The sequence below is a fragment of the Vibrio sp. 1-2 (7-a) genome, from assembly GCF_013048515.1.
GTDB lineage: Bacteria > Pseudomonadota > Gammaproteobacteria > Enterobacterales > Vibrionaceae > Vibrio > Vibrio diabolicus.
On sequence record NZ_VHSQ01000003.1, the window covers coordinates 1 to 230,686 of the forward strand.

Annotated in this window: 190 protein-coding genes, 1 pseudogene and 2 riboswitches (1 of these 193 cut by a window edge); of the genes and pseudogenes, 85 read left to right on the forward strand and 106 right to left on the reverse strand. The window is 44.0% G+C overall.

Translation table 11 applies throughout. The features are described 5' to 3' along the window. Positions 1–97 precede the first annotated feature (97 nt). A complete protein-coding gene (locus FKN08_RS10315) occupies positions 98–3,943 on the reverse strand; it encodes a DUF4011 domain-containing protein (protein WP_170892052.1) in 3,846 nt (1,281 codons plus the stop codon). A gap of 279 nt (positions 3,944–4,222) precedes the next feature. Next, positions 4,223–5,110 (reverse strand): LysR family transcriptional regulator, encoded by an 888-nt coding sequence (locus tag FKN08_RS10320; protein WP_170892053.1) that lies wholly within the window; start codon positions 5,108–5,110, stop codon positions 4,223–4,225. Positions 5,111–5,207: 97 nt separating this feature from the next. Here FKN08_RS10320 and budA point away from each other — a divergent pair, with 97 nt between their 5' ends. From budA to FKN08_RS10335, 3 genes are read left to right on the forward strand one after another with little or no spacing between them, the layout of a single operon-like run. Next, a complete protein-coding gene (gene budA / locus FKN08_RS10325; protein ID WP_005392587.1) occupies positions 5,208–5,993 on the forward strand; it encodes an acetolactate decarboxylase in 786 nt (261 codons plus the stop codon). 29 nt (positions 5,994–6,022) lie between these two features. Beyond that, positions 6,023–7,726: an acetolactate synthase AlsS gene (alsS, locus tag FKN08_RS10330; protein ID WP_006741055.1), complete on the forward strand. Its 1,704-nt coding sequence runs from the start codon at positions 6,023–6,025 to the stop codon at positions 7,724–7,726. Further along, positions 7,723–8,481: an SDR family oxidoreductase gene (locus tag FKN08_RS10335; RefSeq protein WP_170892054.1), complete on the forward strand. Its 759-nt coding sequence runs from the start codon at positions 7,723–7,725 to the stop codon at positions 8,479–8,481. Before alsS ends, FKN08_RS10335 begins: the two co-directional genes overlap by 4 nt. A 91-nt stretch (positions 8,482–8,572) precedes the next feature. Here the strand turns inward: FKN08_RS10335 and FKN08_RS10340 are convergent, their stop codons facing one another. The 10 genes from FKN08_RS10340 to FKN08_RS10385 form a co-directional block, all read right to left on the reverse strand. After that, a complete protein-coding gene (locus FKN08_RS10340) occupies positions 8,573–10,486 on the reverse strand; it encodes a BCCT family transporter (protein WP_170892055.1) in 1,914 nt (637 codons plus the stop codon). 150 nt (positions 10,487–10,636) lie between these two features. Continuing rightward, positions 10,637–11,242 carry a methyltransferase domain-containing protein gene (locus FKN08_RS10345; RefSeq protein WP_170892056.1) on the reverse strand — a complete coding sequence of 202 codons (606 nt, stop codon included), beginning with the start codon at positions 11,240–11,242 and terminating at the stop codon, positions 10,637–10,639. Positions 11,243–11,367: 125 nt separating this feature from the next. Further along, positions 11,368–12,570, reverse strand: a complete 1,203-nt coding sequence (locus tag FKN08_RS10350) for an AMP-binding protein (RefSeq protein ID WP_170892057.1) — start codon at positions 12,568–12,570, stop codon at positions 11,368–11,370. A gap of 9 nt (positions 12,571–12,579) precedes the next feature. Continuing rightward, a complete protein-coding gene (locus FKN08_RS10355) occupies positions 12,580–13,401 on the reverse strand; it encodes an ABC transporter ATP-binding protein (RefSeq protein WP_005392594.1) in 822 nt (273 codons plus the stop codon). Positions 13,402–13,481: 80 nt separating this feature from the next. Then, on the reverse strand, positions 13,482–14,726 hold the full coding sequence (locus tag FKN08_RS10360) for an ABC transporter substrate-binding protein (RefSeq protein WP_006741059.1): 1,245 nt from the start codon (positions 14,724–14,726) through the stop codon (positions 13,482–13,484). 45 nt (positions 14,727–14,771) lie between these two features. Continuing rightward, positions 14,772–15,839, reverse strand: a complete 1,068-nt coding sequence (locus FKN08_RS10365) for a branched-chain amino acid ABC transporter permease (RefSeq protein WP_006741060.1) — start codon at positions 15,837–15,839, stop codon at positions 14,772–14,774. Positions 15,840–15,850: 11 nt separating this feature from the next. Next, positions 15,851–16,744, reverse strand: coding sequence for a branched-chain amino acid ABC transporter permease (locus tag FKN08_RS10370; protein WP_005373295.1), 894 nt, complete (start codon positions 16,742–16,744; stop codon positions 15,851–15,853). Next, positions 16,744–18,696, reverse strand: a complete 1,953-nt coding sequence (locus FKN08_RS10375; protein WP_170892058.1) for a long-chain fatty acid--CoA ligase — start codon at positions 18,694–18,696, stop codon at positions 16,744–16,746. The genes FKN08_RS10370 and FKN08_RS10375 overlap by 1 nt, the downstream gene beginning before the upstream one ends. Beyond that, complete coding sequence (locus FKN08_RS10380) at positions 18,696–19,496, reverse strand: ABC transporter ATP-binding protein (RefSeq protein ID WP_005392600.1); 801 nt, start codon at positions 19,494–19,496, stop codon at positions 18,696–18,698. The genes FKN08_RS10375 and FKN08_RS10380 overlap by 1 nt, the downstream gene beginning before the upstream one ends. 241 nt (positions 19,497–19,737) lie before the next feature. Further along, positions 19,738–21,375 (reverse strand): electron transfer flavoprotein-ubiquinone oxidoreductase, encoded by a 1,638-nt coding sequence (locus FKN08_RS10385; RefSeq protein ID WP_170892059.1) that lies wholly within the window; start codon positions 21,373–21,375, stop codon positions 19,738–19,740. A gap of 156 nt (positions 21,376–21,531) precedes the next feature. Here FKN08_RS10385 and FKN08_RS10390 point away from each other — a divergent pair, with 156 nt between their 5' ends. The 3 genes from FKN08_RS10390 to FKN08_RS10400 all read left to right on the forward strand — a co-directional run bounded on the left by FKN08_RS10390 (position 21,532) and on the right by FKN08_RS10400 (position 25,298). Then, a complete protein-coding gene (locus tag FKN08_RS10390; protein ID WP_048624911.1) occupies positions 21,532–22,284 on the forward strand; it encodes an electron transfer flavoprotein subunit beta/FixA family protein in 753 nt (250 codons plus the stop codon). Beyond that, a complete protein-coding gene (locus FKN08_RS10395) occupies positions 22,281–23,207 on the forward strand; it encodes an FAD-binding protein (RefSeq protein WP_145472809.1) in 927 nt (308 codons plus the stop codon). Before FKN08_RS10390 ends, FKN08_RS10395 begins: the two co-directional genes overlap by 4 nt. Positions 23,208–23,294: 87 nt before the next feature. After that, positions 23,295–25,298, forward strand: a complete 2,004-nt coding sequence (locus tag FKN08_RS10400; RefSeq protein WP_170892060.1) for an acetoacetate--CoA ligase — start codon at positions 23,295–23,297, stop codon at positions 25,296–25,298. A 29-nt stretch (positions 25,299–25,327) separates the two neighbouring features. Here FKN08_RS10400 and mnhG read toward each other — a convergent pair whose 3' ends face one another. The 9 genes from mnhG to FKN08_RS10445 form a co-directional block, all read right to left on the reverse strand. After that, positions 25,328–25,621, reverse strand: coding sequence for a monovalent cation/H(+) antiporter subunit G (mnhG, locus tag FKN08_RS10405; protein WP_054867462.1), 294 nt, complete (start codon positions 25,619–25,621; stop codon positions 25,328–25,330). Further along, positions 25,621–25,899, reverse strand: a complete 279-nt coding sequence (locus FKN08_RS10410; protein WP_005392606.1) for a cation:proton antiporter — start codon at positions 25,897–25,899, stop codon at positions 25,621–25,623. The genes mnhG and FKN08_RS10410 overlap by 1 nt, the downstream gene beginning before the upstream one ends. Beyond that, complete coding sequence (locus tag FKN08_RS10415; protein WP_005392607.1) at positions 25,892–26,368, reverse strand: Na+/H+ antiporter subunit E; 477 nt, start codon at positions 26,366–26,368, stop codon at positions 25,892–25,894. Before FKN08_RS10415 ends, FKN08_RS10410 begins: the two co-directional genes overlap by 8 nt. Beyond that, entirely contained in the window at positions 26,365–27,861 is a 1,497-nt protein-coding gene (locus FKN08_RS10420) for a Na+/H+ antiporter subunit D (RefSeq protein WP_170892061.1), read from the reverse strand. The genes FKN08_RS10415 and FKN08_RS10420 overlap by 4 nt, the downstream gene beginning before the upstream one ends. Further along, the gene (locus FKN08_RS10425) at positions 27,858–28,211 is read right to left on the reverse strand and encodes a Na+/H+ antiporter subunit C (protein ID WP_170892062.1); all 354 of its coding nucleotides are present in this window, start codon (positions 28,209–28,211) and stop codon (positions 27,858–27,860) included. Before FKN08_RS10425 ends, FKN08_RS10420 begins: the two co-directional genes overlap by 4 nt. Beyond that, positions 28,211–30,880, reverse strand: a complete 2,670-nt coding sequence (mbhE, locus tag FKN08_RS10430; protein WP_170892063.1) for a hydrogen gas-evolving membrane-bound hydrogenase subunit E — start codon at positions 30,878–30,880, stop codon at positions 28,211–28,213. Before mbhE ends, FKN08_RS10425 begins: the two co-directional genes overlap by 1 nt. Positions 30,881–31,046: 166 nt before the next feature. After that, positions 31,047–31,238 carry a hypothetical protein gene (locus tag FKN08_RS10435; RefSeq protein WP_170892064.1) on the reverse strand — a complete coding sequence of 64 codons (192 nt, stop codon included), beginning with the start codon at positions 31,236–31,238 and terminating at the stop codon, positions 31,047–31,049. 110 nt (positions 31,239–31,348) lie between these two features. Further along, a complete protein-coding gene (locus tag FKN08_RS10440) occupies positions 31,349–32,284 on the reverse strand; it encodes a universal stress protein (RefSeq protein WP_046875927.1) in 936 nt (311 codons plus the stop codon). 396 nt (positions 32,285–32,680) lie between these two features. Further along, complete coding sequence (locus FKN08_RS10445; RefSeq protein ID WP_170892065.1) at positions 32,681–33,400, reverse strand: SDR family oxidoreductase; 720 nt, start codon at positions 33,398–33,400, stop codon at positions 32,681–32,683. A 135-nt stretch (positions 33,401–33,535) separates the two neighbouring features. Here FKN08_RS10445 and FKN08_RS10450 point away from each other — a divergent pair, with 135 nt between their 5' ends. Continuing rightward, entirely contained in the window at positions 33,536–34,444 is a 909-nt protein-coding gene (locus FKN08_RS10450) for a LysR family transcriptional regulator (RefSeq protein ID WP_031780274.1), read from the forward strand. 93 nt (positions 34,445–34,537) lie between these two features. Here the strand turns inward: FKN08_RS10450 and FKN08_RS10455 are convergent, their stop codons facing one another. Further along, positions 34,538–35,311, reverse strand: a complete 774-nt coding sequence (locus tag FKN08_RS10455) for a helix-turn-helix transcriptional regulator (RefSeq protein ID WP_074190524.1) — start codon at positions 35,309–35,311, stop codon at positions 34,538–34,540. 99 nt (positions 35,312–35,410) lie between these two features. Here FKN08_RS10455 and FKN08_RS10460 point away from each other — a divergent pair, with 99 nt between their 5' ends. Beyond that, positions 35,411–36,547 (forward strand): multidrug effflux MFS transporter, encoded by a 1,137-nt coding sequence (locus tag FKN08_RS10460; RefSeq protein WP_170892066.1) that lies wholly within the window; start codon positions 35,411–35,413, stop codon positions 36,545–36,547. 116 nt (positions 36,548–36,663) lie between these two features. On the opposite strand, the gene FKN08_RS10465 is transcribed toward FKN08_RS10460, so the two are convergent. The 11 genes from FKN08_RS10465 to FKN08_RS10515 form a co-directional block, all read right to left on the reverse strand. Then, on the reverse strand, positions 36,664–37,767 hold the full coding sequence (locus tag FKN08_RS10465; RefSeq protein ID WP_170892067.1) for an alpha/beta hydrolase: 1,104 nt from the start codon (positions 37,765–37,767) through the stop codon (positions 36,664–36,666). A gap of 223 nt (positions 37,768–37,990) precedes the next feature. Continuing rightward, on the reverse strand, positions 37,991–38,401 hold the full coding sequence (locus FKN08_RS10470) for a hypothetical protein (protein ID WP_053807869.1): 411 nt from the start codon (positions 38,399–38,401) through the stop codon (positions 37,991–37,993). 202 nt (positions 38,402–38,603) lie between these two features. Beyond that, positions 38,604–39,101, reverse strand: coding sequence for a hypothetical protein (locus tag FKN08_RS10475; RefSeq protein ID WP_249373414.1), 498 nt, complete (start codon positions 39,099–39,101; stop codon positions 38,604–38,606). 153 nt (positions 39,102–39,254) lie between these two features. Continuing rightward, complete coding sequence (locus FKN08_RS10480; protein WP_170892068.1) at positions 39,255–39,653, reverse strand: hypothetical protein; 399 nt, start codon at positions 39,651–39,653, stop codon at positions 39,255–39,257. Beyond that, positions 39,650–41,659 carry a pesticin C-terminus-like muramidase gene (locus FKN08_RS10485; protein WP_170892069.1) on the reverse strand — a complete coding sequence of 670 codons (2,010 nt, stop codon included), beginning with the start codon at positions 41,657–41,659 and terminating at the stop codon, positions 39,650–39,652. The genes FKN08_RS10480 and FKN08_RS10485 overlap by 4 nt, the downstream gene beginning before the upstream one ends. 12 nt (positions 41,660–41,671) lie before the next feature. Next, positions 41,672–43,129 carry a DUF4150 domain-containing protein gene (locus FKN08_RS10490; RefSeq protein WP_170892070.1) on the reverse strand — a complete coding sequence of 486 codons (1,458 nt, stop codon included), beginning with the start codon at positions 43,127–43,129 and terminating at the stop codon, positions 41,672–41,674. Positions 43,130–43,277: 148 nt separating this feature from the next. After that, the gene (gene icmH, locus FKN08_RS10495; protein WP_006741083.1) at positions 43,278–44,069 is read right to left on the reverse strand and encodes a type IVB secretion system protein IcmH/DotU; all 792 of its coding nucleotides are present in this window, start codon (positions 44,067–44,069) and stop codon (positions 43,278–43,280) included. Then, complete coding sequence (gene tssK / locus FKN08_RS10500; RefSeq protein ID WP_047008196.1) at positions 44,066–45,391, reverse strand: type VI secretion system baseplate subunit TssK; 1,326 nt, start codon at positions 45,389–45,391, stop codon at positions 44,066–44,068. The genes icmH and tssK overlap by 4 nt, the downstream gene beginning before the upstream one ends. A gap of 11 nt (positions 45,392–45,402) precedes the next feature. Next, positions 45,403–45,903 carry a type VI secretion system lipoprotein TssJ gene (gene tssJ, locus FKN08_RS10505; RefSeq protein ID WP_005392625.1) on the reverse strand — a complete coding sequence of 167 codons (501 nt, stop codon included), beginning with the start codon at positions 45,901–45,903 and terminating at the stop codon, positions 45,403–45,405. Continuing rightward, positions 45,896–47,389, reverse strand: a complete 1,494-nt coding sequence (locus FKN08_RS10510) for an FHA domain-containing protein (protein WP_170892071.1) — start codon at positions 47,387–47,389, stop codon at positions 45,896–45,898. Before FKN08_RS10510 ends, tssJ begins: the two co-directional genes overlap by 8 nt. 9 nt (positions 47,390–47,398) lie before the next feature. Beyond that, positions 47,399–47,998 (reverse strand): hypothetical protein, encoded by a 600-nt coding sequence (locus FKN08_RS10515; protein ID WP_005392629.1) that lies wholly within the window; start codon positions 47,996–47,998, stop codon positions 47,399–47,401. Positions 47,999–48,536: 538 nt separating this feature from the next. Between FKN08_RS10515 and FKN08_RS10520 the strand changes: the two genes are divergently transcribed. Genes FKN08_RS10520 through FKN08_RS10530 form a run of 3 tightly spaced genes read left to right on the forward strand, consistent with a single transcriptional unit; the run spans position 48,537 to position 53,751 of the window. Next, entirely contained in the window at positions 48,537–49,850 is a 1,314-nt protein-coding gene (locus FKN08_RS10520) for a type VI secretion system ImpA family N-terminal domain-containing protein (RefSeq protein WP_109169817.1), read from the forward strand. Between the two features lie 27 nt (positions 49,851–49,877). Further along, positions 49,878–53,270 (forward strand): type VI secretion system membrane subunit TssM, encoded by a 3,393-nt coding sequence (tssM, locus tag FKN08_RS10525; protein WP_170892072.1) that lies wholly within the window; start codon positions 49,878–49,880, stop codon positions 53,268–53,270. A gap of 28 nt (positions 53,271–53,298) precedes the next feature. Then, a complete protein-coding gene (locus FKN08_RS10530; RefSeq protein ID WP_005373369.1) occupies positions 53,299–53,751 on the forward strand; it encodes an Lrp/AsnC family transcriptional regulator in 453 nt (150 codons plus the stop codon). 54 nt (positions 53,752–53,805) lie between these two features. On the opposite strand, the gene tssG is transcribed toward FKN08_RS10530, so the two are convergent. The 13 genes from tssG to FKN08_RS10595 all read right to left on the reverse strand — a co-directional run bounded on the left by tssG (position 53,806) and on the right by FKN08_RS10595 (position 69,320). Then, positions 53,806–54,804: a type VI secretion system baseplate subunit TssG gene (tssG, locus tag FKN08_RS10535; RefSeq protein ID WP_006741089.1), complete on the reverse strand. Its 999-nt coding sequence runs from the start codon at positions 54,802–54,804 to the stop codon at positions 53,806–53,808. After that, positions 54,801–56,549 carry a type VI secretion system baseplate subunit TssF gene (gene tssF, locus FKN08_RS10540; RefSeq protein ID WP_006741090.1) on the reverse strand — a complete coding sequence of 583 codons (1,749 nt, stop codon included), beginning with the start codon at positions 56,547–56,549 and terminating at the stop codon, positions 54,801–54,803. The genes tssG and tssF overlap by 4 nt, the downstream gene beginning before the upstream one ends. Positions 56,550–56,559: 10 nt before the next feature. Continuing rightward, a complete protein-coding gene (gene tssE / locus FKN08_RS10545; protein WP_005392634.1) occupies positions 56,560–56,970 on the reverse strand; it encodes a type VI secretion system baseplate subunit TssE in 411 nt (136 codons plus the stop codon). A gap of 61 nt (positions 56,971–57,031) precedes the next feature. After that, a complete protein-coding gene (tssC, locus tag FKN08_RS10550; protein WP_005392635.1) occupies positions 57,032–58,507 on the reverse strand; it encodes a type VI secretion system contractile sheath large subunit in 1,476 nt (491 codons plus the stop codon). Between the two features lie 8 nt (positions 58,508–58,515). Continuing rightward, positions 58,516–59,022, reverse strand: coding sequence for a type VI secretion system contractile sheath small subunit (gene tssB, locus FKN08_RS10555; RefSeq protein WP_005392637.1), 507 nt, complete (start codon positions 59,020–59,022; stop codon positions 58,516–58,518). A gap of 26 nt (positions 59,023–59,048) precedes the next feature. Then, the gene (gene tssA, locus FKN08_RS10560; protein WP_170892073.1) at positions 59,049–60,617 is read right to left on the reverse strand and encodes a type VI secretion system protein TssA; all 1,569 of its coding nucleotides are present in this window, start codon (positions 60,615–60,617) and stop codon (positions 59,049–59,051) included. Continuing rightward, positions 60,604–62,604, reverse strand: a complete 2,001-nt coding sequence (locus FKN08_RS10565) for a protein kinase (RefSeq protein ID WP_170892074.1) — start codon at positions 62,602–62,604, stop codon at positions 60,604–60,606. The genes tssA and FKN08_RS10565 overlap by 14 nt, the downstream gene beginning before the upstream one ends. 237 nt (positions 62,605–62,841) lie before the next feature. Beyond that, positions 62,842–63,786: a hypothetical protein gene (locus FKN08_RS10570; RefSeq protein WP_170892075.1), complete on the reverse strand. Its 945-nt coding sequence runs from the start codon at positions 63,784–63,786 to the stop codon at positions 62,842–62,844. Then, on the reverse strand, positions 63,779–64,771 hold the full coding sequence (locus FKN08_RS10575) for a DUF2169 domain-containing protein (RefSeq protein WP_170892076.1): 993 nt from the start codon (positions 64,769–64,771) through the stop codon (positions 63,779–63,781). Before FKN08_RS10575 ends, FKN08_RS10570 begins: the two co-directional genes overlap by 8 nt. Continuing rightward, positions 64,752–66,071, reverse strand: coding sequence for a hypothetical protein (locus tag FKN08_RS10580; RefSeq protein ID WP_170892077.1), 1,320 nt, complete (start codon positions 66,069–66,071; stop codon positions 64,752–64,754). The genes FKN08_RS10575 and FKN08_RS10580 overlap by 20 nt, the downstream gene beginning before the upstream one ends. Before the next feature lie 94 nt (positions 66,072–66,165). Next, positions 66,166–66,648, reverse strand: coding sequence for a hypothetical protein (locus FKN08_RS10585; protein ID WP_005392644.1), 483 nt, complete (start codon positions 66,646–66,648; stop codon positions 66,166–66,168). A 2-nt stretch (positions 66,649–66,650) separates the two neighbouring features. Continuing rightward, positions 66,651–68,729, reverse strand: a complete 2,079-nt coding sequence (gene tssI, locus FKN08_RS10590; RefSeq protein WP_109169809.1) for a type VI secretion system tip protein VgrG — start codon at positions 68,727–68,729, stop codon at positions 66,651–66,653. A gap of 72 nt (positions 68,730–68,801) precedes the next feature. Next, positions 68,802–69,320: an Hcp family type VI secretion system effector gene (locus FKN08_RS10595; RefSeq protein ID WP_005373415.1), complete on the reverse strand. Its 519-nt coding sequence runs from the start codon at positions 69,318–69,320 to the stop codon at positions 68,802–68,804. Between the two features lie 455 nt (positions 69,321–69,775). Between FKN08_RS10595 and tssH the strand changes: the two genes are divergently transcribed. Further along, positions 69,776–72,454 carry a type VI secretion system ATPase TssH gene (gene tssH / locus FKN08_RS10600; protein WP_170892078.1) on the forward strand — a complete coding sequence of 893 codons (2,679 nt, stop codon included), beginning with the start codon at positions 69,776–69,778 and terminating at the stop codon, positions 72,452–72,454. Next, on the forward strand, positions 72,441–74,072 hold the full coding sequence (locus FKN08_RS10605) for a sigma-54-dependent Fis family transcriptional regulator (RefSeq protein WP_145472792.1): 1,632 nt from the start codon (positions 72,441–72,443) through the stop codon (positions 74,070–74,072). Before tssH ends, FKN08_RS10605 begins: the two co-directional genes overlap by 14 nt. Positions 74,073–74,148: 76 nt before the next feature. Here FKN08_RS10605 and FKN08_RS10610 read toward each other — a convergent pair whose 3' ends face one another. From FKN08_RS10610 to FKN08_RS10625, 4 genes are all read right to left on the reverse strand, one after another. Continuing rightward, a complete protein-coding gene (locus FKN08_RS10610; protein WP_170892079.1) occupies positions 74,149–78,891 on the reverse strand; it encodes an OmpA family protein in 4,743 nt (1,580 codons plus the stop codon). Beyond that, the gene (locus FKN08_RS10615; RefSeq protein ID WP_170892080.1) at positions 78,888–80,015 is read right to left on the reverse strand and encodes a Tricorn protease domain-containing protein; all 1,128 of its coding nucleotides are present in this window, start codon (positions 80,013–80,015) and stop codon (positions 78,888–78,890) included. Before FKN08_RS10615 ends, FKN08_RS10610 begins: the two co-directional genes overlap by 4 nt. Positions 80,016–80,087: 72 nt before the next feature. Further along, positions 80,088–81,839, reverse strand: a complete 1,752-nt coding sequence (locus FKN08_RS10620; RefSeq protein WP_170892081.1) for a hypothetical protein — start codon at positions 81,837–81,839, stop codon at positions 80,088–80,090. Positions 81,840–82,606: 767 nt separating this feature from the next. Beyond that, positions 82,607–93,019 (reverse strand): tandem large repeat, encoded by a 10,413-nt coding sequence (locus FKN08_RS10625; protein ID WP_170892082.1) that lies wholly within the window; start codon positions 93,017–93,019, stop codon positions 82,607–82,609. A 381-nt stretch (positions 93,020–93,400) separates the two neighbouring features. Here FKN08_RS10625 and FKN08_RS10630 point away from each other — a divergent pair, with 381 nt between their 5' ends. Next, entirely contained in the window at positions 93,401–94,378 is a 978-nt protein-coding gene (locus FKN08_RS10630) for a peptidoglycan DD-metalloendopeptidase family protein (protein ID WP_170892083.1), read from the forward strand. A 248-nt stretch (positions 94,379–94,626) separates the two neighbouring features. Here the strand turns inward: FKN08_RS10630 and FKN08_RS10635 are convergent, their stop codons facing one another. Beyond that, a complete protein-coding gene (locus FKN08_RS10635) occupies positions 94,627–95,556 on the reverse strand; it encodes a LysR family transcriptional regulator (RefSeq protein ID WP_249373416.1) in 930 nt (309 codons plus the stop codon). Between the two features lie 266 nt (positions 95,557–95,822). Here FKN08_RS10635 and FKN08_RS10640 point away from each other — a divergent pair, with 266 nt between their 5' ends. From FKN08_RS10640 to FKN08_RS23825, 3 genes are all read left to right on the forward strand, one after another. After that, positions 95,823–97,664 (forward strand): 2-oxoacid:acceptor oxidoreductase subunit alpha, encoded by a 1,842-nt coding sequence (locus FKN08_RS10640; protein WP_170892085.1) that lies wholly within the window; start codon positions 95,823–95,825, stop codon positions 97,662–97,664. Next, complete coding sequence (locus FKN08_RS10645) at positions 97,654–98,652, forward strand: 2-oxoacid:ferredoxin oxidoreductase subunit beta (protein ID WP_170892086.1); 999 nt, start codon at positions 97,654–97,656, stop codon at positions 98,650–98,652. The genes FKN08_RS10640 and FKN08_RS10645 overlap by 11 nt, the downstream gene beginning before the upstream one ends. Positions 98,653–98,978: 326 nt before the next feature. Further along, positions 98,979–99,134, forward strand: a complete 156-nt coding sequence (locus FKN08_RS23825) for a hypothetical protein (protein WP_005398064.1) — start codon at positions 98,979–98,981, stop codon at positions 99,132–99,134. 183 nt (positions 99,135–99,317) lie between these two features. Here FKN08_RS23825 and FKN08_RS10655 read toward each other — a convergent pair whose 3' ends face one another. The 5 genes from FKN08_RS10655 to FKN08_RS10675 all read right to left on the reverse strand — a co-directional run bounded on the left by FKN08_RS10655 (position 99,318) and on the right by FKN08_RS10675 (position 105,144). Continuing rightward, positions 99,318–100,361, reverse strand: coding sequence for a GMP reductase (locus tag FKN08_RS10655; protein WP_170892087.1), 1,044 nt, complete (start codon positions 100,359–100,361; stop codon positions 99,318–99,320). Positions 100,362–100,798: 437 nt separating this feature from the next. Continuing rightward, positions 100,799–102,340 (reverse strand): NAD(P)H-hydrate dehydratase, encoded by a 1,542-nt coding sequence (locus FKN08_RS10660; RefSeq protein ID WP_170892088.1) that lies wholly within the window; start codon positions 102,338–102,340, stop codon positions 100,799–100,801. A gap of 86 nt (positions 102,341–102,426) precedes the next feature. Further along, on the reverse strand, positions 102,427–102,864 hold the full coding sequence (locus FKN08_RS10665; RefSeq protein WP_170892089.1) for a PAS domain-containing protein: 438 nt from the start codon (positions 102,862–102,864) through the stop codon (positions 102,427–102,429). Continuing rightward, positions 102,864–103,868: a response regulator gene (locus tag FKN08_RS10670; RefSeq protein ID WP_170892090.1), complete on the reverse strand. Its 1,005-nt coding sequence runs from the start codon at positions 103,866–103,868 to the stop codon at positions 102,864–102,866. The genes FKN08_RS10665 and FKN08_RS10670 overlap by 1 nt, the downstream gene beginning before the upstream one ends. 367 nt (positions 103,869–104,235) lie before the next feature. After that, entirely contained in the window at positions 104,236–105,144 is a 909-nt protein-coding gene (locus FKN08_RS10675; protein WP_047008144.1) for an aldo/keto reductase family oxidoreductase, read from the reverse strand. 95 nt (positions 105,145–105,239) lie between these two features. Between FKN08_RS10675 and FKN08_RS10680 the strand changes: the two genes are divergently transcribed. After that, the gene (locus FKN08_RS10680) at positions 105,240–105,653 is read left to right on the forward strand and encodes a helix-turn-helix transcriptional regulator (protein ID WP_005396084.1); all 414 of its coding nucleotides are present in this window, start codon (positions 105,240–105,242) and stop codon (positions 105,651–105,653) included. Here the strand turns inward: FKN08_RS10680 and FKN08_RS10685 are convergent. Beyond that, positions 105,634–106,212, reverse strand: coding sequence for a hypothetical protein (locus tag FKN08_RS10685; RefSeq protein WP_041853082.1), 579 nt, complete (start codon positions 106,210–106,212; stop codon positions 105,634–105,636). The genes FKN08_RS10680 and FKN08_RS10685 overlap by 20 nt on opposite strands. A gap of 491 nt (positions 106,213–106,703) precedes the next feature. On the opposite strand from FKN08_RS10685, the gene clcA reads away from it, so the two are divergent. Together clcA and FKN08_RS10695 are read left to right on the forward strand one after the other, a co-directional pair. Beyond that, positions 106,704–108,107: a H(+)/Cl(-) exchange transporter ClcA gene (gene clcA, locus FKN08_RS10690; RefSeq protein ID WP_005396086.1), complete on the forward strand. Its 1,404-nt coding sequence runs from the start codon at positions 106,704–106,706 to the stop codon at positions 108,105–108,107. A 261-nt stretch (positions 108,108–108,368) separates the two neighbouring features. After that, positions 108,369–109,316, forward strand: coding sequence for a TDT family transporter (locus tag FKN08_RS10695; RefSeq protein ID WP_170892091.1), 948 nt, complete (start codon positions 108,369–108,371; stop codon positions 109,314–109,316). 45 nt (positions 109,317–109,361) lie between these two features. Here the strand turns inward: FKN08_RS10695 and FKN08_RS10700 are convergent, their stop codons facing one another. Both FKN08_RS10700 and folE read right to left on the reverse strand, forming a co-directional pair. Then, positions 109,362–110,600 carry an NRAMP family divalent metal transporter gene (locus tag FKN08_RS10700; RefSeq protein WP_170892092.1) on the reverse strand — a complete coding sequence of 413 codons (1,239 nt, stop codon included), beginning with the start codon at positions 110,598–110,600 and terminating at the stop codon, positions 109,362–109,364. A gap of 275 nt (positions 110,601–110,875) precedes the next feature. Then, positions 110,876–111,529 (reverse strand): GTP cyclohydrolase I FolE, encoded by a 654-nt coding sequence (folE, locus tag FKN08_RS10705; RefSeq protein ID WP_006741127.1) that lies wholly within the window; start codon positions 111,527–111,529, stop codon positions 110,876–110,878. Between the two features lie 287 nt (positions 111,530–111,816). On the opposite strand from folE, the gene moeA reads away from it, so the two are divergent. From moeA to FKN08_RS10740, 7 genes are all read left to right on the forward strand, one after another. Next, the gene (moeA, locus tag FKN08_RS10710; protein ID WP_170892093.1) at positions 111,817–113,052 is read left to right on the forward strand and encodes a molybdopterin molybdotransferase MoeA; all 1,236 of its coding nucleotides are present in this window, start codon (positions 111,817–111,819) and stop codon (positions 113,050–113,052) included. A gap of 9 nt (positions 113,053–113,061) precedes the next feature. Further along, on the forward strand, positions 113,062–113,811 hold the full coding sequence (gene moeB / locus FKN08_RS10715; RefSeq protein WP_170892094.1) for a molybdopterin-synthase adenylyltransferase MoeB: 750 nt from the start codon (positions 113,062–113,064) through the stop codon (positions 113,809–113,811). 185 nt (positions 113,812–113,996) lie between these two features. Then, on the forward strand, positions 113,997–116,108 hold the full coding sequence (locus FKN08_RS10720; RefSeq protein ID WP_170892095.1) for an LruC domain-containing protein: 2,112 nt from the start codon (positions 113,997–113,999) through the stop codon (positions 116,106–116,108). 10 nt (positions 116,109–116,118) lie between these two features. Continuing rightward, positions 116,119–116,574 (forward strand): hypothetical protein, encoded by a 456-nt coding sequence (locus FKN08_RS10725; protein ID WP_074190498.1) that lies wholly within the window; start codon positions 116,119–116,121, stop codon positions 116,572–116,574. Positions 116,575–116,714: 140 nt separating this feature from the next. After that, positions 116,715–117,011: a hypothetical protein gene (locus FKN08_RS10730; protein WP_006741132.1), complete on the forward strand. Its 297-nt coding sequence runs from the start codon at positions 116,715–116,717 to the stop codon at positions 117,009–117,011. A 39-nt stretch (positions 117,012–117,050) separates the two neighbouring features. Continuing rightward, entirely contained in the window at positions 117,051–117,881 is an 831-nt protein-coding gene (locus FKN08_RS10735) for a sulfurtransferase (RefSeq protein ID WP_170892096.1), read from the forward strand. Positions 117,882–117,902: 21 nt separating this feature from the next. Next, positions 117,903–120,194, forward strand: coding sequence for an EAL domain-containing protein (locus FKN08_RS10740; RefSeq protein ID WP_170892097.1), 2,292 nt, complete (start codon positions 117,903–117,905; stop codon positions 120,192–120,194). 25 nt (positions 120,195–120,219) lie between these two features. Here the strand turns inward: FKN08_RS10740 and FKN08_RS10745 are convergent, their stop codons facing one another. Together FKN08_RS10745 and FKN08_RS10750 are read right to left on the reverse strand one after the other, a co-directional pair. After that, on the reverse strand, positions 120,220–121,512 hold the full coding sequence (locus FKN08_RS10745; protein WP_170892098.1) for a glycoside hydrolase family 18 protein: 1,293 nt from the start codon (positions 121,510–121,512) through the stop codon (positions 120,220–120,222). 131 nt (positions 121,513–121,643) lie between these two features. Next, a complete protein-coding gene (locus tag FKN08_RS10750) occupies positions 121,644–122,645 on the reverse strand; it encodes a sugar-binding transcriptional regulator (RefSeq protein ID WP_005396112.1) in 1,002 nt (333 codons plus the stop codon). Between the two features lie 466 nt (positions 122,646–123,111). On the opposite strand from FKN08_RS10750, the gene tal reads away from it, so the two are divergent. Together tal and tkt are read left to right on the forward strand one after the other, a co-directional pair. Next, on the forward strand, positions 123,112–124,062 hold the full coding sequence (gene tal, locus FKN08_RS10755) for a transaldolase (protein ID WP_005396118.1): 951 nt from the start codon (positions 123,112–123,114) through the stop codon (positions 124,060–124,062). A gap of 123 nt (positions 124,063–124,185) precedes the next feature. Beyond that, positions 124,186–126,177, forward strand: coding sequence for a transketolase (gene tkt, locus FKN08_RS10760; protein ID WP_170892099.1), 1,992 nt, complete (start codon positions 124,186–124,188; stop codon positions 126,175–126,177). A 141-nt stretch (positions 126,178–126,318) separates the two neighbouring features. Here tkt and FKN08_RS10765 read toward each other — a convergent pair whose 3' ends face one another. The 3 genes from FKN08_RS10765 to aroG all read right to left on the reverse strand — a co-directional run bounded on the left by FKN08_RS10765 (position 126,319) and on the right by aroG (position 130,459). Beyond that, positions 126,319–127,881 (reverse strand): PAS domain-containing methyl-accepting chemotaxis protein, encoded by a 1,563-nt coding sequence (locus FKN08_RS10765; RefSeq protein WP_170892100.1) that lies wholly within the window; start codon positions 127,879–127,881, stop codon positions 126,319–126,321. Between the two features lie 211 nt (positions 127,882–128,092). Then, positions 128,093–129,265: an MFS transporter gene (locus FKN08_RS10770; protein WP_046875894.1), complete on the reverse strand. Its 1,173-nt coding sequence runs from the start codon at positions 129,263–129,265 to the stop codon at positions 128,093–128,095. Between the two features lie 141 nt (positions 129,266–129,406). Further along, positions 129,407–130,459 (reverse strand): 3-deoxy-7-phosphoheptulonate synthase AroG, encoded by a 1,053-nt coding sequence (gene aroG / locus FKN08_RS10775; protein ID WP_005396134.1) that lies wholly within the window; start codon positions 130,457–130,459, stop codon positions 129,407–129,409. A 461-nt stretch (positions 130,460–130,920) separates the two neighbouring features. Here aroG and FKN08_RS10780 point away from each other — a divergent pair, with 461 nt between their 5' ends. After that, positions 130,921–131,913, forward strand: coding sequence for an OmpA family protein (locus FKN08_RS10780; RefSeq protein WP_170892101.1), 993 nt, complete (start codon positions 130,921–130,923; stop codon positions 131,911–131,913). 87 nt (positions 131,914–132,000) lie between these two features. On the opposite strand, the gene FKN08_RS10785 is transcribed toward FKN08_RS10780, so the two are convergent. Then, complete coding sequence (locus FKN08_RS10785) at positions 132,001–132,603, reverse strand: beta-phosphoglucomutase family hydrolase (protein WP_031780520.1); 603 nt, start codon at positions 132,601–132,603, stop codon at positions 132,001–132,003. Between the two features lie 76 nt (positions 132,604–132,679). Here FKN08_RS10785 and arfB point away from each other — a divergent pair, with 76 nt between their 5' ends. Next, positions 132,680–133,093, forward strand: coding sequence for an alternative ribosome rescue aminoacyl-tRNA hydrolase ArfB (arfB, locus tag FKN08_RS10790; RefSeq protein WP_005396137.1), 414 nt, complete (start codon positions 132,680–132,682; stop codon positions 133,091–133,093). A 101-nt stretch (positions 133,094–133,194) separates the two neighbouring features. After that, positions 133,195–134,964, forward strand: coding sequence for a methyl-accepting chemotaxis protein (locus FKN08_RS10795; RefSeq protein WP_074190491.1), 1,770 nt, complete (start codon positions 133,195–133,197; stop codon positions 134,962–134,964). 91 nt (positions 134,965–135,055) lie between these two features. On the opposite strand, the gene vmeZ is transcribed toward FKN08_RS10795, so the two are convergent. Both vmeZ and vmeY read right to left on the reverse strand, forming a co-directional pair. After that, entirely contained in the window at positions 135,056–138,208 is a 3,153-nt protein-coding gene (gene vmeZ / locus FKN08_RS10800; protein WP_170892102.1) for a multidrug efflux RND transporter permease subunit VmeZ, read from the reverse strand. 8 nt (positions 138,209–138,216) lie between these two features. Further along, the gene (gene vmeY, locus FKN08_RS10805; protein ID WP_005396140.1) at positions 138,217–139,344 is read right to left on the reverse strand and encodes a multidrug efflux RND transporter periplasmic adaptor subunit VmeY; all 1,128 of its coding nucleotides are present in this window, start codon (positions 139,342–139,344) and stop codon (positions 138,217–138,219) included. Between the two features lie 417 nt (positions 139,345–139,761). Between vmeY and FKN08_RS10810 the strand changes: the two genes are divergently transcribed. After that, on the forward strand, positions 139,762–140,226 hold the full coding sequence (locus FKN08_RS10810) for a cytidine/deoxycytidylate deaminase family protein (RefSeq protein WP_005373515.1): 465 nt from the start codon (positions 139,762–139,764) through the stop codon (positions 140,224–140,226). 87 nt (positions 140,227–140,313) lie between these two features. Here FKN08_RS10810 and pepT read toward each other — a convergent pair whose 3' ends face one another. Then, positions 140,314–141,543 (reverse strand): peptidase T, encoded by a 1,230-nt coding sequence (gene pepT, locus FKN08_RS10815; RefSeq protein ID WP_145534624.1) that lies wholly within the window; start codon positions 141,541–141,543, stop codon positions 140,314–140,316. Positions 141,544–141,713: 170 nt separating this feature from the next. Further along, positions 141,714–142,577, reverse strand: a complete 864-nt coding sequence (locus FKN08_RS10820; RefSeq protein WP_031780521.1) for a DUF6279 family lipoprotein — start codon at positions 142,575–142,577, stop codon at positions 141,714–141,716. Between the two features lie 261 nt (positions 142,578–142,838). Here FKN08_RS10820 and FKN08_RS10825 point away from each other — a divergent pair, with 261 nt between their 5' ends. Beyond that, positions 142,839–143,012 (forward strand): hypothetical protein, encoded by a 174-nt coding sequence (locus FKN08_RS10825; protein WP_005373524.1) that lies wholly within the window; start codon positions 142,839–142,841, stop codon positions 143,010–143,012. Positions 143,013–143,101: 89 nt separating this feature from the next. On the opposite strand, the gene FKN08_RS10830 is transcribed toward FKN08_RS10825, so the two are convergent. Together FKN08_RS10830 and narQ are read right to left on the reverse strand one after the other, a co-directional pair. After that, on the reverse strand, positions 143,102–143,734 hold the full coding sequence (locus tag FKN08_RS10830) for a response regulator (RefSeq protein WP_005398453.1): 633 nt from the start codon (positions 143,732–143,734) through the stop codon (positions 143,102–143,104). Continuing rightward, positions 143,721–145,457, reverse strand: coding sequence for a nitrate/nitrite two-component system sensor histidine kinase NarQ (gene narQ, locus FKN08_RS10835; protein WP_170892103.1), 1,737 nt, complete (start codon positions 145,455–145,457; stop codon positions 143,721–143,723). The genes FKN08_RS10830 and narQ overlap by 14 nt, the downstream gene beginning before the upstream one ends. A 247-nt stretch (positions 145,458–145,704) precedes the next feature. On the opposite strand from narQ, the gene napF reads away from it, so the two are divergent. From napF to FKN08_RS10865, 6 genes are all read left to right on the forward strand, one after another. After that, positions 145,705–146,190, forward strand: coding sequence for a ferredoxin-type protein NapF (gene napF / locus FKN08_RS10840; protein WP_047008126.1), 486 nt, complete (start codon positions 145,705–145,707; stop codon positions 146,188–146,190). 41 nt (positions 146,191–146,231) lie between these two features. Next, complete coding sequence (locus FKN08_RS10845) at positions 146,232–146,540, forward strand: chaperone NapD (protein WP_005398456.1); 309 nt, start codon at positions 146,232–146,234, stop codon at positions 146,538–146,540. Beyond that, positions 146,537–149,026: a periplasmic nitrate reductase subunit alpha gene (gene napA, locus FKN08_RS10850; protein WP_006741149.1), complete on the forward strand. Its 2,490-nt coding sequence runs from the start codon at positions 146,537–146,539 to the stop codon at positions 149,024–149,026. Before FKN08_RS10845 ends, napA begins: the two co-directional genes overlap by 4 nt. Before the next feature lie 78 nt (positions 149,027–149,104). After that, on the forward strand, positions 149,105–149,560 hold the full coding sequence (locus FKN08_RS10855; protein ID WP_031780699.1) for a nitrate reductase cytochrome c-type subunit: 456 nt from the start codon (positions 149,105–149,107) through the stop codon (positions 149,558–149,560). 28 nt (positions 149,561–149,588) lie between these two features. After that, positions 149,589–150,167, forward strand: coding sequence for a NapC/NirT family cytochrome c (locus FKN08_RS10860; RefSeq protein ID WP_005398274.1), 579 nt, complete (start codon positions 149,589–149,591; stop codon positions 150,165–150,167). Between the two features lie 11 nt (positions 150,168–150,178). Next, on the forward strand, positions 150,179–150,313 hold the full coding sequence (locus FKN08_RS10865; protein WP_005373546.1) for a TIGR02808 family protein: 135 nt from the start codon (positions 150,179–150,181) through the stop codon (positions 150,311–150,313). 203 nt (positions 150,314–150,516) lie between these two features. Here FKN08_RS10865 and phaC read toward each other — a convergent pair whose 3' ends face one another. The 4 genes from phaC to FKN08_RS10885 all read right to left on the reverse strand — a co-directional run bounded on the left by phaC (position 150,517) and on the right by FKN08_RS10885 (position 154,726). Beyond that, entirely contained in the window at positions 150,517–152,292 is a 1,776-nt protein-coding gene (gene phaC, locus FKN08_RS10870) for a class I poly(R)-hydroxyalkanoic acid synthase (RefSeq protein ID WP_006741150.1), read from the reverse strand. 80 nt (positions 152,293–152,372) lie between these two features. Continuing rightward, positions 152,373–152,720, reverse strand: a complete 348-nt coding sequence (locus FKN08_RS10875) for a phasin family protein (RefSeq protein WP_005398278.1) — start codon at positions 152,718–152,720, stop codon at positions 152,373–152,375. A gap of 44 nt (positions 152,721–152,764) precedes the next feature. Then, positions 152,765–153,973 (reverse strand): acetyl-CoA C-acetyltransferase, encoded by a 1,209-nt coding sequence (locus FKN08_RS10880; protein WP_031780700.1) that lies wholly within the window; start codon positions 153,971–153,973, stop codon positions 152,765–152,767. A gap of 12 nt (positions 153,974–153,985) precedes the next feature. Next, on the reverse strand, positions 153,986–154,726 hold the full coding sequence (locus FKN08_RS10885) for an SDR family oxidoreductase (protein ID WP_005398281.1): 741 nt from the start codon (positions 154,724–154,726) through the stop codon (positions 153,986–153,988). Positions 154,727–155,732: 1,006 nt separating this feature from the next. Here FKN08_RS10885 and FKN08_RS10890 point away from each other — a divergent pair. Beyond that, the gene (locus FKN08_RS10890) at positions 155,733–156,353 is read left to right on the forward strand and encodes a LysE family translocator (protein ID WP_170892104.1); all 621 of its coding nucleotides are present in this window, start codon (positions 155,733–155,735) and stop codon (positions 156,351–156,353) included. Positions 156,354–156,369: 16 nt separating this feature from the next. Further along, entirely contained in the window at positions 156,370–156,636 is a 267-nt protein-coding gene (locus FKN08_RS10895) for a hypothetical protein (protein ID WP_074190702.1), read from the forward strand. Between the two features lie 62 nt (positions 156,637–156,698). On the opposite strand, the gene secF is transcribed toward FKN08_RS10895, so the two are convergent. The 4 genes from secF to FKN08_RS10915 form a co-directional block, all read right to left on the reverse strand. Next, complete coding sequence (gene secF / locus FKN08_RS10900) at positions 156,699–157,601, reverse strand: protein translocase subunit SecF (protein WP_005397711.1); 903 nt, start codon at positions 157,599–157,601, stop codon at positions 156,699–156,701. A gap of 2 nt (positions 157,602–157,603) precedes the next feature. After that, positions 157,604–159,442, reverse strand: coding sequence for a protein translocase subunit SecD (gene secD, locus FKN08_RS10905; RefSeq protein ID WP_005397712.1), 1,839 nt, complete (start codon positions 159,440–159,442; stop codon positions 157,604–157,606). Positions 159,443–159,606: 164 nt separating this feature from the next. Next, complete coding sequence (locus tag FKN08_RS10910; protein ID WP_104973502.1) at positions 159,607–160,086, reverse strand: hypothetical protein; 480 nt, start codon at positions 160,084–160,086, stop codon at positions 159,607–159,609. 125 nt (positions 160,087–160,211) lie between these two features. Continuing rightward, positions 160,212–160,880: an SH3 domain-containing protein gene (locus FKN08_RS10915; protein WP_104972364.1), complete on the reverse strand. Its 669-nt coding sequence runs from the start codon at positions 160,878–160,880 to the stop codon at positions 160,212–160,214. 103 nt (positions 160,881–160,983) lie between these two features. On the opposite strand from FKN08_RS10915, the gene FKN08_RS10920 reads away from it, so the two are divergent. Continuing rightward, on the forward strand, positions 160,984–161,532 hold the full coding sequence (locus FKN08_RS10920) for a hypothetical protein (protein WP_046876150.1): 549 nt from the start codon (positions 160,984–160,986) through the stop codon (positions 161,530–161,532). A 271-nt stretch (positions 161,533–161,803) separates the two neighbouring features. Beyond that, positions 161,804–162,034, forward strand: coding sequence for a hypothetical protein (locus FKN08_RS23920; RefSeq protein ID WP_031780651.1), 231 nt, complete (start codon positions 161,804–161,806; stop codon positions 162,032–162,034). A 24-nt stretch (positions 162,035–162,058) separates the two neighbouring features. On the opposite strand, the gene FKN08_RS10925 is transcribed toward FKN08_RS23920, so the two are convergent. After that, positions 162,059–162,682 carry a class I SAM-dependent methyltransferase gene (locus FKN08_RS10925; protein ID WP_170892105.1) on the reverse strand — a complete coding sequence of 208 codons (624 nt, stop codon included), beginning with the start codon at positions 162,680–162,682 and terminating at the stop codon, positions 162,059–162,061. A gap of 5 nt (positions 162,683–162,687) precedes the next feature. Continuing rightward, a complete protein-coding gene (locus FKN08_RS10930) occupies positions 162,688–163,143 on the reverse strand; it encodes an Lrp/AsnC family transcriptional regulator (RefSeq protein ID WP_031780652.1) in 456 nt (151 codons plus the stop codon). Between the two features lie 148 nt (positions 163,144–163,291). Between FKN08_RS10930 and FKN08_RS10935 the strand changes: the two genes are divergently transcribed. Beyond that, a complete protein-coding gene (locus FKN08_RS10935) occupies positions 163,292–164,218 on the forward strand; it encodes a DMT family transporter (protein ID WP_047008123.1) in 927 nt (308 codons plus the stop codon). Positions 164,219–164,312: 94 nt separating this feature from the next. Continuing rightward, positions 164,313–164,975 (forward strand): flagellar brake protein, encoded by a 663-nt coding sequence (locus FKN08_RS10940; RefSeq protein WP_170892106.1) that lies wholly within the window; start codon positions 164,313–164,315, stop codon positions 164,973–164,975. A 2-nt stretch (positions 164,976–164,977) separates the two neighbouring features. Here FKN08_RS10940 and FKN08_RS10945 read toward each other — a convergent pair whose 3' ends face one another. The 8 genes from FKN08_RS10945 to FKN08_RS10980 form a co-directional block, all read right to left on the reverse strand. Beyond that, complete coding sequence (locus FKN08_RS10945; RefSeq protein ID WP_046875880.1) at positions 164,978–166,015, reverse strand: DUF2955 domain-containing protein; 1,038 nt, start codon at positions 166,013–166,015, stop codon at positions 164,978–164,980. A gap of 12 nt (positions 166,016–166,027) precedes the next feature. Next, a complete protein-coding gene (locus FKN08_RS10950; protein ID WP_047008121.1) occupies positions 166,028–167,086 on the reverse strand; it encodes an HlyD family secretion protein in 1,059 nt (352 codons plus the stop codon). Positions 167,087–167,121: 35 nt separating this feature from the next. Continuing rightward, on the reverse strand, positions 167,122–167,577 hold the full coding sequence (locus FKN08_RS10955) for a MarR family transcriptional regulator (protein WP_005397727.1): 456 nt from the start codon (positions 167,575–167,577) through the stop codon (positions 167,122–167,124). 302 nt (positions 167,578–167,879) lie between these two features. Beyond that, complete coding sequence (gene luxQ / locus FKN08_RS10960; RefSeq protein ID WP_047008120.1) at positions 167,880–170,456, reverse strand: quorum-sensing autoinducer 2 sensor kinase/phosphatase LuxQ; 2,577 nt, start codon at positions 170,454–170,456, stop codon at positions 167,880–167,882. Further along, positions 170,456–171,553: an autoinducer 2-binding periplasmic protein LuxP gene (locus FKN08_RS10965; RefSeq protein ID WP_005397733.1), complete on the reverse strand. Its 1,098-nt coding sequence runs from the start codon at positions 171,551–171,553 to the stop codon at positions 170,456–170,458. Before FKN08_RS10965 ends, luxQ begins: the two co-directional genes overlap by 1 nt. Before the next feature lie 320 nt (positions 171,554–171,873). Then, complete coding sequence (locus FKN08_RS10970; RefSeq protein ID WP_012842363.1) at positions 171,874–172,194, reverse strand: GIY-YIG nuclease family protein; 321 nt, start codon at positions 172,192–172,194, stop codon at positions 171,874–171,876. Further along, positions 172,191–172,841, reverse strand: a complete 651-nt coding sequence (locus FKN08_RS10975; protein ID WP_047008119.1) for a YceH family protein — start codon at positions 172,839–172,841, stop codon at positions 172,191–172,193. The genes FKN08_RS10970 and FKN08_RS10975 overlap by 4 nt, the downstream gene beginning before the upstream one ends. 165 nt (positions 172,842–173,006) lie before the next feature. Further along, complete coding sequence (locus FKN08_RS10980; protein WP_031780656.1) at positions 173,007–173,210, reverse strand: hypothetical protein; 204 nt, start codon at positions 173,208–173,210, stop codon at positions 173,007–173,009. A gap of 241 nt (positions 173,211–173,451) precedes the next feature. Between FKN08_RS10980 and FKN08_RS10985 the strand changes: the two genes are divergently transcribed. Then, a complete protein-coding gene (locus tag FKN08_RS10985; RefSeq protein ID WP_005373603.1) occupies positions 173,452–173,766 on the forward strand; it encodes a DUF496 family protein in 315 nt (104 codons plus the stop codon). A 121-nt stretch (positions 173,767–173,887) separates the two neighbouring features. After that, positions 173,888–175,225 carry an MATE family efflux transporter gene (locus FKN08_RS10990; RefSeq protein WP_047008118.1) on the forward strand — a complete coding sequence of 446 codons (1,338 nt, stop codon included), beginning with the start codon at positions 173,888–173,890 and terminating at the stop codon, positions 175,223–175,225. Between the two features lie 62 nt (positions 175,226–175,287). Here FKN08_RS10990 and FKN08_RS10995 read toward each other — a convergent pair whose 3' ends face one another. Then, positions 175,288–177,924: an ATP-binding protein gene (locus tag FKN08_RS10995; RefSeq protein WP_170892107.1), complete on the reverse strand. Its 2,637-nt coding sequence runs from the start codon at positions 177,922–177,924 to the stop codon at positions 175,288–175,290. Positions 177,925–178,539: 615 nt separating this feature from the next. On the opposite strand from FKN08_RS10995, the gene FKN08_RS11000 reads away from it, so the two are divergent. Beyond that, complete coding sequence (locus tag FKN08_RS11000) at positions 178,540–179,973, forward strand: glyceraldehyde-3-phosphate dehydrogenase (RefSeq protein WP_170892108.1); 1,434 nt, start codon at positions 178,540–178,542, stop codon at positions 179,971–179,973. Positions 179,974–180,213: 240 nt separating this feature from the next. Then, positions 180,214–180,435 carry a hypothetical protein gene (locus FKN08_RS11005; protein WP_005397748.1) on the forward strand — a complete coding sequence of 74 codons (222 nt, stop codon included), beginning with the start codon at positions 180,214–180,216 and terminating at the stop codon, positions 180,433–180,435. A 167-nt stretch (positions 180,436–180,602) separates the two neighbouring features. Here FKN08_RS11005 and FKN08_RS11010 read toward each other — a convergent pair whose 3' ends face one another. The 3 genes from FKN08_RS11010 to FKN08_RS11020 form a co-directional block, all read right to left on the reverse strand. Further along, positions 180,603–181,217 carry a LysE family translocator gene (locus tag FKN08_RS11010; protein ID WP_048624827.1) on the reverse strand — a complete coding sequence of 205 codons (615 nt, stop codon included), beginning with the start codon at positions 181,215–181,217 and terminating at the stop codon, positions 180,603–180,605. Between the two features lie 95 nt (positions 181,218–181,312). Beyond that, positions 181,313–182,227, reverse strand: a complete 915-nt coding sequence (locus tag FKN08_RS11015) for a LysR family transcriptional regulator (RefSeq protein ID WP_170892109.1) — start codon at positions 182,225–182,227, stop codon at positions 181,313–181,315. 42 nt (positions 182,228–182,269) lie between these two features. Continuing rightward, positions 182,270–182,725, reverse strand: coding sequence for an Lrp/AsnC family transcriptional regulator (locus tag FKN08_RS11020; protein WP_005396378.1), 456 nt, complete (start codon positions 182,723–182,725; stop codon positions 182,270–182,272). Between the two features lie 327 nt (positions 182,726–183,052). On the opposite strand from FKN08_RS11020, the gene yjeH reads away from it, so the two are divergent. Further along, positions 183,053–184,315, forward strand: a complete 1,263-nt coding sequence (yjeH, locus tag FKN08_RS11025) for an L-methionine/branched-chain amino acid transporter (protein WP_170892110.1) — start codon at positions 183,053–183,055, stop codon at positions 184,313–184,315. Here yjeH and FKN08_RS11030 read toward each other — a convergent pair whose 3' ends face one another. Continuing rightward, positions 184,316–185,761: a PLP-dependent aminotransferase family protein gene (locus FKN08_RS11030; RefSeq protein WP_170892111.1), complete on the reverse strand. Its 1,446-nt coding sequence runs from the start codon at positions 185,759–185,761 to the stop codon at positions 184,316–184,318. Positions 185,762–185,861: 100 nt separating this feature from the next. Between FKN08_RS11030 and FKN08_RS11035 the strand changes: the two genes are divergently transcribed. Next, positions 185,862–186,518 (forward strand): pyridoxamine 5'-phosphate oxidase family protein, encoded by a 657-nt coding sequence (locus tag FKN08_RS11035; RefSeq protein ID WP_170892112.1) that lies wholly within the window; start codon positions 185,862–185,864, stop codon positions 186,516–186,518. Here the strand turns inward: FKN08_RS11035 and FKN08_RS11040 are convergent. Both FKN08_RS11040 and FKN08_RS11045 read right to left on the reverse strand, forming a co-directional pair. Beyond that, a complete protein-coding gene (locus tag FKN08_RS11040) occupies positions 186,499–187,821 on the reverse strand; it encodes an ATP-binding protein (RefSeq protein WP_170892113.1) in 1,323 nt (440 codons plus the stop codon). The genes FKN08_RS11035 and FKN08_RS11040 overlap by 20 nt on opposite strands. Positions 187,822–187,824: 3 nt before the next feature. Further along, complete coding sequence (locus FKN08_RS11045; RefSeq protein ID WP_170892114.1) at positions 187,825–188,517, reverse strand: response regulator transcription factor; 693 nt, start codon at positions 188,515–188,517, stop codon at positions 187,825–187,827. A gap of 366 nt (positions 188,518–188,883) precedes the next feature. On the opposite strand from FKN08_RS11045, the gene FKN08_RS11050 reads away from it, so the two are divergent. Both FKN08_RS11050 and FKN08_RS11055 read left to right on the forward strand, forming a co-directional pair. Continuing rightward, complete coding sequence (locus FKN08_RS11050) at positions 188,884–190,425, forward strand: hypothetical protein (protein WP_170892115.1); 1,542 nt, start codon at positions 188,884–188,886, stop codon at positions 190,423–190,425. Positions 190,426–190,437: 12 nt separating this feature from the next. Further along, positions 190,438–191,127, forward strand: coding sequence for a hypothetical protein (locus tag FKN08_RS11055; protein ID WP_170892116.1), 690 nt, complete (start codon positions 190,438–190,440; stop codon positions 191,125–191,127). An 85-nt stretch (positions 191,128–191,212) separates the two neighbouring features. Here the strand turns inward: FKN08_RS11055 and FKN08_RS11060 are convergent, their stop codons facing one another. Beyond that, positions 191,213–192,214 (reverse strand): AraC family transcriptional regulator, encoded by a 1,002-nt coding sequence (locus tag FKN08_RS11060; RefSeq protein ID WP_170892117.1) that lies wholly within the window; start codon positions 192,212–192,214, stop codon positions 191,213–191,215. A gap of 107 nt (positions 192,215–192,321) precedes the next feature. Between FKN08_RS11060 and FKN08_RS11065 the strand changes: the two genes are divergently transcribed. The 14 genes from FKN08_RS11065 (at position 192,322) to FKN08_RS11130 (ending at position 206,993) form a co-directional block, all read left to right on the forward strand. Next, positions 192,322–192,648 carry an MFS transporter gene (locus FKN08_RS11065; protein WP_046875867.1) on the forward strand — a complete coding sequence of 109 codons (327 nt, stop codon included), beginning with the start codon at positions 192,322–192,324 and terminating at the stop codon, positions 192,646–192,648. Continuing rightward, positions 192,648–193,871, forward strand: a complete 1,224-nt coding sequence (locus tag FKN08_RS11070) for a biotin/lipoyl-binding protein (protein WP_170892118.1) — start codon at positions 192,648–192,650, stop codon at positions 193,869–193,871. The genes FKN08_RS11065 and FKN08_RS11070 overlap by 1 nt, the downstream gene beginning before the upstream one ends. A gap of 98 nt (positions 193,872–193,969) precedes the next feature. After that, a complete protein-coding gene (locus FKN08_RS11075; RefSeq protein ID WP_170892119.1) occupies positions 193,970–195,292 on the forward strand; it encodes an AarF/ABC1/UbiB kinase family protein in 1,323 nt (440 codons plus the stop codon). 112 nt (positions 195,293–195,404) lie between these two features. Then, entirely contained in the window at positions 195,405–196,751 is a 1,347-nt protein-coding gene (locus FKN08_RS11080) for a magnesium transporter (RefSeq protein WP_005396363.1), read from the forward strand. An 805-nt stretch (positions 196,752–197,556) separates the two neighbouring features. Next, a complete protein-coding gene (gene codB / locus FKN08_RS11085) occupies positions 197,557–198,795 on the forward strand; it encodes a cytosine permease (RefSeq protein WP_152815458.1) in 1,239 nt (412 codons plus the stop codon). A 9-nt stretch (positions 198,796–198,804) separates the two neighbouring features. Continuing rightward, positions 198,805–200,082 carry a cytosine deaminase gene (locus FKN08_RS11090; RefSeq protein ID WP_170892120.1) on the forward strand — a complete coding sequence of 426 codons (1,278 nt, stop codon included), beginning with the start codon at positions 198,805–198,807 and terminating at the stop codon, positions 200,080–200,082. A gap of 261 nt (positions 200,083–200,343) precedes the next feature. Continuing rightward, the gene (locus FKN08_RS11095) at positions 200,344–200,982 is read left to right on the forward strand and encodes an HD domain-containing protein (protein ID WP_170892121.1); all 639 of its coding nucleotides are present in this window, start codon (positions 200,344–200,346) and stop codon (positions 200,980–200,982) included. Beyond that, the gene (locus FKN08_RS11100) at positions 200,983–201,741 is read left to right on the forward strand and encodes a helix-turn-helix transcriptional regulator (RefSeq protein ID WP_170892122.1); all 759 of its coding nucleotides are present in this window, start codon (positions 200,983–200,985) and stop codon (positions 201,739–201,741) included. 147 nt (positions 201,742–201,888) lie between these two features. Next, positions 201,889–203,742: an MFS transporter gene (locus FKN08_RS11105; RefSeq protein WP_170892123.1), complete on the forward strand. Its 1,854-nt coding sequence runs from the start codon at positions 201,889–201,891 to the stop codon at positions 203,740–203,742. 117 nt (positions 203,743–203,859) lie between these two features. After that, entirely contained in the window at positions 203,860–204,477 is a 618-nt protein-coding gene (locus tag FKN08_RS11110; protein ID WP_005373653.1) for a hypothetical protein, read from the forward strand. Positions 204,478–204,581: 104 nt separating this feature from the next. Further along, positions 204,582–204,721: riboswitch (FMN riboswitch) on the forward strand. A gap of 113 nt (positions 204,722–204,834) precedes the next feature. Next, positions 204,835–205,491, forward strand: coding sequence for a 3,4-dihydroxy-2-butanone-4-phosphate synthase (gene ribB / locus FKN08_RS11115; RefSeq protein ID WP_170892124.1), 657 nt, complete (start codon positions 204,835–204,837; stop codon positions 205,489–205,491). A 104-nt stretch (positions 205,492–205,595) separates the two neighbouring features. Beyond that, positions 205,596–206,141 (forward strand): glutathione peroxidase, encoded by a 546-nt coding sequence (locus tag FKN08_RS11120; RefSeq protein WP_161442656.1) that lies wholly within the window; start codon positions 205,596–205,598, stop codon positions 206,139–206,141. Positions 206,142–206,151: 10 nt separating this feature from the next. Next, positions 206,152–206,595, forward strand: coding sequence for a DUF3429 domain-containing protein (locus FKN08_RS11125; protein WP_170892125.1), 444 nt, complete (start codon positions 206,152–206,154; stop codon positions 206,593–206,595). 152 nt (positions 206,596–206,747) lie between these two features. Beyond that, a complete protein-coding gene (locus FKN08_RS11130) occupies positions 206,748–206,993 on the forward strand; it encodes a hypothetical protein (protein ID WP_005373664.1) in 246 nt (81 codons plus the stop codon). Between the two features lie 70 nt (positions 206,994–207,063). On the opposite strand, the gene FKN08_RS11135 is transcribed toward FKN08_RS11130, so the two are convergent. Both FKN08_RS11135 and FKN08_RS11140 read right to left on the reverse strand, forming a co-directional pair. Then, entirely contained in the window at positions 207,064–207,663 is a 600-nt protein-coding gene (locus tag FKN08_RS11135) for a thiol:disulfide interchange protein DsbA/DsbL (RefSeq protein ID WP_104973481.1), read from the reverse strand. Positions 207,664–207,746: 83 nt separating this feature from the next. Continuing rightward, positions 207,747–208,127, reverse strand: coding sequence for a hypothetical protein (locus FKN08_RS11140; protein WP_170892126.1), 381 nt, complete (start codon positions 208,125–208,127; stop codon positions 207,747–207,749). 284 nt (positions 208,128–208,411) lie between these two features. Between FKN08_RS11140 and FKN08_RS11145 the strand changes: the two genes are divergently transcribed. From FKN08_RS11145 to FKN08_RS11190, 10 genes are all read left to right on the forward strand, one after another. Further along, entirely contained in the window at positions 208,412–208,708 is a 297-nt protein-coding gene (locus FKN08_RS11145) for an isoamylase early set domain-containing protein (protein WP_005396349.1), read from the forward strand. A gap of 214 nt (positions 208,709–208,922) precedes the next feature. Continuing rightward, a complete protein-coding gene (locus tag FKN08_RS11150; protein ID WP_005396348.1) occupies positions 208,923–209,636 on the forward strand; it encodes a response regulator in 714 nt (237 codons plus the stop codon). After that, positions 209,636–210,931, forward strand: coding sequence for an ATP-binding protein (locus FKN08_RS11155; protein ID WP_047008096.1), 1,296 nt, complete (start codon positions 209,636–209,638; stop codon positions 210,929–210,931). The genes FKN08_RS11150 and FKN08_RS11155 overlap by 1 nt, the downstream gene beginning before the upstream one ends. A 117-nt stretch (positions 210,932–211,048) precedes the next feature. Further along, positions 211,049–211,441, forward strand: coding sequence for a hypothetical protein (locus FKN08_RS11160; RefSeq protein WP_047008095.1), 393 nt, complete (start codon positions 211,049–211,051; stop codon positions 211,439–211,441). Positions 211,442–211,583: 142 nt separating this feature from the next. Continuing rightward, on the forward strand, positions 211,584–211,940 hold the full coding sequence (locus FKN08_RS11165; protein ID WP_047008094.1) for a diacylglycerol kinase: 357 nt from the start codon (positions 211,584–211,586) through the stop codon (positions 211,938–211,940). A 22-nt stretch (positions 211,941–211,962) separates the two neighbouring features. Then, entirely contained in the window at positions 211,963–213,618 is a 1,656-nt protein-coding gene (locus FKN08_RS11170) for a phosphoethanolamine--lipid A transferase (protein WP_170892127.1), read from the forward strand. Between the two features lie 123 nt (positions 213,619–213,741). Further along, complete coding sequence (locus FKN08_RS11175; protein ID WP_170892128.1) at positions 213,742–214,674, forward strand: Gfo/Idh/MocA family oxidoreductase; 933 nt, start codon at positions 213,742–213,744, stop codon at positions 214,672–214,674. A gap of 224 nt (positions 214,675–214,898) precedes the next feature. Beyond that, on the forward strand, positions 214,899–215,330 hold the full coding sequence (locus FKN08_RS11180; protein WP_005373685.1) for a YccF domain-containing protein: 432 nt from the start codon (positions 214,899–214,901) through the stop codon (positions 215,328–215,330). 632 nt (positions 215,331–215,962) lie between these two features. Further along, positions 215,963–216,301 (forward strand): hypothetical protein, encoded by a 339-nt coding sequence (locus FKN08_RS11185; RefSeq protein ID WP_006741201.1) that lies wholly within the window; start codon positions 215,963–215,965, stop codon positions 216,299–216,301. Between the two features lie 387 nt (positions 216,302–216,688). After that, positions 216,689–217,537, forward strand: coding sequence for a patatin family protein (locus FKN08_RS11190; protein ID WP_170892129.1), 849 nt, complete (start codon positions 216,689–216,691; stop codon positions 217,535–217,537). Positions 217,538–217,680: 143 nt separating this feature from the next. Here FKN08_RS11190 and FKN08_RS11195 read toward each other — a convergent pair whose 3' ends face one another. Beyond that, positions 217,681–218,529, reverse strand: coding sequence for a pirin family protein (locus FKN08_RS11195; RefSeq protein ID WP_047008088.1), 849 nt, complete (start codon positions 218,527–218,529; stop codon positions 217,681–217,683). A gap of 391 nt (positions 218,530–218,920) precedes the next feature. Between FKN08_RS11195 and FKN08_RS11200 the strand changes: the two genes are divergently transcribed. From FKN08_RS11200 to FKN08_RS11220, 5 genes are all read left to right on the forward strand, one after another. Further along, complete coding sequence (locus tag FKN08_RS11200; protein WP_005396336.1) at positions 218,921–219,130, forward strand: cold-shock protein; 210 nt, start codon at positions 218,921–218,923, stop codon at positions 219,128–219,130. Between the two features lie 240 nt (positions 219,131–219,370). Continuing rightward, positions 219,371–219,580, forward strand: coding sequence for a hypothetical protein (locus FKN08_RS11205; RefSeq protein WP_053807947.1), 210 nt, complete (start codon positions 219,371–219,373; stop codon positions 219,578–219,580). Positions 219,581–219,630: 50 nt separating this feature from the next. Continuing rightward, complete coding sequence (locus FKN08_RS11210; protein WP_005396335.1) at positions 219,631–219,771, forward strand: hypothetical protein; 141 nt, start codon at positions 219,631–219,633, stop codon at positions 219,769–219,771. Positions 219,772–220,030: 259 nt separating this feature from the next. Beyond that, positions 220,031–220,130, forward strand: a riboswitch (purine riboswitch). A gap of 89 nt (positions 220,131–220,219) precedes the next feature. Then, positions 220,220–221,233, forward strand: a complete 1,014-nt coding sequence (locus FKN08_RS11215; protein WP_170892130.1) for an adenosine deaminase — start codon at positions 220,220–220,222, stop codon at positions 221,231–221,233. Between the two features lie 129 nt (positions 221,234–221,362). Further along, positions 221,363–221,836 carry a peroxiredoxin gene (locus FKN08_RS11220; RefSeq protein WP_139061085.1) on the forward strand — a complete coding sequence of 158 codons (474 nt, stop codon included), beginning with the start codon at positions 221,363–221,365 and terminating at the stop codon, positions 221,834–221,836. Positions 221,837–221,887: 51 nt separating this feature from the next. Here the strand turns inward: FKN08_RS11220 and FKN08_RS11225 are convergent, their stop codons facing one another. From FKN08_RS11225 to yghU, 3 genes are all read right to left on the reverse strand, one after another. Beyond that, positions 221,888–222,295 carry an SPOR domain-containing protein gene (locus FKN08_RS11225; protein ID WP_006741205.1) on the reverse strand — a complete coding sequence of 136 codons (408 nt, stop codon included), beginning with the start codon at positions 222,293–222,295 and terminating at the stop codon, positions 221,888–221,890. A gap of 214 nt (positions 222,296–222,509) precedes the next feature. Beyond that, entirely contained in the window at positions 222,510–223,679 is a 1,170-nt protein-coding gene (locus tag FKN08_RS11230; protein ID WP_170892131.1) for a D-alanyl-D-alanine carboxypeptidase family protein, read from the reverse strand. Between the two features lie 1,197 nt (positions 223,680–224,876). Next, on the reverse strand, positions 224,877–225,734 hold the full coding sequence (gene yghU / locus FKN08_RS11235; protein ID WP_074190461.1) for a glutathione-dependent disulfide-bond oxidoreductase: 858 nt from the start codon (positions 225,732–225,734) through the stop codon (positions 224,877–224,879). A gap of 254 nt (positions 225,735–225,988) precedes the next feature. Here yghU and FKN08_RS23925 point away from each other — a divergent pair. Beyond that, positions 225,989–226,099, forward strand: a pseudogene (locus tag FKN08_RS23925) (dihydrofolate reductase); the annotation flags it as partial. 73 nt (positions 226,100–226,172) lie between these two features. Here the strand turns inward: FKN08_RS23925 and FKN08_RS11240 are convergent. The 3 genes from FKN08_RS11240 to FKN08_RS11250 all read right to left on the reverse strand — a co-directional run bounded on the left by FKN08_RS11240 (position 226,173) and on the right by FKN08_RS11250 (position 230,187). Further along, positions 226,173–227,627 carry a sucrose-6-phosphate hydrolase gene (locus tag FKN08_RS11240; protein ID WP_170892132.1) on the reverse strand — a complete coding sequence of 485 codons (1,455 nt, stop codon included), beginning with the start codon at positions 227,625–227,627 and terminating at the stop codon, positions 226,173–226,175. Positions 227,628–227,658: 31 nt separating this feature from the next. Continuing rightward, positions 227,659–228,582 carry an aminoimidazole riboside kinase gene (locus FKN08_RS11245; protein WP_170892133.1) on the reverse strand — a complete coding sequence of 308 codons (924 nt, stop codon included), beginning with the start codon at positions 228,580–228,582 and terminating at the stop codon, positions 227,659–227,661. Positions 228,583–228,747: 165 nt separating this feature from the next. Continuing rightward, complete coding sequence (locus FKN08_RS11250; RefSeq protein ID WP_017188252.1) at positions 228,748–230,187, reverse strand: sucrose-specific PTS transporter subunit IIBC; 1,440 nt, start codon at positions 230,185–230,187, stop codon at positions 228,748–228,750. Between the two features lie 235 nt (positions 230,188–230,422). On the opposite strand from FKN08_RS11250, the gene FKN08_RS11255 reads away from it, so the two are divergent. After that, on the forward strand, positions 230,423–230,686 hold the 5' end (the start) of the coding sequence (locus tag FKN08_RS11255; protein ID WP_009698245.1) for a LacI family DNA-binding transcriptional regulator. It continues 723 nt past the right edge of the window; 264 of the gene's 987 nt are visible here — the first part of the coding sequence; it begins with the start codon at positions 230,423–230,425; its stop codon lies off the right edge, out of view.

Consider the following 230,686-nt stretch of genomic DNA (forward strand, 5'->3'; position numbering starts at 1 on the left):
GCGCTGCTTCTAACTTAAATTCTGCGCTAAATAGTCGTCTTGTACGTTTTGTCATAGTGTCACCTGTTAACTTATGAGGTGATGATATCACCTCTAACTAAGTGACCAAATTCACTATGCCACTACACTCCGTAGATTGTTGTGTAGGAGCACTCTTCGAAGCAAGTGCAACCACGTAATCGCTTGTAATCTTAGCAACACGTTCGTCTACCACTTGAAACTCTTTTATTGTTTGTTCATGCGTTGAAGCTTTGAACTTTCGAAGCTCATCGCTGGCATCAATAAGAAGTGGGGCGAGCCAATAAGAAAAAGCAACTCGAAATTGCTCATTTAACTCTTCAGGGTTACTAACTCCTGATTCCAGAGCTTTAACCATTACATCAAGCTTATTGTCATACGCCTTCTGCTTGACTGATTGCCACTCACACCAGTTTTTCAACTTGTTTGACTGAGTCTTTATATCATTAAAATTCCGATATAGTGATTCAAGTTCAGCTTGCTCGGGTACACTGACTCCAAGTTCCGCAACAATCGAATTCGAGTTTTTGAATTCTTTTACCGCCTTGGAAAAGTTATTTAGGCTTGAATATACTTTCGACTCTTCTAAAAACTCTCTCCCATCTACAAACCATTTTCTTATCGCAATCAATATTTCAGAGGGTTCATCAGTCAAGCTAACCAGGTTAGATACAATCTCACGAATTTTTTTCCCTGTTACTGCAGTGCTTTCTAATATTTCGTGAGACGTATCCCAACCTTTCCAGACCGAGTAGTCCCCAATAATGTTGATATATTCTTCTATTGAGTTCTTGAGCTTCTGAACCGTCGCAATTTTTTCAAGAAGTAACAAATCTTCAATTTGAGACAGGCCAAACTCTTTCGCTTCGCGATTTATCTTACGCTTGCGAAATATTGCTTTAAACCAACTTGTTTTAGCTTCTTCAGCCAATTGTAGCCATCTCTCTGTGGGTAACTTAGACAAGTTGTCGCTAGTCACGCCATGCGATATGTCTTTAAGCTGCTGGTCGTAATCTGCTTTTAATACCGACAACTCTTGAATGGCTGCAATTCGTTCTTTTGAACCAGAATCTACAGCGAATGCAATATCTTCAAACGTTGCGATCATTGCCAACTCATAAGCACTTTCTAGTGCTTCAACATTTTTAAGCGTTTGGCGTATCGAGGTAAGCGAAAAACTCGATTGAACCTGTTGTGTCCAATCTATTAAGACATCGTAGTTTTTTAACCAGTCATCAATAACAGCAAGTAAATTAGACTGCCAAACATTCGACCACTCAGTAGCAAAAACTGGCATAAATGCGTTGATTTTCAATCCCTTAATATCAGAGAATGCTAGTACTAGCCTCCCGACTAACTCTTTAATCCTAACTAAATCCTCTTTTGTAGAAATAGGAGCTGCTGTTATGTCAGGGAGCCAATCTAGCTTGACTTTTAAGGTTTCACCATTTAATGCAACGGTAGAGATAGCGTCTCTGGCTGAGATTCCAAATGCCGATTTTCCATGTAAAGCACGAACATAATTGTTAAGCTCATCTCTCCTCGACTTGAGCTCTATAATACTCGCTTCCCATTCTTCAGAGCTTAAACCCTCTCTTTTCTGCCATGCCTTATTTAATTGTTCAAGAACTGCTCGTTTGTTCGCTTTATTGCTATGTAGTTCCAAGCAAAGATGATCCAAACCTACTTTCTGTAAACGGCGATATACCACATTCAGTGCAGCCATTTTCTCCGCGACAAAGAGTACTTTTCGCCCGAGCCCGATATTATGAGCAATGATATTAGCGATAGTCTCTGACTTTCCGGTTCCTGGTGGCCCTTCCAGAACGAAATCTTGTGCACGAGCAGAAGCATCCACTGCAACCAACTGAGAACTGTCGCAGTTCAAAGGAGTATAAATCGAGGCAGGATCTAATTTCTCATCAATTTCTTCTCGTTCGATAAACGAGCTCTCTTGAGGGTATGGGTCCCTAGGGTTATCAACTAAATGCTTAACAAATAAATTTTCCTTGAGATCATCTAACCGATCTTTAAGATCTTTCCACATCAGATATTTAGCGAAAGAGAAAGAACCTAAAACTAGCTCTTCCACTAACTCAAAACCAGCTTGTTCCTTAACGGCGTCTCTTACTCTGTGCCATACATATGGTACATCTATACCACTATCATCCATCGGTAATTCATCTCGAAATTCACTTAGGTTGATATCATGCTCGGATTGCAGAAACTCAATAAGAGTAAGATTAAAAATTGGTTCTTCTTCTTGAAGTTGCTCGACGTAAACAGACGCACGAGCACTACGACGGGTAAGCTTTACGGGAATTAATAATAGAGGAGCTTTATAACTTCTTGTATCTTCTGGGTTCTCTTTCCATTTCAAAAAGCCAAGCGCTAGAAAAAGCGTATTCGAACCACCCTCTTCCAGATCATTTTTTGCTTTTCGGAACAACTCTATAGAGTTTCGCTCTAATCGATTAGGTGACTGATTAGCAATCAGAATCTTATTCTGAATTTGATTGAACGCGTAGCTTCGATGGAGATCAGACCCGGACTGAAGACGAAACAATTCGTTATCGCGCTCAGAGTCAAAGTAAGGACTTTCCTGTGCAGACTGAAACTTAAATTTTACGCCATCTGCCAACATATCTTCGATCGCAGCAATATCAGGACAATATAATTTGATCGCAATGGCTCGATCACTAAAGTTAAGAAGGCTATTTTTCTTTGTTAAATCAAGAAGCTTGCGTGACCAAGTATCGATCCTAGTTTCTGGAGTTTCCTCTATAACTTGTTCTTCTTTTCGCACAGGGGGTAACGGTGGAACAACAGGTAACATCAGCTCAACTGAAGTATCTTCTGACGTTTTTTCTTCTCGTGTAGCTTCTACGGTTGAGAGTGGTTTTATCGCTTGCGCTCTCGCTTGAGCAATATCAATGACCATCACAAACTGTTTTTCATGTTCTTCTGATAGCAATTCTCGAGCATGCTCTCTCGACTGCTCAAAAGTAATTGGAGAGTCACTAGTAACTAAAGTCGTTTCAAACAACACTAGATCACGGTTATCTATCCGTTTTCTTACATCCTGAGGGTCATCATTTGTTAAGATAGGTAATCTTTCATCAATAAGCCAAGCACCCGCAAAAGCATGACCTTCCGTGATTGCCACGACAGGATTCAAACCCATTGCTTCGATACAACTAGCAAACAACACAGACAAATCCAAACAAGCCGCCATTCTGGAATTACTAATATCAGAAGGCAGCCTAACGCGCTGACCCAATTTCGCAAACCCCTTAGGCGGGCTTACATAAGCTAGCTTTTCTTGAAAAATTACGTTCCACAAAGCTGCGATCATTAGGTACGGCTTTTCACGTGTATTCGACTGATAGCCATCGACAGAGCGCCCATAGCCACCTTTTTCAAGAACTTGTGTAACCTTGTGAATAAGAGATTCAACATATACACCGTTGGGCTTGACAAATGCACCTAACAGAGCTGGTTGACGGATCTCTCCGCCCCAATAATCAGCAGGCAGAACATCAAGAGGAACTTTACACTCTTTGAATACCTCCCCATCGTCACTCATCAATTTAAAAAACAAAGATAGTTTTACTTCTTCAGTTAACCCAAACAGCTTATCAAAGGGAAACTGTAACTCTTTTACTTTTAAACTTACTACCTCACCAGGCTCTAAGCGATCAATATGCCATGATGTTTCATCTAGCCAGCCTTCAACTCCTTCGAGTTTAAGAACAAGCGACCGATATGTGGGGGATTCTTGTTCCTCTTTTTTAGGGTAACTCACTCGGATAGACTTAATTATTGGATAAGAGTTTTGCTGAGCAGCAAGTGAAAAAGTCGGAGTAATATCAATATCTAATTCAATGCCGTTAATTAATGTCTCTTGGACACTTGTATCTAACACTTTCAATTCCTTCCAGCTGGCTGACATATGAAACTGAGTTAACTTTTACTCTCTCAATACATTCAAGTCTAACTGGAATTTAAAATTCTATGATTATTGATGGGTCATACAGTAAATATTGATAAAATAATATCTATTTAAACAGCTCTAACGTGAAACAAATCACAATGAAAATATGATACAGCTTATTAAGTGTATATCGTATTTGGATCACCAAAGAACAAAAACGTTTATAAAACGAAGCCTTTTGATCAAGCGGTGTTGAGCTAATGATTTGGCCTAAAGCAGAGCCTCAACATGACCGATGTGCATGGCTACTTTTAACGCTTGTTTATTGAGATTAGATGCCTCCCAAGCAACAACAACACGACTAGTGAGAGGGATATCATCAATCTCAGCGACTGTCGCGGAATCATCGAGATGTTCAGCCAGTGAACGCGGAACGAGAGCAATACCTAACCCAGCCTGCGCCATGGCAATCGTCGTACGAAGTTGCGGTGCTGCGAACTGTGGTTCGAGCCTTACTCCTGCGTCGGCAAAAAGTGTGCTCATGCCATCAAACAATGCGGGGCCCGTCTCTCGTGGAAACAGTAAAATTTTATGGCCTCTCAACTGTTTCATCTGGATACAGTGATACTTTGCCAGCTCGTGCCCCGCTGGAATCACCGCGACAAACGGGTCGTTAAACAACACCTTGTGTTCAAAAGGCTCACTGGCGTAACAGGGTAGCCGCATGATTGCGAGATCAAGTTGTTTGCTTTTTAACTGAGTGGCAAGCTCTGGCATTGACAGTTCCGCCGTCTGTAAATGAACCCCATTATCTTGAATACGCCCAATTCTCTCCAATACCTTAATGCAGGTTGATGTTGACGTCGCGAACCCGATTTTAACCTGCGTGTTTTCACCACGAGCAATCTGACGAGCTTTTGCTTTAGCGCGTTCCACATCAGCAAGAATATTTACCGCATCCGTATAAAAGACTTGCCCTGCATGGGTCAGCTCTACTCCTCTAGACAAGCGCTTAAATAGGTCCACGCCAAGCTCGTGCTCTAGCTTTTTGATTTGTTGACTCAAAGGAGGTTGCGCAATCCCTAGCTGTTCAGCCGCTCGGGTAAAGTGACGAGTCTCGGCGACCGCGACAAAATACTTCAGGTAGCGAAATTCCATATATTTTCCATATCAAAATAAATCTTTTTTATATTGGATTTAGCACCGTGTAGAAGTCAATCTAAATATACTCTTCATTGCATAACTGGTCTTAATCATGCGTGGATTTTATAACCCTCTATGTGCTTGTTCGCTTGAAGTAGCGAAAGAATTTTCTGAATACCATCACGTTACCGGAGATGGTGAGATTTATCAGACTTCGTTGATGAGTGCTTTGATCGCTGGTGTTTACGAAGGCTCAACAACCATAGAAGAACTGCTGAAACATGGGGATTTTGGTTTAGGTACGTTCAATGAATTGGATGGTGAGTTGATTGCTTTTGATAAGGAAGTTTTTCAACTCAAGTCGGATGGCTCCGCAAACCCGGCAGACCTAGCGCAAAAAACGCCCTTTGCTGTCATGACTTTTTTTAAGCCTGATATCGAGCTGCCACTGACATCGCGCATGTCACGTCATGAAGTCCATAGCCTCATAGACGACATGGTTCCAAGCGATAACCTATTTTGCGCAGTGCGTATTGATGGCGTTTTCGATTCAGTTCGTACTCGCACCGTACCTAAACAAACACGCCCTTATCGGCCAATGCTTGAAGTGGTCAAAGAACAACCAACATTCCGCTTCACGCATAAGCAAGGCGTGGTCGCCGGCTTTCGCAGTCCTAAATATACGACTGGCATCAATGTACCCGGCTATCACGAACACTTTATTACCGATGACCGCCAAGGAGGTGGTCATATTCAGGATTACAGCATTTCGTCAGGGTTCCTCCAGATTGGCAAAGTCTCGCGGCTAGTGATTGATACCCCGGTATCGACAGACTTCCTCAGTGCCAATTTGGCTCCGGAAGATATAAATACCGCCATAGAAAAGGCGGAAAAGTAACAAAGTCAGGCAAATAATAAGGACAACAAATGCAATCCAAACCTTCAAATAAAAATGGAGCTCAGTTGATCGCTCAACAGCTAGAGTCTCTCGGCATTAAGTACATTTTCGGTATTCCCGGTGCAAAAATCGATCGACTGTTCGATGCGATTGAAGACACTAACATCCAAATGATTCCGGTACGTCACGAGGCTAACGGCGCGTTTATGGCGGGCGTTATGGGAAGACTAACCGGCAAAGCAGGCGTCACAATGGTTACGTCAGGTCCAGGCTGTGGAAACCTAGTTACGGGGGTGGCAACAGCAAACTCCGAAGGCGATCCGCTGATTGCTATCGGTGGTGCTGTGAAACGAACTGACCAGCAAAAACAAACACACCAGAGCATGGATACCGTCAGTATTTTTCGCTCTATAACCAAATTCAGTGCTGAAGTGCAGCATGTGGACGCCGCAAGCGAGATCATGGCGAACGCATTTCGTATCGCAGAGTCAGGTCGTCCGGGGGCTTGCTTTTTGAGTCTCCCTCAAGATGTTTTATCCGAGCAAACCCAAACGGACATTATTGTCCCCTCGCCTTACACACAGCCTGGTTGCGCAGACATCGCAGCAATCGAAGAAGCGGTCAGTCGAATCAGCAAAGCAAAGCGTTGTGTGGTTTTACTTGGCCTTCACGCGAGCCGCAGCCAAAACGCTGCTGCTATCGCCCGATTTCTTCAAAATACGCAGCTACCCGTTGTCGGCACTTACCAGGCCGCCGGGACCGTAGACATCAATTACTATCACCACTTTGCAGGGCGCGTCGGTTTATTTAACAACCAACCTGGCGATGTTTTACTGCGGGACGCCGATTTAATTCTCACCATCGGCTTTAGCCCAATAGAGTATGACCCTGAGCTTTGGAACAGCCACCGCAACCCAGTGATTCACCTCGATATTGAACCGGCTGAATACCAACTTAATTATCAGCCTTGTGTTGAAATCGTCGGAAACATTGCGCAGTCATTAGACAAGATGGGCAGCTATATCTCTGAATATGCTCGCCTTTCCCCAACGGCACTTTCAGTACTGGAAGAGGTAGCACTGCAACGGCAAGTGATCAAAACCTATCCCAATGTCTATAACAAGCAAGGATTTCATCCACTGGCACTGATTAAAGCCATGCAATCTATCATCACACCAGATACCACGCTATGTCTTGATATGGGGAGCTTCCACATCTGGATCGCTCGTTACTTAAGTTGTTTTCGAGCTCGCCAAATGCTGGTGTCTAACGGCCAACAAACGATGGGCGTTGCACTGCCATGGGCCATTGGTGCCAGCCTACTGAAACCTGGTAGCAAAGTGGTATCGATATCGGGAGACGGCGGTTTTATGCAATCGAGCATGGAGTTAGAAACCGCGGTTAGACTGAACTGCAATATCGTCCATATTGTGTGGGTTGATAACGCCTACAACATGGTAGAAATGCAAGAGTTCAACAAATATCAACGCTGCTCTGGTGTGAAATTTGGACCAATTGATTTCAAGGCGTACGCCGAATCATTTGGCGCGAAAGGCTTCGCAGTGACTAGTCAACACGAATTGCTACCGACATTGAATAAAGCCATGGACGTTGAAGGACCAGCAGTGGTGGCTATCCCCGTAGATTACAGCGACAACGACAAACTGATGTTGCCGCGCACAGAGAAAAATCAAGATCCCGTTTTTGTAAGTTTCGAAGGAGAAATCGCATGAGAGGATTAAAAAATAAAGTCGCACTCGTCACTGGTTCTGCCAATGGTATTGGTTTGGCCATCGCAAAACGTTTGTATGAAGAAGGCGCAAACGTCGCTCTTGCCGATTGGAATGAAGAGCAGTTGGCAAACGCTGTTGAGGACTTTGATAAACAGCGCGTGTCTGCGCATTCCATTGACGTTTCTGATCCAGACAAAGTCGCAGCACTGATTTCTGATGTTGTTACCCGTTTCGGTAAACTGGATATTTTAGTAAACAATGCTGGCGTACATGTCCCAGGATCCGTGATTGAAGGTAGTGTGGAAGACTGGAAGAAGATCTCTGGTGTAAACATTGACGGCGTCGTTTATTGCGCGAAGTTTGCGTTACCTGAACTCTTAAAAACGAAAGGTTGTATGGTGAATACCGCGTCCGTTTCCGGTTTGGGTGGTGACTGGGGTGCCGCATTCTATTGTGCGAGTAAAGGCGCTGTGGTCAACCTGACTAGAGCGATGGCATTGGACCATGGTGCGGAGGGTGTAAGAATTAACGCCGTATGCCCCAGCTTAGTAAAAACCAACATGACGAACGGCTGGCCGCAGGACATCCGCGATAAATTCAATGAGCGCATTGCGCTTGGCCGAGCAGCCGAACCTGAAGAAATTGCGTCTGTCGTGACTTTCTTGGCAAGTGATGACGCATCTTTCATTAATGGCGTAAACCTACCTGTAGACGGCGGTGCCACCGCATCAGATGGTCAACCTAAAATAGTATAAGCATTAACACTGACTGAGCAGAATTTTTAACTGTAAGGTACCCACGCCAAAAAAAGAGCCGAGTTTGTACTCGGCTCTTGTGAGTCTGTTCTTAAGCCTGCGACGATGCTAAACCTGCCGACGCGCCGCCTAATAACACATGATTAAACTCCATTCGAGATTCTTGGGCTTGTTCAGACAGTTCTTGTTTCTTCTGTTGAGCCAACTCAAGCGCTTCGGTTAGTTGCTGTAGCTCTGTTTGCATCTCTTCTGGTAAATGATGGTCCGAAAACCCAGATTCACAGCTATGTTCTAAGGCAAATGCGCGAATTCTCTTACGCATGCTCATCAGGGCTGCCATTGCTTCGCGCTCTTCTTCAGCCGCCTGTTGAGCTAAGTCTTTAAAGCGCTCAAATTTCGCCAAAGCCATTCCCTCTGTTGACCAAGGGTCAATTTCCGGCAGTTCTTCAATGTTAATGGTTGGCTCTTCGTATTCTGCTTGATGTTTAATATCTAGGCTCGCCGCGCGAACAAAGGACACCATCAACATCACCGAGATAACTAACAACGGTAAACCTCCCACGATCGCAGCGGTTTGTAATGTCGATAAACCTCCCATGAACATTAGGACGGTTGGCAGAAAAGACAAAGTAAACGCCCAGAACAAACGGTTCCAGCGCATCGGTTCTTCCGTCACATCATTTTGAACCACAGACGCAAGAATGTACGAGATAGAGTCAAACGACGTCGCCGTAAAAATGATACACAATAGTGTAAAAACACCAATAACGACTGGCCCTAACGGTAGCGTATCTAACGTTGCCAAAATAGCCGCCGGTGCGCCCGATTCATTGAGGATTGCGATGACATCAAGCTCACCCGTCAATTGCAACGATAAACCGTAGTTACCTAAAACAATGAAGAATAAGAAACAACCTAAAGAACCGTAAAATATCGAACCTACGACCATCTGTTTGATCGTTCTTCCACGCGAGATACGCGCAACAAACAATCCCATACAAGGAGCAAAGACCAACCACCATGCCCAGTAGAAAATAGTCCAGTCTTGCGGGAAGTGTGTATCCGTAAACTCACCATAACCACCAAACGGCTCCGCCCAGGTGGCCATAACAAAGAAGTTAGACAACATACGACCAATAGAATCTAAGCCTGTCTCTAACATGAACACGGTTGGCCCAACGGCGAGTACAAAGAGTAACAAGCCCATCGCACCCCAGAAGTTAATGTTACTAAGAAATTTGATCCCCTTCTCAAGCCCTGCATACGCGGAGTAACCAAAAATAGCAGTACAGAGAAGTAATACAGCCACTTGGCTGAAGGTATTGTTTGGAAGACCGAAGATATGATGTAGACCACCGTTGATAAGAGGCGCTGCTAAGCCAAGCGTAGTCGCCGCGCCACCCAACATACCAAAAATAAACAACACATCAATAAACTTGCCAATACCACCGTTTGCACGCTTTTCTCCTAATACAGGCATTAACGCACTAGAAATTTTCAAAACAGGTTGTTTGCGTACATAAAAGAAGTAAGCGATAGGTAGAGCAGGAATAAGGTAAATTGACCAAGCGATCGGTCCCCAGTGAAACAGACCATAAGTCGCGGCCCAGCGAATGGCTTCTTCACTGCCTGCTTCCAACTGAAATGGTGGTGATTGATAGTAGTATGCCCACTCGATACACCCCCAATACAGAATACTTGCGCCAATACCTCCACAAAATAGCATTGCAGCCCATGAGGCGTTACCAAATTCTGGTTGCTCGTCGGCTTCACCAAGTTTGATTTGGCCAAGATCGCTGAACACCGTGTAAATCATAAAACACATTGCTGCGATACCCAGTGCGAGGTATAAAACACCAAGCTTATCGGTCATGAAAAATTTGGCCGAAGCTATCCAATCCGCACCTTGTGTGGGAAATAAAATTAAAGGTATAACGACGCTGAGTAAAAGAAATAGTGAGCCTAAGAAGGTAGGCTTATCGATGAGAGAAAATGATTTGTCCATATTATATGTCCTTATGTTTTCAAAGGACATGATCTACATTTCTCACAACTTCGCCAATTCACAACACTTATCGTTACCACAAGAATAATTGTCTTTAAAATATGCATTATGTGATGCTGATTTGGTATTCATTATTTGATGCCATAGCGTTTAAATACGGCAGCTTTTCTGCCACACCATCCAGCGCTCTCTACCTTTAAAAACCTCAACACTGTTTGCCACCACTGAGGATTCCACAAGCTTAAACGCCGGTTCTAGATAACCCTCCAACTCCCCACTTCGCAAACAAAATGGAGGGAACCGAGAGTGGTAATCATCATCTATAACGAAATAACCAATTAAAAAACCGCCGCTTAGCAGTAATTTGTCCACCATCGCAAAGTATGCTGGCCATTTGTCTCTCGGCAAGGCAGCGAGAAAGGCACGCTCGTAAATTACATTAAATGAGTGCGTAAAGTCGGCGTTAAATACATCCCCCAACACGACTTTATCTTTGTGCTTGCTTAACGTCGATTGCGCCATTTTTACTGCTTGTTCACTGTAATCCATCGCGATCACGTCATGCCCATATTGAATAAAAGAGCTGAGTTCATAAGCAGCGCCACAGCCAGGGATAAATACAGACTGACCGCTATTAAGCGCTTTTTCTAGGTAAGCTTTTAGCTCTTGAGGTGTGGTTTTGGCATCCCATGGCATAGTGCCTTGGGTAAACAAATTATCCCAAAACTGTTGATTGATGGTCGGTGCCTGCTTCATTTATCGCCCTCCTGATTGTACTGGCACAAAAAGAAAGGGATACGCAGCACAATGTGGTATCCCCTCTCCTAGCCTTTGATTTTTACGTTGTTAGCTTTTTTATAACTGCGGTTTACAATGACGGATTAACTGCGCAAGTCATTGATTAACGGCTGTTCGGTCTGATTGGACACGAACTGGACATTGCCTTTCAGTTTGGTGACAGACTGGAGTGTCGCTTGAATGTCCTCTGCCGAGACATGAACATCATGACAGCAGAAAGTAATGGTATCGTTGAAGCCATCACGCTCAATTTTCAAGGAGCCTTTAATATCGTGGCGACGACAGACTTCTTGGATCTGATGCGGATAAACAAACAGGCCTTTCACTTTCACCGCTAAGTCCGCACGTCCCATCCAGCCTTTAATTCGCGCATTCGTGCGTGGCGAATCCGAGCCCGTTTCTAGGTATGCCGATAAATCTCCCGTTGCGTAGCGAATCAGCGGGAACTTCTCATCGAGCGATGTCACGACTACTTCACCGACTTCTCCCAGTTGTACAGGAATGCCATCAGGATTAACGATTTCAACGATAATATCTTCGGCAACCACCAAGCCTTGCTCGCCTGTGACTTGATAAGCAATCAAACCAAGCTCTGCAGTTGCGTAGGCTTGAGAGACTGCAATGCCTTTGTCCGCAAACGCCTGTTGCATGTCTGCAGTGACTGCTTCACCAGAGACCAGCGCTTTGGTAAAACTCGGCGACTCATCGTATTTATCTTGGTACTTTTGTAATAACGTCAGCAAGTAAGACGGCGTGCCCGTGTAACCCGTTGGCTGCAGCTGTTTAATCGCTTCAATTTGTGCTTCGGTATTCCCGACACCCGCCGGAAATACCGCGCAGCCACAAGCTCTTGCGCCACCATCCACAATAAATCCACCAGGCGAGAAATGATAAGAGAGCGTGTTATGCACTAAATCGCCCGCACTAAATCCAGCCGCGTGGAACGCGCGCCCCATACGCCAGAAATCCGCCTCATCCGTTTGTGCCTCATACAACGGCCCCGGAGATTGGAATACACGCGCCGTCTGACCAATCGCAACACTATTTAAACCACCAAACGGCGGTTTAAGTTGCTGTTGGTTTGGCATATTGAATTTGCGCGTAATCGGAAACTGGGTAAGCCCTTCACGATTATTTGCCAACGTAGGCTCTAACTCAGCAAAATGCGCCGCATAATGTTCGCTGTTGGCTTTTGCATTTTCAATCAACGTTGGCAGACGTTGAAACAGCGATTCTTCTCGTGCCTGCAGAGACAACGATTCTTTCGCATCAAATAGTTCGTTCATCCTTGCTCCTTATAACCAACGCTTACGACGTTTGTAAGATTTCAGATTCTTGAAGCTCTTGCGATCTTCATCGCCGCCGCCAAGGTAGAACTCTTTCACATCTTCATTGTTTAGCAGTTCGTGCTTGCTGCCATCCAGTACGATTTTGCCTGATTCCATGATGTAACCGTAATCGGCCGCTTGAAGGGCAAAGTTGGCATTCTGCTCAACCAAAAGCATGGTAATGCCTTGATCTTTATTAATCTTGTTAATAATGCTGAACACCTCCTTCACCAACAGCGGCGAAAGCCCCATCGAAGGTTCATCCAACAAGATCATTTTTGGACGAGCCATCAGTGCACGACCAATCGCTAGCATTTGCTGCTCACCACCTGACAAATAACCCGCTAGACCTGTGCGCTCTTTAAGGCGAGGGAAATAATCAAACACCATTTCGATGTCTTGCTCGACTTCGTTGTCCGTGCGCGTGTAAGCGCCTAAGCGAAGATTTTCTATCACCGTCATGTCTTCAACAATTCGGCGCCCTTCCATAACTTGGAAGATGCCCGAACGGACGATCTCTTCCGGGCTTTTGTTGTCTATGCGCTCGCCCATGAAGTTGATTTCGCCGCGCGTCACTTCACCATCTTCGGTTTTCAACAAACCAGAAATGGCTTTCAACGTTGTGGATTTACCCGCACCGTTGGCACCCAGTAAGGTCACAATCTGCCCTTTTGGAACTTCTAAGCTCACACCGCGAAGTACTAGTATTACTTCGTCGTAGACGACTTCAATGTTGTTCACTGAAAGCAGTATTTCTGCCGGTTCGATATTCGTTGCTAATTCAGCCATCAAACTACTCCTTGCTAGGGTGAGAGTGTTCTCTCACCCATCCTTATTTTCAGTAAGCTTTGTTATTAATAAGTCGTAGATTAGTAACCTAGCCAATCGTCACGACGTGACAATGTCACTTGGGACACTTTCTTAATATCGACTGCGCCGCCGTTGTTGTTACCCATAAACACGTTCACGGTTGTTGTGCCACGGTGATCTTCCGGCTTCCAGTTCGCAGGTACACAAACACCTTCTAAGCCTTGTGGGACCCAGTTGTCATGGACATACATGCCCTTCTTGATGTTTTCACCCGTGATGCCACCGTTGTCTTTCGCCCACTCCATCGCTTCTTTCATGTAGAACGCAGAACAAATGCCGCGAATGTAGTGGTGAGTTCTAAACTCGCCAGGCTCTGATTCAGACTGCTTAGAAATCTCACGAACCAGTTTCATGCCTTCGTTATCGTCTCCCCAAAACGCCGTCATGCCAGGAAAAACGTAATCTTTAAGGCCATCGCCCGCCGCTTCAAGTACTGGTTTGTCACCGCCCCAAATGTTCGCCATGTACTGGAACTCTGTACCAACCGTATTACAAGACTTCACGAGTGAGATTACCGAGCTACCGATATTGGCAATGTAACCGTAGTTGGTGCCAGACTCTTTGAGTGACAGACATTGTGCTTTGAAGTCCCCTGGTTTTAGTGACACAACGACTGGGTTTTGCACCTCAAAACCAAGCTCTTCAGCATATTCTGCACACGCTTCTTTTGGCGCATTCGGGAATGGGTGGTTATCGCCAATATGGGTAAATTTCGGCGCACCTTGGTTGCCCTTTGATTCCCAATCTTCTTTCGCCCACTTCACTAGTGCACGACACGCATCTGAGTACGACGCACCATAGAAGAAGTTATAAGGCGCTGGTTTCGCGGTTTTTGGGTTCTTGCCGGTTGGGTCCGTTAAGTGACCTGAATAAGAGGCAGAGAACACTGGCACTTTGTCTTTGGTCACAAACGAGATGAGTGCTTCGGTATCTGCCGTGCCCCAACCTTGTAGCGCAACCATGTCTTTACGCGCCACCCAACGTTTGTAGTTGGAAATGGCTACTGGCACTTTATACGCCATGTCTACCGTTTCAAATTCGAGCTCAGTACCATTAATGCCACCGTTTTGGTTGATCCAGCGTAATGCGTCTCGCACACCAGAACCATAAGGCTTACTCACGTAGGCTGTTGGTCCAGAAAAGTCGACCAATTGCCCGACAAATACAGAGTCTTTTGCCCAAGTGGCGGTAGTAAACAGTGCCGAAGATAGCACCAACGTTGTCGCTAAATGTCCTTTGTTCATAACTCGTTGTCCTTGTTATTGAGGTATATTCCACTTAATTCCACGTTAATATGAGAACGGATAGTGTTTCCAATATGCTCTAATCTGTTGCCAGCGATGCGATAACCCTTGAGGTTCGAAAATAAGGAACAGCATGATGACCAAGCCGATCGCCATTTCTTTGAAGTAAGCAAGCCCATCAACGAACGAAGTGTTATTGCTAAACGCAGCCAACCCCGTCACGCCAAACTCCAACACTTCTGGCAGTAATACGATAAATATCGTGCCCATCAATGTGCCTTTGACGGAACCCAAGCCACCAATGATGATCATTGCCAAGAACTGGATAGACATCATGATGGTGAAACCTTCTGCTGATACAAAACCTAGATAATGTCCGTAGAGTGCGCCCCCGATGCCCGCATAGAATGCGCACACACCAAATGAGAGCAGACGATATTTGGTTAGGTTGATGCCCATGATTTCTGCCGACAGGTAGTGATCTCGTACCGAGACAAACGCGCGACCATCACGAGAACGGATCAAGTTCGATGCCCACATGTACATAAAGATCAACGCAAACAGAGCAATGTAGAAGAAGCTTTCATCGGTCGTAAACTCAAAGCCAAACAGATTGATAGGGTTTGCACCAGCACCATATGAGCCGCCACTGAACCAGTCTGCGCGAGCAAAGAAGTCCTCTAAAATAAACTGCGCAGCCAAAGTCGCAATCGCGAGGTATAAGCCTTTAATTCGCGCAGCTGGCAGACCAAAGAGCATCCCGACAATCATGGTTAAGTAACCCGCAAGCGGAATCGCAAACACGACTGGAATGTTGAACTGGTTATTTAGCCAAGCCGATGCAAAGGCGCCAAAGCCAAAGAACGCACCGTGACCTAGCGAGATTTGTCCTGTAAAACCAACCAGAATGTTTAAGCCCAATGCCGCGATACCGAGGTATGCAATCTGAATAAACAGGTTGAGGAAGTAAATATCCAAGACCAGCGGTGCTGCCAGCATGGCGATAACACCAGCAATCGCAAGGCTTCTGATGGTTTTGGTTTCAAAAATTGGCGTATCACTTTTGTATGTGGTTCGAAAATCCCCACATGGGCGCATGCTAAGTTGAGCCATGTTATTTCTCCTTAAATACGCTCAATATCTTTGGTACCAAACAGGCCATATGGCTTGAAGGCAAGAATGATTAACAGCACATAGAATGGTGCGATGTTGTACAGGTTACCCACTTGCAGGTATTGGCTATCAAAAAACTCAGCCAAGTTTTCTAGCACCCCGATGGTAATACCACCGACAATTGCGCCGACCACCGAATCTAAGCCACCTAAAATAACGGCTGGGAAAACTTTGATACCAATAATGGATAGCGCGTCAGATACGCCGTTAACGATACCGATAACAATCCCTGCTGTTGCAGATACCATTGCCGAAATGGCCCAACTGATGGCGAACACTTTCTTGATGGAAATGCCAAGACTCTGGGCTACTTGCTGGTTGAATGCCGTTGCGCGCATTGCCAGACCCATTTTGCTGAATTTGAAGAACCAGTAGAACGCGCCCATGATGAGCATTGAGAAGATCAAGCTCAGAATGTAAGCAAACTCAACATTCAAACCTCCGATATTCACCACGTTGGTTTCGAACACTTGCGGGTACGACACAGCAGAGACACCGAATATCCACTTCATCAGCGCTTGGAAAAACATCGATAGACCAATGGTCACCATGATCACAGAGATAATCGGTTCACCAATCAACGGTCTGAGCACAATGGTTTGCACGGCGATACCAAAAATCATCATGAACGCGAGCGTGAGTAAAAAGCCAATAAAAAACGGTAACTGTAGGTGCACCAATGCCGCCCAACATACCCACGCGCCAATCAACAAGAACTCACCCTGAGCAAAATTGACCACCTGAGTCGATTTGTAAATCAATACAAAGCACATGGCGACAACGCCATACAACATGCCAACGATCACGCCATTAATGACGAGTTGCAGTAATAAATCCGTATTCACTATGCGATCCTCCGTTGTTCGCTATCCACTAGTGTTGGCTCATGCTCAATAAGCGTTTCAATAACTAGCGATGTTTGAATGCGTGTTTTAGTGCCATCTTGATAAGTGATCACTGTATCGACATCGACTTTTGGATCGTCGCTGTAGATGGTTTCGATGATGTCTCCGTATTTCTCTGCAACCACACCACGGCGTACTTTACGTGTGCGAGTTAGCTCTCCATCGTCGGCATCCAGCTCTTTGTAAAGTAGAATGAATTTGCTGATCTTCTGTGCATCCGGTAGGGATTCGTTCACTTTTTGAACTTCTTCACGAATCGCTTGGTACACTTCTGGTTGAGCAGATAAGTTGGTGTAGTTGGTAAATGCCAAGCCGCGTTGCTCTGCCCACTTCGCGACGATCGCATAGCGAATACAGATGATGGCAGACAGCCAAGGTCGACCTTTACCTACCACCACGGCTTCTGCAATAAACGGCGAGAACTTGAGTTTGTTTTCAATGAACTGCGGAGAGTAGCGGTCGCCATGGCTGGTTTCCGACATATCTTTCAGACGATCAATCACCACCAAGTGACCGGAGTCTTTAAAATAGCCCGCATCGCCTGTGTGCATCCAACCATCTTGAACATCTTCATCATATGCTGCTTGGTTGTTTAAGTAGCCAGTAAACATGCCTGTACTTTTAGCGATGATTTCACCAACGCCATTGCTGTCCGGGTTGATGACTTTCACATCTGCATTATCGAACGCAACACCAACGGAATCGTAATCCACATCGTCCGCTTGGTGCACAGTGTATGCGCCACACATTTCGGTCTGACCATAAAGCTGCTTAAGTGGCACACCAATAGCTTGTAGGTAACGGAAAGTGTCAGGCCCCATCGCCGCGCCGCCCGTTGCAGCAGATGTTAGGTTCGAAAAGCCTAAACGGTCTCGCAAAGCACGCAAAAGAATCCATTCGGCGAGTTTAGAACGTTTGCCCTGCTCTAACGCTTTGTTGGCTAAGCTCATGCCCAGTTTGTACATCTTTTGCTTAAACGGTGTCGAATCCATCATTCGTGCAGACACGTCTGCCACAATGTTTTCCCACACACGTGGCGCTAACAGCACAAAGTTTGGACCGATTTCACGCAAGTCGGACATCATGGTTTCTTGTTCTTCCACAAAGTTAACGATTTGACGAGAAATCAACGCCTGACCAACCACGTAAACCTGCTCCATAATCCAAGGCAAAGGCAGAACAGAAACGTAGTTGTCGCCTGGGGAACGAGGGTCTGCACGCAAGTAAGCCGCACAGTGATCCAAGAACGTGCCACTGTGTAGCTGAGCCAATTTTGGTTTAGAAGTCGTACCCGACGTTGTACAAAGAATTGAAAGATCGCTGCCTTTGGTTTCAACAACCATATTGAGATATTTATCGGGATCCGCTTTATCAATCAGCTGACCTTTTTTGTAGACCTGTTCAACATCAATCAATCTTGGATCATCGTATTTACGCATTCCACGAGGATCGCAGTAAATAATGTATTCAACGCTAGGAATTTCATCACCAAGCTCAAGCAGCTTGTCGCATTGCTCTTCATCTTCGGCAATCACGACTTTTGCTTTTGCATAGTTGATAAGGTACGCCACCTCTTCGTGCATAGAATCTTGATAGATGCCCAGCGAGAAACCTTTGATCGCATGTGCCGCTAACTCGCCCCATACCCATTCAGGGCGGTTATCACCTAGCAAACCAACGACATCTTGCTCACCAATACCCAAATCTTGTAGTGCCAGTGCCATCCACTTGACGCGGTTTTCATAATCCTTCCAAGTGAACTCTCGCCAAATACCAAACTCCTTTTCACGCATTGCGACTTGCTCGGGCCAGTGCTTGGCATTGTGCTGCAACACTTTTGGAAAGGTATCTAAGCGGGTTATATCTGCCCAATCATTATGTTGCTGTGCCATTATGCACTCTCCTCTAATGTCGGTAGCTCTTCGCCTAAGTACGCTTGTTTCACATGTGGGTTGGCCATCACTTCTTCTGGCTCGCCCATCGCAATGTGTTTACCAAAATCCAACACCAATACGCGGTTAGAGATATCCATCACCACGCCCATATCGTGCTCGATCATGATGATGGTGATGTCTAACTCTTCGTTTAAATCCATGATGTAACGCGCCATGTCTTCCTTTTCTTCCAAGTTCATGCCTGCCATTGGTTCATCAAGCAGCAGTAACTTAGGTTTTAAGGCAATGGCACGAGCAAGCTCTACACGTTTACGTAAACCGTAAGAAAGTGTGCCAGCGGTGGCTTTGCGAATGTGCTGAATTTCAAGAAAATCGATTACGTCTTCTACGTATTTACGGTGCGCCATTTCTTCTTTCTGCGCGTTAGAGAACCAGTAAAGTGGTCCTGTGACGAAGTTGTTTTTCAGTAGGTGATGTCGACCAACCATAATGTTGTCGAGTACCGACATATGAGAAAAGAGTGCTAAGTTCTGGAAGGTCCTTCCCAACCCTAACTCAGCTCGTTGGCTAGGTGTTCGTTTGGTTACATCATCTCCAGCGAAGATTACAGAGCCTTTGTTTGGTGTGTATCGACCAGAGATGCAATTGAGCATTGAGGTTTTACCTGCACCGTTTGGACCAATGATTGAAAAGATTTCCTTTTCATTCACATGGAAGCTCACGTCAGTTAGAGCTTTCACCCCACCAAAAGCCAATGAAATATCGTTTACCTGCAACAGAGGCGATTCCGATACCATAGTTGATCTCCCTTTCGTTATTTAAGTGCGTTCCATTGAGCACTATTTGATCAAACCTAACTTTGATACTGGTAACCGCTTTTACACCTATGCATCAACTTTGTATTCAGTTTACGTAAACGTCAATTTAAAATCAGAATAGTGCTTGAAAGATTAAGTTGCAATCGAGTTCATCGAGAAAGATTTGAACTAACGCAAACTTTAAGTAAATAAATTGTTAATAAAAATTATTCTCAGACGACTACATATTCGGATAGTTAGGGCCACCACCACCTTCCGGCGGTGTCCAGGTAATATTTTGACTTGGATCTTTGATGTCGCAGGTCTTACAGTGGATACAGTTCGCCGCATTTATTTGTAGTTCTGGCTGCTGATCCCCCTGTACGATTTCATAAACGCCAGCCGGGCAATAGCGCTGTGCTGGCTCTGCATATAATTCAAGATTCTGCTCGATGGGAATCCGCTGGTTCGCCAAACGTAAGTGGCACGGCTGATCTTCCTCATGGAAGATATTGGATAGATAAACAGAAGAGAGGCGATCGAAACTTAACACGCCATCAGGCTTCGGATAGACAATTTCATTGCTGTTTTCCGCCAATAACAGAGACTGATGATCGGGCTTATCACAGCGGATATGCCACTTAGCTTTACCTTTTAACACGTTATGTTCCAGCAGCGCTAAGCCACCGCCCAGCCACGATCCAAAGCGGTGAATGCCACTTGAGAAGTTACGTGCTTGATAAAGCTCTTCATACAGCCAAGACTGTTTGAAGAGCTTTTGATAATCAGCAGTAACTGACTGACTCTCAAGGGCTTCACATACTGCTTCGGCGGCAAGCATGCCTGATTTCATTGCGGTGTGCGCGCCTTTAATTTTAGCGCCGTTAAGCGTTCCTGCATCACAGCCAATCAACAAACCACCAGCAAACTGTTGCGTGGGAAGCGAATGGAAACCGCCCTTGGTGATCGCTCTTGCGCCATAACTAATGCGTTTACCATTTTTGAGGTATTGCTCAATCAACGGGTGATGTTTAAAACGTTGAAACTCATCGAATGGACTCAAGTGCGGATTCTTATAATTCAAGTCAACAATCAACCCAACGGCAACTTGGTTTCCCTCTAAATGGTAGAGGTAACTGCCACCTGTGGCTTCGTTTGATAACGGCCAACCTAATCCGTGCACTACTAAACCTTGCTGATGCTGCTCTGATGGGATTTCCCACAGCTCTTTAAAACCGATAGCGTAATGTTGAGGCGTTTTCTCTTCAGCAAGATTAAATCGGTTAATCAATTGCTTACCAATATGACCCCGCGCGCCTTCTGCAAACAGGGTAAACTTCGCTCGCAGTTCAATACCAGGTTCGAAATTGGCTTTTTGTTCGCCATTTTTATCTAACCCCATATCGCCCGTGATAACGCCACAAACACGGTTGTCTTCATCAATGATGGCTTGGCTGGCGGTAAAGCCTGGGTAGATCTCCACCCCTAAGTTCTCGGCCTGCAACGCCATCCATCGGCATAGATTGCCCAAGCTGATAATGTAATTACTGTCGTTATGTAACGTGTTAGGCACAGCCCAAGAAGGCAGCTCATGACCATTAATTTCATTGCCTAGATAGTAGGTTTTATCTTCGTTTACTTTGGTATTGAGTGGAGCGCCCTTCTCTTCCCAGTCGGGAAACAGTTCATCCAAACTTCGCGTTTCAAACACCGCACCCGATAAAATATGCGCTCCAACTTCAGAGCCTTTTTCTACCACGCAAACAGAGAGGTCTTGTTCTTTTTCTGCTGCTAATTGTTTGATTCGGCATGCCGCAGACAAACCTGCGGGACCAGCGCCTACAATCAGAACATCAAATTCCATGCAGTCTCTTTCCATGATTGCATTCCTTTTTCTTTGCATGTTGCCAACTTGTTAAGCAACAATATATTTAAAGTTGACGCAAACGTAAAGGTAAATTAACATCATTTTAAAGACGTCATCACATCGTCTTCACTGTAAACACATAGTCTTCACTGTAAAAAGGAATCTAACGTGAAAATACTAGTGCCAATCAAAAGGGTCATTGATCCCTACATTAAAGTTCGCGTGAAAGCGGACCATAGCGATGTTGAAACCAATAACGTCAAGATGACGATTAATCCATTTTGCGAAATAGCCGTTGAAGAAGCCGTACGACTAAAAGAGCAAGGTATTGCAGATGAAGTCATCGTTGTCAGTGCTGGCGGTAGCCAATGTCAGGAGCAACTACGTACTGCGCTTGCGTTAGGTGCCGATCGCGCTATTCATGTCGATACTGAAGACAAAATAGAGCCATTAGTCGTCGCTAAGCTGCTCAAAGCTCTGGTTGAGCAAGAACAAGCACAGCTTGTGATTACGGGTAAACAATCCATTGATACTGACAACAACCAAGTGGCTCAGATGCTGGCAGCCCTACTTGACTGGCCTCAAGCAACTTTCGCTTCCGACGTTAAGATAGAAGATCAAAAAGTTCAGGTCGTGAGAGAAGTGGATGGCGGCTTGATGACGGTTGCGATGAACTTACCTGCTGTGATCAGTACTGACTTACGCCTGAATGAACCGCGTTTTGCCTCTTTGCCTAATATAATGAAAGCCAAGCGCAAGCCGTTAGATACAATCACACCTGACAGTCTGGGTGTTGAAGTGGTATTTAGCCAAACCATTCAAGAAGTCACACCGCCAGCGCAAAGAAAAGGTGGCATCAAGGTTGAATCTGTCTCAGAGCTTCTCGATAAGCTGCGTAACGAAGCGAAGGTGATTTCATGAAGAACTTAATCATAGCAGAACATGACAATAACCAATTACATGCGGACACACTCAAAGTGGTTAATGCAGCAAAACAAGTCAGCCAAGACAATGTTTTGATCGTAGTGGGCCACCAGTGTGAAGAAGTCGCTCAGCAAGCTTGTCGCGTTGATGGTATATCAAACGTAATTTGTGTCGATGATGAGCAACTTAAGCATCAATTTGCCGAGAGTATCGCACCTATTGTAGTGAGTGTTGCTGAAGGTTTTGACGCAATCTGGGCTAGCTCATCATCAAAAGGGAAAGATCTTGTACCGCGAGTAGCAGCGAAGTTCGGCGTTGGGCAAATTTCTGATATTGTCCAAGTTATAGATGAAAACACTTTTATCCGCCCTATTTACGCAGGAAACGCATTTGCCAAAGTGACCACCAGCGACAAGGTTCGCGTCATCACCGTGCGCGCGTCTGCGTTTGAGCCGGTTACTTGTCACAACCAAGCTGATATCGAGCATCAGCAAGTCACCATCTCAACTCCATTGGTTGAATTGGTTTCTGTCGATAAAACCGTGTCAGAGCGTCCTGAATTAAGCGCGGCAGAGGTGGTTGTGTCAGGTGGACGCGGAGTCGGTAGCAAAGAGAACTTCGCATTGATCGAACAAGTCGCCGATAAACTGGGGGCTGCAATTGGCGCTTCTCGCGCGGCGGTTGATGCTGGGTTTGTAGCCAACGATTTACAAGTGGGTCAAACCGGTAAAATCGTTGCACCTAAGCTTTATATTGCGGTCGGGATCTCTGGAGCCATCCAACACCTTGCAGGAATGAAAGAGTCCAAAGTGATTGTCGCGATCAACAAAGATCCTGAATCTCCTATCTTTGAAGTTGCCGACTATGGATTGGTTGGTGATTTATTTGAGGTACTACCTCAGCTTGCCGAACAACTTTAAACAATCAGATAAGGGGCGAACACTGCTATGTTCGCCCCTTTATTTTGTTTTGGTCATATTCAAAAAGAATTGAAATTAGAGGGACCTATGCAAAATTCTGCACCTATTTGGTCACCATCTGCTGAGCGCATCAGCAATAGCAACTTGCTACGATTTATCGAGACGGTTAATGCGCACCAAACCGAAGATATCTCAATCAATAATTACACGTCTCTACACCAGTGGTCCATTGACCACAATGACGAATTTTGGCGACATACCTGGCATTTCTGTAACGTCATTGGAAATATTGGCTCGCAAGTCAAAAGCCTTGGTGCTCCCAAGTGGACACATACAGATTCTACTCAGAGCCATGTCAATAGGGACACCGTATGGTTTGCTGACGCCACGCTTAACTACGCAGAGAACCTCCTATCTCAGGCCGAACAAACACCTGAACGTGAGTTTATCGTTTTTACTAATGAACGCGGTGAACACAAGCAGCTCACTGGTACACATTTGCTCGAACAAGTGTCTGTCATTCAGCAATGGCTAATCACTTGTGGTGTTGGCAAAGGCGATGTCGTTGCGGGTTATTTGCCCTACCTTCCAGAAACCGTTATAGCCATGTTGGCTACTACCAGCCTTGGCGCCATTTGGACTTCAACCTCTCCTGATTTTGGTATCGATAGCGTCGTAGAGCGTTTTGGTCAGGTCAAACCGAAAGTTCTTTTTTGCTGTGATGGCTACCAGTTCGGAGGCAAAGCTTTCGATATGACGGACAAAAACACCACTCTTAGTAGTAAGTTAAGCAGTACCTCCGAAGACGCTACTATTAGCGTATGCCAAATCGAATATTTACAAAATGCTAAGAATGCTAGCACTTCTGACTTTGTGTATTGGTCTGATATTACTCACCACTTTTCTCCAAAACCAGTTCAATATCAATCAACACTGTTTAATGACCCGTTATTCATTTTGTATTCTTCTGGCACAACGGGGCAACCTAAGTGTATTGTCCATTCCGTGGGCGGAACCCTGCTCAATCACCTCAAAGAACACCAACTACATTGCGATATCAAACCACAAGACAAGGTTTTCTACTACACAACATGTGGTTGGATGATGTGGAACTGGCATGTTTCCGCTCTTGCGAGTGGTGCAACCTTAGTGATTTACGACGGTAGTCCGGTTTACCCTGATCACTCCGTCTTATGGCGATTAGCAGAAGAACATAGCGTGTCGCTGTTTGGTACTTCAGCGAAATACTTAGAGGCACTGGAGCATGCGAGCTACTCTCCCAAGTCAGAACATGACCTGAAGTCACTCAAAACTCTGTGCTCAACTGGTTCGGTGCTTTACCCAGAACAATTTAATTATGTCTATCAGCACATCAAGCAGGACTTGCATCTCGCTTCTATCGCTGGCGGCACGGATATTTGCGGGTGCTTTGTACTTGGAAACCCTATCTCACCAGTTTACAAAGGTGAATGCCAAGGCGCAGGGCTGGGAATCGACGTGCGTGTTTTGGACGACGAGGGAAAAACCATTACACAGCAACGCGGCGAACTGACTTGCAATAACTCACTACCTAACTTCCCTATTGGGTTTTGGCACGACAACGGCGAACGCTATCACAACGCTTATTGGAGCAAGTTTACTGATATCTGGCACCACGGCGACGATGTGATGCAAACCGAACATGGCGGCTTTATTTTTTATGGCCGTAGCGATGCGACATTGAATCCAGGCGGCGTACGAATCGGCACCGCTGAGATCTATCAGCAAGTGAACGCGTTACCCGAGGTCGAGGACTCCATCGCCGTCGGCAAGTTAAACCAGCAGTCTGAAGAAATCTGGTTACTAGTAAAACTCGCTCACGAGGTCGAGTTAACCCAACAACTCACCGATTCAATTCGCCAAACACTAAAATCAAAATGTTCACCACGCCATGTGCCACGCCAAATTTTTGCTATCAGTGATATTCCTAAAACGCGATCAGGCAAACTGGTTGAACTAGCCGTGAAACAATTGGTTAACGGACAAGCTGTAAAAAACATTGGTGCTATTGCTAACCCAGAAGTGCTGGAAGAAATTAGTCAGCTTAATTAATAGTGACAATTGGTTAAACAAGAAAAAACTTAATCATTACGCCAAATTTTGTAGCCGACCTCTCGCATTGCTCTTCCGAGCAGGTGGGAGGCGACTGGTGCCGTGAGAACGATAAACAACATCGTACCGATAACTCGGGAGATCACTGTGACTTCAGGAATTGATAGGGCAACCGCTAGTAGTAAACAACTAACTCCGACGGTACCGGCTTTGGTTGCAGCATGCATTCGGGTATATAGATCTGGCAACCGCAACACACCTAAACTAGCGCTTAGGATCAATAACGTCCCTAAACATAAAAACAGCCCAATCAGCACATCCATTATTCTTTCTCCTTCCTTTTAACAATCAAACGCGCAAATGCGATTGTGCCAAGAAATGCGACCAAACCTAATGTAATGGCGATATCTAACAAGGCATCCTCACCACTGTCTAAGGTGTAAACCGTAATAAAACCGATGGTGATAAATGAAATCAAATCTAACGCCACAACTCGGTCAGCCAGCGTTGGTCCTAAAATTAAACGGAAGAAAGCCATAACAAAACTGAGTAATAGCCCTGCATAGGCAAAAGTGACACTTATTTGCAGCCAACTATCCACGCGTCACCTCCAAAATTCGATGCTCTAATCCGTTTTTAATTCCACGGATAACTTCTTCATGCTCAGGTGCAAACATGGCATGAACGATAAGATGCTTTTTATCAGGCGTAACGTCCAAACTGAGTGTGCCCGGGGTTAACGAAACCATATTCGCAAGTAAGGTGATTTCAAGGTCGGAATCGACGTCCAAAGGGACATAGACGATATCTGGCTGGCTCAAATGCGTTGGCGTCACGACATCCCACACGACTCTTGCAACCGATATGATCATTTCATAAGCGAAGTACACCAGTAACTTTAATGCCGACGCAAAACGTCGAAAGTAGCTGGTTTTTAATCCAAATGGTTGGCTCAACCGTAAGGCAAAAAAACCGACCGTAAACCCGACAATAAAATTCAAACTCGAATAGCTGCCGTTTAACATCATCCATGCTAATGCTAAGAAAAGATTGAGGAATAGATAGATCATAGATTTCCTCCCAATACCGCTCGAATGTATTCATTCGGATTTAACAGTTGTTCAGCAGCTTGAACAGAAAACTGATAAAAAGGCTCCGCCACCAAGCCTATGATCAACGTGAACATGGTCAATACGGCAATTGGAACGCAATACAACCAATGTACTTTGACTTGCAGAGTCTGTTCTGTTCTCTCCCTAACCGGCTTTTTCCAGAATGCCTCACTCCAAATTTTCGTCATCGAGTAGACGGTAAGCAGCCCCACCAACAGCGCGGTACCGGCTAACCAGTAATATTCAGCCTGTAAACTCGATTTGATCACCAAAAATTTGCCCCAGAAACCAGAGAGCGGCGGAAATCCTGCCAGAGAAAACGCAGGGACAAGAAACAAGAACGCTAACCAAGGCATTGCTTTATATACCCCGCCCAAATGTTCAAGTTGACTAGAGCCATATTTGCGCTCAATAAAGCCACCGATTAAGAACAAATTCGCTTTTACAATGATGTGATGGACAATGTAGAAAATGGCACCAGCCAAAGCTAAGGGAGTGTAAATCGCCAACCCCATTATCATGTAACCTATTTGGCTAATGATGTGAAAAGAAAGAATTTTCTTAATATCGAATTGACTTGCCGCCCCCAAAACGCCCGTTAACATGGTGAGGCCAGCAATCCAAATCAACGTCGGCTGCCAACCACTCTCGGCGAGCGGAAATACTAATGTGAAGACTCGTATTAACGCGTATACGCCGACTTTAGTAAGCAACGCAGCAAACAGCGCAACCACACCACTTGGTAAAGTGTGATAAGAAGCTGGCAACCAAGCAAATAAAGGAAATAGTGCCGCTTTGATAGAAAAGGCAAACAAAAACAAGGCGGACAACATCATGTTGATGCTCAGTTCGCTCTCTCCCGCTTTGGTATAGAGATCGGCCAAGTTCAAGGTGCCCGTTGCGCCATACAACAAACCGATGGCAAGCAAGAACACTAGCGTCGAAATCAGGTTCAACATCACATACTTCACTGCCCCATCAATTTGAGTTTTCGTTGCATCTAATACCATTAAACCAAATGACGCGATGAGCATGACCTCGAACCAAACATACAGATTAAAAATATCTCCGGTGAGGAACGCGCCATAAACACCAGCAAGCAACACGTGCGTCAACGCATGGTAATTGCTATAGGAAGGTTTTCGGTGAAGGTCCGCCATGGCATAGAAAACACATATCGCACCAATCACCGCCGTAATCATCACCATGGCAACGCTGAAGTAATCTGCGACAAAAACGATACCAAACGGTGCTTGCCACTGGCCAAAAGCAACGGCTTGAATACCATTACTTATGATGTTTTCTGTGAGAAAGCCTGCGACAACAAGGTTCAAAATCGCACTCGCGCCACTTAACCACTCAGCACTTTTTGTTGAGCGACGTACAAAGAAAATGGTCAGCGCCGTACTCAATGAAAGAACAACAGGTAACGTCAGTAAAATCGAACTCATTGACCCTCCTCAGAACGTTGCATTTCATCGACGTCTGCGGTTCCAGAATATTTATAAGCTCGATAGAACAACATTAAAGCAAAAATAAGTAGCCCAAAACCGATGACTATCGCGGTTAAAATCAGTGCTTGAGGTAATGGGTTTGCCGCGCCATCTGGTGGCAAAAGAGCATTATCGCCAATCAGTGGCGGCTCTCCAGGAGTCAGCCTTCCCGCTGTAAAAATAGCAAGGTTAACCGCACTGCTGAGTAACATGATACCGAACAAAAGACGCAAGATATGCTTTTCCAGCATTAAGTAAACGCCTGCGGCGACAAATACTCCAACGACAACACTCCAGACTATTTCCATCACTCTAGCTCCTCATTAATACGAAGCAGCATCCCCATCACGCCACCTATAACGGCAAGATAAACACCAACATCAAAAACCAACGGCGTACCCAGTGGTATCACATCTTTCCACCACAACCCGGTTAAAAACGGTTTATCAAACGCAAAGCTCAAAGCTCCTGATATCAAGCTCAATGCAATGCCAGATAACGCAATGAAAAACGGCTTGAAATACAATCTAGAACGAACGTATTTCGGTGATTCCGCGAACATGAGAAGCGATAAGCCAATAACGGCAATCAATGCACCAATGAAGCCACCACCCGGTTCGTTATGACCACGTAATAACAGATACACTGAGAACACGAGCATGAGCGCCGCGACGATATGTGCCGTGGTTGCAAAAATTAATGATTGAATACGGTTTTGCTTTTTCGCTCTTGTCTTAAGCAAGCTCACTGCTGCAATCCCAGCAATGACAACGACGACAACCTCTCCCAATGTATCAAACGCACGAAAGTCGACGAGAATGACGTTGACAATATTGCGCCCATGCCCGCCTGGGACACTATTTTCCGCAAAGAAATCCGACACCGATGAATCCATCGGCTGGGACGTGATTCCTAACAAGAGGAAAGTAATCGAAACACCTATCACGCCCGCTATACAAACATTCGCTACTTTACGTTTTATTGAATGCTTGGGCACAGTGGTTAGACGTGGCATATGACGCATTAACAATGCAAGAAAGACCACCATTAATGTTTCCACTAACAGTAAAGTCTTCGCAACGTCCGGGGCGCTATAAATCATAAAAACAAGCGTGGTCATGAAGCCAATCATACCAAGCGCAGAAATCGCAAGAAGTCTTGCGTGGGACAACGTACATACGAGCACAGCACCAATCAACAATAAGGCAATACCAATCTCATAGAAAGTGACACTTGAAAGTTCGCCAACCAAAGGCAGAGGAATAAGCGCTACCTGACTCAGTAACGCAACGGCAAGTACCGTGAAAAATAATAGGACATAGCGACTCAATTTCTTTTGCTGTAACCGCGCCGTTTGCCACTTCGCCACTGTCATCATGCCATCTAATAGTCGTTCAAAAATATTCTCCGCTTTGGGGACGAATAGATGTAACCGCTGAAAAAATGCAGACACAGTAGGATAAACACGGTACACCACATACCCCAACGCTAGCGTAATAACGCTTAACACTAACGGTACATTCACGCCATGCCATAGTGATGTCTCTTTAAGATTTGCTGTGGGCAGAATGTCAGCAGAGCCCGGAAAGATGATGTGGTGATCTAACCAATTTAAACCGAATAACGGGACTAGGAGGCTGCCAAGTGCCAAGAGCAAAGGTGAAACCCACATAGCCTTTTTGGCCTCAATCGGCTTCGTTTCAATTGGCACGAGATCACGGCGAGCAAAGAATGGTCTCGCAATAAGCATAATGGTTAGCGCAACCATCAATATATTGACCATTAAAAGTACAAAGGCGATCCAGTTATTGAGCTCTACTGCGGATTTGTACATGTATTCTTTGCTCAAAAAGCCTAACAACGGCGGGAATCCCGCTTTAGACAATGCAGCCAAACTCCCCGCAACCATGCTGATGACGAGCACTGACTTCAAGCCGTACAGTTGATCGATATCTCGTGTTCCTGTCGCTTTGTCGATATTGCCCACCACCATAAACAGCGCTGCTTTATAGAAAGAGTGAGCGAGAATAAACATCAATACTGCGCTCACGGCCAAATCTGTGCCCATACCTAACAATAATGTTAGTTTCCCCAAAGCCACGTTCGTGCTGTAGGCTAGCATCAGCTTCAAGTCAGTTTGTTTTAATGCGACAAACGTGCACCAAACGGCGGTGATACTCCCTGTGATCACTAAGGCATAAAACCAAACCTCGCTATGAGCATAAACTGGCGATAAACGCGCTAACAAGTAAATGCCCGCCTTTACCATTGTTGCCGAGTGTAAATACGCACTGACTGGAGTGGGCGCTGCCATCGCGTTAGGTAGCCAAAAATGAAACGGGAACTGCGCAGATTTAGTAAATGCACCAAGTAGTATGAGCACGAGAGATGGGATAAACCATTCATGCTGCGCAATAGTGTCTGCCTGCTCGATAATGGTATTTAGCTCATAACTCCCTGCCATTGCTCCCAGCAAGATAAGACCAGCTAGCAACGCTAGCCCACCAGCACCGGTAACGATCAACGACTGCAGTGCATTTTTTCGTGACGTTTTGTTTTCGTGATTAAAACCAATCAGCAAGTAAGAAGTGATGGTGGTGAGTTCCCAGAAAACGAACAACAATAGGATGTTATCGCTCATCACAATCCCTAGCATGGCAAGCATGAATAGGGTTAGGTATAAATGAAAGGAAAATCGGCTATCACTCTCTCGTAAGTAAGCCAAAGCGTATATTTGGATCAGTGCGCCAATCCCACTGATCAGCCCGGCAAAAAGGAACGACAAACCATCTAACCTAAAGCTGAAGTTAATATCGAGGCCTGGTATCCATTCCGCATTCCAGCTTACGCCTGCGGGTGTGTAGATGTAAAAAAGAAAAGAGAAGATTAAAATTGGCAGCACAGGGAAAATCAGTAAGACCAACTGATTATCGGGATTTTTCGGCAGGTTTTCTTTACCCGTTATGCTATTCAACATCGCAGCCCATTCATTTTTATAAGAAAGTTCGCCCTATTTGGCGCAAAGATAAAAAGCTCCACTTGATTGTTTTAGCCCAAGTATTTCAAAAAAGATCATAAAACCAAGGGATAAGTAGCAAACAGCGATCACTGAATGCTACTTAAAGGAACGTTAATACAAACAGCTACTTGCTGTCCGCTACGGTGAAAGAACGTAGATCACTACTTACGTGTTCTCTACTGAATGTGTATGGATTATCGTCATCAGTTAACTCGAACGCATCGTAGGTGCAGTCACCGATATCATTTCTCGGACAAACATAAACGTTCGAACGTTCTATCATTTCTGTGTGGCATTTCGGGCATAGGTTTTTCATGTCACTCTCCTCTGATAACTTATTGATACACTGATAATTCCATGTTCTAGAACTCCGTCTCCCTCCTTTACCTAAAACAACCACTTAAACCCAGGTTTGTTACACACCAATTACTGAATCGGCGATACAAAACCATCGGGCTTAAGAGCGACCAAACTACAGTTTATAGATTGCAAAATGTTTTCAGCCGTATTACCAATGACGTAGCCAGATATCCCAGTTCTCGCTAAGGTACCCATGACTAGAACGTCCACTTCTATGCTTTCTACGTAATCCGGGATTTTTTCATCAGGCTTTCCGTGTAAATGATGAATCACAATTTCACCCGTAATCCCCGACTCTTCCAGCAGTTGTTGTAGAGCTTGTTTATGATCGGCTTTTGCTTTGTCGAGTTCATGTTTCAACTCAGCATCGTCGACTTGAATCCAAGCATTGTCATGTAGGTAATTCTCTAAGTAATATTCCCAGCAAGAAATCACATGTAAACGACTGTCACAGGTGTCGGCTATTGAACGAGATAATTCAAGTAAACGCACCGCTAATGAGTGCTGTTCATCGCTCGCCGTTAACGGATCTATCGCAACAGCCACACGGCGTTTGTCTCTCGGCTTATCAATCGGTCGGTGTAACCATAATGGACAAGGACATTTGCGTAACAGTGTCATATCAATGGCTTTGAAGCCTTCAGCGCCTTCACCGAGTGGTTCAGCTTCTTTGATGATAAGATCTTTGTTGTCAGCTAATGCTTCTTTAATGATACAGACAGCGGGTTTTTCACTGCTTTTCACAGTAAGAGGAAATGCCAGATCATCTTCAGAAAGATCGAGCTTCTGTCTGTATTCCTGAATGCTTTGTTTGAGGGAGTCTTGTAGCGATTGCTCATAACTTTGCTGATACTGGAGCATATCCGCGGGGAAGTCGGGGCACGCAATTAGCCCTGAAACAGGCACTTTGTTGCTGGATGCGATCCTCATCGCTTGTTCGAGCGCCTCACTATGACCAGGCAATCCTTGTGTTGCAAAAAGTATGTTCGCGAATCGTTTCATACACACCTCCTTGTTTGGTTAAATATTAACCACCCACAAAGTATAATACCTAACGGATAATTGTAACGGCTTGTGACGTTGATGAAATCAATTCTCATTAAGCTATGGATATTGCTTCATTTTGCTTTACGTCACCTTCTCCTTTTCTTTACGACTGTGGCCCGCTGACCCCAATAGAGCTACATACTAAAAATTGAGACCAAATAAAAACCCAAATTACTCAAAGTTTTTTCTCACCTTGAGTAACTTGGGTATAAGCAATAACACACTTAGGCTACGGACTTAAATGGGTAACCTAAATTTTCATACGACTTAGTTGAAAGATGCCATATCAATCACGAATCAGTGTGCAAATATTCACAGCCCTAATGATCCAGAAGTCGCTGTAAATTAATGTTAAGGTTGCTGTTTTGTTGGTGCCAAAGCAATTTCGCGAACACATACACCTTGCGGTTGCTGATAAGCAAACAGCACTGCTCGTGCAATATCGTCGGCTGCCAACACGCCCCCCATATCCTCTTTCCAAGCATCATAGCCATCTTTAATATCTTGAGACGTAGTATGTGAAAGTAATTCAGTTTCCACTGCGCCAGGTGCAATAGTCGTAACACGAACATTCGATGATGCGACTTCTTCACGTACGTTTTCAGAAATCGCATGAACCGCAAATTTGGTACCACAGTAAGCGGCATGATCAGGAAATGTTTTCTTGCCCGCAATAGAGCTGATATTAATGATCGTACCACTGTTACGCGCTTTCATCGGTGCTAAAACGGACTGCATGCCATTTAGCAAGCCAAGTACGTTCACATCAAACATGCGCTTCCACTCCGATGCGTCCTGAGTATCTATCTGACCTAGAAGCATAACGCCTGCGTTATTTACAAGTGCATCTACCGGACCATACAACGCTTCAGCTTTCTCAATTGCCGCTTCAAAAGAAGCTTTATCGATCACATCTACCTTTTCACAAAGCGCATTTGGCAAGTTTAATGCTTCTAAACGTTCTACACGTCTTGCTAACAAAAGAAGAGCATGGCCCTGTTCGCTGAAATGACTTGCAATCGCTTCACCAATGCCTGAACTAGCGCCTGTAATAACAATTAACTTTTTCATTTTGAATCCTTAATAGAACGGTTTACCTCAATGGCGATAAGTTTAAGAAAACTTAGTTTGTTGATATATACCGACCTAGTTGAAACACTGTTGTTATACTGCAACAATACTTTTTTGAATTACGCAGAAGTCATCATGCAAACACACATCAACCTTGCGGATATCCGCTCTTTCGTCCTAATCGCTCAACTAGGAAACTTCACGAAAGCAGCAGAGCAACTTGGCGTTTCTCGCTCACACGTTTCACGTCAAATAACAAATCTGGAACAACAGATTGGTGCCACTTTGCTACAAAGAACCACTCGAACACTGAAGCTCACCGAAGCAGGCAAGGTTCTGTATAAACAGTGTGAAACCGCCCTTCACAATATTGATCAAGCTGTTATGGCAGTGGTTGATGATGTAGAAGAATTAAGAGGCGAAATTCGTATCAACTGCGTGGGGGGGTATTTAGGGGAAGACGTTGTCGCAGATATCGTTGCTCAGTTTCTAATCCAACACCCACAAGTGAACATTAACTTAGATTTTAGCAGCCATCGTGTCGATTTAATCGCGGATGAATTCGACATCGCTTTTCGAATGGGAAAGTTAGACGACTCCAACTTTATCGCTCGCAAACTGATTGATGTGGAAATGGGGACGTACGCAAGCCCAAGTTATTTAGAAACACATGGCTATCCTTCGCATCCAAAAGACTTAGAAAAACACATTTGTTTGACAGGTAGTGTGACACGCTGGGCATTCGAGAACACAAATACAAAGCAGTCAACGGAACACCAGATACGTGGACAGTTACGATGTAAGAGTGGCAGAGTAATGATAAAAGCAGCGTTGGCGGGAAATGGTATCATCCGTGTACCAGCACTTTATTGCCAACAAGAACTCCAGACAGGCAAGCTAAAAGAAGTGTTTACCGACTGGAGCATTCCGAGTGTGGAGTTTTCACTCCTTTACCATCACGACCGACATCAACCAAAACGCATCCGAGCCTTTATTGACTTTGCTACTCAATATTTTCGTCAGCTGCCGAGTAAACACAAGTAACGTGCTCGATAGCATTTCCCTATGTGAACCAATATATACGGAATCTATAGAGCCCAAATTTGTACTAAAGAAATACGTAAGCATCGTGATGTTTTAAGGTCTAGTTTTCATAAACATTAGCGGTGTTTGCCCAGTTTGCTTTTTGAAAAATGCAATAAAAGCACTGTCTGACGAAAACTCCAGCCAATCAGCAACGGCGCTGACTTGCATTCCCGTAGATAACAATTCAACTGCTTTTAAGAGCCTCCACTGTTGACGCCAATCTTGATAATTCATACCCGTTTCCGACTTAAATAATCGTGTTACCGTCTTGGTGCTTGCCCCAACTTTGCTTGCAAGAGTAGTAAGCGAAGGAGCGAGAAATGAAGGTTCAACCAACTCTCGACGAAACGTTGTTAAGCGCCGATGCGATGGCAAAGGCAACTGAAACGAATAACGTTTCGCAGCATAAAACTCCTCCCAAAAAAGCGCCGTCGTATTTACCATCTCGCTGCTAGGCTTATCCCACTCCCAAAATGACATTTTATCAATAAGAGCTTGGAGTAAATTATTCACTTCTATCATCGTGATCTTACTCGGACAGGCAAACTCCTCACAATCAAAATACAAAGATCGATACGCCACCACATTCGTCATTAGTGCGCGATGCGGCGTATTAGGTGGGATCCAAACCGCCTTTGTCGGTGGCAAAATACAAATCGAGTCTTCCAGAGCAAAACTCATACAACCTTGAGGTGCGTACAACAATTGCCCTTTCTTGTGCTGATGCATACCCGAGTCGTGCTTGCCAATATCCGCAGCAATTCCCACTACACAATTAGAAATTTTGTCTGCGTCAAACTGTGTTTCTTCGTCAATAAGTGCCATTTTGTCCGAATATTGATGTATTTGGTTTTTATGTTGTTATTGGCTCAATCATAGCCTCATTTATACTGCCCGCCAACTTCATTAACAATGGGTAACAATATGAATACTAAGCCCTCTTTATGGCTCATGCTGGTTATGTTGATGTTTCCGCAAATTGTAGAAACCATCTATAGCCCAGCGTTGAGCTCAATCGCTCTATCATTTGATGTAAACCACGCACAAGCAGCACAAACACTGTCGATTTACTTCCTAGCGTTTGCCATTGGCGTTGTAGTTTGGGGAGTGCTCGCAGATAAACTGGGAAGAAGGCCTACCATGCTTATTGGGCTCTTTATCTATAGTTGTGCGTCTTTACTCGCAACTCAAACCGAGAGTTTTGCTGTTGTCATGGCTGCGCGAGCCCTGAGCGCATTTGGTATCGCGGTAGGTTCCGTTGTCACACAGACCATGCTTCGTGACGCATTTGATGGTCAAGAACTGAGTAAAGTCTTCAGCTTAATGGGGATGGGTATATCAATCAGCCCGGTAGTTGGCATGCTATTAGGCGGGCAGCTTACAGCGCTTGGTGGATACCGTTATGTGTTTTTCGCTTTATTTTTAATCGCGTTAGTATTGCTCGCTTATAACGTTATTAAACTTCCTGAAACACAGAAGGAACAGACACCAGTACGGTTGCATCAACTTAGCTTGAAAATGCTAAGAGACGCGCGAATTTGGCGCTCAGGATTACTGGTTGCTTTGTATAACATTGCTCTATTTTCTTATTACCAGCTTGGCGCATTTACTTTCTCAGCACTTGGGTATAGCTCCGAACAATTTGGATACAGTGGCATGGTACTGGGGTTAGGCACTCTGCTTGGGAGTTATTTAAACAAATCCCTAGTGTCTAAAAATGTTCGAAAAAGCCAACTACTTTGGCTCTCAGCAGTATTGCTTAGTTTGGGAGCAGTCGGTGTGTTGATTCTGAGCCAATCAATCTGGTTTGTTACTCCAATGGTGTTAGTCGTCATGTCTTATGGGATTGCGATACCCAACATACTCAGTGATGCACTCGTTGATTATAAACAACAGGTAGGTAGCGCAGGTGCTTTATTTGGGCTCATGTACTACATCATGATCGGGACGGGATTAGCGATGGCTGGAACAGTACAAAACTTAGGTGTCGTTCTATTAGCATGTAGCTGTTTAGCGATTTTATTAGCGTTTTCTACAAAACAAGTTCATACCGACTTGTGAGTATAATAATGAAATACTCTCCGTAATGGTTCACCGAGAATCTAGAGAATTTTTCAATCAATAGGAACTGAGGAGCACAATAGTAACCGCTCCTCAGTTGTCTTCTAGAGGGCGATCTAAACTAAATTAACCTTAAAGAAGCTCTCTAATTTATCAAATGGGATCACATCCAATTGATCGTAGAGATCCGTATGATTCGCATTTGGAATGATCATCAATTCTTTAGGCTCTGCCGCCGCTTCATACGCCGTTTCAGTGAAATAGCGAGAGTGCGCCTTTTCGCCATGAATGAACAACACTGGGCGTGGAGATATCTCTTCAATGTAGGTCAGAATTGGCATATTCATAAACGACAGCGGCGTTGTGAGTGTCCATGCTGCATTTGAGTTAATCGCTCGTGGATGAAAGCCACGTTCAGGAGACTTGTAATAGGCTGCATACTCAATAACAAATTGGGGCTCACCTCCAACTAACTCAAGCGATACTGGCCCGTAAGTAGGTGTTCCATTTTCGGCATCTTCCCATCGTTGCAGGCTTAGCTGCTCTAACGTTTGCGTGCGCTGCTCAAACGTCGTACTGTCGTTATAGCCTTTAGACATTACACGGGTCATATCATACATCGTACTGGTTGCGACTGCTTTGACGCGTTTATCTGCAGCAACTGCGTTTAACGCCATGCCGCCCCAACCACATATGCCTATCACACCAATTTTCTGACGATCAACGTCTTTCTGTAGGCCAATAAAGTCCACAGCTGCGCTAAAGTCCTCTGTATTGATATCAGGTGATGCAACGTTTCTTGGTTCACCACCACTCTCTCCGGTATACGACGGATCAAACGCTAAAGTAATGAAGCCTCGCTCGGCTAATGTTTGAGCATATAACCCTGAAGACTGCTCTTTCACAGCGCCAAATGGACCACTAATGACGATAGCCGCAAGCTTGCCACTTTTATTTTTAGGTCGATAAAGATCCGCTGCCAACATGATGCCATAACGGTTTTTAAAACTCACTTTGCGATGTTGAACTTGGTTACTTTTCGTAAATGTTTTATCCCAAGTGTCACCAAGACTTATTTGCGTCTCAGCTTGAACAGAACTCGTTGAGAGCGATCCGACTCCCATAGCAACCACGCTGGCACCCGTCATTTTCATCATATTGCGACGACCTTCATCAGGTTCATCTTGGTAACTTGCTTGATTGTCGTTCTGGCTTTTCATGGTAGACACTCCTAATTAACGTAACACACGATGAGTACAGTACGCGGAGGCTTTATCGCTCCTACTTTACTGACACGTACATTGTTGCAACTTTCGTATTTTTTCGTTAACCAGATACTACGCATTGCTTGCCTAATCTTCCGAAGATTGGTCTAAACCTCTTCTAACGTTAATTAAGGCGTAAATAAAAAGCGCCTGTCGGCGCTTTAATTATCTATAGCTCTTATTGCCATGTTGGCTCACCAAACTCTTCACAACGTTGCTTGTCGTAATTTTCAATGCGCCCGCGTTTACCTACAAACTGAACCTGAACAACCATTCCAGCTTCAACATATTCACTGAAATAATCGCAAGAAACACGAAAACTAGTATCGCGTATCACAATTGGTACCCATTCATAGCCGCCGCTGCGTGGTAAGTAAGACTTGAAGGTAATGACCCCGTCATCTGAAACGTTGATTTCTTGATCATATTCATTCAACTTATAAAAACGTTGTCCATCAAACTCTGCCTTTGCTTTTTCAATTATTTCCTTCGTTGCTGTCGATTGCATCGGCGTATTTGACACCAGTTGACACCCAACAACAGATGTCAATACGGACAAAGCCAAAGCGAGTTTAGTTATTTTATTCATTTACCTAACCACTGTAGAATTATTCAACACTTATCATTTTAAAAAGCGGAAACCATACTTTATTTTTAATAAAAGAAAAAGCGCCTTTTGGCGCTTTTTATCTGAACATTTCTTATCCAAACGTCTCGAGTAAATTTTCTAGAAAAGCTAACTCTTTATTACAATGAATTTTATTTAGGCTCTCACTGGAATCTATTGCTATTTAATCCCAAGCTTCAAACTCATTGGGCTTTACGTGTTTTATTTTTAATCTAACGCTAGGAGCCAGAGCTGTTTCAGTTCCCAATTCACAGTAGTACTCAACAGCATTTTCATCTTCAATCATGTCAACGGAGTTAGCAACGACACTCAACCGTCCACCACCTCTTGTCAATGAAAAGTACGCATTCTTGTTTTCATTTACTTCAAATTTCAAAGGAATAAATTCAGGTTCTTTAAGAGAAACATCTACCCATTTATAGTTATCTAAACTCTTCCCTTGTCGTGGGGCATAAACTGTTTTCAACCCATTTTCGTCAACAACGAAGTACATCGAATTCTCGGCTTTATTAAAACAAGCTTTCAAGCCACCACCTTTATTTTCCAAATCACATGTGAATACAACTGAGCTTTGCTCACACGCAGCATTTACTAAGAACGGAAGAGAAGAAAAAAATAGTATGGATGTAATCTGAGTAAAGTTAAGGAACATATGAAACATTAACCAAATTGACTCCAACTCAAATTACATTTATTAATAGTGACTATTCCTTATAGGAATATATCTACCCGTAATCACTGTATAAAACTAATTACTAAATAAACAGCTATTTTATTTCTTCTACATTAAAACCCAAAGTCTAAATCGGTATAATTACTTACACTCTTGGTTTGAAGAAGTTGGGTCCAATGCTAAAGCAACAAAATCATTCCCATATCTTCTAACAACAATAGGTTGCACGGAGTCATAAGTGCCGACCTTAGATTTATCATGAAAGCAAAGGTACACATTATCACCTTTAACTTCCATTAACTCAATCTTGTAATACCAATGGTCATCATCTATTACAATCTCATCTTTTGTTATTTTTGGTACTGCAAGTTTGAATTCACCTTGAAAATCAGAAAAATGCCTTTCTTCGATGCTCTTGGGGTTCAGTGAGTTAGGGAATGATGTAAAGTCTAACAATTCATAAATATCCGTCATTGAAGCTGCACTAGTCAAACCTGACCAAATCACAGCCAAAGTAATTAATAGTCTACTATAATTCATTCAATAATTTCCTTAAGTAATAACGCTTCTTTTTTTCTGCGTGTTGGATATAGATCCCTAAAGTCCATTAGATTATCATACATTTCTTCCCACTTCTGGTTTACAGCTTGAAACCAGAACTTTCTAGTTTCACGAGGCAGATAACCATATTGATAGGCAACGGAAGCAATTACAGTTTGAGCTTGACTTGGTAAACAGGCAAATTCAATCTGAGAATTTTTATTATACAACGCTATGATTTTTTCAGTTTCATGCTTTTTAACTACGTGATTAATTAAAAGCAACTCATCTTCATTAATAGTTAACGGATTTTTTTTCAAAAAAGATTCTGCTTCAAATTTCTTCATACCTAGATATGGGGTGAGCTTTGTTATAAGATCACTCGGTAGTTCGAGTTTTTTCAAATCAACTATGTTTCTTGCTCCTAAATCGAAGCCAGTAGCAATAGTTACCCCACTCTTACTATTCTTAGGGTCAGGAACATATCCTTTTTTTCTGCTACCTTCAAGTTCACCTATAAACTCGTGGTCAATTGATAATTTACATTCACTTAATTTCGTAACATTCAATGCAAAAGGCCAATAATGCCAAAGACTCTTGTCACCGCTTAGTTGCAAATCACCTTGTAAATCCTGCATCCATGAGAACTTATCTGCTCTTTCCAGTTCGAATTGCGAGAAAAGATCAAAGCTATCCATCACTTGATCGCGCCATGGGGAGTTACGGTAGTCTTCTTCAGTCACAAAACCGGCCGAGCACTTAATATCTAGTGCGTCCTTTGCGGTCTGATGGATTGATTCATAAAGACTTTGTGACGATTCTGTATGCCAATCAGTAGGATGTTTCACTATAAATCGCTCAAAGTGTTTACGCTTACCGTCTAAGTATACTTTGGCGTCGCGAGCAGTGAACGAGGAGAAGTCCGTTACTTGATCTTCTGTCACAGATTCAAGTAATTGCTGAATAAACGAATTACTCATATCAACGGCACCGCTACTATCGGATCCATCGAGAACGACCAGTGGATTTTCTTCCGCATTTTTGGGAGAAATCTGTTTTTTGAAAAATTCGGGCGGCTCCTCAAAAGAAAACATCTCGATATGCACGCGATTATCGTCTTTCTTAGTTCCTATTGCATCGTTGCTGTACTCGTGCAGTCCCATGTAGCCGATATCTTCCCCAGCTGAAACTTTTATTCCCTCTCTAAATAAGATCGGGAGTAAACAAACCACACTACCGTCCCTAATCATTGCCGCGTTGTCCGACATCCATTTAGGTTCTGAAACTGGTTCTGATAGGACAGCAGAGGAATCTTCTAAAATGTCAAAGTCACTATTGAGACCCGAAGCAAACCAAACAATCTTGTTTAACAGTGCTTTTTCGCTACCACTTGCCGATTCACCATTCTCTACCACACGGCACTTTATCATTTTGTAGGTATTTTTGCCGATCTGGTATGGGTGGGTTTCCTTCTCTTCAGCATACAAGTATTCAAGTAATGTCCCTTTAGACATCGACCGTTTTTTTACTTTTACGCTAGAGTTAGTAGGCACATCACTATGTTCGAAAATGCGTACATTACGCCTTTCTTGTAAGCGATAACGCGTGTTTATTGATGAATTAGCGCCAATATCTGAAGGTGGCGCAAGGTGCATATAAAGTGTATAGAATTTAAATACATCTTCACTATCTTCGGGGTTTACAGCCTCATGCTCGATAAGCACAAAGTTATTACTGTATTTAAACTCTTGCTCTTGGTACGTTGATGTTAGGTAATCAGGATTTATGCGAAATGCCACTATTGTTCCATCAAGCATCGCTTGAATAGGTCTGAGCCCTTTCCCCCACGGTAACATTTTTGATGTTAAGTGAACGCCACTATGCCAACCATATCCTTGTCCTATTAAATAACGACCACTCTTAGCTTGAGCAAACAATTTCGTAAAATCACTGAGCGTGTAGTAAGCGTCACCTTCTCGTTGCGCTATCGGAAAAACTGCATCCATGATTTAAATGTCCTAGTCAGAAAAGTTATCGTCAAAAGTGACAAATGATGGGCGGTTCAAATTGTTTGACTTCGTGTACACCACCGCATTAACCCTACCTAAATTAGTAGCAAAGCTAGATTGGCTCGCTATGTTAACGGTACTCCCAAGGGCCATTGCCGATATAGAGATTAGGGTGTCATTTTTGGTCTCGAAAATTTGGCTAATGACGTCAGGAAGTGCTTGTTTAAAGTGGTTAAGTGCTTTTTTATAACCGTTTATACCCTCTTCAACAGAACTCAACGATCTTGCAGAAGCTTGGCTTTGTATGAAATCTAAACGACCGATGATTTCACTGTTTAGCTCATCGATGTATGAACAGATTTGATTGTTTATCAACGTCCATAAAACAAACTGCAAATGCTTCACAGTATTCCCAGTCCCTAAAAAGCGAAGCTTCGCTAATAATTCATAGGGAGGCTCAAACACATCAGCTTGATATAAGACTCTCAATATATCGCCATTTTCGTGCACTTGCTCCAAGAGCAGTTCAACTAAAGGTTCATATTTCTCTAGCGTAGTTGTATCAGTTTGGATGTGATAAAGTGCCGAAACATAAGCATCAGAAAAGTCTTTAGAGTGATTTTGACTAATCGCATAAGGAGACAATATACGGCTTTGCTCTAACACAATATCTTTAAAGTCATCATCACTGAAGGATGGGGACATTAATATGCCCCAGTCATTAGCAACCCCAACACGATCTTCCCAAAATGGCGAGCGGCGACCTGCGACAAACGTACAAAAATCATTCGGATCAGGGTAAGTTTCCGTCACAATATTTTCAGCTAAAGATTGGTTCGGAGTGTAAGAGTCTTGAGTTTCGCTGAGCACTAACTTGCATTCTTTTAGAGCGATACCATTAACAGATGCTTTTCCGCTAGAATCCAGCACTCCACTCCCAATGACAGCACCTGAAGGTTCGACTAAAGAAAATTGTGCATTAGAGTAAGGGAGCCCATTTGGATATTTGCATTCTATATCCAGCGTATACGTCCCTTCCTGCTCTTCTGTAACAGAAACCGATGGGTTTTGTGCACCGCCCAAGCACATGGTGTTGGCTTTGTTCATGGTCATTTGATCGGACAGGCGACATACGCCTTTGCCCTCAAATTTAACCGTTGGTGAAGCTGAAATAAATTTTGCTTCGGCTTCTATCGTGCCTGAGGCAACGCCTTTTCTGTCACCGCCCGCATCGCCAGTACTTTTTGAGAACGTACTGCCATTGATAGCGACACTGTTACCGCCATCCATAGAGACCGTCGTAGTCCCGCCAGCAAGGTCTGCTGATTTAGCATTGTTGCCATAAGGGATAGGAACGACTGGCTTGCCGACCTTAGTTAAACAAACATCTGGGAGCGTTGCATTCGCTTCACCACCTGAGCCTTTATGAACTATCGAAAGTCCATTCGCACCAACTGTTACGCCCATAACCAATCCATTTGAATTTTATTGATTGAATGATAAAAGAGATCGCACATTGCAATCTATCTAAATGACTAGTGAATTTCACTAAAAGACCAGTGATATTCACAGCAAACCTTAAAACTGGCAGAAGATCTCATTTTTAGATTTCTGGTTATCTATACACTTCAAGCAGTTGCTGGAATTTTAAGTCTATGACGATGTAGGTTGCCGCATACATAAGCGCAAACGTAATCGCACTAAGACTCAAGATCAGCTTGGGTGAAATTACCCTTTTTAACGGCTTCTTTAGGTATTTAGCTTTAAGGTTAATTAAAGAAACTTTTTCTTGTTCTGCTAGGCGGTCATCTCGCACTAATCGATAAATGGTGCTGCCAATTTCCGCTAACTTTTCGTTACCACGCTCTTCACGGCCGTACTTGCCTTGGAAACCAAGTTGAAGCAATAAATAGAGAAACTCTATAACGTGACGGTATTTGCGAGGGTCGGCTTTTAAGCGGTCGAGAATAACGAAAAACTTGTCACCACCAGAGGTTTCGTTATGGAATTCAGACAGTAAGCTGTTCTGGCTCCAGTGACTATTTGCCCCCCATTCTTGCCGACAAACAGATTCATCAATCGCCGCACACAAGCAGTAACGAATAACAAGAACCGAAGCACGATCGAGCTCCATTTCATTAAGTTTTCGTTCACCTTTTCGAATCTCACGTGCCACTTGTTCACGAAATGGCATCGGGTCATCAAGCCAAGGGATCGAAGACATACAAGACAGACTGGCGATCAACCATGAGAATTGATCCACCAGCGGGTTAATACCCATGTTGTCGATAGATAGATCTTGTACTGCGATGTTTCTCGATAAGTCAGGCGCTGGCATTACCTCCATTGGTTTGCCAGGCTCTGGTTGGAATAAGACTACGGTGACGTCTGTTTCTGCGTAACTCATAGACGAACGGCCCAAAGTTGCAATGATAAGTTAGCGAAATCGCCCGCAACGTGAATCGCAATCGCAGCAGTGTTCTTCAATGCCATCCACTCTTCGCCCGTTTTATCGAGCTCGAAATAGGTATAGCCAGCGTGATACGGCAGCGCGCGTGGCACAACTGGCATTGGTTTGATCTCAATCCCAGGCAGTTGAAGGTTAATCAAGTCGCGAATGTTATCGATTGAACCGATCTTCGTTTGGCTGACAAACTGCGTATGCAGGACATCCAAGGTAACGTCGGCTTTAACTGCAAGAATAAAGGTCGTCGTATCAATGATCTTATTGTCAGGGATCGCTGCCGTTCTGATGCCATAGTTCTGATCTTTTAAGGTCAGTGGAATTGCTCTTTGTTCAGACATCACGCTCAATGTCATTTTCGCACTGTCTAGAACGCGAGAAAGACAACTAGTTAAATCACCATGATTGTACTTAGTAAACTCAATAGGTCGGCGTGTCGTCGAGCACAGCGTCGAAAGCTCGCCCTCTGCCTGAAGAAGAATTCGATACAGAGACTCAGGGTGTACAGCTTCTGTGTTTGCAAAATGCCAAAACAAGGGTTCGTATCTATTGAGCGCTTGCAAAAGCATAAAGTCAGAAACTGATGATACGCCTTGTTGATCCACTACCCCTAATCGCTGAACTATGGATTCTGCGCGGTGCTTGAGCATAGAAGCAAACTCCGTCGCGAACTTATTAAGTACCGTAGATGCGTGAATATCAATACAGGTAGGAATGAAACTATCATCTAAGATCACGCTACCATCTGGCTTCACTTCCGAGATCTTGAGGATCGGAATAGACGTGTAAGCACTTTTATCTTCATGATCGTACATTAAGCAAAAGTTAAGCTTACCGACAACGATATTTGCCATGTCTTCCGAATCATAACAAGCATCAACCGCTTCTTGAGATTCCATCGTATAACGTGCACCGTCTTTTTTAGTGCCAAATAACTCAGAACGTTCCGATGGTAACGGACAGCACAAATAAACCACTTTATCGGCAATCGAAGGATCCACATCTTTCACTTCTGGTAGTTCAGCGAGCAGTGGAAGCTCAAATGGCGTGCGGTCCTGTAGGATGCCTTCTGCACGCGTAATACCAATTTTACCGAGGGCTAGCAGTTGTGAATTTATTTCCAAACGCTTAATCCCCCAATGTAAAGGAGATGCGTTGCTGCTCAACATACTCGACAGTTTACTTTGCGAACGATCGAGTTGTTGAAAATGCTGCGGCTTCATGAACATTCCATCTTGCCAAACAACTGGATTGTATAAAGACATGTTTCTATCCCTTAAAAGTAAACCTGTTCAATGCCGCGAGTATTATCAGAAATTAACTCACTGCCTTCTAACTTGAGCTTGATGTAGTACTCGCTCTTCTCTTCAATGACTTCAACTTTACGCCATGACGAACCATCAATATCACGAAAGGCCACAGAAAAACCGACGGCACGAGTGTCAGGGTCTAGCGTTAGCATTTCATGAACTTTTCCACCTGGCTGTATTTGATATTCATAACGTTTGATGTACTCATCACCCAACGACGCTTTATCGTTTTCAAACAGCGCAAAAAAATCTAAGCTTCGGAATAAAACTGGTGAATTTAATTCGTGAAGGCGGAGAATGACCGGAGATGACTGCCCCCCATCTCTCACATTGAGTACAGGTGACGCCTCAATAACCAATTCAATGGACGAAGTTTCTGGTGTGATACCCGTGGACTCTTTAAATTGATCCCACATGGAACAACCGGACAACATGGCAAATCCGAGTAATACGGCGATACTACGCATGGTTTCCCTTAATCACTTTGTTATAGTTTTTCTTAATCAGCCCTTTTAAGGATGTTTCGTTGAGCAGGCGACGATTGTTAGAGTAGAAATCTAAATATTCGCCCCACAGTTTTGACTTCGTTGAGAACAAAGATTGACTCGCCACTTTGTTAGCAAATGCAACGGGATCGTTCGTCTCTGATTGTTCTAAAATGAGCTCATTCAGCGCTTTATTAAACGTGACTTGGTGGTCGTTCAACTCATCAAGCATTTGTTCTACCAGTTCATTTGGAGCCAGTAGATGTTGGCTATTGAGAGTCAGCATCAGCTCCGCAATGTTAGAGTTAGACTCACTCGTACTCTGCTCTTCTTTCAAGGACTCTACTTCATGTAATTCTTTCTGCAGGTTATCAATACATAAGCGCAAACAAGTGCCCATTTGTTTGAACAACTGAGCTTCATTCGTCATTAGCTCAGGATTTCTTATACCCAAACCATCAAAAAACGCTTGTGCTATATCTTGAGAACAGGCGGTTGCTTCGATTCCCGCTTGCTCTTTAGTCGTACTGTTTATCGTAGGTTCTACCGCAGGCATTTGAAGTGGCTGATTAGTTTGAGAAGAAGGAGTAAATGACTGTGTCATCTCTTCCCATTTTGAGCCTTTCGCGGTATGTTCGACGATCGTCTCGGTGGAGTTAGGTGCATGATGCTGTCTTTGAACTGCCCTGTCTAGAATCGTCGTTTGGGGTTGAACCGTCTCTTCTGAGACAATATCTTCTCTATGTGGCGTACCATTCTCTACCCCTAACGAACCCTTTATTGATGCGTTACTCTTGGTCTCCGTAGCCATCCAATCTTCAGGGATGAGGCTTGGCTGATCGAACTCGGAGTATATGCTGAAACTGTCATCGACCACCTGACGTGTGCTTTCTACCGTTTTAGGCTGTTCAGGTTCTGGATGCTCATCGTCACGAATTAAATAATCATCATCTCGCTGCATTGAAAAGTTAAGGTGCGCAACAGGATCATGACAATCAATGTCATCCTGTTTAGTCTCCATAAACAAATCTTCTAAAGCGCCTACTTTTTCTTCTTCTTCGACAACTGCGTCACCGAGGCTAACCAAAGGATCATTGGATACTCGCTCAGGGGCTATATCAGCGGCAATGTCTTGTGTCGAGGTAACATGCTCCAGAGAAACGCCAATTTCATATTGTCCTAAAGAAATAATATCGCCATCGACTATCGCAACAGGTTGATTTTTTAGTATTTTGTTTCCGTTAACCAAAGTGCCATTAGTGGATACGTCACTAATATAGTAGGTATCTCCATACACACTGATCAGGCAATGAGTGCCTGATATAAAGCGGTTGTGATCGGTTAAAGACACACTACAACTTGGTGAACGCCCCATTGAACCACCACTCTCGGGCATTTCAATATGCTTGACACCTGTGTATTCCTCTGGGCATTTAGAAATAAATAGAACTAGCTGATTTGAGTGCATCTATATACCTCAAAATAGCATAGAAACAGACAGTTCAAGCCCACCTATCCCATCATTGATAACTGGGAGAATATAAGAGGCTTGAGGAATGATTTGTATATGAGCATCTGGGTTACTACCTAGCTTAATGACCGTACCAACGGCGATAACTGCACCCAGCTCGAACTGATCGATGTCCTCGACACTCTTATAGCGGTAACCTTCTGGGTCAACTTGCCAACGGTTTGAATATTGTGAGTAACCTGCAGATAAACCAGCACCTACGTACGGTGTGAAAACGCTCCAAGAAGCCAGCGCATATTGCGGTACAACACGAAGTTCATAGTTAGTTACTTCTTGATATAGACCGCTAGCTGGCGCTTCGATATCTTCTGCTAGGTAGTTAAGCCCTAACCACCAGCGCCAACGGTTATTATTTTCATCAATAGGGCGAGAATGAACCAAGCCAAACCTTAGAGTGTCTTGTTCACCACTGTTACCTTCTTCGTAATTAATGCTATCGATAGTCAACATACTGGCAGAGAGTCCATAACGCTCTCCCTTTGCGACTGCAAAAGAAGAAAATAGACACATGGCTGAAATCAGCCCGATTTGACTTGGTTTTAGCATTTCGTCCCTCTAGGAAAACCGATATTCTACTTAGAGGCGAAAGATATCAATTATATTCTCTTTTTCAATAAGCCTAAAAAAACACCTATAACTTAATACATTTCAACTACAGAGTTGGTTATTTTACCTACAAACAAAAACTAATGGACCGAACTGAGTTAAAGCAATGAGCCTGTAAACCTATTTAATTAAATAAAAATTAAGAAGGCTCTACCACCAATTTAAGAGGGCTAATTTAAAGAACACAGGCGAACAAAAAACAGACAAAGTTAACAATTTAGTCACATTTATTAACTCAAAAGATCGACTTCGTCATATATAAGGCTCTCCTTAAAAACAAATCGAACTATTGACATTAATATTATGAACAAAGATCACACTAAGGATAATTTAATTTATTTTTTAAGTGTTTTTATTATCTAAACAACTTCTTTTATCTATAGAATCACTTCGGTAATGCACTGCTTACAATTTAATATAACAGCAGTGGAGTCCTATATACCTTAATACTTCTATATGATCAGTTGGAATTTGCCTTATGTTTTTTAGCGACTTCGCTCGAAGACCAATCGATGAAAATAACCCAAGCGGCTCTAACCCTAATGGCTCTGAAGACTTTGACGAAATAAAACGTCAAATAAATAATCTTAATAAAGTCACCGGAAGAGTCTCTTGGAAAACGGTTCAAACACTCTCAAAAAAAATCTTGAGCACTCACGCAAAAGACTTACGTTGTTGCTGCTACTTCACAGTCGCATCAACATATAACGATGGTCTAAGAGGCCTTGTTGAAGGGTTAAATTCATTGCTTGATGTGTGTGTCGTCTATTGGAACACCGCATACCCTGAACATTCAAAGTCAAAAGCACGAATGAGCGCAATTGAATGGATGGTGGAGCATACTGAAAAACGTATTAATAAGCACCGTGCGTTGCCGGAAGAACTTCCACTGATTGAAGCTGCGCACCAGTTGTGTTTAAGAATAGAGGAAGAGCTTCGCCTTCATTACGGTATTCAAGCGCCTTCATTTGGTCGCATTCGTCGTATCTTAAATCAATGGGCTGAACAGATAAAAGAACAACAACATGCCATAGAGTTACGCGAGAAAAAACAAGCAAATACTAACGCTGCTGCTTCCGCACAGGCAACACCTGAAATTAAAGTGAATGTATCTCCCTCTCCTGCCCCGGACTCGCCATCCCACCTCAATAACAGTGAAAAAACGACCCCAACAAAGTCCGGCCGATTTATGATCTACTTCATCATTGGCTTGATTGTTACGGCGATATGTTCACATTTTGTGTACGAACAACAACGCTATCGAACGCTGGAGCAAAAAATTAGTCAAGCTTCACTTAATGAACTTGTAAAGTTGGTCGCCTCGTTAGATTACGAAAATAAAAAATATGCCCAGTCACTGAAAACACCAACTATTAATCGCGTAGATATTATGATGAATAACTGGTTTTTAGACTCGGCCAAAGTAAGTAACGTCAGCGAGCTCGATAGCTTGACCAATGAATTAATCGCAATCTATCCAGATTCATCTTCTGCCCAGCAGTTACGTCAAAACTTTTTGACACAGAGCGCTCATTTAGAAGACCAGTTTATGGATGTGTATAAGCGATTTTCAGACGCAAGAACGGTGTTTGCCAACGTAGCTAGACAGAATGTAGATAAGAACTCTAAAACGGCGTACGAATATAGTAACTCACTATTCCCGCTTCTAGGTCGTATTGAATACGCTGAAAAGTATTCACAGCAAAAGGAAATTGACCGCGCAACCCTTTTACTGAACATCTACCTATATAAATTGAGTCAGCTACAAGCTGAAAAAACTGACAATAAATAACAATACAATTAAAGAAGTTTTAGGCTTATGTTCAAACAAAAACTGTTTAGAAATCCAGTTGTGATTTCTACTATATTAACGCTTTTAGTGGCGATAACCATTACCGCTATTTATCTTCTTTTTCTAAAAGATGCAGATAGACTGTATCTTTGGCTGAGCCTTGGTGTTATCGCCATTTTCTACGTCACTTTTCAATTCACACTATGGTTGAAAAAAAAGAACAGCGCTAAAGCTCAAAATTTGGAAACTGAGGAAGAAGCTCTTTCTATGGTTATCCAACCTCTTCTTGCTAACTCAGGTAAGAAACCAATTTATCTGATGCTTGGTAATAAAGGGTCAGGGCGACGTCAATTTTTATTTAATTCTAGTGCAATTAAACCAATGGATCGCACGAGAACCGCTAAGAATGATTTTTTTGAATGGTACGAATCTGACAGCGCTGTATACATCAAACCTGACCAACGCTTAGTGTTTCAAGAAATATCAAGCAGTGATGCTTCTTTATGGAATACATTCATCGAAGAAGTAATTCGCCACCGACCTAGAAAACCATTTTCTGGCTGTTTATTCTTCATCGACTTCGAGTTCATGATCGTCTCTGAGCCAGAACAAAAAGAGTACACTATTTCGTCGTTATTGGAGCGCTTGAGCACTATCAACTCTAAAACGTCGTCAGCATTACCCATTTATCTAATTATGTCGAAGCTAGACAAGTTAGATGGATTTAAAGAATACATGCACTTTAGCTCTCTTAAGACACGTGTAGAGTTCCTTTCTATCCCGCTGAAAGAGGCCAAAGGTGTTTTTTCAGAATACTACCGTGATAGCTACCGAAATCTAGTTAAAGTGCTTGAAAGTAACGCGCTAGATGCATCAGCTAACTCAACAGATATCGACGAGAAACAGGCAATTCTCGCTTTCCCTAAGCAGTTTGAGCTATGTCAGTCTGAGGTCAGCTATGTTCTTGAGCGTCTGTGTGATGTTAACAACGGTGTTTATTCGCTAGATATCCGTGAAATTTTCTTTAGCTCCAGTTTACAAGGCGGTCGTAAATACAATTTACTAGCAAAAAGTTGTAGTAATTACTTCAACTTACCAATTATCGCCTCAGAGCATACCCAGTTGACGGAAACACCGTATTTTTCTCGCTTTCTGATTGATTCGCAAATATTGCCTGAAAGCGATTTTGCGGGAGAAAACAAGACGTATCTTCGTCTAATTCAGAGACAAAGCCGTTTAGCCATACTCGGCTCCATTATTCTGCTTGCTGGCGGTGGTTACTTTTTTGCAACTACGTTAGACAGTAATTTACATGTGATGAATCAACTACTAAGTATTGATGACAAATCACAAGCAGAGCACGATGCAAGATTTAGTGAGCTTTTAGAAAATGCAACCAAAGCGATAGAACCGTCTTATGGGGCATGGCTTAAAGGTTCTAAGGCTTTAGATGAGGAAATATTACCACTCAATATTAGCCGTTTGGATCAAAGCACTCGCATTGCCTACGAAGCGTTACTTAAGGAAGTCGCTCAGCAGCTAATACCTCTTATTGAGAAAGGTTACCGCCTACAATTGGCACAAAATCAAAACGCTTTCACGCGCGCTTTACCTCTATTGAAGGGGTATTTAATGCTTAATGATCCATCTAAGCGTGATATCCGTTTTTTACGTCATCAAACACTCCAAATGATGAGTGATTTGAGTAACCAAAGTGACGTCGTTGATCAGGCCATGCGCTACTTAGACGCCTACTTTCGCACACAATTTGCTCCAATCGATATCAATATGGATCTTGTTCGTGCAACACGTCGTTCATTACTTGCAAATTCGAATGTCGACCTCGTGTATGCAGGCATTTTAAACGAAGCAAGCTCTATTGATTTAGGAACATTAGATCTGCAACGAGCCGTCGGTTTTGAGTTTAGCAATGTATTTAATACGCCAATCGATAGCGAACGCTTAATCGTCGATAAGATCTATACCTCCACTGGTTTTAGCACCTTTTATCGACCACGCGTGGACTTAATGTCGCAACGAGTAATCAGCGACAACTGGGTTCTAGGTCTATCGCAACATGTCATCCCTACCAACGAAGAGCAAGAAGCCTTTAAAGAAGAAGTGCGAAAAAAATATACTGATGACTACATCAATAACTGGCGTAATGCGCTGAGTGAGCTCAAAGTCCAAAACTATGACAACGTTGGTGACCTGACCAACGCGATAGACTTAATCTCTGGGCCTTCTTCACCAATGACAACGGTATTGAAGCAGGTCTATGCCAACACACAATTTTCACCCGTTGGCGAAAAAAGCGCTCTAATTTCAAAACTGGACCCGAAACTCGCGGCAGCAGCGGATTCTGCATCAGATGCCGTAGAAGAAGTGGTAAAGCCTGATTACTTGCTAATGCAACGTGTTGAGCAAGCCTTTCACCTATTAAACCAGCTTCAAGTGAGTGAGACACCAAACTCCCCTACTCCTTGGGATGAGACCGTTGCAGCGTTGAGCCGTGTTCGCACCTACATGAAGGACATCGCCGACGCGCCAGATCCACAAATGGCGGCGCTAGCAGCAGCACAGCACCGAATGAGCAGTACTGAGGCGGACCCATTAATAAAGCTTAAACAGATTGCCCAAAAATCACCAGAACCCGTTCGCAGCTGGTTACTAGATGTGGTTCAGCAAAGCTGGTCAGTAATGATTACAGAGTCCGCAAAAGGCATCCAAACTCAGTGGTACAGTGAAATTTATACCAAATTTAAAGAGATTGGATTGGGGAAATATCCATTTGACCTAACAGCGACCGAGGAAATCTCAATTGAAGATTTCGAATTGCTATTTGCTTCAGGTGGCTTGTTAGACACATTTATTCAGAAAAACTTTGCACCGTTCTACGATACGAACTTGTGGACGCCAAAGCAGGTAGATGGTGAGACGATGCCAATCTCTCCAGCTCTGCTAGTGCAACTACGCAACTATAATGTCATTCGAGATACATTAATTAATAAAAGCACCAACCGAGTTCATATTCCGTTTAGTGCAAGAGTACTCGACCTTGACTCTAGTGCAATTAGAGCCAGTTTAAAAATTGCGGATACCAATATGAGTTACTACCACGGTCCAAGCCGAATTCGTGAAATGGCCTGGCCACCGCAAAATGGTGACTTCAATATTAGTATCACACTCCAGGATGTAACCGACGAAGGTAGACAGCACGTTTTAAATAAGAGTGGTCAATGGGCGATATACAGATTGCTAGGTGACTCGACCTTGACAAACACTCATAACGGCAGCTTTGTCAGTGACATAAAAGTGTCAGGGAGGGACTTAAGCTTACGCATCACTCCATTGACGCAGAAAAACCCATTCACTCTTGCTGAGCTATATAACTTTACGCTCCCAGAGTCGATTAAATAACAATATAAAAACAAAATAGGCAGAACACATGATTTCAAACATGACTTTACAAGGTTTAGATAAATTAGATCGAAAAATACTTTCAAGTCTATTGTCAAACGGGCGTGAGTCTATTGCGAATCTATCTCGAAACATTGGTTTGTCTCGTACAGCAGTAGCAGAAAGGATTAATCGTTTAGAAAAGACCGGTATTATCAAAGGCTATACCGCACAAATTCGTGTAGAAAACGAAGGGCGCAAAGCCGCAAGCTATCTATTGATATCTTGTGAAAAGGGTAAGAAAAATGATGTAACAAATGCGCTTAAAGAAATCCCTGAGGTTCGCTTAACAAGCGTTGTTGGTGGCAACTTTGATATTATTGCCCTAATTGAAGCGCCCGATCTGCAGTCTATTCATCATCTTTGTAACGAAATTGAGTCATTTAACGGGATTCAAAGGCTTGATACTACCGTCGTACTTCACCAGCCGATCAGCCGTTAAGCTTTTCTGACCTTTTTGATGACAACATAAAAAGCCGCTCGTAGAGCGGCTTTCTTATATGCTTCCGATAACTCGGATTTTGGCATCTTTATCACTTGGGTTACCTAACCAGAATGTTTGTCCTAAGTGGTTCCCTTCCCCATTACCTAGCTTATTCTCTGGAATACTATCTAAGTTAACTGTCAACTTTAAGTCCCACGACATCGGGTCACGCAAAATGAAACGCATCAGGCCAACCAGTGTTTTGTGTAACTCACCATCGTAGGAAAACTGCTTAAATGTTTCAAAATCGATGCTGTCGATGCAGAGATTAAATTTGCCGTTTAAGTCCGCAATGCTTTGTCCTAAGTGCAAATTTTGCCCTAATATGCAATTAGCACGGTTGAGTTTATTCCGTTGGCTTTCTGCGATTTCTACGCGGCGATATACCCACTCTTCAATGCGCACGCTAGGCAACGAGAAGTAATGCGAAACAATACCGGAAATCAGCTTCGGCGAACGCGTACGCGTAGAAAGTTGGTTTACATAAGACAGTATTTTCGCTCGATCTAACTCTGCGACCTTACTATCTTGCATTACGCTAGATAGGCCTGCCAAGTGCAGAATACGTCCAGAGAAGGCATCACTTGCCCCGCTTTGGTACTGCACGTGATATCGGTATTTCTTCCAAACCCGATACAACAAACTGGTGTACCGATTATGGAAAAAATCAAAGAAATCTTTTACCGGATTGTCTTCAGGATCTCGCCCTGCCAGTTTCTCAGTATAAGAAGCAGGAAGTGGTGAGCTTGAACCATGCAAGCCAAGAAAGTTAGTTTCGACTCTAGAATACTGCTGGCCATTTCTCTCCATATGAGCAATAAAGTCCATATCGCTCTTTGGAAAAGATAAGTTTGGCGAAACGCTGAACTCAATACGTTCTTGGTGGAAGTACTTGTTCTCACCGACGGCGACAAAGTTAGAGTTCGGCTCTAGTTGATAATGCTTCTCTAGCAGCAAGACTGCTTGATAGAAACTAAACTCATTCGACTTATCAGAAAGTGTATTAATCATAGTATCGTCTGCTGTCCGATAAGACTTGCCCAGTTATAAACCTCGCCAGTCGCTTCATCAAACACTTCCAGTTCGGTAAAGGAGTTCACACTCGAGTACAAACGGATGAATTCGTTAAGCACCGTCGCCATCAAGAACATGTCGCCTTCATTGACAAAAAATTTGGAATTGGTGACCAACTTAAACTGATTGCCGCGTACCGAAACGCCACGAAACACACGGTCGATTGGTTTCATTTCCGAAGAGATAACCCCATCAAGTCGATGAATGGATGCGCGGTGCGCTTGTCTGTCAACACGAGAGTGGAAATCATAGGTAGAGAGAAGCACTTTAAGTACATCAATATTTGCCAGCGATAAGTAGTTGAGTGACATATTCGCAATTAACTGCCACTGAAGCTCACCATTCACTTGCGGACTGACCGATTGAGTGGGCTTGGTAATATTCCTAAACGTCGCATAGGTCGGTGATTTATGGGTCGCGTAAGTGATGTCCCCCACTGACAAACGTTCCGCCAAATCTGCGTTACTACATTGCAGTTTCATGAGTACCGTTTCTGTTCCCAGTTCCGCAATGTCCCCATTATGAGTATGAAATGATATGTAGCGTTCAAGGCCTCTACCGCTTACACGCTCAGCGACTTTAGATTTGTAGAACTCGCGCTTATCTCGTTGGTTAATTTGATGCTCAAATGATTCAAATTCAATCAGAGACTTTCGACGACGCTCGTCTTTACTCCAGCTTTCCACTTGCTCAATGGAATAGACTTCGTAATGCTCCTGAGTGTTGCTTTGCGGACGTACCTTGTACTCGTTACGTCGGTGCTCTAAACGAATTGGATCGCCATCTTTTTCAAATAAATTAACGGCAGGCGTACAGTGCAATTTCAAGTGTTTATCTTTAAGCACCACTTCTGACGGTAATGCACGCTTAAAGTGGAATTTGATTTTGACCGTGCTACGTTGTGGAATGCCTTTTAACCACTCTAAGCCTTTAATGTCGAAGAACATGAACTTATCTGGCAAAGAGAAGAATTCTTGCAGCAAACGATAGCCTGCAAATGAATTTTTGCTGTAAGGCAAGAGCGCTTCGTCCTCTTCATGCCCAACTGGCTTAACGTATTCTGGCCCTAAGCGATGTTTGTAACCACCACCAACATCTAATTCGACATAATCTAGGTAACGGAACAGCCATAAGAAGACAGTTCGAGTAATATGAATCTCGCCATGCAGGTGTAATCGCAGCGTGTCTAAACCGATCCGAGACAGTTCAAGGCCATGCTCCGTCGATAAAGTCACATCAATCATCGAACTGGTGCGGCTGTTGGTCTGTTCGATGTTAGTGATCGTAATTGGGTATAGATTGACGTCGTAACAAGTACGGAACAAACATTGCGTGCCCTCTACCTGTTCACTCGCCATTTCTGCGCCACGTTTCACCACGGTTTTCTCAGTAACACTTCCGGTATGCGGTTTTAGTTCGCTAATGCACAAAGACGGAATCGAACGCATGTAATGTGGCCACAGCAAAGTCATCAGAGATTGCGTCAGCTCAGGCAGTTCATCATCAATCTTTTCGCGGATTCGACCTGTCAGAAAGGCAAAACCTTCGAGAAGTCGTTCGACATCTGGGTCAAAGGTTCCCTCAGAGAGAAAGTGAGTTAACTTCGGATGATATTTGGCAAACTCACTACCCGACTCACGCAAATACGTGAGTTCATCTTGAAAGTATTTACTGTTACTCAAGTGGCACCTACTAAACGTTAAATTGGCCGTCGGTTCCCATGTAGACGTCTATCGACATTGGGACTTTACCGCCGTTATGGGAAACTTCGCCGCGAATACCAAAGCCGAGTTGTAGCGGGTTATGGTGATCTTCACGGTAATTAACCTCGACATTCAACAGTCGCGGTTCAAAGCGCTCTATGGTTGACGTGATGTTTTTTTGAATGTGGCGAACTAGGTTCGTGTTGTTAGAAAGTACGTCATTAAAATCGGGTAAACCATACTCATTGTCGATCATTGCATTCCCAGAATGGGTATTCAGCAAGTCTGCGAGATGAGAATGAATAGATTCAATCAAATGCTTGTGAGAAACGACTTTCTCGTAACAGTTTTTGGGTTCACCAAGCTCAATCCGCTCTAAAAGGCGATAACCTTTTTCCATCTTCACTCCTACGAAAAAAGCAGCCAGTCTTTACTGGCTGCTTTATGGTTTCAGCAATGGGTTATTGGTCTAACTTACCAACTAGAGACAAGTCGAAGCTTGCACCCATGTACTTGAAGTGAGGACGTACAGACATTGATACTTTGTACCAACCTGGGTCGCCTTCTACGTCTGATACTTCAACCTTAGCAGCACGTAGTGGACGACGACCACGGACTTCTGCTGGCGGATTTTCCTGGTCAGAAACGTATTGACGAATCCACTTGTTCAGTTCAATTTCTAGGTCTGAACGCTCTTTCCACGAACCAATTTGCTCACGCTGTAGCACTTTGATGTAGTGTGCTAGACGGTTGATGATGAACATGTAAGGAAGCTGAGTACCTAGCTTGTAGTTCATCTCTGCTTGTTTGCCTTCTGGCGTGTTCGCAAACACTTTCGGTTTTTGAACTGAGTTTGCAGAGAAGAACGCCGCATTATCAGAACCCTTGCGCATAGTTAGCGCGATGAAGCCTTCTTCTGCTAGCTCGTACTCACGACGGTCAGAAACAAGAATCTCAGTTGGGATCTTAGTTTCGATTTGACCCATGGCTTCAAAGTTGTAAACCGGTAAGTCATGCACAGTACCGCCGCTTTGAGGACCAATGATGTTTGGACACCAACGGTACTTAGCGAAAGACTCACTAATTTTTGATGCCATCGCGTACGCAGAGTTACCCCATAGGTAGTTGTCATGGCTGTCTGTTACTTGCTCATCGTAGTCAAACGCCTTAATTGGGTTATCTTCTACAGAGTAAGGTGTACGTAGCATAAAGCGAGACGTACATAGACCTAGGTAACGTGCATCTTCGTGTTCACGTAGACTACGCCATTTAGTGTATTGTGGGCCTTCAAATACTGACTTAAGATCTTTTAGATTCGGTAGCTCTTCATAGCTATCTAAACCAAAGAACTTCGCAGACGCCGATGTAATAAATGGTGCATGAGACATTGCACCCACGTTTGCCATGTACTCCATCAGTTTGATGTCTGGAGACGAAGCCGACATATCGTAGTCACAAATGACTGCGCCAACAGGTTTACCACCAAATTGGCCATATTCACGCGTATAGATTTGTTTGTACAAACCAGACTTCACCACTTCTGGTGCGTCTTCGAAGTCATCAAGAACTTCATCTTTCTTTGCAGAGATCAATTCAATTTGAATGTTCTCACGGAAGTCAGTGTGGTCAACCAGGTACTTAAGGCCACGCCACGTTGATTCAATCGCTTGAACTTCTTCGTTGTGAAGAATTGCATCAACTTGCTTAGACAGTTTTTGGTCAATTTCTGAGATCATCAGATCAACTAAAGACTGATCCACTTTCTCTGTGTTCGAGCTGCTTAGTAGCTCACTGATGAATGCTTCTACGCCGCGTTTTGCAACATCAAAACCTTCATCACTTGGCTTTAAACGAGTTTCGTTAAGAATGCTATCCAGAAGTGAGCCTGATTCAACTAAGGCTGCTTCTTGTTCTGGCGCTTGTGCTTCTGCAGACATGATATCCCTTACTCTTCTTTCGCGTCTTGGTCGTTACCAATGCTTAGTTCATCCAACAGTTTCTTTCTCGCGTCTTCATCTTGAAGTACTGATGCGATCTTCTTGCGGAATGCAGGAACATTACCTAGAGGGCCTTTCAGCGCCACCAAGGCTTCGCGAAGTTCAAGCAGGCTGTTTAGTTCAGGCACGCTTTTCGCGATCGCTTCTGGAGAGAAGTCCTTCATGTTTTGGAACGTTAGATCAACACCGATTTGGCCGCCTTCTTCATCAGAAAGACGGTTTTCAACGTTCACTTTAACGTTTGGAGACATGCCTTCTAGCACTTCGTTAAAGTTGTCTTTATCGATATTGATTGGAGTGCGTTCTTCAATTGGCGTCTCATCTGCACGTGCAGTAAAGTCGCCAACCACCATCATGCTTAGCGGCAGTTCTACGTCTTCTTGCGTATCGCCAGTTGCTGGAACATAACGGATATTAATTCGCTCTTTAGGAGCCACCGAGCCGTCACGTGACATAATTCGTTCCTTATCTAACTCTTTAATTAGTCATAAATTGCTTTCCACTCTTCATACTTCTCAGGTAAAAGATCCTTACTTCTGAATAACTGATGGAGTGTTTTTCGAATCAGGCCTTCTAACTGCGACGATAAGTGGGGTTCCCAGCTCGCGAGATTAAACGCATTTTGTACTTCCCACCCCTTCTCAAGATACGGCAAACACAACGGGTATAATCCAACAGACTGGTAAGCTGCTATCAATTGTAAATACAGCATGAACTGTCCACGCCCTGAGCCATCCAGCTCAAGTTTGCGGGCGAGTTCTGCGGCATATTCCCCTAGATTTTCTAGAGTGATATCCTCCACCAGCAATGAATCTTCTTCAGCGATCACAACCGTCTGTACGACAGTTTGTGCTGCCGATGAAGTAGCATCTTGAGTAGACAACCAACTCAATGTTGCTTCATCTGCAAATGGTATAGAATTCTTAAAAGAGAGGTGTTCGATGCCCTCCAGTGACTCAACAAACCGCTTTACTTCTTGTTTCACGGCAAGTGCTGCGTCATCAAAACCTAAGTTAGTAAGCATCAAATACACGAAATGGTGGCCTGTGAGCCAAAATGGCGCGTCAGTTAGCGTGCGCTCCAAACGTTTAATCGTGTCGATGTCACTTTCCTGATTGGCTTTGTCGCGGTATTCCGCTTGTTGATCGGACGATACCGCCAAGCTCAATGGCGTTTGATTGTTTTGGTGGTCAGGTAGACCATCAATGTCATCCCAAGTCAGATGACGATAAATTCGGTAAGCCAGCGGATCACTTGGGTTTGCATGAAGCATGACTTCCGCGACTTTTTTTAACGTGCGTTTTGAAGCCGTAGGCGACGAGAAATCTGTATCGACATCGACTTCTTTTGCTACGGCTTTCTTAACTGGCGCAGGTTTAGGGGCCGGCGGAACCATCTTCGCTGAAGCGGTTTGAACGTCGTTCTGTGCTGGCATTTCTACCGCGGCAGGCTGCGTAGCTGGTGCCGCTTGTTCGATGGTTGCTATTGCGTCATCGCTCTGGTCATCGGCCGCCGCTTGTTGAGATAACACATTGAGCTGCGTGCGAATCTCAAAGAAGTCAGCTTCGGAATCTTGGTAAACATCGTCGTACTGACGCTGCACTTCTTCAATCGCCGAAATACAGCCTGAAACTAATTCCCAAGATTGCGCACTGTCCGCAAGCTTAGTGCTCATCAATTTAAATTGATGGTTCAACCACTCCACCGCACCGTCTCTACCGCGTTTCCGTGACGGGTAAAGATCACTACCGAAGCAAGCTAACGCCTCATTAAGCAGTTTCAGACCTTGCTCAAAACCTTTGAGCCCAGATTCCTCGGCAAGCGCTCGTACTAAATAGCAAAGTGCTTTTAAATCTTTACTATGATGCTCGAGCACTTCCATCGCATTGGTTTTTACTACATTCCAGTCGACCGTTTCGCCAAATAGAGAGCCGAACTTTTTTACCTCGGCTTCCATCATTTCATAGCAAAACTCGTAACGAGCATCGTTACCCGCAGGAGATTCATCAGAAATCGGTTTAAGAAGGTGATCAGTATCAATGTTGGACAAAATTCGCATCTCCTTCTGTCAAGTAGTCTCTCAATGCACGAGCTACGGCAATGGCACCATTTGCAGGCTTAGAAAACTGATGACTCTGATTAATCGCATCCGACGCCATGCTATCTAGAATTTTTGTGATTTCTGTAAATTTTCTTGGCGCATTTCGTTCTAAATCAGCAAGGGACTCATGCAATTTCTGTTTGTCGAAAATGGATTGCTCCATCACCGTACTAAACAAAATAAATTCGCTTCTTGCGATGATTAAGTCTGTTATTTTTTTTTCTAGTTCTGGCGTATTACCGAAGTAGTCTTTGGCTAATTCAGCTTCTTCAATCGCTTTGGTGTAAAAGTGAGCTTCTGCATGTTTATCAATGGAGTCATTAATATTTTCCATCACTCTCTTTGGTAAAACTTGGCTATAGAAATATGCCTGTGACTGGTTTAATAACCACGCCTCTTTCATTTCTTCTTCTGCGAGCTTAGCTTCACCATCTAAAATTAAGTGAGCAATCTGCTTATCACGACTGCCAGCAATGGCAGATACTTTCATGGAATCAACAGAGGCGACATTCAAACCCGACATCACTTTAGTCAGTGTTTCGTCCGCATAGGGAAACAATGCACCATCACGAACGAGTTCCTCTCGTAACGTGACAAGCTCCTTGCGTAAATCCACTAATGTCTGTGGTAGTCCATCAGCTAAAGCTTGATAAGACTTCAACTGAGTCTGTTTTTCATTATATAAACCCGAAAGGCTTAATTGCTGAACTCGATACGCTTCTCGGTAGGCTTTAGTTGTATCAACGCTCTGCTCAGTTTTTGCTAATACTTCTTTGATTTTCCATGGCGGCTCAGCCAAAAAAGAAGCAGTATCTGTGGGCGTGATTGTGTGACTTAAAGGTGTCGTTTCTTTGGCAAAAATAGCATCCAATGCATCCGAATTTTGCTGATACAAATAACTTCCTGTCATTGCCACCACACTCAACACTAAACTCGCCTCCAATAGTTTGAAGCGTCCGTACGCTGTTTTATCATTCGACTTACAGTGTGTAAGCAGAAGATCCGCATTACGCAAGCTACTGAAAATTGGTGCGTTAGAATTTGAGTTAATCGATTGAGTATCGATTCGTGCTAACTGCTGGGCGAAAGAAATAGCGGTATAGCCATGCCCTCTTGGTTTATTGATGACTTGTTTCAACAACTTCCAAATATGAGCCGGGATCAATGCAGGACGCTTTCGGTCTTTTAATTGTTTATTCCAAGTATCACCAAATATTGAACCCAAAAATAAATGTCCAGCGAGCAAAGCAAGGGAGTAAACATCATCTTGCGGTTCCGCGATGCCAGTTTCGATATAAAGAGGTGAAGCGTAGTTCAAGCTTGCTTCTGCGTAAGGTTCCGTTTCTCCAATATAACGAGCAGCACCGAAATCGATGAGTTTAACGTAATCGCCTTCACTCACTAGTACGTTGGATGGCTTAATATCAAGATGGCAGATGCCTCTTGTGTGCATAAACTCTAAGGCACCAGCGAGTTGATATACCAACCAAGCGATATGGTCGTGGCGGAAACCTTTAGAAGAGTGGCGCTCCATCTTTTCTGCGAGTGATTCACCTTGGATCCACTCGTACATCAAATATGGGCGTTCGAATTCGTTGCCGATTTTTATGAAGTTAGCCACGCTCGGGTGTTGGGAAAGCTCTAATCGACTCGCTTCGTTAACCAACATTTTGCTCGCAAATTCTGGCGAGTCATCATTGATAACTTTGCAACAGATCTGCTTCTCTGGCTGCCCTTTTTTTGCAAGATGGTAAACCGTTGTCTTACCATTTTTAGAAGGAAGCTTGTCTAATACATCAAACTGTGAAAAAAGCACGTACTCAAGCTTCGGCTTATTTTTTTCTGCTAGCCTTTGCTCATTCAGTTTCTTTTTCTCAATAGCTTTCACAACCAACTGATCGATATATCCTTTGGCTGTACTCTGATTATTAGACACTTAGTACTCTTTCATAGAATAAATATTATTAGAGTTGAATAATATTTTCTTGAACATACTTGTATCAAGGCTAGTATTTAAAACAAACAGTAAGCCTATTATTTTAGTTATTATTACTAACTTATTAGAGTTTTTTACTTACGCTTTCACTGCATCAGTTATACGCTTTTTCGTGTTACAAACTTCAACCTAATAATATGAGTGTATTTTCATTGCCATTTGATCGATGAGTGCCCACTAACATTGCAGCAACTGGAGAATCCCCTTGTCACCATGAAAGTCAAACATTAACAACGTGGTTGGTTGTCTAAAATGGTGATCTCTGACCGCAAAGGCGATTAAGGCTAGAGAAGAGCAACTGCCCAACGTGCCCCACAATTCGTTAATAAGCTGCGGTTGTTCTGGATTCGTGAACCGTTCCGCTTTAGCCCCCAGAGCAAAGCCGTAATCTTCCGTGTGCATGCGAAGGTTCGTCATATCGGAATACACTTCACCAAATGAATCGAGCTTTTTACTCGCACGTTGAACAAGTCGAAACATACCTCTTCGGTCTGAAGTATTTAATTCCGTATCAATATAGCCAAGTTGCGCTTGAGGCTTAAGTTTCAATGTCTCTATGGTATTTCTGCGGCAAAGAATTAAACCTGCCCCACCCTCGCTCGGAATAACGCCCCATGGATTATTCGTACTCATTACCATCGCATCGTCGATGAGTGTTTGCATCGAATTCACCAAGGAATCGACACTGATACACATCATGGCATCGTATTTATCCAATGATTTCATGGCCTGGAGAACGAAACTAGGCCCACTGGCATGAACGGCATTCACCACAGAGACAAATTCAGCATAGTTACTTTCACCAAGCCATTCTTGCACCTTTACTAGTGAAATAGACGCAGGCACCGCTATAAGTAACGGAATCGGCTTTAAAGAACGCGGCAATTGTTCCAACAATGAATCAAGCAAGTGGGTTATTAACTCACACGTTTTCTCAAACTGCTCAATTTCTTTGGTGTATTCGATTTTTGCGTAAGTAAAACGCTCGATACCATCATCCCCTACACATTGGTCGAATCTTCCTAAATCAGCATACGAAACTGCACTGGCAATATCTAAATTCATACCGGTTGGCGTCATCACTTCCATCCCTAGCACGTAACGGCCTGTTGAATTATGCATGCTCACTTACCTCTTCCAACTTAGTGATCGATGTCGACACCAACAAATGCTCCTTGCCCTGACAAGGAAACGCAGCGGTGTAACTAATTGATATGGCTTTCTTTTCAGCATCAACGAATAAGGCGTACATCGCCATATCAACTTGATAGCTATCGTTATTAAAAACGGCAGTTGCTCGATATTTCTCTTTAGGAATGCGGAATGAAAGCGTGTCATCATGACAAAAGCCACTCATCATCAAACGCTCTCCTCCACGAAGGAAGCCTTTGCACTGTTGATCAATAGGCGCGCTTTGGAAGAAACGCTTATCAAAATCGAGTGGCAACATTGGCTTGCGGTTCTCAATCCAATCGTCATCGAACGTGCCGGCCAGCTTCTGGCGCGAATCAAAGAAAGGAGGCACGGGCCCGAAACCCGCAACACGTAGTTTTTTCGCGGTGGCACTCCAGTCCTCTCGAGGATAAAAAACCGAGGGCACTTTCTGCTCAAGCAACTCTTTGTTGGAATCGGCAATACCACCGCCAATTCGGTTGCGTAAATCACCACCAATCGCGCAAGTGTAATCAATGTCTTTTTCAATAAAAGGAATAGGTTTACTCAACGTGATACTGCCAGCATGCTCAACCCATACGCGTTCCCCGTGAATAGCGAGAGTCTTATCGATATGACCATCAATCAACACGCGGCATTCTTGGTATGTCACCGGCTTTTTCGCGTAGCTGCGCGCTTTGCCGTAAACAAGTACGTCTGTGTTGTCTTTGGTATAAGCGAATTCGTGGTCAACTTTCATCGCAGAGAAACCTTCTTCGCCCAAATATTGGGGATCATCGAAGATTTCACTTTCACCTAATTCGTGCCAAACCACACCATCGAATTGCCATGTGCGTTTGGCGACCACAACCCACACTTCATCGCCGTTTTCGTCACGTTGAAAACGACCTTTAAGTGATAGCTCAGGGTGCACCTCAATATCCCATAACTGCATTGCTATTCCTTAAGTTGAATCGTTCGCTCGCAGAAGGTGCGGCCTTTAAATTGTTAAAGTTCCAGTCTTGTTGATGAATCGGCATTGCCATATCCCAAGGCACGTAGGCTCTGGATTGAATACAGAGTTGACGCCATAGCCAATCGCGGAACAGCACATCAACGTTAGCATCTTGCATCGCAGCTAACGTAGACTCGAAGCTCAATGCGTAACCCAAGCGGCTTGGTAGATTTTGGATATATTTTTCATCTTCCACCCACTCATTGAGAAGATCGACGATCTCTTCCCATTCATACTCGACACCAACATCTTGCGGAGTCAGAGGAAGAAGTTTTCCGTAGACGACATACAAGGCTTGAAGCCAAATTTCACCCTCTGCTTCCTCTAGGCTTTCCAAGTGCTCGATGATTTGGGGCATCAACTTCCAATCACCACTCAGAGCAAAATCAACAGGTGCTAATGGAGAAGAGATATCAAACGCCTCAAACTCTTTTAACTCAAGCAACTTGGCATAAGTGAGCACTTGCGCTGATGGTAATCCATTTGGTTCGATGCCAAAGCTCTGACGGAACCAAGTGCCTCTGTCACGTTTGGTAATCAAACGTTCAAGTAGGTATTGTTCGCTGCCTGCATTGTCATTAAGCCAATCAATCCCCTCTTTTACGTCTTGTAAAGCGAGCAGTGGCAAAGCAACTTGAGAGCTAATGATGCTGGCTTTGTTCCAACGCTTGATGAGAGAAACACTTAATGTTTGACGTACACGTAAGCATTCAAAGTAAAACGCACTGGATGTCGCATTACCCTCAATAAGCTCCGAAAGCGTGCTATCCATAGATTCAACCGGAGATTGCACGGCAATGACCATTGCAGTTTTAGCATCTAACTCTTCGAGTAAACTCAATCCACACAAAAGGTTATCCAACTCTGAGCCCAACTCGCCCTTTAGCATCAGCCAGCCGTAGATTTCTGGCTCCTGGTCTCTCAATTGATGAATCAACCCCGGTGCTAACCGATAAAATGACAAGTACACCTGCTTCAGTTCTTCAATTTGGCGTTCAATAAGTTTGAGATACTCCAACTCACGACTTGGATAACCCCTTTTGTGAATTTGAACTCGCTGCCTGATTAAAAAACCGATACTTTCAGAAGCAATGGACAGCTTTTCATTACAGAAATCCAGCCATGTTACTGGCAACTGGGAAAGGTCATTCACAGCGCGCTCAGCTTTTGCTAACGCGCCTTCGACTTCTTGATTGGTTATGGGTGCCTTTAGGTGCTCGACACCGATTCTTTGTCGCATCTAGTTATCCGTTATTAGCGTGCCATAACGCGATTGCAATTAGTTAATACAAAGTAATTAGCTAACTCGAAGTAAATTAGCTAACGCGAGGTAATTAGTTAATTGCGATCGTTCCGCCTTGAATTTTTTGTGCTTTTTCTGCTTGAGAAGTGACGTACTTCGCTTTAGTGGTAATTCGTCCATCGCGCCCGCTATAGCGAGTTTCTGTCTCACCACTTTTGACTACCAACTCTTGTTCTGTCTCGATAACCATCTTCTTCGCTCGCAATACAAACTCATCAGAGTCATCCAGAATGGAGAAAAAAATGTCCGTCACAAGAGGCAAGCTTAAGTCGTCGTTCAAAAACTCAATTCGACAACTTAATCGATTATCGATAGCCATTTGCAGTTCAGAACGACGAAAGCCACGTCCTAGTCTCGCAGTGAGTGGCTGCTTAAATGGGTTACCATCAAAATCAACTCGCACACTGCCCGTAGACTCATTGATAGCCACTATTATTCCAAAACGCGAAAAGCAAGCCGTTGATTCGGCTTGCTGCTCTGATATTACTTCTGTTGTAAGAGGTTGTTTTTCCATTGTTAGTTAACCACTACGTTGCCACCTTTCACGACGACTTTGTCACTGCCTTCGATCGTAATAGCCGAGCCTGATAACTTTATTGAACCATCACTGTTCATCACTAAAGAGGAACCACCCGTTTTCAATACAATCTTGTCGCCACTGATAATTTGCGTCGCACCATCGGCTTTATAAGCGGTGTTACCTTTCACTGATACCGTTAAGTTGCCACCAACCGTCTGGTTATCATCCGCACCAATGTCTGAACTCTTAGATGCACCGATAGTAAGGTTACTGTTTTCACCAATATCTAAATCATCATTTTTACCGATCTTAGTCGTACGGTTATCACCAATTTCTAAGTCAGAATTGTTTTTCACATACTGAGCTTCATTCGCGTTGTATGTGACGGTAACGTCTTGTTCGACTGTCTCGGTAAACGTACTGTTTACTTGTGTCGTTTTATGCCCATGAATGGTTTCTTTATGGTCACCATGAACTTCATTCGTTTGGTGACGTGCAACCTTCAAGAATTCATCTTGACCGATATCACGGTAACGGTTGTTGAGCACCTTGGTCGACATGTCTTTTTGAGCGTGAATATAGACTTCTTCTTGGTTCGCTTCGTCTTCAAAACTCAACTCGTTGTAACCTGTTCCTTTGTGCGTTTGCGTGCGGAACGTGGTGCGAGTTTTGTTTTCAGGTAAAGAGTACGGAGGAAAATGTAAACCGTTGTAAACTGCGCCCGTAACTAACGGACGATCTGGATCCCCCTCAAGGAAAGTCACTACGACTTCATGGCCAATACGCGGCAAGTACACAGCGCCCCAAGTTGGCGCCGCCATGGATTGACTTACGCGGATCCAGCAACTTGAGTGTTCATCGTTATCGCCATAGCGATCCCAATGGAACTGTACTTTCACTCGACCAAGCTTGTCGGTGTAAATCTCTTCACCTTCTGGTCCTACAACAACCGCCGTTTGCGGGCCATCCACTACTGGTGCCGCTAGTTTAGGCGCTTTAAATACCACATCACGTGGAATACATGAGAACTGGTTGTAGTAAGTGGTTGGCATACCACTCGCTTCATCTTCATGCACTTGCGGATCTTGCCCTGTGTGCATTACAGACAACATGAGGTAATCGCGGTTGATCTCGGAGCGCGGATGGTCACTGACGTTAAAGCTGTAACCAGATGCTAAGCGCATTACGTCACTGGTTGCTTCCACTTGTTGATTATCGACAATGTGTTCCGACATCCATTCCGTGGTTCTCACCTGACCCATCAGTGGGTCAACGTATCGTCCAGGATAATCAAACTGCTTGAGATCTTGGTCTAGCTCACCAGCCTGTGTCATCTCTTGTGGAATTTTAGGGTGTTCGTAGTTGTAATCTGTGTACGTAACCTGTCCCGTTCTAACGCGGTTAACTAACTCGAGATCAGAGATATGTTCGCGATCGGCAACACCGCCACCATCGGCATGATAAACAATCGGCCCAATGTATGAAGCATTTAGTGGTGAGCTTATCAAAGGTGCAATCGCGTCATTACTGTCGACAATGACCATCGTATGATTTGAATCGCTATGGTCAAAGTAATACCACATACCGTGTTCAGCCATCATGCGCTGCACGAAGTGCAAGTCAGACTCACGATATTGCAGAACGTATTCTTTTGGAGGATAAGTACCCGACACTTCAAATCGGTAATCGGTGACTGCCCCATCATCGAGTACTTCTGTGATGATGTCTTGCGCTGACTTTTGCTGGAAAATACGACAATCTTGGCGCTGAGATAAGAACCAAGCTTGAGGAACCAAGACTAATTGATAACGAGAAAAACGACGTCCAGTCCCTAAGTAACGAACTTCATTCACCACGCCGTTGAACACACGCGCAGCCCCAACACCTTGTCCGTAAAGTGTCAATGTTCCAGCTTTACGTATTAACTCATCGAACGAGATATCTGGATCAAGTGAAAGTAATGAGAGATTGATGTGGAAAGGCTTAGATAACTCTTCATGAACATGAAAGCTCTCAACCCGAAATTCATGCCCACATCCAGGCACTTCAAATTTAAATTCTACGTCATTCACCATATCTTTTACCTGATACAAATAATCGAATTAGGGCCAACAATCGTTGGCCCTGAATCTTTACGCGACGAGCAATTAAGCTTCGCGTGGAGCACGCCAGTCGTCGTTACCCGCAGTACCACAGTTTTCGTGAGTTACTTCGATCGCACGGTAAGTGAACTTAAGCACTTCTTCTGTCACGCGGTCAGCTGTTGCTGCGTCTTGACAGTGGTTCATACGAGTTTGGATATCGACAAGTAGCGCATCAATCAATTTGATTGAGTAGTAGTGCTCTTGTTTACCTTGAACTGAAGTACGGTAGAAGCGGATCACACACTCAGGAAGTTTTTCGCCAGATACTAGTGCGTTGAATAGTAGTGGAGATGAGCGATCTTGAACTTTAGTTACAACAAGTGGACGGTGTACACGTTGACCAGTTGGTTGACCACTTTGTGGATCACGTGGAACAGTTAGCACGTGATCAAGTTCTTGTACTAGGAACTCATCAACGTGAGCTTCTTGCCATGTGTTACCTACTGAATCTGCAGAGTAAGTATCTTTAGTAATATGGCCTTGAGTCTCACCTTGGATAGACATATATGCTGGAGTTGGCATCGCTATTTCCTTTTCTAAAATCTGTTTTGTTTAAATCACCAAATCGCTTATCACCGCGACTACTTGGTATAATCAAAGTCCGTGCCAACTTTAAAAAACAAACAAAAACAACAACTTAAAAGGTTTAGGTATTATTCGATAATATCTTGAGTACAATTTATTGGATAAAAAACCAAAAAGTTGGATTAAGATAATAATAAATTGTTCTAACTTTAAAAAGTGAAAATAACCATATAAAACTGTGTAAATAAAGTCATTAAAACTAATAAATCCGACACTTTCACTATCAATTAATTTAGAATAACAACGCTATTAAAATAACCACAAACATTAATGTCACAATAATCATTAAAAATAACCAATAAACGATAGTCAAAATATCTTGATAAAAAAAGAACGCAATCACTTTTAGTATAATAGCCGCTACCTCTTTTCCTCTAAAGAATAAAATGGCTATGATAAATATAAACCTTTCTTCATTAATTCAGCGTCTACACCCGATTGCAAAAGTAGCACTAGAAGACGCCGCTGCACTTGCAGTCTCTGAAAAAGCAAACGAAGTTCAAATTGAGCATTATTTACTGAGTCTATTAGAAAGGCCAAATAGTGATTTTGACGTCTTATTAAGTCATTTTGATTGTTCTGAGAACTTATTAAGACAATCGGTTCGATCCACACTCGACACCAACGCCAAAGGAAATGGCAGCAAACCTGTTTTTTCTGCTTTATTAATCGAATGGTTGCAAGAAAGCTGGCTGGTTTCTTCTTTAGATCTATCCGAAACACAAATCCGCTCTGGTGCCTTACTCCTTACTCTTGTTAGCAACCCTCTCCGTTACGGCCAACATGGTTACGCCTCTATCCTTGAAGCGGTAAACCCTGACAGCCTTAAGCGTAACTTTGCAGAACTAACAAGCCACTCTATTGAGGCGCAAGTTGCTAATTCAGAGAAAACACAAGCTCGTGAAGATGGTTCAGCACTGAGCAAATTCACCACAGACTTCACTGGTAAAGCACGCAAAGGCGAAATCGACCCTGTTTTCTGCCGCGACCAAGAAATCCGCCAAATCGTGGACATTCTTGCTCGTCGCCGTAAAAACAACCCTATTGCTGTTGGTGAACCGGGCGTTGGTAAAACCGCAGTAGTAGAAGGCTTGGCACTTAAGATTGTACAAGGTGACGTACCAGACAACCTCAAAGGTGTTGAGCTTTACGGCCTGGACATGGGTCTTCTGCAAGCTGGTGCAAGCGTAAAAGGCGAATTCGAAAAACGCCTAAACGCAGTATTGGATGAAGTGAAAAACTCACCAACTCCTATCATTCTTTTCATCGATGAAGCACACACCCTTGTTGGCGGTGGTAACCAAGCAGGCGGCAGCGACGCGGCAAACTTGCTAAAACCAGCCCTAGCGCGTGGCGAAGTGAAAACCATCGCGGCGACAACATGGTCGGAATACAAGAAGTACTTCGAGAAAGATCCTGCTCTTGCGCGTCGTTTCCAATTGGTGAAACTCGACGAACCGTCTCCTGAACAAGCAGCATTGATCATTCGTGGTCTGCGCCCAGCGTACGAGAAGTCACACAACGTTTACGTGCGTGATGACGCCATCACTGCTGCGGCAGCGCTTTCTGCTCGTTACATCTCTGGCCGTCAACTACCAGACAAAGCGATCGATGTACTAGATACGGCATGTGCACGAGTGAACATCAGCCTTAATGCCATTCCTGCTTCTGTAGAGACACTGCAGCAAGAACTTGCAGCTCAACAGCGCGAGCTTGAAGCACTTGAGCGTGATGCTCTGCAGCAAACTGGCGACAAGCACAGCCTTACTAACATTCCAGACCTAAAACTGGCAATGGAAACAACGAAAGAAGAGCTAGCAGAACAAGAAGCGCAATGGCACAAAGAAAAAGAGCAGATCCAAGAGATGATCGCTCTACGCTCTCGCTTGCATGAGCTGGTCTTTGGCGAAACAAATGAAGAAGAGCTTGTTGCAGACGAAGATTCAGAACAAGAGCAAGACGTTTCTCCATATGCAAAAATGGATGAAGAAGCCGTTCGCATTGCAATTTCAGCCTGCCAAGAACAGTTAGACGCAATCCGCAATGGCAACCCATTGGTTCACTTTGAAGTGGGTCCAGATGAAGTCAGCCACGTGATCTCGGACTGGACTGGTATTCCAATGGGTAAGATGCTTCAAGACGAAGCAGAAACCACGCTAAAACTGAAAGAAAGCCTAACACAGAGCATCAAAGGCCAAGAATACGCTATCGATGCACTTTCCGAAGGCATTCAAACGGCGAAAGCCGGTCTAGGTAACCCAGACGCACCAACAGGCGTATTCCTGCTGGTTGGCCCAAGTGGCGTGGGTAAAACTGAAACGGCTCGTGCGATTGCTGATCAAATGTTTGGTGGCGAGCGCTTTATGACGACCATCAACATGTCTGAGTTCCAAGAGAAGCATACCGTATCTCGCCTAATCGGTTCACCTCCGGGTTATGTAGGCTACGGTGAAGGCGGTATGCTGACAGAAGCGGTTCGTCAGCGTCCATATTCTGTTGTACTGCTTGATGAAGTAGAAAAAGCTGACCCAGAAGTATTGAACCTGTTCTACCAAGTGTTCGACAAAGGTACACTGAACGACGGCGAAGGCCGCACCATCGACTTCAAGAACACACTGATCATCATGACCAGTAACCTTGCAACACACGAGATCGAATCTTTGGTTCATCAATCAAAAGACATCGATGCCAACATCATTGCAGAAGCTATCCGCCCTACTTTGAACCAACACTTCAAACCAGCGCTACTGGCACGTATGTCGGTACTGCCATTTGTTCCGCTTTCTGATGAAGCAATGACAGAAATCATTCATCACAAGCTAAACAAAGTTTCTCAGCGTCTACAGAGCCATCATAAATTGTCTCTGAGCTACGAAGAAAGCTTGGTTGAGTTCGTACTAGGCAACTGTCGTCTTGCTGAAACAGGCGCACGTAACATTGACGCAGTCATCAACCGTCAGTTACTACCTCAGCTATCGACTCAGCTATTAGTGCATGACAAGGATGATTCACATACGCAAATCGAAGTGTCTGTCGATGAGCAAGGAACACTAACCTATGCGTTCAGCTAACCATAGCGAACTTAGTAACGCCCTACTTGCGATCAGTCAGTCTTTGGCTGATCGCAGCCAGCTTACCCAAACCTTGGATGCCGTGTTGACCGCTGCGAGACAAATGACCCTCGCAAAGCACGGCATCATTTACGTTTTGGACCAGACTGGGCAGGCGTTGATTCCAAGTACCGCTCACCATAACGATAAAACGATTGTTTCCCACCCTTGGGAAGCATTACAGTTAGACTCAGCCAGTGAGAACGACCCATTTAACTTTGCTATTCGTAATGGTGAAGTGGTTTTGATTAACGAGTTGTATAAGTACAACGGCTATGACTGCGAAAGCATCTATCAAACTGAGCAGACACTGGGATTAAAAAGCGAGAACTTACTGGCTTGGCCTTTGATTGATAGCGAAAGCAAAACCATTGGACTGTTAGTCTTACTCGATTTGAACGTCATCGACAACGAGGCAGCCTTGACTGAGTTTTGTCGTATGGCTGCGAGTAATATTCGCCAAGCCGTTTGGTTAGAGCAATACGGGCAAGTAATAAAAAATCTCAATGCCGACAATCAAGCCCTAGTACGCGAGAACACTCAGCTCAAAAAGCGTACCCAGAAAGCCTATCAAGGTCCTATTGCAGAGAGCGAAGAAATGCTCAATGTCTTGAATCGTCTTGATAAGGTGCTATCTCTTCCTGTCGATGTGCTGTTGCGTGGTGAAACGGGCGCTGGTAAAGAGGTGATCGCGAAATACATTCACGAAAACTCTAACCGTTCAGAACAGCCTTTGATCGTACAGAACTGTGCCGCAATCCCAGAGCAGTTATTAGAGTCGGAACTCTTTGGCCATAAGAAAGGCTCATTCACTGGCGCGGACAAAGATAAAGTCGGTTTGTTTGAAGCAGCCAACGGCGGCACGCTTTTCCTAGATGAAATTGGCGATATGCCAATGCTACTGCAGGCAAAGTTACTGCGTGTACTGCAAGAGCGTAAAGTTCGCCCTATCGGTACCAGCAAAGAGATTGAGGTGGACGTTCGCGTTATCGCCGCAACCCACTGTAATCTTATGCAGCAAATCAAAGATGGCGGATTCCGTGCCGATTTGTTCTATCGTTTGAATGTGTTCCCTATTACATTACCACCACTGAGAGCACGCAAGTCGGACATTATTCCCCTTGCTGAGCATTTCGTGCAACACACGACTAACACGCTAGGTTTGCCGCAAGCGCCAGGGTTAAGTGCCAACGTACGTAAACAGCTCCTTGCCTATCAATACCCAGGTAACGTGCGTGAGCTTAAGAACATCATTGAGCGCTCGGTGCTACTGTCCGATTTTGAAACCATTACTCACATTGAGTTTGGCGAACAAATCCCAGAAGATATACCAAGTATCGAAATGAAAGTAGCTTCACCTACCCCAGAGCAACCTGCTTACGAGCAGCAAGCACAAGCGGATTTAGAAGACGTTTCAAAGAGCCTTAAGGACGTTGTCAGCCAATACGAGCGTACAGTGATCATCGATTGCTTAAATGCCTGCAATTGGCACACCAAGAAAGCCGCTGAGCAATTGGCGCTGCCAATGAGCACTCTCAACCATAAGATGAAGAAATACGATATTTCTGCAGCTGGTTAAGCGAGAAGCGAGAAAACTTTACTTCAGTTTCCGTTGGTAAGAGAAGAAAAACCGCCCGAAGGCGGTTTTTTTGCATCTAGGAAGGGTTATCAAGTGACTTTTCCAAGGGCTTGGGTGCTTGAGTTACCGCAGGTTGTTTCTCAATCCAATTTTTCAACCATTTCTTGCGTTGAGATTCATTGTACTGCTTCCAAGTTTCAGCCGCAGACTTGTCTACGCCTTCCTCTGTCGACTCTTTCTCAATTAGCCAAGGCATATCACTAAAGAAATTACCTGCCAAAGCACTATCCGCATTTAAAGAAGGAATAGAAATTACAGCATCACGACCAATATCATAGTCATCAACTCCATTTAATCCGACTTGTTTTAGATGAGCAACCGAAAGCTCCAAGTTCGCTTTACCACCAATTACACCACCAAACGGTCTTAGGCCTTTTAACCTAACTCCCGTTGGTGCAACATATTCCAAGTTAAACCTCATGCAGTACATCGTATAGCTTTTGCTCTTAGATAGCTCATTCTCTTTAGTGAGGCTGCTTACTGCTTCACCTATAAACTCACTCATGGCATCAACTTGTTCTCGATGGTTTTCTGAAATAGATTCAGTAAACATCCACTCTTCGTTTTTATGAACAAACTCACCAATATGATACATATCGGTGAAGTAAAGAGGACCTTTAACTGGCTTACCATCATTTCCGTCGAGCGCCAGTTGAATACACATATTCACTGCTTCCCACGACATACCCAAACGTTCATAAAGTGCTTTTTCATGACTTTCACCCAAAATCAGTACATAAATACTGGCAGGATCGTCTTTCTTTTTGTTTCCCCATGAGAAACCATCACGCCAGATATTATCAGCCGATTGGTACCATTTTCTTTCACTGAAAAAGTTCAAACCAGACGCTTTGGTGTCTATAGCCACCACTTGCTGTTTAATGCCATGAAGTATAGGGATGGTATTTTTGTCTCCCTCACTTGCCATTAAGGTAAAACTCTCTACCATAAGGTCCTGTTCACGTAGACGCAGTTGCTGCTCTCCCAAATAGGTATCAAGCAAAACCAGTCTAGTTTCTGTACTTAAAGCGCCAATTTGCAACTCATCTTCGGCATCATCAAACTTCTGCCCCAGACTGTACTCTTGTGGTAAGTAAAAACTATGTTGCCCTTGATTCGTTCTAATTCCCAAGCAGTAACGCATATTTTGGAAGCCTCCGCCTTTTACATAGCGCTTAAAGGAATCCGCTTCTGCAAAATAGTCGCTTGGCTGACCCGATATCGCTGCTCCGGAAACTGCCATACTGAACATTGCATCAGAGAATATTAGCTTTGCTTTAGAGGTCATTGGTTTCATACCGTCGATCATCACATCACCGAAGCGGAATGAGGGAATATGCTCAATAGCAATCAACGTAGCGCCGTCATCAATCCCCTGTTGCTTGTAAAAAGCACTTATTCGCCCATCAGGATCAGCTTTGAAGTCACTAACCTTCATTGGCAACATCCAGTCACTGAAAGCTGGGCCTTTAATATTTTCGAGCCCGTCGACGCGATCGTAGCCAATAGTAACTGGTTTCGCATACTTGTTTTCTTTTTTAAGTACCAACTGCACATTCACTTTATCGTATGGACCTAGACGACTGTTGCTAGATTGCTGAATCCAACTATCGTATGACATCCATTCCGGTTCATCACTTTCAGCATAGCGAGCTGACTGAACTAGTATTCGACAATAGCCGATTTCATCTTTCTTTAACTCACTTCCCTGCGGGTTAAATGACTCGGTAAAGTTATCAAACATCGTTTCATTTGGATGTTCAAACAACATAGTTTGTATCGGGAAGATTTGATTAAATGCACCTGCCGCTTTAAGGCTATCTCTGTTTTCGGTTATAGAGAGATGAGAAACTTTGCTATTAGTTGTTATTGGAGCAGGCCAATGCTGTGCTCCTTGTGGCATATTTGTCGATAACTCGATGTAGTACTCGTTATCACAACGGTTCTTCCAGTTAGCCGCTAAGGTGTTTCCTTTGATCGTATGTACAGACCAATCATCGCTCAAAATGTAATTCTCAATGTATTCCTTCACCTTGTAACGCTCAACCAAAAACCTAAACGAGATATTGGAATTCCGTTTGGTTTGAGATCCTAGGTCAGCGAGTAATAACACTAAGCCATTAATAGCAAGCGCTCGTAGTTGGTAGCGTTTTAACACCTCCTTACGAACGTCTTCGCTCTCAAGGTGAGTAATGAGTTCCTGATAAGACCTACATTCAATACCTACATCTACCTTACTGCGTCGCAAATCGTTAAGTAACTCGATATGTATTTTTGCCAGCCTTTCAAGCTCACTGACAACCTCATGGCTTTGCTTTAACTCTTCTAGGAAGGAGTCCAACATTAAACTATCAATCACTTTCACCGCAGATATTGCTGTCTTTGACCCCTCTATGGCAAGCATAAACCCTCTTGCCGCAGGAGCTATAGCAGGAATATAGGAAGCGACGTCAACGACACTGTCAAAAATCGCCATTCGCAGTGCGACTTCTGCTTTATCTTGCGCAACCATCTCAGCTTCTAGAGCAAGCCTAGAGCGTTCCATTGCATGCGAGCCATAGCGACTGGGATGAAAGAATATGTTCAGGGATTGCAGGTAAATACGGATTACAACCCGACGGTTTTGTCTTAGATTAGGGTTGTTGCGGTCGACTTTTTCACCTTGTTTGGGAACATAGACAGGTTTACTTTCACCAAAAGCGGCTACCGAAACACGACCTTCAAAAACAGGGAACTCCTTCATGAGCAGTTTTTTCGCATATTCTGCGCGCTCTGCCGAGACCTGCATATTTGCTTTCTCGGTACCGACTTGGCAAGCATGCCCTTCTATCTCTACTCTAAGGTTTGGCTCATTCTCTAAAACGTTGGCAAGAGAAGCAGCAAGCTGTTTAAATATAGGTGCATGATCCTTTAACTCTTTTTCACGCGAGTTAAAGGCAAATTCTATTTTTATTCCTGCGCCTCTAGAGCTATTTACGAGAATGGCGTCAATCTGATTGCCAGATTGATCACGCGCATCTTTTAAAGCCTGTTCTAGTTTTTCTTCCTGGATATGGTTAGCTGTCTTCCAAACTGGAATTTGAGCAAGGTAGTCTTTTGTAACTTCTTCTGTTCCTTGCTCTGCTTTATCAACCTTTTTATTTTGATTAACCAGCTGTTTAGCTTTTTTATACAAACTAAGTGCTGTCAATCCCGTTCCGAAGCCATTAAAACCAACGGTTTTACCACCAGAAAGCCAAGCTTCCGCAACTCGCCCGGCAACCACACGTCGGTTACCCAGACGTGATTCTAAAGAAAGTGCTAGTGCGCTTGCCCGAGCTTCATTGGTGTTAAAAACCTTATCGTGAAATAGCGCCTTCCAACCAACACCCGCGATAGCTGGTGTGTGGAGTTCCTGCAACTTATCAAGCGCTTCTTTCGTACTGTAAATACCGTAATACAATTCGCCCGCCGCTTTCATCGCAGGCGGCATCTCGGACTTAACTGCATCCCAATACAGTTTCGAGACGTTATTAAACACCGCTTGGCGGCCATCACGGTCTAAAGTGTCTTGCAAGCTACCGCTCAGCAGCCCTGCTCCTAGCTGAGCAGACACATCTCGGATATTCTTGAGTAACGCAATACTTCTTGAAGCTGGCGTATTGGCAGTTACACCTTGTACATTACCGTGAAGATAATGTTTCATATTTCCAAAGTACTGAGGGTATTGATAAATCAAGGATTCCTCAAGGGAGATCATATCGCCACTGACAATAGCAAATTTCCCTAACGGAGTGCTTGAAGAAAAGGTAATCTGTTCACGTAGCTCGTAAGTGTAGACTGTATCTAAGCCTTCAGAAAATTGCTGAATATGAGCGTCTTTAATGAACTGTGGAACGCCATTTTTCATCTGGCTTGGAATAAATTCGACACGGATACTGTATAAGCCTTCTTTAAAATCAGCAGGATCAACGTGAAACATCGCGCATGGATATTGCTTAGCATTTTCTTCTGAATGCTCATCTTCAGGTAATGTCGCTTGTACTGAAGAACCTATCGTTTTGTATTCCCCACCTTCTTTGGTTGAGTCAAATTTTTGCAAAGTAACCGTCGCACTTTCATAACCTTGATCAGAAAAAACCACAGCGCAACTCGCCACAACAGGTAAAACGAAGCCTTTTAGTGTCTCTCCCGATTCACTTACATCTTCATACCACTTGTTATATTCTGCCTGTTCTTCGCTGAGCCCCCCGTTCGCAGCTGGTTCGTAAGGCTTAGCCAATTGTTCAATGCTGATCTCTGTCAAGGTGAGTTTTGCTTCGCTGTTTTCCAACTGGCTACTCAAATCTGCAACTTTTGTAGCTAACTCTTTGGGGTTTAACTCAGAAAGTGAAGCTATTAAAGGCAAGGGTGGAAAGCGGAAAGTGAAGGTCTGCTCACCCTCTTTGGGTAGATCCCTACCTAAAGCATGAATTGTGTGCTCTGGTGTCAGGACCTCAAAAGCCCCATATTGATCTGGCTTTCCATTACCCAGTGAACATAACTTAAATTTATGGTCGGTAGCCCAAAGCTTAGGGCTATCGCTATCGGTGACGTTAAGCATCGGCACTTTCGCTAACGGGCGAATATTGGAAATATTTTCTCCAACTAGACTCGTGTTGGAGTGCCATGAAGGGTAAGTTTTGTCGTTATTTTCATCTTCTTCGGCTGCAAAGTAAGCGCCAAATAAATAATAACTAGCATGTAGCGGTATTGTATTGCAGTTCTCTACAAGGCTCATAAATCCCCCTCTTTAACAAAATCACCATTATTGGCAAAAGCGTTGTATAGAGAAGAATTACCAGCACTATGGCCTGTCCCAATTTGCTCCCATTTCAGGTATGGCCCAAATTCATTGTTTTCTGTTGTCTTGCTCAATATAACTCTAGCCGCTCCATCTCGTGTGTAATTTACATCTTTACCTAGAATTTCAAAATAACGTAACTTACCTACCGCTCTTGGAACAATTTCTTCCGACTGGAAGGTTCTATTTTTAACGTCAATAAGATAACGGTGCGTTCTGGTTTCTGACCAAACATAACGTCCTGTTGGGCTAATTGCTTTCTTACGGAACTCCTTGGCATCCAAATCACCTCCTCTTTCTTTAGGTGCAACAGAATAAAGCAGTTCATTCGTCTGCTCATCGAAAACTGCTACTCCATATGCAACAACAACAATTCGTTTTCCATTATATATAACAGAGTATTCATTAAAATTAACTTCCGTTTCTTCTTTTTCACCCGTCGCTAACGTGTACTTCCAGTCTTTAAACTTGTCTACGTAGTAAAGATAGCTGCTGTCTTCAGCCCATAGAAACTCTGGGTAGCCACGTGAACGACCGAGTTCAATATACTCACCCGTCTTAAGATCTTTAATTACTTTAAACATCCCTTCTGAGGCCGAATAGGCCAAAGCCAAGTAGCGATTATTTGGAGAGACACGCATTAGACGAACTTTGCCAACAAACTCATCTGCGACCAGACGCAAGTCCGTCCCATCCGTTTTGATACTCCACACTTTATCCCTTTGATCATAGTGGTCTTTCGCTTCATTTCGGGCGTTATCCCAACGAAACACTACACGTGGTAAATCATAAGAGCCTTCATTGGTGAGATCTTCACGTGGCCATTCTTTAGCTTTAAAAATAAAGTGTTTAGGTTTACCCGTCTCTTTGTCATAAATAACGTAATTGTTTTCTGTGATATAAACACGACCATCTTCCCACTGTTGAGCATTTTTTTCTGCGATTCGGTCTTGAACCGTCTGAGGTTTTGGCGCGTGTTGTTCAGGTTCCTTGGCCGATTCTTGATTACAGCCAGATAAGACCGCTAAAGTAATCAAGCATAATGTATGACGTAGATTCATCTTATATTCTCTTCGTTATCTTTCTCGATCGCGTTTAATGGTGTGACAACGCAACCCGAATAAGTTGTTTTGTTAACTTGTCTGATCTTTTTTCTTATAAGCCAGTAAATCCGCAATGGGTGTTTGAGCAAAAATGACCGTTTTATTATCTCTTCCGTGATGACTATTGCCCTGATAACCACGGAGAAGATCCACTTCTTTAACCTCTGCAGGCCAACCAGTAAAACGAATCAACCTAGAACCATTCTCTTTTTTTATACATTGGCGCAAGCACACTCGCTGCGACCAATCACCATCGCTTTGCCTTAACTCAAAGTAATCATCTGACTCGTCCAGCGTCGTATAACCCGGATATTCGAAAACTATCTCGACAGATTTAAGTAAATACACGACCGCTACATTTTTATTTACCTGGCTTCGTAACATTGCGTATTTTTCAGGTTTTGAGGTCGCAGCACTTGGTAATACTGAGAGCAGGCGAACAGAACCGTCTCCAATTTTAAAGCTTTTCTCACTGCTATAATGGTTAAGATCAGTGACTTTTATGGCCTTGGTTCCGGGATCACTTTCTAGTTCAGATAGTTCACTCTCGCTCAATCGTTTACTGTTATAAGCCAAATATACTTCTTGAGGCTCACCTTTAATCTTGTAAGGAAGCCATATATGCGGGAGAGGGTAACCTTGCGCGCTCCGCTCCACTGGGCTAGAAGCATTAATAGGGCTCAAATTTGTTTCAATCTTTTCTTTGATTTGTGGCTCATAGCCAGTCATGACTATCTCAACTTCTTCCTCAACTAAGTTGAACACTCGAGCCTCTCCAGAGCCATTCAAAGAGCCTTCACTTACCACCTTGCCGTTCTGCACGATTTGGAAAGGCTCATAAGCGAAAACACCGCCTGTTTCAGGATTGGTCATATAGATATCGGCGTGCCTTTTGGGTCTAGAGCCTTCACGAACACTATTAATGTCCGTATCTGAAAAGTAACCATTTTCCGTAATTGCCACTTCGCGCCAAATTTTATTGTTCCAAACAACATACACGTAGCCTGATTTAAACACTTCCGCAGCTTCATCTGATTTATCGCTACCAGGGAAGTGCAGCGGAACCACAGGCACCAACACGTTATCCCACTCATCCATTTGAATTTCTTTATCAACGGGTTGCAGATCTTCGGCGAGTTTAAGCAAAATTGGCTGAGGCTGGTCAGTGCAAGGGATTTTGATATAGAGCGTTTTGCCCTCAGCTTCGAGATCTTTAAATGTCGCGAGGCTGCGGTGTTTGTTTTCTGTATCAGCCTTGCCTACAGTCACTTTTTCTTTTTGAGCTTCGGTTTTTCCCAACATCAAACATGCCGCGTTGCTAGACCACTGCCCTGCAAACTCGACAACGATTTTTTGATCTGGGCTTGGCTCAGAGGGGACATGCGTGTAACTACGAACTAAAGCAACATCGTCAGTAACCTGCTTATAACCCGCTTTAAAAGCTTTGCTTTCATTCGAAGCAGATACAGAGTCAACGAGTGATTTAAGTCTAGGGAAGCTTTGCAGCTGAGAGTCCGTCAATGGCGAACGACGAGCAACGGTAGATAATGACACCCAATTGCCTTTCCCCAATTCGATTCTTATCGCAGCTAGCAATGCGCTGGTCGTTTTTTTGGCAGAGATGGAAATCTTTTGCGCCAATTCTTTAGGGAGGTTTCTAAGGATGTCATCTGAATTTCGCAAACGCGAAAGCTGTCCTATACACTCGTCCGGTGTAAGAACATAAGATAGCTCGTTGGAGGATAGCTTCGAGCTAGGTATAAATTTGCAAACTAAATGCATTTGAATTCTCCACAACCAACATCGTAAATATGGCTGCGGTGACAATTAAGCTGATAAGGCTTACAAGTACGATTTGGTCTGCGTATCCTACTTACTTAGCCATTTATTTTCAACGAGATAGAAAAATCGCCCGAAATCAAAAACACCAAAAAAATGGCGATTTTTACTATAAAAACATGCGATTTAACCACAATAAAAGCCAGTAACATCACCCACTCTGTCAAAATGGTAAAATCTTACTATCTAAAAAAATTTAATTTATGGACTGAAGTTAACAAAAATTGTAGTCACGTGCGCTTCAGGTAAGCACGAGGAAATTCAGAAGTTTATGAGGTGCCCTCCTCAGCAACAAACAACAAATTGACTGTTACTGAGGAAGTTTAAATAAAAAGGTGAGCGCATTACGCACTCACAAAAGTAACTGCTCTGAAGCTTGCTAGGATTAAATTTGCTTCATCGCGAGTTAAAGAGGCGAGGTATTACCCATCGACCTCATGCAGAACACTATACTCAGAGTATAGAAACGAGCGTAAATATATAATATTTAAAAAGATTTTCAACGCGACACATTCACCACAGCACCTGCCGAGCGACCATCACAATCACGTCATACACACCTAAAAGCAACATTGGCCTAGTTATTATAGTTATTCAGCCTTGTATTAAGACGATTCATTAATTCGAGTAACTTATCAATAAAGGCAATTATTTTGATAAATATCACAAAAAGTCCCAAATAAATAAAGCGAGCTAAACGCTCGCTTTATTTATGCGGCATCTTTAAAGGTTCTGTTCTCGCCAAAATATCGGTTATAGACAGCTCCTAAAGAGGCCGTACTTGCGTAACGATCATAGTTAAATGTTGCTTGAGCCTCTTCAGCAGAGGCAGACAGCTTGTTGGTACCATTCACATAAATCGTCACCGCCCCGTCTTTCAGTCCTGAAAGATCTAAGTCAATTGTCCATGAGTCTGAAAATACGGTTGCCATGCCTGTAGCCTCTGTACCATCAGCGTCGACTGCTTTGATATCTATATACTCACCATCTTCAAACCGTTCACTGCTACCACTTACTGTCACGCTTTCCACTCCAGTAACATCGTTGATAGCATCTAGATGTATTGTTGGTGTGATTGGCAAGGAGTAAGTCGTGTTCTGGCTACCTGTATTCCCTGATAAGTCTTGGTAGTCACGAACCAGCAACGCCACATTGAGCTCTGACGTGCTTGGTACCACCACATCACCAGTCCAAACGCTTGGGTCCGCGGTTGCCACTAATGAAGTGATCGTTGTGCCACCTAACTCTGCAACGGCAGCTTGTAATGCTTTATCGAATTCCAGCGTCACCGTCACGCTTTGGCCGATGACCTGGTGCTCAGGAGTAAACGTCACGTTAGTCAACGTTGGCAGAGACTGCGCGAGTGTAAAGCTCTGGCTTTCACTCACTTCAATACCCGCAGAGTTCGTCCCTGTCACAATCACGGTATAAGTGCCGTTGGCTTGGTTACTCATATCAATCGCGTCACTGGTCCAAGTGCCACCGGCTTGTACCGTCGCACTGCTGCTTTTCAATACCGTCGCGCTGCCTTGGGCTTTTACTTCAAGACGCAGGGACTGACCGTCAAAACGTGTCGACGTGCCTTCGAATTGTAACGTGGCGGCTTGCGTTTCATCCACACTGCCAACTGGAGTGATGGCTAAGGTCGGCGTGATCGGCATAGAGTAGGCTGTGTTCTGGCTACCTGTATTCCCTAATAAGTCTTGGTAGTCACGAACCAGCAACGCCACATTGAGCTCTGACGTGCTTGGTACCACCACATCACCAGTCCAAACGCTTGGGTCCGCGGTTGCCATTAATGAAGTGATCGTTGTACCACCTAACGCCGCCGCTGCGGATTGCAGATCTTTATCGAATTCCAGCGTTACCGTCACGCTTTGGCCGATGACTTGGTGCTCAGGAGTAAACGTCACGTTAGTCAAGGTTGGCAGAGACTGCGCGAGTGTAAAGCTCTGGCTTTCACTCACTTCAATACCCGCTGAGTTCGTCCCTGTCACAATCACGGTGTAAGTGCCATTGGTTTGATGACTCATATCAATTACGTCACTGGTCCAAGAGCCACCGGCTTGTACTGTCGCACTGCTGCTTTTCAATACCGTCGCGCTGCCTTGGGCTTTCACTTCAAGACGCAGGGACTGGCCGTCAAAGCGTGTCGACGTGCCTTCGAATTGTAACGTGGCGGCATGCGTTTCATCCACACTGCCCACTGGAGTGATGGCTAAGGTCGGCGTGATCGGCATAGAGTAGGCTGTGTTCTGGCTACCTGTATTCCCTAATAAGTCTTGGTAGTCACGAACCAGCAACGCCACATTGAGCTCTGACGTGCTTGGTACCACCACATCACCAGTCCAAACGCTTGGGTCCGCGGTTGGCATTAATGAAGTGATCGTTGTACCACCTAACGCCGCCGCTGCGGATTGCAGATCTTTATCGAATTCCAGCGTTACCGTCACGCTTTGGCCGATGACTTGGTGCTCAGGAGTAAACGTCACGTTAGTCAAGGTTGGCAGAGACTGCGCGAGTGTAAAGCTCTGGCTTTCACTCACTTCAATACCCGCAGAGTTCGTCCCTGTCACAGTCACGGTATAAGTGCCATTGGTTTGGTGACTCATATCAATCGCGTCACTGGTCCAAGTGCCACCGGCTTGTACCGTCGCACTGCTGCTTTTCAATACCGTCGCGCTGCCTTGGGCTTTTACTTCAAGACGCAGGGACTGAGCGTCAAAACGTGTCGACGTGCCTTCGAATTGTAACGTGGCGGCTTGCGTTTCATCCACACTGCCCACTGGAGTGATGGCTAAGGTCGGTGTGATCGGCATGGAGTAAGCCGTGTTCTGGCTACCTGTATTCCCTGACAAGTCTTGGTAGTCACGAACCAGCAACGCCACATTGAGCTCTGACGTGCTTGGTACCACCACATCGCCAGTCCAAACGCTTGGATCCCCGGTTGCCACTAATGAGGTGATCGTGGTACCACCTAACTCCGCTGCGGCGGATTGCAGATCTTTATCGAATTCCAGCGTCACCGTCACGCTTTGGCCGATGGCTTGATGCTCAGGCGTAAACGTCACGTTAGTCAAGGTTGGCAGAGATTGCGCGAGTGTAAAGCTCTGGCTTTCACTCACTTCAATACCCGCAGAGTTCGTCCCTGTCACAATCACGGTATAAGTGCCATTGGTTTGGTGACTCATATCCATTGCGTCACTGGTCCAAGTGCCACTAGCTTGTACCGTTGCACTGCTGCTTTTTAGTACCGTCGCGCTGCCTTGTGCTTTCACTTCAAGACGAAGGGACTGGCCGTCAAAACGTGTCGACGTGCCTTCGAATTGTAACGTGGCGGCTTGCATTTCATCCACACTGCCCACTGGAGTGATAGCTAAGGTCGGCGTGATAGGTAATTCGTGAACGGTGTTATCCTCCCCTATGTTACCAGTCAAATCTTTAAACTGACTAACAACCAAGTCGACACTTAACAGCGTGGTGCTCGGAACTTGTACATCACCAACCCAGACCTTTTTATCTGCCGTTGCGGACAGAGAACTAATGCGATTGCCGCCAAGCGTAGCGGTCGCCTCTTGGAGCTCTTTATCAAACTCAAGCGAGACACTCACACTTTGCCCCACGCTCTGATGCTCGGGGTTAAATGTCACATTAGTCAGTTTTGGTAAGGTTCCTTCAACCGCGATACTTAAGCTGCTTCCCTTTCCTGGAATGGTGTTGGTACTTTGATAGCTATTATCTTCTACCTGAATAGTGATATTTTTATCTTGTTTTTCTGGGCTGATGTAATTAACCGTCCACGTAATATTGTCTGAAGTCGACCAAGTATCTTGTTTTAACGTTCCTGTTGCACCGCTATCACTAGCGACAAGATGGACATCTGAGATATCAAAGCTCGTAACTTCTTCTGTAAAGTTAAACGCGAGCGTAATCTCTTCGCCCCCAAAAAGAGGGGCGCTTGAAGCAGCAGATATACTTAGCCCGGGAACGGTTGCCGCTTCCACATGTGCGTCAATAGAACTCTCGTTCTTGTTATCCACCTTGTCTGTTGCTGCCACCGTGATCGTATGATCGCCTTTAGGTAACAAATAGCTTATGACATAAGGCCCCGTTTCGGTTGTCGGCTCAGTAATCGCTTGAGGAGCCACAGTGCTGCCACCACTCACCGCTTTTGACGTGACGATGTTTAAATTTTTATCTGTAATGTATGCACTAATTTCTAGCTGATACTTATCGTTTGTCGGTATCTTAGAGATTTGATTAGCACTTAAGCCAGAAATACTTGGAACGTCATAATCAACAATAGACTCGATCACTTGTCCATCATAACTTTTGCCTAGTAATTCAAAGCTTGTATTCTCTCTTCCAACTGAGTCCGTCACCGTCACCTTAAGGGTATATGACCCTTGGTTATCGACGGAAAAGTTCATCATTCCATTACCACTAGATGAGATAACATCACCTGAGTAACGCAAGGAATCACCTAGGCTTGGAATAAGCTCCACAGAATATTGTGAAGCTTTCACTCTTTCTCCTTCCACCGTAGATACCGTAAACGGCTGGCTCGCCTTGGTTAAAAACAGTTTCCCACCCTGCAAACTCGTAATTCCATCGAAATCAACTGTGACTTTAGGAACACTAATATCAATGACTTTTCTGATATCAGAATACAGTCCGACGCTATCTGTCGCTTTGATGTCTACTGTGATTGAACCACGCCCCTCTAACTGAGATTTCGGTAGTTCAAAGTACGTAGATGAACCATTCCCATCCTCTACTCTTTCTTCTTGATAACTCGGGTTTAAAACCGAGTAGTTTACTTTTGCGAGGCTGCTACCAGTGTCCGTTATGTCGAAACGAAAACGAACATTATCTGGATTTGTTGGCGATTCAGTTACGATAATCTCATCGCCAACACTTGGAGGTGTGTTGTCAACTTTAATATCAACGGTCGCTTCACCGACTCTCGACCACACATCCGTTGCGGTAATAATTGTCCTGATCGTTTTTCCATCAGCATCGCTAGGAAGTTCACTCGTAAATGTTGAACACTTGTAGGTTGGGTCATCTGCACACACTTCCAATTGCGCAAACTTCTCCGGATTATCTTTATAGTTGTAGGATTCCGTTCCAAATCTGGCCATCACATTGTCTAGCCTAGAGTTTTCATACAACTTAATTCTGAATTTAGCGACAAGCTGCTGGCCATTAATGGTTGTGTTTCCAACCGGATCAGTAATTTCAACGACTACCGAACCTTTAGGTAATTCAAGCAGTAGATCATGCTCTGGCGTCAAGTTTCCTGCTAAATCAGATACGTTCTTGATTTTGTATTCTTGAGTTGTACTCAGACCATCAATAATATCGGCGTAGGATTCAGAGTACGTACACTTGATATTTCCAACACCTTTGGCACAGGTCGTTGGTGTATAAGCTTTGTTGCCAAGATTACGAACCAACTTTGGATATTTATCTGAACTTTCAGTATTCACGCCTGACAAAGCATCATTGAAAGAGAGCTCAAATGTGAGCATCTTCTTCTTCAAAGCTTCATCAAACCAAACATCACTTCCTTTAAAACTGTATGAGTTACCATCAACGACTGTTGGTGCATCAATATCCACCATCGAAAAATTGAACTTGTTGATCGTTTCACGCCCATTTGTACCCAAGGTTTTAGTGATCAAAGTGACAGGTGCTTTCGTCATGTTTTGCCCAACATTGACACTACAACTATAAGGTTCTTGCGATACGTTGATAACACCAGAAGTTGGTTGCTCATTAGTTGGTGGTGCATCTAGAGAGTTGTACTCTTCACGAACCCAACACTCTAACGTTTTGGCTTTGACCGCACTCAATGTAGTAAAGGTGACATCAAGAACACCATCAGATAAGTAGTTCTGGAAGTCCAGCGGACTTGCAACCGAGAGAACCACGCCTTCACGCTGTATGCTAAAGGTTTGGTTTACTTTTCCAACCTTTCTGTCTTTTTCGTCAAGGTAACGAACTTTGTTGTAAACCTTTATATCAAGTTCATAGTTACCATCTTTGGCAATTTGTGTAGAAAGCAGCGTTGCCGTCCAAGTGCCATCTGCGGTTTCTGAGAACGTAAAGGTAGTCCCGTTTTGCTCTCCAGAAAATCTATACGTTGAGTCGATTCGATCAACGCCACTATCATCAACAATATCAAGCGTAAGTACGATATTCCCATCTTGATAGATGGTGTTGTTTGTAATTGGCGTTCCATCCGTGTAACTCATCGCTAGCGTTACCTGCGGGATGGAGTTATACACTTTAACGGTAAAATCTTGCTCACCACTGGTTAAGGTTGTGTTGCCACGAACATCAGACCCTTTTAAACGAACCTTGTGTGTACCCGTACCTAAATCACCAAGGCTCACTTTGAGATCTTCATTGATTTTTTTACCTGGAGAGCCAGGTAATGGCTCCAGATCGCTAAACGTCCAATACTCTAAGCTTTCTCGGTTTACACCATTAATTGAAATATCACCGTTTGCATTCAGGTCTAACGCCGTTAGGTCAAAGACATAGTTTCCTAAGTAGTAGTCATTCGCATTGAAACCACTTAACCCTAATGTTGGCCCATCACGATCAAGAATAACCTTGCGCGTGTTAGAACTAGATTCAAAACCGTAAATATCGGTTGCTTTTACATACAGTGACGTGGTTTTTTCATCTTCAGAAATGTCTATTTTATCTGTGTCACTCTTAATGAGAGACATTGCAAACTCTTTAGATGAATCCGTTGGCACAATTGTCTTAATTGGCGAATCTTTACCATTCTGATATAGAGAGACTTGCTCAATGTCTGAATCGTCTATTACGGATTTAAATCGCACGTTGAACTCACGCCCGACAACATAGTTCTCTTTGGACAATGTGTCTTCAACCCAAGGCGTATTTAGGATGATTTCTGGGCCTTTGTTATCGACTTGGAATGTGAATTTCCCTGTTGTACTAACATTGGCAGGGTAAGCGTTGTCCGTCGCAGTGACATAAAATTCATTCCATTCATCGTAATCAAATGCTTTTGAAACCAGTTGAACTTTGACGTCAGGTTGTTCACCAACTAGGTATGGTACGTCACACGTCTCTGTTAGAGGGTCACAGCTTTCTAATGTCAGTGCCTGACCAGATCCTCGGCGAAGATCTATTTTTACATTATTGCCAGGGCTTAACGTCCCCCAATCAATAACAGGTGTCCATTGGTTGTTACCGCCTAAACGACTTTGAACCTGCTCACTTTTTACAATAGGAGCTTCAGAGTCGATACGAATATTGAATCTCGGAGCCGTGCTAGTTAACTCTGAAACGGAGTTACCTAAATTATCCTCTGCCGCTGCAACGACTAACCAATCACCATCACCCGGGTAAATCGTCGCGCCTTGATTTGAACAAAGCCCCCCCGTACATAATTTGACTTTAAAGGCGTCTTTCGAGTTATTCGCAAAGTCCTCTGGTGTGTATGTGACTTTTTCACCCGTTTGCTGGTAGAAAACAAGACCTCTTGAAGAAAGCTTGTCACCCACAACGTCTTCAACCTTGAAGGTCAATTCATGGGTATTTTTGGCATTTAAATAAATACCGTCTTCTACAGGTTTACCGTCGACGTCATTAGGTGGGAGGTAACTCGTTTTAGGGAAATCATTATCAATAAATACCGTTTCTATAAACGGAGCTTTGCCATCGTAACCATACGCATTGCCATGTGGGTCCATGGCACTGGTTTCCACAGCAAACTCTAAAATATCTTTTAGTTCACTAGACTGAGAGTTAAGGGTAAAGAGGTACTCTTTTCGATAAGCATTGCTGTTGCCAGGGTTCTCTACAATGTTGATGTCCAGCGGTATTTCAATGTTTGGTTCACTGGCTTGATACCACATCGTGCTAAACTTCGGACCATAAGCGTCGGTTTCTACAATACCAGAAGGATCGTCTAGGACAATTTTAGAAACAACTTCACCAGCAATATAAAGCTTATTGCCAACCATCGTCTCTCGACCGCTTTCAATCGTTAATTTTGGCTGTGGAGGCAAGATATCGATACTGCTACCCTCTGTATCAAAAATGTTCTTACCATTTAAGTTAGGATTAGCCATCGAAATATCATCAGCATAGAGCTGCGCGATATTGGTCTCAATACCGTATTTGCTCGCCATGATTTCGTAATACGATTGCGCTAAATCCTTTCGATAAGTATCGGAACCGAATTGATAAGAATCGAGCATAACCTGACGTCCACCAACACCAATACCATTCGCTTTTCCATCAAAGCTCAAATCATCGTAAATAGCGGAGGCAAAATCTAATGAGTTATTTCTCGGCATTCCTTGAGCAATACTATCGATGGCTTCGACAAGAAATCGGTGTAGATAATCGTTTGATGGCTTTTCTGGAATCGCTTTGGTAGCAAGCATTTCGTTCGTTGCATAAGGCACAACCGTTGGATCAAACCCAAAGAATGAGTTGTTGTTCGTGCCTGATAACGCGTAGCGCACCTCTTCAAGAATTTGAATCGCACGCTCAGAAGTTTTCTCTCCGGCAGTGACTTGATCCCACTGGAAATCAAACAAGCTAGTCTGATATGTCGATAGTTCAGTAATATAGTAAGTCTGAGAGCCATTGAGCTTAAAGTACACGCCAATATTGGCCTTGTTTAAATCAACCGTTACTTTTTTGGTTCCTGGATCTCTTTTCCATTGATAGTAGTATGGCTCGCTGCCTTCGATACCAATTAAACGAACACGCATGAAGTCATAATTCACAACATCAGTTGTGGTTTCACAACTCGCGACGTCAAGAGCCATTGATTGGTCACTTTCCAATTGTTGGATAGTGGTACAACTCGCAAGTGAAGTGAATTCACCATTTGGACTCAACCCTTCAAGTTGCGCTCGCGCACCAATAAATGGTGTCACCACTTTTATAGTTGGCAGATCAAAGCTACTTCTAAAGTATACTTCTCTTGGAGTGCTTTCGTTATCAGACTCATCGACGGTTTGAATGACTAACTTTTGACTACTGTTTTCTGATACCGATTTAAAGCTGTCACCCAAAATATCTCTTACAAATGGAATATAATAGATGACATCCTCTACTCGCCCATTGCTATCTAACAGCGTTTCGTGCGGAATTTTTGCGATGTAGTCATCATCCGATGCGGTTGTATCAATAACTTGCTGAAGTGAGTAGTTGTTATCGTTATTTTGGCTTACATAGTACTTGACGACGAGCTTAAGCTTATTAGCGTTGGAGCCTAAAACCGTATCGGTATTTACGTCTGATACTTTCACACGAACATAAGGGATTTTATTCTCTTTCAATAAATTAGCGTTGAAGTTACTAAAATCTACCCCTTTTAATGAATTCTGAATCCCTATACTTGCGTACGCATAGTCAATCTTCAAGAAATCGCGGCTCGCTTGAACATTGTCTGGGGTATACGTATCTTGAGAGTAGATACCATCGTAAGTGGTTCGTTCACCATCTAAACCGACATTTACGTACGTCATTGACGCACCTTCAGGATAAGTAATCGTTTGTGCTGGCGCTTGATCGTCACGACTTACTGCATGCTGAGCGGCACCCGTATTGCCTTTGCTATCCTTCGCTCGAACCTCAAATACAGTCGTAGATAGGAATTCATCAGTTGGGTAAGCCTTACTAAACTCACAAGCATTTCCAGACTCTAGAGTTACAGGAGAACATGTGACGTCCTCATGTAAGCCATCTTTAAATGAAATACTGACCGAACTGATCTCTTGCGAGCTTTCTTTTACAACCCCTTTCAGAACATACTCTTTAAGTTGATTATTAATTGCACTCGCCGATGTAATATCAATAACAGGCGCATCGTTATCCCATTCAAAGTTGATATGAAGACCCGAATGGCTGCCTGGAATTAACTCATTACCCAATACATCCGCTGTATATAAGACTAATCGTGCTGCTGTTACGTTTGAGAGCCCTGTGGCAGGGTTCATATCCACACTATCGATCTCTTTGGTATTAATGTTAACTTTAACGTTGGTTTCTCGAAGGCCAACTTCAAAATCATCAAATTCAACCGAACAGAATGTGCTTCCAAAATCTTGTATGTCGTTACATTGAAATTCACCAGACCAAGAGCCATTAACCTGATACTGAATAAAGGCGGATACGTCTTCTACGCCGATATCATCTACAATCTTTAGATCAACTTTATCGGTGCCAGCGAGCACATCACTGTCCGTACGAGTAACTATTGGCGCATCTGTATCGATATCCGTACCATCTCGCGGTGGAATGACGCCATCAGTACTGCCATATGTACCTAAGTCATTAAGCTTCTTACTAAAGTCGACATAGTCTGCGGCATCAGTACCAGAGATATTGACACTTGGATCGTTTACCACGATCAGAACATGCTGAGATAAATCACGTGTATAAATGTCGCTATTTATCTTTTTCTGTCCAAAGCTGAGGGGAGTCACTGCTCCTGAAGTCTGGCTCACTTCAAGACCATCAAGAACACCATCTGCAATAACATCCCTATATTGGATGTCAGCGAAATGCATTGAAGTGTAGACGTTATCGCTGTTGCCGTATTTTTTTATAAGATCGTAAGAGTAAGACGAGTATGCAGTTAATAAAGCGCCGTATTGATGCCCAGCACTAGCAAAACTGCTTTGCCCACCTTTGGTTATATCAATAGGTTTGGTCTCATTTACGTCAAACCCATACATGCTATTGATACTATCCAAAGCAGTTGAAAAGGCACTCTCATCTGTGGATCCTTGAGAAATTTTGTACTTTGCCAAGCCTGCTGCCAAGTTCGACAGCGGAGTAAGCATTAACTTTTGCTCACTCCCCTCTTTAAAGTTCACAACACCTTCAAATTTAAGTGTCTTCGCATTGCTCACTGATACCGTTTCATTCGTAAACGGGTCGGTATAACTCCCCTCTTTTGCAACAACAAAAAGAGGCATTGAAGACGATTCAAACTCTAGCAGATAGTTTCCGAACGCATCAGACGTCGTGTTAGCCAACTTCCGGCCTAAGTTTCCATTTTTGAACTCGAAAACCTCAATCTTTGCGCCATTTACAGGGGCGTCAAAAACCATACCGGAAATGCTTCCTTTGCTTCTAGCTGGAGGTGTGTTGTCTCCTCCATCACCACCACCACATGCACTCAATAAAAGAGATGTAAGCGTAAGACCTAATGTTAATTTCAGCGTATTTTTAGCGAACATAGTAATTTGGCAAAATATATTTTGCCGAGATTATATTATTGTAAAATATTTTCTCAACGTGACAATAACACCATTTAAAAAGCCAAAAACACCAGGCCAACCGTCACTTTTACTAAATTATTAAATTAAAATCATCACCTATAATTATTCACTTAGTTAAAACGGAGGAATTAGCCATACTTTAATGCTAGGTTTTATTTAAAATATTATACTCTACGCACAACTGTCAGCCTTGATAAACCACCAAAACTAATGACTATTTTGATAATAAAAAGGAGTATGCGAACTCCTACCACAACCCTTCTCACCATTGCCTTACTCATTTTTATTGGCGTGTCTCTTTCTCACCACATCCTCACTCCCATGGATAGACTGCCTACCGTCAAGCCTTTGGAGTTCAAGAATGAGGGAGTTCAAGCGCCTTTTGAGGTGGGTACTCTTAGACAAAAAATCACCATAGGTGTGGTTGAGTACTCGTTTGTCGCTTCATTGTTAAAATCAGGAATAAGTCAAAAAGAGATTAATTTGCTATTGGCCCTTATTAAAAGTAACTTTAATATTATTGATTCAGTTAAGAGAGGTGACCATTTTATCTTAAGAACTAAGTTAAATAGTAGAAATGAAACCTATATTAGTTCTTTTTACTATTTAGGTAGTAAAACCGATTTATTTATTATCAATGATGGACAAGGTAACATATTTGATGAACATGGCGTGTCAATAAAAAATAAACTCCGATTTTCAGATCCCTTTGATAAAAGCTACAGAGTAAGCTCTGGCTATGACTTAAAACGAACACACCCAGTAACTAATATAACGACTCCGCACTTAGGCACTGACTATGCAACACCAGTAGGTACACCGATTCGTAGTATTGCTGATGGTATCGTTTTAAAGTCTCGTTACAACCGTTTTGCGGGCAACTACATTAATATCCGCCACACAAATGGCTCTGTATCACGCTACCTACACTTATCTCAACGCCACGTCCACGTTGGCGAGAAGATCAGCCGAGGACAAGTGATAGGAAAAACGGGTAACACAGGAAGAACAACAGGGCCGCATTTACACCTTGAACTGCACATCAATGGTATTCCGGTTGATTACGAGCGATACATTCAAAAGCACCCAAACACTGACGTTAATATAGAAATGCTGATTGCAGCGAGAAAAGAAAAAGCTGAATTAACAGCGGAATGGCAACGGTATAGGCAGTCAAATCGGCAATAAAATACTTCGGTTCGATCTTTCTTCATTTATCTGAAGCGAGTCCTCGTAACCCTCTGAGCGCTTCAAGACCTGTCGCCACTTTCCAAGTTCAGGACAAAAAAGAGCCGCTATATGTGGCTCTTAGTGATTCGAATCTTTGTTTGCAGCCCATGAGTTAATATTTTTGTGGGCACAACTGAATGTAGCAAACTTGCTGGCACGTAACACGCTTAGACTTCAGAAAAAGCTATCGTCCTCCAGCAAGAGCTTTAATGGTTCAGCATCCAACTGGTGTTGATCGCCTCTCCCTGCTCATCAAGTTTATGAATAATATAGTCGATAAACACTTTTACTTTCGCGGGCACAAACTTACGACTTGGATAGTATATATAGACACCCTGACCATCGGTTCTTTGAGGTTCAGAAACCAACATCAGCTTACCTTGCTGCACTAAGTCTCGAGCAAGATATTGGGGCATCAGAGCAATCCCTGCTCCTAAACTCGCTAAAGAGGCCATCGCATAACCATTGTCTACTGTCACTTGATGTGTAGGACTAAATTCTACTAATTGCCCATCTAAAGGCATCGTCAAGGTAAGCAAGCGCCCAGATTGTTTATAGCGGTACATTATCCATTTGTGCTGGTTAAGTGCTTCAACACTCTGAGGCCGACCAAACTTCTTTATGTACTCCGGACTGGCAAACATACCCATATCAATAGGACATAATCGCCTCGCAATCAGGTTGCTGTCATTTAGTCTCCCGCTTCGAATAGCAACGTCCATCCCACTCTCCAATATACTGGTGTATTCATCGGAAAAGCTAAGATCCAACTTCACTTCAGGGTAACGTTCGCAAAACTCTGGAATCAGCGGAGTTATATAGTTTTGCCCGAACGACAAAGGAAGGCTGACACGAAGTGTACCAAACGGAGATGCAATACTTTGATGAAGCTGCTCTTCACTACTTTTGAGCAAGTTGATCACTTCTCTTGCCGTCTCAAGGTAGTTAAACCCCGCTTCAGTGAGCTGGAGTTGACGTGTTGTACGGTGAACTAAACGAACACCCAAATCCTGTTCTAGGCGAGCAATCGCTTTACTAACAGTAGAAGGCGACTGCCCTAATTGATTCGCGACTGCTGTAAAGTTCCCTAAGTCCACAACAGATACAAACAACTTTATTAATGACAGCTTATCCATAACGCTCACAATTAATGAAAAATAATCACATCTAATATGACAGAAAAAGTATTTTTGTGTCATGCAAACTTTTCTAGTATTTCGGAAAAGCATACCTAGCTATGGATATTTCTACTGACCTCAGAGACGACAAATAAAGCCAACACCATTAACTCTACACTCAAAATGCTCGGGCTTACGGCATTTTCTCCAACCTATAATTCCATTGCATCTCATTAAGTGCAATGAAACATACTGAACTTGCTCTAACACGGTAAGAGGTTTTAATGACAATAATTCAACTTAAACGCGAAGTGATCTGTTTTGCTGGCGATTCTGGAGATGGTATCCAATTACTTGGAGAGCGCTTTTCAGACAACTCGTCGAAACAAGGAAACGATGTCATGACGTTACCTGATTATCCAGCTGAGATACGGGCTCCGGCAGGAACCACATCTGGAGTATCGGCTTTTCAGATGCAATTTGCCTCAACAGAGATTTATACTCCTGGCGACGATTTTTCAGTCTTAATCGCTCTGAATGCCGCTGCATTAAAAAACAAAATCTCACAACTCGTTGAAGGCGGTTTGGTGCTTATTGATCTCGATGGTTTTAATAAAAAAAACCTTGAGCTTGCTGGCTATGAATCTAACCCATTGAGCGATGGTAGCCTCGCAGATTATCGAGTGATTAGTGACAGTTTTACGCGTTTAACCGTTCAATCTCTTTCTGAGTTAAACATTGCGCCTAAAGTAGTGAAGCGAAGCAAAAACTTTTTTATGCTTGGTATTGTTTTATGGATTTACAGCCGTCCGCTAGAACCGACCATTGAATGGCTAAATAATAAATTCGCTGACAATCCGCAAGCGAGAGAGGCAAATACTTTAGCCATAAAGTCGGGATTTAATTATGCTGAAACAACCGAAATATTCAGCGACTGTTTTCAGGTTGCTCCCGTAGCAGATAAAGCTGGCTTGTATCGTACTGTTTCAGGGAACGAAGCATTATCGCTTGGGTTAATATGCGCAGCAGAAAAACTCCAACGCCAGCTATTTTTGGGCTCTTACCCCATAACACCCGCCTCAGATATTCTACACACACTATCAACCTATCAACACTTTGGGGTCACGACATTCCAAGCAGAAGATGAGATTGCAGCTGCTTGTTCAGCTTTAGGTGCATCTTATGCTGGCGATTTAGGAGTCACATCAACGTCTGGCCCTGGATTATGTTTGAAAGCAGAGACCATTAACCTTGCCGTGATGGCGGAGTTGCCAATGGTTGTTATCAACGTACAACGTGGAGGCCCCTCAACTGGCCTACCGACTAAAACAGAGCAATCAGACTTGCTTTTGTCTTTGTATGGTAGAAATGGGGATTCACCACTCCCAGTGTTGGCTCCTGCCTCTCCTGCAGACTGCTTTGATATGGCAATCGAGGCCTGTCGAATTGCCACTACATTTATGACGCCAGTGATCTTATTGAGTGACGGCTACTTAGCAAACGGCTCCGAATCTTGGCTCGTGCCCAACCCTGATGAGATTAAGCTCACTGCCGAGGCAACAAAAGCAAACATAAGCCCGTTTTATCCCTATGCCCGTGATGACGTGTATTACAGCAGAGAGTGGGTCACGCCTGGTACAAAAGAGAAAATGCACCGCATTGGAGGATTGGAAAAGCAAGCGATTACTGGCAACCCTTCTCATGATCCTGAAAACCACCAGCGCATGACTGATGAAAGAGCAAAAAAAGTAAATAACATCTGCCATTTCATCCCTAAACAAACGCTAACAGGCAGTACTCAAGACTCACTGCTAGTACTAAGTTGGGGAGGCACGCAAGGTTCTGTGTCGACCGCAATTGAGCATCTGAGAAAGCAAGGCGCATCGGTTGCCCACGCCCATATTAAGTATCTAAACCCGTTTCCAATCAATTTGGAAGAGATCATTAGCCAATTCAAACATGTGCTTGTTTTTGAGTTGAATAACCAGCAACTCGTTAAAGTGATTCGCTCACAATATGCCATTTCTGCCCGCTCCGTAACCCAAGTTAAGGGGTTACCATTCAAAGTTCACGAGGTCATTGAGTCTATTAACCACCACCTGAAGGATATTAAAAATGACGACTAAGGTACTCAACCGCAAAGATTTCGCATCTGATGTTGAAGTCAAATGGTGTCGAGGCTGTGGTGATTTTAACGTATTAAAAACGATGCAATCCGTTCTAGCACGATTAGTTCGAACTAAAGAGAACACCGTATTCATCTCAGGGATCGGCTGCTCATCTCGTTTTCCTTATTATCTCGATACTTATGGATTTCATACGATTCACGGCCGTGCCCCTGCCATCGCTACTGGTGTAAAAGCTAGCAATCCAGAGTTAGATGTTTGGGTTGTAACTGGCGATGGTGACGCACTGAGTATTGGCGGTAATCACTTTATTCACGCGATTCGACGCAACCAAGACATTAAAATTTTGCTTTTTAATAATGCTGTCTATGGACTGACCAAAGGCCAATTTTCCCCGACAAGCGAACAGGGCTTCATTTCTAAGTCGAGTCCTGAAGGTTCTCCCGATCAAGCGCTTAAACCTCTGGCATTAGCCGCATCCGCAGGTGCTACGTTCATAGCGCGAACATCAGACAATGATCCTACACACATGACGATGGTGTTAGAGGCTGCTGCCGCACATTCGGGCACGGCTGTAGTTGAAATCCTGCAAAACTGCGTCATTTTTAACGATAAAGTGCACGAACCTTACAACGGCCCAGCTAATAGAAGCGAACATCTACTTTATCTCTCAGATAATGAACCGTTATTGTTTGGTAAAACGCACTCAAAAGCGTTGATCAATAAAGGGTTTGGCTTCGAGATTGTCGAATCAGAGGCCCCGAACCTTTTGCTCCACTCCAGTCAATGCGAGGAGTCATACTATGCTTATGCGCTTGCTAACTTGAGCTATCCAGACTTTCCCGTACCCGTGGGCGTTTTTCGTTCAGTGACTCGACCTACTTTTGATCAGGTCATTCGACATCAAAAACACCAAGCAACTCTAAAATATGGTCAAGGCGACTTGACCGAATTGCTCAAACAAAACAGTTATGAGCGTCTCTGCTAACAATTGAAAGAGCCAGCTATTGAGGTAACCTTTCCTGCAAAGATGAAACTAAAAGGTTTCCGATTCTAGTTGGCGACTTGCTGAATGATGAGTTGATAAGGAAGTGTGGTGGTTGCAGATATCCATCACACTAAAAAGAGGCTCTATAATGAGCCTCTTCTGTTTTTTAAAATAGTGACATCGTCACTATAGTTAATATGAATAAAGCTTATGGCAAAAGATACCATAAACTCACTCAATTAATTGACAACGTGGATTGATTACAACGTATTCCGAGCCGAGGTGGGTTATATATAGCAGCGAAAGTATCGGGGTGCGCGACAAAAATGGCGAATAAGCTTGCTTCATCCAATGTAGCGGTTTATCCATCATCGCATTTTTCTATCAACAATCATTCTAATGCCCTCTTATTTGGATTTGGCATTATCCCTAGCCAAAAAATAGAAGAAGCATTCGATATTATTCAATCAGTATTAGATTAAACCGAAATAGTAACAAGCACCTCATCCTAAAGCAGATATAAAATTGCCCCTTCAAAAATGTCATAAACTTAAAAAGTCATAGACTTATGAAGAGGCAATATCAATTATATTTGCACCAAATATCAATACATGGTTTTAAATATCAATTTATGGTTGTTTCAACACTTGTTACATTCAGTCGATTTACTCTTTACCGAACACGTTGTTCTCTTGTTCTTGAACGCGGATGAATGTAGTACGCTTGGTTAGCTCTTTAAGCTTTGCTGCACCCACGTATGTACAAGTTGAGCGAACGCCGCCAAGGATGTCTTGGATAGTGCCGTGAACACTTCCACGGTAAGGTAATAGTACGGTTTTTCCTTCGGCTGCGCGGTAACCAGCAACACCACCTGAGTGCTTCTCCATCGCGCTCTTCGACGACATTCCATAGAACTTCATGAACTTCTCGCCATCTTTCTCGATCACTTCGCCGCCTGACTCTTCGTGGCCCGCTAACATGCCGCCTAGCATAACAAAGTCCGCACCGCCGCCGAATGCTTTGGATACATCACCTGCGCATGAGCAACCGCCGTCACCGATGATCATGCCACCAAGGCCGTGCGCTGCATCGCCACACTCGATGATTGCAGAAAGCTGCGGGTAACCAACACCCGTTTTTACACGAGTTGTACAAACTGAGCCAGGGCCAATGCCTACTTTCACGATGTCTGCACCAGCGAGGATCAACTCTTCACACATATCACCAGTAACCACGTTACCCGCAGAAATCACCTTGTCTGGGAACTCTGCTCGCACGCGTTCAACATACTCGACTAAATGCTCTGAGTAACCATTTGCAATGTCGATACAGATGAAAATAAATTCATCTGAAAGCGCCATAATATCTTGGGTTTTTTGGAAGTCTGCGTCAGATGTTCCCGTAGACACCATTACGTTATTCAGGGTTGCTTTATCAGCTGATTTAGCAAACTCAGCCCAATCTTCTACCGTGTAATGTTTGTGAACAGCAGTCATTACACCATGCTCAGCTAGCGCTTTAGCCATTGCAAAGCTACCAACCGAATCCATGTTTGCTGCGATTACAGGCACACCAGACCATTGACGGCCACTATGCTTGAATGTAAAATCGCGGGTTAAATTTACTTGAGAACGGCTCTTAAGGGTAGAACGTTTCGGGCGAAACAGTACATCTTTAAAACCTAACTTAAGTTCTTGTTCGATACGCATTGTGTAATTCCTTGATTCATATGTATATGTGTCATCTCAGAGTGCGTAGTGATTTCGTTGGCAGACGAGTTCACTGTTCTTCGGACACAAAAAAACCGGAGCGTTGGCAGACGCTCCGGTTTTCAGCATTATAGGCTGTGATTTATTTCCTACAAGTCTGATATTTGAATTTTTTTTGTGATACCATCTTGATAATCGCATATCAAAAACACTCCTCAAGTCGTTATTTTTTCTCATTATTTATAATTATCAACAACTTAAGAAAACGTTTAAGTTAACCTATTGCGCAAACCTTTGCGTCATACCTTTAAAATGAAAACGCATCACCTCTCAAATCTGCCTAAAACTCAATCACCTAATACTAAGATGCGCTGCTAATTCGGAAAAAGTACTCCAAAAAAATCGATCATTTTTTCATAGTGATGGGCGAGATCTAGCTACGTCCTATCGATTTGTTGAGTAATAGCGGTACGAAGTGTGCCTATAACATCACTTGCCAAAAGACCAATTTGACCATGCTGACTCACGTTTATATCCGCAGCATGACTGTGGAGTACCACACCTAAACGTGCCGCAATGGAAATGGGTAACCCTTTAGCTAGCAACGCACCAATAACACCAGATAGCACATCTCCCATTCCGCCCGTCGCCATTCCGGCGTTACCCGCTAGGCAGACGTACATTCTCGTTCCATCGTAAATAAGTGTTCCCGCGCCTTTTAAAACCACCACACCGCCATAACGCTCTTGCAGTTGTCTTGCAGCAGAATATCGGTCACTTTCTATTTGTTGAGTGGTCACATTTAATAGTCGAGCTGCCTCTCCAGGATGCGGCGTGATCACTCGCTGGTTGTCGCACACCAAAGTGCCATCACATCGTTGGCTTAGCATCGCTAGAATATTGAGCCCATCAGCATCAACAACTTTAGGTTTCTGTTCTTGAGCCAGATATTGATAGGCTTGATAAGCCCACTCATCATCACCAAAACCTGGACCAAACACCAATACTTCAGCCCAGCGAATGCGTTTGGTTAAGTCGTTCTCAGTATCCCTGAGTAAGTCAGCGGTGATGCTTTGGCTCATTACTTCTGGGCAGCCAATCTGTAGTGGAATAAGGCTACTCGGGTGAGTAATTGCGGCAGTTAAACCCGCTCCGGCTCTAACCGCAGCGGAGGAACATAAACGAATCGCTCCTGACATACCTTGGTTACCACCGACGCAAAGTAGTTTGCCATTGTCACCTTTGTGTGCTGTCGGGTTTGGCTTGAGCATTAACCTTGAAACAACCTGATGATCAATACCTAGTGCACTTTCTACTTCGATAGAATCAAACTCAATATTTACACCCAATCCACAAAAGTGGAGTTCACCAACTCGATCTCTCGCTTGTCCGGTGCACAAGCCTTGCTTAACACCAATGAAGGTTACAGTATGCTCAGCATGAATGGCATCGCCTAAAATAGCACCTGTATTTGCACACAACCCGGAAGGAATATCGACTGCAATCACTGGGGTGTGAATTTGATTGATTTGCTCAATGTAGCGACGGTACTCCGAACGAACCTCACCACTTAAACCAGTGCCTAACATGGCATCAATGATCACATCGGCTTCTAGCAATGCGGTATTCCACTCATCCCAATCATTGTTAACACCATCGATGGACTGCCAATCTTGATATGCGCGTAAAGCATCACCTTTGAGCGCAGTCACATCACCAAGTTGGAAAACCTGTACATTGAGTTGCGCTTGTTTAGCAAGCGAGGCAAATACGTATCCGTCACCACCATTATTCCCTTTGCCACAAATGACTAAGATATTTTTTGATTTGGGATATAAGTGTAAAAAACGCTCATACACAGCCATACCTGCGCGTTGCATTAGGCTATACATATAAACACCAGCCATTTGCGCTGCCAGCGTTTCACCGTTTTTTACTTGTTCTGCGGTGTAGAGTTTTAGGGCGAGATTAAAGTCCATCTTCACGTTCTGCGCATTAGGAAACACAATTATAAGTATACAAAAAAGCCAAGGCGAACCTTGGCTTTTGAGAAAGTTTTTTATCGCTACTGACTCTGAGACATCAATGCTTCAGCCGTCGCGTCTTGTATAGATAAAAACAACGATTTGATTTTCCCAGTCGGGGTACGCATGGGGTTCAGCGTAACGTTCTGGTACATAAACTCCGCTTGCTGAGTAACAGGGCGTACGTTACGGCAACGGAACAAGTAAGGACGCTGGCGCCACGTAATAAAGCTGCGGCAACCTAAATCATACACGGGCTTTGTTTTTAACTTAAACCATTCCTGCGGGATTTCAGGGAAGATATCAAAGATAGAACGACCAATTGCATCATGAGATTGCAAACCACTGTGATGAGTCATAAACCCATTCCACACTTGCACATTATAATCTCGGTCAATGACGACGAGCCCCATGTCGACGTTTTGTACCATGTCGACCATCCAATGGAATTGTTCAAACTCTGCTGGCATATTCAACATTAGAACTCCTCCATTAGATATGACAGTTTGTTATCGAGCAGCGGCAAAGATTCATCGACGAACATAAACAATAAATCACAACGGATTGACGTTCCCTCAATGTTGTAGCTCACCTCGAATGTCATGGTGCGGCTGAATGCGCCCGTCGTAGACTCAATGATCGAATCAATTGATATATGCTGACCAAGAAGCACTGGAGGGCTTTGGAAGAATCGCACTTCAGATTGTTCGCCCAAGCCATTTAAGAATGACCCCACCAAGATATTGGAAATATCCATGAGCAGCTCAAGCTCTTCCAGTTCGTCGCTGTCAGCCGGCACTTTCATCAATTTCTTGAGATCCGATACGCTCGAATCGCTCAAAATCACCAGCGCTTCACCCGCAATACCTTCGCCACAAAAGCCCTGACAAACGCCCGATACATTGTCATGCGACGCTAAGTCACGGAGAGCCATGTGTAGTTCACTCACTTCGAAGATATTAACGTTCGGAAGCGGTAACTGCACAAACACATCAAAGTGACGCGCCAAGGCATCTGCGGCTCGACCAATAGAGACGTTCGCCACTTCCATGTAAATATCGCGACGACGTATAATCGGTAACTCAATAGAAACAGGCGTGATAATTTGAGGACGAGGCTCTGGCTCAACCAACTCTTTAAGCGCATTCTTGAGTTCATCTTTGGCGATCGGTTTTTGAATAAACGCTTTTGCACCCAGTGCGAACACACGTTCTTTCGCTTTAGGTTGGATATCCCCCGACACCACAACCACGGGAGTTTTATTCCCTAACCGCTGCATGTTTTCTAGTGTTTCAAAGCCATCCATTTCTGGCATGGTCAAATCAAGAAACATCAATTTAAACTCGTTCTTTTCGAGTTCTTCTAGCGCATTTTTTCCGTGGATAGCAAACGTAATATCGGCATTCAATGTGGCTGGTAGTGATCTCGCCATCTGTTTGCGTGCTAACGCTGAATCATCACAGATGAGTACGGGAAAAGACATTCAATCACCTTTTTATATTCCACAATCTGCGCCGGAGTCTAACAGATTGTTACAGCATGTAATACGAGAAAACTGACGAGTTTCTATTTCTTTTTTTATTCAATAAGCATACGCAATATGAATCGATGAGTGAACAAAATGGCGAAAAAGCAAACATCCCATTCGCTGTTTAGTGACATGAAACAAACATGGATAAAACGCCTCCATTAAAAATAAGCACAAAGTTGCATTTTAAATTAAAAATTCGTTTTTACTCCCACTCTATCCGCTCAGTATGAGTACTGGGTAAATCGGTATCGCGTAGCAATAAAAAAGCACCCTTTCATAGGGTGCCTTGAATAATGTATTCATCAATAAAGTGTCACTTCTATGGCACACCGTGACCTTTAGAAGCCACCCATACGCGATACCATTGCTCACGAGTCAATTCGATATTCAGCGCATTTACTGCCGTTTGCACACGCTCAATCTTACCAGAGCCAATGATTGGAATTGGGTTAGATGGTAAACGACGTACCCAAGCGTAAATCACTTGGTCAATGCTAGTCGCGCCCACTTCTTCTCGAATCGCTTCTAATTCGTTGCGAACACGAACGGCTTGCTCACTGTCACCACTGAAGATTGAACCACCACCGAGGCAAGACCAAGCCATTGGTCGCGTGCGCAACATTTGCATTTGATCAAGCGTTCCATCGTGTGCAACTTCAAAATTAAGCGGGTTGATTTCCACTTGGTTAGTCACAAGAGGCTTACCCAAACGAGATTGCAACAATTCGAACTGACGTGGAGTAAAGTTAGATACACCAAAGTGCTTCACTTTACCCACTTTGTGTAGCTCTGAGAATGCTTCAGCCACTTCATCGGCATCCATTAACACGTCAGGGCGATGGATTAAAAGCACATCGATTTCGTCCACATTCAAACGCTCAAGCGAGTTATTCACCGATTGGTAGATGTGAGCGGAACTCGTATCATAGTGATTGATCTTACGCTCTGGTGTTTTATCTCCGCACAGGTTGATATCACACTTTGTGACGATCTGAATCTGCTCTCGCACACTCTTATCGAGAGCAAGTGCTTCACCAAACAATTTCTCACACTCGTAATTACCGTATATGTCCGCGTGATCGACCGTGGTAATGCCTAACTCAATATGTTGCTTGAGGAATGACAAACGCTCTTGAGCAGTCATGCCCCAATCAACTGCACGCCAATATCCTTGGACCAGCTCTGAGAACTCAGGACCTTTTGGTGCAGTCACAACTTTTGCAACCATGGTTTTTCTCCTTCAATTGATCTGCATTCATCGTAGTCTTGTTTTCACATCGGCTCAACGGGTAAACTTTGGCAATTCGAACTGGAGTACGAAATATGTCTTTTGCCCAACGCCTAGCCACCTTGATCGGAGAAGAAAGCATCAGCGGATTTGCACGACGCGTTGATGTGTCTGAAGCTTTAATACGCAAATATTTAAAAGGCAGTGAACCGAGCCTAACGAAAGCAAATCAAATTGCGATGCGAGCCAACTGCTCTCTTGAATGGTTAGCGACCGGATGTGGTTATTTATATCGCCGCGCTGAAGTCGTAGATATGGATGCGTACAAACTTGCATTTCAACACGTTATGAATCAGCCGTTGCCAGATGAGGCAGAAGAACAGCACCGTAAGCTCATCGCTGGCTATCAATACCTGCGCGCGCACAAAAAATCGGATGGATTTTTGGACGAGTCTGCGATGGCGACCTTCCTATCTCTCCATAAAGAATCTAAAAACGAGTCACTTTAACATCGATAATTTCGCCATCGCTGTGCAATTCCACATTTAAAGACGGTGATGGCGTCGCAAACTCGTCCGGCTTTACCCAAAGTAAGCTTCGAATCGTTTCTTGCGGATAGCGGTTTATCAACAAGATAACTTCTTTATCGACAAGCTCAGAAGATTTCTTTTCCAGCGCTTCAACGACGTCATAGTGTTCTTGTCCGATAGTTATACTACGTAAAACCAACCCGTCTTTTCTTAAATTGAGGATTAAGTCATTGAGACTTTGCCATTGATATTCGGTCAAAAAAGAGAACAGAGCACTGTCCTTTCCCAAAACAACTTCACCATACAGATGCTGCTGATAGTACGAAAAATCGTCCAAACAAAATGTGCTGAAATACGTTGAAGCATCTTGCTGCTGCACGTCACAGCGATACCAGCTTCCCTTTGTTTCTATACGCTCTTTTAAATTGGAGTACGGCATTGCAGACAACGTGTCCTGCCACCAACTCTGGGTTGAAAATGCTGGAAACGTTACCGAAAAACAACATAAAGAAAACAGGACTCGAGGATAAAAGCGCATGAATTACTCTGGTTGATTAACATCGAACCCAGACATTACCGACTAGTAGAAATTGTTCAAGATAAAAATAGTGGCAGGTAGTGCGGAAAGTTGTAGAGCAGAAATTAAGAAGGCGCACATTTGCGTGCGCCTCTACCTCGTTACTCAATCGTGAGTGTGCGAATCGGAGATGTCTATTGATGCATCCCGAACATAAAACGAGGACTTACCGTAGGGTTTGAATCCATCCAAATTGTGTGTAAAACCTCACATCCCTCCTTCTGAAGCAGTCATGTTGCTTTACACCTAAAGCATGGTTCATTTTGCTCAAAAAACAAGTTTTTTATCCCAAATTATGAGAGCAATAGCACAGTCTTGGTGAATGAATGACATCGCGACACTTCGAACACTCAATAGTGAAAAGCTAAATTGCATCTTTATTGATTAGGTCTAGACTCTGCGAAGCGTATACTTTCTCGCGTCCCTTCCACCAGCAACAGGAGAACTTGTTAATGACCAAACGAGAGAGAATTGTAAAATCTGTGTTAGCGCACGTACCGAAAGATGCGATTAACCAGTTTGTCTCTCGAGGGTCCACACCATTTTCTGTCCTGATTATGGCCGCAATCGTTGGCACACTAGCTGGTTTTGTCGGCACTTACTTCGAACTTGCGGTTCATTTTGTTTCTGAAACCCGTACCGAATGGCTAAGAAGCGAAATCGGTAGCGTACTTCCTCTTTGGCTTGCTGCTGTACTGATCAGTGCTCTACTTGCTTTTGTTGGTTACTTTCTTGTTCACCGCTTTGCTCCAGAGGCTGCGGGATCAGGCATCCCTGAAATAGAAGGCGCGATGGACAACATTCGTCCAGTGCGCTGGTGGCGAGTTCTACCTGTTAAATTCTTCGGCGGCATGGGTGCACTTGGCTCCGGTATGGTACTTGGTCGCGAAGGTCCGACAGTTCAAATGGGCGGCGCAGTTGGTCGAATGGTGACCGATATTTTCCGTGTGAAAGATGACGATACTCGTCATTCCCTACTCGCTTCAGGTGCCGCTGGTGGTTTGGCTGCCGCCTTTAATGCCCCACTCGCAGGCATTATGTTCGTTGTGGAGGAAATGCGACCTCAGTTTCGCTATTCTCTGATCTCTATTCGCGCGGTGATCATCTCTGCTATTATGGCCAACATTGTGTTTCGCGCCATCAACGGGCAAGACGCTGTCATCACAATGCCGCAATATCACTCTCCAGAGCTTCAGTCCCTTTGGTTGTTTCTATTGCTTGGCGCATTGTTTGGCGTATTCGGAGTGATCTTCAATAAATTGATTACCGTGGCACAAGACAGTTTTGTCGCAATTCACAAAAACGATCGTAAACGCTATTTAATCGTGGGTTCACTACTTGGGGGCATTTTTGGTCTGCTTCTCTTATACGTGCCACAGCTAACTGGCGGTGGCATCGGCCTTATTCCTGATATTACCAATGGCAACTACTCGGTATCCGTTTTAGTTCTGCTTTTCTTTGGTCGCGTCATCACGACGTTGCTATGCTTTGGCTCTGGTGCGCCGGGTGGTATCTTTGCACCTATGCTTGCTCTGGGGACCTTGTTTGGCTATGCATTCGGAGCGAGTGCTGATGTGTTGCTTCCTACGCTTGATATCGAACCTGGCGTATTTGCTATTGCGGGCATGGGGGCCCTGTTTGCTGCAACGGTACGCGCACCGATCACGGGCATTTTGTTGGTGATTGAAATGACCAATAACTACTACTTAATTCTACCACTTATCATTACTTGTTTAGGTGCCGTGATTATTGCTCAGTTGTTTGGCGGACAACCGATTTACAGCCAGTTGCTACATCGTACAATCAAAAACGATAAGTTACGTCAGCAGGATCTTCCTGAAAACCAATCGACATAATTCTCGCTTTGTTATTATTTCGCTCCAAACCATCGAAGGGTTTGGAGCGATAAACTCTACGTTTTTACATCCTTTCCCAAATATTCGATACCAAACTCACAAAAATACTATTCTCTGATATTTCCTCACCACCTTTCATGAGTAAGCACTCTCTAAACTTGCTAGTATTCGCTACTCAAATAGAGCATTTCATCCAAATCATCACGTTTCGTTTCATTCAGGCAAAAATCAAATGGAGTAGATTTGAACTGGAGAAGACTTGTGCAGTTTTATAGCGTTCCGCCGTCTCAAGCCGCGTTAGCGCTAGGTATGATAGGTTTAGGACAAGCTTGGGCACTCTATGTCCCTGAAATTGGTGAACCAATACGCCCATTTTTAGCGTCACTCGGCGCGCTTTTACTCGCCCCTGTGCTGATAAAATATGCCACGAATCCACGATTATTTATGGTCGACATTCGTCACCCATTGAGCGGTAGCTTAATGGCACCCATGAGTATGGCGTTACTGATCCTTGCAGATTATCTTGCTTCTGTAGCGCCAATCATTGCTTATCCACTCTGGTTTATGGCACTTTTGCTGCATTTTACTATGATGGTACTGTTTTTTAGCTTTCAGCTAATGAACTTCAAAATGTCGAATATTGTACCTAGCTGGTTTCTCTATCCAGTGGGACTGATCAGCAGCTCATTAGCAGGCTCCCAATTGGGTCACAACCTATTCTCTGAAACCTTAGCGATGATGTGCATTGGCATTTATTTCTTTATGTTACCGCTGGTGCTCTATCGTTTGGTGTTTTTCGGATCTCTACCGAGACGAGCCAGGCCGACCCTCGCAATTATGGCCGCACCGGTAAACTTGTCATTGGCGGCATACTTGGTGAACTTTCCCCTGCCCGATCCGATACTGACTGGCGCATTAGCAGGGATTGCTATCACAATGACGTTATTGATCTACCTGTGTTACTTCCGCTTACTTCGATTGAAGTTTCAACCTTCTATCGCGGCGGTAACCTTTCCTTCCGTGATCAGTGCCATTGCGATGCACCGCTTAACCTCCTTTTTTGCCGAATCGCATCCACATTGGCACTGGCTACACGATTTTGGCTTTTTAGAGCTCAGCATTGCGACTGTGTTGGTGGTTTGGGTATCGTCAGGTTACGTCAAAATGTATTGGCCAGAAATCGTTAAGTCGCCCTCTAAACAAGCATAAAAAACGGCCTCATCTGAGGCCGCTGTTCATCTCATCAATAAGACATCAACCCACAAACTTCGCCATGAAGTTCCCAATGTTAGTCAAACTCGATGCCGCCATTACGATAACAATCGCTGCTCCAGTTAGCGTTAAGTACATTGGGTGTTGGTAGTCACCGACAATATCTTTGCGCTTTGTCGCAACCAATACAGTGCCCAAAACGATAGGAAGAATAATGCTGTTCACTAGGCCCGCTAGCATCAAAAGAAGAATTGGCATGTCCATGGTTACCGTGCCTAGCGAGGTTAGGATAATGAAACCAACACACCACGCTTTCTCGTTTCGCGCCACAACTGGGAAAAGCGTCTTAATTAATGATATAGCCATGTAAGAGTTGCCAACCACAGACGTGATGGAAGCTACAAACAGTACTAAGCCAAAGATGAAGTAACCAAGCTGGCCAGCACCTTGACGGAAAGCATCCGCCGCAGGGTTAGCCGTATCCAGCGTTGCGCCTGTCGCGATAACGCCAAACACCGCCAAAAACAGTAGGATTCGAATAACCACCGCGATAGAAATACCAGCCCACGCTGTTGAGGTGATGGAAGGCACGTTCTCTTTGCCTTTCAAGCCGATGTCTACTAGGCGTTGTGCACCCGTGTAGTAACCGCCAACTGCACCGCCAACGATAGTCAACGTAGGCAGAAGCAAACTACCAACATCCATAGGCATCACCGCTGCACTTAGTGTCTCTCCCATCGGAGGTAAGCTCGTCATAGCCACGTATGCGATCAGAACGATCATGAACAAGCCAAGGTAGCGGGCCATTTGGTCCATTCGTTTGGAGGCGTTATGAACCACAAACAACAAACAGCCAACGACACCGGTAAACAGTGCGCCCCATGTTGTGTCCACGCCCGTTAGCACATTGATGCCTAACGCTGCGCCACTCACGTTGCCAAAGTTAAACGCCACTGCACCAAGCGCAAGGAGAATACCAACACCATAACCCATGCCGGGTGCCACTTTGTTCGCAATGTCTTGGATTCGCATGCCAGAAACGCCGACAATACGCCACAAGTTCATCACAATACCAAACGTGATAAAAATGGAAGCCAAAACTGGAAATGCCATGTCGACTTTGTAGATATTTGTGAAGACTGCGGTTTGAGTTAAAAAGCCGGGACCCACAGAGGTTGTCGCCATCAAAAAAGCGACACTGAGCATGGCTTTCTTTTGCCAACTCCTTTCTGTAACTGGAGCTGAAATAGAGGAGGTGCTGATAGTGCTTTGTGTAGTCATGCCGAGTCCCAAATTTGTTGTCTTTCTATTATTAGAAAAAAGAAAGACAACTGACCGAGATCAGCTGAACTTAGAGAAATATCTCTTTTTAAAACAAACGATTACAAGTTGTAGTCGTTCATTGGGCGCATATATTAAGAGCAACGGATGTGACTGTCAATACACAATTGCATAATTACTATTTATTGCGACTCACTTGACTATGATTTGGATATAAAAGATATAAAAAAGGATGGCAACTCGCCATCCTCTCTCAATTTTATTTGTCGATTTGATTAACGCAGGCCATGCAGAAATTCAGCACGGGTCGCTGGGTTGCTCTTAAAAATACCACCTAACGCTGTAGTCGTGGTTTCACTGGTGGCATCCATCACACCGCGTGACTTCACACAGTAATGCGTCGCGTCGATAGTCACCGCTACATCGTCAGACTCAAGCAATGTTTGCAAAGCAACAAGGATTTGCTGGGTCATACGCTCTTGAACTTGAGGGCGTTGCGCAAAGAAACGAACAATACGGTTGATCTTAGACAGGCCAATGATCTTACCGCGAGGAATATAAGCAACAGCGGCTTTACCGTCGATTGTCACAAGGTGGTGTTCGCACGTACTGGTCACAGTAATGTCTTTCACGCGAACCATTTCGCTCACGTTCATCTTGTTTTCGATAACTGTGATCTTGGGGAAGTTGGAGTAATCCAAACCAGAGAAAATCTCGTCCACGTACATTTTTGCAATGCGGTGTGGCGTTTCCTCTAAGCTATCATCCGTAAGGTCGAGCTGAAGCAGACCAAGAATCTCACGCATGTGGTATTCAATCTTTTCCTTCTTCTCTTCACGGCTAACGGCATTAGGGCGCATTGGTGTTTCTAACCCGCGTTGCTCTAGCGCTTCTTTCACTAACTTTGCTGACTCGCTAAGACCTGACATTCCACTTCCTCTTTTGTAACTACCACTCTCGGTGTGAAATACAATTGCCGTGTTTTCATCCCGTAGCGTTAAAGTCGCTCAGTCCGATGTTTATAACGCCAAGGCACATAACAAGAATACACTGAGCTATTTTCTCATGCTCCGTAGGAACTTTACCCCTTTCGGATGGGTGACAAGGATACTCGGATTTTTGAATAATTACACCCATATTTTATAGGTGGACATTCTTACTCGGTCCCCTTTTATGGTAGAGTTGCCACAAAACAAAAGAACATAGGATTATCTCAATGGGCTGCTGCGACGCACCTGGCTTGATGCCAATTGAAGAAGCGATGGATAAGATGCTATCGCGAATCAAACCTATCCAAACGACACTTTCTCTTCCTCTTGCTGACGCTCTGGGTTTTGTGCTGGCTGAAGACATTTTATCGCCAATTCACGTGCCCCCTTTCGACAATTCAGCAATGGACGGTTATGCCATTCGTATTCAAGACCTAGAAGTGTCTACAGTGTTGCCTCTGGCAGGTAAATCCTTCGCAGGTCAGCCTTTTGAGGGTGAATGGCCGGCAGGCACTTGTGTTCGAATCATGACTGGCGCGAAAATTCCGGAAGGCTGTGATGCCGTTATCATGCAAGAAAATACGGAAGTGACCAACGCTGGTATTCAGTTCAACCAAACGGATGTGAAGCCGCAAAATAACATCCGCCCTACGGGTGACGACATCAAGCAAGGCGATATTGTATTGGCAAAAGGCGCGCGCCTGACACCGCGCGATATTCCAATGATTGCCTCTCTTGGTGTCAGCCATGTCACCGTCGTGCGTAAGCCAAAGGTGGCATTTTTCTCCACAGGTGATGAACTTAAACCATTGGGTGAGCCACTCAAGGCAGGTCAAATCTACGACAGTAATCGTTACGGTATTAAGCCGCTGATTGAAAACTTTGGTTGTGAAGCGATTGATCTTGGCATTATCCCTGATTGCCCAGAAACATTAAAAGCAACGTTTGAAAAAGCACAAACGCTTGCGGATGTGGTTGTAACGTCTGGCGGTGTCAGCGTTGGTGAAGCAGATTACACCAAAGACATTCTTGAAGAACTTGGCGAAATCGGTTTCTGGAAACTGGCAATCAAGCCGGGTAAACCTTTCGCATTTGGCAAGTTAAGTACTGCTTGGTTCTGTGGGCTACCAGGTAACCCTGTATCTGCGGTGCTAACCATGTACGTACTTGTTCAACCAATGTTGGCTAAATTGGCTGGCCACACTGAATGGAAGGCGCCAGAGTCTATCCCTGCTACGACTAAAACCGCATTTAAGAAAGCGCCGGGACGTACAGACTACCAACGCGGTATCTATACTCTAGAAAACGGTAAATTTGTCGTTGAAACCACTGGCAACCAAAGTTCAGGAGCCTTTCGCTCAATGAGTTTGGCAAACTGCTTTGTGGTGTTGGAACGTGAGCGTGGCCGTGTGGAAGTTGGCGAAACGGTTCAAATCCAACTATTTAACTCAACGTTATACTAGGAACGTACCGTGGATATTCTTTCCGATCAGGAGATGCTGCGCTATAACCGCCAGATCATTCTTCGTCAGTTCGATTTCGAAGGGCAAGAAGCTCTCAAACAAAGCTCAGTGCTTATTTTGGGTGCAGGCGGTTTAGGTTGCGCTTCTAGCCAATACCTTGCCACGGCTGGTGTTGGCAATATTACTTTTATCGATGACGATATTGTTGAACTCTCCAATTTACAACGCCAAGTATTGCACCACGACGCCGATGTTGGCCGTAAAAAGGTTGACTCCGCGGCGGATGCGTTGCGGGAACTTAATCCTCATATCGAAGTAAACACCGTTGCTAAACGCCTTGACGACATTCAGCTTCAGGCTTTGATTGAACAACACACTGTGGTGGTCGATGCTTCAGATAACGTCGACACTCGCAATCAACTCAACCGACTCTGCTTTGCAACAAAAACACCGCTTATTTCTGGTGCAGCCATTCGTATGGAAGGCCAAGTGAGTGTGTTTACGTACGACGACCCAACTCAACCGTGCTATCAGTGTTTGAGCGCGCTATTCGGCAGCAGTGCATTAAGTTGCGTTGAAGCTGGCGTCATGGCGCCTGTTGTGGGTATTGTTGGCGCTGTACAAGCGATGGAAACCATCAAGGTGATTGCAAATTACGGCCAACCCAAAAAAGGGAAGATCCTCATTCTCGATGCGTTTAGCATGTCCTGGCGGGAAATGAATTTGATGAAAATGCCGACCTGCCCTGTTTGTGGCTAAGTAACGCTGTCAGCTTATCAATGAAGATTCTCAAAAAGCTCAACGTAACGTTGAGCTTTTTCTTATTCTGAGATTCATATTTCGAACCAAATAACTTACCGATATAAAATTCATTATAAACAGTAAGTTAAAAACTGGCACATTCCTTTCATTGCATATCATACAAACCAATGAGAGGGCGAATCATGAAAAGGACATCACTATTACTTGGATCTCTGTTTGCAAGCGCATACGTAAGCGCAGCGCCATTCGACACTTGTCCGAGCAAAGCATATTTATTCCAATCGACCCCAGTGCAAGTTTACGGCGTTAATCTGGTTACCGGATCAACCAAGTTACTGACCGACGATGTGGGCTTAGCATCTGGTATTAACGGCGTCGGTTTCAACTTCACTGATCGATACATCTATGGTTACGATACAACCAACTTGAAAATCGTACGTTTAGGCCAGGACTTTCAAGCGGAAACTCTCAACGTACAAGGGCTTCCTAGCCATACGTTTTTTGTCGGCGACGTGTACAACCACGTCTACTACTTGTATCGCAAAGGTAAAGGGCTATTTTCCATTGATCTGTCGCCGTTAGATACGGACCCAAATGCTACCTTAACCCTGAATAAAATCACATCAAATGCAAGTGTGAGTTTAACCGATTTTGCGTTCCACCCTGGCGACGGTGCGCTCTATGGTATCGATAATGGGTCTGGCATATTGTATAAATTCGATACAAAAACAGGCCAAGCAACCGCGATCGGCAATACAGGGGAAACGGGTACCTTTGGTGCAGGCTACTTTGATGTAAACGGAAACTACTACGTATCGCGTAACCAGGACGGCAAAATTTATCGCGTCGACTTATCAGAAAATAATGCCGCCAATATCGCTGCGGGCATTGTTCCTGCTGTAGAGTTTGTGTCTAACGGTCCAAGTTCCAGCCAAAATGACGGTGCCCGATGCGCGAACGCTCCCGTTATTGACGAAGACGAGCCAATTGACTTTGGTGACGCACCTGACACTTACGCTACCTTGCTCTCTTCTAACGGACCACGCCACGCTGTTGATGGTGTAACTTGGCTTGGCACAATTGCGCCAGATGGTGATGCCGATGGACAAGTGGCTCCGTCTGGAGATAACAAAGTTGGTACAGCAGATGAAGATGGCGTCGGCTTTGTTACCGCACTCGACCCAGGGTTAAGTTCACTAGTGAGCGTAACTGCATCGACATCCGGCTACTTGTCAGCTTGGTTTGACTGGAACCGAGATGGTGACTTTGCTGACGAAGGTGAGCAAGTATTCACCGATGAGTTACTCTCTGCAGGCAGCAATACGCTTCCATTTGTCGTCTCTGAACTGGCAACCGCAGGCCCTAGCTGGAGCCGATTCCGCTTTAGCCAACAAACTGGTCTGAACTTCGATGGCGGATCAACATCAGGTGAAGTAGAAGATTACCCAATCACAATCACTGAAAACGGCGTATCCGTACAGCACTTCCCAAGTGCCGATTCCTACGCAACGGTCGCGTATGAAGACAACTGGCCTTACACCGCTGACTACGACATGAATGACGTAGTCATTAAGTTCCGTATGACTGAAACACGTATGGACGGCACGGTGGAAAATATCCAAATTAGCGGAGATCTGGCCGCCTATGGGGCTGGCTATAAAAATGGCTTTGCTATTCGTCTACCTGGCGTTTCGAAAGCAAGCATTGAAAACGGCTTAACAAAGCTAACGTTTAATGGCAAAGAACAACCGACCAACGGTCTAGAAGCGGTATCAGAAGAAGCCATCTTCATTATCAGTGACGACCTCAGTCAGTATGCGCAAAGTCAATGTGCGTATTTTAGAACCCAAACGGGTTGCAATGATAACGTCGCGTTGTCTTTCACACTGACCATCTACTTTAAGGAAGGAGCCGACCGCTCAGCGCTACAGGCCATGCCTTATGACCCATTTATCTTTGCCACCCCCAATATATATCACGGCGATGGCATCACCTTTCAACCAGGTAGAAAATGGGAAGTACATTTGCCAGACCAAGCACCAACTGAGCAGTTTGATGACGCAAACCTATATGGCGTGGGCGTAGACGCAAGTGACCCGGCTCGAGGCGTGTACTTCAAAACAGCGAACAACCTCCCTTGGGCATTGCTTATCGTCGAAGAGTGGAATTGGCCGCTAGAGAAAGTTGACTTAGTTGACGCTTACCCAGAGTTTGCCACCTACGCCGAGTCTGGTGGGCGAGAAGGAGCAAACTGGCATACCCAACCTAAAGCAAACAAACGTTACATTCCATAGGAGAAGCATCATGAAAAACTTAATCACAATCATCATGGGATTAGCGTTAACAGCCTGCGGTGGTGGCGGTGGCGGCGGTGGCGACAAAAGCAACGATAACGCTACTCCACCTCCAGCTCAAACTACCGTTATTGTTGAAGAGCCAAGCATGCAAAATTTAGACGTACCAGATGGGTTCGATTATGACCCAAGGTTAGAAAGCTCACTTGCGGTAGATATTAGTGGTTACTCTTTACAGCGCGCACATCTGAGCATTTATAAGGAGTACCGTGAAGATGCGTCTGGAACCTACCAAGCGAAATATTCGAGCAATGTTGCTTCTGCTGCGCTGACGAGTGGGAAAGCTAACTTAGACTTCTCCACCTCGGATAGCCAAGGTAACCTATTAATCGAAATTTGGTTCTACGATGGCTCAGAACCTCTGCAAAAAGTCGTCTCAACCGGAAATACGACATGGCGCATGTAAGATGCTCTATTGGTGAGCATTGATACTCGGGACTGGCGCAAGCCACAGGTTTTAAGACAAAATCGCATCGTTCTTTGAACATGCGATTTTTTTGTTGTAAAACAAAATGATTACTTGAAACAATAGCAATGGAGCGCAAATTGGATAATCCCAAAACCTATATGTTGGTCTTCAGCGGTTTCATTGCCCTACTTGTGCTCTTGTTGCTCATTAAGCAAACGGATGAAAACACGGTTTCAGCCACCGTCATTAGCAATACTTTAACTCAGTCCCTTGATGGTCAACGTCGGTACCTCACTATTAATTCACCTGAGATAGAGCAACAACGAGTGACGGTTCCAGTGTCCGCATCTTGTCCAGTGGGCTCTATTGCGTTGTTCCACCAAGCATCCCGCTCAAGTCTTGACTCATCCCTTTCATTCATTCGCTGTGAGTAAAGCTACTGTGCGGACTTCCCAAATAAGAAGGATTTAACCATGCAAGCATTGATCGATGCCAAAGAGCTTCATGCTTTATTAGACCAACCGAATGTAAAACTTCTAGACGCGAGTATTCGTTTTCAAATTCCTTCCGAAGGGAAAAAGATCGCCAATAAGTGGATTCTAGGCTCATTGCGTTTCGACTACGACAATGACTTTTGTCTCCCAGATACCAATCTCCCTCATATGATGCCAACAGAAGAAGGATTTAATAACAGCGCTCAGAAACTTGGCCTGAACAACGAAGACCTTATTGTTGTTTATGACAACTCAGGAACACTCGCCTCTCCGCGCGCATGGTGGATGTTTAAGGCAATGGGGCACAATAATGTCAAAGTGCTTAATGGTGGCCTCCCGGCTTGGATTGAGGCTGGACTGCCTGTCACGGATGTCTTGTCAGAAGCTAAGCAGCTTGGAAACTTTACCGGGAAATTAAATAAACATGCTTTTTTGGACGCAAATGCAATATTAGAGTACTCAAACAATTGCAGTGCAAACATTGTTGACGCTCGCTCACGTGCACGTTTTTTAGGCGAGGTACCAGAGCCAAGAGAAGGACTGCGTTTTGGTCATATTCCTAATTCTGTTTGCCTCCCTTTTCAAACATTATTGAGTAATGGCTTTATAAAGGCAGACTCGGAATTGAAACAAGCATTTAGTGCACTAACGTTATATAATGATAAATCAATCATTTTCAGTTGTGGCTCAGGTGTAACGGCCTGTATTTTGCTGCTAGCAGCATACCAGTTAGGTTGGCGTGATTTATCGGTCTATGACGGGTCATGGACAGAATGGGGCGCAGACCACTCATTACCCATTACTCGCTAATCTAGGAGCTATCGAAGCGGCATGGTCAGGTTAAAGAAGAACATTTGGACACTATACATGGCGCTACTTACGATAAGCGCCGTGCTGTTCGTGTTGTTTGGCCGCTACCATTATGAGTCAACCCTGAATAAGTACAAAGATAAGCAGCTCCTACAATTGGAGCTGTTTGCCTCTTCTGTCGAATCACTTCTGAAAGGACAAGAATCGTTACTTGAAGTCATTGGTCATCAGTTGGTCGAGAGAAATGACTTTACTCGTACAGCAGCAGTTCAAACTCGCCCGATGCTGGACAAACTGCTCAGTATCCATCCGGCGATTATTGGATTCGGCCTAACCAACCCCGATGGAGACTACATCGCCGTAAGCTCCAACTTGATCTTGGCAAAGCTACATAATCTAAAACAAGATCAATTGACTCGTGATACCTTTTTGGCAGCGCTCAACTCCGACCGAATGATTATAGGTCGAACGTATTTTATGCCAGCTCAAGATTCACTTGTGATTCCGATCCGAAAAGCAATTCCAAATAAAGATGGTGTTGTACAAGCAGTGATGACGGCTGGCTTTAATATGAATTCATCTTCGGTTTTTCGTAACGATATCCATGCCAATGAGCACAACCGGGTCACATTGATCCGCAGTGATGGCTACCTTACTTTTAGCTCGTCAGAAGATACAACCCTAGAAGATTACCTAAAACCTGCCAATGATTTAGATATAAAAGCCGTTATGGCTCAAATCACAAAAGATTCAGGCTGGGATATGGCGCAACTAAAAGAGCTCACACGAGCGCTCAATATTGTTGTCGACAATTCTCGCCTGAGTGAGTTAATCACATTGAGATACCTTCCTGATTATCATCTTTGGGCCTCTTCCTCGACAGATTTGAATTTTATTAAGCGCGGATTTTACGAACAGTTTGCACTGTACTCGATTGTTTTTCTTATCGTCCAAGGTGCTTTTTACGCTTTATTCCGCTCCATTGCGAACAATGAACATAAAACAAAACTGCGTTTGCTCTATCAAGCGAACCACGATCATCTCACTGGATTACCAAACCGAGAGTACCTACGCGCAAACATTCGACACTGGCTTTCTGGGAAAGGGAATCCTTTTTCTTTGATGTTTATCGATATTGATAATTTCAAATCAGTCAACGACACACATGGTCATGACTTTGGCGACGAAGTTCTAAAACAAATATCTATCCGCTTAAACACCTTTGTTAACGATGGCCGATTAATCATCCGTGAAGCCAGTGACGAGTTTATTTTTCTAACGAATCGAATTGATGAAGTAAGCGTTAAAAGACTAGCGAGCGACTTAATAAAGGCGCTATCAGAACCCTACGAAGTCAATGACAGTCAGTTCCTGCTCAGTTGCAGTATTGGTATTGCCTGCTATCCACACCATGGTGAAACATTAGATGAACTGCTCCTGTCAGCCGATATTGCGATGTATCAAGCGAAAAAACAACGCAACGTATACAGCCTGTTCAATCAGCAGATGCAAGCTACACATCTGCGTAAAATGAAAATTGAGCAACGCCTGAGGCTCGCGATAGATAAGCAAGCGCTTCATATGGTTTATCAACCTCAGTTAAACCTAGAAGGCGATATTTATGGTGTCGAAGCGCTTATTCGTTGGAGTGATGATGAGCTCGGCTTAGTCACACCAAGTGAATTTATTCCCGTCGCAGAAAGCACTGGGTTGATGGTTCGTATTGGTGAACAAATCATTGAAAATAGCCTGACAGATATGGCTAAGCTGACTGGTAATATTGATACATCTATCCAGATGTCTATTAACATCTCGGTCAAACAGTTTGTTCACGCCAAATTCATTACTAATCTTATGAATGCTATTGAGAAACGCGGCATCGAATGTTCAAAGATTACCCTAGAGATCACCGAAAACCTGTTTATTGAAGATCTTGAAAAGTTCGCACCAATTTGCGAGCGCTTGCATGCTCTTGGCTTTAAAATCTCGCTCGATGATTTCGGGACTGGCTACTCTTCATTAAGCATGTTGCGTACGCTACCTATTGATGAGGTGAAGATTGACAAGAGCTTTGTCGATCACATTGAGCATGACAAAAAAGCACTGAACATGGTTAAGAATATCATTTCTATCGGCAAAAACTTTGAAATGAAAGTACTGGCTGAAGGAGTAGAAACGCTGCAACAACTGAATGAGTTAAAAGCTTGCGGTTGTGATTTGATTCAGGGCTACTTCTACTCTAAACCTTTATCGCTTGAAGACTTGATCGCTTTTACGAGGCAGAACCAAAGCAAAGAAACCGTAGTTGAATAACTACGATCGCTTTGCTTAGAAGGTTTTATTTATTCATTTCTTGGTACATCACCTCCACCAACTCGCCTTTCGGGTCGCCTGATAATTCCCAGGTAAAAATGCCACCTAAGTTCGCCTGTTTAGCCCAATTTGCTTTGGCTTTGATCGAGCGTTGATCTTCGTAAGAGATAAAGACTTTCTTTACAGGATGCCACAAGTAAGGTGCTTGAGATTGCTCATCATACTTGTACTCGTAACCCTGCTCCGCTCCATAGTTCTTCACCAAATCCCAGAACATGAAATAGCCGTTCTCACCCGTACCAAACTGCGCTCCTTGCTCGGAGACAAGATCTTGCGTTGGTAAGCCACCCGAGAAGTCTTTGGTACCTTGCCAGCCACGCCCGTAAAACGCAGCGCCAATCACCAGTTTCTCACTTGGAATACCGAGCTCAATCATCTGATTGATGAACACGTCTGCGCCCATGCCCCACCAGCTTCGCTCAGTCGCATGCAAGTTGGTAGTATGCCCGGTTTGCTGCCCCCAACCGCCAAGGAAGTCATACGTCATTGCAAACATGTTAGTTAGGTACGGCTCCGCGGCTTTCCAATCGATACCTGCTGCTTTTGGACCAACGCCTACAGCAGTAGAGAGCTCGTATTCACGTTTGGTTTGATTTGTGAGTTCATCTAACTCTGCACGCATGGTTTTTACCAAATAGGTAAAGGCCTCACGCTCAGATGCTTTTTGTTCATCAGAAAGCTTGGTGTCAGGGTTCCAAGGCGACGTTGTTAAACCGCCACCACCTGGGAATTCCCAATCCAGATCAATACCATCAAAGAAATCATATTGAGCAATCAACTTAACGGCAGTTTTTGAAAATTGATCCATCGCTTGTTTGCTTTTCGCCATAGCATGGAACGGTTCGGACATTGTCCAACCACCAAAAGAAGGGAGAATTTTAAGATCAGGATGTTGTTTCTTCATTTCAGCAAGTTGAGCGAAGTGGCCTTTGTATGGAAAGTTAACGGAGACATCGCCAAAGTCCTTTCCTAATGCTGCTTCTGTATCGACAATGATCGCCGTATACGGATCTTTTCCTTCACATTGTTCGGCAACCAGTTTTTGTACCGCTTCAGAAGCACCGGTATGAGGGCCGCACATACTAAGAAACGCATAAATCACATGCGTCAGCTTATCGGCGGGAATATCGTTCACCGTGTATGGGTTTTCTGCATTTGCGTACTGCCAATCCGCAAAGTAACCCGCTACGACTTTTTGCTCGGCGTGCGCCGCACCAGTTAGCCCCATAATCAGTGCAGCAAGAAGTGTCTTTTTCATTGTGTTCTCCAGAGTAGATGTACAAATTTAAAGCTACTCCTAGAGAATATTTTTAACTTGAAAACGAAATCAGGCTGCGAGTCATTTATAACTCCTCGCAGCCTGATTACATAAATTGCATATTATTTGTGCTAACTCTCAGATGCCGCGTTGCCGTGCATTTGCTCATCTAAGTTGAGTACCGTTAATGCGTTGCTGACGCTCGTGGCGATCACGTCTATCGCTCCGGTTCTTAATGCTCCAAGTAAGGCGAGCGGCTTACTGTTCTCCGCTGCAATCGCGATGACTTCCGATATTGGGCGAAACTCTTCAATACCAAGGCCAATCACTCGGTCACTCATTACGGTGTTGGCAACATTACCGTGAATATCAAAGAAATCATAACCTGCAAAGTCCCCGACCACGCCTTGTTGAAGTCTCGATTGAACGACCTCATCAGGCGTAAACCAACCTAAGTCCACCATGTAGCTGTTTTCGCTCATGTCACCAATACCGACCAAAGCGACATCAGCTTTACGTGCTAGGTCGAGCGTTTGTTTCACGGTTGCATTTTGCATGAAAGCCAACTTCTGTTCTCTGTTCTCTGCATAAGCCGGCGCATAGAGAGTTTCGGACGTTCCACCGTACTTTTTCGCTAACTGACGACAAATGTGGTCGGCGTTATACATACCACCACGTGGGTGAATACCGCCGATACCACATACAAATTTACAGTCACGCGGCGTAATAACACCAATATGGTGAGCGACAGAAGATACGTTACGCCCTTGTCCAACGGTCACCACCATGCCGTTTTTAAGCGTGCTGGTGAGATAATTGGACACCAATCCCGACACCTGTAGTCGCTGTGCCTCTTCATTTGGCTGATCAAGAGCGACAAGCGCACGCTTAACGCCGAATCGCTCGATCAAACGTTGCTCAATCTTGGCGCTAAACACCGGGTGGTATTTAACGGTGATTTCAACGATGCCTTCATCACGCGCCTGCTTGAGCATTCGCCCGACCTTTGCGCGTGATATGGCAAATTTTCTCGATATCTCTTCCTGAGTCGCACCGTCTTGATAATACGCGACGGAAATCTCTGTCAACAAATCCGTGTTTTCAATGGAAATATCTTGATTAGAACTGCTCATGGTTTCTCTCGCCCTTTAAGAGGATCGATATTGTATGCAATAAGTGAGCATATGCTCATTGACTTAGCATATGTTCTTTATCAATTTAAACGCTACATTTGCTCATCGCAATAACATTTTCTCACTACAATTTTTTACCCTCACGTACAACGCTCAACCTTTGAACAATAAGGGCAAACGTTTATTTGGGTTAACCACTAAACACACAGTAAAAAAACGTTGATGAAGTTCACTATAAGTCGATTTCAGCGATTGACTTTCAGCATAGATAGGATAAATATGGACACATCATTTACTCAGCTATCGATCAAATGTTCATTGCATTTGTTCGGTAACGAAATTTTCCGTAGTTGGCTGAGCAGATGTCTCATTAAATGCGATGAGACGATTAGCTAACTCGCTTGCAAATGCACAAGCTGTGATAACAAAAATCACGCTTAAGCCCATTTAAATAGGATGATCGATTATGAGCAACAAGTTAGAGCAACTTCGTAAACTAACGACTGTAGTAGCAGACACTGGCGAAATTGATGCAATCAAAAAGTATCAACCAGAAGACGCAACAACTAACCCTTCTCTTATCCTGAAAGCCGCTCAAATCGCAGAGTACGCACCTCTAATCGATGCTTCAATCGAATATGCTAAAGCACAGAGCAACGACAAAGCTCAACAAGTTCAAGACACTTGTGACATGCTTGCAGTAAACATCGGTAAAGAAATCCTAAAAACTATTCCAGGTCGTATCTCTACAGAAGTTGACGCACGCCTATCTTACGATATGGAAGGCAGCGTAGCGAAAGCACGTCAACTAGTAAAAATGTACAACGATGCAGGCATCACTAACGACCGCATCCTTATCAAACTAGCGTCTACTTGGGAAGGTATCCGCGCAGCAGAAATCCTAGAGAAAGAAGGCATCAACTGTAACCTAACGCTTCTATTCTCATTCGCTCAAGCGCGTGCTTGTGCAGAAGCTGGCGTATTCCTAATCTCTCCATTCGTTGGCCGTATTATGGACTGGTACAAAGCGAAAGAAGGCCGTGACTTCGAAGCTTCAGAAGATCCAGGCGTACTGTCTGTAACTAAGATCTACAACTACTACAAAGAGTACGGCTACAAAACTGTCGTAATGGGCGCAAGCTTCCGTAACATCGGTGAGATCCTAGAACTAGCTGGCTGTGACCGTCTAACTATCGCTCCTGCTCTACTTGCAGAATTAGAAGCTGCAGAAGGTGAAGTGGTTGAGAAGCTAGTTGATTCTAAAGGCGCAGCTGAGCGTCCTGCACCAATGACTCATTCTGAGTTCCTATGGGAACACAACCAAGACCCAATGGCGGTTGAGAAACTGGCTGAAGGCATCCGCAACTTCGCCGTTGACCAAGGTAAACTAGAAGCGATGATCGAAGCTAAGCTTTAATTGCTTACCAAAAGCGAGTAGCCCGTCTACTCGCTTTTACCATCAGCGCTTATTCAAGATTTTCTATTTGAACTTGTTTCGACGAGTTCCCTCTATTCAAACCCTTATCGAGAAGTAATCACTATGGATCGTAAATATCTAGCAAATGCAATTCGTGCGCTAAGCATGGATGGTGTTCAACAAGCTAACTCTGGTCACCCAGGTGCACCTATGGGCATGGCTGATATCGCTGAAGTTCTTTGGCGCTCTCACCTAAACCACAACCCATCAAACCCTGAGTGGGCAGACCGCGACCGTTTCGTACTGTCTAACGGCCACGGCTCAATGCTAATTTACTCTCTACTGCACTTGAGCGGTTACGAGCTATCTATCGATGATCTGAAAAACTTCCGTCAGCTTCACTCTAAGACTCCTGGTCACCCAGAGTACGGCTACGCGCCTGGTATCGAGACCACAACGGGTCCTCTAGGTCAAGGCATCACTAACGCGGTTGGTATGGCTCTAGCTGAGAAAGCGTTAGCAGCGCAATTCAACCAAGAAGGCCACGACATCGTTGACCACTTCACTTACGTGTTCATGGGTGACGGCTGTCTGATGGAAGGTATCTCGCACGAGGCATGTTCTCTAGCTGGTACACTAGGTCTAGGCAAACTGATCGCATTCTGGGATGACAACGGCATCTCTATCGACGGTCACGTTGAAGGTTGGTTCTCTGACGACACGCCTAAGCGTTTTGAAGCGTACGGCTGGCACGTAATCCCAGCAGTAGACGGTCACGATTCTGAAGCGATCAACGCAGCAATCGAAGCGGCGAAAGCGGATCCTCGCCCTACACTTATCTGTACTAAGACAATCATCGGTTTTGGTTCACCAAACAAGTCTGGTTCACACGATTGTCACGGTGCGCCACTAGGTGCAGAAGAAATCGCAGCAACACGCAAAGAACTAGGTTGGGAGCACGGTCCTTTTGAAATTCCGCAAGAAGTCTACGCAGAATGGTCAGCGAAAGAAACAGGCGCAGCTAAGGAAGCAGCGTGGAACGAGAAATTTGCAGCTTATGAAGCAGCGTACCCTGAGCTGGCAGCTGAATTTAAACGCCGCGTAAACGGTGAGCTTCCTGCACAGTGGGAAGAGAAAGCAAGCCAAATCATTGCTGATCTTCAAGCTAACCCAGCAAACATTGCATCACGTAAAGCGTCTCAAAATGCTCTAGAAGCATTTGGTGCTCTACTACCAGAGTTCATGGGTGGCTCTGCTGACCTAGCACCTTCTAACCTAACCATGTGGTCTGGTTCTAAGTCTCTAGAGGCAAGCGACTTCTCTGGTAACTACATCCACTACGGCGTACGTGAATTCGGTATGACAGCGATCATGAACGGTATCGCGCTACACGGTGGTTTCGTTCCTTACGGCGCAACATTCCTAATGTTCATGGAGTACGCACGTAACGCAATGCGTATGGCTGCGCTGATGAAAATTCAGAACATCCAAGTGTACACGCATGACTCTATCGGTCTTGGCGAAGATGGCCCAACTCACCAACCGGTTGAGCAAATGGCATCGCTACGTCTAACGCCAAACATGAGCACATGGCGTCCGTGTGACCAAGTTGAGTCTGCAGTGGCTTGGAAGCTAGCGATTGAACGTAAAGATGCACCAACTGCGCTTATCTTCTCACGTCAAAACCTAGCGCAACAAGAGCGCACAGCTGAACAAGTTGCTGACATCGCAAAAGGCGGTTACATCCTGAAAGATTGCGAAGGCAAGCCAGAGCTAATCCTTATCGCAACAGGTTCTGAAGTTGAACTAGCAGTAGAAGCAGCAGCACAGCTAACTGCTGAAGGTAAGAAAGTACGCGTTGTTTCAATGCCATCAACAGATGCATTCGACAAGCAAGACGCCGCTTACCGTGAAGCCGTTCTACCATCAGACGTAACAGCTCGTATCGCTATCGAAGCAGGTATTGCTGACTTCTGGTACAAGTACGTAGGCTTCGACGGTCGCATCATCGGTATGACTTCATTCGGTGAATCTGCACCTGCTGGTGAACTGTTCAAAATGTTCGGTTTCACTACTGAAAACGTAGTAAATACAGCAAAAGAACTACTAGCGTAATTGCAGTAAAAAGATAATCAGTTTTCTCTATTGCGAATGTGAAAACTGAAAAGCCCCGCCAGCAATGGCGGGGCTTTCTTTTATCTGGCCCCTATTTGTGTAAACACAGCCAGAAAGTGAACACAACGACTTTCGTTACGGCTATTTGTCTTCAAATCGAAGCGCGAGCTGATAGAAATCTTGTACTTGCTCTTTCAACTGACGGCTGTTTTGCTCTACGGAGTGCGTTGCTGCCAAGTTTTGCTCTGCCGTAGAAGCAATAGAGTGAATATGCTGATTTACATCGCTGGATAGCTTCAGCTGGTTATTTGCCGCTTCCGCCACATCGACCATCAACCCACTCATGCTTTGCATCATCTGTTCAACCTCAGACAAACGAAGCGCGCTTTGCTCTGCAACCTGAGAACATGTATCCGTTTGCTCTTTGTTTGCCAGAATGTCTTTTTGCCAACTTTGTATCGTCGCCAACATAGCAGAGATAGACGCTTGGATTTGTTCAGTTGCATTGGATGTGCGACCAGAGAGCGCGCGCACCTCATCGGCAACAACAGCAAAACCACGACCTTGCTCACCCGCCCTCGCCGCTTCAATTGCCGCGTTAAGTGCCAGTAAATTGGTTTGTTCTGCGATCCCACCAATCTCTTCCATCAAATGATTCACTTTCTGCGCCTGATCACTCAGTTGATACGTCGTTTCCGTCGCTTTTTCTGCTTGAAGGCTCAACTGCGTTAGATTGGTGTGCGTTTGATCGATGGTTTCCTTCGCCATCAAGCATGACTTCAATGTGTCATCAATTAGCATATGGGCATCATTGGTGCTAGAAGAGACTGAATTCGCCGAAGACTCCACCTCTTGAGTCGCATCACGTACGCGATGAATATCGGTGTTTTGCTGATTTAATGCAGCCGAAACTTCTGCTGTGGTTTGACTGAGTTCTTCGGCGCAATGCTGCAACGGCAGTGCGGAGTCTGTCATTCTTCCCAACACGGTTCGAATTCTTGCGGACAGCATTTTGATATGGAAATCGGCAATCGAAAATGCTGTATTGCCGGAATAGATCAAGCGACTCACGCTGTCGTATTGCTTTTGTAACTTTTTCAGTTGTTTAGGCGTATCAATTAATTCTTGGCGGAATAACAACGCTAGAGCACTCGCAGGTAGTGCACTTGCAAGCCAAGCCAATGGACCTTCAATAGACAATGCATATGCGGCTGCAGGTGCGGTCAATGCGCCAAGTAGAATCGCATAGCGAATGGTTTCATTGAGTTTCAACGACCAAGTACGACCTGACTTCTCGGCGGCGCGCATACTCTTGTAGGCTTTCGTGGCTATATCAACCCACTCTCGCTTTGGCTTCACGCGCACAGATTGATAACCAACAACGTGGTTATTTTCATAAATAGGGGTGACATAGGCATCAACCCAATAGTAACCGCCCGACTTAGTGGCATTCTTAACCATGCCGCGCCAGGCTTTGCCTTGCTTAAGACGTGCCCACATATCGCCGAAAGCGGCTTTAGGCATGTCATTGTGGCGAACGATATTGTGGTTCTGGCCGACGAGTTCTTCGTGAGTGTACTCAGCAACACGGCAAAAGGCTTCGTTACAATACGTAATAACACCTTGTAGGTTAGTTGTTGAGACGAGTTCCTCAGACTCCCTCACGAGAGTTTCTTGAGCTTTATGAGAAATATTGACTGACATAGACGAAACTTCTGTAGTTTTTATTGATTTTCGGCAAGATATATACAGGATTTTTATTTTTATTACAAAAAGTTAGACAAAAAGTCTTATCAATTCGACATTTTTAGTGTGGGAATTCACATTATCAATAAAAATATAAAGAAGAAGTTGTGGAGTTGAGCTAATAAACAAAACCCGACACGTTATGCCGGGCTATGTATAGAAGATCTAATCAAGCAGTTTGGGATTCCGTTTCTTTGTTCGTTTTCAAAGCAAACATCACGATGACGAGTAACACAAAAGGAAGAACGTACAAATTAAGGTTTTGCCAACCTACGGTGGATTCAAGCCAGCCAGATAGTAATGCAGTGATAGTGACACAACTGAACACGAAGAATTCATTAAACGCTTGAGCCTTGCTCCTGTTTTTCGCTTCATAGCTTTGACTAAATAACCCAGTTGCCGCGATAAACATAAAGTTCCAACCAACGCCTAACAGAACTAAAGCAAGACTAAAGTGCCAAATGGACACTCCGTGTATGTTAATTCCAATACAAGCAACAAATAGCAATCCACCGGCTAAAATCATATTCTTCGCGCCAAACCGCTCTATCAAGCGTCCCGTGACAAACGCCGGTGCAAACATGCCCAGCACATGCCATTCGATCACTCCTGCCGCTTTGTCAAAATCAAAGCCACAACCAATCATCGCCAGAGGCGTTGCTGTCATTAAAATGTTCATCACCGCATACGCAACCATTGCGGCGATAACCGCTAGCATGAAATTAGGTCGACGGATAATATGCCCCACTTTATCCGCTTTAGTATGTAGAACTTGCGTGTGTGCTGGTGGAAAACGAATCGTTTGCAGCACGATCAACGCAGTTATATAAAGTCCAATAAGCACGGCAAAAGCACTAATGTACAAACCATCATCTGACCATTGCTGTGAATACACCGCCAAATTAGGGCCAAGTATCGCCGCTAGTACCCCTCCCGCCATAGATATCGAAATCGCCCTGTGTCTTGCCGACTCTTCACACACTTCAATAGCAGCAAATCTGTATAGCGTTCCGAAGCCAATACCAACACCGAGCAAAAAGGTAGAAACACAGAACAGATAGAAGTTCTGTTGACTTAACGCATACGTCGCTAGGCTGGCACCCAAAATGCCAATAACATTACCGAGACTAAACCCAAGGCGACGTCCCAACTTGCCCATAATTAGTGACGCAGGGATCGTCGCAGCCATCAGTCCTAAAAATTGCAGCGCAACGGGCAACGTAATAAAGCTTGATGACGGCGCAAGTGTTTTGCCAATAAGGGCAATAACAGATATGAGTAAAATATTCCCTGTCATTAATAGGGCTTGGCAAAGGGATAATAACCATACATTACGATTCAATTCCAAATTCCTTTTGGTTACAGCGCATACAGATAACATATAGGAAAGCAGAAACAATAGAAAGAGATGCGAGTAATTCTCAATAAAAAAGAGCCAGAAGCACAATGCCTCTGGCTCTTTAAAAAGTTCTTTCTGTTGAGCTTATTTGTTACGGCGCGCTTTTACTGCATCTGAAAGCTGACGAAGTACGGTTTCCGTATCTTCCCAACCGATACATGCATCGGTAATCGACTGACCATAAGTGGCCGCTTTACCATCCACTAAGTCTTGGCGACCTTCAACTAAATGAGACTCAATCATCACACCAAAAATTGCTTCTTCGCCACCAGCTATTTGCTCTGATACGTCATCAGACACCAACATTTGACGTTTAAACTGCTTCGAGCTGTTAGCGTGGCTAAAATCAATCATCACTTTTTTCGGTAGCCCTGCACCATCTAACTCATCTTTAATTTGAGCAACATGCGCTGCACTGTAGTTTGGCTCTTTACCACCACGGAGAATGATATGGCAATCAGGATTGCCAGCGGTTTCTACGATCGCAGAATGTCCGTATTTTGTTACTGATAAGAAGTGGTGAGAAGCACTTGCAGAACGAATCGCATCGCTCGCGATCTTAATGTTCCCGTCTGTACCATTTTTAAACCCAACAGGACAAGAAAGACCAGAAGCAAGCTCACGGTGAACCTGAGATTCTGTCGTACGAGCACCGATAGCACCCCAACTGATCAGATCCGCCACGTACTGAGGCGTAATCATATCTAGGAACTCACTCGCGGTTGGCAAGCCCATATCGGTAAGATCAAGAAGAAGCTTACGTCCAATACGCAGACCATCATTCAGCTTGTAGGTATCATTCAGGTAAGGGTCGTTGATCAGACCTTTCCATCCTACCGTTGTACGCGGTTTCTCAAAATAAACTCGCATCACAACTTCTAGTTGTTCACCAAGTTCATCACGTAATACTTTTAGCTTTTTACCATATTCAACCGCAGCAGCAGGATCGTGAATGGAACACGGGCCAACAATTACAAGTAATCGGTCATCTTTTCCTTCAAGAATATTGTGAATGGCATTACGGCAATCAAAAGTGGTCGAAGAAGCGGTTTCAGTCGCTGGGAACTTCTCTAATACTGCTACAGGTGGCAATAACTCTTTTACTCTATTTATTCTTACATCATCAGTTTGAAACATTACTTCTACTTCCTGGTTTTTATTTCCGACCCAATTTTTTGCCAACTGAACTCATTGCAACATTGTTCACAAAGCGAGCAGCATCAAGGGCTCTGGTCATTTTCTGTCTAGCGTTTAAGTAACTTATCGGCTTAGGCGTAGACTTGCAATCAGTTTTTGCAAATAAATGCAAATAAAAATCACCTGTTAACTACCGCGCACAATGTAAAATAAACTTTACGAAAAAAAGTTCAAAATAATCATCAATTTTCTTATGACCCCAAAAATCTTTACTACAATGTAAGAAATATCAGAAGTTTGTGAGGTGTTATTGGTTATTAAATGTTGATCAAGTTCAAAGATATTGTTGCTTGATATGAAATGATTAGAATATTAAACTAATTTCTTATAAACGCTGGTTTTTTCTAATTTTTTGATAAAACGAAGTAGAAGTTAATATGCAATCAATACAAGGAAACATTATGAACAAAGTAGCAATTGCAGTAGCAGCAGTGGTAGCTGGTAGTAGCGCGCTTTTAAACTCTGCTCAGGCTGAAATGTATATCGGGGGCAAAGTAGGCATGACTACACTTGACGATGCTTGCTATCTAAATAGCCCTTGTGATGATGAAGCTTTTGGTGCTGGACTACATATCGGTTATGACTTCACCGATATCATCGGGCTAGAGTATGGTGTCGACTTCTTAGGCGATTACAAAGCTAACTTTAAGTCAGGGGCTAATATAGTTAATACGATCGACGGCAATTTAACGGCTTTAACTCTCGCACCTAAATTTAACTGGCACTTGAACGAATCTTGGAACTTATTCGCTAAGATCGGTGGTGCTTACATGATGTCTGATGACGAAAAAGATTTCGTTCCAACTGGCTCGCTAGGTGCTGAATACACTATCGACAGAAACTGGAGCGTACGCGCAGAATATCAACGCTATCAAGACCTATCTGATGACGTATGGGACGACATGGACGCTAACTTCTTCGGTATCGGCTTTAACTACAAATTTGCGGCTGCGCCAGTGGTTGCGGCAGTTGTAACAGAAGAAGTGGTTGAGCCAGATCCAGAACCAGTGATGATGAGCAAAGTGCACAAAGAAGAGTACGGTACAGGTACGTTTGAATTCGACAGTGCTAAGCTAACAGAGTCTGTTTCGGAGCGTCTAGACAACTTCGTATCATTCTTGAACGAATACCCTCAAGCTCAAGTAGAGATCACTGGCTACACGGATAGCTCTGGTCCTGCGACTTACAACCAAAAACTGTCTGAGCGTCGTGCTCAATCTGTTGCGGATTACCTAACTGCTGCAGGCATTGACTCAGATCGTTTAACTGTGAAAGGCATGGGTGAAGAAAACCCAGTTGCTGACAATAGCACTCGTGAAGGTCGTGAGAAAAACCGTCGCGTAGAGGTTGTGGTTCCTTCGTTTGAATACCAAGAGCTAGTTCAACCTGAATAAACATCTATGATACTTTATCTATGATGTTGTAAAAGTTAATGGGGTGCGTTTGCACCCCATTTTGATCTCGCTTTATCGCTCTTTTTACTATGGTTTTGGAAAAAAGATTAACTCGTTATCTTGCACCATAACACAATCCATACCCGCTGCATGCGCCGCTCGTTTACCTAGCTCGGTATCCTCGAATACAAGACATTGTGACGCTTCCAACCCAAGATGCTCGGCCGCCACCAAAAAGGTATCCGGAAAAGGCTTATGGTTCTCTACATCACTTGCTGTTACCACAACATCCAACTTGTCCAATAAACCGGAGTGGCTCAACAGGCGCATGGCACTTTCTCGTTGACTGCCAGTTCCGACCGCTATTTTCTTGTGGCCTAAATATTCTTCTAACACGATATTAGTGCACGGAATAACGTCCCCGTGCAGCTCCATAGCAGCGAACGTTTCCATTTTAAATGTAGCGACGGTTTTAGGATCTAATGAAAGCTCATGCACACGGTTTAGCTCCTCAACAATTTTAAAGCTCGGCATGCCCCCTAAACTGTGAAACCACTCCTGACAAAACGGAAAATCAAAGCGATCTGCGGTTGCTTGCCAAGCAGCCAAATGGGCTGGCATGGTATCTATTAAAGTACCATCCATATCAAATATGAATCCCTCATAGGGCCTAAAATCAATCGTGCTCATGTCTTTTCTTCTATTTGTACATCTGTGATGTTAATTTATCAGCTCTTTCAATCGTCCTTACCGGCATTTACTTATCATGCTCAAAATTTCGAACTCCGTCACAATTCAAGAGTGGGAAATTCAATTATCCCCAATTAGAGCTCAAGGAAATGGTGGCCAGAACGTTAACAAGGTAGCGTCCGCTATACATTTACGCTTTGATATCCGACATTCCAGCTTACCTGACTTCTACAAAGAACGATTACTTGCTCTTTCTGACAGTCGTATAACTAAAGATGGCGTGATCATCATCAAAGCGCAACAATTTCGCACGCAAGAACAAAATAAGGAAGACGCCCTGAATCGGCTTCAAGCTTTAATTAAAGCTGCCGCCTTACAGGAGAAGAAGCGTATTAAAACGAAACCAACCCGCGCTTCTCAACGCCGAAGACTTGATACCAAGAACAAGCATGGAGCGAAAAAGCAGCAACGTAAGAAAGTGCTGTATTAATGCATGTCGTTTTCTCGACATGTTAGTTGAACAACGTTTGCTAGCCCTTGGGAAATCTCATTGGATTTCTCTTTTTAGTTACTTATTCAGGAAACAACAATATGACTATTAGGCAAAAACTCTACTTCCTCGGAGTTATCGCCATTTTAGGCATCGTGGCCCTTTTGGGTACGTCATCCCATTTCGCCAATAAGAGCAATGAACTTAACCACGCCATCAAACTCGTTGGCGATCTAGAAATACGTTTACTCAACTTACGCAGAAACGAGAAAGATTTCTTACTGCGTAGTAATGACAAATACCTAAACAAATTTGATGCGAATGTTGATAAGTTTCTAAATACAGAAAAAGAGCTTGCGAGCATACTCACGAGCAATGAATTACCTTCCAGTCAACGATTCAAACAAGACCTCCTTGCATACCAAAAGGGCTTTCAGAATCTGGTCAGTGCTTACCAACGCTACGGACTTGATGCAAAGAGTGGCCTTCTTTCTGGTTACGAGCAAGCACTGTTAGAAGCCAAGCAACGCTCCGACCACCAGCAATTGCTGGCGTTGGTTCGTTTTGACTCTGCAGTCAAATCAGGTCAATTCAATAGTGATTTGCTTGTTGGGCTATATGCTCCGGAGCTCATCAAAACAGGTAAGCTAGTAGCGGCACAAAAACAAGTTGTAGGGGTCGCTTACGACCAAGGCCTACTTGGTGAAACTCGCGCATTATCTCATGCTGTAGAAGAGCAATTTGAAACCTTTTCGACAGCCCTTAGCTCTGCTGCTGCAAAGCGTGATGAACAAATGTCGACCATCAAGCAAGTGATTACTGCCCTGATCTTAGGTGTTATTTTCGCATTGATTTGGCAGATCTCTCGCTCAATCAATACACGAGTAAATAGCTTGCTTGGCACCATTCGAAGCATTAGCGAAACAAACAACATGGGACTGCGCTCTGACTTGAAAGGCAAAGATGAGCTATTTGATATCAGCCACCACCTCAATGATCTGTTGGATAAGCTTGAGCAGTTAATTAGTGGCACCCAAGAAAAATCGGCGCAGTTAACGGCCAGTACCGATAATATGCATCGTGAGCTAGAAGGGGTTATGGAGCAGTTCCATACTCAAACTGACCACACTGCATCGATGGCTACTGCGGTTCAGCAAATGGTGGCAACGATAGGTGAAATATCGGAAAGCACGTCGGTTGCGGTAGAGGGTGTACATCAAGCCGCGAATAACGCCGAACAAGGCCGAAGTGTTGTTGAAACCACTGTAACCAACATTGGTCAATTGACCAGTATTTTATCGAACAGTCAGCAGTCGATTGGCTCGTTGAACCAACATGTAGATAAAATTGGTGGTGCGGTGAACATCATCCAAGAAATTGCGGAACAAACTAACTTACTGGCTCTCAATGCAGCAATTGAAGCCGCGCGAGCAGGCGAGCAAGGTCGTGGCTTCGCCGTTGTTGCCGATGAAGTACGTGCCCTAGCTAGCCGAACTCATCAATCTACCGAGGAAATCACGCGAGTTGTTGTTGATATTCAAGCTCAAATGTCGACGGTCGTGGCGGATATTGATCAATGTAACGATCAAGGACAACAAACGCTTAATGCCTCTGAAAAACTGGATTCTAGCCTGCAACAGATCATCACTGACATGCATGCAATTCAGGGCAATTCGGAGCGCATTGCTTCAGCGATTGAAGAGCAAGGTATCGTGATGAACCAAGTTAGTGGCTCAATCACCGAGCTTAACGCGATATCTGAAAACAACATGCAATCTGCTCAGGAATGCTTGCACGAAGTGAACTCTGTTTCTGCTCAAGCTCATGATATGGACGAAGCCGTTGCACAATTTAAAACCGCGCTAAAATAACCTTCCTTAAAAATAAAAAGCCCGAGGCGATCATTGCTTCGGGCTTTTTTTCGACTTTAACTTCGTGCTCTACTGTGCACAGCGGGTGTGATTACTCATCATCAAGAGGAACCAGCTTGGTGTTGCCGCCATGAACTTTCTCACGCTGCCTTTGCACCAGAGCGTAGAAGCCTGGGATCAAGAATGTACCTGCTAGAAGCACACACAATAGACCACCAATCAGCGACACGCCGAGCGAGTTTTGGCTCACGTGCCCTGCACCTGCGGCGAAGATCAGCGGGAAGATACCCAGGATAAACGACCAAGATGTCATATTCACAGCGCGGAAACGTAACGTGCCTCCTTTAACCGCTGCACTATCGATATCAGCATCTTTTTCTTCACGTTCTTGCTTGGCGAACTCCACAATCAAAATTGCGTTTTTCGCCGCCAAGGCTATGAGCAAGACAAGGCCAATTTGCGCATACAAGTTAAGCGGTGTCCCAGTCAGATTCAACGCCAAGAAGGAGCCTAATGTTGCTACTGGCACCACCAAAATGATGGCTAATGGAATACTCCAGCTCTCATATTGTGCCACCATGAACAAGTAAATGAAGATCAAAGCCAGTGCAAACGCATAAATGGCTTGGTTACCCGCAAGTACTTCCTGGTAGGCCATACCTGTCCATTCATACGTGTATCCCTGCGGGAGAACTTCAGCAGCAACGCGTTCCATTGCAGCAATCGCATCACCACTAGAGTAACCCGGAGCTGGTTGGCCTTGAATGATAGCACTACGGTACATGTTGTAACGCCATGCTACATCAGGCTCGAACACTTGCTCGTAGCTCACTAGCGTACTTAGCGGAACCATATCGCCGTTCGAAGAACGAACATGGAAACGCTCTAGATCTTCCATGCTGCTACGGTGCTGGCTATCAGCTTGCATGGTTACGCGGAAGTTCTTACCAAACATGGTGAAGTCATTCACATAAAGCGAACCTAAGTTGCCTTGCAAGGTTTGGAAAATAGACGACAGTGAAATACCCAACTGCTGTGCTTTCTCACGGTCGATATCAACGTAGTAGTGCGGGACATTCGCGCGGAACGTACTAAACGTGTAGGCAATTTCAGGGGCTTGGTTGGCCGCTTGGATCATTTCTCCCATGACCATCGACAAATCGGTACGGCTTCGCCCTAGCGTATCTTCAAGCACAAACTCAAAACCAGACGCAGCGCCCATACCAGGAACCGCCGGAGGTCCCATCGCAAACACAACCGCTTGAGGCAACTCTGTCGCCGCTCGGCCATTAATACGCGCCGCGATGGCATTGGCAGAGTGTTCCCCTTGCAACGAGTTACGAGTATCCCAGTCATGCAGTTTGATAAACACAGATGCACCGTTTGATGCTGCTGCGCCTGTCATAAACGAGTAACCGTTCGCAACCGTCACGCCATCCACACCAGGCTCTTCACCAATCATGTTCATTAAATCATTGGTGACTTCTTCAGTACGAGATAAAGAAGCTGAATCTGGTAGCTGAACGTTAACCAGCAAAATGCCTTTATCTTCTTGAGGAACAAACGCTGTTGAGGTGGTTTTCGCAAAGAAAGTGACCGCCGCGATAGCGACTATAAAGAACGTCACGAGCAGCAAAGATTTCTTCACCAAGAAACCAGCGACCTGACCATAACGCGTTGTGATACGCTCTAAGCCTCGGTTGAAAGCCTGGAACCAGTTAGCCGTGTTGCCCCCACCCTGCTTCAATACCAAAGAACAAAGTGCTGGAGACAGCGTCAATGCGTTAATGGATGAGATCACAACCGAAATACAGATGGTCAAAGCGAACTGGCGATACATGATACCAGTGATACCCGGCAGCATCGCGACTGGTATGAATACCGCAAGTAAAACCAAGGTCGACGTGATGATTGGGCCCGTTACTTCTTTCATCGCTAGCAATGTCGCTTTACGCGGTGAAATGGTTGGGTCTTTCGCCATGGTGGTATCGACGTTTTCGATAACCAGAATCGCATCGTCCACCACGATACCAATCGCAAGGATCAAGCCAAACAAAGTGACCGTATTGATGGTGAAGCCCGTCGCCTGCATGATGGCAAACGTACCAATCAGAGAAACGGGGATCGCAACAACAGGAATCAAAGTTGCGCGCGCACTCCCCAAAAACAAGTAAGTTACAGCAATCACCAATAGAATCGCTTCAATCAGTGTTTTTACTACCCCTTTGATCGATTCAGATACGAACACGGTTGTATCGTAGCTGGTCTCATACGCCATGCCCTCAGGGAAGTTTTTACTCAAGTCCTCAAGCAGCTCCATGACGGCCTGACCACTTTCTAACGCGTTCGCATCTGATTGAAGAGACAATGCAACAATTGACGCGTCCTGACCACGGAATTTACCGTTACCATCGTAGAACTTTTTGCCTAGTTCGACACGAGCGACATCTTTCAGATAAACCGTGGAACCATTTGAATTAGCTCGAAGGACAACGTTCTCAAACTCGCTCACGCTTTCCAAGCGACCTTTGGTCACAAGGTTAAACTGAACTTCTTGAGGATTGTTGTATGGTGCTGCACCAACACGCCCTGCCGCAACTTGAACGTTTTGTTCAGCCAAAGCGGCGTATACGTCTGACGTGGTTAGCTTAAGGTTGGCCATTTTTTCCGGATCTAACCAAACACGCATTGCGTATTCGCCACCACCAATCACGTTAACTTCACTGATGCCTTTCGCACGAGCGAGCTGATCTTTTACATTCAAGTTAATGTAGTTAATCAAGAACTGATCATCGTATTTGCCATCAGGTGAATAGAAGTTAAGTACCATCAGCAAGTCAGGTGAACGCTTTTTCACCGTCACACCAACCATGCGCACTTCTTGAGGCAGTTTTGACTCGATCTGTGACACACGGTTTTGCACGTTTACTTGCGCCATGTCTGGATCGGTCCCGACATCGAACGTGACGTTTAGGCTGTATGAGCCATCGTTCGCGCTCTTTGAAGACATGTAGATCATGTCCTCAACGCCATTGACCGAGGTCTCTATGGGGTCCGCAATGGCCTGCTCGACAACTTCCGCACTCGCACCGGTGTAGTATGCCGAAACGCTGACTGATGGCGGACTTATCTGTGGGTACTCCGCCACTGGCAAAATCGCCAGTGAGATCGCGCCTGCTAGCGTTAATATGATCGAAATAACCAGCGCGAATTTAGGTCTCTGAATAAAGAAACGACTTAACATAGTGCCCCCTACTGCTTATCTTCAGCAGGTGTTTGAATGCGCACTTCTACACCATTACGCACACGCTGTAGGCCCTGTGTAATAACCGTATCTTCCTGTTCGAGGCCTTCTCGAATGATAATGCCTTGTTCAACCTGAGGTCCAAGCTCGACGTTACGACGCTCTGCCACACTTCCCTCAGCCATCACCATCACAAAGTCACCTTCTAAGTCAGTCTGTACGGCACGTCGTGGGATAACAATAACGTCTTTTGTGTTCTTATCTCTCAAGTTCACTTTGATGTGCTGACCCGGAAGTAACTTCTGCTCTGGGTTTGGCACTAGCGCACGCATTGCAATCGTACCAGTTTTGGTATCAATACGATTACCTAAGAAATCGAGCTTACCGAGATGCTCAAAAAACTGACCATTTTCCAGCTCAAGCTGAACTTCAACTCTGTTTGATTCTGCTGAGCCGTCGCCTTTGACTTGATCCATACCCATGGCTAAACGCTCGCGCTCACTCACACTAAATGAAGTATGCACTGGGTCTAAGCTCACCAATGTCGTCAGCACGCCAGATGAAGGGGAAACAAGATCACCGGTACTCACTTTGGTATCGCTAATACGACCGCTGAACGGAGCTCGGATTTGAGTATAAGAAAGGTTAACTTCAGCAAGCTTAAGCTGAGCGTTTGCTGCTTCTAGCTCGGCTTTCGCACCAAGAAGTGCCGCAGTTAAGGCGTCAAACTCAGATTGAGAGATACTACCGCGAGGCAACAAGTTTTTACCTCGGGTGTGGTCTAGTTCCGCTTTTTTTAGCGCGGCTTTTGCTTGTGCAAGTGCCGCTTTAGCGCTCGCGACTTGTGCTTCAAAAGAAGATGGCTCGATAGAATAAAGAAGCTGCCCTTTTTCTACCATTTGCCCCTCTTCAAAGTGACGAGCTTTTAAATAGCCAGAAATCTGCGCGGTAATATTGGTATCTTCTACTGCTTCAATGCGACCGATATAAGACTTGCTCGGTTGGTAGTCGATAACCGTGACATCCTGAGTCACTACGAGAGGCGCTTGGCCTTCCCTTTGGGCATTATTAGCTTCCCCGCATCCAGCGAGGATTGCTGTAGCCGCCATTAGTGCGACAAGTGGTTTCTTTTGCATGTATTTACCGTCTTTATAGAACAGGATATTGTTGAATTCCCATCAACCTTACTCCTTGCTGCAACTGAAAACTTCACTCAAAAGCCCCCAAAATGTTTCTAAATGTAAACATGAGAAACAAAAAGAAAATAAAGTAATTTAGTTAACAGTGATATTTAACGAACAATACACAAGCAGCTCAATCATAACTATTTGATATACACTCTCAGGCATCGTGCATTTAGAGGCGCCAGGAAACACTAAGTGAGATATCGTATAAAGACGGAAAGTGAGATTCGGTGCTCAAGATAAGAACGTTTTATGGTTAAAAAGACAAAAAATGACGCCTTCATACTCAAGACCCCGATTTTGACTATTTTTTTAATATAAATGGGTTATCATTCAATTAATTCAACGCCTTCGACAGAGAGGATGACTATGATTTCTAAATGGGCAAAACGCTTTTACCAGATGGCAGAACTAGTGGCGTCATGGAGTAAGGACCCATCAACACAAGTCGGTGCAGTTATCACTAAACAGAATCGCATTGTATCTGTTGGATTTAATGGCTACCCGCACGGTGTTTCTGACAGTGTCGATACCGATGAACGCGAGTTGAAATACCTTAAAACACTACACGCGGAAGAGAACGCAATTTTGTTCTCAAAACGTGATTTAGACGGATGTGATATTTGGGTGACTCATTTTCCATGCCCTAACTGCGCGGCAAAGATCATTCAAACAGGGATCTCTCACGTGCACTGCCCTGAGCAATCTGAAGACTTTCTATCTCGCTGGGGAGATAAAATCCAAGTCAGCCAAGACATGTTCGATCAAGCGGGTGTGAAAGTCGACTGGCTACCACTAGAAGACATTGAAATTGAAGACAAAGACGTACGTTAATGTTTCGTTTTTGAATTTAAAAATAGCCCAGATGACTCTGGGCTATTTTTCCCCATTCAATCGACAAGAACCGCTCGACCTAGTCTGTTAACTGTGTTTTTTCGCGGTGAGTTCAGCAATTTTGACGATGACAAGCACTGACTTCTCCATCATTTCAACCGAAATAAACTCATGAATCCCATGGAAGTTAAAACCACCAGTGAAGATATTCGGGCACGGCAACCCCATAAAAGATAAACGAGCGCCATCTGTACCACCACGAATAGGTTTTATAATCGGCTCCACATCACACGCTTCCATCGCTTGCTTCGCTAGCTCAATGATATGCGGGTAAGGCTCAACCATTTCTCTCATATTGTAATAGCTGTCTGTTATTTTCAGTTCTACAGAACCATGGCGTAAGCCCGCGTTCATGTCATCAACGAGTTTCTGCATAAAGGTTTTTCGCTCTTCAAGCCCCTGACGATCAAAGTCTCGGATAATGTAACCAAGTTCGCTTCGCGCCACGCCCATTTCTGCCGATTTTAAATGGAAGAACCCTTCGTAGCCTTCTGTTGTTTCGGGAGTTTGATCTTGAGGCATTTGAACCTGAAATTTCGCAGCCAAGTTCATCGCATTAACCATTTTACCTTTTGCAGTACCAGGGTGAACGCTGACACCATGAAAAATCACATCGGCGTTTGCCGCATTAAAGTTTTCGTATTCCAGTTCACCTTGCGGGCCACCATCAATAGTGTATGCCCATTTCGCGCCAAACTTTTCAACATCAAATAAATCTGCGCCCCGGCCAATCTCTTCATCTGGTGTAAAGCCGATACGAATGTCGCCGTGTGGAATGTCTGGATTTTCTAGTAACAGCGCGACCGCAGAGAGAATCTCAGCAATACCAGCTTTGTTATCCGCGCCAAGTAATGTAGTGCCATCGGTAGTGATAAGATTGTGGCCATGTAGATGATGTAAATCTGGGTATTGCACCGGAGATAACACTTCATCCCCCAACCCTAGCGCAATATCGCCGCCTTGGTAATCTTCAATAAATTGCGGTTTTACGTTTTTTCCTGAGGCGTCAGGCGCGGTATCCATATGGGCAATAAAGCCGATAGGCGGCACCTCATAATCAACGTTAGCTGGCAGTCTAGCCATCAAGTAGCCATTTTTATCTAATGTCACATCACTTAAGCCAAGTTCAATCATCTCTTTCTTAAGCAACTCAGCAAACACAAGCTGACCAGGCGAGCTTGGGCAAAGCGTAACATGTGGATTTGATTGGGTATCGAACGTGACGTAGCGAAGAAATCTTTCAACTAAATGTTTCATATTTATTCTCATTGTTTTTATACGATGAGGCTTTATCAACCATCAATAAGCTGACCTTACCTCATCAAACCTCAAGCTATGTTACGCTCTTAGCTCAATAAGAATTTGCTTTGAATCATTTTTTCATAAGAAAGGCTACGGCACATCCCCTCGTCAATTGAAGCATGAATCTAATCTAATAATTCCTCAGCTAGTACTCGCCACTCTTTTACCTTACCGCGAAAATGACGCCATTGTTTATCGGTCATAGATTGAGAAATATCTAATGTCAGTTGATCGACCAGCACAAAGTTAGAATCAATATTTTTAGAAAGCTGCTCACTGTAATAGCTCTCTGGCTCGAACAACAGGCGCATAAATATATCCTGATAAGTGACAGCATTGGACTTGTTGTCGAACAGATATTCAAGCTCTTGATATATCGTTGCTCGATAACCTCTCCATAAAGGACTGTTAAGAGTGACTTGTTGAGAAAACGTTTGAGCTAATTGGCGCTGACTTTCTGATAGGCTTCCCAACCACTCTTCCATCCATTCTTCTGTGTTATCTAGAATAATTTCACGTATTTCATCTTCCGTTTTATCCGCATATTTTGCGTTTCGCTCTTGATAATGCTCTTGTACATTACTCAGAAATTCCCGTTCTTGATCTTTCGTTAACTGTAAACTCAAAGCAAAAAGGTCTGGTGCTGCTTTGCTTACCACTCTATCGTAATGCGCTCGCATTCTATCTCGATTTTCCTGCAAATAATTTAGGGTGATATCGCTCGCTTTTAATCTCTCAAGCTCTTTTAAATGATCGATATATAACGGTAATTCTTCTTTCTTATGCCATTCTGCTAACAATAATAAGCGTTCTTCGACCAAGACTTCTTGTTCACCTTGCAGAGAAACATAATCCTCTATGTAATCGATAACGAACCAATCGATATTGCTGTATAGAAACTTCTTCGTACATCCGGCAAGAAGAAATACGAAACAAAATAGAAGGCCATAGCGAAGCACCTTATTAGATACACCCTGTAATTTAGTCACTTATTCGTATTCCCTTTTCTATTGATTAAGTTCTATACTCAACTTGTATCACTTAATATTGCGGCAAACTTACACCAGTGTGACAAATATTGATTGCCACCTTAATAATATATAGAGTTTGAAATTAACTTTTTGATCACAGCTATCCGCAAAAAAGTGAGTTAGAGCGCAATTATCGGCTAAAAAATACACCGAACGACGCTCCTTATAACGGCATATAATTTGCATGGATGTTTTTTGGATGGTTTATGGAGGCGAAGTATGGCAGCCGCTGAGCAACTTGATACCAGTGTAGAATATGAGATTCGATATTTTGAACAGGGGAAAATGCACTGCATGAGAGTCATTGCTGAAAGCAAAAAAGTGGCTTATCAGTACTATTTAGAGTGCGGTAAGCACAACAGTGACTTGTACTCTATTCGCCCAGACAAATAAAAAAACCGCCTTAAAGGCGGTTTTTTTATTATTAAAATCACGCTAAACGATTGATTCCATTGGTAGTTTGGAATTGTTCTTCAACTGTGTTATTTGATGTCGCCAAAGCGCTCAAGATAAAGAACCGTTGCCGCGGTACGAGAAGGAACTTGAAGCTTTTTAAGTAAACTCTTCATATGCACTTTAACCGTTGATTCAGAAATAAAAAGACGATCGGCAATCTGCTTGTTGCGGAAACCTCTTGCCACCTCTCTTAAGATCTGCGTTTCGCGATCCGTCAGCGTATCAAAAACGTCCTCTTGTCCTGAACGCTCACTCAAATACTTAGAAACTTCTTGGCTGTAAGCTTTGTCGCCTTGATGCGCTTGTTTTAGCAACTCAACCAGCTCATCAGGCTCAGTATCTTTCAATAAATAGCCATCTGCGCCACTTCGAACTATTGCTTCTATGTCAGCAGGACTATCCGATACGGTTAAGATAACAATTCGAGCTTCACAACCATCAGCACGTAGCGCTTGTAAGGTATCGAGGCCTGACATGCCTTTCATATTGAGATCAAGAAGTACAAGGTCCAGTTCCAGCTCATGCGCTTTCGCTACCGCATCTGCGCCATTACTTGCTTCTGCAACGACTTCAAACTCAGGCTCAAAGCTTAAAAGTTGGTGAATACCTCGTCGCATGAGTGGATGATCATCCACCAGCATTACTTTACACACTGTCACTGTTTACTTCCTTACTATGTTGGAATTCTAGTTTTACGGTACAGCCTTTGTTGATCGATGCTTCAATGTGAAGATCGGCATGCAGCCTAGCGGCTCGCTCTTGCATGATACTCATACCGTAATGATTTAATTTTTCGTCTTGATGTTCAAAGCCTATTCCATCATCGGTAACGGTTACTGTGACTTTTCCATCATTATCGAGACATTGAATGTGAATATTATCCGCTTGCGCATGCTTGATGGCATTAATTGCCGCTTCTCTTATCAACTGTAGTAAATGAACCTGCTGGTGTGCATCCAGTTCAGTTGAAGAAAGTCTATTTTTTAACGTAATGTCAGCGACGGTTTGTTCGTTGAGCGTTTCGACCATATCTTGCAATGCTTGGCCAAAACTGCCCTCTTTAATCGTAAGACGAAACGTCGTCAGTAATTCGCGTAGTTGGGTATAAGCAGCAGATAAGCCCGTATCCAACTCGGCAATGACTTGATTCGCCTGAACTATCGCTTTTTCATCAGGCAAATTCTTTACGCTTCTCTTTAACAAAGCGACCTGAATTTTTAGATAAGAGAGTGCTTGAGCTAATGAATCATGCAGTTCCCGAGCAATGGTGGCTCGCTCTTCCATCAGTAGGATTTGTTCTGCTTGGCGTTGGGCTCGATTGTAATACACGGCACGCGATAAAATCTGCACAAAGTTGTCAATCAGTGCCTCATTCGGACAAGGTAACCCGGCCTTCCAATACAAATAGCCTAAGTGCTCACCGTCCAACGTTAGAGCCTTACTGTGGCAATCTTCATCACAGTCGTGGCAGCACTCTTCCCCTTCCATCAATATCCAACTCGGTTCTCCCAATTGCTCTATTTCAAGTTTGACCGCTTTAATGCCTTCAAGACTTGCAATATGTTGTAATATGGCTTGGAAGTTATCCTGATTAATACGCGAAGCCGTTAACTCTTTCGACGAGTCATACAATACTTCTAAAGACTGATTCGCATGCTGTAATTTACGCGTTTTTTCATCAACCGCTTGTTCTAGCCCTCGGTATAACTTACCAAGGTCCGTCGCCATCCGATTAAAGGTTCGAGTCAGGATCCCCATTTCATTATCGCTGGATACATCAAGCGATATATTAAATGAGCGATTCTTAATTTGCTCGCTAGCAAAAACTAAAGCACGCAAAGGCCGTACAACTTCGAGGCGCACAAAATGGACAACAAACATACTGACACAAAGGATACCGCCTAACCCTAACCCGCCAATCCAAGCTAAGTTAATCAGCTTTTGCTCCGAAAAGCTTTGCAGCTTAAATACAAACTCATCGATCTGCTTTACAAAACCAGCCACTAGGAGTTGGTACTCCGCCGGGTTGCCTCCTCTCAACACCGACTTGAGTTCATGCCATCTCATAATAAGACGGTAGTAATCATGAGTAATGTCTTCTGGCACTGACCAATGCTGGAGTGCTTTCATGGAAGGTGAGTATATCGAATGTTCAAATGCGTCAATATGTGAAGAGTAATCAACAGATTTAATCTGAATATCATGTGCCAAACGATAACTTTGCATTCGCATTGAGCCAGCAACATTGACGGCTTCTGCATCATTCAAGCTTGACGCTAACGTAAAAATTGCAAAACCAGTCGTAGCAACTGAAAGCAGCAAAATAAGAAGCATCGCGGACGCAATCGTGCGCGTCACTGACTTTTTCACATTTTTAAACAATCTGAGTTCCTCGCCCATTAACAACCCTATTTGTACGTGCAATGAACCCATTACCTTTCAACTTTATCAATATGTGATCACCTGCGACGGAATTTATTGATCCAAAACAATATTGCATCCCATTTACCTCCTAAGAGGTATTTATACAAATATGTCAAAAACTACAATTTCGTTAGTTTAAATGACAGTTTATTAATGAAAATTGTGGACTATGCTTAGTTTGGGTTCCAAGTTTCGAGGTGACTAAGTGGTAGACCTTTCCAGAAGAAGACTCTTTGCAAGAAAAGTGCACCCCGACAACGCCGTACGTTTGCCTTGGTTAACCAAGCCAGAACAGTTTACGGACGATTGCACTCGCTGCGGTAAATGCATTGAGGCCTGCGAAACAAAGATTATAACTAAAAGTGATGGCGGATTCCCTGCGGTCGATTTTTCTATTGATGAGTGCACATTTTGTTATCAGTGTGCAGACGCCTGTCCTGAGCCCCTTTTCTTGCCAAAAACAGAGCAACCTTGGCAAGCGAAAGCAAGCATCAATGATAGCTGCTTAGCAAAACAAAATGTCGAATGCCGAAGCTGTGGGGATATGTGCGACCCGATGGCAATTCAGTTCAAATTAGAGCTGGGGAAAGTAGCACAACCCAATTTAGACCTTGATGAGTGTAACGGCTGCGGCGCCTGTGTTTCAGTGTGCCCGACTTCATCCATCAATGTGAGCAATATAACAGCCTAAGCCGTATGTCGTCGGCCAAAGGCAATAAATGAGAGAGCTATATGTCACTAAATGAAGTGCATATTTCAAGTTTGGTAGTACACGTACTGCCAGAACATCTGGACGAAATCAAACAACAGATCGAAGCACATGAAAATGCGGAAATCTATGGTGACAGTCCAGAAGGCAAGATTATCGTCGTGCTTGAAACCGAAAACCAAGGTTTTATCACAGACACTATCGATGCCATCAACAATTTACCGAATGTCTTGAGCACGGTATTGGTTTATCACCAAATCGAAACTGGGCTTGAAGAAACGGATGAAGAAGACACTGGAACACAACATTCCCAAATCGAGGGTGAAGTATGAAAATGACAAGACGTGCGTTTGTGAAAGCAAACGCGGCTGCATCAGCTGCTGCTGTCGCAGGTGTGACACTACCAGCATCTGCAGCCAACCTGATTGCAAGCTCTGATCAAACCAAAATCACATGGGACAAAGCACCTTGTCGTTTCTGTGGTACAGGCTGTTCTGTTCTTGTTGGTACTCAAAATGGCAAAGTGGTAGCAACACAGGGTGACCCAGAAGCACCAGTAAACAAAGGCCTAAACTGTATTAAAGGCTACTTCCTTTCTAAGATCATGTACGGTCAAGACCGTCTGACCCAGCCGATGCTGAGAATGAAAGATGGCAAATTCCACAAAGACGGTGAATTTACACCTATCTCTTGGGATGACGCTTTCGACATCATGGCTGAGAAATGGAAAGCTTCCCTCGAGAAAAAAGGTCCAACAAGCGTAGGTATGTTTGGCTCAGGCCAATGGACAGTAATGGAAGGCTACGCTGCGTCAAAGCTAATGAAAGCGGGCTTCCGTTCAAACAACATTGATCCAAACGCTCGTCACTGTATGGCTTCTGCTGTAGTTGGCTTTATGCGCGCATTCGGTATCGATGAGCCGATGGGTTGTTACGATGACTTTGAGAACGCAGACGCATTCGTTCTATGGGGCTCGAACATGGCAGAGATGCACCCTGTTCTATGGACTCGTATTACTGACCGTCGCCTAAGTCACCCTCACGTTAAAGTGAACGTGCTTTCTACTTACTACCACCGTTCATTTGAGTTGGCAGATCACGGCTACATTTTTAATCCACAGTCTGACCTAGCGATTGCTAACTTCATCGCGAACTACATCATCGAAAACGATGCGGTAAACTGGGACTTCGTGAACAAGCACACTAACTTCACTCAAGCAGATACCGACATCGGTTACGGCCTACGTGACGATGATCCGCTACAAAAAGCAGCGAAGAATCCTAACTCAGGCAAACTAACGTCTATCTCTTTCGAAGAGTACAAAAAGTCTGTTGCACCTTACACAGCTGAGAAAGCCTCTGAAATCTCTGGTGTTGAAAAAGAGAAGCTTATCGAGCTTGCGAAGCAATACGCCAATCCAAATACGAAAGTGATGTCTCTATGGACGATGGGTATGAACCAACATACTCGTGGCGTGTGGATGAATAACTTGGTTTACAACATCCACCTACTAACCGGTAAGATCTCGACTCCGGGTAACAGCCCATTCTCACTAACAGGTCAACCATCTGCGTGTGGTACCGCTCGTGAGGTTGGTACTTTCGCTCACCGTCTACCTGCAGACATGGTAGTAGCTAACCCGAAACACCGTAAGATTGCGGAAGACATCTGGAAACTGCCAGAAGGGACGATTCCACCAAAACCTGGCTTCCACGCCGTATTGCAAGACCGCATGTTGAATGATGGTGTTCTGAACTGTTACTGGGTTCAATGTAATAACAACATGCAAGCGGGTCCAAACATCAACACAGAACGTCTTCCAGGTTACCGCAACCCTGAAAACTTCATCGTTGTGTCTGACCCATACCCAACAGCGACAGCGCAAGCAGCAGACCTTATTCTTCCAACAGCAATGTGGATTGAGAAAGAAGGTGCTTACGGTAACGCAGAGCGTCGTACTCAAGCTTGGTACCAACAAGTGGGCACGGTCGGTCAGGCAAAATCTGACCTATGGCAGCTAATGGAGTTCTCGAAACGCTTCAAAATGGAAGAAGTGTGGCCTGAAGAGCTGCTAGCGAAAGCGCCTCAGTACCGTGGTAAAACCATGTACGACGTACTATACCGCAATGGTAATGTCGACAAGTTCCCTATCGAAGAAGCTCGCGAATTGAATGACGATGCTCACCACTTCGGTTTCTATGTTCAGAAAGGTCTGTTTGAGGAATATGCAACGTTTGGCCGTGGTCACGGGCATGATTTAGCACCATACGACCGTTACCATGAAGTGCGTGGTCTACGTTGGCCAGTTGTTGATGGTAAGGAAACACAATGGCGCTTTAAAGAAGGTTCTGACCCATACGCAAAAGAAGGTTCTGGTTGGGATTTCTACGGCAATGCTGACGGCAAAGCGAAGATTATCTCTGCACCATATGAAGCGCCACCAGAAGTGCCAAACGATGAGTTTGATATGTGGCTATGTACTGGTCGTGTTCTTGAACATTGGCACACAGGCACCATGACTCGTCGTGTACCTGAGCTATACAAAGCAGTACCAGACGCAGTGTGTTACATGCACCCTGAAGACGCAAAAGCGCGTAACGTTCGTCGTGGTGAAGAAGTACTCATGGCAAACAAACGCGGCGAAGTACGCGTTCGTGTTGAAACTCGCGGTCGTAACCGTCCGCCAAAAGGTTTGGTATTCGTACCGTTCTTTGATGCACGTATTTTGATTAACAAGCTCATCCTAGATGCGACTGACCCACTGTCTAAACAGACAGACTTTAAAAAGTGTCCAGTCAAAATCACTAAGATTGCTTAACCTTCAGATACCGAATGCTACGGCCGTCACTATGGCGGCCTAATAAAGAATTTAAGCCATAAAGGCGGAGATGAAATGATGAAAAAATTACTTGTCGCACTTTTATCTGTAGGTGCTTTAGTGACAGGCATTGCGCAAGCTGAGTTAGATAATCCAGGTGGTATTGGCGGTCTAGAGTCTCTACGTGGAATGTCTCAATTGGAAGACACACGCCCAGCAGATGAGTTCAAAGACTTCCCTAAAGATCAGATTGTTGAAGATAGCTTTGTTTATCAACCACCGTTGATCCCACACAGCATCCGTCACTACGAAGTGTCGTTAAATGCTAACAAGTGTCTTGCGTGCCACAGCTGGAAAAATGCAAAAGAGTCAGGCGCGACTAAAATTAGCGTAACGCACTATGTAAACCGAGAAGATGCTGTATTGGCGGATATGTCTCCTCGTCGTTACTTCTGTTTGCAATGCCACGTGCCACAAACTAATGCTAAGCCACTAGTTGAAAACAAGTTCGAGGCAGTTGATTCGCTTCAGTAATTGAAACGCGAGTACGAAGAGGTTATTTATGAAAATACTTAAAGCGTTTTGGAAAAGACTGAAGAACCCAAGTAAAGCTGCCGCTGGTGTGGTTTTGTTCTTAGGTTTTGCAGGCGGTCTTTTATTTTGGGGCGCATTCAACACAGGTATGGAGGCAACCAACACAGAAGAGTTCTGTTCTGGCTGTCACGCACCAATCGTTGCTGAAATTCAAGAAACAATTCACTACTCTAACCGTTCTGGTGTTCGTGCCATCTGCTCAGACTGTCACGTTCCTCATGAATGGACAGATAAGATCGTTCGTAAAGTACAAGCATCCAAAGAGCTATTCGCTCACTATGTTCTGCGTACTATCGATACACCAGAGAAGTTCCAAGAGCGTCGAGGACACCTTGCTGAGCGAGAGTGGGCGCGAATGAAAAAGAATGACTCTCTTGAGTGTCGTAACTGTCACGAGTTTGATTACATGGATTACTCTCAACAAGGCTCACGAGCAGCGGAACAGCACTCTACTGCGCTAGCTTCTGGAGAGAAAACCTGCGTTGATTGTCATAAAGGCATCGCGCACAAACTACCGGACATGAGCGGCGTTGAAGGCTGGCACTAAGGAGACTTACCATGAGTACTTTAGAATCTGTAATTTGGCATATCCTTGGCTATAGCGCCATGCCTGTGATTATTCTTTCCGGCTTTGTGGCAGTAGCAGCAATCTCTCTCTGGCTGCTGTCATTTGGTAAGGATAAAGAGGTGTAACGTAACGCACCTCTACCCGTCAACTTGCCTATTTGTTGACACTAAGCGCTGAGTATCTACTCGGCGCTTTTTTATTCACCGTCACTTTCGGCTCAAAATGTCCTCAACCGATACATATATTCAATCGGGATAATAAGGTAGCCAGTAACGACCAAAAAAAGCGACCATAAAGGTCGCTAAAATTTACTGCTATAGGGAGTTGTTTAAGATTCTTTTACTGGCAGAACCTGCTTGACGTATTGCCCTGGAGCTTCATCGATTGCTGGGTGGTCTTCCGAGCCAATAGGGAATGGTTCGACTTGCTCTTTTGGATTGAATTGAAGTAGCCATTCATTCCAATGTGTCCACCACGAGCCCTCTTTGTGCTCGGCATTATTCAACCACTCGTCAGCCGAATCATCCAAAGTATCGTTCAACCAATAACCATACTTATTTTTCGCTGGAGGGTTCACGATACCCGCAATATGACCCGACTCACCGAGAACAAACGTTTTGTTGCCACCAGTGTTCAGGGCACCACGATAAGTTCCCTGCCATAAAGCAATATGGTCTTCTTTCGTTGATACAAAATAGCTAGGAATTTTGATCTTATTTAGGTCAATCCATACCCCACCAATTTTGACGCCTTTGTCTTGCACTAGCTTATTCTCTAAATAGAGCTCACGAAGCAAGAAGTTATGGGAGGCAGCACTCACGTTGGTGCTGTCACTGTTCCAGTACAACAAGTCAAAATCGACTGGGCTGTTGCCCTTTAAGTAGTTGTCTACATAGTAGTTCCAGTACAAGCTGTTTTCACGCAGTAAGCTGAATGTGACGCTTAATGAACGACCGTCCATATACCCTTTTGCGTTGTTTTGCGCCTCAATTGCACTCACAATGGTGTCATTGATGTACGCGCCAACTTCGCCTGGCTGAGAAAAGTCGAGCAATGTGGTGAAGAAAGTCGCTGATTTAATACGCTTCTTCATACGTTTTGCCGCATAGTACGCAACCGTGCTCGCCAGAACCGTACCACCGATACAGTAACCAGCCGCGTTGATTTGCTCTTGGCCCGTTATATCTTCAATTGCCGCGACGGCTTTGACGACGCCTTCTGTCACATAGTCACCAAACTCTACATGCGCTTGTGCCTTGCCTGGGTTACGCCAAGACATCATAAATACGCTATGTCCCTGCTCTAGCAACCATCGAACCATTGAGTTCTTCGCTGTTAAGTCAAGGATGTAGTATTTATTAATGAAAGGCGGAACGATGAGCAGTGGCGTCGCATTCACTTTCTCTGTTAGAGGTCGATATTGAATCAACTCAAACAATTCGTTTTGAAAAACCACATCGCCCGGAGTGGTCGCAACGTCATCACCCACGCGGAATGCATTGTTATTCGTCATACGAATTTTCAAAATGTCCGCGCTGGACTCAACGTCTTCTTTTAACTGCTCTAAGCCAGCCAGAAGGTTTTGACCGTTTTGCTCAAGTGTCAGTTTCAAGAGTTCTGGATTCGTCGCGATGAAATTCGAAGGGGAAAGTGCATTGATGGCTTGACGGGAAAAGAAAAGTATTCGCTCTTTAGATTTTTCATCCAAACCTTCGAGTGACTCAATTGTATCTAAATAAGTCTTGCTGAATAACAGGTAGGATTGCTTAATGAAGCTATACATCACCTCATTTTGCCACGCTTCATTAGAAAAACGCTTGTCCCCTTTTTCTGCTTCAATGATCTGTTTTTGGTTACCCGCCAACGCGACATTCTGCCAAATTTGTAGCTGCTGTTCCCACCATTCTGCTTGCAGTTTTAAGATCGCAGCAGGCTGATTTACAGCTTGTTCGAAGAGTTTGGCAGTGTCTTCCAAGTTCACTTCTTGCATGGCCTTATTTAAAGGAGAGTTCACGACTGCCTTGTTCACTTCGAAATCATGCCACCACTGTTGATTGGTTTGTTGAAGCTGTACAAGATAGTCCGAAAAGAAGTGCTGAAACATAGTCTTACTCCTATATTCGGAAAAAACAACGCCGCCCAAATTAGGGTCTAGAGACCCTAAGGCGGCGAGAATCGGACAAATTACGCTGGAGTAACAGTCTTTAGATTTTCCGAAGTCATTTTCTCAACGTCTTCTTTGAACTCTTTTGCAATAGCTTGAAGCTTGTTGCTGTCGTCCATCATTTGTTGAGAAAGCTTAGTAAGAACGCTTAGTTGCTGGCTGTTGAAAGCAGTCAATGACGTTACGTCTTTGATTTCTGATGCCGCTTTCATTTGGTTCAGACCCACTTCGCTGTAAGTACGAATTGCGTTCAGTTGAAGCTCAGTCAACACTTCTACGTTTTTTGTCACTAGCTTGTTGAACTTCAAGTAAGGTTCTAGATTTTTTTCAGTTTGATCGCTAAAAGTTTTGAAGAAATCTGTGTACATGGTTTATCTCCTAGAGAAAGAATTAAAAATGTCCGTTTAAATAATTACTTAACTGCTTTTATAACCACAGCCGTCCCCATGCCGCCGCCCACACAAAGTGATGCGACACCATATTGACCATTTTGCTTATGAAGCTCGTGAACAAGCGTCACTAAGATTCGGTTGCCCGATGCACCAAGTGGGTGACCTAGCGCGATAGCACCACCATTAAAGTTCGCTTTATCTTGAATCGCGTTAACGGGAACTTGGTTGGTTTCCGCCAACTGATGAATCACGCCAAGTGCTTGCGCAGCAAATGCTTCGTTTAACTCGTAAACGTCAATGTCGTTTACCGTTAATTCCGCTTTTGCTAATGCTTTATTGACTGACTCCACTGGACCTAGACCCATAATTTTCGGATCAAGCCCCGATTGCGCATAGCTTACGATCTCAGCAATAGGCGTGAGTCCATGTGCTTTAACTGCGCTCTCAGACGCGACGATAATTGCACTCGCACCATCGTTAATACCTGATGCATTCCCCGCAGTCACAGTGCCTTCACGGTCAAAAGCAGGGCGCAGCTTGCTTAACGCTTCCATGGTCGCATTAGCCTTTGGGTATTCGTCGGTATCAAATAGCACCGTTTCACGGCGTTGCTTTACTTCTACGGGCACAATTTCGTCTTTGAATTTGCCCGCTTCGATTGCCGCCACCGCTTTCTGTTGGCTAGACAGCGCATACTCGTCTTGCTGTTGACGGGTTAGGCCGATTTCTTTTGCAACGTTTTCTGCCGTCACACCCATGTGATATTGGTTGTAAACGTCGGTTAAACCGTCCGCTACGAGCAGATCTTTCAGCTCTAGGTTACCCATTTTGTTGCCATCACGAATACTGCTTGGTGCGGCAAACGGTATCTGAGACATGACCTCAACACCTGCTGCAACAACAATCTCTGCATCGCCACTACGGATATGTGAAACCGCATCCATGACGGTTTTCATGCCACTGCCGCAAACCATGTTTACACCATACGCAGGAACCGCGTCCGGAATCCCAGCGAACAATGCCGCCTGACGACCGACTCCCATGCCTTGACCTGCGCCGACAACGTTGCCAACAATGACTTCGTCAATCTTGTCGGCATTCAACTTCGCCGCTTCCAATGCGCCCTTAATCGCTACTGCTGCCAAATTGCCAGCAGAGGTATTTTTCAGACTGCCACCAAAGGCGCCAATTGGAGTGCGCTTCGCTGCTACGATAAACACTTTTTCCATCATCTTATCTCCTTAGTGCATGTATAGGCCGCCGTTCACCGACAAAGTCTCACCGGTGATATAGGCTCCTGCATCGCTGACCAAGAAGCTGACTGATGCTGCAATTTCTTCTGGTGTAGCAAGGCGTTTCATTGGGATTTGATTCGTGATGGATTCCAATACTTCTGGCTTCATTTGCTCAACCATTGGTGTACCAGTGTAACCTGGCGCAATAACATTTACTGTCACACCCGAACGAGCACCTTCATACGCCAACGCTTTAGAGAAACCTATCATCCCAGCTTTCGCCGCCGAGTAGTTTGCTTGACCAAACTGCCCTTTTAGGCCATTGACTGAAGAGATGTTAATAACACGACCACCGCCTTTTTCGCACATAGCAGCGAACAGAGGTTGCGTAACGTTGAATAGACTATTGAGGTTGGTATTAATGACGTCATTCCAAGCTTGCGCAGTCATCTTTTTAAACACGCCATCACGTGTGATACCTGCGTTGTTGATAACGACATCAATGGTCCCTTCTTCCTCAAGCAATTGCGCTAACTTTGCTGCACACTCTGCAGTGTTTGTTACGTCCAACTCAAAAAGGCGAACCTGATCTTTGGTAAACCCTTTACTGTTGAACCACTCCAACGCACATTCATAGTTGCCTGTGAAATACGTAGCGATTACACGGTAACCATCATTCACTAATTGAGAGGAAATAGCAGAACCAATTCCGCCTTTTGATCCGGTGATCAAAGCGACTTTCTTCATCGAAGACTCCATTCTTAACGGCATTTAAAAAAGCAAACTAAATACACTGATGAAATAAATCACCAACTGACGTGTTTATTTATTCTTTTGGCTATCAATCCTGTGATGCCTTTTATTTTAAGTTAAACCAGAAATATTACATTTCAAATAAAAAACTAATCCATTTGCATAAGATTGATTTAGATCTCATTAAACATGAAATGTTATAAAATGGTTAACTCTTTATAAGCCATTGTTTTAAATAAAATAAAGTTAAACACAAGCTTATCAGAACATAAATTTAAGCATTATTTATCAATAGGTTACATACCGAACAGTGGACGTTACATCATCTCATGATTTCAGATACAACTCTCATGCTGAGAGTTGTTATCTATAAATACGATTAGAATAATAATTCAAATATCAATATGAGCAATTGTCAGTAATATCATTTAATTACTAACTTAAATGATATTACTGACAGTATAACCTTAATTTTATATTTATAGTTTTACTTATGAAAACTGGTATATTTAGAATGTAAAAAATAGAAGAAAACGTCTCATTTTGGTGCAGTTCGCACTATTATGACGCAGCAATTAAAAAATAATTTCAGTTTTATTTTAAATATCCAAATAACATCAATTAACTAGCATTTAACGTATCGAATCACTTTTTATCTATTGAAGTACCGGTACGGTGCAATATTCGGTGGTACCATCTCCTAAAGCAATCATCTAGATTCTTTAACCCAAGTAAATTGATGTTATACCCAAATGACGTCAAGATGCAGAAATCGTGTCAGTGACATGCTCCGCAGGGCGAGTTGCCTTATCCCACAGCCTTTGTTAACGATTTTTGATTTAGAACCACTAGATCTTCAAATCGTTGCCGTGCCTGTGAGCCAAGTCATTCTCGCTGAACCTAACACCTTGAGGTTATTTGGGGATATTTGGGGATAGTATCCTTTATCAATTTGCACTATCTTTGTGGCTTCTATCAAATCACTTAGTTATCAACAAACATGAATCTTGCATTGCTCAGTATGTTCATCCCTACCTTCTTTTTTGTCTCAATTACACCAGGAATGTGCATGACGCTCGCCTTAACGCTAGGAATGAGTATCGGTTATCGCCGCACATTATGGATGATGATTGGTGAACTCGTCGGTGTCGCGCTGGTTTCAGTCTCGGCAGTACTAGGGATCGCCGCGATCATGCTCAGCTATCCTTGGATGTTTATCGCACTAAAGTTTATTGGTGGCGGCTACTTACTCTATCTTGGTGTAGAAATGTGGCGATCTCGAGGTAAGTTAGCAATAAATGTCGATAATTTAGAAAAACCCAAAAGTGGCAATGTCGCGCTCATCATGCAAGGCTTCGTTACCGCTATCGCAAACCCAAAAGGCTGGGCATTTATGATTTCTCTACTGCCGCCTTTTATCGATCAAAATGCGGCTCTTGCTCCACAGCTGATCGTGCTTGTCTCCATCATCCTTCTTTTTGAGTTCATTTGTATGTCTCTGTATGCCACGGGTGGTAAAGGACTGAAACGCGTGTTGGGTCAATCAAAGAATGTGCGCCTGATGAACCGTATCGCGGGCACTTTAATGATGGGGGTTGGTGTTTGGCTATTACTGAGCTAAAGCAACGCTGGAAATGATGAAAAATATCCTAAGAAAAATTACGCGAAACATAAGTGAAGTATTAGATTTTCAGGCCCGGGTTTGGGTCGTAAACGTTTATGCTGGAGAACACAAAGGCGAATCTTACGTTGTAAACGAAGACAGCTTTTCCGAGCCATTGCAATGGATGAAAAAGAAAGGTTATCACACATCCATGCTGCGCCTGGTTGAATCGATGAAGCGCTCTCAAATCAATGAGTTCGATTTAGGTCACGTCAAACACCGCCTGATGCGTGTGAAATAGCACAAAGTAAAACGCCACTCAAACTGAGTGGCGCAAGCACTTTTTACCTTCAGCACCTCGCATTACGGCGCGGTATCAATCTCAACAGGCAAGTAATGCTTCGGTTCGAGCTTGAACAGTTCAGGTAATACGGTACCAATGGAAATGGAAGACCATGTACCTGATAGCACACCAATAAACATCGCGGTTGAGAAACCCGCTAGCGGTGCTCCCCCCATAATCCATAGTGCACCAACAGTAATCAGTGTTGTGCCTGATGTCACCATCGTTCTAGAGAACGTCGCGATGACAGCCTGGTCATTGATGTCTTCCATTTTCCAACTTTGTTTCGCGATCAGTAGCTCACGAATTCGATCTGAAATGATGATCGAATCATTCAACGAGTAGCCTAAAATTGCCAATACGGCAGCAAAAACCGTTAAGTTGAATTCCATTTGGGTAACGGCGAAGAAGCCGAGGACGACAATTACGTCATGAGCCAGAGCAAATACAGAGCCACTCGCTAAGCGCCATTCAAAACGGAAACACAAGTAACCAAGGATGCTCAGCACACAAATCAATAGTGCTAAACCGCCTTGGTCAAACAAATCCTGGCCAACTTGAGCACCAACAATACTGTTGCTGACGACATCAACTTGATGTGAAACTGGCTTTAATACCTCTTCCACACTTGGCAGAGTTTGCCCTTCTTCAGGGGCGGAGTAGCGAATGAGCCAACGACCATCTTCACCTGTGCGGGTGACAGAGGTTGATTCACCAAGTTTTGGTTGTAGTGCATCAAGCAGATCGTGGTTGGTTAACGACTTATCGACTTTCACTTCTGTCACCATACCACCAGTGAAATCCAAGCCGAGATTCAACCCTTTAAAGCCCAGAGCACCAAGTGCGATCACCGTCAAAACGATAGAAACTAGCGTAGTGAAGTGGCGAATTTTACGAATATTTTGTTTTAGCATTTCGACCATGATTAAACCCTCACATCACGACGGGCATCTCGGCCCCAAATTAAATTGATCATTGCTCGAGAGGCAAATACGCCTGTAAACATACTGGTTAACAAACCTAATCCGAGTGTTAAAGCAAAGCCTTGGATTGGACCGTTACCGATGGCGTATAAAATCACGGCGGTGATCATGGTAGTAATGTTGGCATCAAGGATGGTCGAGAACGCGCTATCAAAGCCCAGATCAATCGCTTGAGCGAAACTGCGGCCTTCACGCATTTTGTCCTTAATACGTTCGAAGATAATAACGTTGGTGTCCACTGCCATACCAACGGTTAACACCAACCCTGCAATACCTGGAAGCGTTAGCACCGCACCTGGTAACAAGGCAATTAAGCCAAGCAAACAAAGCATGTTGGCACAAAGCGCCACGTTCGCCACCCAACCTAAGCGGCGGTACCAAAGGGCCATAAAGGTCAGTGTTAAACCCATACCCAAAGCAAGTGCCGCAAAGCCATTTTCAATGTTTTCAGCTCCCAAAGAAGCACCAATAGTGCGCTCCTCTACGATAGTAACCGGGGCTGTTAGCGACCCCGCACGAAGTAATAGCGCTAACTGCTGCGCTTCGTCCATGCTGCCAGCGCCGGTAATACGGAATTGGCTACCAAGTTGAGATTGAATAGTCGCAACGCTGATAACGCGCTCGCTGCGCTCCGTTACGCCACGATCGTTTGTCTTGTATTCGCGGTAAACCGTCGCCATTGGCTTGCCAATATGCGTTGCAGAGAAATCACTCATCTTTTTACCGCCCGCGTGGTCAAGCGAGATGTTAACTTCTGACATACCCATATTGTCGACGCCTGCACGAGCGTTAACAATGTGCTCACCCGTTAGGACTGGTCGTTTCTCCAGAACAACAGTTCGGCCATCGTTATCTTTCAGCACAAGATCTTGGCCGCTTCGCGCTTGGCCTGCATCTTTCACTTCATAGAATGCCAAACTCGCAGTGGCACCAATAACGTTTTTCGCTTGTGCTGGGTCTTGTACACCTGGTAGCTCAATACGAATGCTGTCTTTACCCTGACGCTGAACTAATGCTTCCGTAATGCCTAGCTCTTCAATACGACCACGCATAATCTTCAAGTTTTGTTGCAATGTCGTTGATTGGAACTCTTGAATATTCTGCTCACTTGGCTCAAGAACAAAACCGCGAGACGAGCTTTTCACCACCCAACCTGGATAGTTTTGACGCAAGAATTTGTTTACTTCAGCTAGGGCGGTATCACTCTCACTGTTTACCGCAATGCGGTTACCACTTTCTGCGCGAATTTGTACACCACGCACGCGCTGATCTCGCAGGCTTGCTTTGATCTCATCGATCAAAGCATTACGTTGCTCCTCAAATGCTTTATTTACGTCGACATTCAAGAGGAACTGTACCCCACCGCGAAGGTCAAGACCGAGTTTGATTGGGCTAAAACCCATCTCATTCAGCCACTCTGGAGCAACAGACACATATGAGAAGGTAATGCTGTCTTCTTTATTTAGCTCATTGTTTAGTAACGCACGAGCTTTGCTTTGCGCATTTTCATCATCGAATACAATGGTCGTTTTGCCATCTTTTTCGATGATTTTGTCTGCTGAGATATGATTGGTTTTCAGTAGTTGATTCAACTGAACAACCGACATTTCACTGCTGTTTTGGTTTGAAAACGTTAGCTGGATCGATGGTTGCTCACCGAACCAAGTCGGAATCGCGCTTAACGTTAAGATAATGACCGTCGTGATTAATACGACATATTTCCAAGCTGAATAGTGATTCATCAGCTTTCTGTTCTTTTGCTGCTTTGGTGTTTTTTTCATGTAAACATCATCCCTTCACTACGAAGTGAAGCTTTTAATAACAAGGCTTAACACACGACAGATGCCCCCAGAATAAATTCAGGGTATGAAATGCTCAGGACGGTTACGCCCTGTTGAATACAATCGTCGTGTTAAGAGTGCACAATGGTGCAAATAGATGGTGTTTAGGCAGAAAACTGACTATTGAGTGCGACGTACATTGCGTTGGTCTCTTTCCAACCAGAAATGCGATGATCGCTTGTGAAATGATAAAAAGTGTACTGGTTTTGACGCCAATTGATATCCATCAGGCTGTAGGCATAACCTGCGTCAACATAGAAAGGCGTGTTTAGGTCACCAACAACGTCAACATGCTCATCATCGAGGCCTTCACGTAAGTGAGAAACCCAACGTTGAGTGTTAAATAGAGCTAGCGTATCGAGTCTTGCATGACTTTCAGAAATCGGAGACTGCGTCGTTTCTTCTGAGACTTCAGAAAAATCGATTGAGGTATTTGCAAAAGCAATGCTCGCAACAAATGGTTGCAGCTTAGAAAAGTAAGGTAAATGAGCTTTCTGATCGATTTGCGCAGCAAAAACATGCGCTGGTAGCAATACCATCGCAAGCAGCATAAAAAGCAATTTTTTCAAGCAAATCTGAGACATAAGAACTCACTAAAAACAAAACGAGTCGAGTTTTTTCACTCGACTCGATGATAGTATTCCTATTAATTATGGTTCACAACTAAAAAGTTATAAATCTCTAGAGGCTTTAAACTAAAGGCGCTCTGTTAACGGTAAAAGATATCGCCTTTATCGACATCTAAATAGATTTTGTTCTCTTGCTCCAAACCACCACAATAAATGAAGTACACATTGCGCTTGTCATAAGTAACCGAACGAACCCAGCCACCGAGCTCTTCAAAATCACTCGGATCACAGGTTTCATCGTCTAACAATTGCTGGGTTTTCTTGCGGAAGATGTCCAAGTGGACTTTTAAATCATCCGACTTCTGCAAATATCCATCCAGTATTTCTAAACGCTCTTGTTCTTTAATAACTGGCTCTGCATCAGATAATCCTTCGGAATTCAACCACTCAGCTTTTTCTTCACCGCCCTCTTCATAAACAAGGTAACCAGAGATTCGATACCAACCATCCACTTTTTCTAACACCGATACTTTTTCTCCCTTATAGAGCGTATCGACAACCAAAGCATTAGCATTTGGCTTATTGTAAACATTGATTCGACGCTCAATGACATAGTATTCGGTCACTTCAGGAGGAGAGGTTTCTAAATCCAGAATCGGTTTGGATATTTCTTCTTCCACTGGCGCTTGCTCCACTTGCGCAGCTTTTGGCGCTTCAGGTTCATCTTTTTGCATAAAGAAGAAATAGTATCCAGCACCCGCCCCACCGAGCAACAGTATGACAATCAATGCGATGAGAATTTTCTTCATGTACTTTTCCTTTTCATTCTTTGTTCTTATCTCACCGGCAACACGCATGTCGCGGAAATTTGGGTATATACTCAAAAGGGTCGGTCAACTAACGCGAGCAATAATGATCAACAAACTCAATTGGATACTGTTGCTTCTTCTGTTCCCCATTATGGGGCACGCCAATATTCAATGTAACCCATCGTCGTGGAATGACAATCTTACCCAATTCAATCGTTTAGAGTCCAATTACAATAAGCATGTTGAGGTATTCAATGCACTTTTAGCCGAACATAAGCAGCGTCAGTTATTGTCCCAAACCTTTTCCCTACATGAACTCGTGTTACTTTGGCGCGCCCGCTCGAACCAAAATGCGTTCAAAACTCAATTAAAAGCCTCCATTCAATATAAAGAAGAACTCACGACTAAAGCTAATGAGTTGATTAAATTGAGCACACAATCTCAATGGTCAGCAAATGGATGGAAGAAACTTGCCCAAAAGTGCCGTGAGTCAAACGAAACTGCCAATCAAATCACTGCGGAGTGGTATAACACCAACGCTTTGCAACTTACCGAGGATTACAAACGCCTTTCTTCACAGTACCAAGCACTAGCGCAACTCTATGATAAAGAAGCGAGATCGCTTCAATACGCTCAAGATGTTTCGAGGTAAAAATCGAGCCCGTTTTGAAAAGACGATGTCGGGTTTTCACTCCAATATTGGACGTTATTCGTGCTTTAATTCCTTCTTTTAGTGATCCCAACGTTATATGTAAAAAATGGGACTGTTCCCTTTTACAAACTTGACTAAACCATGACCAGGAGAGGCAACTTATAGAGACATACGTCACAATAATGCTTTACTTATGGCCAATTTTTGGTTAATTTACCCATTAATAAAATTTAATAAAAAGTCACATTTGGCTGGAGATGATGCTACAACCATGGTTATCAATCGATTAAGTAACAGGGACTGTCCTAATGCTACCAAAGCCAAGTTTTTGTCAGTAGTTAGGCACGTAAAAGAGTTTGGTTCAATCAGCGATTTGGACCTTTGTAAAATCTTCGGAGAAACAATTTGGAGTGATGGGAGGGAATACCATTCAGCTGCGTTCTCATTCAAGGTTGATAGATACACAGGTAACTGTGAAATCTCACAATACAAGCACCAATAAGGCTTAAGAATTTATAAGGCGGAGTCAGGAAACTGATTCCGCTTTTTTGATCATCGCAATCGTAAAGTCGTGATCGGAATAACCCTCGATCAATTGTGCGTCTGGACATAGCCATCGGCAATAGCGTAACACCCCAACTTTATTATGCGATGCGAGCATTCTCATGCTCGGCAGCTTTTCTTCATCCAATAAGTTAAACACGCACCCTTTCTCTGCGGCCCGGTAAATTTTCTCGATCATCTCAATGGTATGATTTGGATTCGCGGATTGATAATTCAATGCTCCAGAAGCAAAGACATAATCACTACGGGGCAATACCAACGTTGAAAAGTCACCGCATACGAACTCACTTTGAGTACGAAAGTCCCGCTTTCTGGCCTCAGAGATAAACTGTTTTTGCTGATCAATGCCAATATAACTTTGGGGGCGCAGATTGTTGAACTCAATAAACGCTAATAAGTCTCCATAGCCACACCCAATATCTAAAAGACTTGAACCGTCTAACGTTAACCCACGGCACAAGGCTTCAAATCGACTGATTTGGCTGTACTTATCTCTCCATCCCAGCGTTCGCGCTCTGTCTGTACCGAACTGTCGGTATCGCTTTCGGTGATAGTGAGCAATCTTAAGTCTATCGAGAAATTTCATCTTTCTTATGCATAAATCGGCAAGCTTCCATTTCCTTTCACTTGTCTAATCGCCAAGTGCGTATGGATATCTTTTACGTTTTCTAATCGTTGTAGCTTTCTAGTGAATGTTTCATAGCCAGCGAGATCTTTGCTGACCACTTCTAACAAATAATCATAAGCCCCTGATACAACATGGCACGAGATCACCTCGTCCATTTCAACAACAGCATGTTCAAATTCATCAATCGAAGAAGCTTGGTGGTTGTTCAAACTGACTTCAACAAATACGGTCATCGCAATACCCACCGTGTCTCTGGACACAATGGCTCGATAACCGCTAATTACGCCCTCCTGCTCTAAACGCTTAATGCGTCTTGCACAAGGTGATGCCGATAATCCTACTTTGTCAGCGAGCTCTGCCGTAGTCAGGGTTGCATCCTTCTGCATCAAGTTGATCAGTTGCCTGTCAATTTTGTCCATTTATCCTTCCATGCCAATAATCACTAACAATTAACATTTATACGCGCTTTATCACCAACATCAAGCTTAATTACGTCAAACTTTGCCTCCCTTTGGCACGTGTTTTATTCAACAATTAACACATCATTTACAAATGGACATGCCGACAATGATCTTGGGATACGCAGCTATATTAACGACCTTACTGCTTTGGTCTGGTTTCTTTATTTCTTTAAAAGGGGGCGCAATTTCTAACTTGCAGCCAGCCGATATCGCGCTAGTTCGCTTTCTAATCCCAAGTTTAATTTTATTACCATTTGTGATTAAGCATAAGCAGGCGCTTCGCGTCGTGCCTAAACGCTACCTAACTGGTGTTGTGGTAGGGAGTGGCCTGCCCTACCTGCTGGTCGTCGGCACAGCTATGCACTTCGCTCCCGTGGCGCACGGCAGTGCATTAGTACCTGGCACTTTGCCATTATTTGTTTCTGCTATCGCGGTGTTGTGCTATCAACAGTCGCTGAGTGCTCACCGCTTAATCGGGCTTTCTACGGTGCTGTTAGGGATTTTCGTATTTCTTCTTTCTAATAGCGGTGCAGAGTACAACTGGTCTCAATTACAAGGCCACATCCTGTTTCTAACCGGTAGCATTATGTGGGCAGTTTTCACCATCAGTGCTCGTGTTGCTAACCTTAATGCGCATGTCTGTGCTGGATTCGTTGCAATCGCGTCTTTGGCACTGCTCATCATTGCGGTTGGCTTCGGATGGGTAGATAGTTACCTAGCGATAACGCCGATCAGTCAGTGGCCGTGGGAAGAATTATTTGGCCACGCGATGTTGCAAGGTGTCGGCGCAGGCTTAATCGCCTCTTTTACCTTTATCTATGCAATCCGAATTATTGGCGCCGAAGCCAGTGCTGCTTTTGGGTCATTAACTCCAGTCGTCGCGACACTTCTTGCCGTTCCAATTTTTGGTGAACAACCAGATTCACTGACTTGGTTAGCGCTGATGCTGGTAACCTGCGGCAGTATTGTGGCAAGCCAAATCTTTATGAAAGATGGAATGAGCCAAACTTATCGCCCACCACTTCACAGATAGCGATAATTTTACAAAAACTTTTGTCCTACTATCTTGAATAACAAAATGGCGTTTTGATAGCCTCGATTTAACCAATAATTAAAACGCCAATGTTATGCCTGCCACTCATACTAAAGATGAACTGCATAGATTCCTCAAACCGGGAATGAAACTTTCGACTAATTTCGAGTTTGGGCCTAAGGACCAGTATACGTATTCCACCACCTATCTTGGGATGAAAGAGAACGCGTATTTGATTCTTGATATACCGATGCGTTTGTTTGAAGAGCAAGTGATGAGAAAACTCCCAAACGCCGATGTCATCGTGCGTGGTGTATCAGATACGGAGTTAGGCCATGTCATTGCATTTAAATCCAGTGTTCTAACAACTGCGGTTCGTCCTTCGCCCCTTTTATTTATTCGAATTCCAGGAACATTTGCAACCAAACCAGTCCGGGAACACGAACGATATAAGCTGCAAATGGATTGTAAGATTGTTCACGCGGGGAATGTTTACGACGGTAGCCTTATCGACTTCTCACTGGCAGGTATTGGTATCTCAACTTTTATAGAGCCTGAATTCAACGTTGGTGAAAGTGTCACTATCGACTCTTCTCTAAGTCACTATATCGGAGAAGAAAATCGGTGTGTCATTGCCAACATTAAGAAGTTGGTGAAAGGCTGGGTAATAGGAATTAAGTTTGAAAGCCCAATAGCGATGAGTCACGAGCTAAAAACAGAGTTACTGGAGCAGTCCTTTCTAACCAGTAACGTCTGAACTTACTGCTGGCTAAAGCGCGTCGCCTCAAAGCTGTTGAGCACTCTGTGCACCGCATAGGTCACGAGCAGAGTGACAACAATAGCAAACAAAATACTACTCACGCGATACAGCGCGCTGAACATTAAATCGCCATCCGGAGTAAGGTATTGGCCAAATAAAATACCTAATGTAGTTAATCCGCCAAACCCAGCTCCTGACCCACTAGACTCTTTTACATGCATATAGCTGAACATCATCGCGCCAATCCACAGCAATGGGACGATAAACAGCAAGGTATCCGACCAATCGTATAGTACGAGCTGCCCAGCAATACCAAAGGTTACCCCCATCAAGGTCCCCATTGCTCTTTTGCGCGCATACCCTAAAGCACCGTTCCAATGCATAGGAAACAATAAAAGCAAGGTTGTCGCCTGAGCGGACATAGAATCACTGAGGTCAAATAGCTGGAATACAAGGAAAGACATTGTAGCGATACTCGCCCCCATAAGGGCTTCATGCCGCATGCGGTGACTCTGTTTAGGCTGAGATGGTTTTGCCGGTGGCTGACGAGGCTCTGCATCAGGGATCAAAAATGTCACGACGTAGGCCACGATCACTGAAATAACATTCGCTTGTAGGTTGCTGAATATCAGATCATTTAAGTCGGTTGTTGGATAACTCGCAAAATGCAGCATGATGCTCAAGCTCAGCACGCTATTTGCCCCAAACAGGAATAAGCTCCCTTTTGACATACAGGCGAACTTATACAAAAACAACCCGAAGGCGATGATCGTCATCATGCCAGGATGTCCACCAAATAGCCCACCAAGAATACCGACCTCTAATCCGCATACGACCGCTGAAAAAATCAGCTGTCGTGCGGCATGCAGGCTCATGACTGGTACCATTCCAAGTAACAACATCGGTGTTACGGTAAAAAATACGCCATAATTCCAGCCAAAGACCTTACATAAGGTGAAGCCAATGGTCGCGCCAGTTGCAATGCGCAAACACTGACGGAAGTCGTTTTCCGACATGGGATGATCCCATAACTTCATATCGCCTCCCCGTTAATAAATGTAATGAAGAAGACTCAAAAATCGGATCTGACATCTCGCTAACCAGCCAGATAACGAGTTTTCTGGCAACAGTTGCACAGTCGCACGTGCCCCGGCCGGAAATGCGCGCTGTTGAGGCTCATCGATAGCTAAATGTAAACGTAAACGCTGCGCGTCTCTCACCCAACGGTTTGAGTCTGTCGGTGTTGCTAAACGGCCATCCGCATCAAACTGGCCCGAGCTTACTCCCGCATCCACACTCGTAATACGAGCTTCAAATACGTCACCAGGCAAGCTATCAAAGGCCACTAACGCCCGACTGTTCTGATTGAAGTGTCGCAGACTCTTTTCACGAAAGTCGGCAATAATATCCACGTCATCCGAGACTAAAGCCACAAGAGGCGTACCAGCGGCCGCATAGGCACCCGTTTCCAGCTGCAAGTTAGCGACAACGCCATCATGCTCAGCAATTACTTGAGTGTAAGACAGATTAAGTTCCGCTTGTTTTAGCTGGTTTTGTGCCACGCGGATATTTACATTCGTTGCACCTAAATCGCCTCGGTTTACTTCCAACTCTTTTAAACGAGCGCGCGCGGCCAGTAAGTTTGCTCTGGCTGCCGTTGCACTACTTTGTGCGTCATCACGCTGTTGTTGCGAGGTGCCATTGCGATGAAACAATGTATCAAGACGTTTGGCTTCGCGAACTTTTTGCTCGGCGACAATTTTGCTTGCTTCAACGTCCGCCTTTGCCGCTGCAATAGAGGCATCAAGCTGTTCATTATTTTGAATCACACGTTCAAGGTTAAGTTGAGCCTTTTCTACGGCGAGCTGATAAGGCTGTGGATCTATCTGGAATAGTAGATCGCCTTGGCTTATTTCTTGATTGTTGGCAACATAAAGATTCGTAATCTGTCCACTCACACGGGGAGCTACTTTAGTTACCACTCGCGTTGCCATTGCCTGAGGCGTCAGTGGCATGACGAGATCTGCGACTAGAAAATAGGCAAAGACAAGGACAAACGCGACGCAAGAATACTTGATCCAACGTGCGAATTTTTGATCTGGAGTCATAGGCGTTTACTTCTCTTTTAATTCGGGTTTCTGACTTATTCGCTAAGTGAATCAAGTGCATTGTGAGCAATCTGATCGAGGATCAATGAAAGCTTTTGAAGCTCTTGGTCATTGATTTCTGTCAGTAGCTTGCTCCGTACTTGAAGAATTCGAGTCTCCATTTGCTTGAGTAGGGTTTTACCTTCTTCTGTAAGGCTAACAATGCGTGCTCGCTTGTCATGCTCACTGCAATGGCGAGTGATCAGAGATTGCTCTTCTAATAGCTTTAATGTGCGCATCAGCGATGCCAACTCAATCTCAAGCGCTTCAGCCAAATGCTTCTGACTAACGTTGTCGCCCATTCGATAAAGTTTCCATAACGCAGTCCAACGCGGGTACGTCAGGTTTAAAGGCTCCAACTCGCGATCTGCAACCATTTTCCACAAACGGGCAACACGAGATAACTTTTCAGCCAGAGAAAGGTCGCGCAAACTGTTGATGTCTTGAATCATAAGATCTACTCAATTACTTAGCTTGCTAAGTAATATAAAATAGTTAGCACGCTAAGTAAATAATTTTTTGTGATTTAAATCACATAGAATATGCCATTGGGGAACAAGTTTGCGTAACGCAACGTAGTACTTGGGTTGTAATAGTAGTGATATACGACACTAAAGGTGATATCAGCACTCCAGGCTTATCAACAAGTGAAGCATTGAGATACAAAAAAAGCACAACCCTAAGTTATGGCGTTGTGCTTTTCGGTTTAGTGAGCGATTGAATTATCAATTAAGGCTCATAGCGAATGAGTTCATCACGTTCGTTCAATTAAGAATCGCTGCTTGAAGTCAACAAAGGCTTCATGGAGCGCATTTTCTTTAATCGGTTTGAGCAATACGTAATTCGCGCCCGCCTCCATAAACGCATCACTGGTTTCTTTCGCCGTATCGGCAGTACAAGCATAAATTGGCGTGCCTAACTTCAGCTTCTGTCGGATCTCTTTGGTTGTTTCAATTCCTCCAAGATGCGGCAGTTGGTTGTCCATCAAAATCAAATCGTAAGTATGATCTTTTAAGAACTCCATCGCTTCCAATCCATCTTTTGCCCAATCAACCTGCATTTTGTACTTGTTACAAAATGCTTTGAGAATGAAAGCATTAGTATGGTTATCTTCTACCAACAGTACTTTTAGACTCTCTGCGAATAACTCACCAGGTTTAACTCTCAAGCTTGAATCAAGAGGGGTGAGCACTCGCTCACGATCTTTCACTGGCATTGTAATAACAAAGGTCGTGCCTAAACCTTTTTGACTACGTACTTGAACGTCACCTTCCAGCATATCGACGAGGTTTTTCACAATGGTCAGTCCCAAGCCACTGCCACCGTATTCTCGAGTGGTCGTTGCTTCCTCTTGAACGAAAGGTTCGAACATTTGGTCGAGCTTATCGGGCTCTATGCCGATGCCCGTATCCGTAATTTCCACTACCAACACACTATTTTCGGCGCCGTAGAACTGCTCCAGTTCCGCATGCAAGCGTACGCTGCCCGAGGGGGTAAACTTAACTGAGTTACTGACTAAGTTGAATAAAATTTGGTTCAGACGAACTTGGTCAGTAAAGATTTCAACATTGGGATCAATCTTGTTTTCAATGACGAGGTTAACGCCTTTATTTTCGCAAATTGGACGATAAATGTTTTCTAACGTTCGAATCGTGTCAGTGAAAGAAAACGGGTGCTTTTGAATATTAAACTTACCCTGCTCAATCTTCGAAAAATCCAAAATGTCATTCAAAACAGCAAGTAAGTGCTCACCACTATGTCGAAGTACGTCAATTTGGTTATTCTGTTCTTCCGTTTCGACCGAGTCTTTTAATAATTGAGCAACTCCTAGAATGCCATTGATTGGCGTTCGGATTTCATGGCTCATTTTAGCCAGAAAATCGGCACGTGCTTGGGCGGATTTTTCTGCCTCTTTACGTGCCAAGTTACTTTGTTTTTCCGCTTCAATAAGCGTCGTAATATCCTGACCTTGAACAATGATACCGCTGATATCACCGTCAACTCGAATCGGCGATAAGTTCCAGCGATATACCTTGTCTCCAATTGGTACATTGACGCCAGTTAACGTGGCTCCTTGAGCTGCCATTCGCAGGTGCGGCATCAACTTTTCTTTGAAGCCTTTAAACACTGGGTGCATGGTTTCAATGTCGTTTTCCATGACCAATTCTTTGCGGGCTGCCGGATTAATTTGGATGAGTACGCCAGACTCTGACCACACCATAATCGGCGATAACGCAAAGTTAAACAGATCGCGGAATGAACGCTTTTGCGCTTCCAGCTCTTCAAAGGTGTTTTCTAGTGTCGAACCAATATGATCGAACTCCTCGATATCCGACCCGCCAAACCGTTCGAACCCTTTTTCTTCACGAGCCGAACGAGTATATGCCATCAACGAGCCAAGCTCTTCGACGACTCGATTCTCAATCCACTCTTTGGTCATCAACGCAATCATCACCATCCCGATAACCGAAGCCAGCATCGCTAAAAGGTGCTGGATTTGCAGCGTCACAACACTCTGATTGTCTTGTACGGTTAGTAAACACAAATCCGTCGTGGCAGCATTGACTTCGATAGGGGTTTTAATAATCAACAACTGGTCAAGCTTTTGCTGAGATTCTCGCCGCTTCAGAACATCAAATATCTTGTACGCTTCATCTCCGACTAGTGAGCTGGCTAGTGGCGTATCGTTGGCCACCAAAACAACATTATCAACGTTCCCTTCGTTTTTTAGTCTTTCCATCAACCCGAAGTTGTTATCTAGAACAACAACATTGTAAGAATACCCCATCACTTCACCGGTTTTAGGTTGTAAAACCGGTACACGACGCAGTAACAGATGGCGAGTTCCCATTGGGGTATGTGAAGGAAGGTAATACCAATTGTTGCTAAAAGTCACTTGGCTCGCGAGATCATTGAGAATCAAGTTATTGATGCCATAGAAATGCGCATTCCCATCGTCCCAAATAATGCCTTGATGATCGGTGAGAAAGCGAAACTCTGGCGTATGAGAAGGATCACTCTGGTCAATACTCATGAAAAAGTAATTGAGAGCTTCTTCATCCCGTTCTGTATAAAAATCTAAAACAACATCACTCTTCGAGTTACTGTTGTGATGAATCTGAATCGCAGCAAAATGGCTATCAAAAATATTAAGAATCAGCGCTGACGTCTGTTGCTTAGTTCTATCCACTTCTTGCCAAATAATTTGCTTCGAGAAGTAATAACTCTGAACGAAGATGCCTAAAATGATCGGAGCAAGTACGAGAATGATTATTTTCGTAATAAGCGTCGACAATGAGCGACGCTTTCTTGTTTTTGATGTAGTTGTCATCAATTGTCTGAGTATCTAAATGCGCGTTTTCTTAATGCTTCAATTCTTTCTGGAGAATCAGATTTCGTGACGACTTCAAAATCACCAGAATAAACGGTTGGAACGGGCTTCCCTTCAAGATCCCACTTAATCGCTTCTGCCATTGCAATGCCAGTATCATCGTTCATACGCATAACAGTAACGTCTAACTCCCCTTTCGAAAGCGCTTCTAATTCTGCAGAGCCGCCACCCCAGCCATTGATCATGACATCTTCACGCCCTAACTCTTTCAGCGCATCAACAGCACCTAGCGCCACATCTGTAGAACACGCATAAATAAAATCGACGTCAGGATATTTTTCCAAACTCGCTTTTGCTGCTTCGTACCCAGACTGCTTTGTCGCTTTAGTATAGTAAGCAGATTGTAGTTCAAAGTTGTTATCACGGTTGACTTGATTGATAAAGGTATTGCCTCTGATATCGCTGATATACCCTTCTGAAAAGTAGAGCACACTATAATGGCTCTGTTTTGGAAAACGCTTACCAAACTCCACTGCAAGCTCACGGCTGCCTTCAGCATGATCAAAACCAACATAAAGGAACGGTTGGTGATCCTCCCAATCTCTTACCGGTGTAGTGATATTTTGTAAGATCAACTTGGTTTTCTTTGAGTCTAAGACGTGTTCAACAAACTTACGATGCCTAGTGGTATCGAGAGTGAAAATAAGATAATCGGAGTTGCTCTTCAGCGCTTCCATTAAAGACAAACTTTGTTGCTTAATATCTGCGTTGGGACGGGTAAATACTTGATTAAGTTGATAGTCGATATCGAGTTTATCTAAACGCTGTTCAAATGCGTCTATATTTCGAATCCAATAATCCGAAATCTGTTGGCCTGGATAAACCACAGAAATTTTTAACGGACGTTTTTTGTCTCTTTCAACCGGAACAGGAGTCTCTCGCACGGCGTCAGCCAACGCATTCGTTAACTGCTTCTGTTCTGGAAACTGGTCTAAAAATTCTTGATATGCCCAATACCCATTGAGGACTTGAGTGGCTTGCGCTATCGGCGCGACAGTGGCCATTGACATCAGGGAGAATACTAACGCTTTTTTCATCTACTGCTCTTTTAGCTTTTTATGAGCCTAATTCAGCTCTATTCGTTACCTAGCCGAGTCATCCTTTACTCTTGTAATCTACCTTCCTCTGAGTGCCTGTTTCAATAATAAATTGGTTCTTAGTCTGAGTTGGAACGAATAAACGTTTATTGTGTACCTAATTGTAAGGTCACAAAATATCATTTCTCCTTTTCATACTCTGAGTGTTTAAACAGAACACCAACCCATTATGCGTCAGTTTGTTCTTACATGGTACTCCAAAACTAAAAAGAAACCGCCTCAGTGGACGGTTTCTTTGTTATTCGGCATGTCGCGAACGCTTATTTCGATAAAGCCATTTCTAACATCATCTGCTGATTTTCATCAACGACAATACTTGCTTTTGACGTAACAAGCAGCTCTTTCTTAGCTTTTGTTAGTTGCTTAATATAATACTCAGCCCGCATGGCAAGTGTCTTTGAATCAAAATCCGAAGACCACTCCAATACCAAGGGACCTTTTCCCTTTAAAGCTTTCGCTCCTTTGCCCGTTTGGTGCTGATTGAATCTTCGCTCAACATTGTTTGTGACACCGCAATACAGCGCATTACGGTTATTTCGTATCAAATAGACACTCCAACGCTGCGCTGTATTTTCAATCATGAAAGTAGTGACTCGACCTTAGCTTTAAGCTCATCGAGCTCTTCTTTAAGCTGAGCAACTTCGAGCTCTAGCTGGCTGACTCGATCAGAATTAGAGCCAGCCGCTGACACTGGCACTGCTAGCTCAGAGACGTCAACGTCGCCACAGAACAAATGCATATAGCGTGATTCTCGCTTTCCGGCTTCACGCGGTAACTTGACCACTAATGGCCCTTTGTCTTCGCTTGCTAAGTGCTCCAAAACTGTTTCAACTTCTTTGACATCATGAAATGTCGCGAGACGATTGGTACGAGTGCGAATTTCCCCAGGCGTTTGAGCACCACGCAAAAGCATACAGCACACGATTCCCTTCTCTTGTTCTGTCAGTTTTAAATCACCAAACTCCGTATTACAGAAACGGTGTTGATACTTGCTAACACGGCTGTTAAACGCACTTTCGTCACTGACGAGCCTACGCTCAATTAGAGCATCAACGGCATCGAGAACGTCTGACTCAGAGAGCGACATTACGGGATCACGGTTGCTTTTTTGATTACACGCGTTGGTTAATGCGTTTAGGCTGAGGGGATAAAGATCTGGGGTGGTGACTTCTTTTTCGATCAAGCAACCAATGACTCGTGCTTCAATTGCCGTTAGCTCAACTTTCATAATGCATTTCCTTATTATTTTTGCATTTGACTTGGTACCTAAATCGCTTCGAAATCATGCATCATACATTGGCAAAGAGATGCAAGAAGCGTTAACGATTCAGGTGTCGGTGTCAGGCTAAAGCATAGCGCAAGACCTGGCACCCTTTGCGAATCGGGTCAGGTATCAATGCTCCGAGAGAATTGGCACTTTCGTCAAATTGCCATCTTGATCAACCATCATTATTTTTGAACGATTCAGCTCAACTTCGATGATTTCGAGTTGCTCGCGAGCGTTGATATACGCTGTTTTTAACTTTTCAGCCACAGAGCGAGTGGCTTGCTCATTATCTTGACTACTTACTTGCTCCGCAGTGTTCCCAGAGTCCATATCAAGTTCATCATTTTGCATTCAATGGTGTTGATAATATAGTGAAGGCCACGTTATGACAATGAATCGATGGATTCTACGATGTTGCCCAAAACTCGATTAAAGAAGCGTGATTATGTGGACACATCGCAATTGGTTGAGAAATGTTCAACTCTGCATTGTGATTGATCTAAAGACTGTTATGCCACTGGATGTTGTGCTTTAATCGAGGGAGATATTCATAAAATTAGGAAAGAGAACTATGAGTAGCGTATTTGAAATCGTTAACCAAGCTCGTCGTAAAAACAAACTAAAACGTGAGCTGCTTGATAACGAAAAGAAAGTTCGTGATAACCGCAAACGTGTTGACCTTCTAGAAAACCTTCTAGATTACATCAAACCAGAAATGACTCACGATGAAATCGTCGCAATCATCAAAAATATGAAAGCAGACTACGAAGATCGTGTTGATGACCACATCATCAAAAGTGCAGAAATCTCTAAAGCACGTCGTGACATCAGCCGTCGTATTCGCGAACTGACTGAAGAAGACAAGCAAACTAGCGGCAAAAAATAAACGCTTAAGCTAGATTTTCCAACCCCGAGTAAAGCTACCTTACTCGGGGTTTATTTTTGTCTCTAAACTAAGCGCCGTGTACAATCAATCCAACTCTTATTCCTAACGCATTCAGCTTTCTATGTCCTCAACTACGACAAGTACACAACCAACACTTGCAAAACAATTATTTACGATGACTTGGCCAATGCTATTTGGCGTTCTATCTTTAATGAGCTTTCAGCTTGTAGATAGTGCATTTATCGGTCAGCTCGGCGTTTTACCTTTGGCCGCTCAAGGTTTTACTCTTCCGTTGCAAATGGTCATTATCGGCATTCAAGTCGGTTTAGGTATCGCCACGACCGCTGTCATTTCTAAAGCGCTTGGTGCGAATGAAAGTCGTTATGCCAAACAGCTCGGTGGCTTAGTTTTGATGATTGGCTCAATCGGTGTAGCCGTTTTTGGAGGGCTAATTTGGCTTTTGCGCTACCCCATTTTATCTCTATTAAGTGCTCCAGAATCTGTGATGCCGATTATCGACAGCTACTGGCCTTGGTGGCTGCTAAGTTCATGGACTGGAGCGGTTTTATATTTTTACTACAGTATTTGCCGAGCTAACGGCAACACCATGTTGCCTGGCACAATGATGATGGTGACCAGCGGTGTGAACCTTGTGCTCGATCCACTATTTATTTTCACGTTTAACTTGGGTATTAACGGAGCCGCAATAGCAACCATCGTTGCTTTTGGGTTTGGTATTTTAGTCGTCGCGCCTCGCGTAAAGAAGAATCACTGGGCAACAACGCAGTGGCAAGACCTCAACGTAGCTAAAAGTGTTGCGTCTATCGGTAACATCATGGGACCTGCGATGATCAGCCAACTGCTGCCTCCGTTGTCGTCCATGTTAGCAACAAAGTTGTTGGCAAGCTTCGGGACCGCAGCAGTCGCCGCTTGGGCGCTCGGTTCACGCTACGAATTCTTTGCTATCGTTTCGGTGTTAGCGCTGACAATGTCTATGCCCCCAATGGTCGGGCGCTTACTTGGCGCAAAGAACTACCAAGATATCCAATCGCTAGTCAGTATTGCCGTAAAATTCATTCTGGGCTTTCAACTTTTGATCGCAGCCATTACGTTTGTCGTCGCAAACCCACTTGCACTACTGATGACCAGTGATGTTCAAGTAGAGCAAGTATTAGAAATGCATTTGCTGATTGTTCCTATCAGCTTAGGTTCACTAGGTGTATGTATGTTGATGGTTTCTCTTTGCAATGCATTAGGTAAATCTTACACCGCGCTCACCATTTCAGCGCTACGCTTGTTTGTCTTTTTCCTTCCTTGCTTATGGGTTGGCGCTCAAATGGGGGGAATCCGAGGTCTACTTTTAGGCGCTTGTATGGGCAACATTCTGGCGGGCATTTCCGCTTACCTAACCTATCGACAAACCATACGTAAACTCGCTGGCGCTCAAGCAAACGCATAACAATACATGGTTAAAATAAAGCCCCTTTGATTGGGGCTTTATCGTCTTGAAATGTTATCGATTTAGGCGAGTTTTAATTCATTGAAGAGCTCAAATAGCTGATTCGATTTATAAGGCTTAGGTAAATAAGCATCCATACCTGCAGCAAAACAGTTGTGAATGTCTTCTTCCAAAACACTCGCGGTGAGCGCAATAATGGTCGTTTTCTCACGCCCGGCTTTCTTTTCCCAACGACGAATTTCTTTCGTCGCGGTCAGTCCATCCATCACCGGCATCATACAATCCATTAAAATTGCATCGAATTCTTCTCCCTTTGTGATGGCTTCCAACGCTTCTTGTCCATTGCTTGTTATCAAATAGTCATATCCAGCTTTATCCAGAAAGAAACTCGCGATTTTCTGATTCATCAAGTTATCCTCCGCGATTAAGATCCTCCTGTGAGAGCGCGACGTTCGATATTCAGACTTTGGAATACTATTAGTGACAGCGTCACTTGAAATGGTTTTTTCTACCTTCGCTAAATCGTCAATGACATGCTTAAATCGATTGCCAAGAAAAGGCAATGTGAGCACAGCATGTACTCTTTCTGCATTGTCGTAGGGAGTGGATAGATGATGCTGACAAATAATCACACGACGAAGATCATACTTGCGTGACAACTCATCTAAGGCTTCATCCGTATTGGAGTCGTCACTATGGCACAGAAATATGACATCAAAGTCATCGTTTATTGCTTTTACTTCATTAACATTATTCGCACCAAAGAGATTGATTTTCGCTAATCGACACTCTTTCAAAAGTTGATCAGCGTAATCGTAATTTGTGCAGATCAAGAGCCCTTTATTTATCATGTCCGAGCGCCAGCCAAACATCGGAATAACGTCAACCTCAATAGAGAATTCAAAGCATGTGCCCACTCCTTTGGTGGATGTCGCTATAAGCTGCCCTCCCATCATGGATACCAGTTGACGACAAATTGCCAATCCCAGTCCCGTTCCACCGAACTGCCTCGACACTCCTTCATCTTCCTGAGTAAAGGGTTCAAAAATCGTCGTTAACTTATCTTGTTCAATGCCTATCCCGGAATCTTCGACTTTAAACATCAGCGTTCCGCGCTCGTTCTCAGGTAACTCGTCATAACTGACATCAACACGTATATGACCGCTTTCGGTAAACTTGACCGCATTCGATACCAGATTCGTGATGACCTGCTTGATGCGATGATCATCAACCATCACTCGAGTTGGAATGTTTTCAGCTAAGTTAATCCCCAGCTCTAGCTGTTTAGATGTGGCTTTGGATTGAAATAAAACCATCGACTGGTACACCACCTCTCGGATATCGGCCTCGACTAACGACAACTCCAGTCGACCAGATTCGATTTTAGAAAGATCCAAAATATCGTTAAGCAAGGTAAGTAATGTTTGAGATGAAGAGTCAATGTCATCAACGACTTCTTGTTGATGAGAAGATAACTCACTTTGAGAGAGTATCTCCGTCATGCCCATAATACCGTTTAGGGGGGTACGTATTTCATGCGACATGTTGGCAAGAAATACTGATTTAGCGCGATTAGCAGACACTGCAGACTCTTTAGCATGGAGTATTTCGTCTGTTTGTCTCTGCTTTTCTTCAACCACTCGATTCACTTGCTGAGCGAAAATCGTCAGTTCATCACTGCCATCGACTTTGACTTTCGTCTGTTTCTCTTCATCGTTGATCAGCGCCGTTAAGGTATGAATAATCGCATCTAGTTTGCTATTAACCCGAAACCAAGTGCCAAAGCCAAGCCAACAAAGCATGACGATAACCAAAATAACGCCAGAGGTAATCATCGCAATATTGGTTTTTTGTTCATGAACTTGTGTTAGGAGCGACTGCTCTGTTTGTTTCGTGAACCCATCAATGAGTACTTGCAAGCGTTGCACACGGAAATCGAGTTCTCTCAAATACGCTTCATAGTCACTACGTGACATGTCCCCTGACATTAGTCGCCCACGAGATGCCAAATTTCTCTGATATCTCGGCGACGTAAACAAGCCTAGCAATTTATCAACTTGATCGTATGACCCTCCTAAATTTAAAAACGCATCCAAATTTTGCTGCTGTCGATCAATAGCCTGAAAAAACAGACTCTGACTCAACCGACTCTTAGGATCTTGGACTAGGCGATGCGTCAACCAGGCTTCTTTCTGTGTCCAAAAAGACAGCTGAGCAAGGTAAGCAATAAAATTCTGCATTCGAATGCCATCCTCACTACCATACCACTGATGATTTTGTAGCAAAGAGCGCGACATATTTTGAAGCAGTTGAAATGCCCAATCGCCAAGGTCATCCATCTCGTCCAACCTACCGGATAATACCCCTAGCATGGCCTCTTTCAGCTCATCAGCATATTCAGCGGTATTGGGGTTACTGACGAATTTTTGATGCATGGAAGAAATAACACCGTCTTGTTCTTCTATATTAAGTGCGGCTGATGCTTGAAGCGTAGGCTGGCGGCGTGCTTTCTCTATGGAGTATATAAAATGAGAGGCTTGGGATATCAACTGGAAACCTTGGATATTGATTACCGTTTGATTGAGACGGCTTACGCGCAACGCATTGTCAGAAAACTGCTGAACTGCAAAAACCACTATCACCACCGTGGGTAATAGTGCGAGGAGTGCTAAGCGTGTTTTTATTGATAATCTCAACATCCATCAGCCCAATGGTTGATCTCATCCGATTATTTAATACTAGACTAGTTTCTAGCATTGAAAGGCATATACGACATGGTTACTTTAAAACAACATTCACCTACCAAAACCATGGTCATTCCGCTTATTTCGCCATCGGTCAATGAAATGGTAATTGTGACTCGAATCATACTTTTCGATCTTCAAGCTGAGTACAAACAGTGAAGTTTCACTCATACTTAAGATGCACATCACTTTTCATGAAATTCCAAACCATATGTTCACCTATATCGTTGCCTTATCGAGACAAATCACACAAAAATGCAAACGAATTCACAGTGACAACAAAACTAATTTGAAAACACACATTATCATCGCGAAAAAAGTGGATGACTTTTTAAATGTCAATACGTGAAAACCACCGCTTTAGTCACATTAATTCACCACTAATACGACCTTAACTAGTGTTTTACACTGGATTTAATTTTCCTAGCAGAATAAGGGCTCCGACCTTAGAATCCGCACACATAACTATTACAACCCGATTACATAACCCACCACACTCTTGCACGCTGCCGAAGAAGCAACAGCAGAGAGTATGGTTAGCCCCCAAAACGTGAAAGGTCTAATACAACAATGAGTCCAGAGAAATATCTCCAAGACTGGCAAACTAGCCAAACGATTGCTGAATCTATTTCCCCTCTAATTGGTAAGCTATATCGTCAAAAAGGAATCGAAGTGGTTCTGTTTGGTAAAACGCTTATCAATGCTACTACTATAGACATTCTCAAAACTCATCGCGTTGCAAGACGTTATACAGGCAGCCCACTCTCACTTGAGCACACGATGCCTATCATTCAAGTGCTATGTGAAATGAGCATTTCTTCGTGTCGTGTAGATGTTGGCCAATTGGCAACTAAGTACTGGAATGAACATGACGATACTGCCTCTCTAAATGATTTCCTTATCACTGCACTTGATGGTGCACGCGATGCAGACTCTTCATTGAAAGCGCGTGATGTAGTTCTTTACGGTTTTGGTCGCATTGGTCGACTACTAACTCGCCTTCTAATCGAGAAAAGTGGCCCAGGTTACCCACTACGACTGCGAGCGATTGTGGTTCGTGGCGGTAAAAAAGGCGATTTAGAGAAGCGTGCTAGCTTACTGCGTCGTGACTCAGTCCACGGTCAGTTCAACGGTAGCATTGTGATCGATGAGGAACGTAAAGCTCTGATCGTTAACGGTAACTACATCCAAATCATCTACGCAAACAATCCAAGCGAAGTGGACTACTCTGCTTACGGTATTAACAACGCGCTTGTTGTTGATAACACAGGTGTTTGGCGTGATTCTGAAGGCCTAAGCCAACACTTAGAGTGTCAAGGTGCAGAGAAAGTGCTGCTAACGGCACCAGGTAAAGGCGATATCAAAAACGTTGTATTCGGTGTAAATGAATCAGTTATTCAAGAAGATGACACCATCATCTCTGCCGCGAGCTGTACCACAAACGCAATCACGCCGGTTCTTAAAGCGCTGAATGATAAATATGGTGTCCTTTCTGGTCACATCGAAACCGTGCACTCATACACAAACGACCAAAACTTGATCGACAATTTCCACTCTGGTGACCGCCGTGGACGTAGTGCTTCTCTGAACATGGTTCTAACTTCAACTGGCGCAGCTAAAGCTGTAGCAAAAGCACTGCCAGAGCTAGCTGGTAAGCTAACAGGTAACGCAATTCGCGTACCGACACCAAACGTTTCGATGGCAGTCGCTAACCTAAACTTAGGTGAAGACGTAGACCGTGATTCACTGAACGATTACTTGCGTGAAATGGCGTTGAACTCTGAGCTTTCGGCACAGATTGACTACACCGATTCAACAGAAATTGTATCAACTGACTTAGTTGGCTCTCGCCATGCAGGCGTCGTAGATGGTCAAGCGACTATCGCACAAGACAAGCGTTGTGTACTTTACATCTGGTACGACAACGAATTCGGTTACAGCTGCCAAGTTGTGCACTGTATGGAACAAATGATGGGTGTTCGTTACCAAACATTCCCTCGATAGGTGAACTTTGCTCCACAACGTTAACCACATAGCGTAACGGACAATATCTCATATTTGTTCTAAATAATAAGCGCAAAGCGCATTACTAATATTTTTCCCCGTTTATACGCCTGATCACCCTCAGGCGTTTTTTCATTTCGCTCATTTGACACTCTCCGGACAAAGTGAAGGCTATCATTCATGTTTTGTTCATGTTCACAGCATTAATCTGAACACATGAATTACAGAGAGGTCATGATTATGAATCGGATTATTGTTACCGCACTGGCACTGATTACGGGCTTTTTTACATTAGTATTTAGCTTGATCATTGCGATTCCGTTGACCATCGCAGCATTGATTACAGGCAAGCGTATTGAGAAGCGCGTGAAGAAAATGCAGAAAGAAATGCATGAAGAGTATGAATTCAATACTGGTAAAGCCGATGCTATCGAAGGTGAGTTCGAAGAGGTTCGCCGATAAGTAAATAGAATTTATATAAGTTTCTCTCCCCCGACTGCTCCTGAGAAACTTCTTGCTTTCACCCTGTCTTTTACAATGGCAGGGTGCTTTTTTACAATGGCAGGGTGCTTTTTTACAAAAAAGGCAGCCACCTGGGCTGCCTTTAATATTTTGTTGTCTTGGCAAATTTATACGGTTACGACCACTCGAAGTGCCAATAGCATGAGAACAATCCCTGACAAACGATCAATTAACACTGCTTTAGAACGAATTCTGTCCACCACTTTAGAGCTTGATAACACTAGGGTGATAAAGGTATACCAAAGCCCGTCCACAACAAATGGTGTAGCAACAATGATCATTTGATTGCTCAAATCATTACCTAGCGCTACAAACTGACTGAATAATGCGATAAAAAACAAAGCAATTTTAGGACTTAAAATCGAGATAAAAAAACCTTCTCGAGCAGACTGGCTTACCGTTGTTTCCTCGCCTGACTCCAACTTCGCCGCCACACCGCCTTTCGAACGCAGCGCATTGAACCCTAAATATGCAAGATATGCCGCGCCTGCAAGGCTGATCGTCTTGAACAACATCGGGCTTTGCTGCAAAACAACAGCGAGGCCAATCAGCGTGATAAAGGCATAAACGCCAATTCCAAAAGCGTGTGCCCAAGCCGTTGCCAAACCATTGATGCGTCCACCAGCCAAAGCATGTTTTGCCACAATCGCTAGGCTAGGCCCAGGTGACATAGCGCCGAGTAAACACACGGTAAAAAGTGATAACCAAACTGTTAGTGTCATAAATAACCTCTCTCCATTTGAACTCAATCTATCAATTGAAGAGCTATAATTTGAAATCAAAGTTTCGCATAAAAGTCATGATTTAAAATCATAACTTAATGGATGGAGTATTCCGATATTTTCATCACCGCGTGGATTTGCTCTCGCACCCACTGATGAGCTGGATCATTGTCGTATTTAGGATGCCACATCAGCCAGTATTCATGGGTAGGTGTCTCAAAAGGAAGCGCTTTATGAACCAAAGGCCAGTGCTTGGCCAAATTATTTGCAATGTGCTCCGGAACTACCATCAAGTGGTCACTTGAGACCAAACGATTTACCGCCGCAGAGAAAAAAGGCACTTTAAAGGTAACATGACGCATCAGCCCCCTGTCTTTTAGTGCCATATCAGTACTTGAGTCTTTGTCTCCCCCACCCGTCACTTGAATATGCGAATGACTGATGAGGTCCTCTATAGAAATCGAAGCCTTACCAGCTAAAGGGTGAGACGCCTTCATCAAACAAACTGACTTATCAGAACCAATATTGATGCTAGATACACCTTCAGGCTGAGTGGGATACATAGAAGAAGCAAGATGGATTCCTAACTCGTGAAGCTTATCGATGAAATCTAGTTGCCACAGTCGATACGCCAAATCCAATTGTGGTGCTTGTTCACCTAAGTGAGATGCAATATCGGGCAAAACGTATTGTGCCACGTAATCACTTGAGGCAATAACCAGCTCGCCTTGCCACAGTTGCGGCTCAAAAGGTTTGTCATCGAGTAAATGGTCAAACTCAGCCAGTAACGCATCAAGCTTTGATTTTAATGCTATTGCTCGCGGGGTTGGTATCAGCTGATTACCTTGACGAATAAGCAGTGGGTCACCACACAGATCGCGCAATTGTGCAAGCTGTCGCCTAACCGCAGACTGAGTAATGTGCAAACGTTCTGCAGTTCGGCTGACATGACACTCTTCTAAAAGTACATGCAAGGACCTAAGTAGATTCAAATTGATGTTGTTTAACATACCGGCTCAAGAAGGTTTAATAAATAATGGCACCCATGATGCTTATTTCACAAACTGGTTGCCAGTCGTATTAAAGAACTCAGCTAAAACGGTATGAGTCATGAGGTGCCTTAGCTCTGGGTAACGTTGAATTTGATCTCTGATTTCGTTCAAACGAGTCATCGTAGGTACTTCGACAAAAACCATCATATCCGTTTCACCACTGATTGCATGGCACCATTTTACGCCATCGATTTTGTATAGTTCGTCGGCATATGATTCGCAATAATACGTGGATGTAGATTTATCGAACTTTAGAGCAAAATAAGCACAAATCGAGTCCCCGCCTGAAGAGGCAATTTCAGCGTGATACCCGAGAATCACTTTGTCATGTTCTAGCTTACGAATACGAGCAGTCACCGCAGAACGAGAAAGGTTCACTTTATCCGCAATTTCAGTCACCGACAGCCGAGCGTTGTGTCGGAGAAGATCCACAATCTTGTGATCAAACTTGTCCATATACTTACCAAGCTTTCCTTATTTTTCTCATTCTATACCGATTCTAACTGCATAAGAAACCAACATTTTGTTGGAAATATTTAAAACAACCGTCATATTGACGGCTCAGTAAATCATTTTGTTATTAAGATTTTGGATATGCTATTTGGTAAGCATGAGATGAGCACCGTTATCCATTCAAATAAAAGAGCGATAACGCATTGAAATCAAATACGCTTCTTATGCACTCAGCGCACTAGCGGGCTCATTAAACTCCAATAAATGAGATAATTAGAAGCCACAAGCGTTTTCGTCATAAGCCCTACAACATTGGATGAATCAATTAGCATGGAACAGCTCAAAAAAGACATTTCACTCACATCCGGTATCGCCCAACTATCCACAACATTAATGGGAACGGGGCTTTTTATGATACCAGCTATTGCAGCAGGCATAGCGGGTCATTTTTCACTATGGGCCTGGATTTTATTATTCATCGCCATTTGTCCTATTGCGCTGACTTTTGCCCAGCTAGGCAAGCGATATCCCAACGCGGGCGGAACCGCATTTTTTGTGCGTAAAGCATTTAACGCCAAGCTGGAAAGTAGTGTAGCTTGGCTATTTGTTAGTGTCATTCCGGTAGGGGTTCCGGCCGCGATTGCACTCGCCGCAGGCTTTCTACAGCAAATATTGCCAGAGCCTATTAGCAATAATCTGTTTGCACAAATTCTAACGGTATTACTTCTTGTGTTCGTCAACTTGATGGGCACTAAGTCATCAGGTCATTTACAAACTCTTATTGCTTTGAGTGTCTTTGCGCTCGTTGGCACATTTTTATGGAAAGGCGACGTTAACAGCGCCGATCTCGTGATGCCAGCTATCACACAAGAGTCAATTTGGCCTATTACCGCAGCGCTTGGCGTGATGTTCTGGTGTTTTGTTGGCATAGAGGCTTTTGCTCATATGGGGGAAGAATTCAAAAACCCTCAAAGAGATTTCCCTATTGCCATTATTGTCGGTTGTTTTGTAGCGGGAGCTACGTACTGGGCTTGCTCTGTTGTTATTTTAAAGTTTGGCGCGTATGGTAACGCTCAATTTGATAACGCATCCATCCCCTGGCTTAGTGCCCAACTACTAGGCGATGGAGCCAAATGGATAATCAGCTTGATAGGTTTCTCCGCTTGTTTCGCGAGCGTTAACTTATACACACAGAGCCTAGCGCGAATGGTCTGGGCTCAAGCTCGAGAACATCGTCCTTCTAGTCCACTAGCCAAGATTTCACGTCGTGGTGTCCCTTTCTCAGCCACCATATTAGTTGGCGGTACATTATTGATATCTTGTGTGATAGGAACCCTATCACAGCTCGATCTGGAGTTTTTCCTAAAACTCGCAAACAGTGTATTCGTTCTGGTTTACATGTTGGCGATGTTAGCCGCTTTTAAATTGCTTCGAGGATTTGGTAAAACACTTGCGGGACTGTCCCTACTGCTTTGTACCGGTGTTTTTATATGTTTAGGCTGGTCAATGTTTTATGCACTTGGCATTTTTACTCTACTTTTACTGCCTTGGAAACAGTGGCGACATAAGCGACAAACACGTGTAGTTGAATAGTCACCGCTTCCCATTTCGAAATATGTGAGCTAAGCGTTGGATACCAGCGTCTATGTTCTCTAACGCGATATTGCCGTAACCAAGCACGGCACCATGCCAGTGACGTGCTTGAAAATCTGGGTGTTCATAATAGCTCAAAGGTCGCAAGATGATCCCTTCATGCTCTGCTAGTTTTGTAAAACGCTGCTCATCCATACCGTCTTGCCATTTCAACGTAACATGAAGCCCCGCCGCTTGGCTAACGACGCAAACACGGTCGCCAAAATGTTGTTGAATGGATAAATGCATCTGTTCATGCTTAGTTTTGTACAGTCGACGCATTTTTCGAATATGACGTAATAACCCACCTTCAGTAATAAAATCTGCCAATGCTTCTTGTGTATGCGTCGGCGAATCACCACTTAACGCATCCTTAACCACCAAACATTGCTCTACTAAACGTTCAGGAACCACAAGGTAGCCAAGCCGCAATCCGTTAAACATTACTTTACTGAAGGAACCCACATACAACACACGATCATCTCGACCCATTTGAGCTGCTAGCCCCTGTAAGCTGGTGTAGGGACGATGAGCAAACTGAAATTCGCTGTCATAATCGTCCTCGATGATCCAACTTGATTGCTCGACCGCCCAGTTGATGATCTTTCCTCTTTGCTCGGTATTGAGTGTGGTACCCATCGGATATTGATTACTTGGTGTGATATACAGCGCATCGGCATCGCTTGAGGTCACAGCTTCCACATCTAAACCTAATTTCTCTCTTACGAACAAAGGCTCAAATTGATAGTTTTGGAACTGAATCAACTTCCGCATTTGCGCGTAACCTGGCTGCTCCATCAGAACCTTATCACCTTGTTTGAGCACTACCATCGTCGCAATTGACAACGCTTGCTGCGCCCCAGAGGTAATAATAATGCGCTCTGGGGAGCAATTTACTGAACGGCTTGATGCAAGGTAGTCAGCTAAAGCACAGCGCAATGCCCAACTGCCCTGAATATCTTGATTCCCTAGCAAGCAGGTGCGGGACATGTGGCGAGCAACTAGCTTTTGCCACTGCGCCATCGGAAATGCGTCCAAATCCGGCACACCCGGTGCAAATGCGCGGTTGATGTCAAAGTTGGTTTTCGGTGATGAGTCTCTCTGAACTGAACTAGGTTCAGGCAAGTACTGCTCCGGCAGTTCTACGGCAACATAAAAACCCGAACCTTTTTGGCTGTTCAAGTACCCTTCCGCCACTAACTGTTCGTAGGCAGAAATCACGGTATTCCTACTTAGATTAAGCGCTTGTGAAAGCTTCCGCGTAGAAGGCAACTTCCCATTCTTCACCCACAATCCTTGAACAATTTTCTTGCGAATAGCAAAAAACAACGCTTGCTGACGCGTTCCATCACTTTCTTTTAAATGTAGGTCACCGATATCAATCAAAGACAAACTGGATCCATCCATTAGTTAAAACTGGCTCTATTTAAGCTACCAGTTAAGCACTACATTGCAATCAAAGAATGAGGATCAAGCGCTCGTAATCGTGAGTAAACAAGGAGAGAAAATGCTATCCAACACCAATAGAACGGAAATTAAGAAAGGCGCACATAAAGCCGTCTCTGATATTAGAAAACTGCACGCCATCATAGATGAAAGCCTAATCGCTCATATTGCGATAACCAACGAGTCAGGCCCTGTGGTCATCCCTATGCTGGCATGGCGTGTGGATGATTACGTGTATATCCATGGTGCCAACAACAGTCGACTGTTACGCTCACTCAAACTAGGAGTCCAAACGTGCTTAACCTTTACTTTGTTTGATGGTTGGGTATTGGCTCGAAGTGCGTTTCACCACAGTGCGCATTATCGCAGTGCAGTGGTCTTTGGCCAGTTTGAGATGGTGGAGGATAACCAAGAGAAAGACAGGTTGTTGAATCACTTTATCGAACAGATCGCTCCAGGGAGAACAAAACAAGTCCGTTTGAGTAATGAAAAAGAGCTCAAAGCCACCATGCTGCTGCGTATCCCACTCACAGAGGCATCTGTGAAAATCAGCAATTTTGGCGTCAACGACGATGCGGAAGACATGGATATTCCTGTTTGGGCAGGTGTCCTACCCTACCGAACCGTCGTAGGTCCGCTGCAAGCTTGTGAAGATTTGTATGAAGGTATCGCTGAACCAGACTACCGCAGTGCCTACTCTAATCGTTGGCAGGAATAAGCACCGTAAAACGTGCACCGCCTAAGTGACTCTCGCCGACGGAAAGCTCCCAACCCAGTTGCCTCGCTGCACTGGTAGCGATGGCAAGCCCTAAACCAAAGCCTTTCATGTCGGCGTTGCGGCTTTTGTCTAAACGCGAAAATGGCATAAATACTTCTTCTCGCATCGCTTCAGGGATGCCCGGACCATCGTCCTCAATATCGATGCTCCAGCAATCCGCTACCATTCGAATCGTCACCTCAACGCAGGATTCACCGTAACGCTTGGCGTTTTGCAGTAAATTATCGAGGACGAGGTTACCCAAAGTAGGCTGAAAGTGAATCAATTGGTTCGCGAGTTCATTTTCTGCTCTCAACATGGTGGACTCTAAGCCTAGGTAATTCATGCGGCTTTTACACCAAAGAGGCAGTTCCATGGTTTCAACAGAATCGCTCAAAGAATGGTTTTTCACACTCAAGCGAGACAGCATGACAATGTCGGACGTTAAATCCGTCACTACATCAACGTATCGTTCAATATCGTCATGTAACTCTGCCTGCATTTCACCACTCGTGCGCCTAGCTAAATCCGTCGCTAGCTGAATACGACTCAGCGGTGTGCGCACTTCATGAGGAATAGCTTGAGTAAAGATGTGTGTTTGACGTACTCGTCTCTCAATCTCTTCAGACATGTTGTTGAAGCCTTGGGCGAGCTCTTTCACGGGTTGCGAAAATTGCTTTAGATCGACTCGCGTATTCAACTCACCATAACCAAATTGTTGTTGTGCAGCCGTTAGTTGTCGAATTTGGCGGTCAAGACGTCGTACAGGTATGTAAACCATAATGCCTAAACTGCACACAACAACCAAAAGTAGAGTCAGTATAAATACAATCTCAGAATCTTCATTCCAATCAACATCTGGGCTAAAGAAATCCGTTTTTTCTTTGAAAACTAAACTCTTCGAGGTGTTAGGTAAAGGGAATACCGCAGCATAGGTACTGCCATCAATAAGATAAACAGGTATCCCCTGTATTCGGTACAGCAGCTTACAATCTCGACAAGGCGGTGATCCGTCCCAGTTTTCAACCAATGTTAAATCAAAGATAAAGAAATCTTGCTTGCCGTTTTCGGTTAACTTCTTGTAGAGAGACTCTGGAGTGCCTCGTTGCTCAATGTATTGATCGACAAAATAAGCACCATCACTCAAAAAAACGCCGACTTCTGTTTTGCGCATGTACTCTTCCCCCATAAAGAGAAACAAAGCAACAGTAAGCGCAAGGCCAGTAACTAACCCCACATATAGACGAGTAAACAGGGAAAACATGCGTCATTTACCTGTCAGCATGTAGCCGTGGTGACGTATGGTCTTAATGGTAGCGGTATGGATATGAGCCTTATAGAATTTCTTCCTTAGTGAGGATATACGCATATCAATCGAACGATCAGTAATGCAGTATTCAATGCCTCTGGCAAGACGACAACATGATTCACGAGATACTGGCTTATCGACATTCAGCATCAGGAGCTCTAGAATTTCAAACTCAGAGCTCGTTAAACCAATATCTTTTTGCAAATAAAATGCTTGGGAGCGACGAAGACAAAGGCTAATGCCATATCGGCTCAGCTTTTCTTCTTCAACGGTATCAACTTGACGACGATAGCGACGTAGCGCCGCTTCAATACGGGCGAGAAGGATATTGCCTTTTATCGGTTTGGTAAGGTAATCATCAGCACCGAACTTAAATAAGCTCACCTCGCTCATTTCATCATCGGTTGCAGTCAAAACAATGATAATCCCATGATAAAATTTACGTGCCTCTTGGCATATTTCTGCGCCATTTTTTCCCGGCAACATCAAATCTAACAGCACTAGGTCCGGATTGAGTCCGTGAATCGTTTCTAATGCATTTTGACCGTTGTCGATAACGGTTACTGTATAGCCTTCGGCTTCGAGGTACATTTTGGTTAATCGAGCAATCTCAGAGTCGTCTTCTACCAGTAAGATTGTATTGCCCACCATGAATCATTTACTCCACCAATATGATGGAGGGAGTATATCGCTCGTCCTATACTGCGCAACCCACTTAAATGATAATTTTAATAAAAAGCGGGCTTACATACGCTTACAAACCATACATATACGATAATCCTAATCATTCCACGCCCCTAAAACCATACAATAACCTGATGTTTTATTTATTAGCAGAATATAGCTTCAAATAAAAAATAAATTTCGGAATAAAAATCTACTAGATTTTTAAATATATCGAATGATAGTCCTTACCAAAAAACAATATCGATATATATGACTTGGTTTGCTTATATAGACAGGACTTTATGTTGCTTCTAAGTTTCTTGCTCTAATAAAGTCTACGAGTAACATGAAATGAGATATTCCCAATTAACACCTTTAGCCATATTTTGCGCGATAAGTCTAACTGCTTGCGGCGGCAGTGAATCTAATTCGAAACCATCGACAACGACACCTCCAACACCACCAGCGCCAACATTGAGCACTGTCACAATCCCAACTGTCGTTTCTACAGAGCTTCCAGCCAAGTTAAAAGTGGCTGCTGATGCGGGCTTCACCCACTATGTGAAAATCTCCCTTTCTGAAGCAAATAACAATGATGCATTTCACATTGTGGCTGTTGATGACGGTGCGAATAATGAAAAAATCTTTCGTGCAGCCAAAATCATCCAACACCTTCTCACAAACCAACCAGACTCTAAGTACGGCGCTGACAAGTCTCGTATCGCTAAGACATTAGCCGAGCGTGATGCCACACTAATGCTGACCGAAAACGACGAACAGAATGATGAGATGTTAACCAAAATCTTTATCAACGAACTGATTCGCCAAGACAAACTGAACGATGCAGTGACAAACTCGGGCTTAGCACACTCTTTTGATACGAGTTCTCTAGAAAAGTTTGTTGTAAGCATGATGGTACTTAACGAAGAAGATATGGATACACTTGTCACATCTATCGTGGCAACATTAGTAAATAGTAAAGAAACACCAAACTGGCTAAGGAACAGCCAATCTTTGATGTATCGAGAACTGACAGTTGAAGGCGATTGCCATTACATGAGTAATTTTGCCGATTACTGTGCCAATCTTGGTAAAAAAGCCGAACGAGACGCCGCTTTTGAAGAAATTTTACACTTGGTCCAAGCGCAAGGTATTGCACCTAACACGGGGACTGCGGCACTGCAAAATGACATTCAAGCTCATGCGTTAAAAATCTATAACGATATTCAAGCGGGCAAACCGACGGTGTGGCGCCCAACTCAGTATGACTGGGACGATTGGAAATCGGACGACTTCGATCCTGAAAGTGTTAAACAAACGGGCCCTTCATATTCTCACGAATACTTTGCTGCCGCTTTTGAAGCTTACATGGGTGTAGCAAAAGCAAACGGACAAGGTTTAGATGGCTACCAAGCGTTAACACGTGAAGAAATGCAAACTCAAGATCCACAAGCCGTTGATTGGATCAGCGGCTTATTCCACGGATACTTGCAATACACCGCGAACATCGACTCTGCGGGCGTCAAACTTTACACAGAAAAGACAAATCCAGGCACAGTGCCTACCTTTCGTATGGCTCCCAACAAAGACGGCTTGATAGAAGCATACACCTACAAATCTCAGTGGCTGACAAAAGTGAAGATCATTGGCGACGACGCGATGAATGTGATCGGTAATGACCAAGACAATACCTTTGAAGGCAACAGCAAAGACAACAGCATTTATGGTGAAGGCGGCGTCAACACCTATATCGTGCCACACAAACTGGCAGAATGTACCGTTATCAAAGCAAAGAGCGTTTCTGTTGAGTGCCCGAGTACAGGCACTGACGAGTTGTACGACATTCAAAAGATCCAATTCACCGACCAAATCTTAGATGTAACCGAGTTATAAACGATGAAAAACATGAAGAAACTTACTCTATTCGCTCCCCTGCTCCTTGCAGGTTGTGGTGGCCTAGCCGTCATGGATCGTACTGATGCCGTAAAAGCACAACCAGAAATGCTGATCAAAACCGACGGAGATTTTTGGGGATTCGGTGCAGATGGCCATTTTGATTTTGCTGGTAAGTACAAAGGCAACTATTCACGCAGTGCTTCTAACTCAAGTTGGTTTAACCATATCTCTTTCAAAGAAGGTACGATGGGCGCAGAAGTGACTCGTATCGACAACGGGGAAACTTGGCTTCTGAGCTGCGCTGGAGGCGGTATGTCGGTTAACTACATGGGCGTCGATTTTGGTGGGAATGATCCTTACACCTGTGATATCACCCAAGATGGCGTCAAAGTGGGAGAATTTGCTATGGAGCCAAAATCCGCTCTCATCGACATCAGCTTCGAGAAAAAAGAGACTGGCGTAGTGCGTATCGGCAGCACCCACTTTAATGTAGAAACCGTACATACTAGTCCCGACGCCATGATGGCGGTAGACATTCCATTGGGTTATAGCTTTAAGGAAGGCACACAAGAAATTGCCGCTGTACAGACGAACGGTACCATTGCGGTACAAATGCTCCCAGAACTTAGTGAACAAAAAAAGGATGTGATTGCCATCGGCGCTGTTGCAAGTGCACTAAGCTGGCGCCCTAAGAAATAGCCATTACATTAAACAACACCAAAAATAGCAAAGCCCTCTACCTTGAGGGCTTTTATTGCTTGTTTTCATAAAGACAAGTGAAGCATTACTTTTCTAATCTTCCCGCATACTGCTTGGGCGTTAATCCACGATGTTTCTTAAACATACGATTGAAGCTCGCCACATTGGTGTAACCAAGGCGCATGGCTATGTCATCAATACTCACGCGCTTACTCAATAACCCAGCCGCAACATTACTCAATACATAGCCGGATACCATCGAGAAGTTGAGGCCTAATTTGTGCAAACGACGTTGAAACTGCTGTTCAGATAAATCAAGCAGAGAAGAAACGCGCTCTAACGTTGGCAATCCATAATGACTGCTGTAGTTCACCACTTCATAAATCACTTTCAACTCATCTTCTGGGTCGGGCATATTAAGCAAATCATCCAAATCGGAAAAACTCATCGCTAGACGGCTGTCCTCGCGATGGCTCACTTGGCGGGAAGCTAATCGGTCATCTCCCGGGATCCATATTTCTGTTTTTGGCTGACTCCATTCCACCTCGCAGCCGAAATATTCCCGGTATCGCTCAGTATTTTTTCTCGACCCTGAAATCTTGACGCGCAAAGGCTGATAGTCTTTACCAAGAAATTCGCGTAGCACTTTAATCATAAATACCGCACAGCGGATACTATCGTGCACCTTTACTGACGTTTCTATAAACGGATTGTGGTAAGTCCATTTGATGATTTTGCCCGACTGTTCGCCAGCGAAAAACGCCCCAGATTGTAAGTTACTCGCACCATAATTAACGCGTCGAATCGCGCTGGCTAAATCATTCCCAGAAAATAGCCAGCGTCCCACAGGTCCAAGCTTTTGCAGTTCAATACCTCGGCTGAGACTCAATACCACATCCGGGTCACCACTGGCTTGTTCAACACAACGATACCATTCTGCGACGGCTTTTAGCGGGATCAGTGTCATTGGGTTGTGAAACACCGACGACGGAATCCCCAGTTCATCCGAGCCCAAATTATATTTAGATAACGCGAGGTTATGCATGTTTAGAATGCCCATCGCGCGAATAAATCGAACCGTCTTCATTACCAATCACATCAAATTTAACCGCATATTGATTGAATCTGTCACAAAGAAAGACCTAAATCAAATCCAGATCACAATACGCCAACCGTTTGATAGAGGAGTGTTTAATGAGTTTACTGAGTGTCCCATTTGTCGGTACAGGCGCAGATACGGCGTTACATGTTGTCGCTGCTGTCGTTTTAATCGCGAGTGTCGCGGGCGCGTGTTACGGCTTTTGGAAAATCCATGAATTACCTATCAATAAAGCACACAGCAAAGACCATCATCAGATAGGGCTCATCACTGCGCTGACCTGGATAGGGTTTGTCTGGCACTGGGTTTGGGTGCTAGCCGTGATCTTTGCATTTGTTGATATGGAAAAAGCCATCATCAATCTGCGTGATACATGGAGAAGTAAACCGCAAACAGAAACACAGCCAAAAGAGGAAGCGTAATGTTAGAAGGTTTAGCGGTATGGGCTCTCTTCATCTATCTGCTGCGTTTGGTTGGCATGCCTTGGAACAAAGCAACCAAATCGTTCGCTTATCTTGGCGGTTTGAGTTGGCTAATGTTCGTATGGGTAGGTTTGATTAATTTCACCCCGATGGATTTATCCGGTGGTTCTGTCGTGCAGTCACCACACATCCAATTGCGTCCAGATTCAACCAATGTGAAGGGTAAAGTTGACCACATTTACATTAGGCCGAATCAGCAAGTTAAAGAAGGTCAGCTTATTTATGAACTTGACCCAACGCAATACGAAATCGCATTAAATCAGGCCAGCGTATCCGCCGATTCTGCACGAGTCGCATTAGCTACGGCAAAAGGCGACATCGAGATTGAAGAAGCGAATCATCAAGCATTGGTGCAAGATCTAGAAACATCAAAGAGCCAATTGGAAGCGGCGAACGTTGACTACAAATTGCAGAAAAAGATGCTAGATCGTTATGTTGAGCAAAACCGAGTGGTGCAAAACACCATCACGGAAAGCGACATCGACAAACAATCGAGTGCGGTTGATATGGCACGTCACAACGTGTTAACCCTTGAGTCTCAAATTAAGAAGAAACAAGTCGATATTTCACGCGCAAAACTGGCGATTCATAAAGCAGAGCTCGCAGTTGAAACCAAACAAGCCGAACTGCGCCAAGCTGAAGAGCAAATTGCAAAAGCGCAATGGGATTTGAACAGCACCAAAGTTCATGCCCCAACAGATGGCTTTGTCACCAACTTTATCCTGCGTGAAGGTCAGCGTGTATCGATGATGCCACGTATTAATATGTACACTAACGAGAAGTATGTGCTGATGCGAGTCAACCACCAGGCGATTCGTAACATCAAACCGGGTCAGCCAGCGGAATTCTCTTCGTCCGTTTACCCAGGCAAGATCTTCTCAGCGACCGTCGAAGGTATTGTTGAAGCAACAGGTGAGTCACAAGGTAATCTGCTGGGTTTCGATGATTCTGTTCGCGTGACAACCGGCAAGAACTTACAGAACAAACACCACTTTGTTCGTCTTAAGATTGATGAGCCAGAAGGCTACGACATTCCTGTTGGCTCTGTTGGCCTCGCATGGGTCAGCGGTGACAAACCGATAGGCTTCATGGCCTTCTTGGATGTGATTCGCGGGATCATCATTCGAATGAAGTCTCAGCTGTACTTCTTCTACTCCATCTAAACTCACAAACCGCCAGTTTCGCTGGCGGTTTTTTCATTTGTATCCAAACACATCCTTTTCCCGTATAACAATTAGTTAGTAAACAGCGGAGAAGATTCATGTCGGCAAAGGAAAGAAGCCTACCTACCCATCGTATCTCAAGGTTCAGCAAGTTCGCTTCACTTGCTACCCGTGTCGCAGGCAATGTGATTGCAGAAGGCACGAAACAAATTGCCAAAGGCAATAAACCAAAAGCGAAAGACCTCTTGCTGACGCCACAAAACATCGCACGGTTGACAGACCAACTTGCTCACCTACGTGGCGCTGCAATGAAGCTTGGTCAAATGCTATCAATGGATGCTGGTGATGTTTTAGAACCTGAACTCGCCGATATTCTTTCCCGCCTTCGCTCCAACGCAGACCCAATGCCTGCAAAACAACTGAACGGAGTCATGGAAAGTTCGCTAGGAACGAGTTGGAAAGCTGAGTTTCTATCATTTAACTTCAAACCAATCGCCAGTGCATCAATAGGACAGGTGCACCAAGCCTACAGCGATGCGGGCGATAACCTAGCCGTCAAAGTACAATATCCGGGCATACGAAAAAGTATTGATAGCGACGTCGATAATGTCGGTACACTGCTCAAGGTCGTTGGGTTGATTCCCGAGTCTGTCGACTACAAAGGATTGCTCGAAGAAGCGAAAAAGCAACTGCATGATGAAGCCGATTACACCCGAGAAGCGCAATTTGCGATTCGTTACCATGATGCTTTGAAGGAGCATCCTCATTTTGTCGTACCAAAGATTCACACTGAAAGTTGCTCAGACTCCGTTCTCGCCATGGAGTTTATTGACGGCGTACCCATTGAACACATCGAACATTATGATCAAAGTACGCGAGATTTTGTCATGCACAGTTTGCTCGAATTGCTGTTCAGAGAGCTGTTCGAATTCAAGATGGTGCAAACCGACCCTAACTTCGCCAATTACTTGTACATTGAAAGTACTCGCCAAATCGGCTTGTTAGATTTCGGTGCAACTCGCGAATACAGCGAACGGTTCAGTACCGGCTATCGCCAAGCTTTTGCGTCCGTCATGAATAATGACGAACAAGGCTTGAATGACGCGCTTGAACAAATTGGCTTCTTCAGCCAAACCATCCTACCTGACCAGCGCCAAGCGATTCTCGATTTAGTAAAAATGGCATGTGAACCCATGTTGGTTGATGAGCCATATGATTTTAAAGCCAGTGGCTTAGCGCAAAAACTTCGCGAAGCTGGCACTATTTTGAGCATGGAACAAGAGTACTGGCATACCCCACCTGCCGATGCCCTATTTTTACATCGTAAAATTGGTGGAATGTATTTGCTCGCAGCGAGAATTGGCGCAAAAGTGAACATTCGCCAATTGGTACAGCCATATCTCACTATCAACAGCGAATAGCCTATTGTTTTTCTGTTACTTTCAAGTACCTTGAGCAAGGTTAAGATGCATAGTTGTGCATCTCAATAACATGCCATACTTCCATAAAACGAATTAACTATCGGGGTACTCGGTGAGCAAGTTTCAAGATCTCTCCACTCTAATCCAGCAAATTGGCCAAGCCGAAGAAGCGGATCAAGTCGCAACGCTCAATGAATCTATTGAAGCGGGTCTCGAACCTGGCGCAGTCGCCCTAATTCTAGAAGCCTTTCCAATCGATGATCGTGTTCGCTTATGGCGAGCTTTGCCACTAGAACTGCATATCGACGTGTTAACGGAAATGCGTGCCGACGTACGTTTTTCTATCATCAATGCATTATCTGAAGTCGAGCTAAAACTCACCCTCGCTAAACTTGATAACTTATCGCTGATCGAATGGGCGGATTCGTTGCCTGAGTCGATCATCAACGAAGCGCTCGCGTTAATCGAAAAAGATGAGTTAGAGCTTTACGATCAGGCAAACGAATATGAAGATGAAGAACTCGGCCACTGGGCTGAGCGTAAAATCATCACCCTGCCCTTTAATATTACGATTGGAACGGCTAAGCAGTTAATGGAGCGCTATAGCTACGACACACCTCAACAAGTCTACCTGATCAACCGTAATAAACAGTATCGAGGGACAGTCAATTACTACGAAATTTTACGTAGTGATCCTGATACTCGCTTGAAAACACTCGTTATTGAAGCGGTGACGGTGCTAGACAGTAAGATGATGCTTCCCGAAGCGGTAGAAGCATTAGAGCACAGCACACTGCCCGCTCTACCTGTGACTGATGCAGACCAAACTCTGATTGGTGAAGTCGATTGGCAATTTGCATTAAGTACGCAACGTGAAATCTACGAAGCGCGCTTAATGGCCGGTACTGGTATGGATGAAGGCGATGACTTGTTTGCGCCAGTATTAAAAAGCTCGCAAAAACGCGGCGTGTGGCTGGGCATCAATTTGCTGACTGCAATTTTAGCGTCTGTCACTATCGGGCTATTTGAAGACGTGATTGCTCAAGTGGTGGCTTTGGCCGTACTAATGCCAATTGTTGCATCGATGGGTGGCATTGCAGGCAGCCAAACGCTGACTCTAATGGTTCGTGCGATGGCGCTTAATCAGATTACCCCAGGTAACCGATTCAAATTCTTAAAAAATGAGTTGGGCATAGGCTCACTGAACGGCATTGCTTGGGCGCTAATCATCGGCGGGTTAGCCGGATTGTGGTTCCAATCGCCAGTTTTAGGCGGAACCATCGCGCTGGCCATTATCGTCAACATTATTACCGCTGCTTTATTTGGTGTGTTGATACCCATTATTTTGGATAAGTTTAAATTGGACCCTGCTTTGGCTGGCTCGGTGATTCTAACAACAGTGACAGATGTGGTTGGTTTTTTCGCCTTTTTAGGGACGGCGAGTTTAGTCATGCTCTAAAAAGTCCACTGTTTATTAATCAATCATTAGCATAATAGAGTCAAATTGCATAACGCAGTTGCAAATTGCAAACAAACTCAAACTTTAAGCAACGCATGTCACAGAAACTACGTATTTTAGGGCATATTAAAGTTGGCACAGTAACTGCATTATATAAATCGACCCTTCTTAAGCCGAGGGTCACCTAGCCAACTGACGTTGTTAGTGAACTTGATTTTGTTCACATGTATATAAGCCAATCGCACTCTTTGCGGTTGGCCTTTTTTTTATGTGGCTATTGCTCTCTTATCCTCTGACCGAGCTCGGTTGTACTTTTCTTGCCCACAACAGATTGTTTACTGTTTATAAAATTCAAATATTCGCCCACTAAACCATTAGAAATACCAGCTTCAACAAAAACAAATCACCTACATAAAATAAAACCAAGAAAACACACCCCAAAAAAGAACAAATAACGTCCAAACCAAAAATCTCATCATGAAATCGTTTTCTTTTCATAGAAATCGACTGAACAATCCAGAGTTATAGATAAATTTAATCCATAAAAACAAATAGCAATTCAAAACATTCATTTCACATAGAAAACCTGTCTATAAATCATAGAAAATACGTAAAAATAAACTTTTCACTTTTAGAACTTAAAAACCAAACAATTGTTATTAAAAGAAAAAACAGACACCAAAAATCAAGCAAACGTTTAAATTGCAATTTTATCATTGACTATTAAATTTACATCACGATAATACGCGCCGTTTGCCTGAAAACCAGGTGCTATAATTTAATATTTCAATGTGCGGAGGTAATAATGGCTGGAGACAATAACTACAGTCTTGGACCAGTTCCCAACACGGCCAGAAAAGGCGTGGCATCACTAACCATGGTGATGTTAGGACTCACTTTTTTCTCCGCAAGTATGTGGACAGGGGGTTCTCTCGGTACTGGGCTCTCCTTTAATGATTTTTTCCTCGCTGTTCTCATCGGTAACCTAATCCTCGGTATTTACACTTCTTTCCTCGGTTACATCGGCGCTTCTACTGGTCTCTCTACTCACCTTCTTGCTCGTTTCTCTTTTGGTTCTAAAGGCTCTTGGCTTCCTTCTGCTCTTCTTGGCGGTACTCAAGTTGGGTGGTTTGGAGTTGGTGTCGCGATGTTTGCGATTCCGGTGCATAAAGCAACGGGCATCGATACCAATACTTTGATCCTTGTCTCCGGTTTGCTCATGACCGCGACCGTTTACTTTGGCATCTCCGCACTGATGGTGCTGTCAGCAATCGCCGTTCCCGCGATTGCACTACTTGGCGGCTACTCTGTCATCGAGGCAGTAAATAGTGTTGGCGGTATAAGCGAACTGCAACAGGTTCAACCAACCGAGCCACTCGATTTTTCAATAGCTCTCGCAATGGTTGTCGGCTCTTTTGTCAGTGCTGGTACATTAACGGCAGATTTCGTGCGCTTTGGCAAAAAGCCGCGCAGCGCCGTAATGATCACCATGGTGGCATTTTTCATCGGTAACTCGTTAATGTTTATCTTTGGCGCGGCAGGTGCGTCGGTGACTGGTCAATCAGACATCTCTGAAGTGATGATTGCGCAAGGTTTATTGATTCCTGCCATCATCGTACTTGGGTTAAACATTTGGACGACCAACGACAACGCGCTCTACGCATCGGGTCTTGGATTTTCCAACATCACTGGCTTACCAAGTAAATACATCTCGATGGCGAACGGGCTTGTTGGCACACTTTGCGCTCTCTGGCTCTACAATAACTTTGTTGGCTGGCTAACCTTCTTATCGTTGGCAATTCCACCGGTTGGCGGCGTGATCATCGCTGACTTCTTCACGAACCGTAAGCGCTACGCAAACTTTGAAGCCGCCCAGTTCCAAAGCGTAAACTGGGCTGGCATTATCGCTGTAGCGATTGGCGTTGGTGCGGGACACTTCCTTCCTGGCGTGGTACCGATTAACGCTGTACTTGGCGGCGCAATTAGCTTCCTGATTCTTAATCCTATTCTTAACAAAAAAGCACTGGCTACACAGCCAGCGTAAGGAACCATCATGACAACACTACTGATCAAAAACGTAACGCTAAAAGGACAAGAAGGTCTACAGCAAATTTTGATTGAAGATGGTCAATTCAAGCGCATTGAAAGCAACGATGTGGAGCTTAATCACAACGGTGACACCATCGATGCTGAAGGCGGCATGGCGGTGGCGCCTTTCTGCGAGCCGCACATCCACCTAGATACAACGCAAACCGCAGGCGAGCCAAGCTGGAACATCTCTGGCACATTGTTTGAGGGTATTGAACGTTGGGCTGAGCGCAAAGAAATGCTGTCGATTGAAGACGTGAAAACGCGCGCAAAACAAACCTTAAAATGGCAGATCGCAAATGGTGTACAACACGTTCGAACTCACGTAGATGTTTCAGACCCTACCCTAATTGCCCTAAAAGCGATGGTAGAAGTGCGTGAAGAGATGAAAGAGTGGGTAGACATCCAAATCGTTGCGTTTCCGCAGGAAGGTATTCTCTCTTACCCAAATGGCAAAGAGCTGCTAGAAGAAGCCGTCAAATTGGGGGCGGACGTTATTGGCGCGATTCCACACTTTGAATTCACACGCGAATATGGCATTGAATCACTGCACTACGTATTCGAGTTAGCACAAAAATACGACCGTCTGATCGACGTGCATTGTGATGAAATCGATGACGAGCAATCTCGCTTCGTTGAAACGCTGGCAGCATTAGCGCACAAGTTCGATATGGGAGGTAAAGTCACGGCCAGTCACACAACAGCGATGGGTTCTTACAACGGCGCATACGCATCTCGCCTGTTCCGTTTATTACGCATGTCCGGTATCAACTTCGTGGCAAACCCTCTGGTGAACATTCACTTACAAGGCCGTTTTGATGATTATCCGAAACGTCGTGGCGTAACACGAGTAAAAGAGATGCTGAATGCCAACATCAACGTCTGCTTTGGACACGATGACGTATTCGACCCATGGTATCCACTAGGCACTGCAAACATGCTGCAAGTGCTGCATATGGGTCTGCACGTGTGTCAGGTGATGGGTTACGACCAAATCAACAACTCACTGGATCTGATCAGCACCAATTCAGCACGTACACTGAACATTCAAGACAAGCACGGCATTGAAACAGGTAAGCCAGGTAGTTTACTGATTCTTCCTGCAGAAAATGTTTTTGACGCAGTACGTCGCCAAGTGCCGGTTCGCTACTCTGTTCGTCACGGTAAAGTCATTGCAGAGACACAGCCTGCGACGACTCATATTCATCTTGAACAAGCAGAGCAAGTGACGTTCAAGCGCTAAGGTTCGTAAAAATACCGACTAAAACGAAAAAGGGTCTGACGAAATCATCAGGCCCTTTTGCTATTGGCAAACGTCACTGCTGTTCTGTGTCTTACCACCTTAGTAGCCAACCGAACGCACAAAAATGCTATTTAAGATGACCCGAAACTTACCAAGTTGCATAAGGTTCTGATGGCTAAATCTCAATTACACTATTGAACTTGGAAATTCCTCTCTGCGTTCGGCATACTTCTGCCTTCACTTTAGTTGTAGATATAACTCATGACCTTATTAAGCCAGATAGAATCGCAATTTTTGGAATTTATGCAGCAAGAGATGCAAGTCGATGCGGCGCATGACATAAGCCATGTTCAACGGGTCGTAAACACTGCAAAAAAACTGGCTGTAGAAGAAGGCGCCGACTTATCTATTGTGCTTCCCGCCGCCTATTTACATGATTGTTTTACCTATCCGAAAGATCATCCAAACCGCAAGCAGAGCTCAATCATTGCAGCCAAAAAAGCGGTCGCGTTTTTAGAAAGTATCGATTATCCGCAGCAATACCATGATGCCATTGCCCATGCGATAGAAGCACACAGCTTTAGCGCTAATATCAGACCCAACACATTGGAGGCAAAAGTCGTTCAAGATGCCGATCGGCTGGATGCATTAGGTGCTATTGGCGTTACTCGCTGTATACAAGTGAGCACTGAGTTTGATGCGCAACTTTACGATGACAAAGACATCTTTGCTCAACAGCGAGAACTCGACGACAAACAATTCACTCTGGATCACTTCCAGACCAAGTTATTCAAAATCGCCGAAACCATGAACACAGAGTCAGCAAGACGCGAAGCGCAAAAACGCAAAGCCTTTATGCAAACGTATATAGAGCAATTACACGACGAGGTGACAGCGTAAATGTCTGAAAGCCATACGTTAATTAAAGAGCTTAAACGCCAGCTAAAGTTAGCTGGGCTGCATTACATCGATGTTGCACAACACCTTGATTTAAGTGAAGGCAGCGTCAAACGGTTACTGGCTGAAGGTCAACACATTAGCCTTGAACGCTTAGAACGAATTTGCCAATTGATTGGTTTAGAAATGGCGGAACTGTTTAAGCTCGCGGCTGCGCACAATAAAGGTCTAGAGTCGCTAACGTTAGAGCAAGAAAAGCAGTTGGTTGACGATAAAGCCCTGCTACTCGTGGCGATCTGTGTTGTAAATGGTTATCAGTTTGAACAAATCGTTCAGCAATACACCTTCAATGAGTTGGAACTGGTGCAAAAACTTGCTCATTTGGATCGTCTTAACATCATCGACTTGCAGCCAAATAACAAAATTCGTTTGCGTATATCTCCGACATTTAAGTGGCAGATGGGCGGCCCTATTCAACGGTTCTTCCAACAGCAAGTTCAAGACGCCTTTTTCCAAAGCTACTTTTCCGGTGAAGATGAACAGTTGTCCATGGCAACAGGATTGATGAGCATACCAACCAACAAGAAGCTGCAACAGAAACTGCAAAAGGTCATCGATGAGTTTTATCAGGCTTGCCAAAGTGATAGCTCTCTCGATATGGACGAGAAACACGGCACCTCTCTGATTATTGCGATGCGTCGCTGGACGTTCCCTCTGTTTGAACCATGGGAAAGAAAATCCACTCATAAGTCTCGAAATTAGTAACTCAATAAACAAATAAAAAATTAAAGTAACGAATTTCGTTACTTTTGGTGGCATGCAACGTCACTTGAAAGAGAAAGCTGGTTTAATCGTTCATTGAGCATAAAGTGCTCCTATCTCATTCGACTTTGTTTAATCGGGGCCAGCATGTTTTTCTCAAAACGCTTTTTTCCTTACTTTGTGACGCAATGCCTTGGCGCACTCAATGACAACATCTACAAAAACGTTCTGTTATTGATGGTGACTTACAGCCAAATTGATAACCTACCAATATCCGTTAATCTATTTGTTAATTTGGCGGCTGGCTTATTCATCCTACCTTTCTTTCTATTCTCTGCGCATGCTGGTGCCGTCGCTGACAGCATGGACAAAGCCAAATTAATCCGACGTCTAAAGCTCATCGAGCTGGCTATCATGTCTTGCGCTGCAACCGCTATTGCCACCCAAAGTGCCATGCTGATGCTTGCTCTTTTATTTATGACAGGCACTCAATCGGCTTATTTTGGTCCTGTGAAATACGCCTTGCTACCACAAGCGCTCAAACCAAATGAGCTTGTTAAAGGAAATGCTTGGGTTGAAATGGGCACGTTCCTTTCGATTCTTATCGGTACGCTAAGCGCAGGCCTACTGCTAGCCATTCCTAATGGTACCTTGATTGCTTCTTGTGTCGTGATTGCCTTGTCTTTGCTTGGGTTTATGAGCAGTGTGAATATTCCAACGATGCCTAGCCAATCGACTGACAAAGCGAAATTTGAACCGATTTCTGGTTTAAAGAACACGTTAAAAGTGGCAAAAAAACAGAGAGGCATTTGGATGTCTATTCTAGCCATCAGTTGGTTTTGGTTCATGGGTGCGACTTACCTGACTCAATTCCCTAACTTTGCGCGTGAACATTTGTTTGCAGACAGCACTGTCGTTTCTTTACTGTTGGCATTGTTTTCCATTGGCATCGCGACAGGCTCTTGGTTGTGTGAAAAACTTTCCTTCAACCACGTTGAGCTTGGTATTTTGCCATTCGGTATCCTTGGTCTGACCGTCTTTGGCGTCGACTTGCTATGGGCAGTCCCAAGTTATCCATCACTTCCGGTGCACTTTTATGATGTGCAAAGCTTCGTTGCCGAATCCAAACATCTGCGCGTCATGATTGACCTGTTCCTTGTTGGTGTAAGCGGCGGTGTCTTTATTGTTCCTCTTTATGCGTTCATCCAATCTCGTTCAAACAAAGGGGAATGTGCACGTGCCATTGCTGCTAACAACATCATGAATGCGTTGTTTATGGTGGTGTCTGCTTTGGTTTCGATCGTTGTACTCAGCGCACTAGAGCTTTCTATTGTGGAACTGTTTGCCATGATGGCAATAGGTAACTTCTTCGTGGCAATCTATGTCTATCGTCAAGTACCGGAATTTACACAACGCTTTATCAGTTATGTACTCAGCCATTGTATGTATCGTGTGTCAGTACAGGGGCGCCAACATATTCCTGAACAAGGTGCTGCGTTAATCGTGGCTAACCATGTTAGCTATGTCGATGCGTTGATTTTGATGGGAACCTCTACTCGCCCGGTTCGTTTTGTGATGGACAAGTCCATCAGCGAGCTGCCTGTTCTTAAATATGTTTTCCGTCATGCCGGTGTTATCCCGATCTGTTCTCCACGTAAGTGTGCCGACACTTACCGACGAGCATTTGAACAGATTGAACAAGCGCTTAACGACGGTGAAGTTGTCTGTATCTTCCCTGAGGGTCGTTTAACGTCTAACGGTGAATTGGGTGAGTTTCGCCCTGGTGTAGAGAAAATCCTTGAACGTAACCCTGTTCCTGTCATCCCTATGGCGTTAAAAGGGCTTTGGGGTTCTTTTTTCAGCCACAAAGGCGGACATGCTCTCACAAAACGACCGACTCGTTTTTGGTCAAAAGTGGATGTTGTTATCGGTGAAGTGTTAAGTCCTGCGTCTTTAAATCGTAATCAATTGCAACAACAAGTACAGGATTTACTGGGCTGAGTCGCTTGCTACAGCAGTCAAACTTTGCAGCAAAACGTAAATATGCACCACAAAGCACAAGTAGTTCTTTGTTAATTAGAGTAGGATATCTACGACGTCATAAATCTAGGAGGTATTATGAAAATCATCATCTTACATGGTCTTTATATGCATGGGCTGGTCATGCAGCCTCTTAGCCAAAAGCTGAGAAAACTCGGATACGAAACGCAAGTACTCAGCTATAACACTGTTGCTATCGATGAGTCTTCACTGTTTGATTCTATTGATCATTCGCTTAATCCACTGACCACAAACGTGCTCGTGGGACACAGCTTGGGAGGCTTGATGATTAAGCGCTATCTCGCCAACAGAAAACCGAGCACTAACTTAATCTCTCATGTTGTCGCTATCGGTTCGCCTCTTAAAGGCGCGTCCATTGTAGGTCGAATTCAAGATCTCGGATTGGGTGCAATTTTAGGCAATTCGCCACACCACGGATTAAACAAACATGATGACGCTTGGGATTTCCCTCAAAAGCTCGGCAGTATCGCAGGAACGATGCCGATTGGCGCTCGCCCATTGTTGATCCGTAATGACAACACCATGTCGGACGGTACCGTTACCGTGGAAGAGACAAGACTGGACGGTATGCAAGATCATATCGAAGTGAAGCAAACGCATACGAGCCTGATTTACAACACCTTCGTACCGCAGCAGATTGATCACTTTATTCGCACAGATTATTTCCGTCGATAGCACACTTTTCCATCATACAGATGGAATCGACTTTCCAAGCTATTCAGTTCGCAGTACTATCCTAGCTCCACTTCCTCACAATTTGGATGAAGTGGCACATTTTTAATTGTTCTCAGGGCGGGGCGAAATTCCCCACCGGCGGTATACTTTTCAAGTGAGCCCGCGAGCGCTCGATTCGTCGAGGTCAGCAGATCTGGTGAGATGCCAGAGCCGACGGTTATAGTCCGGATGAAAGAGAATAAGAATACACCAGCATAGCGAGTCAGATTGCTAAGAGTGCTGGTGCACTTCTTTTTGATCGTATTTTACGGCGATCTCTCATACCGCCCTGATTCTGGTGAAATTTAGGAGTTAACCATGAATCAGTCATCACTACTTGCCGAATTCGGCGACCCAATTACTCGCGTTGAAAACGCACTTATCGCTCTAAAAGAAGGCCGTGGCGTACTTCTTCTTGATGATGAAGATCGCGAAAACGAAGGCGATATCATTTATTCAATCGAGCACCTCACCAACGAGCAAATGGCGTTGATGATCCGCGAATGTAGCGGCATCGTTTGTTTGTGCTTAACAGATGCTCAAGCGGACAAACTGGAACTGCCTCCAATGGTAGTAAACAACAACAGCGCAAACCAAACCGCATTTACGGTTTCTATTGAAGCGAAAGTTGGTGTAACAACGGGGGTTTCAGCAGCAGACCGAGTGACGACCATTAAAACGGCGGCAAACCCGCATGCGAAACCTGAGGATCTTGCTCGCCCGGGCCACGTATTCCCTCTGCGCGCACGTCCAGGTGGTGTAATGACTCGCCGTGGTCACACAGAAGGTACGATTGACCTGATGCAAATGGCAGGGCTTCAACCCGCTGGCGTACTATGTGAAGTGACCAACCCAGATGGCACGATGGCAAAAGCACCAGAGATCGTTGCGTTTGGTCGCCTGCACAACATGCCAGTGCTGACTATTGAAGACATGGTGATGTACCGCAATCAGTTCGAGTTAAAACTGGCATAATTAAATCCCAGCTCTGAAAGAAGCCGCGCATTTGTGCGGCTTTTTTGATCGATCCTCTTTGCACTTGAGTAGTTATACTTATTGAAAACAAGGGGAACAACACCATGAAAGGATTACTGAAACTCGCCGCTCTCGTTAGCTTTCTCTCCATGAATTCGCTTGCTCTTGCATCTGAGTGCCCTGATATTCTTCAAGGTAAGCAAAGGTTGTTAAACTCAACAGAAGAAGTCGATCTATGCGAAAGCTTTAAGGGAAAGACACTACTAGTCGTCAATACAGCAAGCCAGTGTGGCTTCACTCCTCAGTTCGAACAGTTAGAAACCCTCTATCAAACTTACAAAGACCAAAACTTCACCGTTATAGGCTTCCCGAGCAATGACTTCCGACAGGATAGAGGAAGCGAAACAAACACTGCGAAAGTCTGTTATCTCGATTACGGGGTCACCTTTCCAATGATGGCTCGCTCCTCAGTATTAGGCGTAGATGCAAACCCCGTATTCAGCGAGATTACTAACCAAGCTGGCATCAAACCAAAATGGAACTTCTATAAGTTTCTAATTAGCTCTGAAGGCAAAGTTATTGCCACTTTTCCAAGCTCCACATCACCGACAAGTACTACGCTTACCAATATGATAGAGCAACAATTGTAAGGTGACGACCATGACAACACGCTCAACCATGCTACAACTCGGTTACTTAGGTCTGGTTCCATTTGTGTTTAGTTTAGGGCTGATTTTCACTGACATCTCACTGTTCAATTTAAGTGGCCAGCAATTTTTCATCGCTTACAGTGCCGTAATATTAAGTTTTTTATCCGGCATACTCTGGGGGAATGGCATTGAGCATTACTACCACCGCCTTAGCAGAAATATATTAATTCTCAGCAACCTTTTTGTCTTACTCGCTTGGGGCGCATTATTGCAGGGTCACAAACACTACGCGGTCGCTACCCTACTCTTAGCAATTGGGTATCTTGCTGTTTGGTATGCAGAAAAACTCGTGAGGAAAGTCGAACAAGACGCCGAGCCCAAGGGATATCAAGGAATGAGGAGCAAACTGACCTTCTGCGTAATCGTAATGCACGGATTGGCTTTAGTTTCATAACCTGGTCTGTCCAGTACTAAGATCACAAAAAAACGTCTTTTTATAAAACAATGTTCATTTCGTGAATGCACACATATTTTGAACACTGTTTTGTTTCATTTATGAATCAATCCACATATAAGTAATTCAAAGCATTCACAAAGGATATGAATATGTTTTTTCGCAAACTTTTGTTTAGCACTGCGATGATCAATGCAACGACAGGTTGCGTGTCTTACCAGGCACAACAAGCCGCCGCTCAAACAGTAAATAATACAGGTGCCGTGCTTACCAATGTGATTAAAACTACGATTGCTCAGCCATGTAATGTTGCAATCACTGCAGCTAGCTTGTTTTATCCGCATGCCATATTTATGACTAGTGTTCCGACTCAAGCATGTACAAGCGTTCTTAGATAATACGAAAGTGATAAGCATAAAAAATGGCGACTCTACCGTCGCCATTTTTAAGCTTCAATGCTATTTATAGTTACAGCGTCAATAAGTAATTAACTAATTGATTGTACTCGTCGTAAGTACGAATTTCGTTGGCCAAAACAATGTATTTATTGTTCACAACCACACCCGGAACCCCTCTCAACGTGCTAGCAGAGAATTGCTTATCAAAACCTTTCTGCATTGAGTTTACGGCGAAACTGTTGTACGCCGCATCAAACTTCTTACCTTCTACGCCATTATCAATGAAAAGCTGTTTCAGCTCAGCTTCGTCTTTTGGCGCTTGTCGCTTTTGATGAATTTGGGCAAACATGGCAGGAATCATTGTATCTTCAACTCCTAGCGACACCATCGTCGCGTAGGACTTGGCCATCGGAATCGCCATATCTCCGCCCATGAACCCCACATGCACCTTTTCAAACTTTGCCTCTTTTGGCAGAGCAGGTTTTAAACGCTCAATAAGCGACTCAAACTTGTAGCAATGTGGGCAATAAAAAGAAAAGAATTCCGTCACAACAGGTTTCGATGCTTTCTTAACATCCAGAACTTTGTAGTGCTTCCCTTCTTCAAATTGCGCTGCATGAGCGGTAAAAGTCAGTAAAAGTGCACTACATAAGGCAAGTAGTTTTTTCATTGTTTATTTCCTTGTGGCATTCAAATGCCAAATCATTTCATTTGGTAAAAAGGGGGAAACCCCAAGTAATTTGAGATGAGGAATTAAACAATCGGAGGACGATAAAGCTTGGTGATCACTGTCACTACTTTTTCGACTAAAGGCCTATCAATCAATGCAAGGCTGTAAGGAAGAAGCAGTAAGTCGTTTTGAGATAAGTTGGCGGGAATTTTGACTATGCAGGAAGAGCTACAATTCGTGTGAGACTGTTGCACCTTATTGATAGTTGACTCATCGTGATGTGATTCTACGCAGTCGTCATTGACGCCAAGTTGTTTGTGCAGAGCAGCCTGTTGAACAATAATATCGCGTACTTCAATTGTTTTCACCGGGGCTGAAGCCTTCGCCATAGGAGCGACACTGCTCAAAAGCATAGCGGCTAAACAAACTATCGCGGTCAACAATGTACGGTTAAACTTCAACATAGCTACATCAACAAAAATGGTGATTTAAGATAATACATGATAACGGTTTGACTTCAAGATACGGACTCTGAGTTCCGCCTCGCCTAAAAACTTGGTACGTTAACGGTTCCTTACCCTTGAGGCTTCTCAATACCGCTCCCCTCTCACAAGAACTCATAGCGATTAAGCTATTCATCATTTAGATAGTTCTTCACCTGATACCAGCGACAATTCGATAAAACTTGAAATCGTTATGAAACACGAGTAATAGTTAGAACAGTTTTTGTACGAACAAGGAAAGATCAATGCTTAAAAAGAGATTCTTTAAGACAAAAGATGAAGTTGAAGTCACGTTCGAGCTAGATAAAGACCAGTGGGACTCCATCCATATTGCTGGGGATTTTAACAACTGGCAGCCAGAACCGATGAAGTTAGTGAAGAAAAGCCGTCAATTTAAATTTAAAACGCGCTTACCTAAAGAGCAGAATGTTCAGTTCCGCTACTTGCTCAATGATGCAAAGTGGGAAAACGATCCTCAAGCCGACGCTTATGTTCCCAATGCTTTTGGCAGCGACAACAGCGTCGTGTGCACCACCGAATAAAACGTAAGTTCACTCTAATATTCCATATTAAGGCGCAGCAGTTGCGCCTTTTTTAGCCTCTTCATAATGTGATTAATGATTAAGTTTGAATCATTACTTGGGGTATTTATCGAATCAACTCATCCGATAACCTTATTCTGAGAAAGCTTTATTTGAAATAATTCGTAAATTTGTTTAAGTTCCAGTGATATTAAATATTGTATACATCACTCAAATGAACGCACAACAAGTCAAACCATCTTTAATCATTGTGGAAGACGATCCCAAATTACAAGCTATGCTGGGAGAGTATTTTGTTGAACAAGGTTTCCAGGTCAAATGTATCGACAACGGGACAGACGCACCGGAAGCGATTATTGACACACAGCCAGACGTGGTTTTGTTAGATTTGATGCTACCTGGACAAGACGGCCTGAGCGTATGTCGTCAAATCCGTGAATGCTACAAAGGCAAAGTGTTGATGCTGACAGCGAGTGATGACGACTTCGATCACGTCGCCGCATTAGAAATTGGCGCCGATGACTTTGTTACCAAGCCTATCAAACCTCGCGTGCTGCTGGCACGCATTCGCATGCTATTGAGAAGAAAAGAGGCAGCCTCTACCGAGTCCGAAAACGGTCTACAAATTGGAGTGCTGTGTTTAAACCGATTACGTAAATCATGCGTCATGAACCAGGAAGAAATTGCGCTGACTGACGGTGAGTTCGATTTATTATGGGTTCTCGCAACACACGCAGAAAAAACACTCTCACGTGAGTGGTTAACGAAAACACTACGTGGTATTGAGTACGACGGTACAGATCGCACCATTGACAACCGTATTGTGACATTGAGAAAAAAATTAGGCGATGCCTCTTGCTCTCCACAAAAAATCATTACGGTTCGCGGCAAAGGCTACCTATTTATGCCTGATGCATGGAATGAATAATGAGACGGATTTATCTGGAAAGCTTTGTCGGTCTTATCATTCTATTTATGGTGAGTTTGTGGGGTTACGAATTCTTAGTCTATGAGATCAACACAGATTACGATTACCTGCTACAAGAGCAAGAAGGTCAAGCTTTCCACGATCTTATCTATCCTATCTACGAAGAGCACGGACTAGAATACACTCAACAACAGCTTGAGCAATTTGCCACGTCCAGCCATCGCTTGTTGATTCCTCACACGCTCGAAGAACTTCCAGAGGACATCAGAAAAGCATTTGAAAGTGACACCTCTGTTAACGTTGCTTACGACGAAGAAAGGGATATATGGTTCCGCCTAGATGCGGACACCCCTATTTTCAAAATGATCGATGATCCAGATAGCTCAGTTATTCAGGCGATTAACTTTGATGACAACATTGTATGGTTATTCTTTTTAGCCGGATTTGCTCTGTATTGCATACTGCTGATCTGGTTTTTGAGTCGTCGAATTCGTGAGTTAGAAAGAGTCACGGTCGAGTTTGCTTCAGGCAACTTCAAAGCACGAGCAAGCACCTCAAGCGCCAAGTCGGTTGGAACGCTGAACAAAAGCTTTAATACGATGGCTGACAAAGTTTCTCGCCTGATCACTAGCAATAAAATGCTGACCAATGCAGTTGCGCATGAATTACGCACTCCTATTTTTCGTTTACAGTGGCAAGCTGACTTGTTATCGGACTCTACATTAACCGAACAACAGAAAAAGCATGTACGTAGTATCGTCGAGGACATTGACGAGATGGAAGACATGGTTGAAGAGCTGCTTTATTACGCCAAAATGGAACGCCCAGATACGGCGTTGCAAACAGAAAACGTAGCGCTCACCAAGTTAGTTAATGAGTTAAAACAGAGATGGCAAAAAGAGACCAAATTATCAATCTCACTCAATGAAACAAACTCTGAAAACGCGCGCGCATTCGCCGATCCAAAACTGCTAAAACGTGCCTTGGATAATCTGCTACGCAATGCAATGCGATATGCAAATACTCAAATTATGGTTGAGATAAAAAGTGATCAGCAAAGCTGCTTAATCCATGTACATGATGATGGTATAGGTATAGAAGAGCAGCATTGGCCTCACCTTTTTGAAGCATTTTATAGCGCCGATGAGTCCCGAAACAAAAACACGAGTGGATTTGGGCTTGGTTTGGCGATCGTCAGGCAGATAATGGAACTTCAACATGGTGAGGTTTCGATTTCTCATAGCCCACTTGGTGGTGCTTGCTTCACACTTCGTCTCCCAAAATCAGACAGTTAAGCTAACGTCTTTCCTCCTTTACAGAAGACGACACTTCAATACACTCCAGCGACAGAGCCCAACAATAAAACAGTGTACATTTAATCCATAAATTCACAGAACAAATGGATAATACTCATGTACAAACCTTTTATTCTGGTTATGACGCTTGCCTCTACTCTTAGCGCTTGTACTTATAATCAAAAGCCTGTTGTCGACATGACCAATGTTGAACCTGCTAAATATGAACAAGATTTTCTTTATTGCCAAGGGTATGCGGACAACGTAGACAAAACGGAAGCTGCAAAATCTGAAGCCGCTAATGGCGCAGTTACAGGTGCACTAATTGGGGCAGCAGCTGGAGCGCTAGAAAGCGGGATAGGTGGGGCTGCTGTGGGTGCCGCTGCAGGCGGTGCTGTAGGAGCAGGGGCCGGAGCGTTGAGTGGAAGCAATGACTCCACCAAGACACAATCTCTCGTACTGCGAAAATGCCTTCAGAATAAAGGCTATACCGTCTACGACCTTGATTAATTCAACTCTTTTTTCTTATTCAAACCCTATATCGTTGTGTGATGAACGCCATTCACAAATGTTTCACGCAAGAACGATTAGTCTCTTTCATCGTTTGGATAGATGCACAATCTAAATTATTAAGCTGTAGTAAGGTCATATTTTGAAGCCAGGTAAAACAGGTCTACGCCGTGTCATGGATGCGACCGGCTATTCATTTCAGGGATTGAAAGCCGCATGGAAATACGAAGCCGCCTTCAGACAAGAATTGATTCTAGCCTTAGTGCTTTCCGTCTGTGCTTTTTTCCTTCCAGTCACCACATTTGAAAGAGTACTGATGATCAGTAGCCTGTTATTGGTCCTGATCGTCGAACTTATTAATTCCGCCATAGAAGCGGTTGTCGACCGTGTTAGCGATGACTGGCACGAGCTCAGTGGTAGAGCCAAAGATATCGGCTCGGCTGCAGTATTTGTTGCGCTAACTCTTGCCCTTTTTGTTTGGGCTTCGTTCTTGCTCTAATTTTGATTCAAGACATTTACTTATGAAGACACATAATTTGCAACAAAAAGGTATCTCGTACGTTACCTTTACTTTCTTGTTGGCATTCTATTTCGCGCTGGTTGTAAATATTCCTATTTACAAAGAGCTGAATGGTATTTTTTCAAGCCTAGATAATGTCAAAATTGGTTTTATTATTACGATACCCATTTTCTTTCTTGCCGCGCTCAATTTCCTTTTTAACTTATTTAGTTGGCCTTGGGTTGGAAAGCCATTCTTTATTATTTTGCTCATAATTTCGAGTATGGTGAGCTACGCAAGTTACAACTATGGCACGCTTTTCGATTCTGGAATGATTGCTAATATTGCTGAAACCGATTCGAGCGAGGCAAGCTCTTACCTGAGTACTTATTCTGTAATCTGGACGCTACTTATGGGGGGCGTCCCTGCGATGATTGTCTATAAGGTCAAGTTGCAATCTCAGCGCCACCAATTGCTGTATTTTTCTCTCACGAAGTTGGTGTCGATGTTGTCATCTCTTGCAGTAATTGCTGTTATTGCCAGTGTTTACTACCAAGACTATGCATCTGTCGGTCGCAATAACAGCTACCTGAAAAAAATCATTATTCCCACTCAATTCGTTTACAGCGCGACTGGGTATGTAAAGGAGAAATACTTCACCACGCCAGAACCGTACCGCGAGATTGGAATCGATGCAAAGCAGTCAGATAGCGCAGTAAAGCAAGCACAGAACAAGCCGACACTACTGGTGTTTGTTGTCGGAGAAACCGCTCGAACGCAGAACTACCAACTCAATGGCTATAAGCGAGAGACAAACCCTTACACCAGTAAGCTGGATGTGATTTCATTTCAAGAGGTTGCGTCTTGTGGCACTGCAACTGCAGTATCTGTGCCTTGCATGTTTTCTCAGCTCACGCGAAGCAAGTTTGAACGGACCAAGGCAGATAACCAAGATAATGCTCTCGACATCATGCAGCGCGCTGGAGTTGACCTAATCTGGAAAGAAAATGATGGCGGAGACAAAGAAGTCGCCCACAAGATCAAGAAAATTGAAGTGAACCGAAAGCAAGCAAGTCCTCTGTGTAACGGTCAAACCTGTTACGATATGGCGCTGTTAGATCACTTTGATCAAGAAGTTGCGGATATGCACGGCAATCGCGTTGTCGCCATGCATCTTATAGGAAGTCATGGTCCTACCTACTTCCAGCGTTATCCTAGAGACAAAGCGTTTTTCAAACCAGACTGCCCACGTGCAGATATAGAAAACTGTAGCGTCGAACAAATCGTGAATACGTACGACAATACGATACGCTACACTGATCTTGTGTTGGCAGAAACCATCAACAAACTCAAAGCATTAGAGTCTCAATATAATACCGCTCTCATCTACGTATCGGATCATGGTGAATCATTAGGCGAAAACGGATTGTTCTTACATGGCATGCCTTACGGCCTTGCACCAGACTTCCAAAAACGTGTTCCTTTGCTCATGTGGCTATCTTCCGGCTTTAAGCAAGTGAAACAAATCAACACCGACTGTTTGTCGAATGAAGCGCAAAAGGCAGGCCAGTACTCACATGATAACGTGTTCCACTCTTTATTAGGCGTTATGGATGTACAAACCCAAGCCTACGACGGCAAGTTGGATATATTCAAAGATTGCCGCACGACTTCCTAAGTGGACCAACAAAGCCTGACTCAAAATGTGAGTCAGGCTCTTTTCTAACAAGGCATTTAAACTCATCAGCTTGCCAAGCGTTATACTACAACCTGCCATCCATACATCGAAATAAGGACTAGGATGAAAATTGGTATTATTGGTTTAGGAGATATTGCTCAGAAAGCATACCTTCCCGTTATCACTCAGCTTCCAAATATCGAACTTGTATTTTGTACCCGCAACGCAAATGCACTTGAGAGTCTGGCTAAGCAATATCGAATCTCAGAGACCTGTCAAGACTACCAGCAGCTTCTGCACTTTGGCGTAGATGCTGTCATGATTCATGCGGCAACAAGCGTACATCCTCAAATCGCAGCATTCTTTTTGCAACATGGAATCCCAACCTTTGTCGACAAACCATTAGCGGACAATGCTGATGACGTGGAAAAACTGTACGATATTGCCGAAAAAGAAAAACAACCACTTTATGTGGGCTTCAACCGACGTCATATTCCGCTATACAACCAACACATGCCAGAGGTACAGCAAGGCAACATTTCTGACCTAAAATCGCTACGCTGGGAAAAGAACCGTCACCAACTACCAGGCGATATTCGTACCTTTATATTTGATGATTTTATTCACCCATTAGACAGTATTAACGTGACAGCCAAGACCGATTTAAAAGAGGCTTACATAACGCATCAACTTGAGGGTGCCCAATTGGCGCGTTTAGACATTCAGTGGCAACACGGAGATACTTTACTCCACGCTTCGATGAATCGTCACTTCGGTGTGACTGTGGAGCGCGTTCAAGCTTGTTATGCTAACAAAGCAGTGGAATTCGACTCTTTCGTTGAAGGGAAACGATGGCAAGCGAACCAAGAGCAAAAAATCAATTTGAAAGATTGGACGCCAATGCTGACGAGCAAAGGTTTCCATGCGATGTTGCTCGACTGGTTTCACGTCGTTGAATCTGGAAAAATCGCTAGTGAAGTAGTGAAACGCAACATTGCTAGCCATCAGTTAGCAGAGCAAATTTGTCAATATATCGAGAAAGTTACCTCTAGGTAGCTTAATTCTTGGCTATGTGCTTAATCGAGTATTACGCTCTATACTAAAACAAACGTAGCTTCAGAGAGTCATTCATTCTCTGTTAATACTTATGCGGCTATTCTATCAAGCAAGTGAATGAGGGAACGGCTCACGTTCATTAACGGATCGGTTGGTGGTTTTAGTTTTACATTACGATCCCCTCAGGAACCAGCATCATCACATTCAAGAGTAAAGGAAATAGAATGAGAACACTCGGTAACATCATTTGGTTTGTATTTGGTGGCGTATTTATGGGGTTGCTATGGTGGTTTTTCGGTATCTTAGCCTTTATTAGCATCATCGGAATACCTTGGGGGCGTGCGTGTATCGTTATGGGTAATTTTTCCTTTTTCCCATTCGGAAAAGAAGCCATTTCACGCGATGAATTGACCAATGAAATGGACATTGGTACGAGCCCTCTAGGCGTTATCGGTAACGTCCTTTGGTTTGTCTTTGCAGGCCTTTGGTTAGCAATCGGTCACGTACTTTCCGCCGCAGCGTGTTTTGTAACCATCATTGGTATTCCGTTTGCACTCCAACACCTGAAGCTTGCGGTTATTTCACTCGCACCAATTGGTAAAACGGTTGTGTCGTCAGAAGAAGCTGCAATGGCTCGGTACAATATCAACCGCTAACAAACAGCCAATATACTTTCTATCCTCTGGGCAATCGTGCTCAGAGGGCAACTCCCGTCAAAAGTAAGCCTATTATCGCTATCGCATATTCAATAATGGTTGATTGTATATCCATACCGTCACCTTTAAGTTGAAGTTCACCCTAGCTATGTACTACTTTACTTTTTATTAATCAATGGATTAGCTTAACTCTCCAAGCTCACCCACGCTCAAAAATCAGTATTATTTCCTCTCCTCTAAATTGAGTTTATTTACGAAAAGTCGAACTATAAGCATAGTTGATATTAATGATTTTTGACGATAAATAACTCACACCAATCCAGCGATAGTTCCAGCGTTTACTTTTTCTCAATAAACGTAAGCCGTTACGAAAGCGGGTTTCTTCCCGATCAAAGCCACCACTTCGCATCACTATCGCTTTTCTTTAAAAGGCAACAAATATTCGTTGTTATCTTGAGTAAATTATTTTGTTTGTCGCATTTAAGTTCAATCAATATTATTCGCGACATCGGAGAAATAGACCATTGAGCTCCTTAGCATTTATCACAGACATAGAACGTAAAGCCCCTTTTTTGCTCGTTTTTCTTTTTACAAATGTTCTAACTCAACGTCTATTCAGACAGGAATATACCGTGGATAAATATCAAGCTGCTTATGCCAAACGTCTAGAGAAGTTAAAGGGTAATCAATCCCCAAAAACGATAGCCCGTCTTTCGGCTTGGGAGGCATTTCTTAACAAAGAGTACGAACTCCAAGACTTAGAATACCAACTATCAGACGCAGCACACCTACACTATGAACAATCTCATGTGAAAAATGATATTTCTTTTAAGGCGTTCAAGCGGGCGTTCTATAACGAATCCATCAAAATCTACAATCTAACCGATGGCGCCTCTATACAGAAAGTATTCACTCCGCTGCTCGCATTAACGACAGTTTGGGTGCTATTTATCTGCTTTTTTGACAAGTGATCATCACTTTTATTAGAACAATAAACTTAGGGCGCTTGCATCATGATTCAAAATGATAACCAGACGCACAACGCCCCACTTAAATATAAAAAAGGAGTTTGATCTTGTATGTCTAAGATGACACTTCTTTTAATTACAACAACGATCAGTATCGGAATTACAGGCGCCGCTTTCTGTGTGGGAGTGACATATTTATTCAGTGCGCTTTCACTAAATGAGCTGCTCAATAACCTGTAACTCCCTAGGCTTAATATAAAAAGGGCATCCATCAATGCCCTTTTCTTTTACTTAAGGAGATGCCCTAGCACTTAGGACCACTTGGGTATAAAACCGTTATGCGTTAAGCTGCATTCTATTCATCCAATAGGTAAAGAATGGAACACAGTGATGGAACAAGTAGGAGAGCGTGCGTTGATTGTCGAAGGTGGTGCGATGCGAGGTGTATTTTCTTGCGGCATACTCGATCATTTTCTCGCTAACGATTTCTCTCCATTTGATAGCTTTTGGGGTGTATCGGCGGGCGCAAGTAACTTGGCGGCGTATTTAGCTAAAATGCCCGGGCGCAACTTAAAAATCTATCTCGATTACAGTTTAAGGAAAGAATTCATCTCACCATCTCAGATTCTACGTGGCGGCGATATGATGAACTTAGATTGGATGTGGAACGTCACTCTCGAAGAGCTTGGTATCGACAAGTCCGCACTAAAAGCGGATTCGAGACCTTTCTTTTTAGGCGTAACACGTCAAGACAATGGCCGAGCCGAGTACCATACTCCTAATGTCGACGAGCTCGCAGAAACAATGAAAGCCAGCAGCGCGCTTCCCGTACTTTACCGAAATGGTGTCTTACTGAACGGCACCCGATACGTTGATGGTGGGGTTTCTGATGCACTTCCTGTCGCAGAAGCAATAAAGCGAGGAGCCAAAAAGATTATGGTTTTACGCAGCCAACCCTCCAGCTATCAAAAGCCGAAAGGAAAGTTCAGCGCGCTAACCAAACGGATGTTGAAAGAAACGCCAGGATTAATTGAGCCGATGTTGACACGTGAAGTTCGCTACAATCAAACTTTAGCACTGATCGACAATCCACCATCGGGAGTCGAAATCATCCAAATGTGTCCTCCCCAATCATTTAAATTAAAACGATTGAGTCGCTCGCCAGCACCATTGCGTCAAGCTTATGAGTTAGGTATTGAAGCAGGAAAAGAAGCCATCATGCGATGGAATCAGAAGTAGAAAAAAGCCACGTGGATTAGACGTGGCTAACGCAAATTCGATGGCAGTGGATTATCGTATTTGCTTCTGGTCGAGCCCAATGGTCAGGCTCAAAACTGTTGATAACTGCGCTACTCACAGAAAAGGGAGTTAGGATGTTGATGCTAGTAGCTTTCAAACAATCCTGAATTGTAGTCTTGGATTGCTTGTTCTATTTCTTCCATGCTATTCATTACAAAAGGGCCATAGTGAACCACTGGTTCATTGATTGGTTCGCCAATAAAAATCAGAGCACCACTCTCCTTTTCGGCTTGTAATTCAACCCATTCACCTTTCGATAGAATCGCCATTTCGCCTTGATTGATCTCACGATCTTTTACCTGAATACGTCCTTTATAAACGTAAATCATCATGTTGTGGTCTTGCTCCGTGGTCAAATTCAAAGCGTGACCAACCATCGCTCTCCAATCGGCCACCGTGGCAGCAACACCTGTTTCTGTTAGAGGCCCCTGAATACGTTCGTTGTTTATAGTCAGATGACCAGCAATCAAGCGCACAACGCCCGAGCTTTGAGTTTCGAATTCCGTTATCGTTTCAGGTTGAAAGTCATGATATTGAGCCGGTGCCATCTTATTTTTCGCAGGCTGGTTTATCCAAATTTGGAAACCATGCAATTCACCTTCCTGCATAATAGGCATCTCACTATGAATGACGCCTCTTCCTGCCGCCATCCATTGAGCGCCACCAGAACGAAGCTCACCAACATTATCCATGTGGTCACGATGCTGGAAATGACCTTTCAACATGTAAGTAAGCGTCTCGATGCCGCGATGCGGATGAGGAGGAAAGCCACCAACATAATCAGCACGGTCGTCAGACTTAAGTTCATCCATCATCAAAAATGGAGAAAAGCTCGCATTATTAAACCCTGCTACTCGACGAATTTTCACTCCGTCACCATCAGCAGTGGGTTGTGAGTGAATAAGCTGACGAATTTCTCTGAATGTGCTCATACTATTTCTCCTCGTTTACCTTTGTGGCCGCTTGCAAACCGCATGTTCAGCCATGGCTATCGATATGGTTCTATTTTAGATTGAAGAAAAATAATCATGAGCCTTGCTATTTGAGCTACTTATTCAAATTTTTCGAACAGTACACTTATCCAAGCTGTCGACATATATTTAAAAATAAGTGTAGCTATTTCCTAAACAAGGTGTATAGTAGGCCTTGGCTCTTAGAAGAGAGCTGTTAATGCAACATTTAGTTTAAGTTTCCTCTCAGTAAAATCTTGAATCCCCCAATTCAGACACCTGCGTACAACTTCCTCTTGATTGAACATTCAATAGCTTAGAAAAGATCCACAAAACAAATTCAAATTTTAATGTTTAATTCAAAGGTATTTTTATGTCTAAAGTAAACGGCTCAGTAAAATGGTTTAACGAAACTAAAGGCTTTGGCTTCCTATCTCAAGACAACGGTGGTCAAGATGTATTCGTACACTTCAACGCTATCGTTTCTGACGGTTTCAAAACACTGACTGAAGGTCAGAAAGTAAGCTTCAACGTAGAGCAAGGTAAAAAAGGTCCTCAAGCGACTGAAGTAACTCCTCTATAAGACTGCTTTTCTTGGTGTAGCATGCCCATGCTGCACCAAATCTCTCTCCTTCAAAAATATTCTCACTTTAATCACTCAGTCTAATATCAGGCATTGCTTTGTGCTACCTAAAATAAATAGGATAGTACTGCTTAATTTATTATTTATAGGAAAAATCATGTCCTCAAAAAGAACAGGCCGTCAAAGGCATTGGTATCAATTACTTAACAAAGACAAAATCACTAAGAAACAGGAGAATAAATGTTAGAAATTGAATTTAATCTAGAACAACCTCACACCTCTTGGAACGCTAAAATACATCAATTAAATGGTGATATTTTACGAAGGCACGTATTACCTAAGCTTCATTCTCATAGCTACATGATCGATTTTGAATATTGTGAGAAAACGCAATCTGGAACTATTCTCTGTGATTCAGGTTCAAAGTTAGGAAGTTTTACTGTTAACTAATTCAGTTTTCATGCATTAATGAATGATGCAACTAATTTGGAAGGTATCCAATGGCTAGAAAAAGTAAGAAGCAAGCAGAAAAAGACAAAAAAGAGTCGGAGCAAAACGCGGCGGCGGTAAAACAAAAAACGCGACGCCGTATAGAAGACATTATGGAACAAAGAGAATTTGACAAGTTATTTGATCTATAAGCTATCCTTGACTCTCTCAATGCTTTCTCTGCTCCATCGTTGTGCAAGGTACCGCCACCTACCTTTGCTCAAACGAAGCCTCACTCTTTTTCCTCACTCATAACAACACGATAAGCCTCGTTCACGCTCAAAAACCAATTTGCTCCTCTATACCCAAGTGACTTATACGGTTGCCAGTTACTTTTCTTAGTTTTCTTAGAAAAACCCTTCGACTACTGACAACTAGGTTATTTGCGTATAGCCAAATTGAGAATTTTGCGTATAATCGCCTCGTTTGCTTCGTATAACCCCAATGATATGGTTTGGGGGTCTCTACCAGTTCCCGCAAAGTGCTGATTACGGAGAGTTGAGAGCATCGTGGGTCTTACTCTTTGTGATAGCGTTCGATTTATTCTTATCTATACCTATTCTTAGAGTAACTGCATCCACAATACACATAAGGTGGAATATGAACGCATTTATTCAAGGTCTTCCAAAAGTAGAGCTGCACTTACATATCGAAGGTTCACTTGAACCAGAACTTCTCTTCAAGTTAGCACAACGAAACGGTATCGACATTCCTTACTCTTCTCCGAGTGAACTGCGCAGCGCGTATCAGTTCGAAGACTTACAGTCATTCCTTGACCTTTATTACCAAGGGGCGGATGTTTTGCGTACAGAGCAAGACTTTTACGATCTCACTTGGGAATACTTACTGCACTGTAAAGCGGATAACGTTATTCATACCGAAATCTTTTTTGACCCACAAACGCATACAGAGCGCGGTATTGACTTTGAGACCGTTATCCACGGGATCGCCCGCGCACTACAAGATGGGTACGAGAAGCTCGGCATTACTTCACAAATCATTGCGTGTTTTCTCCGTCACCTTTCAGAAGAAAGCGCCATGGAGACTCTGCAAGCCGTTCTGAAACACCGTGATGAGATCATTGGTGTCGGTCTAGATTCTTCAGAACAAGGCCATCCACCAGTTAAGTTCAAACGAGTATTTAAACAAGCGGTAGAAGCAGGCTTACTGACTGTTGCTCATGCAGGTGAAGAAGGCCCGGCACAAAACATTACCGATGCAATTGAAATGCTTCACGTCAGCCGCGTGGATCATGGTGTTCGCTGTGTTGAGGATGAAGCATTAGTCGAGTCGTTAATTGAAAGCAAAATGCCACTGACGGTATGTCCATTATCGAACCTTAAATTGTGTGTATTTGACGATATGAAAGATCACAATATTGTCGAGCTACTGCGCAAAGGGGTCGCTGTGACAATAAATTCGGACGATCCGGTATACTTTGGTGGTTACATGACAGATAACTTTTTAGCCGTCAACAACGCACACCCAATGAGTAAGAATGAACTAGCTCAATTCACAATGAATGCGATTGATGCTAGCTTCATCGATAATGAGTTGAAAGCGAAGTATCGCCATCTCGTTAGTCAATACGTAAGTCAGCATGAAGCGTTGTAATAAAGCCATCAGTGCTACATCTTGGGTCAAACACTTAGGTGCTAAAACCTTACAAAAGCTCTGTGGTTAACCGCATTTATAAGCGCTAGACTGAGAAAGCTAAACTAGCACACAAAAAGGAATAAAATCATGATTCAACAAGGCCAAGCTCTACCAGTTGCGACTCTAAGCGAATTGACTACCGATGGTATGGTTAACCACGACGTGACTGAGCTGTTTGCAAACAAGAAAGTCGTACTCTTCGCTGTACCTGGCGCATTCACCCCAACGTGCTCGGAAGCTCACCTACCAGGCTATGTGGTATTAGCCGACGAGTTGAAGGCAAAAGGTATTGATTTAATTGCGTGTGTTTCTGTAAACGATGCATTTGTGATGCAAGCTTGGGGCGAAGCCCAAAACGCTTCAGAAATCCTGATGTTGGGTGATGGCGACGCAAGCTTTACTAAAGCATTAGGTCTTGAAATGGATACCGGCGGCTTTGGTGGTATTCGCTCACAACGCTACGCCATGATCATTGAAAACGGCATTGTGACCAAACTTAACGTTGAAGAACCAAAAGAGTTTGAAGCGAGCAAAGCAGAAACGATTTTAGCGGCGCTTTAAGCTTACCCTTAGATACAAAAAACGGAAGCCATTGCTTCCGTTTTTTGTTGGCTAACGCATTCTCACAACACTCGTTTGTTGCTTACGCTGCATTTCCGCAAAAGTCAGCACAAATGGGGATGACTGCTTTACGCGGCTCGGCAGTGAAGAAAGCGCATTGTAGGCATCCTGTTTCGTTTTAAAATCACCAACAGTTACCGTATACCAACGCGTTCCTCGGCTGTTTTTCCAGTTAACCCAAACCGGATGCTTAGGATCGATATAACGAATGTAATCTTTCACATCTTTTTCTTGCTTTAGCGCGAGTACCTGCATCGTGTAATGGTTTGGGTTTAAATAACCATACGCATCCTGAGAGGTCATTACTCCAACACATTGGCCACTATCGACCTGCTGCTGGTAAGGCATAGCGCAGCCCATGAGCGATAAAATCAATGTCAAAGATAAAATCTTGTGCACGTGTCACTCCATTTTTGTTCTAGTTTCTTTTCTCTCGCACTCAAAAACACAAAAACGCTTCTAATTAGGCGAAAATAGACCCATACGAGAAGGTTCGATGTTTTAGCGCAACGAGTATTCCAAAAAAGTAAGGCGACCACGTTGGCCGCCTTAGTAAATTGATTTAATAGAACAATAACAAGATAGAGTGATAATGGCAGAAGTTAGCTGTTTTTTAGAGCCAACTCGCGACCAATTGCTTAAACCAGTCTAAAATTCGCTTGAATAAGCTGCCTTCTTCCACCGATTCCAACGCTACAAGTTCGGCTTCATTCACAATTTTACCTTCGACTTTGTAAAGCACTTTACCAACCACTTGTTGCTCAGAAATTGGCGCTACCAAATCGCCATTATATTCAACTTCAGCTTGTAGCTTTTTCACATCCCCTTTTGGTAAAGTGAGATAAACGTCATTGGCAACGCCTACTTTAAGCTCATCTTGTTCGCCCATCCAAACTCGAGCGTTCGCAACTTCCGTTCCTGCCTCGGTTGGCATTACCGTATCGTAAAAGCGGAAGCCATAACTTAGCAGTTGTTTGCTTTCGGATTCACGGATATTCTCACTTTTTGCTCCCATCACAACAGCAATTAAACGCATGTCACCTTGAGTCGCTGAAGTCGCTAGACTGTAACCAGCACCGCTTGTATAACCAGTTTTCATACCATCGACATTCATACTGCGATCACGAAGCAAACCATTGCGGTTATATTGCGTAATGCCGTTGTAGGTAAACGAGGTTTCGCTATACAGTGGGTAGATATCAGGTAAGTCACGAATAATAGCTTGACCCAACTTGGCAATGTCATAAGGTGTTGAATATAAACCGTCACTGTCTAGACCATGAGGGTTGGTGAAAGCCGTGTTATTTAATTCAAGCTTAGTAGCCCAACTATTCATCAAGCTTACAAACCCTGACTCACTACCTGCGACATGTTCAGCAATGGCCACACTAGCATCATTACCTGATTGAACAACCAGGCCACGGTATAAGTCAGATAAAGAAACGGAAGTATTGACTTCAATAAACATCTTTGAGGAATCTGGGAAGTTTTTTGCCCAAGCATTTCGGCTAATGACGACCTCATCATCCAAAGTAATATTACCTGCGTTAATTTCTTGACCAGCCACATAAGCCGTCATTAACTTCGTTAAGCTCGCAGGATTTAGCCGTTTATGTGCATCACGTTCAACCAGCACTTTCCCAGTGTGAAAGTCCATCAAAACATAGCCACGAGAACTGAGTTCCGGTGCATTTGGCACAACCGTTGGTGCTGCATAAGCCAACGAAGATACAGCAGCGAACCCTGTAATTAACACTGTGTTTAATATAGTACTTTTTCTCATCATGACATCTTATCTTAGTAGCATTTAAGGCTTACAAACGGTACCCGAATGAATTCAAAGCGCAGGGTTACCTAGGTAAAGAGCGAGTATATTGAAACGGCGCTCAGTTACAGCCACCTTGTTACGATTAGTTACTTTTACTCAATGTTTGTCGAGAATAATGAGAGGCAGGTAGAGCTTTCGTCTAGAAAGATGAGACAAGAGGCGAGAAATCATGCCGTTATGCTATGTAATTAGTGTTCAGAGAAAAAACCGTACAAGCCAGATCTAAAACTAAGCTTGTACGGGAAAAGATAGCTAAAAATTTTATCACTATCTAACTAGGGGCAACTAAGAAAATCTACAATTCAATTAATAATCCGAACTAATAATTTACTAACCAATGCTTCATCTCGGTCATAACAACATAATAATTTATTGTCAGAATTTCAGATAAAAATAAAAATTTAATTTATATATAACCTAAATATTATCTATTACTAGACAGGAGAAAAGTATAATTTCCGTTTCTTAAAACTAAGGGAGGCTTTTTTCGATACCTTTGAGTTTGTATCGTCATCAGTAAACTGAGTGTAACAATGAGGGATAAGGCATCCGGCTTTAGCACGAAAAGATAAGCCACTGTTATTTAAGTTCACTCTCTGCTTTTTTATCACTAAAGACTTTAAATTTCGGTTACCTTCAGTTTGTATAGCAATTCTTTCACGTACCCCAACCCAGTACGAATCAAACGACGACATTATACATATCCTCTTTCATGGTATAAGCAGTTGTAATTAAACATTGCTCAAAGCTAGATGTAGAATTCAGTAAATTATTTAAATTTTATTTATCTATAAATTTTAATTTAAATAGATTAACCTGCACATTCCACACAAAATAAAAGGTTATGTCAAAGATTAATTATCATTAAGTTTATTTATACTAGATATAAAATTAAGTTATAAATTTAAGGTTATCTAAAGTATAAATTTTTAGAATATCATCAGCTAATAGTTAATAGAAATGCAGAGGGCTTGTTGAATATGAAAACGACAAATAGAAGCAAAGAACCATCTATATATTGAATAATCTTCAACGGGGTTACAATTCAAATAAAAGTAGCGCATCTAGTAAGATGCGCTATGGATTTGATCAGTTTTGGAGTATGAGTTCGGATGAAAACAAACTTACTTGAAGTGACTGAGCCAAGTTTGCTTATGGTTTAAGCTTCAATACCTTATCAATATCTTCTGCGCTGTGACGTTCAGGTAACTGCTCCCACTCTTCTCCCCATGAGCGATTCACAATACGACCACGCTGGACAGCTTCTCGCTCATCAATCGCTTTCGCCCAACGCACAACGTTTTTATAGCTTTCTACGTCTAAGAATTCAGCCGCATCGTAAGCACGACCCAGTACAAGGTTGCCGTACCATGGCCATGTTGCGATATCAGCGATACTGTACTCATCGCCTCCTAGGAATTCATTGTTTGCGAGGCGCTTGTCTAATACATCTAACTGACGTTTTGCTTCCATTGTAAAACGGTTGATTGGGTACTCGAACTTCTCTGGTGCGTACGCGTAGAAGTGACCAAAACCACCGCCTAGGTATGGCGCAGAACCTTGCAGCCAGAATAACCAGTTCATTACCTCAGCACGCTTAGCGCCTTCTTTTGGTAGAAAGTGACCAAACTTCTCTGCTAGGTAGAACAGGATGTTACCTGATTCAAACACGTTCACTGGCTCAGAACCTGAACGGTCAACCAGTGCCGGAATTTTAGAGTTTGGGTTAACAGCTACAAAGCCAGAACCAAACTGGTCGCCGTCACCAATCTTGATCAGGTATGCATCATATTCTGCTTCTTTTACGCCTGCCGCCAGAAGCTCTTCAAACATGATCGTTACTTTCTGGCCGTTTGGAGTCCCCATGGAATAAAGTTGGAATGGGTGTTCCCCAACAGGCAATTCTTGCTCATGACGAGCGCCTGAGTCCGGGCGGTTAATGCTCGCCCACTGGCCACCATTTTCGTTATCGTTTGTCCAAACTTTTGGTGGAATGTATTCGTTAGCCATTGTTATCCCTTATTGTGTTTGAATGCATTATCAAGCTGGCAAACTCAGTGCGCCAGCAAGCATGATGAAGTAACCCACCGCATTCGATAAATGGGCATACCCAAGATATTAGGCCGGAATCTTCAAATAAAAGTCCTGACCTTTCACTTAATTAGAACCTTTGGTTATGGAATTTTCTTTCACGCTATAAGGAAAAACGTTGTTTTAATGTGAGTTAGGTTCGAGATGCTAACAATAATGAGTAAGCCCAACTCGGCGGCGCACCTCTGTTTGGTGATTTAGAACAACCGCTTAACTTTACAGTCACTAAGAGCGAAGTAGTGTTAGATACTTTGGTTCAGAAGACTTACGTACGTGAAAGATAGTTAGGTTAGATAGTTAAAAAGAAAAACGCCCTTCACTGAGTCAATGAAGGGCGTTTTAATGTAATCGAAACCGTTACTTAGCAGATTCAAACAAACCAGTGATACCTTTCAAAGGGAAAAGCCTTGCTTGCTCCAACCCTTTCAACGTTACCTTATTGAGGTCATCAATAAAGAAACGACTGGTCATCGTGTGTTTGCCACCATTAATAAAAATCTCGATGACAGAGTTGTCGATATATATATCAATCGTCTGCTTAGCGTCCAATCTTGGTGCTTTTCGAATGCTACCAAATTCTTCTGCGTACAAATGAGACATGTGACGACGGTCCAGCATAAACTCGTGCTCTGTCGCACTAAAGACGATGTTGTCACCTTTGAGGTTACTCAGCTCAAGTTCAAAGCCATCGCCCTCAAGGTCTAATTGTATCAAACAACTGGTGCTTTCCAGTGTATGGGATTGTGCAAAGACCACCTCTTCTTTTCTTAAACTCTTCAGCTCAGGGAGTGGAGTTTGAACAAGAAAACCATCTTTCAACGTTAGTTCTCTAGGAAGAGACAACATTCCTGCCCACTGGTGTGTGACCGATGGTGTGTCGATTTCTGGCAACCCTATCCATGCAATAAGAATGCGACGCCCACTCTCATCTAAATAGGTTTGTGGGGCGTAGAAATCAAACCCATAATCTGGCTGTAAAATATCTTGGTGGTTTTCTAAAGTCATCGACTCTAGGTTCAACTGATCACCCACGATATACGCGACAGAATAGATGTTTTTGAAATCATAAGGATTACTACTGCTCACGCCCTGTGGAGAAAACAGCATCACCGATTGACCATTAATCTCAAAGAAATCAGGACACTCCCACATATACCCAAGGTCAGAAAGCTTGGTCTTGATAGGACCTTTATGCTGCCACGTTTTCAAATCTTTGCTTTGATAGAGCGCCATTGAGCCATGCTCAGTTTTGGTTTGAGCACCCACCACCATCAAATAGTCGTCGCCTTTCTTCCAAACTTTTGGATCACGAAAGTGCTCCGTGTAATGTTCGTTCTCAATGACCACACCATGCTTTTCAATGTTGCCGTCTGAATCCATGGTGGCAAAGCACTGTGTTGGAATTCGGTTCCAGTTTTGGTCACGCTTGTTGCCAGTAAAAAACAGCAAAGCCTTGTTGTTTTCCACCAAAGCGCCACCCGAATAAACACCATGTGAATCGTAGTCTTGGTCGGGATGAAGACCCACGCCATGATCAGTAAAATGGATGAAGTCTTTAGTAGAAAGGTGGTACCAATACTTCATTCCATGGACTGGTCCCACAGGCGTCCACTGGTAAAAGATGTGGTGCTCACCATTGAAATAGCACAACCCATTTGGGTCATTTAACAGCCCAAATCTAGGGGCGATATGAAAACTAGGAAAGCCTTTATCTTGCTGACGTGAAAGTTTCATTTCTTCGATATCACACTGAGGGATTTGCTCAAGTCGGCGATATCTTTGCTCTACAGTCCAACGGTTGTTTAAGCTCATAATTTTTCTCAACTGAAATTGGATCTGAAGATCATTGCCCAATAAATCGCAGCAATTCTGTCTGGGTCGGAAGCGCGGTCATTGCGCCTTTTTGCGTCGTCGCTAATGCACCACAGCCATTTGCCCATTGAATCGCAGAGCTAACAACAGGATGATTTTTCCAATCGTCATGCTGAGACAGACATGCCAGTAGCCCTCCGACAAAAGCATCACCCGCACCTGTGGTATCAATCGGACTAACGACTTGACCTGTGATCAGTTCACTCTGACTTTCAAAGACTCGCCAAACACCTTTCGCACCTTGTGTCACCAAGACCAAAGCAATATTCAAAGAGGCTATTTGTTGTAAACCTTGCGCCATCGATGTTGAGTTAGTTAAGAACAAAAGCTCTTCTTCAGAGAACTTAACCACATCAGCCATCGCTACAGCCTTCATCACGACAGCTTGGATTTCTGATTGATCTTGCCAAACTTCATCACGCAAGTTAGGGTCAAAGCTAATGAAACCACCAGCGGCTTTTGCTCTTTTGATCGCCTCAAACGTGCTGCTTCTACTTGGCTCATTTGCCAGTGAAATCGAGCAGACATGCAGCCAGTCACCTTGCTTAAAGTTTGGGATGTCTTCAACAGACATAAACTGATCAGCGCTCGGTTTTACCATAAACGTAAAACTGCGTTCACCTTGATCGTCTAAATCCACCACCACTGTTGATGTTCTTTGCTCAGGGTCTTTAATGAGAAACTCCGTGCAAACGCCCTCTTGATCGAGTATTGATTGCATGAAGCGACCAAATGGGTCATCACCCACACGTCCAAAAAACGCACTCTTACCAGATAGACGAGCAATTGCTACGGCGACATTCGCTGGTGCACCTCCGGGACATTTGAGTAAAGAAGTCTCAGATTCCGGTATTAGATCGACAACAGCATCACCAGTTACCCACACTTGATTCATCTTGCTTACCTTAAAATTAAAGCCCTGATAGCCCAACGTGTTGAACACCTTCACTACCAAGTAAAAATTGAAAAAGGCTAGCCAAGCCATTAGTGCTTGGCTAGCACCCCAAACATTTAGGAAAAGAAGTGGATTTTGGGGGACTCCACCCTTAAGGAGTTCAGATTAAGCCGCTGCTTTTTTACCGACTTTAGCGCGGTCACGCATACCAAGAACGATGGTGAGAACAAATGCGGTCAAGAACGCGATCACCATACCCGCGATGTAGTAACCAATCTTATCTGGCGTGATGGAAATGATGCCTGGAAGACCAGCTGCACCCAATGCCTGAGCTTTCACATTAAACATTGTGATGAACGCACTTGATAACGCTGCAGCGCAAACTGCCGCAATAAATGGGTAACGTAGTTTTAAGTTAACACCAAACATGGCTGGTTCTGTAATACCCAGCAAACCCGTGACACCCGATGGAATCGCAATACCTTTCATCTTCTTATCTTTACTCATCACGCCCACCGCCAACGCTGCAGCACCTTGAGAAACGTTAGACATTGCCGCAATAGGAAAGATAAAGGTGCCGCCAGTCGTTGCAATGTCCGCAAGAAGTTGCGTTTCAATCGCAATAAAGCTGTGATGCATACCGGTAATAACAAACGGAGCATAGATAAGACCAAATACCGCACCACCAACAAAGCCAGCTGTGTTGTATAGCCAGTTCAGACCATCACCCAATAGGAAACCGATATCACGCGTGAATGGGCCGACGACAGTAAACGTCAATAAGCCCGTAATGAAAATCGCAAGTAGCGGCGTTAAGAGGTTATCTAAAACAGAAGGAATGACCTTGCGCAGGCCTAACTCAACCTTCGCAAGAATGAATGCCGATACCAAAACCGGTAACACCGAACCTTGGTAGCCCACTTTTTGAATTTCAAAGCCAAGAATATTCCAAACCGGAATGTTGCCAGATACCGCAGCCCCCCCGAAGCCCCACCCGTTAAGTAATTCTGGGTGAACCATCAACATACCTAACGCCGCCCCTAAATATGGGTTACCGCCAAACTTCTTACTGGCTGAAAATGCCAGCAGAATAGGCAGGTAAACAAACGGAGCATTCGCAAACGTGTTGATCATGTTCGCCAAGTCTGTCAGTCCTGGGTTGGCATCAATCAAAGATTTGCCATCAATAAACAAGCCTTGAGCAGTCAAAAGGTTATAGATACCCATCAACAAACCGCCAGCGACGATTGCTGGAATGATTGGGACGAAAATATCAGACAGCCCTTTCACCGCGCGCTGAACGATGTTTTGTTTCTCTGCGCCAGCAGACGCAACGTCGTTGGTGGACATTTCACTCATCCCCGTCAACTTCGCCATTTCTGCATAAACTTGGTTTACGATGCCTGATCCAAAAATGATTTGGTACTGACCCGCAACTTTGAACTGCCCTTTTACCCCTTCAAGGCTATCAATCGCTTGTTCATCTATTTTTTGCTCATCTGCAACGGCAAGGCGTAAGCGTGTCGCACAATGCGCAAGTGCGGTGATGTTGCTTTTACCACCTAATAGAGTTAACAACTCTTTTGCTACTGCCGGATAATTCATTTCATACCCCATTGGATTATTATCTGAGCTTGCGAAATTTTCGGGAACGTTTGCAAAACAGATTTTTGCTCAATAAAACCAAATGATCAAAGATAAAGCAGAGAGAATGTGAGAATGATCGTCAAATTCTCTCCCTAAGAGCAGTATAGGAGGTTAGAATCGCTACTTATCAAAGAGCCTTTCATCTTCTCTTTGCAAACAATCCCAAAAACGAAAAACAGAATGGATAGGAACAATGGCGAGTCTGCATGATGTCGCCCGTCTGGCTGGCGTATCAAAATCAACAGTGTCACGGGTTATAAACGATGAGTATGGCGTAAAAGAAGCGACAAAACAGAAGGTCCGCCAAGCAGTAGCGGAGTGTGGCTATGTGCCGAACCAAGTCGCTAAAGATCTAAAATCTCAAAAGACCAATCTGGTTGGTGTCATTGTTCCTCGGGTTTCCTCTCATGCCACATCCCAAGGTGTCGATGGATTAACCGATGTCCTTGAAAAAGCC

What these genes read in the sequence shown, in the direction of transcription:
- FKN08_RS10320 (WP_170892053.1), bottom strand. Translation starts at nt 5,110, where the DNA reads ATGGAATTTCGCTACCTGAAGTATTTTGTCGCGGTCGCCGAGACTCGT.
- budA (WP_005392587.1), top strand. Translation starts at nt 5,208, where the DNA reads ATGCGTGGATTTTATAACCCTCTATGTGCTTGTTCGCTTGAAGTAGCG.
- alsS (WP_006741055.1), top strand. Translation starts at nt 6,023, where the DNA reads ATGCAATCCAAACCTTCAAATAAAAATGGAGCTCAGTTGATCGCTCAA.
- FKN08_RS10335 (WP_170892054.1), top strand. Translation starts at nt 7,723, where the DNA reads ATGAGAGGATTAAAAAATAAAGTCGCACTCGTCACTGGTTCTGCCAAT.
- FKN08_RS10340 (WP_170892055.1), bottom strand. Translation starts at nt 10,486, where the DNA reads ATGGACAAATCATTTTCTCTCATCGATAAGCCTACCTTCTTAGGCTCA.
- FKN08_RS10345 (WP_170892056.1), bottom strand. Translation starts at nt 11,242, where the DNA reads ATGAAGCAGGCACCGACCATCAATCAACAGTTTTGGGATAATTTGTTT.
- FKN08_RS10350 (WP_170892057.1), bottom strand. Translation starts at nt 12,570, where the DNA reads ATGAACGAACTATTTGATGCGAAAGAATCGTTGTCTCTGCAGGCACGA.
- FKN08_RS10355 (WP_005392594.1), bottom strand. Translation starts at nt 13,401, where the DNA reads ATGGCTGAATTAGCAACGAATATCGAACCGGCAGAAATACTGCTTTCA.
- FKN08_RS10360 (WP_006741059.1), bottom strand. Translation starts at nt 14,726, where the DNA reads ATGAACAAAGGACATTTAGCGACAACGTTGGTGCTATCTTCGGCACTG.
- FKN08_RS10365 (WP_006741060.1), bottom strand. Translation starts at nt 15,839, where the DNA reads ATGGCTCAACTTAGCATGCGCCCATGTGGGGATTTTCGAACCACATAC.
- FKN08_RS10375 (WP_170892058.1), bottom strand. Translation starts at nt 18,696, where the DNA reads ATGGCACAGCAACATAATGATTGGGCAGATATAACCCGCTTAGATACC.
- FKN08_RS10380 (WP_005392600.1), bottom strand. Translation starts at nt 19,496, where the DNA reads ATGGTATCGGAATCGCCTCTGTTGCAGGTAAACGATATTTCATTGGCT.
- FKN08_RS10385 (WP_170892059.1), bottom strand. Translation starts at nt 21,375, where the DNA reads ATGGAAAGAGACTGCATGGAATTTGATGTTCTGATTGTAGGCGCTGGT.
- FKN08_RS10395 (WP_145472809.1), top strand. Translation starts at nt 22,281, where the DNA reads ATGAAGAACTTAATCATAGCAGAACATGACAATAACCAATTACATGCG.
- FKN08_RS10400 (WP_170892060.1), top strand. Translation starts at nt 23,295, where the DNA reads ATGCAAAATTCTGCACCTATTTGGTCACCATCTGCTGAGCGCATCAGC.
- mnhG (WP_054867462.1), bottom strand. Translation starts at nt 25,621, where the DNA reads ATGGATGTGCTGATTGGGCTGTTTTTATGTTTAGGGACGTTATTGATC.
- FKN08_RS10415 (WP_005392607.1), bottom strand. Translation starts at nt 26,368, where the DNA reads ATGATCTATCTATTCCTCAATCTTTTCTTAGCATTAGCATGGATGATG.
- FKN08_RS10420 (WP_170892061.1), bottom strand. Translation starts at nt 27,861, where the DNA reads ATGAGTTCGATTTTACTGACGTTACCTGTTGTTCTTTCATTGAGTACG.
- FKN08_RS10425 (WP_170892062.1), bottom strand. Translation starts at nt 28,211, where the DNA reads ATGGAAATAGTCTGGAGTGTTGTCGTTGGAGTATTTGTCGCCGCAGGC.
- mbhE (WP_170892063.1), bottom strand. Translation starts at nt 30,880, where the DNA reads ATGTTGAATAGCATAACGGGTAAAGAAAACCTGCCGAAAAATCCCGAT.
- FKN08_RS10435 (WP_170892064.1), bottom strand. Translation starts at nt 31,238, where the DNA reads ATGAAAAACCTATGCCCGAAATGCCACACAGAAATGATAGAACGTTCG.
- FKN08_RS10440 (WP_046875927.1), bottom strand. Translation starts at nt 32,284, where the DNA reads ATGAAACGATTCGCGAACATACTTTTTGCAACACAAGGATTGCCTGGT.
- FKN08_RS10445 (WP_170892065.1), bottom strand. Translation starts at nt 33,400, where the DNA reads ATGAAAAAGTTAATTGTTATTACAGGCGCTAGTTCAGGCATTGGTGAA.
- FKN08_RS10450 (WP_031780274.1), top strand. Translation starts at nt 33,536, where the DNA reads ATGCAAACACACATCAACCTTGCGGATATCCGCTCTTTCGTCCTAATC.
- FKN08_RS10455 (WP_074190524.1), bottom strand. Translation starts at nt 35,311, where the DNA reads ATGGCACTTATTGACGAAGAAACACAGTTTGACGCAGACAAAATTTCT.
- FKN08_RS10460 (WP_170892066.1), top strand. Translation starts at nt 35,411, where the DNA reads ATGAATACTAAGCCCTCTTTATGGCTCATGCTGGTTATGTTGATGTTT.
- FKN08_RS10465 (WP_170892067.1), bottom strand. Translation starts at nt 37,767, where the DNA reads ATGAAAAGCCAGAACGACAATCAAGCAAGTTACCAAGATGAACCTGAT.
- FKN08_RS10470 (WP_053807869.1), bottom strand. Translation starts at nt 38,401, where the DNA reads ATGAATAAAATAACTAAACTCGCTTTGGCTTTGTCCGTATTGACATCT.
- FKN08_RS10475 (WP_249373414.1), bottom strand. Translation starts at nt 39,101, where the DNA reads ATGTTTCATATGTTCCTTAACTTTACTCAGATTACATCCATACTATTT.
- FKN08_RS10480 (WP_170892068.1), bottom strand. Translation starts at nt 39,653, where the DNA reads ATGAATTATAGTAGACTATTAATTACTTTGGCTGTGATTTGGTCAGGT.
- FKN08_RS10485 (WP_170892069.1), bottom strand. Translation starts at nt 41,659, where the DNA reads ATGGATGCAGTTTTTCCGATAGCGCAACGAGAAGGTGACGCTTACTAC.
- FKN08_RS10490 (WP_170892070.1), bottom strand. Translation starts at nt 43,129, where the DNA reads ATGGGCGTAACAGTTGGTGCGAATGGACTTTCGATAGTTCATAAAGGC.
- icmH (WP_006741083.1), bottom strand. Translation starts at nt 44,069, where the DNA reads ATGAGTTACGCAGAAACAGACGTCACCGTAGTCTTATTCCAACCAGAG.
- tssK (WP_047008196.1), bottom strand. Translation starts at nt 45,391, where the DNA reads ATGTCTTTATACAATCCAGTTGTTTGGCAAGATGGAATGTTCATGAAG.
- tssJ (WP_005392625.1), bottom strand. Translation starts at nt 45,903, where the DNA reads ATGCGTAGTATCGCCGTATTACTCGGATTTGCCATGTTGTCCGGTTGT.
- FKN08_RS10510 (WP_170892071.1), bottom strand. Translation starts at nt 47,389, where the DNA reads ATGCACTCAAATCAGCTAGTTCTATTTATTTCTAAATGCCCAGAGGAA.
- FKN08_RS10515 (WP_005392629.1), bottom strand. Translation starts at nt 47,998, where the DNA reads ATGCTAAAACCAAGTCAAATCGGGCTGATTTCAGCCATGTGTCTATTT.
- FKN08_RS10520 (WP_109169817.1), top strand. Translation starts at nt 48,537, where the DNA reads ATGTTTTTTAGCGACTTCGCTCGAAGACCAATCGATGAAAATAACCCA.
- tssM (WP_170892072.1), top strand. Translation starts at nt 49,878, where the DNA reads ATGTTCAAACAAAAACTGTTTAGAAATCCAGTTGTGATTTCTACTATA.
- FKN08_RS10530 (WP_005373369.1), top strand. Translation starts at nt 53,299, where the DNA reads ATGATTTCAAACATGACTTTACAAGGTTTAGATAAATTAGATCGAAAA.
- tssG (WP_006741089.1), bottom strand. Translation starts at nt 54,804, where the DNA reads ATGATTAATACACTTTCTGATAAGTCGAATGAGTTTAGTTTCTATCAA.
- tssE (WP_005392634.1), bottom strand. Translation starts at nt 56,970, where the DNA reads ATGGAAAAAGGTTATCGCCTTTTAGAGCGGATTGAGCTTGGTGAACCC.
- tssC (WP_005392635.1), bottom strand. Translation starts at nt 58,507, where the DNA reads ATGTCTGCAGAAGCACAAGCGCCAGAACAAGAAGCAGCCTTAGTTGAA.
- tssB (WP_005392637.1), bottom strand. Translation starts at nt 59,022, where the DNA reads ATGTCACGTGACGGCTCGGTGGCTCCTAAAGAGCGAATTAATATCCGT.
- FKN08_RS10570 (WP_170892075.1), bottom strand. Translation starts at nt 63,786, where the DNA reads ATGCATAATTCAACAGGCCGTTACGTGCTAGGGATGGAAGTGATGACG.
- FKN08_RS10575 (WP_170892076.1), bottom strand. Translation starts at nt 64,771, where the DNA reads ATGCAGTTATGGGATATTGAGGTGCACCCTGAGCTATCACTTAAAGGT.
- FKN08_RS10580 (WP_170892077.1), bottom strand. Translation starts at nt 66,071, where the DNA reads ATGCGACAAAGAATCGGTGTCGAGCACCTAAAGGCACCCATAACCAAT.
- FKN08_RS10585 (WP_005392644.1), bottom strand. Translation starts at nt 66,648, where the DNA reads ATGGAAAAACAACCTCTTACAACAGAAGTAATATCAGAGCAGCAAGCC.
- tssI (WP_109169809.1), bottom strand. Translation starts at nt 68,729, where the DNA reads ATGGTGAATGACGTAGAATTTAAATTTGAAGTGCCTGGATGTGGGCAT.
- FKN08_RS10595 (WP_005373415.1), bottom strand. Translation starts at nt 69,320, where the DNA reads ATGCCAACTCCAGCATATATGTCTATCCAAGGTGAGACTCAAGGCCAT.
- tssH (WP_170892078.1), top strand. Translation starts at nt 69,776, where the DNA reads ATGATAAATATAAACCTTTCTTCATTAATTCAGCGTCTACACCCGATT.
- FKN08_RS10605 (WP_145472792.1), top strand. Translation starts at nt 72,441, where the DNA reads ATGCGTTCAGCTAACCATAGCGAACTTAGTAACGCCCTACTTGCGATC.
- FKN08_RS10610 (WP_170892079.1), bottom strand. Translation starts at nt 78,891, where the DNA reads ATGAGCCTTGTAGAGAACTGCAATACAATACCGCTACATGCTAGTTAT.
- FKN08_RS10615 (WP_170892080.1), bottom strand. Translation starts at nt 80,015, where the DNA reads ATGAATCTACGTCATACATTATGCTTGATTACTTTAGCGGTCTTATCT.
- FKN08_RS10620 (WP_170892081.1), bottom strand. Translation starts at nt 81,839, where the DNA reads ATGCATTTAGTTTGCAAATTTATACCTAGCTCGAAGCTATCCTCCAAC.
- FKN08_RS10625 (WP_170892082.1), bottom strand. Translation starts at nt 93,019, where the DNA reads ATGGTTTTTGACGCCCCTGTAAATGGCGCAAAGATTGAGGTTTTCGAG.
- FKN08_RS10630 (WP_170892083.1), top strand. Translation starts at nt 93,401, where the DNA reads ATGACTATTTTGATAATAAAAAGGAGTATGCGAACTCCTACCACAACC.
- FKN08_RS10635 (WP_249373416.1), bottom strand. Translation starts at nt 95,556, where the DNA reads ATGGATAAGCTGTCATTAATAAAGTTGTTTGTATCTGTTGTGGACTTA.
- FKN08_RS10640 (WP_170892085.1), top strand. Translation starts at nt 95,823, where the DNA reads ATGACAATAATTCAACTTAAACGCGAAGTGATCTGTTTTGCTGGCGAT.
- FKN08_RS10645 (WP_170892086.1), top strand. Translation starts at nt 97,654, where the DNA reads ATGACGACTAAGGTACTCAACCGCAAAGATTTCGCATCTGATGTTGAA.
- FKN08_RS23825 (WP_005398064.1), top strand. Translation starts at nt 98,979, where the DNA reads ATGGCGAATAAGCTTGCTTCATCCAATGTAGCGGTTTATCCATCATCG.
- FKN08_RS10655 (WP_170892087.1), bottom strand. Translation starts at nt 100,361, where the DNA reads ATGCGTATCGAACAAGAACTTAAGTTAGGTTTTAAAGATGTACTGTTT.
- FKN08_RS10660 (WP_170892088.1), bottom strand. Translation starts at nt 102,340, where the DNA reads ATGGACTTTAATCTCGCCCTAAAACTCTACACCGCAGAACAAGTAAAA.
- FKN08_RS10665 (WP_170892089.1), bottom strand. Translation starts at nt 102,864, where the DNA reads ATGTTGAATATGCCAGCAGAGTTTGAACAATTCCATTGGATGGTCGAC.
- FKN08_RS10670 (WP_170892090.1), bottom strand. Translation starts at nt 103,868, where the DNA reads ATGTCTTTTCCCGTACTCATCTGTGATGATTCAGCGTTAGCACGCAAA.
- FKN08_RS10675 (WP_047008144.1), bottom strand. Translation starts at nt 105,144, where the DNA reads ATGGTTGCAAAAGTTGTGACTGCACCAAAAGGTCCTGAGTTCTCAGAG.
- FKN08_RS10680 (WP_005396084.1), top strand. Translation starts at nt 105,240, where the DNA reads ATGTCTTTTGCCCAACGCCTAGCCACCTTGATCGGAGAAGAAAGCATC.
- FKN08_RS10685 (WP_041853082.1), bottom strand. Translation starts at nt 106,212, where the DNA reads ATGCGCTTTTATCCTCGAGTCCTGTTTTCTTTATGTTGTTTTTCGGTA.
- clcA (WP_005396086.1), top strand. Translation starts at nt 106,704, where the DNA reads ATGACCAAACGAGAGAGAATTGTAAAATCTGTGTTAGCGCACGTACCG.
- FKN08_RS10700 (WP_170892092.1), bottom strand. Translation starts at nt 110,600, where the DNA reads ATGACTACACAAAGCACTATCAGCACCTCCTCTATTTCAGCTCCAGTT.
- folE (WP_006741127.1), bottom strand. Translation starts at nt 111,529, where the DNA reads ATGTCAGGTCTTAGCGAGTCAGCAAAGTTAGTGAAAGAAGCGCTAGAG.
- moeA (WP_170892093.1), top strand. Translation starts at nt 111,817, where the DNA reads ATGGGCTGCTGCGACGCACCTGGCTTGATGCCAATTGAAGAAGCGATG.
- FKN08_RS10720 (WP_170892095.1), top strand. Translation starts at nt 113,997, where the DNA reads ATGAAAAGGACATCACTATTACTTGGATCTCTGTTTGCAAGCGCATAC.
- FKN08_RS10725 (WP_074190498.1), top strand. Translation starts at nt 116,119, where the DNA reads ATGAAAAACTTAATCACAATCATCATGGGATTAGCGTTAACAGCCTGC.
- FKN08_RS10735 (WP_170892096.1), top strand. Translation starts at nt 117,051, where the DNA reads ATGCAAGCATTGATCGATGCCAAAGAGCTTCATGCTTTATTAGACCAA.
- FKN08_RS10740 (WP_170892097.1), top strand. Translation starts at nt 117,903, where the DNA reads ATGGTCAGGTTAAAGAAGAACATTTGGACACTATACATGGCGCTACTT.
- FKN08_RS10745 (WP_170892098.1), bottom strand. Translation starts at nt 121,512, where the DNA reads ATGAAAAAGACACTTCTTGCTGCACTGATTATGGGGCTAACTGGTGCG.
- FKN08_RS10750 (WP_005396112.1), bottom strand. Translation starts at nt 122,645, where the DNA reads ATGAGCAGTTCTAATCAAGATATTTCCATTGAAAACACGGATTTGTTG.
- tal (WP_005396118.1), top strand. Translation starts at nt 123,112, where the DNA reads ATGAGCAACAAGTTAGAGCAACTTCGTAAACTAACGACTGTAGTAGCA.
- tkt (WP_170892099.1), top strand. Translation starts at nt 124,186, where the DNA reads ATGGATCGTAAATATCTAGCAAATGCAATTCGTGCGCTAAGCATGGAT.
- FKN08_RS10765 (WP_170892100.1), bottom strand. Translation starts at nt 127,881, where the DNA reads ATGTCAGTCAATATTTCTCATAAAGCTCAAGAAACTCTCGTGAGGGAG.
- aroG (WP_005396134.1), bottom strand. Translation starts at nt 130,459, where the DNA reads ATGTTTCAAACTGATGATGTAAGAATAAATAGAGTAAAAGAGTTATTG.
- FKN08_RS10780 (WP_170892101.1), top strand. Translation starts at nt 130,921, where the DNA reads ATGAACAAAGTAGCAATTGCAGTAGCAGCAGTGGTAGCTGGTAGTAGC.
- FKN08_RS10785 (WP_031780520.1), bottom strand. Translation starts at nt 132,603, where the DNA reads ATGAGCACGATTGATTTTAGGCCCTATGAGGGATTCATATTTGATATG.
- arfB (WP_005396137.1), top strand. Translation starts at nt 132,680, where the DNA reads ATGCTCAAAATTTCGAACTCCGTCACAATTCAAGAGTGGGAAATTCAA.
- FKN08_RS10795 (WP_074190491.1), top strand. Translation starts at nt 133,195, where the DNA reads ATGACTATTAGGCAAAAACTCTACTTCCTCGGAGTTATCGCCATTTTA.
- vmeZ (WP_170892102.1), bottom strand. Translation starts at nt 138,208, where the DNA reads ATGTTAAGTCGTTTCTTTATTCAGAGACCTAAATTCGCGCTGGTTATT.
- vmeY (WP_005396140.1), bottom strand. Translation starts at nt 139,344, where the DNA reads ATGCAAAAGAAACCACTTGTCGCACTAATGGCGGCTACAGCAATCCTC.
- FKN08_RS10810 (WP_005373515.1), top strand. Translation starts at nt 139,762, where the DNA reads ATGATTTCTAAATGGGCAAAACGCTTTTACCAGATGGCAGAACTAGTG.
- pepT (WP_145534624.1), bottom strand. Translation starts at nt 141,543, where the DNA reads ATGAAACATTTAGTTGAAAGATTTCTTCGCTACGTCACGTTCGATACC.
- FKN08_RS10825 (WP_005373524.1), top strand. Translation starts at nt 142,839, where the DNA reads ATGGCAGCCGCTGAGCAACTTGATACCAGTGTAGAATATGAGATTCGA.
- FKN08_RS10845 (WP_005398456.1), top strand. Translation starts at nt 146,232, where the DNA reads ATGTCACTAAATGAAGTGCATATTTCAAGTTTGGTAGTACACGTACTG.
- napA (WP_006741149.1), top strand. Translation starts at nt 146,537, where the DNA reads ATGAAAATGACAAGACGTGCGTTTGTGAAAGCAAACGCGGCTGCATCA.
- FKN08_RS10855 (WP_031780699.1), top strand. Translation starts at nt 149,105, where the DNA reads ATGAAAAAATTACTTGTCGCACTTTTATCTGTAGGTGCTTTAGTGACA.
- FKN08_RS10860 (WP_005398274.1), top strand. Translation starts at nt 149,589, where the DNA reads ATGAAAATACTTAAAGCGTTTTGGAAAAGACTGAAGAACCCAAGTAAA.
- FKN08_RS10865 (WP_005373546.1), top strand. Translation starts at nt 150,179, where the DNA reads ATGAGTACTTTAGAATCTGTAATTTGGCATATCCTTGGCTATAGCGCC.
- phaC (WP_006741150.1), bottom strand. Translation starts at nt 152,292, where the DNA reads ATGTTTCAGCACTTCTTTTCGGACTATCTTGTACAGCTTCAACAAACC.
- FKN08_RS10875 (WP_005398278.1), bottom strand. Translation starts at nt 152,720, where the DNA reads ATGTACACAGATTTCTTCAAAACTTTTAGCGATCAAACTGAAAAAAAT.
- FKN08_RS10880 (WP_031780700.1), bottom strand. Translation starts at nt 153,973, where the DNA reads ATGGAAAAAGTGTTTATCGTAGCAGCGAAGCGCACTCCAATTGGCGCC.
- FKN08_RS10885 (WP_005398281.1), bottom strand. Translation starts at nt 154,726, where the DNA reads ATGAAGAAAGTCGCTTTGATCACCGGATCAAAAGGCGGAATTGGTTCT.
- FKN08_RS10890 (WP_170892104.1), top strand. Translation starts at nt 155,733, where the DNA reads ATGAATCTTGCATTGCTCAGTATGTTCATCCCTACCTTCTTTTTTGTC.
- FKN08_RS10895 (WP_074190702.1), top strand. Translation starts at nt 156,370, where the DNA reads ATGAAAAATATCCTAAGAAAAATTACGCGAAACATAAGTGAAGTATTA.
- secF (WP_005397711.1), bottom strand. Translation starts at nt 157,601, where the DNA reads ATGGTCGAAATGCTAAAACAAAATATTCGTAAAATTCGCCACTTCACT.
- secD (WP_005397712.1), bottom strand. Translation starts at nt 159,442, where the DNA reads ATGAAAAAAACACCAAAGCAGCAAAAGAACAGAAAGCTGATGAATCAC.
- FKN08_RS10910 (WP_104973502.1), bottom strand. Translation starts at nt 160,086, where the DNA reads ATGTCTCAGATTTGCTTGAAAAAATTGCTTTTTATGCTGCTTGCGATG.
- FKN08_RS10915 (WP_104972364.1), bottom strand. Translation starts at nt 160,880, where the DNA reads ATGAAGAAAATTCTCATCGCATTGATTGTCATACTGTTGCTCGGTGGG.
- FKN08_RS10920 (WP_046876150.1), top strand. Translation starts at nt 160,984, where the DNA reads ATGATCAACAAACTCAATTGGATACTGTTGCTTCTTCTGTTCCCCATT.
- FKN08_RS23920 (WP_031780651.1), top strand. Translation starts at nt 161,804, where the DNA reads ATGGTTATCAATCGATTAAGTAACAGGGACTGTCCTAATGCTACCAAA.
- FKN08_RS10925 (WP_170892105.1), bottom strand. Translation starts at nt 162,682, where the DNA reads ATGAAATTTCTCGATAGACTTAAGATTGCTCACTATCACCGAAAGCGA.
- FKN08_RS10930 (WP_031780652.1), bottom strand. Translation starts at nt 163,143, where the DNA reads ATGGACAAAATTGACAGGCAACTGATCAACTTGATGCAGAAGGATGCA.
- FKN08_RS10935 (WP_047008123.1), top strand. Translation starts at nt 163,292, where the DNA reads ATGATCTTGGGATACGCAGCTATATTAACGACCTTACTGCTTTGGTCT.
- FKN08_RS10940 (WP_170892106.1), top strand. Translation starts at nt 164,313, where the DNA reads ATGCCTGCCACTCATACTAAAGATGAACTGCATAGATTCCTCAAACCG.
- FKN08_RS10945 (WP_046875880.1), bottom strand. Translation starts at nt 166,015, where the DNA reads ATGAAGTTATGGGATCATCCCATGTCGGAAAACGACTTCCGTCAGTGT.
- FKN08_RS10950 (WP_047008121.1), bottom strand. Translation starts at nt 167,086, where the DNA reads ATGACTCCAGATCAAAAATTCGCACGTTGGATCAAGTATTCTTGCGTC.
- FKN08_RS10955 (WP_005397727.1), bottom strand. Translation starts at nt 167,577, where the DNA reads ATGATTCAAGACATCAACAGTTTGCGCGACCTTTCTCTGGCTGAAAAG.
- luxQ (WP_047008120.1), bottom strand. Translation starts at nt 170,456, where the DNA reads ATGACAACTACATCAAAAACAAGAAAGCGTCGCTCATTGTCGACGCTT.
- FKN08_RS10965 (WP_005397733.1), bottom strand. Translation starts at nt 171,553, where the DNA reads ATGAAAAAAGCGTTAGTATTCTCCCTGATGTCAATGGCCACTGTCGCG.
- FKN08_RS10970 (WP_012842363.1), bottom strand. Translation starts at nt 172,194, where the DNA reads ATGATTGAAAATACAGCGCAGCGTTGGAGTGTCTATTTGATACGAAAT.
- FKN08_RS10975 (WP_047008119.1), bottom strand. Translation starts at nt 172,841, where the DNA reads ATGAAAGTTGAGCTAACGGCAATTGAAGCACGAGTCATTGGTTGCTTG.
- FKN08_RS10980 (WP_031780656.1), bottom strand. Translation starts at nt 173,210, where the DNA reads ATGGACTCTGGGAACACTGCGGAGCAAGTAAGTAGTCAAGATAATGAG.
- FKN08_RS10985 (WP_005373603.1), top strand. Translation starts at nt 173,452, where the DNA reads ATGAGTAGCGTATTTGAAATCGTTAACCAAGCTCGTCGTAAAAACAAA.
- FKN08_RS10990 (WP_047008118.1), top strand. Translation starts at nt 173,888, where the DNA reads ATGTCCTCAACTACGACAAGTACACAACCAACACTTGCAAAACAATTA.
- FKN08_RS10995 (WP_170892107.1), bottom strand. Translation starts at nt 177,924, where the DNA reads ATGTTGAGATTATCAATAAAAACACGCTTAGCACTCCTCGCACTATTA.
- FKN08_RS11000 (WP_170892108.1), top strand. Translation starts at nt 178,540, where the DNA reads ATGAGTCCAGAGAAATATCTCCAAGACTGGCAAACTAGCCAAACGATT.
- FKN08_RS11005 (WP_005397748.1), top strand. Translation starts at nt 180,214, where the DNA reads ATGAATCGGATTATTGTTACCGCACTGGCACTGATTACGGGCTTTTTT.
- FKN08_RS11010 (WP_048624827.1), bottom strand. Translation starts at nt 181,217, where the DNA reads ATGACACTAACAGTTTGGTTATCACTTTTTACCGTGTGTTTACTCGGC.
- FKN08_RS11015 (WP_170892109.1), bottom strand. Translation starts at nt 182,227, where the DNA reads ATGTTAAACAACATCAATTTGAATCTACTTAGGTCCTTGCATGTACTT.
- FKN08_RS11020 (WP_005396378.1), bottom strand. Translation starts at nt 182,725, where the DNA reads ATGGACAAGTTTGATCACAAGATTGTGGATCTTCTCCGACACAACGCT.
- yjeH (WP_170892110.1), top strand. Translation starts at nt 183,053, where the DNA reads ATGGAACAGCTCAAAAAAGACATTTCACTCACATCCGGTATCGCCCAA.
- FKN08_RS11030 (WP_170892111.1), bottom strand. Translation starts at nt 185,761, where the DNA reads ATGGATGGATCCAGTTTGTCTTTGATTGATATCGGTGACCTACATTTA.
- FKN08_RS11035 (WP_170892112.1), top strand. Translation starts at nt 185,862, where the DNA reads ATGCTATCCAACACCAATAGAACGGAAATTAAGAAAGGCGCACATAAA.
- FKN08_RS11040 (WP_170892113.1), bottom strand. Translation starts at nt 187,821, where the DNA reads ATGTTTTCCCTGTTTACTCGTCTATATGTGGGGTTAGTTACTGGCCTT.
- FKN08_RS11045 (WP_170892114.1), bottom strand. Translation starts at nt 188,517, where the DNA reads ATGGTGGGCAATACAATCTTACTGGTAGAAGACGACTCTGAGATTGCT.
- FKN08_RS11050 (WP_170892115.1), top strand. Translation starts at nt 188,884, where the DNA reads ATGAGATATTCCCAATTAACACCTTTAGCCATATTTTGCGCGATAAGT.
- FKN08_RS11055 (WP_170892116.1), top strand. Translation starts at nt 190,438, where the DNA reads ATGAAGAAACTTACTCTATTCGCTCCCCTGCTCCTTGCAGGTTGTGGT.
- FKN08_RS11060 (WP_170892117.1), bottom strand. Translation starts at nt 192,214, where the DNA reads ATGAAGACGGTTCGATTTATTCGCGCGATGGGCATTCTAAACATGCAT.
- FKN08_RS11065 (WP_046875867.1), top strand. Translation starts at nt 192,322, where the DNA reads ATGAGTTTACTGAGTGTCCCATTTGTCGGTACAGGCGCAGATACGGCG.
- FKN08_RS11070 (WP_170892118.1), top strand. Translation starts at nt 192,648, where the DNA reads ATGTTAGAAGGTTTAGCGGTATGGGCTCTCTTCATCTATCTGCTGCGT.
- FKN08_RS11075 (WP_170892119.1), top strand. Translation starts at nt 193,970, where the DNA reads ATGTCGGCAAAGGAAAGAAGCCTACCTACCCATCGTATCTCAAGGTTC.
- codB (WP_152815458.1), top strand. Translation starts at nt 197,557, where the DNA reads ATGGCTGGAGACAATAACTACAGTCTTGGACCAGTTCCCAACACGGCC.
- FKN08_RS11090 (WP_170892120.1), top strand. Translation starts at nt 198,805, where the DNA reads ATGACAACACTACTGATCAAAAACGTAACGCTAAAAGGACAAGAAGGT.
- FKN08_RS11095 (WP_170892121.1), top strand. Translation starts at nt 200,344, where the DNA reads ATGACCTTATTAAGCCAGATAGAATCGCAATTTTTGGAATTTATGCAG.
- FKN08_RS11100 (WP_170892122.1), top strand. Translation starts at nt 200,983, where the DNA reads ATGTCTGAAAGCCATACGTTAATTAAAGAGCTTAAACGCCAGCTAAAG.
- FKN08_RS11105 (WP_170892123.1), top strand. Translation starts at nt 201,889, where the DNA reads ATGTTTTTCTCAAAACGCTTTTTTCCTTACTTTGTGACGCAATGCCTT.
- FKN08_RS11110 (WP_005373653.1), top strand. Translation starts at nt 203,860, where the DNA reads ATGAAAATCATCATCTTACATGGTCTTTATATGCATGGGCTGGTCATG.
- ribB (WP_170892124.1), top strand. Translation starts at nt 204,835, where the DNA reads ATGAATCAGTCATCACTACTTGCCGAATTCGGCGACCCAATTACTCGC.
- FKN08_RS11120 (WP_161442656.1), top strand. Translation starts at nt 205,596, where the DNA reads ATGAAAGGATTACTGAAACTCGCCGCTCTCGTTAGCTTTCTCTCCATG.
- FKN08_RS11125 (WP_170892125.1), top strand. Translation starts at nt 206,152, where the DNA reads ATGACAACACGCTCAACCATGCTACAACTCGGTTACTTAGGTCTGGTT.
- FKN08_RS11130 (WP_005373664.1), top strand. Translation starts at nt 206,748, where the DNA reads ATGTTTTTTCGCAAACTTTTGTTTAGCACTGCGATGATCAATGCAACG.
- FKN08_RS11135 (WP_104973481.1), bottom strand. Translation starts at nt 207,663, where the DNA reads ATGAAAAAACTACTTGCCTTATGTAGTGCACTTTTACTGACTTTTACC.
- FKN08_RS11140 (WP_170892126.1), bottom strand. Translation starts at nt 208,127, where the DNA reads ATGTTGAAGTTTAACCGTACATTGTTGACCGCGATAGTTTGTTTAGCC.
- FKN08_RS11145 (WP_005396349.1), top strand. Translation starts at nt 208,412, where the DNA reads ATGCTTAAAAAGAGATTCTTTAAGACAAAAGATGAAGTTGAAGTCACG.
- FKN08_RS11150 (WP_005396348.1), top strand. Translation starts at nt 208,923, where the DNA reads ATGAACGCACAACAAGTCAAACCATCTTTAATCATTGTGGAAGACGAT.
- FKN08_RS11155 (WP_047008096.1), top strand. Translation starts at nt 209,636, where the DNA reads ATGAGACGGATTTATCTGGAAAGCTTTGTCGGTCTTATCATTCTATTT.
- FKN08_RS11160 (WP_047008095.1), top strand. Translation starts at nt 211,049, where the DNA reads ATGTACAAACCTTTTATTCTGGTTATGACGCTTGCCTCTACTCTTAGC.
- FKN08_RS11170 (WP_170892127.1), top strand. Translation starts at nt 211,963, where the DNA reads ATGAAGACACATAATTTGCAACAAAAAGGTATCTCGTACGTTACCTTT.
- FKN08_RS11175 (WP_170892128.1), top strand. Translation starts at nt 213,742, where the DNA reads ATGAAAATTGGTATTATTGGTTTAGGAGATATTGCTCAGAAAGCATAC.
- FKN08_RS11180 (WP_005373685.1), top strand. Translation starts at nt 214,899, where the DNA reads ATGAGAACACTCGGTAACATCATTTGGTTTGTATTTGGTGGCGTATTT.
- FKN08_RS11190 (WP_170892129.1), top strand. Translation starts at nt 216,689, where the DNA reads ATGGAACAAGTAGGAGAGCGTGCGTTGATTGTCGAAGGTGGTGCGATG.
- FKN08_RS11195 (WP_047008088.1), bottom strand. Translation starts at nt 218,529, where the DNA reads ATGAGCACATTCAGAGAAATTCGTCAGCTTATTCACTCACAACCCACT.
- FKN08_RS11200 (WP_005396336.1), top strand. Translation starts at nt 218,921, where the DNA reads ATGTCTAAAGTAAACGGCTCAGTAAAATGGTTTAACGAAACTAAAGGC.
- FKN08_RS11205 (WP_053807947.1), top strand. Translation starts at nt 219,371, where the DNA reads ATGTTAGAAATTGAATTTAATCTAGAACAACCTCACACCTCTTGGAAC.
- FKN08_RS11210 (WP_005396335.1), top strand. Translation starts at nt 219,631, where the DNA reads ATGGCTAGAAAAAGTAAGAAGCAAGCAGAAAAAGACAAAAAAGAGTCG.
- FKN08_RS11215 (WP_170892130.1), top strand. Translation starts at nt 220,220, where the DNA reads ATGAACGCATTTATTCAAGGTCTTCCAAAAGTAGAGCTGCACTTACAT.
- FKN08_RS11220 (WP_139061085.1), top strand. Translation starts at nt 221,363, where the DNA reads ATGATTCAACAAGGCCAAGCTCTACCAGTTGCGACTCTAAGCGAATTG.
- FKN08_RS11230 (WP_170892131.1), bottom strand. Translation starts at nt 223,679, where the DNA reads ATGAGAAAAAGTACTATATTAAACACAGTGTTAATTACAGGGTTCGCT.
- yghU (WP_074190461.1), bottom strand. Translation starts at nt 225,734, where the DNA reads ATGGCTAACGAATACATTCCACCAAAAGTTTGGACAAACGATAACGAA.
- FKN08_RS11240 (WP_170892132.1), bottom strand. Translation starts at nt 227,627, where the DNA reads ATGAGCTTAAACAACCGTTGGACTGTAGAGCAAAGATATCGCCGACTT.
- FKN08_RS11245 (WP_170892133.1), bottom strand. Translation starts at nt 228,582, where the DNA reads ATGAATCAAGTGTGGGTAACTGGTGATGCTGTTGTCGATCTAATACCG.
- FKN08_RS11250 (WP_017188252.1), bottom strand. Translation starts at nt 230,187, where the DNA reads ATGAATTATCCGGCAGTAGCAAAAGAGTTGTTAACTCTATTAGGTGGT.